This window comes from Candidatus Accumulibacter sp. ACC003 (genome assembly GCF_907163085.1).
Taxonomy (GTDB): domain Bacteria; phylum Pseudomonadota; class Gammaproteobacteria; order Burkholderiales; family Rhodocyclaceae; genus Accumulibacter.
This window is the reverse complement of record NZ_CAJQTX010000004.1, coordinates 230,687-461,372: the sequence shown is the minus strand read 5'-3', so window position 1 is coordinate 461,372 and position 230,686 is coordinate 230,687. Positions and strand designations below refer to the sequence as shown.

Annotated in this window: 193 protein-coding genes, 1 tRNA gene, 14 pseudogenes and 2 riboswitches (2 of these 210 cut by a window edge); of the genes and pseudogenes, 101 read left to right on the top strand and 107 right to left on the bottom strand. The window is 62.9% G+C overall.

What is annotated here, in order from left to right; translation table 11 throughout:
• The 7 genes and pseudogenes from QZ656_RS09035 to QZ656_RS09005 all read left to right on the top strand — a co-directional run.
• Positions 1-329, top strand: the end of a protein-coding gene (locus QZ656_RS09035) for a VWA domain-containing protein (RefSeq protein ID WP_291993066.1). It extends 676 nt beyond the left edge of the window; only the last 329 of its 1,005 coding nucleotides appear in the window; its start codon lies beyond the left edge, outside the window; it ends in the stop codon at positions 327-329.
• Entirely contained in the window at positions 326-1,342 is a 1,017-nt protein-coding gene (locus tag QZ656_RS09030) for a VWA domain-containing protein (protein WP_291993065.1), read from the top strand. Before QZ656_RS09035 ends, QZ656_RS09030 begins: the two co-directional genes overlap by 4 nt.
• Complete coding sequence (locus tag QZ656_RS09025; RefSeq protein WP_291993064.1) at positions 1,339-2,421, top strand: tetratricopeptide repeat protein; 1,083 nt, start codon at positions 1,339-1,341, stop codon at positions 2,419-2,421. The genes QZ656_RS09030 and QZ656_RS09025 overlap by 4 nt, the downstream gene beginning before the upstream one ends.
• The gene (locus QZ656_RS09020) at positions 2,418-4,226 is read left to right on the top strand and encodes a BatD family protein (protein ID WP_291993063.1); all 1,809 of its coding nucleotides are present in this window, start codon (positions 2,418-2,420) and stop codon (positions 4,224-4,226) included. The genes QZ656_RS09025 and QZ656_RS09020 overlap by 4 nt, the downstream gene beginning before the upstream one ends.
• A gap of 168 nt (positions 4,227-4,394) precedes the next feature.
• Positions 4,395-4,913, top strand: a complete 519-nt coding sequence (locus QZ656_RS09015) for a hypothetical protein (protein ID WP_291993062.1) — start codon at positions 4,395-4,397, stop codon at positions 4,911-4,913.
• A gap of 58 nt (positions 4,914-4,971) precedes the next feature.
• A complete protein-coding gene (locus QZ656_RS09010) occupies positions 4,972-6,324 on the top strand; it encodes an IS4 family transposase (protein ID WP_291991684.1) in 1,353 nt (450 codons plus the stop codon).
• A 26-nt stretch (positions 6,325-6,350) separates the two neighbouring features.
• Positions 6,351-6,557, top strand: a pseudogene (locus tag QZ656_RS09005) (mechanosensitive ion channel protein MscS); the annotation flags it as partial.
• Between the two features lie 111 nt (positions 6,558-6,668).
• Here the strand turns inward: QZ656_RS09005 and QZ656_RS09000 are convergent.
• The 5 genes from QZ656_RS09000 to QZ656_RS08980 all read right to left on the bottom strand — a co-directional run bounded on the left by QZ656_RS09000 (position 6,669) and on the right by QZ656_RS08980 (position 10,742).
• Positions 6,669-7,766: an ISAs1 family transposase gene (locus QZ656_RS09000; protein WP_291993228.1), complete on the bottom strand. Its 1,098-nt coding sequence runs from the start codon at positions 7,764-7,766 to the stop codon at positions 6,669-6,671.
• A 430-nt stretch (positions 7,767-8,196) separates the two neighbouring features.
• Positions 8,197-8,385 (bottom strand): hypothetical protein, encoded by a 189-nt coding sequence (locus QZ656_RS08995; RefSeq protein ID WP_291993061.1) that lies wholly within the window; start codon positions 8,383-8,385, stop codon positions 8,197-8,199.
• A gap of 5 nt (positions 8,386-8,390) precedes the next feature.
• On the bottom strand, positions 8,391-8,549 hold the full coding sequence (locus QZ656_RS08990; RefSeq protein ID WP_291993060.1) for a hypothetical protein: 159 nt from the start codon (positions 8,547-8,549) through the stop codon (positions 8,391-8,393).
• A gap of 77 nt (positions 8,550-8,626) precedes the next feature.
• Entirely contained in the window at positions 8,627-10,033 is a 1,407-nt protein-coding gene (locus QZ656_RS08985; RefSeq protein WP_291993059.1) for an ATP-binding protein, read from the bottom strand.
• Positions 10,020-10,742 carry a winged helix-turn-helix domain-containing protein gene (locus QZ656_RS08980; protein WP_291993058.1) on the bottom strand — a complete coding sequence of 241 codons (723 nt, stop codon included), beginning with the start codon at positions 10,740-10,742 and terminating at the stop codon, positions 10,020-10,022. Before QZ656_RS08980 ends, QZ656_RS08985 begins: the two co-directional genes overlap by 14 nt.
• Positions 10,743-10,923: 181 nt before the next feature.
• Between QZ656_RS08980 and QZ656_RS08975 the strand changes: the two genes are divergently transcribed.
• Together QZ656_RS08975 and QZ656_RS08970 are read left to right on the top strand one after the other, a co-directional pair.
• Positions 10,924-12,087: a fatty acid desaturase gene (locus tag QZ656_RS08975; RefSeq protein ID WP_291993057.1), complete on the top strand. Its 1,164-nt coding sequence runs from the start codon at positions 10,924-10,926 to the stop codon at positions 12,085-12,087.
• Between the two features lie 17 nt (positions 12,088-12,104).
• Positions 12,105-12,596 (top strand): disulfide bond formation protein B, encoded by a 492-nt coding sequence (locus QZ656_RS08970; RefSeq protein ID WP_291993056.1) that lies wholly within the window; start codon positions 12,105-12,107, stop codon positions 12,594-12,596.
• 20 nt (positions 12,597-12,616) lie between these two features.
• On the opposite strand, the gene dut is transcribed toward QZ656_RS08970, so the two are convergent.
• The gene (dut, locus tag QZ656_RS08965) at positions 12,617-13,078 is read right to left on the bottom strand and encodes a dUTP diphosphatase (protein ID WP_291993055.1); all 462 of its coding nucleotides are present in this window, start codon (positions 13,076-13,078) and stop codon (positions 12,617-12,619) included.
• Entirely contained in the window at positions 13,078-14,271 is a 1,194-nt protein-coding gene (coaBC, locus tag QZ656_RS08960) for a bifunctional phosphopantothenoylcysteine decarboxylase/phosphopantothenate--cysteine ligase CoaBC (protein ID WP_291993054.1), read from the bottom strand. Before coaBC ends, dut begins: the two co-directional genes overlap by 1 nt.
• A gap of 421 nt (positions 14,272-14,692) precedes the next feature.
• Here coaBC and QZ656_RS08955 point away from each other — a divergent pair, with 421 nt between their 5' ends.
• The 7 genes from QZ656_RS08955 to miaA all read left to right on the top strand — a co-directional run bounded on the left by QZ656_RS08955 (position 14,693) and on the right by miaA (position 23,145).
• Positions 14,693-15,529, top strand: coding sequence for a substrate-binding domain-containing protein (locus QZ656_RS08955; protein WP_291993053.1), 837 nt, complete (start codon positions 14,693-14,695; stop codon positions 15,527-15,529).
• 2 nt (positions 15,530-15,531) lie between these two features.
• Complete coding sequence (locus QZ656_RS08950; RefSeq protein WP_291993052.1) at positions 15,532-16,020, top strand: hypothetical protein; 489 nt, start codon at positions 15,532-15,534, stop codon at positions 16,018-16,020.
• A gap of 45 nt (positions 16,021-16,065) precedes the next feature.
• Positions 16,066-17,139, top strand: a complete 1,074-nt coding sequence (locus tag QZ656_RS08945) for a Druantia anti-phage system protein DruA (RefSeq protein ID WP_291991588.1) — start codon at positions 16,066-16,068, stop codon at positions 17,137-17,139.
• Entirely contained in the window at positions 17,103-17,852 is a 750-nt protein-coding gene (locus QZ656_RS08940) for an ISAs1 family transposase (RefSeq protein WP_291991589.1), read from the top strand. The genes QZ656_RS08945 and QZ656_RS08940 overlap by 37 nt, the downstream gene beginning before the upstream one ends.
• Positions 17,849-20,155: a hybrid sensor histidine kinase/response regulator gene (locus QZ656_RS08935; RefSeq protein ID WP_291993051.1), complete on the top strand. Its 2,307-nt coding sequence runs from the start codon at positions 17,849-17,851 to the stop codon at positions 20,153-20,155. Before QZ656_RS08940 ends, QZ656_RS08935 begins: the two co-directional genes overlap by 4 nt.
• Positions 20,156-20,284: 129 nt before the next feature.
• Entirely contained in the window at positions 20,285-22,198 is a 1,914-nt protein-coding gene (gene mutL, locus QZ656_RS08930; RefSeq protein ID WP_291993050.1) for a DNA mismatch repair endonuclease MutL, read from the top strand.
• On the top strand, positions 22,195-23,145 hold the full coding sequence (gene miaA, locus QZ656_RS08925; RefSeq protein ID WP_291993049.1) for a tRNA (adenosine(37)-N6)-dimethylallyltransferase MiaA: 951 nt from the start codon (positions 22,195-22,197) through the stop codon (positions 23,143-23,145). Before mutL ends, miaA begins: the two co-directional genes overlap by 4 nt.
• Positions 23,146-23,230: 85 nt before the next feature.
• Here miaA and QZ656_RS08920 read toward each other — a convergent pair whose 3' ends face one another.
• Both QZ656_RS08920 and mutM read right to left on the bottom strand, forming a co-directional pair.
• Positions 23,231-25,192, bottom strand: a complete 1,962-nt coding sequence (locus QZ656_RS08920; RefSeq protein ID WP_291993048.1) for a dynamin family protein — start codon at positions 25,190-25,192, stop codon at positions 23,231-23,233.
• A gap of 91 nt (positions 25,193-25,283) precedes the next feature.
• Positions 25,284-26,111: a bifunctional DNA-formamidopyrimidine glycosylase/DNA-(apurinic or apyrimidinic site) lyase gene (mutM, locus tag QZ656_RS08915; protein WP_291993047.1), complete on the bottom strand. Its 828-nt coding sequence runs from the start codon at positions 26,109-26,111 to the stop codon at positions 25,284-25,286.
• 95 nt (positions 26,112-26,206) lie between these two features.
• Between mutM and QZ656_RS08910 the strand changes: the two genes are divergently transcribed.
• The 11 genes from QZ656_RS08910 to QZ656_RS08860 all read left to right on the top strand — a co-directional run bounded on the left by QZ656_RS08910 (position 26,207) and on the right by QZ656_RS08860 (position 37,196).
• On the top strand, positions 26,207-28,006 hold the full coding sequence (locus QZ656_RS08910; RefSeq protein WP_291993046.1) for a tetratricopeptide repeat protein: 1,800 nt from the start codon (positions 26,207-26,209) through the stop codon (positions 28,004-28,006).
• A 74-nt stretch (positions 28,007-28,080) separates the two neighbouring features.
• Positions 28,081-28,638 carry a lipoprotein insertase outer membrane protein LolB gene (gene lolB, locus QZ656_RS08905; protein ID WP_291993045.1) on the top strand — a complete coding sequence of 186 codons (558 nt, stop codon included), beginning with the start codon at positions 28,081-28,083 and terminating at the stop codon, positions 28,636-28,638.
• Positions 28,635-29,495, top strand: coding sequence for a 4-(cytidine 5'-diphospho)-2-C-methyl-D-erythritol kinase (ispE, locus tag QZ656_RS08900; protein WP_291993044.1), 861 nt, complete (start codon positions 28,635-28,637; stop codon positions 29,493-29,495). The genes lolB and ispE overlap by 4 nt, the downstream gene beginning before the upstream one ends.
• A gap of 106 nt (positions 29,496-29,601) precedes the next feature.
• A tRNA-Gln gene (locus tag QZ656_RS08895) sits at positions 29,602-29,678 on the top strand.
• 89 nt (positions 29,679-29,767) lie between these two features.
• A complete protein-coding gene (locus QZ656_RS08890; protein WP_291993043.1) occupies positions 29,768-30,718 on the top strand; it encodes a ribose-phosphate pyrophosphokinase in 951 nt (316 codons plus the stop codon).
• A 75-nt stretch (positions 30,719-30,793) separates the two neighbouring features.
• Positions 30,794-31,432 carry a 50S ribosomal protein L25/general stress protein Ctc gene (locus QZ656_RS08885; protein WP_291993042.1) on the top strand — a complete coding sequence of 213 codons (639 nt, stop codon included), beginning with the start codon at positions 30,794-30,796 and terminating at the stop codon, positions 31,430-31,432.
• 91 nt (positions 31,433-31,523) lie between these two features.
• On the top strand, positions 31,524-32,099 hold the full coding sequence (pth, locus tag QZ656_RS08880) for an aminoacyl-tRNA hydrolase (protein ID WP_291993041.1): 576 nt from the start codon (positions 31,524-31,526) through the stop codon (positions 32,097-32,099).
• Positions 32,100-32,109: 10 nt separating this feature from the next.
• Positions 32,110-33,201 carry a redox-regulated ATPase YchF gene (gene ychF / locus QZ656_RS08875; RefSeq protein ID WP_291993040.1) on the top strand — a complete coding sequence of 364 codons (1,092 nt, stop codon included), beginning with the start codon at positions 32,110-32,112 and terminating at the stop codon, positions 33,199-33,201.
• A 65-nt stretch (positions 33,202-33,266) separates the two neighbouring features.
• Positions 33,267-34,076 carry a c-type cytochrome gene (locus QZ656_RS08870; protein WP_291993039.1) on the top strand — a complete coding sequence of 270 codons (810 nt, stop codon included), beginning with the start codon at positions 33,267-33,269 and terminating at the stop codon, positions 34,074-34,076.
• Positions 34,077-34,641: 565 nt separating this feature from the next.
• A complete protein-coding gene (locus QZ656_RS08865) occupies positions 34,642-36,342 on the top strand; it encodes an IS66 family transposase (RefSeq protein WP_291991655.1) in 1,701 nt (566 codons plus the stop codon).
• Positions 36,339-37,196, top strand: a complete 858-nt coding sequence (locus QZ656_RS08860; RefSeq protein ID WP_291991654.1) for a DUF4338 domain-containing protein — start codon at positions 36,339-36,341, stop codon at positions 37,194-37,196. Before QZ656_RS08865 ends, QZ656_RS08860 begins: the two co-directional genes overlap by 4 nt.
• Before the next feature lie 26 nt (positions 37,197-37,222).
• Here the strand turns inward: QZ656_RS08860 and QZ656_RS08855 are convergent, their stop codons facing one another.
• The 4 genes from QZ656_RS08855 to QZ656_RS08840 all read right to left on the bottom strand — a co-directional run bounded on the left by QZ656_RS08855 (position 37,223) and on the right by QZ656_RS08840 (position 40,093).
• Complete coding sequence (locus QZ656_RS08855; RefSeq protein ID WP_291993038.1) at positions 37,223-37,789, bottom strand: hypothetical protein; 567 nt, start codon at positions 37,787-37,789, stop codon at positions 37,223-37,225.
• Positions 37,786-38,331: a hypothetical protein gene (locus QZ656_RS08850; protein WP_291993037.1), complete on the bottom strand. Its 546-nt coding sequence runs from the start codon at positions 38,329-38,331 to the stop codon at positions 37,786-37,788. Before QZ656_RS08850 ends, QZ656_RS08855 begins: the two co-directional genes overlap by 4 nt.
• A gap of 170 nt (positions 38,332-38,501) precedes the next feature.
• Positions 38,502-39,685, bottom strand: a protein-coding gene (locus tag QZ656_RS08845; RefSeq protein WP_291993036.1) for an IS3 family transposase whose coding sequence is annotated in 2 segments (ribosomal slippage) — positions 38,502-39,418 and positions 39,418-39,685 — 1,185 coding nt in all. Because the reading frame shifts where the segments join, the coding sequence is not laid out codon by codon here.
• Positions 39,686-39,928: 243 nt separating this feature from the next.
• Entirely contained in the window at positions 39,929-40,093 is a 165-nt protein-coding gene (locus QZ656_RS08840) for a hypothetical protein (protein ID WP_291993035.1), read from the bottom strand.
• Positions 40,094-40,461: 368 nt separating this feature from the next.
• On the opposite strand from QZ656_RS08840, the gene QZ656_RS08835 reads away from it, so the two are divergent.
• The 5 genes from QZ656_RS08835 to QZ656_RS08815 all read left to right on the top strand — a co-directional run bounded on the left by QZ656_RS08835 (position 40,462) and on the right by QZ656_RS08815 (position 46,677).
• Entirely contained in the window at positions 40,462-40,893 is a 432-nt protein-coding gene (locus QZ656_RS08835; protein ID WP_291993034.1) for a hypothetical protein, read from the top strand.
• Positions 40,894-40,979: 86 nt separating this feature from the next.
• Positions 40,980-41,975, top strand: coding sequence for a ParB/RepB/Spo0J family partition protein (locus QZ656_RS08830; RefSeq protein WP_291993033.1), 996 nt, complete (start codon positions 40,980-40,982; stop codon positions 41,973-41,975).
• Entirely contained in the window at positions 41,881-43,308 is a 1,428-nt protein-coding gene (gene istA / locus QZ656_RS08825) for an IS21 family transposase (RefSeq protein ID WP_291993032.1), read from the top strand. The genes QZ656_RS08830 and istA overlap by 95 nt, the downstream gene beginning before the upstream one ends.
• On the top strand, positions 43,301-44,122 hold the full coding sequence (gene istB, locus QZ656_RS08820; protein WP_291993031.1) for an IS21-like element helper ATPase IstB: 822 nt from the start codon (positions 43,301-43,303) through the stop codon (positions 44,120-44,122). The genes istA and istB overlap by 8 nt, the downstream gene beginning before the upstream one ends.
• A gap of 401 nt (positions 44,123-44,523) precedes the next feature.
• The gene (locus QZ656_RS08815; protein WP_291991531.1) at positions 44,524-46,677 is read left to right on the top strand and encodes a helix-turn-helix domain-containing protein; all 2,154 of its coding nucleotides are present in this window, start codon (positions 44,524-44,526) and stop codon (positions 46,675-46,677) included.
• Between the two features lie 269 nt (positions 46,678-46,946).
• Here QZ656_RS08815 and QZ656_RS08810 read toward each other — a convergent pair whose 3' ends face one another.
• From QZ656_RS08810 to QZ656_RS08750, 13 genes and pseudogenes are all read right to left on the bottom strand, one after another.
• Positions 46,947-49,199 (bottom strand): DEAD/DEAH box helicase family protein, encoded by a 2,253-nt coding sequence (locus tag QZ656_RS08810; RefSeq protein WP_291993030.1) that lies wholly within the window; start codon positions 49,197-49,199, stop codon positions 46,947-46,949.
• A 172-nt stretch (positions 49,200-49,371) separates the two neighbouring features.
• Positions 49,372-49,572, bottom strand: a complete 201-nt coding sequence (locus QZ656_RS08805) for a hypothetical protein (protein WP_291991885.1) — start codon at positions 49,570-49,572, stop codon at positions 49,372-49,374.
• Positions 49,569-50,364 (bottom strand): annotated as a pseudogene (locus tag QZ656_RS08800) (ATP-binding protein). Before QZ656_RS08800 ends, QZ656_RS08805 begins: the two are co-directional and overlap by 4 nt.
• A 1-nt stretch (position 50,365) precedes the next feature.
• The gene (locus tag QZ656_RS08795) at positions 50,366-51,694 is read right to left on the bottom strand and encodes a DDE-type integrase/transposase/recombinase (RefSeq protein WP_291993029.1); all 1,329 of its coding nucleotides are present in this window, start codon (positions 51,692-51,694) and stop codon (positions 50,366-50,368) included.
• Positions 51,695-51,823: 129 nt separating this feature from the next.
• Positions 51,824-52,357 carry a DUF6431 domain-containing protein gene (locus tag QZ656_RS08790; protein WP_291991888.1) on the bottom strand — a complete coding sequence of 178 codons (534 nt, stop codon included), beginning with the start codon at positions 52,355-52,357 and terminating at the stop codon, positions 51,824-51,826.
• A gap of 95 nt (positions 52,358-52,452) precedes the next feature.
• Positions 52,453-53,130 (bottom strand): type I restriction endonuclease, encoded by a 678-nt coding sequence (locus tag QZ656_RS08785; RefSeq protein ID WP_291993028.1) that lies wholly within the window; start codon positions 53,128-53,130, stop codon positions 52,453-52,455.
• Between the two features lie 256 nt (positions 53,131-53,386).
• A complete protein-coding gene (locus tag QZ656_RS08780; protein WP_291991569.1) occupies positions 53,387-54,607 on the bottom strand; it encodes an IS110 family transposase in 1,221 nt (406 codons plus the stop codon).
• A gap of 452 nt (positions 54,608-55,059) precedes the next feature.
• Positions 55,060-56,166, bottom strand: coding sequence for a transposase (locus QZ656_RS08775; protein ID WP_291991620.1), 1,107 nt, complete (start codon positions 56,164-56,166; stop codon positions 55,060-55,062).
• Positions 56,163-57,070, bottom strand: a pseudogene (locus tag QZ656_RS08770) (site-specific integrase). The gene QZ656_RS08775 and the pseudogene QZ656_RS08770 overlap by 4 nt, the downstream one beginning before the upstream one ends.
• A 72-nt stretch (positions 57,071-57,142) precedes the next feature.
• Positions 57,143-58,720, bottom strand: coding sequence for an ATP-binding protein (locus QZ656_RS08765; RefSeq protein WP_291993027.1), 1,578 nt, complete (start codon positions 58,718-58,720; stop codon positions 57,143-57,145).
• The gene (locus QZ656_RS08760) at positions 58,717-60,144 is read right to left on the bottom strand and encodes a restriction endonuclease subunit S (RefSeq protein ID WP_291993026.1); all 1,428 of its coding nucleotides are present in this window, start codon (positions 60,142-60,144) and stop codon (positions 58,717-58,719) included. Before QZ656_RS08760 ends, QZ656_RS08765 begins: the two co-directional genes overlap by 4 nt.
• Positions 60,141-60,446 (bottom strand): hypothetical protein, encoded by a 306-nt coding sequence (locus tag QZ656_RS08755; protein ID WP_291993025.1) that lies wholly within the window; start codon positions 60,444-60,446, stop codon positions 60,141-60,143. Before QZ656_RS08755 ends, QZ656_RS08760 begins: the two co-directional genes overlap by 4 nt.
• Positions 60,443-61,273 carry a PDDEXK nuclease domain-containing protein gene (locus QZ656_RS08750; protein WP_291993024.1) on the bottom strand — a complete coding sequence of 277 codons (831 nt, stop codon included), beginning with the start codon at positions 61,271-61,273 and terminating at the stop codon, positions 60,443-60,445. The genes QZ656_RS08755 and QZ656_RS08750 overlap by 4 nt, the downstream gene beginning before the upstream one ends.
• A 177-nt stretch (positions 61,274-61,450) precedes the next feature.
• Between QZ656_RS08750 and QZ656_RS08745 the strand changes: the two genes are divergently transcribed.
• Positions 61,451-62,809, top strand: coding sequence for an IS4 family transposase (locus QZ656_RS08745; RefSeq protein WP_291993023.1), 1,359 nt, complete (start codon positions 61,451-61,453; stop codon positions 62,807-62,809).
• Here QZ656_RS08745 and QZ656_RS08740 read toward each other — a convergent pair.
• Together QZ656_RS08740 and QZ656_RS08735 are read right to left on the bottom strand one after the other, a co-directional pair.
• Entirely contained in the window at positions 62,804-63,136 is a 333-nt protein-coding gene (locus tag QZ656_RS08740) for a DUF1016 N-terminal domain-containing protein (RefSeq protein WP_291993022.1), read from the bottom strand. The two genes, QZ656_RS08745 and QZ656_RS08740, sit on opposite strands and share 6 nt — an antisense overlap.
• Positions 63,133-65,439: a class I SAM-dependent DNA methyltransferase gene (locus tag QZ656_RS08735; RefSeq protein ID WP_291993021.1), complete on the bottom strand. Its 2,307-nt coding sequence runs from the start codon at positions 65,437-65,439 to the stop codon at positions 63,133-63,135. Before QZ656_RS08735 ends, QZ656_RS08740 begins: the two co-directional genes overlap by 4 nt.
• Positions 65,440-66,983: 1,544 nt before the next feature.
• Here QZ656_RS08735 and QZ656_RS08730 point away from each other — a divergent pair.
• From QZ656_RS08730 to QZ656_RS08695, 8 genes are all read left to right on the top strand, one after another.
• Positions 66,984-67,553 (top strand): hypothetical protein, encoded by a 570-nt coding sequence (locus tag QZ656_RS08730; RefSeq protein ID WP_291993020.1) that lies wholly within the window; start codon positions 66,984-66,986, stop codon positions 67,551-67,553.
• 537 nt (positions 67,554-68,090) lie between these two features.
• Positions 68,091-68,447 (top strand): carboxymuconolactone decarboxylase family protein, encoded by a 357-nt coding sequence (locus QZ656_RS08725; RefSeq protein ID WP_291993019.1) that lies wholly within the window; start codon positions 68,091-68,093, stop codon positions 68,445-68,447.
• Between the two features lie 496 nt (positions 68,448-68,943).
• Entirely contained in the window at positions 68,944-69,588 is a 645-nt protein-coding gene (locus QZ656_RS08720) for a DJ-1/PfpI family protein (protein ID WP_291993018.1), read from the top strand.
• Positions 69,589-69,713: 125 nt separating this feature from the next.
• Positions 69,714-70,568 carry a class I SAM-dependent methyltransferase gene (locus tag QZ656_RS08715; RefSeq protein ID WP_291993017.1) on the top strand — a complete coding sequence of 285 codons (855 nt, stop codon included), beginning with the start codon at positions 69,714-69,716 and terminating at the stop codon, positions 70,566-70,568.
• Between the two features lie 11 nt (positions 70,569-70,579).
• Entirely contained in the window at positions 70,580-72,172 is a 1,593-nt protein-coding gene (locus tag QZ656_RS08710) for a transporter substrate-binding domain-containing protein (RefSeq protein WP_291993016.1), read from the top strand.
• Positions 72,159-72,803: an ABC transporter permease subunit gene (locus QZ656_RS08705; RefSeq protein ID WP_291993015.1), complete on the top strand. Its 645-nt coding sequence runs from the start codon at positions 72,159-72,161 to the stop codon at positions 72,801-72,803. Before QZ656_RS08710 ends, QZ656_RS08705 begins: the two co-directional genes overlap by 14 nt.
• A gap of 26 nt (positions 72,804-72,829) precedes the next feature.
• Positions 72,830-73,744: an amino acid ABC transporter substrate-binding protein gene (locus tag QZ656_RS08700; RefSeq protein ID WP_291993014.1), complete on the top strand. Its 915-nt coding sequence runs from the start codon at positions 72,830-72,832 to the stop codon at positions 73,742-73,744.
• Between the two features lie 10 nt (positions 73,745-73,754).
• Positions 73,755-75,767, top strand: a complete 2,013-nt coding sequence (locus tag QZ656_RS08695; RefSeq protein ID WP_291993013.1) for a PP2C family protein-serine/threonine phosphatase — start codon at positions 73,755-73,757, stop codon at positions 75,765-75,767.
• A 49-nt stretch (positions 75,768-75,816) separates the two neighbouring features.
• Here QZ656_RS08695 and QZ656_RS08690 read toward each other — a convergent pair whose 3' ends face one another.
• Positions 75,817-76,329: a prolyl-tRNA synthetase associated domain-containing protein gene (locus QZ656_RS08690; RefSeq protein ID WP_291993012.1), complete on the bottom strand. Its 513-nt coding sequence runs from the start codon at positions 76,327-76,329 to the stop codon at positions 75,817-75,819.
• Between the two features lie 203 nt (positions 76,330-76,532).
• Between QZ656_RS08690 and QZ656_RS08685 the strand changes: the two genes are divergently transcribed.
• The 5 genes from QZ656_RS08685 (at position 76,533) to QZ656_RS08665 (ending at position 81,694) form a co-directional block, all read left to right on the top strand.
• Positions 76,533-78,362, top strand: a complete 1,830-nt coding sequence (locus QZ656_RS08685; RefSeq protein WP_291993011.1) for an AGE family epimerase/isomerase — start codon at positions 76,533-76,535, stop codon at positions 78,360-78,362.
• 34 nt (positions 78,363-78,396) lie between these two features.
• The gene (locus QZ656_RS08680) at positions 78,397-78,741 is read left to right on the top strand and encodes an STAS domain-containing protein (RefSeq protein WP_291993010.1); all 345 of its coding nucleotides are present in this window, start codon (positions 78,397-78,399) and stop codon (positions 78,739-78,741) included.
• Between the two features lie 2 nt (positions 78,742-78,743).
• Positions 78,744-80,864 carry a glycogen debranching protein GlgX gene (gene glgX / locus QZ656_RS08675; protein WP_291993009.1) on the top strand — a complete coding sequence of 707 codons (2,121 nt, stop codon included), beginning with the start codon at positions 78,744-78,746 and terminating at the stop codon, positions 80,862-80,864.
• A 74-nt stretch (positions 80,865-80,938) separates the two neighbouring features.
• Entirely contained in the window at positions 80,939-81,256 is a 318-nt protein-coding gene (locus QZ656_RS08670; protein WP_291993008.1) for an STAS domain-containing protein, read from the top strand.
• Between the two features lie 18 nt (positions 81,257-81,274).
• Positions 81,275-81,694: an anti-sigma regulatory factor gene (locus tag QZ656_RS08665; RefSeq protein ID WP_291993007.1), complete on the top strand. Its 420-nt coding sequence runs from the start codon at positions 81,275-81,277 to the stop codon at positions 81,692-81,694.
• Between the two features lie 52 nt (positions 81,695-81,746).
• Here the strand turns inward: QZ656_RS08665 and QZ656_RS08660 are convergent, their stop codons facing one another.
• Entirely contained in the window at positions 81,747-82,823 is a 1,077-nt protein-coding gene (locus QZ656_RS08660; RefSeq protein ID WP_291993006.1) for a tartrate dehydrogenase, read from the bottom strand.
• 853 nt (positions 82,824-83,676) lie between these two features.
• Here QZ656_RS08660 and QZ656_RS08655 point away from each other — a divergent pair.
• The 3 genes and pseudogenes from QZ656_RS08655 to QZ656_RS08645 all read left to right on the top strand — a co-directional run.
• Positions 83,677-84,750: a Druantia anti-phage system protein DruA gene (locus QZ656_RS08655; protein ID WP_291991588.1), complete on the top strand. Its 1,074-nt coding sequence runs from the start codon at positions 83,677-83,679 to the stop codon at positions 84,748-84,750.
• Positions 84,751-84,938: 188 nt separating this feature from the next.
• Positions 84,939-87,092: a helix-turn-helix domain-containing protein gene (locus QZ656_RS08650; RefSeq protein ID WP_291991531.1), complete on the top strand. Its 2,154-nt coding sequence runs from the start codon at positions 84,939-84,941 to the stop codon at positions 87,090-87,092.
• A 68-nt stretch (positions 87,093-87,160) separates the two neighbouring features.
• A pseudogene (locus QZ656_RS08645) lies at positions 87,161-87,844 on the top strand (ISAs1 family transposase); the annotation flags it as partial.
• A gap of 269 nt (positions 87,845-88,113) precedes the next feature.
• Here the strand turns inward: QZ656_RS08645 and QZ656_RS08640 are convergent.
• Positions 88,114-88,344, bottom strand: coding sequence for a hypothetical protein (locus tag QZ656_RS08640; RefSeq protein WP_291993005.1), 231 nt, complete (start codon positions 88,342-88,344; stop codon positions 88,114-88,116).
• A 137-nt stretch (positions 88,345-88,481) separates the two neighbouring features.
• On the opposite strand from QZ656_RS08640, the gene QZ656_RS08635 reads away from it, so the two are divergent.
• Complete coding sequence (locus tag QZ656_RS08635) at positions 88,482-89,645, top strand: hypothetical protein (protein WP_291993004.1); 1,164 nt, start codon at positions 88,482-88,484, stop codon at positions 89,643-89,645.
• Entirely contained in the window at positions 89,642-90,778 is a 1,137-nt protein-coding gene (locus tag QZ656_RS08630; protein ID WP_291993003.1) for a HupE/UreJ family protein, read from the top strand. The genes QZ656_RS08635 and QZ656_RS08630 overlap by 4 nt, the downstream gene beginning before the upstream one ends.
• A gap of 74 nt (positions 90,779-90,852) precedes the next feature.
• Here QZ656_RS08630 and QZ656_RS08625 read toward each other — a convergent pair whose 3' ends face one another.
• Both QZ656_RS08625 and pgl read right to left on the bottom strand, forming a co-directional pair.
• Positions 90,853-91,695, bottom strand: coding sequence for a DUF3014 domain-containing protein (locus QZ656_RS08625; RefSeq protein WP_291993002.1), 843 nt, complete (start codon positions 91,693-91,695; stop codon positions 90,853-90,855).
• Between the two features lie 172 nt (positions 91,696-91,867).
• Complete coding sequence (gene pgl, locus QZ656_RS08620; protein WP_291993001.1) at positions 91,868-92,602, bottom strand: 6-phosphogluconolactonase; 735 nt, start codon at positions 92,600-92,602, stop codon at positions 91,868-91,870.
• A 181-nt stretch (positions 92,603-92,783) separates the two neighbouring features.
• On the opposite strand from pgl, the gene gnd reads away from it, so the two are divergent.
• Together gnd and zwf are read left to right on the top strand one after the other, a co-directional pair.
• The gene (gene gnd, locus QZ656_RS08615; RefSeq protein WP_291993000.1) at positions 92,784-93,803 is read left to right on the top strand and encodes a phosphogluconate dehydrogenase (NAD(+)-dependent, decarboxylating); all 1,020 of its coding nucleotides are present in this window, start codon (positions 92,784-92,786) and stop codon (positions 93,801-93,803) included.
• Position 93,804: 1 nt separating this feature from the next.
• Entirely contained in the window at positions 93,805-95,205 is a 1,401-nt protein-coding gene (gene zwf / locus QZ656_RS08610) for a glucose-6-phosphate dehydrogenase (RefSeq protein ID WP_291992999.1), read from the top strand.
• A gap of 43 nt (positions 95,206-95,248) precedes the next feature.
• Here zwf and QZ656_RS08605 read toward each other — a convergent pair whose 3' ends face one another.
• The 12 genes from QZ656_RS08605 to QZ656_RS08550 all read right to left on the bottom strand — a co-directional run bounded on the left by QZ656_RS08605 (position 95,249) and on the right by QZ656_RS08550 (position 107,130).
• Positions 95,249-96,010, bottom strand: coding sequence for an ABC transporter permease (locus QZ656_RS08605; RefSeq protein ID WP_291992998.1), 762 nt, complete (start codon positions 96,008-96,010; stop codon positions 95,249-95,251).
• Positions 96,007-96,933 carry an ABC transporter ATP-binding protein gene (locus QZ656_RS08600; RefSeq protein WP_291992997.1) on the bottom strand — a complete coding sequence of 309 codons (927 nt, stop codon included), beginning with the start codon at positions 96,931-96,933 and terminating at the stop codon, positions 96,007-96,009. Before QZ656_RS08600 ends, QZ656_RS08605 begins: the two co-directional genes overlap by 4 nt.
• A 430-nt stretch (positions 96,934-97,363) precedes the next feature.
• Positions 97,364-97,912 carry a flagellar motor protein MotB gene (locus QZ656_RS08595; RefSeq protein ID WP_291992996.1) on the bottom strand — a complete coding sequence of 183 codons (549 nt, stop codon included), beginning with the start codon at positions 97,910-97,912 and terminating at the stop codon, positions 97,364-97,366.
• A 142-nt stretch (positions 97,913-98,054) separates the two neighbouring features.
• Positions 98,055-100,754 carry a mechanosensitive ion channel domain-containing protein gene (locus QZ656_RS08590; RefSeq protein WP_291992995.1) on the bottom strand — a complete coding sequence of 900 codons (2,700 nt, stop codon included), beginning with the start codon at positions 100,752-100,754 and terminating at the stop codon, positions 98,055-98,057.
• 32 nt (positions 100,755-100,786) lie between these two features.
• On the bottom strand, positions 100,787-101,359 hold the full coding sequence (locus QZ656_RS08585) for a PqiC family protein (protein WP_291992994.1): 573 nt from the start codon (positions 101,357-101,359) through the stop codon (positions 100,787-100,789).
• Positions 101,360-101,377: 18 nt separating this feature from the next.
• A complete protein-coding gene (locus tag QZ656_RS08580; RefSeq protein WP_291992993.1) occupies positions 101,378-103,039 on the bottom strand; it encodes an MlaD family protein in 1,662 nt (553 codons plus the stop codon).
• Positions 103,032-103,682 (bottom strand): paraquat-inducible protein A, encoded by a 651-nt coding sequence (locus QZ656_RS08575; RefSeq protein ID WP_291992992.1) that lies wholly within the window; start codon positions 103,680-103,682, stop codon positions 103,032-103,034. Before QZ656_RS08575 ends, QZ656_RS08580 begins: the two co-directional genes overlap by 8 nt.
• Complete coding sequence (locus tag QZ656_RS08570; protein WP_291992991.1) at positions 103,679-104,359, bottom strand: paraquat-inducible protein A; 681 nt, start codon at positions 104,357-104,359, stop codon at positions 103,679-103,681. Before QZ656_RS08570 ends, QZ656_RS08575 begins: the two co-directional genes overlap by 4 nt.
• 61 nt (positions 104,360-104,420) lie before the next feature.
• Entirely contained in the window at positions 104,421-105,749 is a 1,329-nt protein-coding gene (locus tag QZ656_RS08565) for an outer membrane protein transport protein (RefSeq protein WP_291992990.1), read from the bottom strand.
• A 126-nt stretch (positions 105,750-105,875) separates the two neighbouring features.
• The gene (locus QZ656_RS08560; protein ID WP_291992989.1) at positions 105,876-106,091 is read right to left on the bottom strand and encodes a hypothetical protein; all 216 of its coding nucleotides are present in this window, start codon (positions 106,089-106,091) and stop codon (positions 105,876-105,878) included.
• Positions 106,092-106,487, bottom strand: a complete 396-nt coding sequence (locus QZ656_RS08555) for an SHOCT domain-containing protein (protein ID WP_291992988.1) — start codon at positions 106,485-106,487, stop codon at positions 106,092-106,094.
• Between the two features lie 28 nt (positions 106,488-106,515).
• Positions 106,516-107,130, bottom strand: coding sequence for a DUF1579 family protein (locus tag QZ656_RS08550; protein WP_291992987.1), 615 nt, complete (start codon positions 107,128-107,130; stop codon positions 106,516-106,518).
• A gap of 286 nt (positions 107,131-107,416) precedes the next feature.
• On the opposite strand from QZ656_RS08550, the gene QZ656_RS08545 reads away from it, so the two are divergent.
• The 4 genes from QZ656_RS08545 (at position 107,417) to QZ656_RS08530 (ending at position 111,662) form a co-directional block, all read left to right on the top strand.
• Positions 107,417-108,487, top strand: a complete 1,071-nt coding sequence (locus QZ656_RS08545; RefSeq protein WP_291992986.1) for an AraC family transcriptional regulator — start codon at positions 107,417-107,419, stop codon at positions 108,485-108,487.
• A gap of 53 nt (positions 108,488-108,540) precedes the next feature.
• Positions 108,541-109,350 carry a DUF2092 domain-containing protein gene (locus tag QZ656_RS08540; RefSeq protein ID WP_291992985.1) on the top strand — a complete coding sequence of 270 codons (810 nt, stop codon included), beginning with the start codon at positions 108,541-108,543 and terminating at the stop codon, positions 109,348-109,350.
• On the top strand, positions 109,347-109,538 hold the full coding sequence (locus tag QZ656_RS08535) for a hypothetical protein (protein WP_291992984.1): 192 nt from the start codon (positions 109,347-109,349) through the stop codon (positions 109,536-109,538). Before QZ656_RS08540 ends, QZ656_RS08535 begins: the two co-directional genes overlap by 4 nt.
• 405 nt (positions 109,539-109,943) lie before the next feature.
• On the top strand, positions 109,944-111,662 hold the full coding sequence (locus tag QZ656_RS08530) for a methyl-accepting chemotaxis protein (protein WP_291992983.1): 1,719 nt from the start codon (positions 109,944-109,946) through the stop codon (positions 111,660-111,662).
• Between the two features lie 48 nt (positions 111,663-111,710).
• On the opposite strand, the gene QZ656_RS08525 is transcribed toward QZ656_RS08530, so the two are convergent.
• From QZ656_RS08525 to QZ656_RS08490, 8 genes are read right to left on the bottom strand one after another with little or no spacing between them, the layout of a single operon-like run.
• Positions 111,711-112,094 (bottom strand): hypothetical protein, encoded by a 384-nt coding sequence (locus tag QZ656_RS08525; RefSeq protein ID WP_291992982.1) that lies wholly within the window; start codon positions 112,092-112,094, stop codon positions 111,711-111,713.
• Positions 112,087-113,856 carry an Hsp70 family protein gene (locus QZ656_RS08520; RefSeq protein ID WP_291992981.1) on the bottom strand — a complete coding sequence of 590 codons (1,770 nt, stop codon included), beginning with the start codon at positions 113,854-113,856 and terminating at the stop codon, positions 112,087-112,089. The genes QZ656_RS08525 and QZ656_RS08520 overlap by 8 nt, the downstream gene beginning before the upstream one ends.
• The gene (grpE, locus tag QZ656_RS08515; protein ID WP_291992980.1) at positions 113,853-114,587 is read right to left on the bottom strand and encodes a nucleotide exchange factor GrpE; all 735 of its coding nucleotides are present in this window, start codon (positions 114,585-114,587) and stop codon (positions 113,853-113,855) included. Before grpE ends, QZ656_RS08520 begins: the two co-directional genes overlap by 4 nt.
• Positions 114,584-114,874 carry a J domain-containing protein gene (locus QZ656_RS08510; RefSeq protein WP_291992979.1) on the bottom strand — a complete coding sequence of 97 codons (291 nt, stop codon included), beginning with the start codon at positions 114,872-114,874 and terminating at the stop codon, positions 114,584-114,586. Before QZ656_RS08510 ends, grpE begins: the two co-directional genes overlap by 4 nt.
• Positions 114,867-117,371: a hypothetical protein gene (locus QZ656_RS08505; protein WP_291992978.1), complete on the bottom strand. Its 2,505-nt coding sequence runs from the start codon at positions 117,369-117,371 to the stop codon at positions 114,867-114,869. Before QZ656_RS08505 ends, QZ656_RS08510 begins: the two co-directional genes overlap by 8 nt.
• Before the next feature lie 33 nt (positions 117,372-117,404).
• Positions 117,405-118,169: an arginyltransferase gene (locus QZ656_RS08500; protein WP_291992977.1), complete on the bottom strand. Its 765-nt coding sequence runs from the start codon at positions 118,167-118,169 to the stop codon at positions 117,405-117,407.
• Between the two features lie 3 nt (positions 118,170-118,172).
• A complete protein-coding gene (gene aat, locus QZ656_RS08495; RefSeq protein WP_291992976.1) occupies positions 118,173-118,880 on the bottom strand; it encodes a leucyl/phenylalanyl-tRNA--protein transferase in 708 nt (235 codons plus the stop codon).
• The gene (locus QZ656_RS08490) at positions 118,877-119,986 is read right to left on the bottom strand and encodes an ABC transporter ATP-binding protein (protein ID WP_291993227.1); all 1,110 of its coding nucleotides are present in this window, start codon (positions 119,984-119,986) and stop codon (positions 118,877-118,879) included. Before QZ656_RS08490 ends, aat begins: the two co-directional genes overlap by 4 nt.
• A 132-nt stretch (positions 119,987-120,118) precedes the next feature.
• On the opposite strand from QZ656_RS08490, the gene QZ656_RS08485 reads away from it, so the two are divergent.
• A complete protein-coding gene (locus tag QZ656_RS08485; protein WP_291992975.1) occupies positions 120,119-121,753 on the top strand; it encodes an iron ABC transporter permease in 1,635 nt (544 codons plus the stop codon).
• Positions 121,754-121,767: 14 nt separating this feature from the next.
• On the opposite strand, the gene QZ656_RS08480 is transcribed toward QZ656_RS08485, so the two are convergent.
• Entirely contained in the window at positions 121,768-122,763 is a 996-nt protein-coding gene (locus QZ656_RS08480; RefSeq protein ID WP_291993226.1) for an extracellular solute-binding protein, read from the bottom strand.
• 201 nt (positions 122,764-122,964) lie between these two features.
• Positions 122,965-123,537 (bottom strand): C40 family peptidase, encoded by a 573-nt coding sequence (locus QZ656_RS08475; protein ID WP_366522132.1) that lies wholly within the window; start codon positions 123,535-123,537, stop codon positions 122,965-122,967.
• Positions 123,538-123,833: 296 nt separating this feature from the next.
• Between QZ656_RS08475 and QZ656_RS08470 the strand changes: the two genes are divergently transcribed.
• The 7 genes from QZ656_RS08470 (at position 123,834) to pyk (ending at position 131,709) form a co-directional block, all read left to right on the top strand.
• Positions 123,834-124,829 carry an oxidoreductase gene (locus tag QZ656_RS08470; protein WP_291992974.1) on the top strand — a complete coding sequence of 332 codons (996 nt, stop codon included), beginning with the start codon at positions 123,834-123,836 and terminating at the stop codon, positions 124,827-124,829.
• A gap of 34 nt (positions 124,830-124,863) precedes the next feature.
• A complete protein-coding gene (locus QZ656_RS08465) occupies positions 124,864-125,997 on the top strand; it encodes a diguanylate cyclase (protein ID WP_291992973.1) in 1,134 nt (377 codons plus the stop codon).
• 69 nt (positions 125,998-126,066) lie between these two features.
• Positions 126,067-127,965, top strand: coding sequence for a propionate--CoA ligase (locus QZ656_RS08460; RefSeq protein ID WP_291992972.1), 1,899 nt, complete (start codon positions 126,067-126,069; stop codon positions 127,963-127,965).
• 131 nt (positions 127,966-128,096) lie between these two features.
• Positions 128,097-129,017 (top strand): transglutaminase family protein, encoded by a 921-nt coding sequence (locus tag QZ656_RS08455; RefSeq protein WP_291992971.1) that lies wholly within the window; start codon positions 128,097-128,099, stop codon positions 129,015-129,017.
• A 246-nt stretch (positions 129,018-129,263) separates the two neighbouring features.
• Positions 129,264-129,740: a TerB family tellurite resistance protein gene (locus QZ656_RS08450; protein WP_291992970.1), complete on the top strand. Its 477-nt coding sequence runs from the start codon at positions 129,264-129,266 to the stop codon at positions 129,738-129,740.
• A gap of 87 nt (positions 129,741-129,827) precedes the next feature.
• Positions 129,828-130,055, top strand: a complete 228-nt coding sequence (locus tag QZ656_RS08445) for a hypothetical protein (protein ID WP_291992969.1) — start codon at positions 129,828-129,830, stop codon at positions 130,053-130,055.
• A gap of 241 nt (positions 130,056-130,296) precedes the next feature.
• Positions 130,297-131,709, top strand: coding sequence for a pyruvate kinase (gene pyk / locus QZ656_RS08440; protein WP_291992968.1), 1,413 nt, complete (start codon positions 130,297-130,299; stop codon positions 131,707-131,709).
• Positions 131,710-131,919: 210 nt separating this feature from the next.
• Here pyk and QZ656_RS08435 read toward each other — a convergent pair whose 3' ends face one another.
• Positions 131,920-132,114, bottom strand: coding sequence for a hypothetical protein (locus QZ656_RS08435; RefSeq protein WP_291992967.1), 195 nt, complete (start codon positions 132,112-132,114; stop codon positions 131,920-131,922).
• Between the two features lie 182 nt (positions 132,115-132,296).
• Here QZ656_RS08435 and QZ656_RS24090 point away from each other — a divergent pair.
• The 4 genes and pseudogenes from QZ656_RS24090 to QZ656_RS08420 all read left to right on the top strand — a co-directional run.
• Positions 132,297-132,749 (top strand): annotated as a pseudogene (locus tag QZ656_RS24090) (SOS response-associated peptidase); the annotation flags it as partial.
• Between the two features lie 76 nt (positions 132,750-132,825).
• Positions 132,826-133,014 (top strand): SOS response-associated peptidase family protein, encoded by a 189-nt coding sequence (locus tag QZ656_RS24085; RefSeq protein ID WP_366522131.1) that lies wholly within the window; start codon positions 132,826-132,828, stop codon positions 133,012-133,014.
• The gene (locus tag QZ656_RS08425) at positions 133,011-133,367 is read left to right on the top strand and encodes a cupin domain-containing protein (protein ID WP_291992966.1); all 357 of its coding nucleotides are present in this window, start codon (positions 133,011-133,013) and stop codon (positions 133,365-133,367) included. The genes QZ656_RS24085 and QZ656_RS08425 overlap by 4 nt, the downstream gene beginning before the upstream one ends.
• Positions 133,368-133,473: 106 nt before the next feature.
• Positions 133,474-135,393 (top strand): diguanylate cyclase, encoded by a 1,920-nt coding sequence (locus QZ656_RS08420; protein WP_291992965.1) that lies wholly within the window; start codon positions 133,474-133,476, stop codon positions 135,391-135,393.
• Positions 135,394-135,775: 382 nt separating this feature from the next.
• Here the strand turns inward: QZ656_RS08420 and QZ656_RS08415 are convergent, their stop codons facing one another.
• Positions 135,776-136,723: a CysB family HTH-type transcriptional regulator gene (locus QZ656_RS08415; protein WP_291992964.1), complete on the bottom strand. Its 948-nt coding sequence runs from the start codon at positions 136,721-136,723 to the stop codon at positions 135,776-135,778.
• A 106-nt stretch (positions 136,724-136,829) separates the two neighbouring features.
• Here QZ656_RS08415 and QZ656_RS08410 point away from each other — a divergent pair, with 106 nt between their 5' ends.
• From QZ656_RS08410 to rlmB, 8 genes are all read left to right on the top strand, one after another.
• Positions 136,830-137,606, top strand: a complete 777-nt coding sequence (locus QZ656_RS08410) for a sulfite exporter TauE/SafE family protein (RefSeq protein ID WP_291993224.1) — start codon at positions 136,830-136,832, stop codon at positions 137,604-137,606.
• Between the two features lie 47 nt (positions 137,607-137,653).
• Entirely contained in the window at positions 137,654-139,363 is a 1,710-nt protein-coding gene (locus QZ656_RS08405; protein WP_291992963.1) for a nitrite/sulfite reductase, read from the top strand.
• Positions 139,356-139,877 carry a DUF934 domain-containing protein gene (locus QZ656_RS08400; RefSeq protein ID WP_291992962.1) on the top strand — a complete coding sequence of 174 codons (522 nt, stop codon included), beginning with the start codon at positions 139,356-139,358 and terminating at the stop codon, positions 139,875-139,877. Before QZ656_RS08405 ends, QZ656_RS08400 begins: the two co-directional genes overlap by 8 nt.
• Positions 139,874-140,605 (top strand): phosphoadenylyl-sulfate reductase, encoded by a 732-nt coding sequence (locus tag QZ656_RS08395; protein ID WP_291992961.1) that lies wholly within the window; start codon positions 139,874-139,876, stop codon positions 140,603-140,605. Before QZ656_RS08400 ends, QZ656_RS08395 begins: the two co-directional genes overlap by 4 nt.
• 49 nt (positions 140,606-140,654) lie before the next feature.
• The gene (cysD, locus tag QZ656_RS08390) at positions 140,655-141,575 is read left to right on the top strand and encodes a sulfate adenylyltransferase subunit CysD (RefSeq protein WP_291992960.1); all 921 of its coding nucleotides are present in this window, start codon (positions 140,655-140,657) and stop codon (positions 141,573-141,575) included.
• Complete coding sequence (locus tag QZ656_RS08385; RefSeq protein ID WP_291992959.1) at positions 141,575-142,864, top strand: GTP-binding protein; 1,290 nt, start codon at positions 141,575-141,577, stop codon at positions 142,862-142,864. Before cysD ends, QZ656_RS08385 begins: the two co-directional genes overlap by 1 nt.
• Positions 142,865-142,993: 129 nt before the next feature.
• Positions 142,994-144,121, top strand: a complete 1,128-nt coding sequence (locus QZ656_RS08380) for a carboxysome shell carbonic anhydrase domain-containg protein (protein WP_291992958.1) — start codon at positions 142,994-142,996, stop codon at positions 144,119-144,121.
• Between the two features lie 32 nt (positions 144,122-144,153).
• Entirely contained in the window at positions 144,154-144,915 is a 762-nt protein-coding gene (gene rlmB, locus QZ656_RS08375) for a 23S rRNA (guanosine(2251)-2'-O)-methyltransferase RlmB (protein WP_291992957.1), read from the top strand.
• A gap of 78 nt (positions 144,916-144,993) precedes the next feature.
• On the opposite strand, the gene QZ656_RS08370 is transcribed toward rlmB, so the two are convergent.
• From QZ656_RS08370 to QZ656_RS24080, 7 genes and pseudogenes are all read right to left on the bottom strand, one after another.
• Complete coding sequence (locus tag QZ656_RS08370) at positions 144,994-147,255, bottom strand: polysaccharide biosynthesis tyrosine autokinase (RefSeq protein ID WP_291992956.1); 2,262 nt, start codon at positions 147,253-147,255, stop codon at positions 144,994-144,996.
• Positions 147,256-147,396: 141 nt separating this feature from the next.
• A complete protein-coding gene (locus QZ656_RS08365) occupies positions 147,397-148,596 on the bottom strand; it encodes a polysaccharide biosynthesis/export family protein (protein ID WP_291992955.1) in 1,200 nt (399 codons plus the stop codon).
• A gap of 302 nt (positions 148,597-148,898) precedes the next feature.
• Complete coding sequence (locus QZ656_RS08360; protein WP_291992954.1) at positions 148,899-149,339, bottom strand: low molecular weight protein-tyrosine-phosphatase; 441 nt, start codon at positions 149,337-149,339, stop codon at positions 148,899-148,901.
• Positions 149,340-149,351: 12 nt separating this feature from the next.
• Positions 149,352-150,884, bottom strand: a complete 1,533-nt coding sequence (locus tag QZ656_RS08355; RefSeq protein WP_291992953.1) for an MraY family glycosyltransferase — start codon at positions 150,882-150,884, stop codon at positions 149,352-149,354.
• A 173-nt stretch (positions 150,885-151,057) separates the two neighbouring features.
• Positions 151,058-151,924 (bottom strand): NF038130 family PEP-CTERM protein, encoded by an 867-nt coding sequence (locus QZ656_RS08350; RefSeq protein ID WP_291992952.1) that lies wholly within the window; start codon positions 151,922-151,924, stop codon positions 151,058-151,060.
• A gap of 486 nt (positions 151,925-152,410) precedes the next feature.
• Complete coding sequence (locus QZ656_RS08345; protein WP_291993223.1) at positions 152,411-152,701, bottom strand: GIY-YIG nuclease family protein; 291 nt, start codon at positions 152,699-152,701, stop codon at positions 152,411-152,413.
• Positions 152,702-154,726: 2,025 nt separating this feature from the next.
• Positions 154,727-154,825 (bottom strand): annotated as a pseudogene (locus QZ656_RS24080) (AbrB/MazE/SpoVT family DNA-binding domain-containing protein); the annotation flags it as partial.
• A gap of 364 nt (positions 154,826-155,189) precedes the next feature.
• Here QZ656_RS24080 and QZ656_RS08335 point away from each other — a divergent pair.
• Together QZ656_RS08335 and QZ656_RS08330 are read left to right on the top strand one after the other, a co-directional pair.
• Entirely contained in the window at positions 155,190-155,702 is a 513-nt protein-coding gene (locus tag QZ656_RS08335) for a putative toxin-antitoxin system toxin component, PIN family (RefSeq protein WP_291992951.1), read from the top strand.
• Positions 155,699-155,938 carry a toxin-antitoxin system HicB family antitoxin gene (locus tag QZ656_RS08330; RefSeq protein ID WP_291992950.1) on the top strand — a complete coding sequence of 80 codons (240 nt, stop codon included), beginning with the start codon at positions 155,699-155,701 and terminating at the stop codon, positions 155,936-155,938. The genes QZ656_RS08335 and QZ656_RS08330 overlap by 4 nt, the downstream gene beginning before the upstream one ends.
• A 423-nt stretch (positions 155,939-156,361) precedes the next feature.
• On the opposite strand, the gene QZ656_RS08325 is transcribed toward QZ656_RS08330, so the two are convergent.
• A complete protein-coding gene (locus QZ656_RS08325; RefSeq protein WP_291993221.1) occupies positions 156,362-156,595 on the bottom strand; it encodes an AbrB/MazE/SpoVT family DNA-binding domain-containing protein in 234 nt (77 codons plus the stop codon).
• Between the two features lie 351 nt (positions 156,596-156,946).
• On the opposite strand from QZ656_RS08325, the gene QZ656_RS08320 reads away from it, so the two are divergent.
• Complete coding sequence (locus QZ656_RS08320) at positions 156,947-157,561, top strand: AAA family ATPase (RefSeq protein ID WP_291992949.1); 615 nt, start codon at positions 156,947-156,949, stop codon at positions 157,559-157,561.
• A 25-nt stretch (positions 157,562-157,586) separates the two neighbouring features.
• On the opposite strand, the gene QZ656_RS08315 is transcribed toward QZ656_RS08320, so the two are convergent.
• Positions 157,587-159,151 (bottom strand): IS3 family transposase gene (locus tag QZ656_RS08315; protein WP_291992948.1). Its coding sequence is split into 2 segments (ribosomal slippage): positions 157,587-158,710 and positions 158,710-159,151, totalling 1,566 coding nucleotides; the frame shifts between segments, so codons are not numbered across the junction.
• A 198-nt stretch (positions 159,152-159,349) separates the two neighbouring features.
• Here QZ656_RS08315 and QZ656_RS08310 point away from each other — a divergent pair.
• The 3 genes from QZ656_RS08310 to QZ656_RS08300 all read left to right on the top strand — a co-directional run bounded on the left by QZ656_RS08310 (position 159,350) and on the right by QZ656_RS08300 (position 160,945).
• A complete protein-coding gene (locus QZ656_RS08310) occupies positions 159,350-159,949 on the top strand; it encodes a DUF4143 domain-containing protein (protein WP_291992947.1) in 600 nt (199 codons plus the stop codon).
• A gap of 439 nt (positions 159,950-160,388) precedes the next feature.
• Positions 160,389-160,628, top strand: coding sequence for a BrnT family toxin (locus QZ656_RS08305; protein ID WP_366522130.1), 240 nt, complete (start codon positions 160,389-160,391; stop codon positions 160,626-160,628).
• Positions 160,625-160,945 (top strand): BrnA antitoxin family protein, encoded by a 321-nt coding sequence (locus tag QZ656_RS08300; RefSeq protein ID WP_291992946.1) that lies wholly within the window; start codon positions 160,625-160,627, stop codon positions 160,943-160,945. Before QZ656_RS08305 ends, QZ656_RS08300 begins: the two co-directional genes overlap by 4 nt.
• 464 nt (positions 160,946-161,409) lie before the next feature.
• On the opposite strand, the gene QZ656_RS08295 is transcribed toward QZ656_RS08300, so the two are convergent.
• The 17 genes and pseudogenes from QZ656_RS08295 to QZ656_RS08215 all read right to left on the bottom strand — a co-directional run bounded on the left by QZ656_RS08295 (position 161,410) and on the right by QZ656_RS08215 (position 180,212).
• A complete protein-coding gene (locus QZ656_RS08295; protein ID WP_291992945.1) occupies positions 161,410-161,652 on the bottom strand; it encodes a hypothetical protein in 243 nt (80 codons plus the stop codon).
• 78 nt (positions 161,653-161,730) lie between these two features.
• On the bottom strand, positions 161,731-161,967 hold the full coding sequence (locus tag QZ656_RS08290) for a hypothetical protein (protein WP_291992944.1): 237 nt from the start codon (positions 161,965-161,967) through the stop codon (positions 161,731-161,733).
• A gap of 748 nt (positions 161,968-162,715) precedes the next feature.
• Entirely contained in the window at positions 162,716-163,723 is a 1,008-nt protein-coding gene (locus tag QZ656_RS08285; RefSeq protein ID WP_291992943.1) for an NAD-dependent epimerase, read from the bottom strand.
• A 333-nt stretch (positions 163,724-164,056) separates the two neighbouring features.
• Positions 164,057-164,608 (bottom strand): YdcF family protein, encoded by a 552-nt coding sequence (locus QZ656_RS08280; RefSeq protein WP_291992942.1) that lies wholly within the window; start codon positions 164,606-164,608, stop codon positions 164,057-164,059.
• Between the two features lie 98 nt (positions 164,609-164,706).
• Positions 164,707-165,744: pseudogene (locus QZ656_RS08275) on the bottom strand (transposase); the annotation flags it as partial.
• 315 nt (positions 165,745-166,059) lie between these two features.
• A complete protein-coding gene (locus QZ656_RS08270) occupies positions 166,060-167,139 on the bottom strand; it encodes a DUF1972 domain-containing protein (protein WP_291992941.1) in 1,080 nt (359 codons plus the stop codon).
• Positions 167,136-168,248: a glycosyltransferase family 4 protein gene (locus tag QZ656_RS08265; protein WP_291992940.1), complete on the bottom strand. Its 1,113-nt coding sequence runs from the start codon at positions 168,246-168,248 to the stop codon at positions 167,136-167,138. The genes QZ656_RS08270 and QZ656_RS08265 overlap by 4 nt, the downstream gene beginning before the upstream one ends.
• 143 nt (positions 168,249-168,391) lie before the next feature.
• Positions 168,392-169,621, bottom strand: a complete 1,230-nt coding sequence (locus QZ656_RS08260) for a glycosyltransferase family 4 protein (protein WP_291992939.1) — start codon at positions 169,619-169,621, stop codon at positions 168,392-168,394.
• Positions 169,622-169,800: 179 nt separating this feature from the next.
• Positions 169,801-170,565, bottom strand: a pseudogene (locus tag QZ656_RS08255) (ISAs1 family transposase); the annotation flags it as partial.
• A 14-nt stretch (positions 170,566-170,579) separates the two neighbouring features.
• A complete protein-coding gene (locus QZ656_RS08250; RefSeq protein WP_291993220.1) occupies positions 170,580-170,900 on the bottom strand; it encodes a transposase in 321 nt (106 codons plus the stop codon).
• A 136-nt stretch (positions 170,901-171,036) separates the two neighbouring features.
• A pseudogene (locus tag QZ656_RS08245) lies at positions 171,037-172,203 on the bottom strand (transposase); the annotation flags it as partial.
• 100 nt (positions 172,204-172,303) lie between these two features.
• A pseudogene (locus QZ656_RS08240) lies at positions 172,304-172,669 on the bottom strand (ISAs1 family transposase); the annotation flags it as partial.
• 390 nt (positions 172,670-173,059) lie between these two features.
• Positions 173,060-174,523: a hypothetical protein gene (locus QZ656_RS08235; RefSeq protein WP_291992938.1), complete on the bottom strand. Its 1,464-nt coding sequence runs from the start codon at positions 174,521-174,523 to the stop codon at positions 173,060-173,062.
• A gap of 206 nt (positions 174,524-174,729) precedes the next feature.
• On the bottom strand, positions 174,730-175,782 hold the full coding sequence (locus tag QZ656_RS08230) for an EpsG family protein (RefSeq protein WP_291992937.1): 1,053 nt from the start codon (positions 175,780-175,782) through the stop codon (positions 174,730-174,732).
• A gap of 19 nt (positions 175,783-175,801) precedes the next feature.
• A complete protein-coding gene (locus QZ656_RS08225; protein WP_291992936.1) occupies positions 175,802-177,046 on the bottom strand; it encodes an MATE family efflux transporter in 1,245 nt (414 codons plus the stop codon).
• 106 nt (positions 177,047-177,152) lie between these two features.
• Positions 177,153-178,340: a phosphotransferase gene (locus QZ656_RS08220; protein WP_291992935.1), complete on the bottom strand. Its 1,188-nt coding sequence runs from the start codon at positions 178,338-178,340 to the stop codon at positions 177,153-177,155.
• 312 nt (positions 178,341-178,652) lie between these two features.
• Positions 178,653-180,212: an IS66 family transposase gene (locus QZ656_RS08215; RefSeq protein WP_291993219.1), complete on the bottom strand. Its 1,560-nt coding sequence runs from the start codon at positions 180,210-180,212 to the stop codon at positions 178,653-178,655.
• A 785-nt stretch (positions 180,213-180,997) separates the two neighbouring features.
• Between QZ656_RS08215 and QZ656_RS08210 the strand changes: the two genes are divergently transcribed.
• From QZ656_RS08210 to QZ656_RS24075, 3 genes are all read left to right on the top strand, one after another.
• A complete protein-coding gene (locus tag QZ656_RS08210; RefSeq protein ID WP_291991588.1) occupies positions 180,998-182,071 on the top strand; it encodes a Druantia anti-phage system protein DruA in 1,074 nt (357 codons plus the stop codon).
• Positions 182,035-182,853: an ISAs1 family transposase gene (locus QZ656_RS08205; protein ID WP_291992934.1), complete on the top strand. Its 819-nt coding sequence runs from the start codon at positions 182,035-182,037 to the stop codon at positions 182,851-182,853. Before QZ656_RS08210 ends, QZ656_RS08205 begins: the two co-directional genes overlap by 37 nt.
• Positions 182,854-183,436: 583 nt before the next feature.
• The gene (locus tag QZ656_RS24075; RefSeq protein WP_366522128.1) at positions 183,437-184,576 is read left to right on the top strand and encodes a Druantia anti-phage system protein DruA; all 1,140 of its coding nucleotides are present in this window, start codon (positions 183,437-183,439) and stop codon (positions 184,574-184,576) included.
• Between the two features lie 1,459 nt (positions 184,577-186,035).
• Here the strand turns inward: QZ656_RS24075 and QZ656_RS08195 are convergent.
• The 14 genes and pseudogenes from QZ656_RS08195 to QZ656_RS08130 form a co-directional block, all read right to left on the bottom strand.
• A complete protein-coding gene (locus QZ656_RS08195) occupies positions 186,036-186,920 on the bottom strand; it encodes an Rpn family recombination-promoting nuclease/putative transposase (protein ID WP_291992932.1) in 885 nt (294 codons plus the stop codon).
• Positions 186,921-187,280: 360 nt separating this feature from the next.
• Positions 187,281-187,442, bottom strand: a pseudogene (locus QZ656_RS08190) (GDP-mannose 4,6-dehydratase); the annotation flags it as partial.
• A 1,143-nt stretch (positions 187,443-188,585) separates the two neighbouring features.
• A complete protein-coding gene (locus QZ656_RS08185; protein ID WP_291992931.1) occupies positions 188,586-189,086 on the bottom strand; it encodes a DUF4351 domain-containing protein in 501 nt (166 codons plus the stop codon).
• Positions 189,087-189,345: 259 nt separating this feature from the next.
• Positions 189,346-190,356 carry a DUF4351 domain-containing protein gene (locus tag QZ656_RS08180; RefSeq protein ID WP_291992930.1) on the bottom strand — a complete coding sequence of 337 codons (1,011 nt, stop codon included), beginning with the start codon at positions 190,354-190,356 and terminating at the stop codon, positions 189,346-189,348.
• Positions 190,357-191,179: 823 nt separating this feature from the next.
• On the bottom strand, positions 191,180-191,479 hold the full coding sequence (locus QZ656_RS08175; protein ID WP_291992929.1) for a nucleotidyltransferase domain-containing protein: 300 nt from the start codon (positions 191,477-191,479) through the stop codon (positions 191,180-191,182).
• 715 nt (positions 191,480-192,194) lie between these two features.
• Positions 192,195-192,533: a MarR family EPS-associated transcriptional regulator gene (locus QZ656_RS08170; RefSeq protein ID WP_291992928.1), complete on the bottom strand. Its 339-nt coding sequence runs from the start codon at positions 192,531-192,533 to the stop codon at positions 192,195-192,197.
• Positions 192,534-192,773: 240 nt separating this feature from the next.
• The gene (locus tag QZ656_RS08165; protein WP_291992927.1) at positions 192,774-193,820 is read right to left on the bottom strand and encodes a GDP-L-fucose synthase; all 1,047 of its coding nucleotides are present in this window, start codon (positions 193,818-193,820) and stop codon (positions 192,774-192,776) included.
• Between the two features lie 5 nt (positions 193,821-193,825).
• Positions 193,826-194,954 (bottom strand): annotated as a pseudogene (gmd, locus tag QZ656_RS08160) (GDP-mannose 4,6-dehydratase).
• A gap of 399 nt (positions 194,955-195,353) precedes the next feature.
• Positions 195,354-195,833 (bottom strand): hypothetical protein, encoded by a 480-nt coding sequence (locus QZ656_RS08155; RefSeq protein WP_291992926.1) that lies wholly within the window; start codon positions 195,831-195,833, stop codon positions 195,354-195,356.
• Entirely contained in the window at positions 195,830-196,129 is a 300-nt protein-coding gene (locus QZ656_RS08150; RefSeq protein WP_291992925.1) for a nucleotidyltransferase domain-containing protein, read from the bottom strand. Before QZ656_RS08150 ends, QZ656_RS08155 begins: the two co-directional genes overlap by 4 nt.
• A gap of 18 nt (positions 196,130-196,147) precedes the next feature.
• Positions 196,148-197,104 carry a DUF4351 domain-containing protein gene (locus tag QZ656_RS08145; RefSeq protein ID WP_366522127.1) on the bottom strand — a complete coding sequence of 319 codons (957 nt, stop codon included), beginning with the start codon at positions 197,102-197,104 and terminating at the stop codon, positions 196,148-196,150.
• A 95-nt stretch (positions 197,105-197,199) separates the two neighbouring features.
• Complete coding sequence (locus QZ656_RS08140) at positions 197,200-198,345, bottom strand: GDP-L-fucose synthase (RefSeq protein WP_291992924.1); 1,146 nt, start codon at positions 198,343-198,345, stop codon at positions 197,200-197,202.
• 12 nt (positions 198,346-198,357) lie between these two features.
• Positions 198,358-199,488 (bottom strand): GDP-mannose 4,6-dehydratase, encoded by a 1,131-nt coding sequence (gene gmd, locus QZ656_RS08135; RefSeq protein ID WP_291992923.1) that lies wholly within the window; start codon positions 199,486-199,488, stop codon positions 198,358-198,360.
• 61 nt (positions 199,489-199,549) lie between these two features.
• Positions 199,550-201,109, bottom strand: coding sequence for an IS66 family transposase (locus QZ656_RS08130; RefSeq protein WP_291993218.1), 1,560 nt, complete (start codon positions 201,107-201,109; stop codon positions 199,550-199,552).
• A 785-nt stretch (positions 201,110-201,894) separates the two neighbouring features.
• Between QZ656_RS08130 and QZ656_RS08125 the strand changes: the two genes are divergently transcribed.
• The 4 genes from QZ656_RS08125 (at position 201,895) to QZ656_RS08110 (ending at position 206,373) form a co-directional block, all read left to right on the top strand.
• Positions 201,895-202,968 (top strand): Druantia anti-phage system protein DruA, encoded by a 1,074-nt coding sequence (locus tag QZ656_RS08125; RefSeq protein WP_291991588.1) that lies wholly within the window; start codon positions 201,895-201,897, stop codon positions 202,966-202,968.
• Positions 202,932-203,681 (top strand): ISAs1 family transposase, encoded by a 750-nt coding sequence (locus QZ656_RS08120; RefSeq protein WP_291991589.1) that lies wholly within the window; start codon positions 202,932-202,934, stop codon positions 203,679-203,681. Before QZ656_RS08125 ends, QZ656_RS08120 begins: the two co-directional genes overlap by 37 nt.
• A gap of 266 nt (positions 203,682-203,947) precedes the next feature.
• Positions 203,948-204,856 carry a DUF4338 domain-containing protein gene (locus QZ656_RS08115; RefSeq protein ID WP_291991618.1) on the top strand — a complete coding sequence of 303 codons (909 nt, stop codon included), beginning with the start codon at positions 203,948-203,950 and terminating at the stop codon, positions 204,854-204,856.
• Positions 204,853-206,373: a transposase family protein gene (locus QZ656_RS08110; protein WP_291991619.1), complete on the top strand. Its 1,521-nt coding sequence runs from the start codon at positions 204,853-204,855 to the stop codon at positions 206,371-206,373. The genes QZ656_RS08115 and QZ656_RS08110 overlap by 4 nt, the downstream gene beginning before the upstream one ends.
• Positions 206,374-206,814: 441 nt before the next feature.
• Here QZ656_RS08110 and QZ656_RS08105 read toward each other — a convergent pair whose 3' ends face one another.
• From QZ656_RS08105 to QZ656_RS08065, 9 genes and pseudogenes are all read right to left on the bottom strand, one after another.
• Entirely contained in the window at positions 206,815-207,849 is a 1,035-nt protein-coding gene (locus QZ656_RS08105) for an Rpn family recombination-promoting nuclease/putative transposase (protein WP_291992922.1), read from the bottom strand.
• A gap of 354 nt (positions 207,850-208,203) precedes the next feature.
• Positions 208,204-208,371 (bottom strand): annotated as a pseudogene (locus QZ656_RS08100) (GDP-mannose 4,6-dehydratase); the annotation flags it as partial.
• A 247-nt stretch (positions 208,372-208,618) separates the two neighbouring features.
• On the bottom strand, positions 208,619-209,014 hold the full coding sequence (locus QZ656_RS08095; RefSeq protein WP_291992921.1) for a type II toxin-antitoxin system VapC family toxin: 396 nt from the start codon (positions 209,012-209,014) through the stop codon (positions 208,619-208,621).
• On the bottom strand, positions 209,011-209,238 hold the full coding sequence (locus tag QZ656_RS08090) for a hypothetical protein (RefSeq protein ID WP_291992920.1): 228 nt from the start codon (positions 209,236-209,238) through the stop codon (positions 209,011-209,013). The genes QZ656_RS08095 and QZ656_RS08090 overlap by 4 nt, the downstream gene beginning before the upstream one ends.
• Before the next feature lie 76 nt (positions 209,239-209,314).
• Positions 209,315-210,199: pseudogene (gene gmd, locus QZ656_RS08085) on the bottom strand (GDP-mannose 4,6-dehydratase); the annotation flags it as partial.
• Positions 210,200-211,880: 1,681 nt separating this feature from the next.
• Positions 211,881-212,879: a DUF4351 domain-containing protein gene (locus QZ656_RS08080; RefSeq protein ID WP_291992919.1), complete on the bottom strand. Its 999-nt coding sequence runs from the start codon at positions 212,877-212,879 to the stop codon at positions 211,881-211,883.
• A gap of 200 nt (positions 212,880-213,079) precedes the next feature.
• Entirely contained in the window at positions 213,080-213,613 is a 534-nt protein-coding gene (locus QZ656_RS08075; RefSeq protein WP_291992918.1) for a DUF4351 domain-containing protein, read from the bottom strand.
• A gap of 231 nt (positions 213,614-213,844) precedes the next feature.
• Positions 213,845-214,834, bottom strand: a complete 990-nt coding sequence (locus QZ656_RS08070) for a DUF4351 domain-containing protein (protein ID WP_291992917.1) — start codon at positions 214,832-214,834, stop codon at positions 213,845-213,847.
• 567 nt (positions 214,835-215,401) lie between these two features.
• On the bottom strand, positions 215,402-215,764 hold the full coding sequence (locus QZ656_RS08065) for a MarR family EPS-associated transcriptional regulator (RefSeq protein ID WP_291992916.1): 363 nt from the start codon (positions 215,762-215,764) through the stop codon (positions 215,402-215,404).
• Positions 215,765-217,436: 1,672 nt separating this feature from the next.
• Here QZ656_RS08065 and QZ656_RS08060 point away from each other — a divergent pair.
• The 5 genes from QZ656_RS08060 (at position 217,437) to gcvP (ending at position 224,871) form a co-directional block, all read left to right on the top strand.
• Positions 217,437-218,345, top strand: a complete 909-nt coding sequence (locus tag QZ656_RS08060) for a DUF4338 domain-containing protein (RefSeq protein ID WP_291992915.1) — start codon at positions 217,437-217,439, stop codon at positions 218,343-218,345.
• Positions 218,342-219,862 carry a transposase family protein gene (locus tag QZ656_RS08055; protein ID WP_291991619.1) on the top strand — a complete coding sequence of 507 codons (1,521 nt, stop codon included), beginning with the start codon at positions 218,342-218,344 and terminating at the stop codon, positions 219,860-219,862. Before QZ656_RS08060 ends, QZ656_RS08055 begins: the two co-directional genes overlap by 4 nt.
• 287 nt (positions 219,863-220,149) lie before the next feature.
• A riboswitch (glycine riboswitch) is annotated at positions 220,150-220,236 on the top strand.
• Between the two features lie 3 nt (positions 220,237-220,239).
• A riboswitch (glycine riboswitch) is annotated at positions 220,240-220,342 on the top strand.
• Between the two features lie 74 nt (positions 220,343-220,416).
• Positions 220,417-221,508, top strand: a complete 1,092-nt coding sequence (gene gcvT, locus QZ656_RS08050) for a glycine cleavage system aminomethyltransferase GcvT (protein WP_291992914.1) — start codon at positions 220,417-220,419, stop codon at positions 221,506-221,508.
• Positions 221,509-221,565: 57 nt separating this feature from the next.
• Positions 221,566-221,949, top strand: a complete 384-nt coding sequence (gene gcvH / locus QZ656_RS08045; RefSeq protein ID WP_291992913.1) for a glycine cleavage system protein GcvH — start codon at positions 221,566-221,568, stop codon at positions 221,947-221,949.
• 33 nt (positions 221,950-221,982) lie between these two features.
• Positions 221,983-224,871 carry an aminomethyl-transferring glycine dehydrogenase gene (gene gcvP, locus QZ656_RS08040; protein WP_291992912.1) on the top strand — a complete coding sequence of 963 codons (2,889 nt, stop codon included), beginning with the start codon at positions 221,983-221,985 and terminating at the stop codon, positions 224,869-224,871.
• Between the two features lie 5 nt (positions 224,872-224,876).
• Here gcvP and QZ656_RS08035 read toward each other — a convergent pair whose 3' ends face one another.
• Positions 224,877-225,479 carry a hypothetical protein gene (locus QZ656_RS08035; protein ID WP_291992911.1) on the bottom strand — a complete coding sequence of 201 codons (603 nt, stop codon included), beginning with the start codon at positions 225,477-225,479 and terminating at the stop codon, positions 224,877-224,879.
• Positions 225,480-225,692: 213 nt separating this feature from the next.
• Between QZ656_RS08035 and QZ656_RS08030 the strand changes: the two genes are divergently transcribed.
• The 6 genes from QZ656_RS08030 to QZ656_RS08005 form a co-directional block, all read left to right on the top strand.
• A complete protein-coding gene (locus tag QZ656_RS08030) occupies positions 225,693-226,175 on the top strand; it encodes a glutathione peroxidase (RefSeq protein WP_291992910.1) in 483 nt (160 codons plus the stop codon).
• 72 nt (positions 226,176-226,247) lie between these two features.
• A complete protein-coding gene (locus tag QZ656_RS08025) occupies positions 226,248-226,841 on the top strand; it encodes a DUF2946 family protein (protein WP_291992909.1) in 594 nt (197 codons plus the stop codon).
• On the top strand, positions 226,838-227,635 hold the full coding sequence (locus QZ656_RS08020; RefSeq protein ID WP_291992908.1) for a ferritin-like domain-containing protein: 798 nt from the start codon (positions 226,838-226,840) through the stop codon (positions 227,633-227,635). The genes QZ656_RS08025 and QZ656_RS08020 overlap by 4 nt, the downstream gene beginning before the upstream one ends.
• Before the next feature lie 22 nt (positions 227,636-227,657).
• Complete coding sequence (locus QZ656_RS08015) at positions 227,658-228,863, top strand: multidrug effflux MFS transporter (RefSeq protein WP_291992907.1); 1,206 nt, start codon at positions 227,658-227,660, stop codon at positions 228,861-228,863.
• 114 nt (positions 228,864-228,977) lie between these two features.
• Positions 228,978-229,979, top strand: coding sequence for an ATP-dependent Clp protease ATP-binding subunit ClpX (clpX, locus tag QZ656_RS08010; RefSeq protein WP_291992906.1), 1,002 nt, complete (start codon positions 228,978-228,980; stop codon positions 229,977-229,979).
• 133 nt (positions 229,980-230,112) lie between these two features.
• A protein-coding gene (locus QZ656_RS08005; RefSeq protein WP_291993217.1) for an alpha/beta hydrolase crosses the window boundary here: on the top strand, positions 230,113-230,686 show its 5' portion. 176 nt of this gene lie beyond the right edge of the window; only the first 574 of its 750 coding nucleotides appear in the window; it begins with the start codon at positions 230,113-230,115; the stop codon falls past the right edge of the window.

Below are 230,686 nucleotides of genomic sequence, written 5' to 3'. Positions count from 1 at the left end.
TCGCGGCGGCGAGAATGGCGGCCGATGCCGCTCTGCGCATCTATACCATTGGTGTTGGCGCCGCTGCGCAGGCCGGGTTCTTTGGCGCGAGAGGCAACAACGACCTGGACGAAGACACGCTCAAGTCGATTGCCGAGATCACGCACGGCGAGTATTTCCGCGCCACCGACGCCGACGCCCTGGCGAAGGTCTACGCGCGCATCGACCAGCTCGAGCCAAGCGCCGGACGCGAACAGTGGCTTCGCCCGCAGCGCGACCTGTTTCCCTGGCCGCTGGCGTTTGCCCTGCTCTTCAGCCTGCCCGCCGTTTTTATTCGGGAGCGGCCATGACGGGCGGCGAAACGATCAGCGACTTTGTGCACGCCTTGCATTTCCTACGCCCGCAATGGCTGCTGGCTTTGCCGCTGCTGTGGGGCATGGTGCTCTGGCTGGCGCGGCGACAGCAGCAGCTTCGGGACTGGGCCGGGCTGATCGATCCGCAACTCTTGCCGAAGCTGCGCCTGGCGACCGCCGGTCGCGCTGCACGGTCGCCCTGGCCGTGGCTTGCTCTGGGGTGGACACTGGCGGCTATCGCCCTGTCGGGCCCCAGCTGGCAGCGCCTGCAAACCCGTGCCTATGACGCGCCGGCGGCGTGGGTGATGGTGCTCGACCTGTCGCCATCGATGACGGCTTCCGACCTCGCGCCGAACCGCATCACGCGCGCACGCTACGCGCTGGAGGACATTCTCGCTTCGGCACACGACGCGCGCGTCGCTCTGGTCGTTTTCAGCGACGAAGCCTACGCCGTGACGCCGCTGACCAACGACGTGACGACGGTAAGAGCGCTTCTGCCACCGCTGCAGCCGGAGATCCTGCCCAGCGTCGGCGACCATCTCGCCCCGGCACTCGACGAGGCGGAAAAACTGCTCGATCAGCCCGGTTTGACAGATCGTCGAATCGTGCTTGTCAGTGACGGCTTCGCTGACCCTGCCGCAGCCATGGCCGCCGCCGCAAGGATCAGGGCGCACGGCATCACACTCAGTGTCGTCGGTGTCGGTACCCCAGGCGGCGCGCCTCTGCCTGATGTGGACGGGCACTTCAGCCACGATGCGCAAGGACACGCGCAAGTGACACGCCTCGATGTCGAGCGCCTGCGACAGCTTGCCGCCATCGGCGGCGGCCACTACGCCGACCTGGCTCAACTCCCCGAACTGACGGCCGCGCTGCAGAAATCGACCCAGCGCGTGCACGGTGAAAGTTCGACCGACGGCGTCGAAATTGCCGATTGGCATGACGGGGGCGTCTGGCTCCTGCCCGTGCTACTTCTCGTGGCGGCTTTTCTGGCACGCAGGGGCTGGCTATGAAGCACAAGGGATTTGTCGTGTTCGTCATCGTGCTGCTCTGCTCGGCGCTCACCGCGCCCCCCGTCGAGGCGGCTGAAGCTGGCGGCTGGACGAGCTGGTGGCTCAACGCCGAGCAGCGCGGCGAGAAGCTGCTGCAAGAGGGCGACGCCGCCGCCGCGGCCCGGACGTTCACCGATCCGCAGCGCAAGGCCTATGCAAAATTGCTTGCCGGCGACTACCAGCACGCGGCACAGGAGCTGCGCGCCTTCGATGACGGCGACGCGCACTACAATCGTGGCAACGCATTGGCGCACGCGGGCAGACTGCAGGACGCGCTGCAAGCATACGACCTGGCGCTGAAACGTGAACCGAAGAACCAGGACGCGCGCCATAACCGCGACCTGGTCGCCAAGGCGCTCGAGCAGAAACCGCCTGAACAACAGGGTGCCGGCGCTGGCCAGAAGAATCCTCAGGACGCAAAGAGTCCCGATAAGCAGGGAAGTGGCCAGGGTGACTCTTCGCCCGCGCCGGGCCAGAAAGGCAAAGCAGACGCGCCGCCCGGGAAGAACCCAAACGACAAGGGCGAGAACTCGGAGCAGCCATCAGCGCGGGACTCGGTTCAGCCGGGTAACGAACAATCGTCCGCGAAGCAGCCCGAGAAGCCGTCCGCTTCGTCGCCTGCGACCAACGCCACGCCATCGGAAATGGGGGGGAAAAGCAAACCACGCTCTGCTGCGGACGAGCAGGCGGCTAGCGATCGGTCCGCAAAGGACAAGCAAGCGCCTGGCGGCGTTGGCGAAAAGCAAGGGCAAACACAACAAGGCGCGCGAGTGCAGGCGCAAAAAGCCGACGATGCCGAGCAGGCCCGCCACGACGCTGCGGCCGGCCTGGCACAGCCGCCCGCAGGCCAGGCCAGCGCAGTGGCTAGCGGCAAGGATCTTGAAGCTCGCCGCGAAGTGCCAGCAGCCAAGGCTCGCCCCAGTGAGCAGCAGCTTGCGCAGGAGCAATGGTTGCGCAGCATCCCCGACGATCCGGGCGGACTGCTGCGGCGCAAGTTTCTCGTCGAACACCTGCAGAGACAACAGAAGTCACAACCATGAAAAACGTCCACCGCCTTCTTTTCGCCGTGCTCGCGCTGCTCGCTATCGCTACGAGCCTTTCGGCATTCGCCGCCGTGACGGCCTCGCTGGATCGTGACCATATCGCGCCAGGTGAAAGCGTGCGTCTGCTCGTTCAACGCGATGAGCGCAGCAACACCCAGCCGGACATCAGCGTTCTCAGCGACGACTTCGACGTGCTTGCGAGGAGCACGGGGACGAGCGTCCAGATCATCAACGGCCACCTCAGCTCGCGCACCCAGGTCAACCTGCTTCTCGCCCCGAAACATGCAGGAACGCTACGCATACCGCCGCTGCAATGGGATGGCGAGCAATCGCCAGCGCTTGCCGTGACCGTCGACGGCAACGGCAAGGCGAACGCTTCGCAGGGATTGGGGGGAGCGGCGCCGGATCAAACGCAGGCGGCGTCATCGCCTGTTCTGCTTGGCGCGACGCTGGACCGCAAGCAGACGTGGGTGCAGGCCGTCGCCGTGCTGACCGTGCGGCTGGCGAGCGCTGAAGCGCTCTATGAGGCCAGCCTCGATCTGCCCGCCAGCAAGGATTTTCTCGTCCGGCAACTCGGCAAGGACGTGCAAACGAGCGAATCACGAAATGGCCGCAGTTACGTCGTCGTCGAACGTAAGTACCTGCTTTTCCCACAGCGTAGCGGCCAGCTCAAGGTCGATGGCGTAGTGCTCGACGCTCAGATTGCCGATCGCAGCGCGGACAACTTTGGCGGCGATACCTTGTTCGGCGGCGCATTCGGGCGTTTGCCTCTAGCCGGGATGCGACAGCCGACGCGCCCATTGCGCGTGCATGCCGACGCCGTCGAGTTGACGGTGCTCGCGCGTCCGGCGGCGGCAACTGCCGCTCACTGGCTGCCGGCCCAGGCCGTGCGCCTGACCGAGAGTTGGCGACCCGACAACCCGGCTATCCATGTCGGGGAACCGCTCACCCGGCATCTTCATCTCGCTGCCAGCGGCCTGACAGCAGCCCAGCTACCGGACCTTGCAGCGATTATGCCCGTAGTGGACGGCATCAGGGCCTACCCGGACCAGGGCACGCTCGACGATCAACCCCAGGGCAATTCCGTACTCGGTAGCCGCGACCAGGATATCGCGCTGATCGCCAGTCGCCCCGGCCGCTATACACTGCCCGCCCTGCGGCTGGCCTGGTGGGACACCGAACATGGCACGCAACGTGAGGTCGCGCTGCCGGAGCGAACGCTGGAGGTCTTGCCGGCGCCTGCCGACAGCGTCGAGCTGGCGAAGCCATTGACCAAGACGAGCACGCCATCGCCAGCACCGATGCCGGCGCCGTTCGATCTGCAGCCTGGCGCAGTCGCCGCGAATCTCGAGTTCGCCGCCCACTCTCCCTGGCCGTGGATCAGCCTTGTCGTCGGTCTGCTCTGGTTGGCGACATTGCTCGCCTGGTGGTACTCGCGTCACCGTCAGCCTCGCCCGTCGCCGCGCGAAACCACGAAGGCGGTCAGTAGCTCGACGATTCCCGCCGCACACGCGTTCAAGGCTTTTCGGAAAGCGTGCCAGGAAAACGATCCGCAAGCGGCACGCGCAGCCTTGCTGAACTGGGCCGCAGGCGCTCGACCGCAGCAGCCGCCGCAGGGGCTCAAGGCGCTGGCGCTGCTGCTCAAGGACCCCGCGATCGGCGACGCGCTGCAACAACTCGATCGATGCTGTTACGCGGGCGGTGAATGGGAGGGCAAACTTCTCGCCACAATCCTGCCTACGCCACGGCCGCTGGCGGCCGCAAAAGCCTCGGAAGCGATATTGCCCGGGTTGTATCCATAGCTGGCGCGACACCGCCAGCGCTTGAGCTGCCGACGGTTTTCCGGGTTACGATTGGCATCTGCGCGATCTCGCCGAGCATGCCTATGCGAGACTCTTCCCGCGGATAACGGCCCAGCCTGCACCGCCCCCAAGTAAAAGCTTTGCTGCTGGTTAATGGAAGAATAGAGAATGCATGACATTGCGCAGTCGGAAGCATGGCTTTCCAGCGAATTCGCTCGCCTCCTTCACTGGCTTGAGCAGGATATTCTTGTGTGGAGTACAGTCGAACAGCTTAGTATCGTCCTGACACTATTGCTTGTCGCCAGGATTGTTGCACGCCGAAGTGCGGATTGGTTTGAAGGCGCCTTCAAGAGAAGCGGCAGGAAGAGCATTATCAGGCTCCATGTATCGAGCCATGAATTGTTTTTCGTCCTTTTCGTTATCTTGTTCATCTGGCTGGCGCTGACTGGCGCGAGAGCCGCGGCGCAACCGCATCAAATCTTGCGGATGTTCTTGAGCCTGGCCGTTGCCTGGGGAATCATCCGATTTTCGTCCAGCACCATTCAGAACCCCTTCTGGTCGCAACTGCTTGCCGGCACGCTGTGGACGCTGGCAGCGCTCAACATTATCGACTGGCTTGACCCATCTCGTTATACACAACTCACTCAGCATAACGTGGCCGCCCGATGTGCCCTGACAAATAGTTGACTGATTTTGTCTGGTATACCCCTTGCTTTCCCTTTCCCATTTTCATAAGGATCGGGCGATGGCAAACTGGGCGGGAGACGAATTTGGCGGGGCTGAACTGGGGGACGGACGTCTGAGACGGAGGCTAATCAAACTGGCGACACGCTTTGCAGAGCAGCCGACGGCGAGCATACCAGGCGCCTGTGGGGATTGGGCGGAGACTGTGGCGGCGTACCGTTTCTTCGATCAGGCCCACGCTGGCAAGCGCGGGTTGAACTGGCAATCGATCCTGCAACCGCACATGGATTGCAGCCAAAGGCGCATGGCACAACACCCGGTGGTGTTGTGCCTTCAGGACACCACCGAACTGGACTTCAACGGTCAGGAGATCGAAGGACTCGGGCCGCTCTCGTACGAAGCCCAGCGCGGCATGTATCTGCACCCGACCTATGCGGTGACCCCGGAACGTGAACCGCTCGGGGTGATCGACGCCTGGATGTGGGCGAGAGAAGCGAAAGCGGCCGACGGAAGCCGGCCGGGCATCAGCGAGAGCACGCGCTGGATTGAAGGCTACGAGCGGGTCGCCGAAACCGCGGCGGGGATGCCACAAACGCGATTGGTCTATGTGGCCGACCGCGAAGCGGACATCGTCGGCCTGATGCAGCGCGCCCAGGCGTTGGGAACGCCGGCCGACTGGCTGATTCGCGCCAAACACAACCGCTGTTTGCCGCAAGGCGGCAAACTGTGGGCGGCAACTCTTGCCGAAGCGCCCCTCGGCGAGATCGAATTCACTCTGGCATCGCGGCACGGGCAGCCAAAACGGATCGTGCGCCAGCAGTTGCGAAGCCATGCGGTCGACCTCCCGGCTCGTGACACGGACGGCCGCCACATCAGAGTGACCTGCCTGATCGCCACGGAAATCGGGGCGCCCGCCGGCTGCAAGCCGGTCGAATGGCGCTTGCTGACCAATCGTAAAGTTGCCGATCTTGAGGCGGCCGTCGAATTGATCGACTGGTATCGCTGCCGCTGGGAGATCGAAACCTTGTTCCATGTGCTCAAGAACGGCTGCCGGGTCGAGGCCTTGCAACTGGGCAGCCAGAGCAAGCTGGAACTGGCTCTGGCGGTCTATCTGGTTGTTTCCTGGCGCCTTGCCCGCCTGATCCGCCTGGGACGCATCCACCCGCAGTGGCCTGCCGATCTGCTCTTCTCCGAAACGGAATGGGCCGGCGCCTTTATCCTCAACAAGAAGAAACCACCGAAGAAGGTGCCGAGCATTCGCGAGGTCATCCGTTTGATCGCGCAGCTCGGCGGATTCCTCGCCCGCAAGGGCGACGGCGAACCCGGCGTCAAATCCCTCTGGCTCGGCATCCAGCGCTTGCGTGATTTCGTCTCCGGCGTAGAGCATATGCGCGAGCTCCGTCATGTCATGTGAGTTGTGTATAACGGGATGGGTTTGGAGAGAGTTCGGTGGATCACGAAATACGTTTGTGGATCAACGATCCGCAAGAAGGAATTTCCACTGTCAAGAGTGCCATTTATTACCATATCTGGGAATTATTCAAGGAAAACAATATCGTGATTCCCTTCCCGCAGCGCGATATTCATCTGAAAGCTGAACACTGCACAGCGCTGACGCGCGGCCTGCAACAGGGTGGTCTGCGCTAGGCCAAGGCCCGGCATGGAGCAGGAAGATGTAGATCCCGGCAGGGAGACAGCCGGCAAGGTAGGAATATAGTAGGCGGCGGGATTTTGGCACAGGGCCTCCGCACTCGGCTGTCATAGCGGTGTGAGGCCCAGCATCGTCATCCGGACATCGTCATCCCAAGCAGCTCCTTTGCGCTTCAAGCGTAAGCTGGCTTTAGTCTTGTCGGTCGTATCCAGACGAATCAGGTTGAGAACGATTTTCTTCAAGAGGGAGAGGTTCTGTGGGGCGTTATCCTTGCGTACAGTGCTGGCATCTTCACGAAAGCTGACGTCGAGCACCCAGTGAAGGCGGTTTTCTACGCCCCAATGGCCTCGCACCGCGGCCGCCAGCTCTTCGGCGGTCAAGGCACGAGAACTGATGTAGTAGCGTCGCTCGAAGTTCGATTCCTTGTCGCCAACCTTGCGCAGGGAGTCGACCAGGCCGATCGTCTGGCACTTCGGCCAATCGGCCAGATCAACGAGTCCTTGCGCAGGCAAGACCGAGGCGATCTGTCCGACGATTCGACCATGGGACTTGCGGGCCTGACGGTGGCGATCAACGGCCTCGGATTGATACTGGTCGATGAACTCGGTCTCGATGGCTTCCAGCAACGTCGGCTGGTTGCCTTTGACCGCCAGCAGGTAGTCGCCGCCTTGATCCGTGATCTGCCGGGCGATAGTTTTCTGGCAGCCCATGGCGTCGATGGTGACCAGCAACCCATTGATATACAGTGCCTTGAGCAGTTCCGGGATGGCGGTGATCTCATTACTCTTGCTGGCGACCTTTTCCTGACCGAGGACAATACCCAATTCCGTAGCGAAGGCGCTGACCATGTGAATCGCGGTTTCGCCACCACTGCCGGAACCTCGCACCGTCTTGCCATCGAACGCGACGCTGCCTCGCAAGGCGCCGACCACCCCGGCCACCCAGCGGCGAAACGCGACCTCAAATTGCTTCGGGTCAAGCGCTCGGAACACCCGCAGAAACGTCTCCGTGGAGGGAACCCCGTTCTTGAGCACCAGGAATTCACGCAGCCATTTTTCTTTCCGGCGCCCCCAGTAGGCGATGTCTTCGATGGTGTCACAATCCGAGAGTGCCCCTGCCATGGCAATCACCAAAATCTCCTGGAAGTCATGCAGCGTCCCGTTGCTGGGTCTGCGCGGGTCGTCCACTTCCCTCAAGCAGCACATCAGGCTCACTCCCGTCGTCACAGTCATTTCGGTTGTCCAAAAGACGAGAGTAGACCTGATTTCAACAGGGTTTACAAGTGGTTGTCATAAGCCCATGAATGTTAACGATTTTCCGCTGATCGAGTATGACAACAAGCACTATGCTATCCGAGTGCGGAGGCACTGGATGTAGATCCCGGCAGGGAGACAGCCAGCAAGGTAGGAATATAGTAGGCGGCGGGATTTTGGCAGTAGTACCAGTACTGCGCTGGCGCGCCCTGCCCGGGAATCACGACCAGCGGCGGCGGCTGCGGATCCGGATACGGTTCACGGCGTGCCGGGTAGAAGTACCAGGTTCCGGCCACCATCCACCACCAAGCGCGACGTCATTGACGGCAAAAAAACAGCAGCAGCGCCTGCGCGCGATTCCAGCTTCGCCATCACCGGCCCATCAGTCACGCTTGCGGCGATTGGCCGTCCGCCAGTGACGCGCGCCGTACCAAACCAGCGTGCTGGCGGCGGCGATCAGCAGCGCCTTGAGCAGCTCCGTCTCGCCGACGCTGAGAACGTCCCAAGCAACGATGCCAACAAAGATCCCAACACCCTCGGCCGCTGGAAAGGAGACGGGCGGTTCCGCCAAAACGCTCAGCTGCCGGCGTGCGCGCGGTGTGATGGATCGCCGCTGGCGCCTTCGCAGGCGTCATCACCCGCGCGCTGGTGCGCGCTGACGATGTCGTCAGCAGCAAAGAAATGTTCGCGGGTGGCAGCCAGAAACTGCTCGCAAGTCCTTGTAAATTCGCTCATCGTCTTCCTCCATTATTGTTCTTTGGGACAGCGGGCGATGATAGAGGTGACGCGCAAGTCCGTCTGCAGCGATTGCGTCAGCTTTCGGTGACGCTCTGTGACAGCGGCCAGCTGAGCGTGAAGCGCGCGCCGCCGAGCGGCGACTCATCGGCGCTGGCGTCGCCATGATGTTGTTCGAGGACCAGTTGCACGATCGCCAGCCCGAGACCGTAACCGCCGGTGGCCCGATCGCGCGACCGGTCGAGGCGGGTGAACGGCGAAAAGATGCGTTCGCGCTCGTCCGCCGGGATGCCGATCCCGTCGTCATCGACGTGCAGACGAATGTCGTCGCCGACGACTTCGACGCTGACCCGGATCTTCGCCTTGGCGTACTTCATGGCATTGCGCAGCAGGTTGGTGATGGCGTGCGGCATCGTCCGGCGATCAAGCTCGACGTACAACATCGACGGCAGGGCGGCGGTGTCGACCTGCAGCTCGAGCTCGCGGCCCAACAGACGCGACGCTTCGACCTGTTCTTCGAGCCACGGCGCCAGGTCGACGGCGGTGAGCTGGAGGTCAGGCTGCTCGCGGCCGAATCGGGCGTAGGTCAGACTGGCGTCGATCAAGCCGTCGAGCTCTTCGAGATCGCCTTCCGTCAAGCGCCATAGACGCTCGCGCTCAGCCGGCACGTCTGATTCGGCCAGCATTTCGAGCGCGAAACGGATGCGCGCGATCGGCGTGCGCAACTCGTGCGAAATCGCGCTCGACAACTCCTTTTGCGTCGCGATCAATCGCTGAATTCGTTCAGCCATGCCGTTCAGCGTCTCCGCGAGGGGTCCGAAAGCGCTGCTGCGCATGCTTGGCGCGCGCGCTTCGAACAGCCCTTCACCGAGCGCGCGAGCGGTCTGCCGCATCGCTTCCAGGTCTCTCCACACCGGGTGCACCCACAGCCAGACGACGATCGCCAGGCAGACGCCGATCAGACTCCAGGTCAGCAGGCTGATGCGCAGATCGAGCGGCAGGCCGCGGTGGTACTCCGGATTGCGATCGGGAGAGATCGGCCCGACGATCAGGACCTGCGGCGTCTGCTTGAGACGGTGATAGAGGACGTCGCCCTGGGCGTCGATGGCCAGTTCGCCGTTGTCGAGCTTTTCGGCCTGCTTGGGCGGCAGTTTCAAGGTCCAGCGATCGACGATATCAAGCTTGTAGGCAAACTTCTGGTCCAGCGCCTCAATCGTCTGCGGCCACTTCGAGCGTGGCTTGCGGAACAGTTCGTCTTCGATCAGGACGATGGTGCCGTGCATGAAGCGGCTGGTGTAGTCGTCGGTGATGCCCTTGACCGCCGTCGAAATAACGAAGTCGGCGAAGATCGCGATGGCCACGAACGACCCCATGACCAGCAGGTAGAAGTTGAAGAACAGCCGCGACAGGCTGTAGCGCTCGCGCCATGGCGCCGGCGTGTACGGCGCGAGGATCGAGAACAGCTTGCGGCTATTGCCAGTCATGCTTGCTGAACAGGTAGCCCTTGCCGCGTACCGTCTTGATCCGCGTTGGATTCTCGGGGTCGTCACCGAGCTTGCGGCGCAGACGCGAAATGCGCGCGTCGATCGAGCGGTCGAGCCCGTCGAAACCGATTCCGCGTAGTTCCTGGAGCAGGTCGTCGCGTGACAGGACGCTGCCGGCGTGGCGCGCGAGCAGCCATAGCAGGTCGAATTCGGCGGTGGTCAGGTCGATGCCGTCCTTGCCAAGATACGTGCTGCGCGTCGACTGGCTGATGCGGAAGCTGCCGAAGGCCAGTTCAGCCGGACTGCTCGCTGCCCGGTTGTCGCCGGCAACCGCGCTCGGCATCGTCGGCGAACGCCGCAGCAATGCCTTGATTCGCGCCAACAAGAGCCGTGGCTGTACCGGCTTGGCGATGTAATCATCGGCACCCAGTTCAAGCCCGAGGATCTGATCGAAGTCCTCGTCCCGCGCGGTGAGCATCAGGATCACGCCGCTATAGCGTGCGCGCACGGCACGGCAAATCTCGAAGCCGTCCTTGCCCGGCAGCATGACGTCGAGAATCACCAGGTCGGGCCGCTCATCGATGATGCGCGCCTCGGCGACCTTGCCATGCGCCTCGATCATGACTTCCATGTCGTTCTTGCGCAGGTACTCGGCGGTCAGCTCAGCGAGGCGCTCGTCGTCCTCGACCAACAGAATTCGTGTCTTCATGGCCCAATGATAGCGGGTTGTGCGTAGCCGACAAACGTGCGCGACGGCAATCCATCAGCGATCGATCGGCGGCCGACAGCGATCTCTACCAGCAACCCCTGCCGCTGCAGTGGGCAAGCGCCGTTTGGCGCGACGCGGCGATTGCCTTAGAATCAACGGTTCGATCTTTTGAGAGTGACCCATGTACGCTGGAATAGTCGATTGGCCTTGGTGGGCCTACGTCCTGGCAATGCTCGCTTTGACGCACGTGACCATCGCCGCGGTCACTATCTTTCTACACCGGCATCAGGCGCATCGCTCCCTCGACCTGCACCCAGTGGTCGCACATTTCTTTCGTTTCTGGCTGTGGCTGACCACCGGCATGGTCACCAAAGAGTGGGCGTCGATCCATCGCAAGCATCACGCCAAGTGTGAAACCGCCGAGGATCCGCACAGCCCGCAGGTCTACGGCATCCACCGGGTCCTCTGGGCGGGGGTTTTTCTCTACGTCCGTGAAGCGCGCAACGACGAGACGCTGCAGCGCTACGGCCACGGCACACCGAACGACTGGCTCGAGAATCATCTCTACACGCCGTGGCACAAGCTCGGCGTGGTCATTCTGCTGGCCATCGACGTCGCCGTCTTCGGCGTCCTGGCCGGGCCGCTGCTGTGGTTCGCGCAAGTCGCCTGGATTCCGTTCTGGGCGGCCGGCGTGATCAACGGGCTCGGGCATTTCTGGGGCTACCGGAACTTCGGCACCGCCGACGCCAGCACCAATATCTCGCCTCTCGGCATCCTCATCGGTGGCGAGGAACTGCATAACAACCATCACGCCTTTCCAACCTCGGCGCGCTTGTCGTATCGTTGGTACGAGTTCGATATCGGCTGGCTTTACATCCGCACCCTGGCAGCGCTGGGGCTGGCGACGGTCAAAAAGGTCGCGCCCAGACCCCGCCTCGGCACGCTGCGCCCGGTGGTCGACTTCGACACCTTGCAGGCGGTGATCGTCAATCGCTACGACGTCCTGTCGCGCTACACGCAGTCGCTGAAACAAGCGTATCGCGAGGAACTCGACCAGCGCCACGACAGCAATCGCTTCAAGGGACTGAAGCCCTGGTTGGCTGAGGACGCGCGCGCCGTGCCGCACGAATTGCGCGGACGACTCGAGTTGCTGCGCGGCGAAAGCCGTGCGCTGCATACGCTCTACGCCATGCGCCAGGAACTGCTGGCGATCTGGGAGCGCTCGAATGCCTCGCGTGAACACCTGCTGAAGACCTTGCAGGACTGGTGCGAGCGCGCCGAGAACTCGGGAGTCCGGCAACTGCACGAGCTGTCGATGCGCTTGCGCAGCTACGCTCTGACCTGACCGGATCGCGGCCGCCGATGCCTTTTTCGCTGCGTAGCCGTTTTGCCCTGCTCGCCCTGGCTGCGCTCGGCCTGACGGCTGCTGGCGTGGTGATCGGTGAAATGATGCGTTTGCAGCCGTGCCCCCTGTGCATTTTTCAGCGGCTGCTCTATCTCCTGCTTGCCCTGTTCGCCGTGTGCGGTGTGCTCTCGCCCGGCTACGGGCGCCTGTGGGGCGTGCTGGCCGGCCTGACGGCAGCCGGCGGCCTCGCCACCGCCGCCTACCAGAGCTGGCTACAGTTCTATCCCGACGCCGGCGGCCTGGCGTGTGGTTTCGGCGAACCGACACTCATCGAGCAGATCGTCGACTGGTTTGGCGTGCGCTGGCCCGAGCTGTTCATGGCCACCGGCTTCTGCTCAAGCAAGGACTGGCTGTTCCTCGGGCTATCGATGGCCAACTGGTCGGCGCTGGTCTTCCTCGCTTTTATCGCCGCCGCCGTGCACCTGGTGATCAGCAGCGGCCGGCGCTAGCAGACGACCCCGCACCAGTTTCAGGCGCGACCGCTACTGCCAAAACCGCCGTCGCCGCGGGCACTGGCGGCGAATTCCTCGACGACGTTGAAGGCCACCTGCAATACCGGCACGACCACCAATTGCGCCAGGCGATCGAGCGGTTGCAGCGTAAACGGCGTGCCGCCCCGGTTCCAGGTCGACACCATGATCTCGCCCTGGTAGTCGGAGTCGATCAGCCCGACCAGATTACCGAGGACGATGCCGTGTTTGTGACCAAGACCCGAACGCGGCAGGATCATCGCCGCCAATCCAGGGTCGGCGAGGTGGATCGCCATCCCGGTCGGAACGAGCACCGTTTGCCCCGGCAAAATTTCCAGCGCTGCGACGATGCACGCCCGCAGGTCGAGGCCGGCCGCGCCGACGCTGGCGTAGTGCGGCGGCTTGTCGCGCAGGCGAGGATCGAGCAGCTTGACGTCTACCGACCGGACTATCGCTGACATCAGCGCTTCTCCAGCAGCATCGCGATGCGCACCACGAGCTGACGCGCCAGATCGATCTTGGCGGCCGGCGGCAGCGGATGCTGGCCGTCGTCGTCAAACAGAATCAGCGTGTTCTGGTCACCGCCAAAACCGTCGCCGATCAGATTGCCGACGATCAGCGGAATCTTCTTGCTGCGCCGCTTGCTTTCCGCATACTCGGCAAGATTCTCGCTTTCGGCGGCAAAACCAACGCATAGCGGCGGCTCCGGCAGCGCGGCAATTTCACCGAGGATATCCGGGTTCTGCTGCAGTTCGATCGTCGGCGCTGCGGCGCGCAGGCCTTTCTTGATCTTCTGCTCGACGAACTGCGCCGGCCGGTAGTCGGCGACCGCTGCGACAGCGATGAAGATATCGTTGTCGGCGACCTGAGCGTGCACCGCCGCGTGCATCTGCAGCGCGCTGGTCACGGCGATGCGCCGGACGCCCACCGGGCACGGCAGGCAGACCGGGCCCGAGATCAGCGTGACGGCAGCGCCGGCTTCGCGTGCCGCACGGCTGATCGCGTAGCCCATTTTCCCGGTCGACAGGTTGGTGATGCCGCGTACCGGATCGATCGCCTCGAAAGTCGGACCGGCGGTGAGCAGCACGCGCTTGCCAGCAAGCAGCTTGGGCTGGAAATGGGCGACCATTTCGTCGAGGATTTCTGCCGCTTCGAGCATCCGCCCGAGGCCGCTTTCGCCACACGCCTGGTCACCGCAGCCCGGGCCCACGATCAGCACGCCATCGCCGCGCAGGCTGGCGACATTGCGCCGCGTCGCCGGGTTGTCCCACATCTGGCGGTTCATCGCCGGCGCCACCAGCAGCGGGCAGTCGCGCGCCAGTACCAGAGTCGTCAGCAAGTCGTCGGCCAGGCCATTGGCCAGCTTGGCGAGGAAATCGGCCGACGCCGGGGCGACCAACAGGGCGTCGGCGGCACGCGACAGGTCAATGTGCGCCATATTGTTATCGACGCGCGAATCCCACTGGTCGGTGAACACCGGCCTGCCCGACAACGCCTGGAAGGTGACCGGGCCAACGAAGTGCGTCGCGGCTTCGCTCATCACCACCTGTACGCTGGCGCCCTCCTTGACCAGCAAGCGAACCAGTTCAGCCGCCTTGTAGGCGGCGATACCGCCGGTGACGCCGAGGACGATGCTTTTTCCCGCCAGTTCCATGCGCTGCGCTCTTCAGTTCGTTCACACCATCGGAGAGGGAAACGGTCATGACCGGGGGTCTCGACGGGTCATGAGCGTTCCGCGGCACATTCTACTTGAGATCGCGCGCCAGCGATCAGTGGCTACCCGCATCCAGGCGCTCAGGCTCCACGCTCCAGCGCCCGCTAATCGGGGTGATCGTCGCGCCGACGAGTGAGCGATCTTTCGTCGGCGATCAAGTACGGCAATTTTGGCTCACCCCTTCGGCGACTCCGGCGAACAAGGTCAAAACCATCGCCTGTCCGTGTTTCCAGAAGCTTGGCCGCTTCACTTTTCCCATTGATCTGCCGTTAAACAAAATGGGACGGGTGCGGCAGCAGCTTGTACCATCCGATCAGGTCGGTTTATCGACCATTTTTTTCTCTTTTTGGGAAGCGTGCCAATGCTCACCGGATCAATAGCCCGCCTCACCATTTTGCGCGGTATCGTCCTCGCCTCCTTGTTGACGCTACTTTTACTACCTTTTTCGGCGAGTGCCGCCGTACTCCGCATCGCTGGCACCGGCAATGCGCTGGGCACGATGCGTCTGCTGGGCGAAGCTTTCACCAAAGCGCACCCCGAAACCACTGTCATCGTCCTCGACAGCATAGGTACCAGCGGCGCAATCAGGGCCGTGCCGAAGGGAGCCATCGAAATCGGCCTGTCCTCCCGCCTGCCAAGCGATGAGGAAGCTCGCAATGGCATGACGACCGTCGAATACGCCCGCTCGCTCGCTGTCTTCGCTGTCCCCGGCAGCAGCGCGGTCGCCTCGATCACGCTGGCGCAAGTTGCCGACATCTACAGCGGCAAACTGACCACCTGGCCGGACGGTAGCAAGATCCGGCCAGTAATGCGCCAACCGGGTGACGACAATACCCGCCAGATCAAGCGCCTCTCCGCCGCGATCGAGCAAGCGCTTGACGCCGCCGAGAAACGCGAGGGTCTGACCTACGCCGCGACCGATCAGGAAGCGGCCGACAAGATGGAACATATTTCGGGCAGCATCGGCGTCACAACGATCGCCCTGATTCGCTCCGAGAAGCGAAGCCTGCGTCCCCTGGCCCTTGACGGCGTCGAGCCGAACCTCGAGAACCTCTCCTCCGGACGCTACCCGATGTTCAAACACTTCTATCTCGTGTTGCCGAAGGAGCCCACACCGGCAGCAAAGGAATTCGTTCAATTCATGCGCTCGCCGCCGGGGCGAAGGATCCTGGAAGAAAACGGCCACATCGTTCCCTGACCATGCCGGACCAGCAACCGCGCCGCTCTCTCGAGCGCAGCGTCCATCGCTCGGCGCTGGCGCTGGCGTGGGTGGTCGCCCTGAGCATTCCGCTCGCTTATTGCTTCGTTGCCTATCGCGATCTGGCCGACTCTCTCGACTTCAAGGCCAGGGTCAAGGCTTCGACGCTGAGCAAGCTGATTACCAGCAACCCCGATACCTGGATGTTTGCCGAAAACCGCGTGCAGGGACTGATCTCGCGTGAGCCGATACCCTTGACCAACGAACAGGTAGAAGTGCGCTACCAGGATCAGTCGCTCGTCGCGCTGGCGGGTGACAGCCCGCCGCAACCGGTGTTGCAGCGGGCCTACCCCCTCCACGATGGCGGTGACGTTGTCGGCCAAATCATGCTCTCGGGCTCGATGCGCCCGCTGCTCTGGTACACCTTGGGCAGTGTGCTACCCAGGGTGGATTTGTCCTCTCAGGCAACGCACGGGCAATCAAGCAGTTAGTTCTTCCCCCTGGACATCTGCGCCGGAAGTCCGTATAAATGGCGCATGGAAAGCGTTCTTGGTGCATTGCGTGTTCGCTTGGTGGGCAAGAGCGAAGAGGCTCGCTATCGGGAGTTGATGGCAGAGCATCACTACCTGGGCGACCTGGCGAAGATCGGGCACACGCTTTGGTACGTGGCCACCTACGGCGAAAAGTGGACGGCCCTGCTGAGTTTCTCTGCGGCGGCCTGGAAATGCGGCGTTCGTGACCGCTGGATCGGCTGGGACTATCGGCATCAGTACGATCGCTTGGGCCTGGTCGCCAACAACAGTCGCTTTCTGATCCTTCCCGATTGGCATTACCCCAATCTCGGCTCCAAGGTGCTCTCGCTGTGCGAGCGACGGGTCGCCGAGGATTGGCAGGCGCATTTCGGGAAGCCGCTGTTACTGCTGGAGACCTTTGTGGACCCCTCGCGCTTCCAGGGGACCGTCTATCGCGCCGCGAACTGGACGCCTCTGGGGCTGACGCAAGGCTTTCGCCGCACCCGAGAAGGCTACAGCGCCCACCCGACGTCGCCCAAAGTTGTCTTTGTTCGCCCCTTGCAGGCGGACGCTCGCGGCCAACTTTCCCGCTCGATACTCAACCCCCGCTATCGCACAGGAGCGCCCAGGATGATGCTCACCGCCGAACAGATGCGCACGCTTCCCGATTTCTTTGCCGGCATCGCCGACCCGCGGCGCGCGCAAGGAAGGCGTCACCCCCTTCCTGCCGTTCTGGCCATCGCCACGGCGGCGGTCTTGTGCGGAATGCGGGGCTACAAAGCCATCGCCGGGTGGGCCAAAGACCTCACACCGAAAGCACGCGAGCGTTTCCGCTGTCGTCGCGAGAAGGGCGTTTACCGCGTACCCAGCGAGTTCATCATTCGTGACGTCCTGATCCGTGTCGATCCCATGGCGCTCGATCAAGCGTGTCAGCAGTGGAACAAGGCCTATGCTCAAGACGACCCCAGTCTGGCGGTCGACGGCAAGACCATGCGCAATGCCCATGACGAGCACGGTCAGCAAGCACACATCATGAGCGTGGTCGGGCATCAGACCGGCGTGTGTCACACCCAAAAAAAGTCGGCACCTTGCCCGTAAATGGCGGGGACGAGCTCAAGCAGACCAATGAAATCGGGATGTTCATACCCCTGCTCGATGCGATCGATATTCAGGGCAAGGACATCACCGCCGACGCGCTACTGACACAGCGCAAGCTGGCGACCTACCTGGTGGAGCGCAAGGCGCACTATCACTTCACGGTCAAAGGCAATCAGCCAACACTGCAAGCCGATATCGCGCTCCTCTTCCAGGATCGGAAGGGGGCAGACTTCGTGGCGGTTTCGCCACCTGACCATGGTCGGATCGAGACTCGGCGTATTTGGTGCAGCAATGCCCTCAACGCCTATCTCGACTTCCCGTATGTCGGCCAGGTGTTCTTGATCGAGCGCGAAGTGCTGCACAAGAAGAGCGGCAAGCGGACGCACGAAATCGCTCTCGGGATCACCAGTCGCCCTCCAGAACAGGCCAGCCCACAGCAAATCCTCGCCATCAATCGCGGCCATTGGTCGATAGAGAACCGCTGTCACTACGTCATCGACTGGAACTACGACGAGGACCGTAGCCGTATTCGGACTGGTTACGGACCCGAGAACATGTCACGCCTGCGCCGCTTTGCCGTCGGAATCCTGCACCACTTCTCCGACGGCAAAACCAGCATTTCCGAAAAAATGCGCCACCTCAACCGCAACATCCGATTGGTCTTCGACTACCTGCGCATGACCAAAAATTCTACAGGCCACGTATCACCTTGATCCCGGCACGAGAACAAATTTACCGTGGTGTGCTACCCACCTTGCTGTTTGCGGTCGTCGTCTATCTGGTGGTGAAAGTACTACCGCTCAAGGCCTTGACGGCATTGGCGAGGGTCACCGAAGACTTACGCCAGGCCAAGGACCTCGCCGAAGCCGGCAGCAAGGCCAAGAGCGATTTCCTGGCAGCGATGAGCCATGAAATCCGCACCCCGATGAACGGCATTCTCGGCATGAACGAGCTGCTGCGCGGAACGCCGCTTACGCTGCAGCAGCAGCGCTTTGCCGACGCGGTGCATCAGTCGGGCGAGCAGTTGCTGAGCATCATCAACGACATTCTCGACTTTTCGAAGGTCGAAGCCGGCAAGCTGGAACTGGAGAGCCGCCGCTTCGACCTTCGTCAACTGCTCGACGATATCGTTTCAACTTTCACCGAGCAGGCCGCCGCCAAGGGCGTTGAGTTGAGCTGCTGCATGCCCGCCGAGCTGCCGGTGGCCGTCAAGGGCGATCCGGTTCGAATGCGCCAGATCATGACCAACCTGGTCGGCAACGCGGTCAAATTTACCAGCCGTGGCGAGATTGCCATACGCCTCGATTTGCTCGACGAGACGCCTCTGCAAGCCCGTGTTCGCTTCAACGTCGAGGATAGCGGCATCGGCATCAGCGAGGAAACACAGGGGCGCTTGTTCAACGCCTTCGTTCAGGCAGACATCTCGACCACCCGGCGCTACGGCGGCAGCGGCCTCGGCCTGGCGATCGCCAAACAGCTTGTCGAGATGATGCACGGCGAGATCGGACTGCACAGCGAAGCTGGCCGTGGCAGCCGCTTCTGGTTCGAGGTGCCCTTGCTCAAGCAGGAAGTCGGCGCGCCTTCCGAGGTGGCGGCGGTCGCCCGCCACAAGGACTTGCACGTACTGCTCGTCGATGACCACGACGCCACCCGCGACAAGCTCGCTCGTCAACTCGCTGACTGGTCGATGGCCTGCACCACTGCCGCCAGCGGGCGCAGCGCGCTGGCCGAATTGCGGCGGCCCGCCGTGCCGCTGTTCGACCTAGCAATTATCGACCTGCATAGGCCGGAGAGGGACGGCGTCGAGCTGGCGCAAAGGATCAAGGCCGATCCCCGCTGGGCGGCGCTGCCGGTGATCATGCTGTCGGCGGCAGATGTCAGCGCCGATCACCCGAACCGCCAGCACCCGCCGATCGACCTTTGCCTGCGCAAACCGCTGCGTCAATCCGACCTCCATGACGCAATCGCGACCGTATTGTCGCGGCAGGCAGTTGCCGCCGAGCGCCCGCCCGCCGTGCCACGGCTGCCGACCGCCGAGGGTTTTGCTGGCGGAGCGGCCGCCCGCGTACTCGTCGTCGAGGACAATCCTGTCAATCAGCTGGTCGCGTCGAGCATGCTCGATTCGCTCGGGCTTGGCTACAGCGTGGCTGAAAATGGCCAGGTGGCGCTCGACCGTTTGTCGCGTGAGCCGTACGATCTGGTGCTGATGGACTGCCAGATGCCGGTACTCGACGGTTTCGAGGCGACGGCGCAGGTGCGTGCCTGGCAACGCGATGGCCGCCTGCCGCGCCGGCTGCCGATCATCGCGCTAACGGCTAACGCCGTCGACGGCGACCGCGAGCGCTGCCTGGCAGCCGGCATGGACGATTACGTGAGCAAGCCGTTCACGCGCGCACGCTTGGCCGCCACGCTGCAGCGCTGGTTGCCCGATCCGGCGCCGGCAAACGCGACCGCCACGGCGTCCACCGACCGCAGCCCTGCTGCCTCCGCTCCCGGCTCGCTCCGATCGGGTCAAGCTAGCGCCACAACGCAAGACCAGCCGCCGCCAGCAACGCGAGCAACGGCCGCCGACGCGAGCGCGCTGACGGCGGCGAACGAAGCCAACGCCGCCGTCAGCGACGATGCACCCGACCCGCCTCCGGCCTACGATCCAAGCGTGGTGCAAGCACTGCCGATGGTTGCCGACGGTAGCAACCCGGCGTTCGCCGAGCGTCTCCTCGAGGTGTTTGCCGGTAGCGCCGAGCAGCTCCTCACGAGCATCGAGAAGGCGAGCACGCAGGGCGACACGCCCACCCTGCAACGTTCGGCGCATTCGCTCAAGTCGTCGAGTGTGGCGGTCGGCGCGCTGGCCTTGTCCGAACAGGCAAGGCAGCTCGAAATGTTGCTGCGCGCTGGCGGCGACGCGGCGACCGACTGGCCGACCGTGCTGCGCCAATCCTACAGCGCCTTCGAACTGGCGCTAACGCGCCATCGCACCACGCCGACAAGCCACGAAAACAAGCCCAGCACTTCCTGAGCACGCACGACTCCTGCTGGTCGACGACGCCACGCGGCGCATGCTGACCGCAGCTTGCCAGCGCCGAAGACCTCGCGCCGCAGCTAGGTAGGTTAACGTCGGCCCCGGTCGGCGTGGGATAATCGGTCGATGCCCGCCACCGCCGCAACGCCGCCCCGCCCGCCCATCCAGCTGCTGCCCGATCTGCTGATCAGCCAGATCGCCGCTGGCGAAGTCGTCGATAGGCCGGCATCGGTGCTCAAGGAGCTGCTGGAAAACGCCCTCGACGCCGGCAGCTCGACGATCCAGATCCAGCTCGAGGAAGGCGGCGTCAAGCTGATCCGCGTCAGCGACGACGGCGCCGGTATCGCCCGTGAGCAACTGGCGCTGGCGCTCACCCGGCACGCGACGTCGAAGATCGCCTCGCTCGACGACCTCGAACGCGTCGGCACGCTCGGCTTTCGTGGCGAGGCGCTGGCTTCGATCGCTGGGGTCGCTCGCCTGACGCTGACCAGTCGTCAGCGCGCCGACAGTGGTCATCGTGCTGCCGGCGGTGAAACTTCCGAGAGTGGTGGCAGCGGTGGCACGGCGCACGCCTGGCGACTCGCTGGCGAGCCGGGGGCGTCGCCCGAACCCGCCGCGCTGCTCGCCGGCAGCGTCGTTGAGATGCGCGACCTGTACTACAACACGCCCGCCCGCCGCAAATTCCTCAAGTCCGACAGTACGGAATTCGCGCATTGTGCCGAGGCCGTCAAGAGGATCGCTCTGGCGCACCCCGAGGTCGCCTTTACCCTCGCCCACAACGACCGCGTCAGCCTGCATCTGGCCAGGAGCGACGCCCAACGCCGTGCCGGCGCGATCCTCGGCGACGGCTTCCTCGCCGAGTCGCGGCCGCTTGAGGTTTCCGCCGGCCCGCTGCGGATCTCGGGTTACTGCGCGCTGCCGGCGTACTCACGGGCGCGTGCCGACGGCCAGTACTGCTACGTCAATGGCCGCTTCGTCCGCGACAAGCTACTGGCACACGCGCTGCGCGCCGCCTACCAGGACCTCCTGCACGGCAGCCGCTACCCGGCTTACTGCCTGTTCCTGGAGATCGACCCGGCGACCGTCGACGTCAACGTACACCCGCAGAAGACCGAAGTCCGCTTCCGCGATTCGCGCGCCGTGCACCAGTTTGTCTTTCACGCCGTGCAACGCCTGCTGTCGACACCACTCGCCACGGCGCCTGCGCCAACCGCCGACGGCACCGGGCTCGCGCAGGCGCTGAACGGCAGCCCTGCATATTGGCCGGACGGCGGCGCCGGATCTTCGACGACAAGCGCCGACGCCGCCGCCTTCGCCGCCAGGGTCCCCTACCAGTGTTCGCTGGGCGTCGGCGAACCCAGCAGCAGCGGCGCTTACCTGGCGTTTATCGACGCCGCGCGCGCGCCCGCCGGCGGCCCGCCGGCCACCCTGCCGAGCCCACCAGCCGATCCCGACCTACCGCCGCTCGGTTATGCCCTGGCGCAGCTGCACGGCGTCTACATCCTGGCGCAGAACAGCCAGGGACTGGTCGTCGTCGACATGCACGCGGCGCACGAACGGATCCTCTACGAGAAGCTCAAGGGCGCTCTCGACGAACAACAGCTGGCGACGCAGGCACTGCTCATTCCAGCCGTCTTCAGCGCCGAAGCGATCGACGTCGCGGCGGCCGAGGAATACGCCGAAACGCTGCAGAAACTCGGTTTCGAACTGGCGCCGATGGGCCCCCGACAGCTCGCTGTCCGCCGCGTGCCGGCGCTCCTGCAGGCGGCCGACCCGGCGGCGCTGGCGCGCGCCGTTCTCGGCGAACTACGCGAGCACGGCGTCAGCCAGGTGCTGACCGCGCGCCGCAACGATTTCCTCGCCAGCATGGCCTGCCAGGGTGCCGTACGCGCCCGGCGCCTGTTGTCGGTAGCCGAAATGAACGCGCTCCTCCGACAGATGGAAGAAACCGAGCGCGCCGATCACTGCAACCACGGCCGGCCGACATGGACGCAGCTGACGATGGCTGAGCTCGACCGCCACTTCCTGCGCGGCCGATGAGCGCGCCGCCGCGAGCACCGCTGCCGCCGGCGATCCTGCTGATGGGACCAACGGCCAGCGGCAAGACCGACGTGGCGATGTCGCTGGCGCGCCGCTTCCCGGTCGAGCTGATCAGCGTCGACTCGGCGCAGGTCTTCCGCGACATGAACATTGGCACGGCCAAACCCGACGCGGCAACGCTGGCGCGCTTCCCGCACCAGCTGATCGACGTGATCAGCCCGCAGGAAGCCTACTCGGCGGCGCGTTTCAGGAGCGACGCTCTGGCGGCGATGGCCTTGATCAGCGCGCGCGGCAAGCTGCCCTTGCTCGTTGGCGGCACCATGCTCTATTTCAGGGCGCTCATTGAAGGCCTCGCCGACCTGCCGGCAGCCGACCCGGCGACGCGTGCGGCGATCGACCAGCAAGCCGCCGTCGACGGCTGGCCGGCGCTGCACGCCGAACTCGCGCAAATCGATCCGCCCACCGCGGCGCGCCTGCAGCGCACCGATGCCCAGCGCATCCAGCGGGCGCTGGAGGTTTTCCGTCTGTCGGGCCGGCCGCTGTCGGCGCTGCTCGCTGCCGGCGAGAAGCAGCCGCCGCCGTACCGCTTCCTGGCGATCGGCCTGCTGCCCTCGCAGCGCAGCGTCCTGCACCAGCGCATCGCCGAACGCTTCGCGGCGATGCTCGACGCCGGCCTCGAAGCCGAGGTCGCGGCGCTGCGCGAGAAATACAGCCTGCACGCCGGCCTGCCGTCGATGCGCTGTGTCGGCTACCGGCAGGTGTGGGAAGTGCAGGATGGCCTGGCGGCACGCGCCGAATTGCTTGATCGCGGCATCTATGCGACCCGCCAACTGGCCAAGCGACAGATCACCTGGATCGGCAACACGCTGCGGCCGCAGACCGTCGACTGCCTCGCCGCCGACGTCGCCGAGCAGGTCAGCGAGCAGCTCGAACGCTTCCTGCGCTGACCGCCGCTGGCCGGCGGCGATGGCGGCAGCGTTTGACTGTCCTGCCGCCGCCGCAGGACACCGGCCGTGGGGTGCCGCCGCTTGTTCAGGCGGCGCTGCGCTCGCCCTCGTCCTCGCCGGTCACCGTCTGCTGGAGAACGTCGCGAACGTCCTGGCCGATGTTCTTGAGTACCTGCATCTGCGCCAGCAGATTTTTCTCGACGTGCAGCAACTCCTCGATTCGCTCTTCGAGCGTATCGGTCGCCTGGTGGATTCGCTTGATGCTTTCCAGCCGCCGCTTCAACTGAATCTGGTGCTCGCGGATCTGAATCTCCATCGGCGCCATGATCGCCTTCAACCACCCCTCGGCGTCACGATTGGCGTGTTCGAAGGTCTTTCGGACCTGCACGGTGACCTCCTCAAAGAAGCGCTGCGTGAGCTGGCCCTTTTCGTGCGTCAACAGCTGGAACATCGAGTTGATGTGTGTCGCGCACCATTGATCGAGGCGATCGATCTCCTTTTCGTAGCTGCGTAGGGAAAAAGTGACCGGCGTACCGAGCTTCAGTCCGTGCTCGACGGCAAATTTCTTGTAGATCGCCTCCATCATCGCCAGGATTTCGGTGACCTCTGCCCGGGAGCGGGTGAGGTTGGCGCGCGCCGAGTCGAAAAAATTCTGCATGGCGGCCGACAGCGTTCTCGAGAAAGTCGCATGCACCATCGCCGCCCGCGTCGTGTTGGTCAGCAAGCGCAGCGAATCGAGTCCCAGGTGCGCAAACAGGTTGTTGGTCAGCTGTGAAAAAACGCTGCGCACCGCGTAGTAACGCTGCAGGCCGGTGTCGAACTCCTCTTGCTCGAGGCGCACCTTGCCCATCATGTACTCGACAACGCCCTTGTTCTTGCCGCGCAGTTCGGTCAGTTCGGTGATCTGTTCGCGCAGGCCAATGAGCCGCGATTCGAGCAGGCTGCGCGTCCGTAGATAGCAATCGGCGAACTCACCGTCGGTGTTGTCACGAACGATTTCCTGCTTGGCCGGGATCAGTTCTTCGGAAAGCGCCCGCTCGAGTTCGAGCAAGCCGCTACGCGTCAGCAGCTCGCCATCGCCGTTGATCTTGGCGAGCAGCGCTTTCTGCGCGGAAACCGGGAAAACCTGGTCCTCGGGCAAGCTGAGCGTCCACGCGCAGGTGTCGATCTGCTTGGCTATTTCGCTGGCAATCTGGTCCGCTGACTTGAGTTCGTCCCACAGACTGTCGATCTTGTTGAGAACCACCAGACGACCCTTCTTGCGGCCGCCCAGTGTTCCGATGTGCTCACGCCAGACCATCAGATCCGACTGGGTGACGCCGGTATCAGCCGCCAGGATGAACAGCACCGCGTGCGCGTTGGGCAGCAGCGAAAGCGTCAGTTCGGGCTCGGTGCCGATGGCGTTCAAACCGGGGGTGTCGAGAATGACCAGTCCTTGCTGCAACAAGGGATGTGGAAAGTTGATGACCGCGTGCCGCCAACGCGGGATCTCGACGGTGCCGGCGGCGTCGACGCGAAACACCGCGGTATCGCCGTCGGCGATCGTGAAGCCTAGTTTTTCAGCAAACGCCCGATCAACCCGGGTGACGTCGCTGACATGGCGAAGCGCTTCCTGCATCGCCGCCGCCGAGCTGGTGTCGAGAGGCAGCACGGTCCACTCGTCGGGAAAGCGTTTGTACTCGCTGATGCTGTCCCTGGACTCCCGGCTTTCGATTGGCAGCAACTCGATCGACGGCGGCTTGTGCCGATCGAAGAGCAGTTCGGTCGGACACATCGTCGTCCGCCCGGGTGTCGAAGGAAGTATCCGATTGCCGTAATCAGCGAAGAATATGGCGTTGATCAACTCCGATTTGCCGCGCGAAAATTCGGCGACGAAAGCCACATTCAGCCGGTCTTCGCGCAGTTTTTCGAGCAATTGGACAATCCGCCGGTCGGTCTGGGCGTCGGTCAGTTCGTTATCGACCAGCCAGCCACCGAACTTCTCGATGACCGCAGAGAGCTCGGCGCGCCAATCACTGTAGGCGGCAAAATGTTGAGCGAGAGTCATGACCCGTCCCGGCGCAAGATACAGCCCCGCACTCTATCACAAAGTCCAGAGCAATCAGGGACATGCCCCGGCGGCGTGGGCGCCGGCGCGGTCAGCGCTGGCAAGCCGGGCAATAGAAGGTCGATCGCCCGGCCTGACGGATCGCGCGCACCGGCCGCAAGCAGCTCGGACAGGGCTCGCCCCGGCGATCATAAACGGCACACGACAGCTGGAAGGAGCCCGCACCACCGTCGCTATGCACATAATCGCGGACACTGCTGCCGCCGGCGGCGATCGACGCCTCGAGCGTCGAGCGAATCGAGTCGGCGAGCAGCCGGTAGCGGCGCTGACTGATCCTGTCCGACGCACGTAACGGCGAAATACCCGCATGAAAGAGGCTTTCCGCGGCGTAGATGTTGCCGATACCGACGACCAGACGGCTGTCCATCAGCAGCGGCTTGACCGGCACGCGTCGCCCACGCGTCGCGGCGTGCAGCCAGTCGCCGTCGAAAGCGTCCGACAGCGGTTCAATTCCCAGCGCGGCGAGCAGCGGATGCCGGTCAACATCGGCGCCTTCGTGCCAGAGCAACGCCCCGAAGCGGCGCGGGTCGCGCAGGCGCAGCACGGTGCGGCTGAACAGCAGGTCGAAGTGGTCGTGCTTCTGCGCCGGCGTATCCGGCGGCACCAGACGCAGACTGCCCGACATCCCGAGGTGTAGCAGTAGCCAGCCGCCGCCGCGAGCGCTAGCACAGTCGAGCAGCAGGTACTTGCCACGTCGCGCAATGGCATCTACGCGCAATCCGGTCAGCCGCGAAGCGAGCCCGAGCGGGATCTCGTGACGCAATTTCGGCGTGCGCACGATGGCGCCGACAATCGCTTGTCCAGGCAGAAAAGGGAGCAAACCCAGGCGACTCACTTCAACTTCGGGCAGTTCTGGCATTGCTGCTACCGTGAAAAGTCCATAACATGCGCAGCAAGAATTATGACGCAAACGCTCGCCAGTTCTGCCAACTGTTTGCAGCAGGCAAGGAAACCATGAAATATATCAAGAGCACTCTCCTTTGCGCCGCGCTGGTGCTGGCCATCGGCACGCCCGTGCAAGCGGCCGAAGGCAGCCCAGCAGGCAAGCAGCAGGACAAAGCGACCAGGCCGGCCAAGCCGGCCAAGCCCAGCAAACCGAGCAAGCGCACGACCAGAGAGGACACGGCGGAATCGACGCTGGCGTACGCCGCCGACAGCAAAGACAGCAGCGAACTGAGCGGACAGGTCGTCTACCAGGTCCTGCTCGCCGAGGTGGCGCTGCAGCGCGGCCGCAACGAGTTCGCCAGCCAGGCCTACGCCGACCTGGCGACGCGTACGCGCGACCCGGGCATTCTCGAACGGGCTATCGAGGTGGCAGGTTACGCGCGTCGTTTTGACCGCGTCCTGCAACTCGCGCGCCTGTGGGTGGAGATCGAACCCGAGTCCAAGCGCGCCCAGCAGGTGCTGATCGGTGTGCTGGTGATGTCCAACCAGCTCGACGGCCTGGCGCCGAAATTGATCAGCATGCTCGAGGCCGACCAGCAGGCGCTGCCCGGCAACCTGCTGGCGCTCAACCGGATGTTTGCCCGCAACCCGAACCGCCGCGTCGTTCTGCAGATGATCAAAGACGTTTGTGCGCCCTTCCTCAAGCTTCCCGAGGCCCATTACGCGATCGCCGTCGCCGCCAACTCGGCTGGCGAGCACGAGCTGGCACTCGCCGAAGCGCACCAGGCCTTGCAGTTGCGGCCTGATTGGCAGGTCGGCGCGCTGCTCGAAGCGCAGCTGCTGGCACGCACCTCGCCGACCGAGGCGATCACCGCCATGCAAGCCTTTGTCGAAAAGTATCCGCAGGCGCGCGACGTCGAACTCCACCTGGCGCGCGCTCTGGTCGGCGACAAGCGTTACGGCGAAGCCAAGCGGCTGTTCGGGCAATTGCTACTGGCGTATCCAGACAATCCCGACGTCGTCTTCCCGGTGGCCATCCTGGCGCTGCAGGAGGGCGACAAGACGCTTGCCGAGGCGCAGCTGAAACACCTGGTGACGCTTGACCTTCCCGACAAGAGCACGCCCTTTTACTACCTTGGCCAGGTCGCCGAGGAAAACGGGCAGCGCGACGAAGCGCTGAGCTATTACCAGCAGGTGGGAGCTGGTGAGCATTATCTGCCGGCGCAGATCCGCAGCGCGGCGATCCTCGCCCAGCAGGGCAAGCTCGACGAAGCCAAGACGCTGCTGCGCGACGCCGCCGCCAGAGACCCGCAATTGCGCGTCCAGATGGCGATCGCCGAAGCGGCGCTACTGCGCGACGCCAAACAGACCGCGGCGGCGCTGGAGCTCCTTGAACGCGAGTTGAAAGAGCAGCCGGAGCAGCCCGACCTGCTGTACGAATCGGCGCTGCTCGCCGAGCGGCTTGGCCGGCTGGAGCTGATGGAGAGCCGCCTGCGTACGCTGATCAAGCTGCAGCCGGAGAGCGCGCAAGCGTACAACGCGCTCGGCTACTCGTACGCCGATCGCAACATGCGGCTACCAGAAGCGCGGCAGTTGATCGAACAGGCGCTCAAGCTGGCGCCCAACGACCCCTTCATTCTCGACAGCATGGCCTGGGTGCTCTATCGGCAGGGCGATCTCGAAGGCGCCCTGACGCACCTGCAACGCGCCTACGCGCAACGCCCAGACCCGGAGATCGCCGCGCACCTCGGCGAAGTGCTGTGGATGCTGGGGCGCAAGGACGAAGCGCAAAACAGCTTGCGCGAAGCGCTCAAGAAGCACCCCGAGAACGAGGCACTCAAAGCAGCGACGAGCAGGTTCTCACCCTGACTCCGTCGCACGACAAGGCGCGCTTCGGCCCGGCGTCAGCGGCCGTTCTGCTGTCGCTGATCCTGATTTTCGCTGTGCTCGGGCTCAGCGCCTGTGGCGGCCTGCAGACAGCGGCCGGCACCCAGCCGCCGCCCCGGCGCGACAGCCTGCACGACTTTTCGCTCGCCGGGCGCTTTTCGCTGCGCCATGAGGGGCAGAGCTATATCGGCCAGATCCAGTGGCGCCACGACGACAACAGCGACGAACTGCTGCTGTCGTCGCCGCTCGGGCAGGGCCTGGCGGAGATCGTCAGCAATGCCGGTGGCGCGCGCCTGACCGACAAGGACGGCAGCGTCCATGAGGCGGCGAGCGCTGACGAGTTGCTGCAGTCGGTCGTCGGTTATCCGCTGCCGCTGGACAAACTGACCGACTGGCTACGCGGCCGCCAGGCGGCCGGCGACCAACTCACCGTCGACGCGCTCGGGCGACCATTGCGCGTCCAGCATCGCGGCTGGCGCATCGCCTACGAATACGACGACGACGACCCGCAAGCGCTGCCCGGCCGCGTCTTCGTCGAACTCGACAGCGTTCTTGAACTGCACCTGCGCATCGACGACTGGGCGCCGCTGACGCCAGCCGCGCCGAGCCAATGACGCCGGCTGACGACAGCTGGGGTTGGCACAGCGCTTACCCGGCGCCAGCCAAGCTCAACCTCTTCCTGCACGTGGTCGGCCAGCGTGGCGACGGCTACCACCTGCTGCAAACGGTCTTTCGCTTCGTCGGCTACGGCGACAGCTTGCGCTTCTCGGCGCGCTCTGACGGCGCGATAAGGCTGGCCACGCCACTGCCTGGCGTCGCGCCTGAAAGCGATCTGACGGTGCGCGCCGCGCGCCTGTTGCAGACCGCCAGCGCTTGCCGGCTTGGCGTCGACATCCGCGTCGAAAAAAAACTGCCGCTGGGCGGCGGCCTCGGCGGCGGCAGCTCGGACGCGGCCACCGTCCTGCTGGCGCTCAACCATCTCTGGCAACTGCACTTGCCGCGTCGGCAGCTGCAGGAAATCGGCCTCCAACTCGGCGCCGACGTGCCGGTCTTTGTCTTCGGGCGCAACGCCTTTGCCGACGGTGTCGGCGAAGTTCTGCAGGCAGTCGCTGTGCCGAAGAGCTGGTATGTGGTCCTGGAACCGCCGCTGCAGGTCGCGACGGCGGCCATTTTTGCCGCCCCGGAACTCAAACGCGAGACGCTCCCGATCCGCGCCGACGACTGGTACCCCGGCTTCGGCAGCAACGATCTGCAGACCGTGGCGGCGGCCCGCTTTCCAGAAATCGCCGAGCATCTGGCCTGGCTGTCGCGCTGTTCGCCCGCGCGGATGAGCGGTTCCGGGGCCTGCGTGTTCGCCGAATTTGCCGTCCGAGAAGATGCCGAAACCGCCCTTCGGCAAATGCCCAAAGGCGTTCGTGGCTGGGTCGCCGCCGGTCTCGACGCGCATCCGCTGCGCGACCTGGCGCGCTGACTGCAGCGACGCAATCACCAAATTTCTCGTCGCTGGGCTTCTTTTCCTGAAAAATCCCGGGTACAATGCGCGCCTCGTTCGCCAGCAACGCGATACGAGTGACAGTTGGGGAGTCGCCAAGTTGGTCAAGGCACCGGATTTTGATTCCGGCATTCGAAGGTTCGAATCCTTCTTCCCCAGCCATTCCATTTCTGACAACGCGGGCAGGCCACGTCGCCTGCCCGTTTTGCTTTACACGGCCCCCGTTTCGCGGGCGCCCCGGGAAGCGATCCATGGCCTACGACAGCCTGATGGTATTCACCGGCAACGCCAACCCTGCGTTGGCCGCCGAAGTCGTCAAGCGCCTCAATATCTCGCTCGGTCGAGCCCAGGTGGCCCGTTTTTCCGACGGCGAGATCAGCGTCGAAATCCAGGAGCACGTGCGCGGCATGGACGTCTTCATCCTGCAATCGACGTGTGCGCCGACCAACGAGAACCTGATGGAGCTGCTGGTGATGGTCGACGCGCTCAAGCGCGCTTCGGCTGCCCGGATCACCGCCGCCATTCCGTACTTTGGCTACGCTCGCCAGGATCGACGCGTTCGCTCGGCGCGGGTGCCGATCGCCGCCAAGCTGGTCGCCGACCTGCTGACCGCTGCCGGCGTACACCGGGTATTGACCATGGACCTGCACACCGAGCAAATCCAGGGCTTCTTCAACATCCCGGTCGATAACATCTACTCGCTGCCGATCATGCTCGGCGACGTCTGGAAGAAAGACTTCGACCATTTGATGGTCGTTTCGCCCGACGTCGGTGGCGTCGTGCGCGCCCGTGCGCTGGCCAAACGGCTCGAATGCGACCTGGCGATCATCGACAAGCGGCGCCCGAAAGCCAACGTCTCGGAAGTGATGAACATCATCGGTGAGGTCCAGGGACGCACCTGCGTGATCATGGACGACCTGGTCGACACCGCCGGCACGCTGTGCAAAGCGGCCACCGCGCTCAAGGCAGACGGCGCCCGGCAGGTTTTCGCCTACTGCGTACACCCGGTCCTTTCGGGCGAGGCTGTCGAGCGTATCAATGCCTCGGATCTCGATGAACTGGTTGTGACCGACACCATTCCCCTTCGCGAGGACGCCAGGAATTCGCCGCGTATCCGACAACTGTCGGTGGCCGAAGTGATGGCCGAAACGATTCGCCGAATCAGCAACGAGGATTCTGTGTCCTCGCTGTTCATCGAATAAGGCGCTGCGCGCCCGCAAGATTTCCCAACCCCTCGCCTGGTCGCGGGCGGGGTTTGTTTCAACCAGGAGCTGTCCATGAAATTTCAACTTGAAGCGCGTAAGCGCACTCTGCAGGGGTCCGGAGCGAGCCGCCGCCTGCGCCACGCCAACCGCGTCCCGGCGATCGTCTACGGGGGCACCGCCGCACCACTGATGATCGACCTCGATCACAACGGAATCCTGCTGAACCTGCGCAAGGAAGCATTCGGCTCGTCGGTGATCACGCTGATGATCGACGGTACCCGTCAGGACGCCATCCTGCGCGATTCGCAGATGCACCCGTGGAAACCACTGGTCCTGCACTGCGACTTCCTGCGCGTAGACGCGACGCACGCCATCAACCAGACGATCCCGCTGCACTTCCTCAACGGCGACATCGCCCCCGGCGTCAAGCTCGGTGGTGGCGCGGTCGCGCCGGCGATGAACGAAATTGAAATCAGCTGCCTGCCACAGGACCTGCCCGCGTTCATCGAAGTGGACCTCAAGGATCTCGAACTCGGCGACAGCATCCACGTTTCGCAACTCGCCTTCCCGGACAAGGTCACGCCGGTGCTCGCCGGCGACGATCAGGTCGTCGTCAGCATCATCGCGCCGAAGGTCGTCGCAGAGGATCTCGAAGCCGCAGACGAAGCCGCCGCCGAGCCAGCCGCAGCCGACGACGAAAAGGCCGACTAGGTCCGACGCCAGGCATCCAGCCAAACTCAGGCCGCCGTCCGGCACCCAGTGCCCACGGCGGCCTGTTCTTTTTACCGATCCAATAGAAGTCATGCCTGCACCCCGTCTGATCGTCGGCCTCGGCAACCCCGGCGGCCAATACGAGGATAACCGGCACAACGTCGGCTTCTGGTTTATCGACCAGCTGGCCAGCCGCCTGCGCGCGCCGCTGGCACCACAGGGCAAGTTCCTTGGCCGCGTCGCCCGCCACGGCGAACTGTGGCTGTTGCAGCCGACCACCTTCATGAACCTGTCGGGCCAGGCCGTTGCCGCGCTGGCGCGTTTCTACAAGATCGCCGCCGACGAAACGCTGGTCGTACACGACGACCTCGACCTCGAACCGGGCAGCATCCGCGTCAAGCAGGGCGGCGGCAACGGCGGACACAATGGCCTGAAAGATATTCAGGCGCGCTTGTCGACGCCAGATTTCTGGCGACTACGATTGGGAATCGGCCACCCCGGCGAGCGCTCCGAAGTCATCGGCTACGTCCTCAAGGCACCACGACGCGAAGAGCAGGAACTGATCGACCGCGCCATCGACCGCTGCCTGCTGGCCTGGCCCGATCTCGCCGCCGGCGATTATGCGGCGGCGCAACGGCAACTGCACGTCAAGACGCTTTCACCATAGGAATCCGAGCATGAGCCTCAAATGCGGTATCGTCGGCCTGCCGAACGTCGGCAAATCGACCCTCTTCAATGCCCTGACCAAGGCGGGAATCGCCGCCGAGAACTACCCCTTCTGCACCATCGAGCCCAACGTCGGCATCGTCGAAGTTCCCGATCCGCGCCTCGCGCAGCTGACCGCCATCGTCAAGCCGCAGCGCGTGCAGCCGGCAATCGTCGAGTTCGTCGATATCGCCGGGCTGGTTGCCGGCGCCTCCAGAGGCGAAGGCCTGGGCAACCAGTTCCTGGCCAACATCCGTGAGACCGACGCCATCGTCAATGTCGTCCGCTGCTTCGAAGACGAGAACGTCATTCACGTCTCGGGCCGCGTCGACCCGCTGTCCGATATCGAGACGATCATGACCGAGCTGGCGCTCGCCGACATGGCCGTCGTCGAACGCACGATCAACCGCGACGGCAAGAAGGCCCGATCCGGCGACAAGGACGCGCAGCATCTGGTCGCCGTTCTTGAACGCCTGCTGCCGCATCTCAACGACGGCCAGCCGGCGCGCACGCTGGCGCTTTCCGCCGACGACAAAGCGCTGCTCAAACCACTCTGCCTGCTGACCATCAAGCCGACCATGTACGTCGGTAACGTCGTCGAAGACGGCTTCGAGAATAACCCGCACCTCGACCAGCTGCGCGCCCACGCCGCCAAGGAAGGCGCACCGGTAGTCGCGCTCTGCGCCAAAATCGAAGCCGAACTCGCCGATCTCGACGACGACGACAAACAGGACTTCCTTGCCGACCTCGGCCTCGAAGAGCCCGGCCTCAATCGCCTGATTCGGGTGGGCTATCAGCTGCTCGGCCTGCAGACCTACTTCACGGCCGGCGTCAAGGAAGTTCGCGCCTGGACGATCCACGTTGGCGATACCGCACCGCAAGCGGCCGGCGTCATCCACACCGACTTCGAACGAGGCTTCATCCGCGCCCAGACCATCGCCCTGGCCGACTTCATCGCCTGCAAGGGCGAACAGGGCGCCAAGGAAGCCGGCAAAATGCGCGCCGAAGGCAAGGAATACGTCGTCAAGGACGGCGATGTGCTGAACTTCCTGTTCAACGTCTGATCGCGCCGCGCCAGCACCTTGCCGTACCATGGCGTTCTGCCAAGGGAATCGACACAGGAACCGCCATGCACGCCTTAGTGACTCGATCATTTTTCGCTCTTCTAATGCTCGTGATCAGCGCATCGGCGCTCGCGCAATCCGCCAATCCCCTATTGACCGTTGAGGGTGAGCGCGGCAGTCAAAGCCTGAGCCTCGACGACTTGCGTCGCCGCCTCGAAACACGCGAGATCGAAGTCGTCAATCCGGATCTGGGCAGACCCGTTCGCTACCTGACATTCTCGCTCGCCGACGTTCTCAAGCTGATGGACGCCGGCGACGCCGACGATCTGGTTTTTCATTGTCTGGACGGTTACGCGGCCAACACCGCTGCCGCCAACGTCGCCAAACTCGACCTTCGGCTCGCTTACGGCGAAGACGGCGTCCCTGAACGGTGGTCAGCCATTCCCACCGGCAAGACGATGACCGACCCGGCACCGTTCATCGTCATCAGTGCCAATACCTCGGACTCGAAGACCTTTTCCTGGCCATTTCAGATGAACCGCATCGAGGCCGTCTCCTTCGCCAGGAAGTTCCCGCTGACCCTGCCCAGCGGCGCCGCCGCCGACGGCGAAGTTTCCAGGGGCTTCGGGGTATTTCGCGAGCAATGCCTGAAATGCCACTCGGTCAATTTGCAGGGCGGCGAAGTCGGCCCCGAGCTGAATATCCCGAAGAACATCACCGAATACCGCAGCAGCGAATTTCTGCGTCAGTGGATCCACGACCCCAGTCAATTTCGGGCCCGCGCAAGAATGCCGCCAACACAGCTGACGCCCCGGGAAATCGACGAGGTAATCGCCTATCTGCAGTACATGGCTGGCCAAAAACACGGCGAATAGCTGGCGCGGGCCGCGATCCGGCCGCGCGGCAGAGGACGCGCAAGACCGCTCACGTCAACGACAAGCTTTGCCAGCCACTTGAACATTGGCGCGTCTGCCGCCGGAGGCTACGCATAAACCCCGGCATTGCCCTCCGGGTAGCTCTCATAGACATGCTCGAATACAGCCGAGTGGCCCAAAAGCTTCGTCCAGCGCCGACACCGTCTGCCAGCCGAGCGTGGCAAAGAGCCCAATGGCGGGTTGCTCAACGAGCTGGTTCTAACTCCAGGGGTGGGCGCTCATGGCTGCGGCAGTCCGGCAATTTCTCGCAGTTTGCCTTCAAATTCGGGCAGACGTTCCTGGCTCGCCGCATCGCCCGGCAAGTGGCCCGACAGTGCATTGATGAACGAAGGCTGCGCCAGCAAGCCCCGAAAGCGCTCGCGCAAGTAGTCCCGGAGTTCAGGCGGGCTGCTGGTAAGTATTCGGTGAACCCGTAGCCCCCGCTTTTTTGGTCGGCGTGGTTCAGTCAGCGATTGGCGGGTAGACCGGAAATCTGGACTGGACACAGCAGCGGAAATCCGGCACCATGCGGCGCATGGACACGGGTGCGGACATCATTGGCGGAGGATCGGCGGCAAGTCACCGCCAAGTGGCGCCGTTCGCCGAGGTGTTGGTGACGTTGACCAAGGAGCAGGAAATCAAGCTCCGCTGGGAGGCCAGCTTCTGGCGGAGCCAACATCGACAAGCGCTGGTTCGGTTGGCGCAATCGGAGGCCGCTCATCGGGTGGAAATGGCGCAAGCGGCGGCGCGCGAGGCGGCCTTGCGCAGCGAACTGGAGCAGGCCAAGGGCAAGATCCGCGATCTGCAAAAACGCCTGTTTGGTCGCAAGTCAGAACGCTCTTCGGGAGCCGAGAAGAACCCGGCGGCGGACCAAAAATCGTCGCGAGCTCGAGGTCAGCAACCGGGAGCAGCGGGTCACGGGCGGAACCCGGAAAGTCACTTGCCGACGCAGATCGAGGTCATCGACATCGACTGCCCGCATTGCCCGGACTGTGGTCTGGGCTACGTCGACTTTCCCGGCACGGAAGACAGTGAAGTCCTCGAGATCGAGGTCAAGGCCTACCGCCGGAAGATCTGCCGGCGGCGCTACCGGCGGACCTGTCAGTGTTCGGGCGCGCGGGGTATTCTGACCGCGCCACCGCCGGCACGATTGATCCCGCGTGGAAAGTACGGCGTGTCGATCTGGGTGCACCTGCTGCTGTCGAAGTTCTTGTACGGCCAGCCGACGCATCGGCTTCTGCGAGACTTGTCCGACCACGGACTGACGCTCTCGGCAGGAACGGTGGCCGGCGGACTGCGTGCCTTGGCACCGCTGTTCGAGCCGCTTGAAGAAGCACTGCTTGGCCAACTACGCAGCGAGAAACAGTGGCACGCAGACGAGACCCGCTGGCGGGTCTTTGCCGAGACCGAAGGGAAGGTCGGACATCGCTGGTATTTCTGGGTGTTCCACGGCCCATCGGTCATCCACTTCGTGCTCGACCCGAGCCGCTCGGCGGCGGTGCCGATCCGGGAGCTCTCCGGTAGCGCCGGAGGAGTCATCATCTGTGATCGCTATTCGGCCTACAAGAAGCTCGCGCGAGTTCTTGACCACTTCATTCTGGCTTTCTGCTGGGCACATCAGCGGCGTGATTTCCTGGAACTGGCCAACGCCCATCCGGAGCTCGCGGACTGGGCACTGGCCTGGGTCGAGCAGATCGCTCAGCTCTACCACTTGAATGGACGGCGCCTGGAAGTCCGTAGCGACCCAGTACAGTGGGCCGAACGCGACCGCGCCTTGCGGCAGGCGATCACGCAAATGGCCAGTCAACGGGAAAGCGAACTGGCGAACCCGGCGCTCAAAATGCCGGCGAGCAAGGTGCTGCGAAGCATGCGCAAACATTGGTCCGGCCTGACCGTCTTTGTCGACCGCCCCGAGGTGGCGATGGACAATAATGCCGCCGAGCGCGCACAGCGCACGCCGGTGGTCGCACGCAAGAACTTCTATGGGTCGGGCAGTCTCTGGTCCGGCGCACTCGCCGCGACGATGTTCAGCTTGCTGCTGACGCTGCGCTTGTGGGGAATCAACCCGCGCACCTGGCTGACGGCGTATCTGGAGGCCTGCGCCGCCAACGGCAACCTGCCGCCGACGGACTTGAGTGCCTTTCTGCCCTGGGCGATGGCGACCGATCGACTGGCTCAGATGCGTGGCATCCCGGTCGATCAGAGCCGTCCCATCGATAGCTCGTGAAGCCTTATTGCGGGCGTCACTTTACCGACGACGAACTGCAGGCCCTCTGCCGCCTGATCGAAGCCCATCCTGGCAGCAGCCGCGCGCAACTGTCGCGCCAGGTGTGTGAGCTCTTCGACTGGCGTAAGCCCAATGGCGAGCTGAAGGATATGACCTGCCGGGTGGCCATGCTGCGTATGCAGGCCGACGGCCTGCTCACCCTGCCGGCGGCACGACGGGCCGCTCCTCGCCAACCCGAGTATCTGCCTACTCACGCCACCGATCCACAACCGTTGCTCACCCAGCCGGTGCATGAACTGCCGCCGCTGCGTCTGCATCAGGTCGTCGGTTCGGCGAACTCGCGTCTGTGGAACGAGTACATCGCCCGCTACCACTATCTCGGCCACACGCCCATGGCGGGCAGTCAGAGCCGCTACTTCGTCTTCGCCGGCGAGACCCTGGTCGCCTTGCTCAGCTTCGGCGCCAGCGCCTGGAAACTCGCCGCGCGCGAGCAATTCATCGGTTGGCACGATGAGCAGCGACAAAGGAACCTGCAACTGGTGGTGAACAATGCCCGCTTTCTGATCCTGCCCTGGATCCAGTGCAAGGGCCTGGCCTCCAAGATCCTCTCGCTTATGCAGCGGCAATTGCCCAAGGACTGGCTGGCGCGCTACGGCTACCGCCCCGTACTACTCGAAACCTTCGTCGAGACGCCCCGCCATCGCGGCACCTGCTACCAGGCCGCCAACTGGATCAAGGTCGGCCAAACCGCCGGCCGAGGCAAGAAGTGCCCCACCCGCAAGTCGATCCTCCCGATCAAGGATATCTGGCTCTATCCCCTTCACCGATCCTTCCGATCAGTCCTCTGCCGCTAACCCGCCTCGGCAATGGCGCTGGCGCGCTACGGGTTGGCCGAATACTTACGGCTGCTGCGGCACTCTTCCAGCAGCGTATCGCGGCCATCAACTACCGCCAGCAGGTCGCCGAGATCGTGGCTGAACAGGAAGTCTCCATTGCCACGTCCGTCAAACGCTTCCAGTTTGGTGGCCAGAAACACCGGCGCGGCGATCAGGCGTATCAGGCGACCGCTGGGCAACGCGACGGGCAGCGCGGTGGTCAGCGCCAGCAGATACCAGCGGTTCGCAAAGCCGAGAATCTTTTCCAGCGTCGGCATCACATCCACCACCACCGGCCCCACCAGCCAACGGCAGATTGGCGCCTCCGGACGCATGTCCTGCACAAAGCCGCGGGCGCGCAATAGCGTCTCGACCCGATGGTAGTCGGCCAGCATCAACGCCTGGCAGACCAGGTCCACGTCTTCGGTGGACCGGATCGACGGCATCGCCGGGTCGGTGATCAGTAGTCCGGCTACCGCGCCACCGACGAAGACCATCTCCTCGCGCAAGGCATCGCCCAGACGTTCGGCGACGGCTTCCAGCAAGGCCACATTGGGATCGTTGGCGTTCATGGCTGCAAGCGCTTTTCCAGCAGGTCAATCGCCAATGCGCGTTCGCGGGCGCTGCCGCCGCGCACCGCATCAAACAGCGCCAGCAAGCCATACAGCGCCGGGTTGCGTTCAGCCGTCTCCGGCACGCTCGGATAGAGCGGATAAAAGGCGATGCCGCGCACCGTGCCGTTCTTCTGCGGCCACACCGGAGCCGGGTCGGCGCCCGCGACGATCAAATCTTTGAGCGGCGCCGCCGCATAGCCGGTCGGCAGACCGCGCGTCAGGCTGCCCCGAACCGCCGGAAAACAGTACCGCGCCCCGTACTGGACAAACAGGCGCAACGCGGCAAGGATCACCGTCGCCTTGCCGCTCGTACCCTTGTGCGCAAGCTGCGCAGCGACGGCCCGATCCACAGCAGCGTGAATCTCGGACGCCGTCATACCCAGCTCGGCCGCCAGGGCCGCATAGGTGGGTGCCGGGCCGCGCTCCAGCGCCAAACGCAGCAATACCACCAGGTCTTGCGGGCGCAATACGACTTGTGGATTTGATTTTGGGCGCGGCACCGTGTGACTCCTTCATTCGCTATTCGCGAATAGCGAATATAGGCGTTGGAGGAAGGATTGGCAACGGCGGCAAGGTGTGACTCAGGCGGCCTCGACCTCGATCTGCCCGGAGAAGGAGGTGCTTGGAGAGAACGGGACACCGGTCGGCGAATACCGGGGCCTTGTCGTGGTCAAGTAATTTCGGACACCTCGATAGGTTGTTTTTCTGCCATTTGGTGTTCATAGACATTCGGCGGCAGGTAACCGAGTTTCGAGTGCAGGCGGGTGCTGTTGTAGAAGCCGACGATGTAGTCGGTCACATCGCGAGTGGCCTCGGCATGGTTGGCATAGTTGTTCGGCCAGACGCGCTCCATCTTGAGATTCAGGAAGAAGCGCTCCATGACGGCGTTGTCCCAGCAGTTGGCCTTGCGGCTCATGCTGGCTTGCAAATGGTGCCGGGCAAGCAAGCTACGGTGGGCGTCGCTGGCGTACTGGCTGCCGCGATCGGAATGCACCAGCAAACCCGCCGGCGGTTGCCGCTGGGTAATGGCCATCTGCAAGGCCGCGCAGACCAGTTCGGCAAGCATGTTTGGGGCCATCGCCCAGCCCACGATCTTGCGCGAGAACAGGTCCATCACGACGGCCAGGTACAACCAGCCGCTAGCCGTGCGGATGTAGGTGATATCCGAGACCCAGGCGACATTCGCCGTGGCCGGTTCGAACTGCCGGTTGAGCAGGTTGTCGGCGATCGGCAGGGTATGGCGGCTATCGGTGGTGTGGATGAACTTGCGTTTCCAGACAGGCCGTAGGCCGTTGATTCGCATCAGCGTTCGAACACGGTGCCGGCCGATGGGCCGCCCTTCTTGAACCATGGCCTGCTGCAAGCGCCGGCTGCCATAGCTTCGTCCAGAGGCCGTAAAAAGCGTCTTCAGATGAACCGTTGCCGCGCAAACGCTGGTGGTCTTTCTGGCCCGTGCTGCGGCGGCGTAGTACCCCGAGCGACTGACGCCGAGGAGGCGGCACAGCGGCGCGACACCGGTGGTGGCCTTCTCTGCCAACTGATCGATGAGCCGGTGGCTCATCGCAGTTCTCGGGCAAAGAAGGCCGACGCTTTTTTTAGTAGGTCGTTGTCCTGACGCAGTTGCCGAACCTCCCCTTCTAATTGGCGTATGCGCTGCTGCTCGGCCGTCAGCGGCTTGCCGATGCCAGCCTGGCCGGATTGCTCGGCCGAAAACTGCCTCAGCCAGCGGCGGACGGCCGTCTCGCCAAGACTCATGTCGCGGCAGACTTGCGCCACACTCAGGCCTTGCTCTTTGATCAGTTGAACGACCTGCAGCTTGAAGCTCGGGTCGAAGGTCTTGCGTTGTTGGCTCATCAATTGCTCCTCTTAGGGTGGATCATCCACCTATCGAGGTGTCCAGGGAAATTAGACCACGTCACCTCCTGCTTCGCCGTACCGCCCCCCCCCGTTCCAAGCGCGTGCGTACGCTCTTGCTCCCCTTTCCCGGACTGCCACCTTACGCTGGCGCTTTCAGACCGCCCCAAGCTTGATCGATCCCAAAGCCAAGGTAGCGCCCCTGACGGGCTGCTCGATCCAGGGCAATTGATCGCAATCTCTCTAAAGCCTGGAAGAAGGCATTCCCCCACCCTGATTGGTCATCGTGAACACCATATCGCCCACGAAACGCTTGAACGACTCATTCTCGACAAACTGCTTGTAGACCTGCGTGTCGTCTTTCAGTAGGTGCTGCATAGCCTTGGCCAGCGCCTGGTCGTGCGCCATGCGTGCGGTGTGAGGCGTGTTCCCTTGACGCTCCCCGGAACTGACCCGCCTTTGCTCACCAAAGCTGACCCATCAAGCGTGACCCATTGAGCCCGTGTTGAGGCCCGTAGTGGTTCCCGGAAAGCGAACTTCGTAACTCCCCAAGCTTGGTTCGGCAGGCATCGCCCGTTGGCAACGCGGCAGCGCGCGTCGCTCCGGCTGCCCGACCTTCTGATTGCGCGGTCAAGCCCCTTCGCCAAGCTCGTCGCGTTCGCCGAGTCCGCCCGCCGCCAGGTTGCGATCAAGCCTCGCCAGCTCTCCGGCTCCGCGACAGGAAGCCCGGCACGGGCCCATTCTTCCCGCACGACGTCGTGTGGGGAGAAACCGTCATGGAATTCCGACAGTGCGAGGCGTGTCACCAGCCGTTCCGGCCGCGTCCGCAGAACCCCGACCAATGCTTCTGTTCGGCCGCCGCCTGCCAGCGCGAACGGCGACGGCGTTGGCAGGCGGCCAAGCGCCAGAACGATCCCGACTATCGCGATAACCAGAAGCGTGCGCAGAAGGCCTGGGCGGAGCGTCACCCCGACTACTGGCGGGCGTATCGAGAGCAGCATCCGGAGTACGTCGCACGCAATCGGGCTCGGCAGCGGGAACGCGCGCCCGCCCCGGCCGGCGTTGCAAAGATGGACGCGTCAATGGCTGAAACAGGCTTTTCCTCAGGCACTTATCGCCTATCGCGGGTAGTGGACGCGTCGCTTGCAAAGAAGAACGCGTGGATGGTTGAAATCACCGTTATTTCAGCCGCTTGCGCCTCGCCCTGAGGCCCCTGCCGCGGCTTGCAAAGAGAGGACTCGATCGCCTTGCGGCGGTCGCCTCGCTAGGCTGGATGCCATAGGAGGTCAAGCGCATGGATCACACGGCCGCTACGGCTCAGACTCTGGATTTGCACCGCCTGGAGTTGCGCTACGCCGATCTTCGCGTGCTGGATACGGCGGCGATCACGCGTCTGGCCCAATCGATCGCGGTCAATGGCCAGCTCGTCCCGTGCATCGCGGTCGCCGGCGAGGGCAACTCGGCGATCCTGCTCGACGGCTATCGACGCGTCGCCGCGTTGCGGCAACTCGGCCGGGATACGGCCGAGGTCGAATGCTGGGACGGCGATCCGGTGCAAGGCCTGCTGGGCGTGTTGGCACGAACCCGCAGCCGCGCGTTTGCGCCGATCGAAGAAGCGCTGCTGCTGCGCGAACTGATCGCCAGCGGCCCCCTGAGCCAGCATGAAATCGCCCGCCGCTGCGGCCGCGACGTGAGCTGGGTCAGTCGCCGCCTGCAACTCGTGACGGTCCTCTCGGATGCGGTGTTGACGGCGGTACGCCAGGGAAAGGTCTCGACCTGGGCGGCGGTGCGGATTCTCGGCCCGTTGGCGCGCGCCAACAGCGCCCACGCCGAACAGCTACTGGAGAGTTTGCACACGACGCCGCTGACGACCCGCCAGCTGGCGACCTGGTTCGCGCAGTATCAAGGCGCTTCCCGGACGGTGCGCGAGCGGATGGTCGAGGCCCCACAGCTGTTGCTCAATTCGCTGACCGCCAAAGCCGACGAGAAGAGCGCCGAGAGCCTGCGCGAGGGTCCGGAAGGCGAAGTCCTGGCCGACATCCGCATTCTCGACGCGGTGGGCGCCCGTCTGGCTCGGCGGTTGTTCGCCCTGGCGCCCTCGCCAGCGGAGCTGCCGCCCGCCGTCACCACCGCGGTCGGCGCTTTGCAATTGGCGCTGGCGTCTCTTCAGTGCCACCTGAGGAAGGTATGCCCCGATGAAATCGCCCGAAATTCATCAAGCCGTGCTGACATTGCATCAGCAAGGTCTGGCGCTGCGCGAGATCAGCCGGCTCTTGAAGCTCTCGCGTAACACCGTTCGCCGTATCCTGCGGTATCCGGCGGCTTCCCCGCCCGATACCGCAGAGGGCGCTCGGCCAGCCGCGTGCCCGGCGCCTGTCGCGTGCCCAGCGCCGGTTCGGCTTTGGCTGGTCTCGGCCTTCGAGCGCGCGCGCGGCAATGGGGTGCGGATCCAGGAGATGCTGGCCGCGGAGCTGGACCTTCGTCCGGGCTACAGCACGCTGACCCGCTGGATCCGCGATGCCGATCTGCGCACGCCGCCGAAACGCGCCGGCGAATATTACTTCGCCCCTGGTCAGGAGATGCAACACGATACCTCGCCACATCGCGTGATCCTGGCCGGCAAGCCGCTGACGGCGCAATGCGCCTCACTGATCCTGGCGTATTCGCGGCGGCTCTTCGTTCAGTACTTTCCGCGTTTCACGCGTTTCGAAGCCAAGCAGTTCCTGCTCGAAGCCGTCCGTTTCATGGCCGGCAGCTGCCCGACCTGCGTCATCGACAATACCAGCGTGATCGTCGTCGCCGGGGCCGGCGACGAGGCCGTGTTTGCGCCCGAGATGGTCGCCCTGGCACGTACGCTGGGCTTCGCTTTCCGCGCGCACGCGGTGAACAAACCCGATCGCAAGGGGAGGATTGAAAGACCTTTTTCCTGGATCGAAGGCAATTTCCTGGCCGGCCGGACGTTTCGCGATTTCGCCGACCTGAACGCGCAGGTGCTGGCCTGGTGCGAGAACGTCGCCAATGCCAAACCGAAGCGCGCTCTGGGGGTGGCGCCAAGCGCCGCCTACGCCGTCGAGAGGCCTTGCCTGCAGCCGCTGCCGGCGGTGCTGCCGCCGGTCTATCAAGTCGTCGAGCGGGTGGTCGATCTGCAGGGCTTCGTGTCGCTTGAGACGAATCGCTATTCGGTGCCCGAGCGCTGGGTGGGCAAGGCGCTGAGCGTCTATCTGTATGCCACCGAGGTCAGGGTCTGCCGGGGTGAGCAACTGCTCGCCGTGCATGCCCGCCTGCTTGGCGTGCGCGATACGAAGCAGAAGCTCCCCGGGCATCACCCGACCCCGCAGCCGCGGCCGCGCACGCCGCCTCGCGAGGCGACATTGTTGCAGGGGCACGACCCGCTGCTCGATGCGTATGTCGCCGCGCTGGTCCGGCAGGCGCATGGCCGGGGGGTGCGACCGCTGCGCCGCTTGCTGGACTTCAAGCGGACCTATCCGAAGGAGCCTTTGCTGGCAGCCGTGGCACAGGCGCTGCAGTTCGGTCTGTTCGACATGGGTCGCCTGGAGCACATGATCCTGCAGCAGGTGGCGGGGGATTTCTTCAATCTCGACGATGGAGGTGATGATGCGTGAGCGTCTGAAGGCTTTGCTTGGGCAGATGCGCTGGTCGGGGATGGCGGCGGTGCTCGATGCGGAACTCGATTTGGCCGAGCGCCAGGGGACGCCGGTTCCGGAGGTGCTCTTCCGTCTGCTCGGCGCGGAAGACGCGGCCCGACGTGAGAAGAGTCTGGCTTATCGCCTGAGCCAGGCGCATTTGCCTTGGCCGTGGACCTTGCAGTCGTTTCCGTTTGCGCGGCAGCCGAGCGTGAACAAGGCGCAGGTGATGACGCTGGCCGGACTGGAATTCCTGCGCCGGGGCGAGAACGTGTTGTTGATCGGTCCGCCGGGGACCGGCAAGTCCGGGATCGCGCTGGGATTGCTCCGTGAAGCGTGTCTGAACGGTTATCGCGCACGCTTCTTCAACGCGCAGGCTTTGCTCGACGCCTTGTATGCCTCGCTTGCCGATCGCTCGACGGTGGGCCTGCTCAACCAGTTGTGCCGCATGCCGCTGATCGCCATCGATGAACTGGGCTACCTCAACCTGAAGCCGGAACAGGTCAACGCCTTCTTCCGCCTGATGGATCAGCGCTATAGCCTGGGGCTGTCAACGCTGATCACGACGAATCTCGATCTGCCCGACTGGTACGAGCTGTTTCAGAGGAAGCCGCTCGTCGATGCGCTGCTCGACCGACTTCAGCATCGTTGCATCATCCTGCGCTTGAGCGGACCTTCTCTGCGCAGCGAGCCAGGAAGCGCCCCGACGATCGCGACGGCGGCCTCGGTAGCGGCGGCGAAAGGCTCGGCGTCGAGGAGCATCGCCCCAACGAACGAGTCCGCGGCGTCCTGAAGGCGCGGCGGCGTGTGCACTGGATCGCTCGCCGGCGGCTGAGCTGCTCGCCCGCTCGCGCCCTGACCGCCGCCGGGAGGGTCACCATAATCAGTAGCTGAAACGGCGATCGGCGCGAATTCGATCCACGCAAACACCCGTCTCCAGGGCAGTAAGCCCGATACTGCCGCGCTTACTGCCACCCCTCAGTCTCGCGCCCCTCCGCTGCGTCAAGGGCAGATTTCCTGATCCCGGCCGGGAATGTAGGTAGAATTCCGGAATTGCACGTGGCACTTTATTTTGACGGCCATGATTTTCTTATGGCATAAACCAAGCTTCGCTAGGAGTGCAAGGAGGAGCAGACGTTGAGGCAATCGTGGCTTCCAGGGTTTCCGGATGGTGCGCAGAAAGTGGGAGAAGGGTTGGCCATTCTGGAGAAGGATGGCCAAGCGATCTACTTTGTTGGGGGAGACAATTACTTCTCGCACCCCGTAGGAGACGACGCTGGCCGCAGGTTCGCTCTGACCAGCCTGATGGAGAACGGGCACGTCAAGGCGGTCGAACTGGAAAGGCCACCGCTGTGCATCCCGCACCGCACGCTGATGAACTGGGTGGGACAAAGCCGCAAAGCCGGGCCATCGTCTTTCTTTCGACCGGCGGCGGCGAGCCGGCCGCGGATCATGACGCCGGACAAGAGTGCCGAATGCGCGCGGCTGTTGAGCGAGGGAAAGCGTCCTGCCGAAGTGGCACGGCAGGTGGGCGTCCAGGAGTCGACGCTGCGCAAGGCGATCCGGCGCCAGGGCGTGCCGCAGTTGGCCGCCTTGCCGCAAGAGGCAGGGGAGTTGGAAGCGGCGAGCACCAAGAGTGAGCGCAGCCGGGCGGATGCGGAAGCCGCCGCGGGGATGGGCACCGCCTGCACGCGCGCCGACGAGCGGATCCAAACGGCGCTGGGATTGGCGACCGGTGCGACGACGCGCTTCGAAGCGAGCCACGATGTGGCGATGGGGGGGCTGTTGGCCGGCTTGCCGGCCTTGTGCGCGAACGGGCTACTGACCGGCCTGGATCGCCATCTCAAGCTGCCCCGGGGATTCTACAGCGCCTTGCACATCCTTCTCGTCCTCGGCTTCATGGCCCTGGGGCGAATCAAGCGGCCGGAACATCTGCGACAAACCTCGCCCGGAGAACTCGGCAAAGTCATCGGCCTGGACCGGGTACCGGAAGTCCGCACCCTGCGGGAAAAGGTCCATCTGCTGGCCAAGACGGGTGACCCGGCAGCCTGGATGCGGGATCTCGCGAAGCTCTGGATGGAAAGCGAGCCAGAAGAAGCGGGTTACCTGTATGTCGATGGTCATGTTCGGGTGTATCACGGCGAGCAGGCCAGGCTGTCGAAGCGCTACGTCTCGCGCGAACGCCTGTGCCTGCGGGGCACCACCGACTACTGGGTTAACGATGCCCTGGGTCGCCCGTTCTTTGTGGTTTCGCAGCCGCTCAATGACGGACTCGCCGAGACCCTGCTCAAGGACATCGTCCCGCAACTGCTGGAGATTGTCCCGGGACAGCCGACGCCGGCCGAACTGGACGCCGACCCGACCCTGCACCGGTTTGTCATGGTCTTCGATCGGGAAGGGGCCACCCAGAGTCTCCTCGGCAGACTCTGGAAACAGCGCATCGGCGCACTGACCTACCGCAAGAACGTCAAGGACCTCTGGTCCGAAGAGGTGTTTCAGGAACAGGAAGTCCATCTGCCGGCAGGCGGCAGCACCGGGATGAAACTCGCCATGCGCGAAACCCGACTCGGCACAGGCGATGGCAGCCTGGCCGTGAGCGAAGTTCGTCGGCTGACCCAGACGGGACATCAAACAGCCGTGATCACGACCGCCCGGCAACTCGGAAACACCACCATCGCTGGGCGGATGTTCGCCCGTTGGTGCCAGGAAAACTACTTCGCGTACATGATGGAACATTATGATATTGATGGGCTTATCGAGTACGGAGACGAATCTCTTCCCGGCACTCACCAGGTCGTTAACCCCCGCTGGCGGGAACTCGACAAGGCCGTCAGGCAAACCCGCCAGAGCGAAAGAAAACTGCAGGCCGCAATCGCCAGGACGGCCTTGAACGACGGCGGCGAAATCCAGAAAAACGCCGAGTCTGTCGAAGCACTGCAGGCCGTTCAGGAGGAGCTCAAGCGACTTTGCGCGGCGCGCAAGGCAAGCCCCCGAAAGGTGACGATCGACAGTCTGCCCGAGGCCGAGCGACCGACCCAACTGCCGCCGCTGAACAAGATGCTCTGCGATACCGTGAAAATGGTCGCCTACCGGGCCGAGACCGCCATGGTGGCGCTATTGCGCCGCCACTTGAAGAAGGAGGACGACGCACGTGCGCTCATTCGCGAATTGTTCGTTTCTTCCGCTGACATCGAACCGAACGCGCTAGCCAACACCCTGACCATCAAAATTCACCGGATGGCCAGCCCAGCTCATGATCGCGCTATCGCCGCGCTCCTCGAGGAACTCACCCTGCAAGATTTTCCGCATCCGGAAACCGGGGCAAGAATGACCTTCACTCTTGTCTGAAGTGCCAACCCGGTTTCCTCCGAGATCAGGAAATCTGAAGGGAGGCTTCGCCAGGCTGCAAAAAGCCGCAGCCTGCCCTTGACCCAGCTCCGAGGCCTCCCTGCCGCACGCGCCAAGCGCATCCATTTACCGTCAAAAAAATCCCCGTCGGACGGAGCGTGTCGCCGCGCCGCCGCGCCGCCACAAAACCTCATTCGATCACAGCCGGCATCGCGCAGATGGCCGACTCCTGCGCATCTCCTGGATCCGTTCTAGTGAGCGAAAAAGGGTCAGGTTTCGTGAGCGTCGAGGGTGTTCTCCTTCGCGTTCTGATAAGCCTTGTCCGCAGCGACCTGCGGTGCGATGTCATCGCGGATGCGCCTGGCGACACGGTCGGTGTCGGTAAACAGGGTGCCAAACTGCTCGTTGAAGCTCTTCAGGATATTGCTCAATCGGTCGAGATCTGGCTGGCCCCTGCCACCACCCCAGTCGTCGGGCCGGAGAGGATCGATCTCTGCGTCGTCGGCCGCCAGCGCGATCTTCATCGCAGCCTTCTTCTCGACACGGTAGCTGTCCATGTCGATGGCTTCGAGGATGCCCTTGGCGAGGTCTTCATCGTGTGGCGCCGGCAGCTTGGGCGTCAGCAGGTCAAGAAAGATTGAGAGCTTCTCCCAGTCCGCGTTGCTGTATGGAATCACCGACGAGAGGAAACTGTAGGTGCGACAAAACACCTTGGCCTTTCCCTTGAACTCCACCTGCCCGTCCTCGTCGAGCTTGTTGACGTAGACGGTCTTGCAGGAATCGAGGATCGGGTCGAGCTGGTCGCGGTCCGCACCGCCGAGGAACAGCTCCACCACCTGCTGCACCTGATCGGGCGAATACACCTGCGCAGCATCCAGTACGGCCTTCAGGTCGTGCAGCTTGTTGGGGTCGGTCTCATCGGCCAGCAGCGTCGTGCAGTAGTAGTCCTGGAAGGCGAAGGTGATCGCCTCGCTGTTGTTCTGGAAGTCGAGCACGAAGCAGTCGTGCTTCTGCGGGTGCGCGCGGTTCAGGCGCGAGAGGGTCTGCACGGCCTTGATCCCCGAAAGCGGCTTGTCGACGTACATCGTGTGCAAGAGCGGCTCGTCGTAGCCAGTCTGAAACTTGTCGGCACAGATCAGGAAGCGGTAGGGGTCCGTCTGAATCTTTCCGGCGATGTCACCACCTGGGAAGCCATTGAGCGACGCCTCGCTCACCTTGATGTCCCGGTACTCGTACTCTCCCGAGAAGGCGACAATCGCCTGGTACGGGCTCTTGCGCTCCAGCAGATAGCTCTTGAAGGCGTGGAAATACTGGATGGCCCGCTCGATACCGCTGCTGATCACCATCGCGCGCGCCTGCCCGCCGATCTTTCCAGCCGCCATGACCTGCTCGTGGAAGTGATCCACCATGATCTCGGCCTTGAGCCGGATCGCGTGGTCGTGGCTTTCCACGTACCGGCGCAGTTTCTTCTGTGCCTTCCTGGTGTCGAACTCCGGGTCGTCCTCGGTTTTCTTGACCAGCTTGTAGTAGCTGTCTACCGGAGTGTAGGCCTTGAGCACGTCGAGGATGAAGCCCTCCTCGATCGCCTGCTTCATGGTGTAGCCGTGGAAGGGCCGGTGCTTGATCTTGCCCGTGGCGTCGGGCGGCAGCGGTTCGCCAAACATCTCCAGCGTCTTGTTATTGGGTGTCGCGGTGAAGGCGAAGTAGCTGGCATTCCTCAGCATCTTGCGCGCTGCCATGCGCCTTTCGAGCGCTTCGTTCACCGTATCCTGGGGATCGGGGCCGTCGTCATCACCCTTCGCCGCACCGCCGAGCGCCTCGCTCATTGCCGCCGATGTCTTGCCGCCCTGGCTCGAGTGCGCCTCGTCGATGACGATGGCGAAAGTCCTGCCGCCCTCGACGGCGATTTCGTCGAGGATGAACGGGAATTTCTGCACCGTCGAGACGATGATTTTCTTCCCCTCCTGAATGAACTTGCGCAGGTCGCCGGAGCGCTCCGCGTGGCCCACGGTCGCGCCCACCTGCATGAACTGCTTGAGGGTGGTTTGAATTTGCTGGTCGAGCAGGCGCCGGTCGGTGACCACGATGACCGAATCGAAGATCTCGCCATTGGCCTGAGCGCTGTCGCGTTTCAAGCCGATGAGCTGGTGCGCCAGCCAGGCGATCGAGTTCGATTTGCCGCTGCCCGCCGAGTGCTGGATCAGGTAGCGCTTGCCGACGCCATGCGCACGCACGTGCGCCAGTGCCTGCCGCACGACGCCGAGCTGGTGGTAGGGCGGCCAGATCTGCGCGCGCTTTTTCCTGCCGGTGCGCGGGTCTTTCTCCTCGACGATCTGCGCGTAGTTCTCGAGGATATTGGTCAGCCCTGCCGGCGTCAGCACTTCCTTCCAGAGATAGTCCGTCTTGAGGCCGCAGCGGTTGGGCGGGTTGCCGGCGCCGTCCTGGTCACCCTTGTTGAAAGGCAGGAACCACGAGCCTTTGCCTTTCAGGTGGGTGCACATCCGCCCTTCGCTATCGTCCACCGCGAAGTGCACCGCGCAGCGGCCGAACTCGAACAGCCGCTCGCGCGGGTCGCGGTGTTACGTCCGGCCCTAATCCAGACTCCTCGGCCCAAGCTTTTCGAGGTTGAAACGATGGCCGAGTCCCATGCTGCAACCGGAAGAGTGATCCCGGCGGCAACGTGGGATGAAGGCCCTACCGAGGCGGCAGCAGCGGCAACCGCCAAGGCTCTTCGGGGTCGTACAGATTCATCTGCCGCTGGTGGTAGCGGCGTAGCTGTACGGCATAGCGGCTTTCGCAAGCGACGGCGAGTTGGTGAAGGAAGTGGCTGAGCGCGGCCACGCTTTCATCGGAGAGGCCGTCGGGGAATAGCGGCTCGGCAGAGCGGCGCTTCATCGCAATTCCTCGATCGCCAACTGCAACAGATCGTCCGGCAAATGATTCAAACCACGCGGCACCGCCAGGCGCATCGCCGTGCGCAGAATTCGCCCGGCATGCCGCGGCAAGCCCTTGCTCGCTTGGCGCAAGATCTCCAGGCCTGAATCGCTGAGCAGCGTACTGGTACAACCGGCACTCTTCAGGCTGTGCTGGATCAGCAGCGCGAAGCGCTCGCGTTCGAGCACCGGCTTGAGCTGCACGCGCACCTGAATCCGCCCCGCCAGCGCCGCATAAGGCGCCCGCTCCAGCGTTTGCGCCAGTGTTGGATGACCGATCAACCAGACCGCCATCACATCGCGCGTATCGAAGGCGAAGTTGAGGAAGGCCGGCAAATCCCGAAAGAACTCCGGCGGCAGATTCTGCGCCTCATCGATGATCCACACCGGCATCAGCTGACGGCTATCGACCAACTGCAGAATCCGCTCCTTCAGATCGCGCCACAGCTGCGCCCGCCGATACCCCGGCTCGACGCCCAGCGCCCGTGCCAGACCGCGATAGATATCCAGCCGACCAAAGTCCGTCTCCGGCCTGATAGATCACCTGATAACGATGCGGATTCAGGCCACGGGTCAATTGGCGCAAGGCCGCCGTCTTGCCCACCCCGGGTTCGCCGGTGATCAGGCCGACCCCGGGCGAGTGCAACAACCACGCAAAGCGCTCGGCCAACTGTCCCAGCGTACCGTCATCCCACAGCTCGGCCGCTTGCTTGCCCAGCGGCGGATGCCGCAAACCAAAGTGTTGAAGGTCCACCTCACTCTCCTTCGGGGTCGTAGTACTGCTGATAGATCTGCTCGATCAGATTCGGGCCGCTCGCCCCTTTCTGGGGCGGGCTAGCGTCCGCTGGGTCAGGCTGGCGTCGTTGGCGCGTGGCATTGGCCAGCGCATCGAGTGGCGTCGCCGCACCGATCGATTCCCCTTTCTCGTCCTCGACGCCGATCACCGTCTCGGTATGCGGATCGACCACCAGAGACACCGTTTTGCCCGACAGTTCAAAGGGCACCTCGAAGCGTTGTCCCTGATACGATACCGTGCCATCCTTCCTGACCAGTCGCGTGACGCGATGCTGGAACAGGGCATCGAGGCTTGCCGCCAACGGCCCCAACGGACGAATCCTGGACAGGTCCTGCTGGTAACGCGCCAACGGCGTCATGCCGGCGAGACCGGCGTGCGGGCTGCGGTGATAGACCTGTTCAAGCCAGGCCCACAGGCGAGCATTGAGATCGTCCAGGCTGGCGATATGGCGCTCATCGAGTTCGCTGAGAAACTGATCGCGGCAGCGGCGGTGCCAGCGCTCCAACTTCCCTTTACCCTCGGGCGCGTACGGCCGACAGTGAATCAGATGGATGCCGAGCCGGGCGCAGATCCCTTGCAGCGTCTCGGCGCGGTAGGCGGCGCCGTTATCGACCACCAGCTTGAGCGGAATGCCGCGTTTGAGCACCGCCTGCTTGAGCACGCCCTCGATGTCCAGGGCGGTTTCTCCGGGGCAGAAGGCGCTGTGCGTGAGTAGCCGGGAGGCGTCGTCGAAGAGCGACACGAGATAGCTCTTGGCGAGTTTGCCGTCGATCGGCACGCGTGGGCCGTGCATCACGTCGCCATACCAGATCGCCCCCGCTGTCGCGGCGACGAAGCTGCGTTTCTCCTCGGGCAGACTGGCCGAGCCGCTGATCCGTGACAGGCCGTGCTGCTGCAGCAGACGGTGAATGGTCGACCGGGCCAGGCGGCCTCGGGCAACGGTGCCGGTGGCTTCGAGCAATTGTCGAATCTGGCACAGCGAGCGCCGCGGGTTGTCGCGCTTGGCGGCGAGAATGGCCGCCTGGGTGGCGGCCGGGAGCTTCGATTGCCCGCGGTCGGCGCGCGCCTTGGGCGTCAGGCCATCAAGCTGGTGGAGGCGCCAGGCGTAGTACCACGCCTGAATCGTCTTCTCGCTCAGATAGCGCCGACGGCTGCCGGGGATGGCGTACTCGCGGCTGGCCAGCTCCCGGAGGAGCTGTTGCAGTTCGCCACGTTCCAGCCGCTCGCGGCTGATCAGGGGACCGAGAACGGACAGGCGAAACAGGGCTTTCGGATCAATCGGGTTCATAACCACTCCTGGTGATAAATCGGAGCGGTGATCAAACCAGAACGGCCGTTCTAATGACAGGAGCAAACTGTGTGGGGTCCCCGCCCGGGCGGGGACCTCACCGTCTGCCGCTCGTTCGGAATCAGTTCATCACGGGACGCTGATCTCCCGATCAAGCCAGGTCATGGCCTGTGCCAGGCCGATCGATTCGAACACCCGGCGCCAGAAAGCGCTGCCGTCGACCGTCCGCCCGAGGTCGGCAAAGCGAGCACGCAGGTGAAACTCGAACAGCAGGCGGCGCTCCTGGAGCCAGGCCCACCAGCGACCGGCGGTGCGCCGCTCGGGCGCCGCGCCGGGTGCGCCGGGGCGATCGGGCGCACCGCTCAGCCGCTGTGCCAGGACCGCTTGCTGCACTGACCAGTCATACCAGCGGCGCGGCGCGATGCACGCCGGCAGACGCGAACACGTGCGCCGACATCCAGAGCAACAGTAGCGGCAGATCGGCACCGGATTGAGTGAATCCTGCCCGGCTCGCCGGTCGGCCTTGCGCTCGTAGTGCCCGTGCTGCCAGAGAATCTTCAGGCCGCAATGCGGGCAGCACGGCGGTCGATACGCTTCGGGGGTTTGCTTGATGGCCTCAAGATGCTGCTCGATCGTCTCGATGCCGGCTACAATTCGCTGCATGGGCTGGGCGCTTTGCGGTGTGGTTTGTCTTGATAACTTCCCACGATAGCAGAGTTGTCCCGGCCCTTCTTTCGTTCACTTCGTCCCAACATCCTTCAGGCAGGCCGCCTTCTTTCGCCCTCGCCGTCCACGGGATATCTCACGCCGTCAGTTCCTGGAGAGCGGCGGACGTAACAGTCGCGGTCGCGCCTGTACTGCTGGACGGCGTCCGCAACGGTTTGCCTGGTGAGGCTGTTTTTCAGCTCGAAGGTCGCGATCGGCAGGCCGTTGATGAACAGCCCCAGGTCGAGCGCGCGGCGCGCCTCATCCATGCTGTAGGCGAGCTGGCGGGTGATCGAGAAACGATTCTCGGCGTGCAACGCCTCAGCCCTGGCATTGCCCAGCGACGGCGTACCGTAGAAGAGGTCGAAGTGGCCGGCTGGATGGTGCTCGATTCCCTTGCGCAGCACGTCGATGACGCCGCGCTTGCCGATCTCGCCGGACAGACGCTTGAGGAACTTCAGGCGGTTGATGTCCATGGCGTCATTGGCGTCGCCTATCGCCAGCCGTTCGAGCGTTCTCGGCTGGGTGATGCGCAGGAAAGCGAAGAGCTGCGGCGCGTCGAGCGCGTGCGCGCGGTCGTAGTCGCGGGCGCAGCCGGCGGTGTAGCCGCTGCCACCATAGGGCGGAGGCCGTTCGGCGACGCTGTTCGGGAGCGCGGCAAGGCCGTCGGTGCCGGTCATGTGTCGCATGATCAGTGTTTCGAGGCCTTTCTCGCTGGTGTCGGTGGTCATGCCGCTGCACCCCTTTCCATCAACTACCCATCAAGTACCGAATCTGAACATAAGCCATTGAAACAATGGCAACTACTTTCCTTGATCGATGTATTCCACCCTTCGCCATCAAGTACCCGTCAAGTACCGATGCGCCGTTCAGGGGCAGCCCAGATCGGCACATAGCGCATCAGTTTACCGTGAAAGAACACCCTCCTGAAGGCGAGCGAATCTCTGGCACTTGATGCCATTGAGAGCAACAGGCGGGAAGAGTAGCTCAGGCGGCAGCGGGGATAAAACCGTGCTTCTTGAGCATCTTCAACCAGCGAGGGGCGTTGCGTGCAACAGATAGGGCTTCGAAGTCGGTTGCCGAGTCCCGGTAGTGCGTCTGTCGGCTGATCAACAGGAAGACCGTTTTGAGAATCTTGTGGGCGATGGCGACGATGGCGCGCTTATGCCCTCGTCGCAAGCGAAGCGCCTCGAACTTGGACTTGAAAGCACATCGCGTCCGACTGGCCGCGTGCGCGAACTGGCAAAGCAGGCGTCGGACCCAGGGGTTACCTTTTCGTATCCGTCCGGTCTTTCGCTTGCCGGCGGACTCGTTGTTGCCAGGACAAATGCCCACCCATGAGGCCAGTCGATCAACCGAGCCGAAGGCGCTCATGTCATTACCGATCTCGACCAGCAGCAAGGCGGCACCGACGGCGTCGATGCCGGGGATGGTCTGCATCAATGCCAGCGTGCTTCGGTAGGGTGTCAGTTGATCGAGCAGATACTGGTCGAAACGATCGATACGGCGTTCGAGCTCCTCGACGTGCGCGATCAATTCATGCAGCACGAAGCGGTGGTCGGCGGTGAGTTCGCCGTCGAGCGCGTCGAGCAGTTCCGTACGGTCGGCCTTGAGACGGTTGCCGGCGAGCATCAACACCTCGGCGGGAGAGTGCTCGGCGATCAGCGCCTTGACCATCGCCCGCCCGGCGACGCCGTGGATGTCGCTCACCACCACCGACAAACGAATGCCGCCGTCGGAGAGGATCTTGTGCACGCGGTTCTTCTCGCTCGAAAGGATGCCGACCAGCTGCTGGCGTTGTCGCCCGACGTGGCGCAAAGCCCGAAACTGTGCCGGCGGCACAAAGGACGCGCGTAGCATGCCGGCTCGCGCCAGCATCGCCAGCCACTGCGCATCCGCCCAGTCCGTCTTGCGGCCAGGTACGGTCTTCACGTGCCGCGCATTGACGACCGTCGCGACGATGCCGACCTGTTCCAGCGCCGCATGCGGACTCTTCCAGTAGATGCCGGTGCTCTCCATGACGACCATCTCGGCGCCGTGAGCGGCCACCCATTGCGCCATCGCCTGGCGGTCACGCTTGAAACCACCAAACTCGGCCAACTCGACACTCGTCTGGCCGGCCTCATCTTCCGTGATCGCACAGGCCGTGATCTTCGCCTGATGAACGTCCAGCCCGACGACACGCTTGTACAGTTTCGCCAGTTCCATCCGTTACTCCTTTCCCGTAAAGTCACGAACGGGTGGGAACGGCGCTTGACCGAAACAACCTGCAGGGTTGCCCCTGCGGCCTTTTTACCGTGCGCTCTCTACGAGGCAATCCGGGGTACGAGTCGGTTCAGCGGGTCACGTTAGGCATCGGGGTCCAACGAATAAGGATAGATCGTGCGAAGCCACGATCTGATCCGTTTGTTGGACGAGCCCGGGCCGGAGCGCTGGGCGCGCCCTCTGCAAATATCTTTTTTGGATTTACCCCGCAGGCATGAATGCCGAAGGGCGGGGAGCGGGCCGTCGCCGCGCGCTGCGGCACCGTCAGCGAAGATCGCGCAAATCCGGCCGTTTTGGCGTCCCGGCCACTGAACTCCGGGCGACCCCGTCACTCAGCTTGGGGAAACTGAAGTCCCAAAGGCGGCCGGACAGCGCTGTGAAGGCGGCTTACACGATCAGGCAGCGATCGCGACGAGCGGTGGAGCAGCGACGAAGGCGGGCGATGTTGATCGAATACGCGTCCGGACAATTGACATCACGGAGCCACAGCACGGGCAAAGCATCGCTGGCCGCTCCTTGCGCGGCGGCGTGAAGCGGCTGGGATCGAACTTCAGCAAGCGGTGCAGCAAACTGATCAGGCGCTTGCAGTTGGCGTGCAGGAAGCCGAAATTGCGGGCGCGGCGAAAGCCCTTGGGTAGCACGTGCTGGAGGATCAGCCAGAGGAAATCGGCGCCGGCTAGCGAGCGCTTTTCCGACTTGCCGGTTTGTGCGTTGCGGTAGCGGAAGCTCACCCGCCCATCCTTACAAGCGAGGATGTCCTGTTCACGGATGACGCCGCGGTAGAGGTAACGACCGAGGTAGATCAGGGCCTTCTCGCCGCTGCCCACCGATTTGCAGTGCGCTACCCATTCCCGCGGATAGGACGCCGGCAGGCAAATGCCGGCCGCCTCGATCGCCGCCAGCATTTTGGCCCGGAAGACCTTGGCCATCGCCTTCTCGTTGAACAGGTAGGTGCCGTTCTTGCCGCGCCGCTTGCGTCGCCAGCGCTGCTTCGCGGCATCGATCGCTGCCGCGGGGACGACGAGATGGACATGCGGGTGGAAGTCGAGCCGACGCGAGTGCGTGTGCAGGACCGCGATGGCGCCGGGCGTGCCCTGCAACTGCCGGTCGTTCTGACTGAAGCGGTGCACCGTTTCCCAGGCACAGCGCATCAAGCCATCGAAGACGACGTCGGCGTGCGCCGCAGCGAGCCCGCGCAATTCGGCCGGCAGCGTGAAGGTCAGCAGAAAGTAGTCGGCCGGGACGAGGCGCTCTATCTGACGTTCCAGCCATTGCTGGCTCTCGTGGTGCTGGCAGTGCGGGCAAAGGCGATGGCCGCAGGAATGCGGAACGAGTTTTTGCTGATCGCAGCCTTCGCACTGGAGCTGCATCATCGGGCTGGCCGGGCCGCGGCAATCGCGCATCGCCGAGAGTGCCCGAAGCTGATCGAAGCTCAGGCGGTGGCGAAATTGCGTCATGAAGTCCGCTTCGAATTCGGCAATGACAGAGCCGAGGCGGATCATCGCGGCGTCCCCTTGCTCAGACAAAAGCGGTCCATCAGCGCGTTGATGCGGTCGATGGCGTGATGCCGGGTTTGATCCGTCAGATGGGTGTAGCGAACCGTCGTGAGAATCGAGTGATGGCCGAGAATGCTCTGCACCTCGGTGAGCTCGACGCCCGCCTCGATCAGGTGCGTGGCATAGGCGTGACGCAAACTGTGCGGCGAAATGTTTTTTTTAGCCCGCAGGATTCGACCACCGCCCGCAGTGCCTTCTGAACGCCGCTGCGATTGAGCGGTGTCCTGGCGCTGCTCGCACCTGGCAAGCCGCCGCGGCGATTGGGAAACAGCAGAACGGGATTACGGTGGCGCTGCCAGAAACAACGCAGGAGTCGGTAGGTGGCCGTCGGCAGCGGCACCAGGCGATCCTTGTTGCCCTTGGCATCGCGGATATGCACCCGCCCGCGCGCGCCGTCGATGTCGGCGACCGTCAGCCGTAAGCCTTCGCCCAGGCGCAGGCCGAGACTGTAGAGGGTGAAGAAGAAAACGCGGTAACTGAGCACCTGCGTGGCCAGAAAAATCCGCTCGGTCTCCTCGACCGTGACGATGTCCGGCAGGCGCAGCGAGCGCGGCGGCTTGATCAGACCGGGCGCCACCCAGGGTTTCTTCAGCACGTGCTCGTAGTAAAACTTGAGCCCGTACAGATCGAGCTTGAGCGAACTCCAGGAGTGCGTCTCACGCAGGTCGGCGAAGTAATCCAACAGGTCGGCCTCGCTCAGATCGTCGATCTGATGAGCGAAGTAATCTCCCACCCGGCGGACGGCGCGCGAATACGCGTCGATCGTCTTCGGCTGCAAGCCCTTGAGCTTCAGGTGCTTCTGGTGCAGCTCGTAGTTCGTGTCAAAAATCGTCGTTGCGACAGCGGACATCTCTTCCATCTTGCGGTAACCTCGCATTCGTCATGAACGTCCCTCGGATGAGGGGCGAGGTCACATCTTGAGTCAACGCGACGACAGCACCGGGGTTTCCTCCGCGTAGCGGCTTCGTCCAACCACCATCTCATTGCTCGACCTCTGCCGTTTCCACCCACTCGTATTTTCTTTCATCATCCGGGGTGGCGCGAGCCGCCTCACGCAATGACCGTTAGGTGCCGCATGCGGATCGTAGGGAGCGATACATCTTGCGGCTACAGCCTCCCGAATCAGCCGCGAGGCGGTGGCCGAATTTTTTTCGGCGATACCAAAACGCGCCCGTACCGAGGCATTGGTCATCGACTGGCGGGTCACATGACGAAGGCAGGCATGCAGATAGCACGCCCGCAGCCGATCGGCCTTATCCATTTCATTCAGAGGGCGGTGCGCAAACAGCACGACCCGCGTAAATCCCGGCGGCACCTCGAACAGCGGCGCCGGGAGCTGAAAGCGCTCGACCTCGCCAATCACCTTGTCAATGCCGCTACCGCGCTCCTCGCAAATCCGAAACCGCCGCATCAGTGAGGCGAACGCCTCGTTGCGAGATTTCGGCGGGGTATCGACGAAGCGTTGGGTGTCCACCAGCGGTTCACCCGGATTGGTGATTTCAATGCGGTCGGCAAAGATCTCCACGGTCGGCCCGGCACCCGTGACGAAGAAATCCTGGTGGATCAGCGCATTCGCCACCAGTTCGCGCACGGCAAGCGCCGGAAACATCGGCACGGTCTTGCGCAGCGCCTGGCCGATGACCTCGCTGGACGGCAGCAGGCCGTCGATGTAGGCATTGAATTCCTCGAAACCGCAGGCATAACCCTTGCTCAACTCGTGCTCTTTGAGTGTCTCGGTGCGGCCGATACCGCGATACTGAATCACCCGCAGCAGCTTGCGCCGCAAGGCGCGGAAGTCTCCCAGACGCTTGGCAAGCAGCATCGCGCCAAGCTTGGTGACATTCCAGCCTCCGGCTTCGCAGGGCTTGATCAGACCATCGTCGGCCAGGGCTTCGAGGATGCCATCGCGATTGCTCGGCAGGGCCTGTTCGAGCAGGTCGAAGTAGGCCGGATAATCCAGCAAGCGCAATACCTCGTCCGCGCTGGCGCGTTCAACGGCAATCAAGTCCTCGAAGGGCGTCTGGTCGAAGATCCGCCACAGCTCACGCTCGCGGTCGGGGGCGTTTTTCAGCGGCTTCTTGACGGAAGCGATGCGAATGAAGGCCTCATTCTGGAATCGCAGCGGATGACGAAAGGCCCGGCCGATCTCCAGCAACACCACCGGCAGGTCCTCCAGCGTCAGCTCGTAGAAGCGGAAGTGAATCTTTGGCGTGAGCAGCCGCAACAACCAGCTCTCCAGCGGCTCGTTGCTTTTCTTGCAGGTGGCAGGTGCAAAGCGGGTTCCAACGATGCGATGGGTCTGGTCTTCGACACCCCAGACCAGGTACGCGAACGCTTTTCCGTTGTAAGCCGCCGCGTTGGCCAGTGCCGAAAGATACTCACCAATCGCCTGCGGATCGGCATTGTCGACCTTAAACTCCAGCCACTCGGTTTCATGTGGCAGCTTGCACAGCTCGCGGACCAGACCCGCCAGATAGTCGGCGCTGCGCTCGGTGCTCACTCGGTGAGCTCCTCGTCAGCGACTTCGGCTTCGTCGGTCAGGGCGTCGTCGTCCTCGGCGATGTCGAGCGGCGCTTCGTCGGGCAGCCGCGCCGCCGCCTCGCGCACATCGAGCTTGCCGGTGACGACGTCGGCGACGAGACGGGTGCGGTATTCGCGGAGGAGTTGGATTTCTCGTTCGAGGCGAGCGGTGACAGTTTGTAGTTCCGCCGTTTCGCTTTCAACGTAACCAGAGATCGCTGTAGCCTCGTTCGTAGGCGGAACTGCGAAAGTGAAATTGCGAAGAGCTGACAACGGAAGGTTGTTAGCCATTCCTTCCGCTCCACTGATTGCCCGCTCAACCTGATGACGGTAGTAGACGCAGTTCATGGCAAAAACCATGAAGTCGACGTTCACACTGCCACGAAAGCGGGCGCGAAATGTCTTGTCAGAGAGAATGAGTTGATGGCGGAGTGACTTCACGCGCCCAACGGAACCGACTAGCTTAGGTGACCCGCAGGCACGTGAAATGAGGACATCACCGACCTTCACCACAATATCGGGATCGATCTCAAAACCGCGTGCCAGCTGTTTGTGCTCAGTTTCGCGGAACACTCCCCTATTAACGCAACCAGACTTCAGCACGCCCCAGGAATTGCCTTCGGCGAGAAAGCCCACCGCGAGCGGACTAACACCCTGATCGATGTCGTGGACCAGCGTCCGCAGCCGGCGCACCACCCAATGCTGCGGAATGTCCCCGAGCCAGGGGATGCCGGACGGTTTGAGTGGAACGGAGGGATCAAGGCCGCGGGTGACGGCGCGGTGGATGATGGCCTGCTTCTGCTCGTTGAGCAGCGCGATCACCTTCCGCTTCGCCCGGATCGCCCGCTCCAGCCGCCCGGTCGCCCAGTCCAGAAAGCGCAAGATGACGGCCTGTTCCTCAGCGCTGGGGAAGAGAACAGGAATACGGAGGAAATCCTCTGGATAGAGCCGCAGACGCGAACTGCTTACACCCGTCGAGCGGCGCTGATATTCAGCGGCATAGATAGAAGTGCGCAGTAGCAAGTCTGCGAAGCGGGGTAGCAATTGCCCTGGCGTGAGTGGGCGATAGACGCCGTAGGCCGGGCTGACGATTCCCGTGTTCATCGACACTCCGAGGGCGGCCATCCAAGCCCATAGCGTGTTGATTACCAAGTCCTGAGGACGGCAAATCTTGTGCCCAACGTTGGACTCGGCCAGAAACATCGTGACGGTTTTTTGACTACGCGGCGTAACTCCCGTTTTATGCGACACAGAGAGCACCTCTTCCTTGCCTGTCTTGGATCGTTCGTCGACCTCGCGAAACAGAAACTTGGCTCGTCGCAGTTGCCATGACGCTGGCACCTGACCAAGCCACGGCAACCCCGACTCCTTGTATTCCGCATACGGCTTGAGGTCGGCGATCATGGCTGGCCGTCCTGTTCGTTACTATCCCAATATTCGCGATAAGCATTGACGTAATAGGCAGTGGCGTTCGGGTCGATGTCCCAATAGTGACGACAGAGCTTCTTGTACATCCGCAGGACGGGTTCGTGGCCGCAGAAGTCGAGCAGACCATCCAGCGTATGCTCGATGTGCCGGGTATCGCGCGAGCGGGTGCGCAGGATGTTATCAACAACCGGCAGGTACTGTTGGGCGGCCTGCTGCTGAAGATGCAGCAGACTACCGGCGAGGCGGTGGATCGCCTGCATGGCGTCATCGTCGCTCATGCTTGCTCCTCTGAGCCAGGCAGTTGCCTGGCCGCCTGCTCTCGCGCGTGTTCGATCGCCTGGTGCAGGCGCTCGCGCAGCAGTGGCAGTGGCGGCAACTCCGTGAGGTACTCGCTGACACGGATGGACTTGGCGTCGAGCTGAAGCAGCTCCACCTGCTCGGCATCGGCGGCGGCGCACAGGATAAGTCCGATCGGGGCTTTCTCACCGGGGGCGCGTTCGTGCTTATCCAGCCAGCGCAGGTACAGCTCCATCTGGCCGACATGCGCGGGCTGGAAAGACTCCAGTTTCAACTCGACGGCAATCAGCCGGTGCAGGTGGCGGTGAAAGAAAAGCAGATCGAGATGAAAATCGTCCTTGCCGACGCTCATGCGCTTTTGTCGGGCAAGGAAGGCGAAGCCCGAGCCCAGCTCCAAAAGCACGCCCTCGATCTCGCGCAGGATGGCGCTCTCGAGGTCGCGTTCGCTATAGGCGCCTTTGAGTCCGAGCAGGTCGAGCAGGTAGGGATCGCGAAATACGATGTCGGGAGTCATGTGCCCATCGCGCAGCCGGTCGATCTCCGCCGCGATGACGGCTTGCGGTTTCTTCGACAGCGCGGTGCGCTGGAACAACATGCTGCCGATCTTCTGCCGCAAGGTGCGCACATCCCAGCGCTCGATACGGCACATCTCGGCGTAGAAGTCTCTTGCCAGCGGGTCCTTGATCGGCAGCAATTCGACGAAGTGACTCCAGCTCAATGTTTGCGACAGCGTCGCAAGAATTTGTTCGTCGATCATCCATTCGGCAAACCGGGCCATCCGTGTCAGGGCGGTGTAGTTGAATCCCAACGGTGTCCGGCTTGAATTTTGGCCGAAGCAGGTAATCCACCACAAGGCGGCGTCGCAGTCGTGTTATACGCGGATAATTTGAGCATTTAATAGAAAAGCGGCAGGTTCGAAATCGACGTGCTCTATGGCGCGGATATTGAGGCGGCAAAAATATTTTTAAAATAATGCGAAAAACACTTGACAAAGGTTTGGCAAAATACTCGCAATTTTGGCTGTATAAACAACAGCTTATTGGAGTGTCTTGTGGATACCGAACGATTAACTGCGGTCATGGATAGCCTCATGAACCAAACCGTCTTGGGTGAATTGTTGGCGCCGATGGCTCGTGCCTTGGCGCAGGTGCGCGGTACCGACGCGGTATCGCGAGTGTTGAGCATGGCGGATTTTATCGGCCTGGGGGTGCTGCGCCACCTGCAGGGCATGCGCACCCTGCGCGAGCAGGTGCAGTCGCTGCTGCATTGCGAGCCGGGGACGGCGCAGCGCGTCCCGCTGGCACGTTCCACCTGGTCGGACGCGCTGTCCTCGCGCCGCCGCCGCACGGTCTTGGAGGCGGCGATGCCGCCGTTGCTCACCGAGGCCCGGGCCGCGCTGCCGGATCGCCTGGCGCAATTCCCAGCCCTGCAAGGACGGCCGGTGTATGCAATGGATGGGACCTATCAGAGCGAAAGCGCCCACTACGGGCGGTGTACGCCCCGCCAGGGCGGGACGGACAATCCCAAGGGGCACGCGCTGTTGAGCTTCTACGACGTGCGCCTGGGTTGCCCCACCGACGTGCACGTCGACACCCGCAGTCGCCACGAAATCACTCTGTTGCGCGACTATGACCAATCCGCGCAGGCCATGACCCGTGACAAGGGCGCGCTGTGGCTGGTCGACCGCGCTTTCATCGACGCGACGTTTTGGGATGACCGGAAAAAGAGCTTGGGCGTGACCATGATCACGCGCATGAAAAGCAGCCTGTGCGTCGAGTCCACCGAGCCCTTAAAGATCGAGGATGTCCCGGCCAACGACGGGGTGCTCAACGATCTGCGCATCACCTTGCTCAGTTCCCGCCAACACTGGCGCCTGATCACCTTCCGCAGCCGACGAGGACATCTCGTGGAGTTTCTGACCAACGAGTTCGACCTCGCGCCCGGCGTCATCGCCTTCCTCTACTCCCGCCGCTGGGAGGAGGAGAAATGTTTCGACACATGGAAGAACGACTTCAGCCTCGCCAAGGCATGGGGCGCCAGTGTGGCGGCCATCGAGAATCAGGTCCGCCTGGCCGTTGTCACCAGCCTCTTGGTGGCCCTGCTGGTGCACTACAGAATGGGGCAGCACGGAATCGTGGACGAGAAGGCTTTGCGCAAGCAGGACCGGCGCCAGACCTCGGCGACCGACGGGACCGATCGCCCCGACTGGACTGCCCCGGTATTCCGCTACACCTCCAAGGTGAGCCGCCAAGTCCTGCGGTTTTTTAAGCACTGTTTTCACAAACCCGCCTCGCAGGCGCTCTACGAGGCCCAGTTGCGGCCATTGTTGTTGGCATACCTATGAGGCAGCCGGACACCGTTGGTTGAATCCGGCTCCGAACTCGGTTGTCAATTGTTGCGACACTGTCGCAAGAGCCTGCTTGCCGTAAGCCGCGCGCCCCCCATGCAGGTTCTCACGCAGCAAGCGGCGCCCGAGCTGCCAGCAGAGTAGCGTGTAGGTGGCGTTGGCAACGTTGGCCAGCCGCTGGCGGGCCGACTGGACGAGCGTTCGCAGATCGCTGAGAAGCGTGGCTTCGCCAGCGAGCGTTGGCGCGGCGGTGACGGAGGGCCCTGGCCCCGTCGCCGCCTGCTTGGCAGCGCCACGGCCCGGCTGCTCAGCGCATTTCTTCATGCGCGTGAGCTGCCAATCAGCAAGCCATCGAGCAAACCCTCGGCTTCCTTCTCGATGGCCAGGATGTCGGCGCTGATCTCTTCCAGGGTGCGCAATGGCTGCGGCTTGTAGAAGTGCCGCGTGAAGCTGACTTCGTAGCCAAGCTTGGTGGCCGCGGCCTTGATCCACGCGTCCGGCGTGTAGGGCATTACCTCGCGGCGGATGAAGGCTTCGATGCCGCCGTCCTCCAGCAGCGGCACCTGTTCGGTGTCGCGCAGCTCGGCGTCGGGCTCGTAGTCGACGATGGCCGGCTTGCCATTCACCGAAGTCTCGAACAGGCCGCGTAGCGGGTCAGCCTTGAGCTTGCCGGGCTTGTGGACCTTGGCGATGACCGGCGCTGCGGTCTCGGCGCGCCAGCTCACGGCCTTGAGGATCTGCTTGAGGTCGGTGGCGGGAAGCGTGCGCCCGGCCTCCTTGAGCGCGGTGCTCAAGCGGTCGCAAAACTCGTTGTGGTCCTCGAAAAGCTGATCGCCGAGCGCGCCGCGCAGCATTGTGGCGATTTCGACCAGGCGAGCGTCGCGTGCCCAGGTCCTGGCGTCGAGCAGTTTTCTCTTCTTGTTCTCGGGCAGGCCTTTCCGGGTGCCGGCGCCATCTTCATCTTCGCCGTCATCCTCATCGGCGCCCCAGTTGGCCAGGCGCTTCTCGACTGCGGCGGCAATCCTGGGAAAACCCGTGAACAGCTCGTCGCCGAATTCGTCGTGGAGGGCAGCACGCAGGTCTTCGTCACCAGACGCGAAGCTCAGCGTCTCGATGGCCTTGAGAGTGATCTGGCTATGCAGGCGCAGCGGGCGCTCGACCGTCACCTTCCAGTAGCCGAAGGCGTCATTGGGAAAGATCTTCGACTCCGGCGTTTCCTTGAAGTCGAGGAAGGTCTGGCTGATACGCTCGATGTCGGCAGGCGAGAGCTCGCAGTTCTTCTTGCCGAGGTTCTTGCGCAACGGCCTGAACGACTGGCTGGCGTCGATCAATTGCACCTGGCCCTGGCGGTGAGCGGGCTTTCTATTCGACAGTACCCAGATATAGGTCGCGATGCCGGTGTTGTAGAAGAGGTTGAGTGGCAGGGCGACGATGGCTTCGAGCCAGTCGTTCTCGATCAGCCAGCGGCGGATGTTGCTCTCGCCCTGGCCCGCGTCGCCGGTGAACAGCGACGAGCCGTTATGGACCTCGGCGATGCGGCTGCCCAAGGCCGACTTGTCATTCATCTTCGCCGCCATGTTGGCGAGGAAGAGCATCTGGCCATCGCTGGAGCGCGTGACCAGCGACAGCTCCTCGCCGTCGTGCATAACCTTGAAGCGAGGATCGCGCATGCCGTCCTTGCCGCCCATCGCCTCGAGATCCTTCTTCCAGCTCTTGCCGTAGGGTGGATTGGCGAGCATGAAGTCGAACTCTTGCGCAGGGAAGGCGTCGTGCGACAGCGTGGACCACTCGGCGGCGCCAACGATGTGCTCGGCACTCTCGCCCTCGCCCTTGAGCAGCATGTCGGCCTTGCAGACGGCGTAGGTTTCCGGGTTGATCTCCTGGCCATAGAGCAGTGTCTTGACCTGCTGAGCACGCTTTTCGGCAATCGCGGTCAGCGTTTCCTCAGCGACGGTGAGCATGCCACCCGTCCCACAGGCGCAGTCGTAGAGCAGATAGGTACCCGATCGGATCTCGGCCTCGATCGGCAGGAAGACGAGGTTGGCCATCAGCCGCACGGCGTCGCGCGGCGTCCAGTGCTCGCCGGCCTCTTCGTTGTTCTCCTCGTTGAATTTGCGCACCAGTTCCTCGAAGACGGTGCCCATCGAGTGGTTGTCGATGCCGGCCGGCGAGAGGTCGATGCTGGGGTCGAGGAATTTGTTGATCAAGGTGCCGAGCGAGTCGGAGCGCGACAGCGTCGGCAGCTGGTTGCGAAACTTGAAGTTCTCGAGGATATCCTGGACGTTCGGCGAAAAGCCGTTGAGGTAGTCCTCGAAGTCGGCCAGGAGCTGTTGCTGGCTGCCGCGGGATCTGAGGTCGCGCAGGGTGAACCTGGAGGCGTTGTAGAAGGCCTGACCGGCGGCGTCGCAAAGCGCGGCGCGCTGCTCGGTGATGTGAGCCGCATCCAGCATCGCCCTGGTCTCAAGCACCGCTTGCTTGCTGGGCTCGAGCACCGCGTCCATGCGCCGGATGACGCACATCGGCAGGATCACGTCGGGGTACTTGCCGCGCCTGAAGAGGTCGCGCAAGACGTCGTCGGCGATGCCCCAGATGAAGGAGACGATCTTGTTGTGCGTTGCTTGGTCCACGGCGCTTTCTGCTCCCTCGGCCTGTTCGTGACGCGCATCGGTTCTTTGGCGTGCAATTGTAAGCGACCGGCACTTCTGAACGGAGTTATCTGTCATGAAAAATGACATGCTCGCAGCCGACCAGAAATTGGCAGTGTGGGCGGAGGGCGTTGGTCAAACTGCGGGGGTGACCTTGCGGACGTGAGATGTCTGTGTTGCTGCTCACGCTTTGTTCGCCAACTTCGGCGCGCAGCCAATCACCGCAACCGGCCTGGCGTCGCCTGAGGATAGTCCGACCCCGCCTCTGCCGCCGGACGCCGCTCTCCTGCCGTGAGCCTTGTACCCGTGCCGGGAATAATCGGAGCATATTTCTACGATACTTTCACGCTATCCTCATCCGCAAGTTATCCACAGGTTTTCCACAGATGTTCTTTGCGGTCGACGAAGCAGCGAAAGCGACGAGTTTTAGGCCAAGCACGATCAAGTGTCAGCGAAAAATCCGACAGAATTTGATTCTTGCCTACCGACTGGGCGACTCATGTCGAAGGTGCTCTTGGCCATCAGCACAGCACTCCCCTGGCATTCTTGTTGGGCAACTTGGTGACTTCGGTGCGTTCAGATTTGCCCAGCAAACAGGCATCCGAGGAAAGCAGGGTCGATGTCGTTTCGTGTGGAACGGGCCACGACCGACCTCCGCCGCTGCGCCAGAAACGCTAGTAAGCTCAGAGGCTTGGGGCTGGTTGCGGTTTTTTCGGCCAGCCCCCGAGCCCGTCCGGCGGCAAGAACTTCCCCGCCCTCGGGGGCGGGGTCAGGGGTGGGGGCGCCCGAAGGGCTCGCCACAGGCATCGGCACCGTTCCACACCAAACGACCTAAACCCGGTAATCTCGCAGGCTTGCGCCGACACCGTCGCCGTCATCGCCCGATGAATCGGGCTCCTACAGGAGGGTGGTCGGCTTTCGCGAAAAGGGCATGCAGACCCAGCCTCGTTGCTCGGTAAGAACGGCATCGGCAGCACCATCCGCAAGAACAACGCGCTACAGAATCTCTCGCTCCTGAAGAAACTCGGTCTCAGCATGACCCGCCTGGATATGACAAGACCAAAGCCAGCTTACGCCTGAAGCGCAAATCCGCCGCTTGAGATGACAATCTCGGAATGAACACACAGGGGCTTTACAGCAACGACATTCGAGTACGGAAGCTCTTCATTTTCCGAAAGCACCCAGATGAGAACGCTGGCAAGACGCCCTGGAACTTGGCAACACGGCATCCTAAAAACCTGCTCCATCAAGAAGTTGTGATCCCTCGCAAGGACCGGCAGTAGAAGGAGGCACCATGAAAATGGAAAACAAGGCCAGTTTCATTATTCACTTGGCCAACGAAAACACCATCAAGCTCGATGACCATGGTATATGCAGATCTATTTTCTCATGATAGTGAAAACAGGTCTTTCAGCTTCACGTAGCATTCCGCCGTATGGGTATTCGCGTCGCTCAAGCCGGGAACGCACGCTTCCAGGTGCCGGCCGAATGCAGCCGCCCGTCTTCCAGAACTATTCGGAGTCAATATGAAAAACAGGACGAACTATTACCAGGATCTCGCAGCCGACTATTCAAGACCCGGCCTTGTCGCGGAGTCATTGCAAAGCGACTTTATCGCGCTTGCTCTGAAGATCAACGAGATGCAGGAAGAATCGCCACCAGTGATTGGCGACGACTATACGATGTCCCAGATCGAGCAGGAGAACAAGGAGTGGTGGCCGACGCATTGCGAGGCATTGAGACAGGGCCGAGGGGACATCTTGACCGGTGAATACCGGCAAGACCTGGTTTACTTCTGCCAGGATGGACCCTATTACGGCATTGCCGAGCAAAAAGTCAGGGAACAGCATTGGTGGGCATTGATCGCCCAGCCGGGCGTCACCATGACCTGGCCCATCGTCATGTTTCACGGAGAGTACGTATGGTTCGAATGGAACTGTATCGATGACCATACCAATGAAATACTTGCAAAAGGAAGTGTTGCCTGGGCCAGGCGCGGTCATCGAGGCGGTTGCCACTTCAAAGGTGAGCAATTGACATTCTACAGAGATGTTTTTTCATCGCCGGAATTGCTGCAATTGATTACCCGCAGTTGACTGCCGAAATCCGGATTCCCGTGAGTCTGGCGGACTGGGCTTCTCATTTTCTGGAAGCCAACTGCTGATCGGCTGCCAAGGAGGCCTTGTGCCTTGTGCGCCGCGGGAATTTTTCACCCGAGGGGGTTTTTCAACGTTCAGCCTTCCATCCGATCCCTGACTCGCGGCGGCACCGCATCTATGCGACGCGACTGGCGCAGACCGCGAATTCCCTGGGGCTGGCTGCCCGGAAGGCTCGCGAGCATCTGCTGCGCTCCCTTGCCAGCAGACTCTTACCTACGACCGACTGCGAGCTTGACCCAGCTTTAACACGGCTTCTATACTCGCCACGGTCGATCATCAGCTCTCACGGCGATTCCCCGTCCTTCGAATGCGCGGATTTCGACGAAGGCACATGCCAGATGATTGCCAAGGAATGCCTCGCCTGGGTCTTCAGCCAGCTCGTTGGCGGCCGTTAACAGGTGAACACTTCACCTTCGTTCGCGACATCCTCGCGTGCGGAAAACTGTCAGACCTGATCACGAAAAGGAAGCGATTATGACCACACCCTACGCGAACGCCGTTCTCGATGACAAGGATCTCCAGGAAAAACTGGCAGCGATCAACCCGAAGTACGGTCCCTGGGTAACCCGGGTTGCTGGCGAGATGTGGGGACTGCCGCTGATCGACCAGAAAACCAAAGCCTTGATCGCCCTGACAACCGACGCTGTCAACCAGAGCCCTCTGGGGGGGCCTGGCAGCGCCTTCGCGGCACACGTCCATATTGCCCTCAATCAGGGAGCGACGCGAGACGAGATCGAAGAGTTGTTCCTGTTCCTGACGGTGTATGCCGGGTTCAACAAGATGGTTGGCTGTTTTGCTGCCCTTAATGACATCATGGAATCCAGGGCCTAGCCAAAGGCCTGGCGCGCGGCGCGGAGACCGTTGCCGGCGCGGTATGGTGAGCATCGTCCTTTCTGCGACAACCGGCAGCCTCCGTCCCGGTGTAGACGGTCGCCGGCACTTGCGCCGTCAGGGCCCGCTAGCTGAAGCGCAGAGTTGCCGATCGACCGCTCGATCTCGCGGAAATCAAAAGCGCTTTTCCGTCAGACCGCGTGCGGCGTGCCGATTCGCTCGCCGTCGACATCCCGGGCCGTACTTGCCAACGCAAGGCCTGGCGACCGGCCAGCCAGGCACGGCACGCGATCACAGCTTTCAGGCGACGTCAAGCCGCCGCTTGTGCTGGTGAGAATCGAGCCGTTTCTCGCTTTCGAATCGCTTCGTCACCAGCAACTGCCTCGCCGTCCCTGCCATCAGGGCTAGCGGCAAGAGGCTCCGCGCGGCGACCACTCACGGCAAGAATCTTCGTTTGCCATCGATAACTGAATACCCCCACTCAAGGAATCGCACCATGACCGAAGCCTCCACTCCCCCCCCTCTGCGCGGCATCGTCGGCGAACCGACCAAGGGCAAGATCGGCGTTCTCATCGAAGAACACTTCGACATGACCGAGTATCGTCTTTTCAACGAGTCCTTCCCCAAGAACGGTTATCAGGTGGTCTATCTCTCCCACCTGTGGGGCAATGCAAACCTCACCTTCGGCTCCAATCCCGACAACGGCTGGGTCGAAGAACACGTGCAGGTCGAGACCGAAATCAATGCCGTGAAAGCGGCCGATTTCAAGGGCATCATCATCATCGGCGCCTACGCCAGCGACCGCCTGCGCTACCAGGTCACGCCCCGCAAGGGAGAGGCGAATCAGGCGCCGGCGGTGGTCTTCATCCGCCAGGCGATGGCCACTCGCCAATTGAAAATCGGCACCATCTGCCATAGCCTCTGGCTGCTCTGCGCCGACCGCGCGCTGCTGAAAGGTCGCCGTGTCACTTGCGCCCACAACATCATCTGTGACGTCGAAAACGCCGGCGCCGAGGTTATCTATGGTCCCGAAGGCACGGTCGACCTGGTCGTTGACGGCGACCTGATCACCGGCAAGCATCCGGGGATAACCGAGCAGTTCATCGCCACCTTCCTGAGCGAAATCGAGAAAGGACCTTGACCCGGCATCTGCTGACCAGGCGCGCGCGCCGTCTCATTGACGGCTGGCGAAACGGCTCTGCCAACGCGGCGCTCCGCCGCGTTGGTCTTCCTGGGTTTATGTCGTTTTCCTCAGGAATGTAATCCATGCCGCCGCTAATCTCTCTCGTCGAGAGCTACGATCAGTATTTTGCCAGCCGGCTCTATGAGCAGCGATACCCGCGACCAAACCCGTCGACCTTCGCTGTCGTTGTTGGCGAAATCGACGCGCAGGGCCAGCGGGTTCTCGACGTCGGCTGCGGCAATGGCCGCTATGCCGAATCACTGCTTGAACGCAGCAACGCCAAGATTGTTGCCTGCGATGTCAGCCGGGAAGCGATCGACGAGATCTCTTCTCGATGCGCCAAGCATATCGCTTGCGGACGCCTGCGCGCCATCCATGGCGACCTTTCCCTGGTCGCAAAAAGCATTGAGCACGGCGAGAAATTCGACCTGGCGATCATGCTCTTTGGTGTCCTCGGTCACATCTATTCTCGCGCACTTCGCCGGGAGACTCTGGCCACCATCCGTGACCTGCTGCGACCGGGCGGGCGACTGGTGCTGACCGTACCCAACGCCGCCCGCCGCTTTGCGAAGCAACAGGCGGCAGCCCGGGCCCTGGTGCAGGCCGGCCATCTCGAGGCCGGCGACATTCTTTACGAGCGGACAGCCGACAAGATCGTAATGAAGATGTATTACCACCTTTACACCCTGGAAGAGCTCGTTGATGACCTCGAACAACAGGGGTTCCAGCTGATCCAGCTCGCTGCCGAGAGCTTTCTGCCGGAAAGTGGCGTCGTCAAGTCAAGCTTGCTACGAGGTCTCGACCGGATTCTGACGGCCGCCCTGTCACTGCGCTACGCCTACGGCTTTCTCGCCGTCGCCGAAGTGGCCAGTGATTCGGAGCAGAGTACGCTCGCGGCGCACGCCCTCGCACCACCGCCAGCGGCACAGGTCGGATGATCGGCGACCGTATGCGCCTGGCTGTTGGCGGCCTGCTGGCGCTGGCCGCCATTCTTTGCAGCCGCGACGCGCTGGCCGATCGCTTCGATCTGATTCAGAAGCGCGGCGTCCTGATTGCTGGCGTCAAGTCCGACTACCCTCCGTTCGGCATGCTCGACGCCAACGGCCGCCTGGTCGGCTTCGAGCCCGACCTCGCCGCCGAACTTGCTCGCCGCCTTGGCGTTCGCTTGCAACTGCTTGCTGTGAGTTCCACGAACCGGCTGCAAAAACTCCAGGACGGCGCCGTTGACGTGGTCGTCGCCACTCTCGGTGACACCCCGCAGCGCCGGCAGATTGCCACCCTGGTCGAACCCAGCTACTACGCCAGCGGCGCGACCGTCGTCACGCCGCCCAACAAGCACTTGTCGTCCTGGGCCGACCTGCGCGGCAAAAAGGTCTGCGCCACCCAGGGCGCCTACTTCAATCGACCGATGGCGCAACGCTTCCTGCTCGACCTGCAGGTCTTCAACGGCACGCGCGACACCCGGCTGGCGCTGCGCGACGGCCGCTGCGTAGCCTGGCTTTATGACGACACGGGCATCGTCGGCATTCTTGCTGACGCGGAATTGAGAAACTACGAGACGCCTCTGCCGTCGATGATGACTTCGCCGTGGGCCATCGCGCTGGCCGCCAGCGAGCGCGGATCGCGACTTGAACGAGCGGTCTCGGACGCCGTTGCCGACTGGCATCGCCGTGGTTCGCTGATCGCCATCGAGCAGCGCTGGGGAGTCAGGCCCAGCCAATTCCTGGTCGACATGGGCGAATTGTGGACCCGCCAGCAGCCCGATGGAAGCCTACTCTGCGGCCGCCTGGCCAACGGCAACTGGCCGCCCGAATGCCGTAACAAATCGCTCCTGAGTTCGGACGAAGTCCACGGCATGCAGCGTTTTGGCCTGTTGCTCAAGGAGCACGCCGGGCTCGACGTGACGATCATCCACGACGCCTACGATCGCGGCCTCTTCCTCAACGGCCTGTGGATAAGCTTGCAGCTGATGGCCTCGTGTATCGTCGGTAGTCTGGCCGTCGGCTGCCTCGGCGCACTCGCCGCCGAAGCGGGCTTCCCCTTGCTGAACGCTTTTGTGCGGCTGACCGCCGCCCTCGGCCGAATGACGCCGCCACTGCTGCTGATCTACCTGATTTTCTTCGGCGTCGGCCACATCATCGTCAGTCGTTTCGGCTGGACTTTCGACGGCGTGGCGATCGCTGTCGCCTGCCTGTCGACCTATACTGGCTGCGCCATCGTCTCGGCGCTGCTCGATGCAAGCGCCGTACTCAAGGACCAGCAGCCCGGCTTTTCACTGCGTTGGCGGACCCTCGCACAGGCGCTGCGGCTGGCGTATGCGCCGGTGGTCGCCTCGCTGATCAACGTCGTCAAAGCGACCGGCATGGCCAGCGTCATTGCCGTGCCGGAACTGATTTCGGCGGCCACCGCGATCATCGCCGAGCAGGGCAACTCCGCGGTGATGATGAACGTACTGATGGTCACCTATTTCGTGCTGGTCCTGATCGTCGTCCAGTTCTTCAATCTGCTCGAACGGAAGATTCTGCAGCGTGCGCAGCGCTGAGATCTCGGACATCCTCTGGGCATGGACGCCATTCCTGGCGGGTGGCTTCGCGTGGAACATCGTGATCTCCCTGGTGGCGATGTCGATTGGTACCCTTTTCGGCGCACTGCTGGCCCGACTGCGCCTGTCGGGGCAGAAACCGCTGGCGCACGCCAGCCTGCTGATCACCGAACTGACGCGCAACATCCCGACCTTTGTGTTCCTCTTCTACCTGGCTTTCCTGATTCCGGCCGAATTCGAAGTGGCCGGCCAGCTGTACGCGCTTCCCGCCTGGCTGAAGGCGTCGCTGGCACTTTCGGTAGCGGTAAGCGGCTTCGTCTCCGACAACCTGCTGGTGGCGCTGCAACACCAGCGAAACGGCAATCACGTGGCGGCACTGCTGTTCATTCCGAGTTGGACGACCTACCTGGTAATCATCGTTATGGCGTCGAGCACCGCCTCGGTGATTGGCGTCGGCGAAATCGTCTCGCGCAGCAACGTGGTCATTGCCGCGGTGGGCGGCGACGAAACGATGCTCTGGGTTTACACTTACGCCATCTGCTACTTTCTCGCCTTCTGCTTGCCGCTGAACTGGGCCATGGGCTACGCCAGGAAGCGCCTGCTGGCGCGTATCGGCATGCTCGCCCCGTGAGCAAGCGGCGACTCATGGGGACTACATTGAATCAAACGCTCGCAGCTCTTCGTCGCACCCTACCAAGCCTGGCGGCAGCCGCGCTGCTGGCGCTCGGCGGAGCGAATCCGGTAGCGGCGGAGCCGGTTCTCGAGCGTATTGGAAAAACCGGCGTCTTCAACGCCGGAACGCGTGCCGACGCCGTGCCGTTCGGCTACCGGACCAAGGTGGCAGGAGCAAGCGAGGAGCGACTGGTCGGCTTGTCGGTCGACCTGATCGAAGAGATCCGCAAGAGGCTGTCGAAAAAGTTCGGCCGCGAGATCGAAACCCGCTTGCACGTGACGACCCCAAGCGATCGCGAAGAGCTGGTCGCCACTCATGCCATAGACATCGAGTGCGGCATCACCACGCCCACTTGGGAACGCCAAACAAAGGTCGATTTTTCGATCCCCTTTTTCGGCAACGGCACGCGCATCATGCTGCTACGCACGACAGCAATGGGCTTCGCCGACCTGAAGGGCAAACGCATCGGCGTCGCCGCCGGCACGACGACCGCCCAGATTCTCAGGCAGCATGCGCCGGAGGCGGTGATCGTCGAGGTCCCCGACATGGCTACCGGTTTCGATCTGTTCGCGCGTGGCGAGCTCGACGGACTGTCCAACGTCGGTATCGTGCTACGCGCCATGGTCGAGGACAGCCCGCTCAAAAGCAAGGTCGTCCTGCTGCCACGAACGACGGTGCTATCGTACGAAGCCATGGCCTGCAGCCTGCCGCAGAACGACTCTGAATGGCGCGCCTTCGTCAACCACGTTTTTGCCGACCTCCTGGAAGGCGTCGACCAGTATCGTGGTGGCTATTTCGACATCTACGAAAAGTGGTTCGGACCACGCGGCGTGATCTACTTCCCGCTCGACTATACCGTCGCGCAGAGCCTGTCCGCGTCGCTCATCTGGCTGAAGTAGGGGCGGCGCCATGACTCTGCGCCGCCGACTCTTCCTGCTGGTCACGGCGATCATCGCCATCGGCCTACCGAGCGCCGCCGGGGTGTTTGCCTATGTGTCCTGGCACTCGGTTCTCGAACGGACAGAGCGCGACGGAACCGTCATCGCCCAGACACTTGCCCAATCGGTCACCTTCATCCAGCAGGTGCCGGTGGCCATCGACAAGATCATCGACAAAAATGTGCGCACACAGGCCGATATCGTCGCCCAGTTGACGCAACTGGCTCGCCAGAAAGGGACCCCCGCACAAGACATCAACGATGCTCTGCGAAGCATCGCTGCACGCAATGAGATTCCGGAAATCTGGGTCACCGACAACCGTGGCAAGCCGCTGTTCTCGTCACTCGACCATATCGATTCGAGCATCGCTGTCGACTCCGGGCTGATGCAGCAGCCAGCTTTTAAACCGCTGCTGGAAGGACTGCTGTTCAGCGTATCGACCGATCTTGAGCATCGACATCTTGACCAGAAGCAGTTGTCCTATGGCGCGGTAGAGATGCCGGATCGCAGCGGCATGGCGCTGATCGCCCGTTTGCCGAGCCGCGCCAACAAGATCATCCACAGCATCGGACTCAAGCGGATGGTCGACACGGTTCTGTCGGCGGCACTGATCGACACCATCTGGATATTCGACGACAACGTCGAGCCTCTGGCGGTCAGCTCGGTCGCCGACATCGACGCCAGCAGTACGCTGAACGACGCCGAGCGAAGCTTCGTCGAAACCGTGCTCCGCACCAGCGCACCCGCGTCTTACCTGGAAAAGGGCAGCTTCCGTAACGCCCTCTTCCAGCACGCGCTACTCTACGTCGCGGCGCCGATTTTCGGTGCCGACGGTTTGCCGAACGGCGTCGCGCTGATGCGTCTGCCGGTCAACATGGAGGCGGAAATGCATGCCTTGCTGACCGTCGGCGGCGGTGTGACGGCAGCCATGCTGTTGCTGGCCATGGCCATGGCACTGCCTTTTCTCAATCGCATCGTCAGACCGCTGTCGCAGCTGACGCTGCAAACCCATCGCCTGGTAGAGCACAACTTCGACCCGGATCAGGAGATGCACGCGCAACTGCTCAAGATATCCGAGAACCGCCAGGACGAGGTCGGCTTTCTCGGCAACGCCCTGTATTCGATGGTCACCACGCTGAAAGCCTACATCGCCGACCTCAAGGCAACGACCGCCGCCAAGGAGCGGATCGAGGGCGAGATGTCCGCCGCCCGCGATATCCAGATGGGCATGTTGCCACGCCGCTTCGGTTCGCCGCCGGACGCGCGCTTCGACCTGTATGCGGTGCTCGAACCGGCCAAGGCCGTCGGCGGCGACCTCTTCGACTTCTTTCTGCTCGACGAGCACCGCCTGTTCTTCCTGATCGGCGACGTATCGGACAAGGGCGTGCCGGCCGCGCTGTTCATGGCGGTAACCAAGACGCTGTTCACGGTCGAAGCCAAACGCGACTCGACGTCGGTCGGTGGCATCATGGCACGGGTCAATCAAACGCTCTGCGAAAACAACTCTGAAGGCATGTTCGTCACCGTCTTCGCCGGCATTCTCGACCTCCACAATGGTGAGATCAGCTGTAGCGACGGCGGCCACGAACTGCCTTTCGCCTTGCGCCGCGACGGCCGCACGGAGATGATCGCGAAGAAGAAGGGCGGCCTGGTACTGGGCTTCATGGACGATGCGGTGTACCGCGATGACGTCATTCGCCTCCTGCCCGGCGAGGCGCTGGTGATCTACACCGACGGCGTCACCGAAGCGATGAACGGCGAGCATGAACTGTTCAAGGAAGCCCGCCTGGCCGACACCCTGGCCGCGGTCTTACCCGCATCGCCGCCGCGAACGATCATCGAAGACGTCTTGACCGCCGTCAGCGCCTTCGTCAGCGGCCATCCGCAAAGCGATGACATTACATTGCTGGCGCTGCGTTGGCATGGCGCAGCCGGCAGCGAGCCGCCGGCAATAGACCAGGACGCCGCGCGTGCCAGCGACTGAGCAGTTTCACGCGGCGCCTCCGGGAACGCCGGCGGCGGCGCCCGCCGCTCTACAGGCCGGCAGTCGGCTCGGCAAGATCGATGATGCGCGGCGGGTGGCGAACGTGTTCGAGAAACGTCAACAGGTCGCCCGTCGCGATCGCCGTCGTGCGGTCATTGCGGAGCGGGTGGCAGTTGAGGATCGCGCTGTTCAGCAGGCACGTATCGAGGACCACGCAGACCTCGCCGTCGACGTCGTTGAGCACCGCAAAGGGCGATACGGCGCCGGGAATGATTCCCAGGAGCCGCGCCAGATCAGCCTCGCTGGCGAACGAAAAGCGTGGCGCCTGCAAGAGGCTGGCCACGGCCCGCAGGTCGACCCGGGTCTGCTCGAGTGCCACCAACAGCCAATAGCCGCCCTTTTTGTCCTTCAGAAACAGACTCTTGGCGTGTCCGCCCGGCAGATCGCCGCGCAGGCGCTTGCTGTCGTCTATCGTCCGCAGCGGCGGATGCTCGACGGTCGTCGTCGCGATGTTCAAGTCATCAAGCATCGTCATCAGCTGCTGGCAATCATTGGTCGGCATGGTCATTCCTAAGCAAGCACCAGGCGTCTACCCGCCGGCATCCGGCTGGCAGGCTGCCGATTGTACAGAATCATGATTTATGAATGAAAGCAAGCGCCGCGGCGCACCGGCAAATAGCAGTTGACCGCCCGTCAGAGTCACGGCTAAGGTGGGGGCACCCCTTTAGTCTGAACGGCACTTTCCCACTATCTCGAGGAGCAGTCATGACGAAGCAAGCATCTTCCTATTCAGACTCCATTGCCGGTTACGTCACGCACGCGGATCGTGCGGCCCGCAGCTTCGATCTAAAAACCAGTGACGGCAGAGAGTTTCGCGTCTATCTGACGCCGAACACCTACGCACGGATTGCCGAGAACCTCGATGACTCGTACCAGGACTGCACTTCGCGCATGGCCGAAATGCTGCAGCCCGGGCAACTGGTTTTTGCCTACTGCGTCTTCTATCCGCAAGCGGGAGAACTGCGCGCCGAGGTCAAGTCGATGGTCTTCCCGGGCGAAGGCGCCGGCGTCTATCGCCACGAGGAAGCCGACTGGTGGGTCAAGCAGATCCGTTCGATCGCCAAGAGCTACCTGCGCTGGCAGTTCGACTACCCGACACAATCGATCGACTATCGCAACTACCGCACCATCCTGCACCTGGCCGGCGGCAAGAAGGGCGATTACCTGCAGGAGACCGACACCATCTCGCGCATGGTCTACGGCATGGCGTCGGCCTACATGCTGACCGGCGAAGAGAGCTTCCTCGAAGCCGCCGAAAAAGGCACCGAGTACCTGCGCGGCCACATGCGCTTCATGGATCCCGACGAGGACCTGATCTACTGGTACCACGGCGTCCAGGTATCGGGCGACCGCGAGCACAAGCTGCTGACCTCCGAATTCGGCGACGACTTCGATTCACTACCGATGTACGAGCAGATCTACGCGCTCGCCGGCCCGACGCAGACCTATCGCATAACCGGCGACCCGCGCATCATGTACGACATCGAGAAGACGATCGAACTCTTCGACAAGTACTACAAGGACCCCGACCAGGGCGGTTACTTCTCCCATATCGACCCGATCAGCCTCGATCCCCGCTCGCCGCTGCTCGACAAGGGCAACAACCGCGCGCGCAAGAACTGGAACTCGGTCGGCGACCACGCTCCGGCGTACCTGATCAACCTCTGGCTGGCCACCGGCGACGACCGCTACGCCGACTTCCTGGCGGAAACCGCCGACACCATCGTCGAGCACTTTCCCGACTATGAGCATTCGCCCTTCGTCCAGGAGCGCTTTCACGAAGACTGGAGCCACGACAGCGCCTGGAACTGGCAACAGGACCGCGCGGTGGTCGGCCACAACCTGAAGATCGCCTGGAACCTGATGCGTATCCACAGCATCCGCCCCAACGACGATTACGTTGTACTTGCCGAGAAAATCGCCCAGCTGATGCCCGACGTCGGCTCCGATCAGCTTCGTGGCGGCTGGTACGATGTCGTCGAGCGCACCCTGGCCGCCGGCGAGGAGGAGCACCGCTTCGTCTGGCACGACCGCAAGGCGTGGTGGCAGCAGGAGCAGGCGATCCTCGCCTACCTGATTCTCGAGGGCTGCCTTGGCAAGGAGGACTACCAGAAGCACGGTCGCGAAGCGGCCGCCTTCTACAACGCCTTCTTCCTCGACCACGACGACGGCGCGGTCTATTTCAACGTCCTTGCCAACGGCCTGCCCTACCTGCTCGGCAACGAGCGCCTCAAGGGCAGCCACTCAATGAGCGCCTATCACTCGACCGAACTGTGCTACCTCTCGGCGACCTATATCAACCTGCTGATCAAAAAAGAAACGATGTGCCTGTACTTCAAGCCGCGGCCGGACGGTTTCCCCGACCGAATCCTGCGCGTTGCCCCGGACATCCTGCCCAAAGGCAGTGTCCGCCTGACCGCCGTGGAAATCGACGGCAGGCCCTACACGGCCTTCGACGCCGACAATCTGTCGGTGCAGTTGCCCGATTCGCGCCAGGATGTGCGGGTCAAGGTGACCCTGACACCCGTCAAATAGCTGCCCGTCAATTCCAGCAAAAGGATTCAAGCCCATGTCTATCGAGGTAGAAGCATTCCCGCGCGACGGGACGACCGTCGTCGCCGTCGCCGGCGAGATAGACGGCAGTTCAGCGCCCAGTCTACACGACAAGATCCTGCCGCTGCTGCAGGCGGACTGCGCCGTCGTCCTCGACCTCGCCGGCGTCAGCTACATGTCCAGCGCCGGCCTGCGGATGCTGCTCCTGCTCTACCGAAAGGCGACCGCAAACCATGGCCGCGTCGCTCTCGCCGGGCTCGCCGAGTCGATCAGGGACACCATGGAGATCACCGGCTTTCTCAAGTTCTTCACCGTGGCGAGCAGCGTCGAAGAGGCGCTGGCAACGCTCAAAGAGGGGTGAGCATGGATAGCCGCATCGATTTCTATCCGACGCACCAACACGGCGCTTACAGGCTGCGTCCGGGACGCGTTTCCCCCTTCGGAACGACGCTGGTGCCGGGCGGCGTCAACTTCGCCATCAGCTCGGGCCACGCCACCTCGTGCACCCTGGTGCTCTTCGAAAAAGACGCGCCCGAACCGCTGGTGGAGATCCCTTTCCCGCCGTCCTTTCGTATCGGCAATGCCTGGTGCATGATCGTTTTCGATCTCGACTGCGAGCGCATCGAGTACGGCTACCGCATGGAAGGCCCCTGGGATCCCGGTGCCGGACACCGCTTCGACGCGAGCAAAATCCTTCTCGACCCGTACGCCAAGGCGATCGGCGGGCGCACCGTCTGGGGTCAGCCTCCCGACTGGAACAACAAGTTCCCGCACCGCGGCCGACTGATCTTCGATGACTTCGACTGGGAAGACGATCGCCCACTGGAAACACCACTCGCCGACCTGGTGATCTACGAACTGCACACGCGCAGCTTCACCGCCCACCCATCCGCCGGCGTCAAGCACCCCGGCACCTTCGCAGGCCTCATCGCCAAGATCCCCTATTTCAAAGAGCTGGGGGTGAACTGCGTCGAATTGATGCCGATCTTCGAATTCGACGAGTTCGAGAACAGCCGTCCCAATCCGGTCACCGGCGAGACGATGTACAACTACTGGGGCTACAGCACCGTCGGCTTCTTCGCCCCCAAGGCCGGCTACGCGGCCACCGGCCCCTTCGGCATGGAGGTAGACGAGCTCAAGAATCTGATCAAGGAGTTGCACCGCAACGGCATCGAAGTCATGCTCGACGTGGTGTTCAACCACACCGCCGAAGGCAATGAGCGAGGTCCGACGCTGTCTTTCCGGGGCATCGACAACCAGACCTACTACATGCTGACGCCCGAAGGCTACTACTACAACTTCAGTGGCTGCGGCAACACGCTCAACTGCAACAGCCCGGTAGTGCGCAACATGGTTCTCGACTGCCTGCGCTACTGGGCGGCCGAATATCATATCGACGGCTTCCGCTTCGACCTGGCGTCGATCCTCGGACGCGCGCCCAGCGGCGCCCCCTTGTCCAATCCGCCGCTGCTCGAAAGCCTGGCCTTTGACCCGGTGCTCGCCAAGTGCAAGCTGGTCGCCGAAGCCTGGGACGCTGGCGGCCTGTATCAGGTCGGATCGTTTCCTGCCTACGGACGCTGGGCCGAGTGGAACGGCAAGTATCGCGATGACATCCGCCGCTTCCTGAAAGGCGACGACGCGATGGTTCCGGTGATGGCCGAACGCATCCAGGGCTCGCCCGACCTCTACGGCTGGAACGAACGCGGTCCGACGGCGTCGATCAATTTCATCACCTGCCACGACGGCTTCACGCTTCATGATCTGTTCGCCTACAACGACAAGCACAACGACGCCAACGGCGAACAGAATCGTGACGGTGGCAACGACAACCATAGCTGGAACTGTGGCGTTGAAGGCGAAACCGACGATCCGCAAGTCAATGCCCTGCGCCAACGCATGAGCAAGAATGCGCTGGCCATCCTGCTGATGAGCCACGGCATACCGATGCTCCTGATGGGCGATGAACTGGGTCGCACGCAGCGTGGCAACAACAACACCTACAGTCATGACAACGACCTGAACTGGGTCGACTGGACGCTGCGCGAACGCAACGTTGAACTGTTCAACTTCACGCGCCAGATGATCGCCCTGCGCAAGGCGCACCCGCTGTTGCGCGCCGGCGAGTTTTTCGGGACCAACGGCTCGCCGGCCGATATCATCTGGCACGGCACGCGCGCGTGGAAGGCCGACTGGTCGGACGCCTCGCGCGCCCTGGCCTGCATGCTCCGCGAGCGGCAGGCCGGACAAGACGGCAATACGACGCCGGTACTGTACATGGCGATCAACAGTTTCTGGGATGCCCTGTCTTTCGAACTACCCGAACTGCCCAAGTGCTATCACTGGCACCTGTTCGCCAACACCAGCTTGCCCGCCCCCGATGACATCCATCAACCCGGCCAGGAAATCGCGCTCGAAGAGGACTTGCAGAGTTTTCTGGTGGGCGGACGCGCGCTGGTGATACTGATCGGACGCCCGCGGCCTTGATGTAGGCCCTGGTGAAGCTCGTAGACTTCGTAGCGTAGACCTGACAATTTGATCAATCCGTGGAGACAATAAACATGACGTTCAGCACAAGTGTGGAAATGAAGGGCCGCGAGGCATGGATCACGCTCGAAGGCGAACTCGACGCCGCGGTGGCCGGAGAATTCCGTCAGGCCATCGAGGAGATCGCCCCGCAAAAACCCGAGAAACTCGTGCTATTCACCAGCAAACTGCAATTCATGGCCAGCGCCGGCCTGCGCGTACTGGTTTTTGCCAAGCAGCAAATGGGGCGTGAAGTCAGCATCTACGTCGTCGGCGCCAGCGGACCGGTTCTCAACACGCTGTTGCTGAGCGGTTTCGACCAGTCCGTCTACCTGCAGGAAAGCTACCCCTAAGCTGACGCGTTCCTGCCGATGACCAGACACAGCATTCCAGCCAACCTGGCGGCGCTCTCGTCGATCCGCCAGCTGGTCACCCAGGCCTGCCAGGAAGCGGGCCTGAGTGAAGCGGCGAGCTATCGTCTAACGCTGGCCGTCGACGAGATTGCCACCAACATCATCACCCACGGCTACCAGGAACACGGCGCGACGGGAGACATCGCGATCACCATCGAGCGCACCGACCACCACCTGACCGTCATACTCGAGGATACGGGCGTCGCTTATGACCCCCGCGAGCAAGGCATGCCGACCGCCGACGACCTCGACAAGCCGCTGTCCGATCGCGAGATCGGCGGCCTGGGAGTCTTTCTCGCGCTGCAAGGCGTCGATCGCTTTGACTATCAACGCCGCAACGCGGTCAACCGCAACACCCTCGAGGTAGATCTGCCCTGATCAGCGCGGGCTGAAACCCGAGGCAGCGCGCTCTGCCTGATTCGCTCTCGAATCAGAGCGCGTCGACGATCGCCCCGCCGACGTCGCTGGTGCTGGCGGTGCCACCCATATCGGCTGTCCTCGGGCCGTTCACCAGCACCCTCTCGATGGCACGCAGAATGGCGTCGTGCGCGGCGCCATGGCGAGCATCGCCCTGCCCCAGGAAGTCGAGCATTATCGCTCCAGACCAGATCATGCCGATCGGGTTGGCGATGTGGCGTCCGTAGATGTCCGGCGCCGAACCGTGGACGGGTTCGAACAGCGACGGAAAGTCGCGCTCGGGGTTGAGGTTGGCCGACGGCGCAATGCCGATGGTGCCGGCGCAGGCCGGACCGAGATCGGAGAGGATGTCGCCGAAGAGGTTGGACGCGACGACCACGTCGAAGCGCTCGGGGCTGAGCACGAAACGGGCGCAAAGGATGTCGATGTGGTACTTGTCGCAGCGCACTGTCGGATAGGCAGCCGCCATGGCTTCGACCCGCTCGTCCCAGTACGGCATGCTGATCGCCATGCCGTTCGACTTGGTAGCCGACGTCAGGTGTTTCTTCGGGCGACGCTGCGCCAGCTCGAAGGCGTACTTCAGAATGCGGTCCACGCCCCTGCGGGTAAAGATCGATTCCTGTAGCACGGTTTCTCTTTCGGTGCCTTCGAAAATCCGCCCGCCGACCGCCGAGTACTCGCCCTCGGTGTTTTCGCGGACCACGTAGAAGTCGATGTCGCCGACCTGGCGGCCGGCCAGAGGACAGGGAACGCCGGGCATCAGGCGGACGGGACGGAGATTCACATACTGGTCGAAACGGCGCCTGAACTTGAGCAAGGACCCCCACAGCGAGATATGGTCCGGCACCTTGTCGGGCCATCCGGCAGCGCCGAAGTAGATGGCGTCAAAATCCTTGAGCTGCTCGAACCAGTCCGCCGGCATCATCTCGCCGTGCTCTAGGTAGTAGTCGCAGTTGGCCCAGTCCATGGTCGTGAACTGCAGATCGAAGCCGAACTTGCCGGCGGCGGCTTCGAGCACGCGCAAGCCTTCGGGCATTACTTCCTTGCCGATACCGTCGCCGGCAATGACGGCGATTTTATGCGTGGTCATGATGCCCTCCGTGTTTGTTGGCGCTTCCCCGCAAACCGTCGCACGCTTCAGGACGGCTCGAGGAAGTTACCATAGGCGACAGTGATCGGGCTGTCGGCGTCAGCCTGCTGCGCCGTGACAGCGAATATCGGCCACCGGCAAGGCGCGCCAAACGAAGTGCCATACGACGTCCCACGGCACGCTTTCCAAGCGCTCGTCCTGCGGACGAAAGACGATTGGCGAGTTGGGCTTCGAGCGGCTGTTACCGGGAGATTCCCCTGGTCGCTTGGGGAGGAATTGACGATGCTGCGGGCAGCTCGTTCAGGCAGCGTCGAAGTCGATTTGGCTCTGGCCCGCGAGCCTGCAGCCTACTGGATTGCTTCGCCGCGCTCGCAATGACGGCCATGCCGGCGACGCCGCTAGCCGCCCGACACCGTCACTGCCAGCGCGCAGCGACGCGGCAGTCCAGAGCCCACTTACTGATCAGGCAACGCTGGAACGTGATTCAGCGCCTGCGGCATCTTGCCGATGGCGAGCAATCCAATCAACCAGCAAACCTACGCCTGGCGAAGCCAAGCAGGCAAGCATAAAAACGATGGCTGAAGCCGCGCCCAAAACCGAGATTCCCGCTTCCACTTTCCTTCTCCTTCGAATCTTGAAAGTCAAACATCTGCGCTCAGCCAACCCGGTAGTTACAGACAGCTGTTACTGATACGCGACCACTGATATCGGGTAGCTTCAAGCTGACTCTATTCCGTCAATATTCTGCCGGCAAATGGACAGGGTGGATTTGTCCTCTCAGGCAACGCACGGGCAATCAAGCAGTTAGTTCTTCCCCCTGGACATCTGCGCCGGAAGTCCGTATAAATGGCGCATGGAAAGCGTTCTTGGTGCATTGCGTGTTCGCTTGGTGGGCAAGAGCGAAGAGGCTCGCTATCGGGAGTTGATGGCAGAGCATCACTACCTGGGCGACCTGGCGAAGATCGGGCACACGCTTTGGTACGTGGCCACCTACGGCGAAAAGTGGACGGCCCTGCTGAGTTTCTCTGCGGCGGCCTGGAAATGCGGCGTTCGTGACCGCTGGATCGGCTGGGACTATCGGCATCAGTACGATCGCTTGGGCCTGGTCGCCAACAACAGTCGCTTTCTGATCCTTCCCGATTGGCATTACCCCAATCTCGGCTCCAAGGTGCTCTCGCTGTGCGAGCGACGGGTCGCCGAGGATTGGCAGGCGCATTTCGGGAAGCCGCTGTTACTGCTGGAGACCTTTGTGGACCCCTCGCGCTTCCAGGGGACCGTCTATCGCGCCGCGAACTGGACGCCTCTGGGGCTGACGCAAGGCTTTCGCCGCACCCGAGAAGGCTACAGCGCCCACCCGACGTCGCCCAAAGTTGTCTTTGTTCGCCCCTTGCAGGCGGACGCTCGCGGCCAACTTTCCCGCTCGATACTCAACCCCCGCTATCGCACAGGAGCGCCCAGGATGATGCTCACCGCCGAACAGATGCGCACGCTTCCCGATTTCTTTGCCGGCATCGCCGACCCGCGGCGCGCGCAAGGAAGGCGTCACCCCCTTCCTGCCGTTCTGGCCATCGCCACGGCGGCGGTCTTGTGCGGAATGCGGGGCTACAAAGCCATCGCCGGGTGGGCCAAAGACCTCACACCGAAAGCACGCGAGCGTTTCCGCTGTCGTCGCGAGAAGGGCGTTTACCGCGTACCCAGCGAGTTCATCATTCGTGACGTCCTGATCCGTGTCGATCCCATGGCGCTCGATCAAGCGTGTCAGCAGTGGAACAAGGCCTATGCTCAAGACGACCCCAGTCTGGCGGTCGACGGCAAGACCATGCGCAATGCCCATGACGAGCACGGTCAGCAAGCACACATCATGAGCGTGGTCGGGCATCAGACCGGCGTGTGTCACACCCAAAAAAAGTCGGCACCTTGCCCGTAAATGCAGATTTCCTGATCCCGGCCGGGAATGTAGGTAGAATTCCGGAATTGCACGTGGCACTTTATTTTGACGGCCATGATTTTCTTATGGCATAAACCAAGCTTCGCTAGGAGTGCAAGGAGGAGCAGACGTTGAGGCAATCGTGGCTTCCAGGGTTTCCGGATGGTGCGCAGAAAGTGGGAGAAGGGTTGGCGATTCTGGAGAAGGATGGCCAAGCGATCTACTTTGTTGGGGGAGACAATTACTTCTCGCACCCCGTAGGAGACGACGCTGGCCGCAGGTTCGCTCTGACCAGCCTGATGGAGAACGGGCACGTCAAGGCGGTCGAACTGGAAAGGCCACCGCTGTGCATCCCGCACCGCACGCTGATGAACTGGGTGGGACAAAGCCGCAAAGCCGGGCCATCGTCTTTCTTTCGACCGGCGGCGGCGAGCCGGCCGCGGATCATGACGCCGGACAAGAGTGCCGAATGCGCGCGGCTGTTGAGCGAGGGAAAGCGTCCTGCCGAAGTGGCACGGCAGGTGGGCGTCCAGGAGTCGACGCTGCGCAAGGCGATCCGGCGCCAGGGCGTGCCGCAGTTGGCCGCCTTGCCGCAAGAGGCAGGGGAGTTGGAAGCGGCGAGCACCAAGAGTGAGCGCAGCCGGGCGGATGCGGAAGCCGCCGCGGGGATGGGCACCGCCTGCACGCGCGCCGACGAGCGGATCCAAACGGCGCTGGGATTGGCGACCGGTGCGACGACGCGCTTCGAAGCGAGCCACGATGTGGCGATGGGGGGGCTGTTGGCCGGCTTGCCGGCCTTGTGCGCGAACGGGCTACTGACCGGCCTGGATCGCCATCTCAAGCTGCCCCGGGGATTCTACAGCGCCTTGCACATCCTTCTCGTCCTCGGCTTCATGGCCCTGGGGCGAATCAAGCGGCCGGAACATCTGCGACAAACCTCGCCCGGAGAACTCGGCAAAGTCATCGGCCTGGACCGGGTACCGGAAGTCCGCACCCTGCGGGAAAAGGTCCATCTGCTGGCCAAGACGGGTGACCCGGCAGCCTGGATGCGGGATCTCGCGAAGCTCTGGATGGAAAGCGAGCCAGAAGAAGCGGGTTACCTGTATGTCGATGGTCATGTTCGGGTGTATCACGGCGAGCAGGCCAGGCTGTCGAAGCGCTACGTCTCGCGCGAACGCCTGTGCCTGCGGGGCACCACCGACTACTGGGTTAACGATGCCCTGGGTCGCCCGTTCTTTGTGGTTTCGCAGCCGCTCAATGACGGACTCGCCGAGACCCTGCTCAAGGACATCGTCCCCCAACTGCTGGAGATTGTCCCGGGACAGCCGACGCCGGCCGAACTGGACGCCGACCCGACCCTGCACCGGTTTGTCATGGTCTTCGATCGGGAAGGGGCCACCCAGAGTCTCCTCGGCAGACTCTGGAAACAGCGCATCGGCGCACTGACCTACCGCAAGAACGTCAAGGACCTCTGGTCCGAAGAGGTGTTTCAGGAACAGGAAGTCCATCTGCCGGCAGGCGGCAGCACCGGGATGAAACTCGCCATGCGCGAAACCCGACTCGGCACAGGCGATGGCAGCCTGGCCGTGAGCGAAGTTCGTCGGCTGACCCAGACGGGACATCAAACAGCCGTGATCACGACCGCCCGGCAACTCGGAAACACCACCATCGCTGGGCGGATGTTCGCCCGTTGGTGCCAGGAAAACTACTTCGCGTACATGATGGAACATTATGATATTGATGGGCTTATCGAGTACGGAGACGAATCTCTTCCCGGCACTCACCAGGTCGTTAACCCCCGCTGGCGGGAACTCGACAAGGCCGTCAGGCAAACCCGCCAGAGCGAAAGAAAACTGCAGGCCGCAATCGCCAGGACGGCCTTGAACGACGGCGGCGAAATCCAGAAAAACGCCGAGTCTGTCGAAGCACTGCAGGCCGTTCAGGAGGAGCTCAAGCGACTTTGCGCGGCGCGCAAGGCAAGCCCCCGAAAGGTGACGATCGACAGTCTGCCCGAGGCCGAGCGACCGACCCAACTGCCGCCGCTGAACAAGATGCTCTGCGATACCGTGAAAATGGTCGCCTACCGGGCCGAGACCGCCATGGTGGCGCTATTGCGCCGCCACTTGAAGAAGGAGGACGACGCACGTGCGCTCATTCGCGAATTGTTCGTTTCTTCCGCTGACATCGAACCGAACGCGCTAGCCAACACCCTGACCATCAAAATTCACCGGATGGCCAGCCCAGCTCATGATCGCGCTATCGCCGCGCTCCTCGAGGAACTCACCCTGCAAGATTTTCCGCATCCGGAAACCGGGGCAAGAATGACCTTCACTCTTGTCTGAAGTGCCAACCCGGTTTCCTCCGAGATCAGGAAATCTGAAATGGCGGGGACGAGCTCAAGCAGACCAATGAAATCGGGATGTTCATACCCCTGCTCGATGCGATCGATATTCAGGGCAAGGACATCACCGCCGACGCGCTACTGACACAGCGCAAGCTGGCGACCTACCTGGTGGAGCGCAAGGCGCACTATCACTTCACGGTCAAAGGCAATCAGCCAACACTGCAAGCCGATATCGCGCTCCTCTTCCAGGATCGGAAGGGGGCAGACTTCGTGGCGGTTTCGCCACCTGACCATGGTCGGATCGAGACTCGGCGTATTTGGTGCAGCAATGCCCTCAACGCCTATCTCGACTTCCCGTATGTCGGCCAGGTGTTCTTGATCGAGCGCGAAGTGCTGCACAAGAAGAGCGGCAAGCGGACGCACGAAATCGCTCTCGGGATCACCAGTCGCCCTCCAGAACAGGCCAGCCCACAGCAAATCCTCGCCATCAATCGCGGCCATTGGTCGATAGAGAACCGCTGTCACTACGTCATCGACTGGAACTACGACGAGGACCGTAGCCGTATTCGGACTGGTTACGGACCCGAGAACATGTCACGCCTGCGCCGCTTTGCCGTCGGAATCCTGCACCACTTCTCCGACGGCAAAACCAGCATTTCCGAAAAAATGCGCCACCTCAACCGCAACATCCGATTGGTCTTCGACTACCTGCGCATGACCAAAAATTCTACAGGCCACGTATCACCTTGATCCCGGCACGAGAACAAATTTACCGTGGGCAAATGGATAAATCTCATCCGACGCCTGAAAATATTTCATCCGTAGAGTTTTCAACGATTGCATCGCAAGGCCTTGCGCAGCTGAAGATGTCGACCCGGCGGAAGCCATCGGAGCCGTTTTTTCCCGCGCTGATCGGGCTTACGACAGCCCGGTGCCCTCTGCCAGCTCGGACGGCATCTCTGGCCGGTCCAGCAACGAAAAAGCGGGCCGTAGCCCGCTTGTCTTGCCGCCAGGAAACCCTAGTAGGCGGCTTTCTTTTCGTCCTTCATTTTCTTCTTGTCGGCTTTCTTTTCGCCCTTCATTGCCGGCGTCTCCTTCATTTCCTTGCTGTCGGCCTTGGCCTCTTCCTTCATTTCCGTGCTGTCGGCTTTCTTCTCGTCCTTGGGGGCACCGCCATGCGACATGGCCAAAGCGCCAGCCGAAACGGTCGCAAAAGTCGCCGCAATCAAAAGGGACAGTAGTTTGCTCATAGGAAACTCCTCGGGTTTTGGTGGACAATGTGGCGGCCGATCCGGCACGCACGAAGAGCATAACGCAAATGCCTTTCCACTCGTTGACCTGCTGCGCGAGACGTCGCCTTCTTGCCGTGCTGCTGTCGATTGCGGCAATGCCGCTGGCACCTCCCGTAGACGCCGCCCCTCGCCGGCCGAGCGACGATGCCGAAGTGCTCGAACGCTTGCCGACGCGTGCCGGCGATGCCAGCGCCCGCGAACTGGTCGCCTTGCGCGCTGCGATGACTGCCGCGGCCAAGGATCCGGCGCCGGCCGAACGTCTGGCGCAGCGCTATTTCGACCTGGCGATGGCACGCGGCGACCCGCGCTACGTCGGCTATGCCGAAGCGGTGATTGCGCGCTTTCCCGAGCCGCTACCGGCCGGGCTGCTGTCGATTCGGGGGATGCTGCGGCAGTATCGGCATGACTTCATCGAGGCGCTGGACGACTTTGCCGCGGCGCTGACGCTCGAACCGCGGCTCGCCGAGGCGCACGCCTGGCGCGCCGCGATATTTCTCGTGCAGGCCGATTACCCGGCGGCGCAGCGCGAATGCGCGGCGCTGCAGGCGCTGCACAAAGACATCCTCTACGGCAGCTGCAAGGGCCTCGCGCAGGCCTACACCGGTCGCCTCGAAGCCGGCTACCGGTCACTGCAGAAAGCGCTGGCAAGTAGCCTAAACGCCGACAATCGCCTCTGGCTGCTGACCCGGCTGGGCGAGCTGGCGGCCTGGCGCGGCCAGGCGGCGCTGGCTGAGCGCCACTATCGCGAAGCCTTGAGCAGCGGCCGCGACGATGGCTATCTGCTCGCCGCGTGGAGCGATTTCCTGCTCGACAACGGTCGCCCGGCCGAGGTCGTCGGCCAGCTGGCCGACTGGGAATCGTCCGATACGCTGCTGCTACGCCTGGCCGAAGCGTCGGCCTTGCTGCAATCGCCCGACGCGACGCGACTGGCGCAGACGCTGGCCGATCGTTTTGCCGCCGCCCGGCAGCGCGGCGACACGACGCATCGCGCCGAGGAAGCGCGCTACGCCCTGCATCTGCGCAAGGATCCGCAAGAGGCTTTACGCCTGGCGGCGGAAAACTACGCCGTCCAGCGCGAACCGCGCGACGCGCGCATCCTCCTCGAAGCGGCGATTGCCGCCGGCGACCCGGCCGCTGCGCAGGCGGCGCGCGACTGGTTGCACGCCAGCGGCTTCGAGGATCAGCAGCTGCGCGAACTCGGCCGGCAGTCGGCGCTGGCCGCGGTCGCTCGCCAGGCCGCCAGCGCGGCGCCGCGATGAACTACCGCCGCCATTTGCTGCGTACCCTGCACTTCCTGCTGTGCTGCCACGCACTGCCGGTTCTGGCGCACAAGGCCAGTGACAGCTACCTGGTTCTCGAGGTCAGCGGCAGCGAAGTCAAAGGCCAATGGGACATCGCGCTACGCGACATCGACTTTGCGCTCGGACTCGACGCCGACGGCAACGGCGAGATCACCTGGGGCGAGCTGCGCGCGCGCCACGCCGACATCGCCGACTGGGCGCTCGCTCGCCTCAGCGTGCGGCGTGGCGGCGCCTGCCAGTTACGCGTCGCCGACCATCTGGTCGACACCCACAGCGACGGCGCCTACGCGGTGCTGCGACTGGCCGGCGAGTGCCCGCGCGCCGACGGTGAGCTGCGGCTGGACTACCGACTGCTGTTCGAACTCGACGCCCTGCACCGCGGCTTGCTGCGCCTGCGCTTCGACGGCACAGCGCATGCGGCGGTTTTTGCCCCCGATCGTGCCGAGCAGCGCTTTGTCGCCGGTCAGTCTTCGCGGCTGGCGCAGTTCGGCCAGTATCTGGTCGAGGGCATCTGGCATATCTGGATCGGCTTCGACCACATTCTGTTTCTGCTGGCGCTGCTGCTGCCGGCGGTGCTGGTGCACGAGCACGGAAACTGGCGCGGCGTCAGACGATTCCGCGACGCGCTGCGCGAGGTCTTGTGGGTTGTCACGGCATTTACCGTGGCGCATTCGATCACCCTCTCGCTGGCCGCTCTCGGGCTGGTGCAACTGCCCTCGCGGCTGGTCGAATCGGCGATCGCCGCGTCGGTCGTGCTGGCCGCCGCCAACAACCTTAAACCCGTCGTCGAAGGCCGGCGCTGGCTGGTCGCCTTCGCCTTCGGCCTGATCCACGGCTTCGGCTTCGCCAGCGTGCTCGCCGAACTCGGTCTGCCGCGGCAGGCGCTGGTGCTGTCGCTGCTCGGCTTCAACGTCGGTGTCGAGATTGGCCAGCTGGCGATCGTCGCGGTCTTCCTGCCGCTCGCGTACCGACTACGCAACACCGCTTTCTACCGCCGCGGCGTTTTCGTCGGCGGCTCGCTGGCGACGCTGGCAATGGCGACGATCTGGCTGCTCGAGCGCGCTTTCGATCTGAAGCTGATCGGCACCTGAACGGCCAGCGGCAGTCAAAACTTCTACGTGCGGCTTCTACGTGCCGCTTCTCCGCATTGCTTCTACGCGCGCCTTCAGCGCCCGACTTCGCCGCCAGCGACGCGCTGGCGGAAGTCGCGCAATTTGGCCTTCAACTGGCGGGCGTTCTCGGGCCCCATGCGCAGCAGCATCTTCTGGCCAGCCGGACGCGCTTCGAGCGTCGCGTCGACGTATTCGTAGCGCACCCACGGCCGCTGCATCTCGTGTGGGCCTTTCACGTCGATCAGCGTCACCGGCAGCGGCCCATGCAGCTCGGGAGTTGCCAGCAAGACATCGATGACTTCGACGACGCGGTTGTTGAAATACTGCTCCGGGTAGCCGAGCGAGACGTAAGCCTGTTGCAGCAACGGGTACATGCGGACATACAGAGCGACCGCTGCGTCGGTATCGATCGCCGACACGAAGCGCACAAAGGGCTTGTAGCGGTCGGCGTTGGCGTCGGCCATGTAAGTCACGCCGCCGCGCTCGCTCACCGAGAAGCGCCCTGGCGCCGGCAGCACCGGCCACAGCCGCGACGCCGCGTGTGCGCGTGCGAAGTTGTCGACGGTCGCCGCCAGGCGCCGCGGGAAGTCGCTGACGTCAAGAAAAGACAACACCTGCTGACGGCCCAGCACGTCGACCAGCGCCGCGCGCAGGTCGCTGCCGGAGTCGGTCAGGGGCGGCAGCGGCGCCGCCGCAAGTGGCGGCGTGATCGCTTCGACGCCGTAGTGCGGCGGCACCGCGGCCGACGCCGCGGCTTCGTGCGTGGCGGGTGCTGGCGTCGCCGCCGCCAGCGGCGGCAAGGCGACGGCTTGCCGTTCCTGCCACCATACGTAAGCGCTGCCACCGACAACCAGAACGACGGCGCCGGCAATCAGCGCACGCGACAAATCATTCATCAAATCCTCTCCTTATCGCTGTCTGCTGCAAGTCCGCAGGGCGGCGGCGGCCGTGGCATCACGGCGCCGTCGATGCAGCAGTCCGTTGTAAAGGCCTGATTTTACACGCCCGCACAAATCAGGCAGCGCGCACCGCCGTGGCACTGACGCCGTTCGGTGCCGCCAGCCGCGCTCAGCCAGGCCAGGGCGACAGCAAAGCCGACTCGACGAGAACCTCGACAGCCGTCGCCGGCGTGATCGCCCGCGCCGGAATCTCCTCACCAGCGCGCCACGCGGCGACAGCGCGGTGTTTGGCTTCGCCGCTGACGAGAAATAATACCCGCCGCGCCCGACTCAGCCGCGCCGCGCTCAGCGACACGCGTTGCGGCGGCGGCTTGGGCGCGTCGAAGACCGCCAGCGTGTCGGGCGACGCCGGCGCAGCCGCCCACGGATGATCGGGAAAGAGGCTGGCGGTGTGGCCGTCGTCGCCGAGTCCAAGCAGCACCAGATCGAAATCGCCGACGCCCTGCAGTGCTTCGGCATAAGCGCGCGCGGCCGCCAAGGCACCCAACTCGCCGGCTATCGGGTGCACCTGCAGCGCTGGCAGCGCTACCCGGTCGAGCCAGGCTTCGGCGGCCATGCGCGAATTGCGTCCTGAATCGTTGGCTGGCAAGCAGCGCTCGTCGCCAAAATAGACGTGCCACGCCGACCAGTCGGTCGCCGCCGCCGGCAAGCGCTGATAGATCGCGCGCGGCGTGCCGCCACCGGCGAGGACGATGTGGAACTGGCCACGTTGCTCGATCGCCTGCGTCGCGCTCGCCAGAATCGCCGCGACGGCGGCCTCCTGCAGCGCCCGCTCGTCGGCGACCGCGTGCCAGCGGCACGATTGCAACACTGCCCGATTGATCGTCTGGTCTTGCCGGGACATGCGCTCTCCTTCAATGCCACGCCGCCGCATCACGAGACAGCCGCGCGAGTCGACGAGTATAGTGGCTGCCAAGCCGCAATTTCTCATGACGATGGCCAGGCGGCGCGACCACCAGGCGGAGCTGTTTGACGAAGTTCGAGCGCGGCCGCGACCGTTGCCATCCCAAGACTGGAGGATCACGATGCAGATCGGTATGATCGGACTGGGCCGCATGGGCTCTTTCATGACGCAACGGCTGCTGCACGGCGGCCACGACTGCGCCGTCCATGACCACGACCAGAGCGCCGTCAAACGGCTGGCCGCGCAGGGCGCCAGCGGCGCCGAAACCCTGCCGCAACTGGTCGCCGCGTTGGCGCCACCACGCGCGATCTGGCTGATGGTGCCGGCGGCCATCGTCGACGAGGTACTGGCCAGCTTGACGCCGCTGCTTGACCAGGGCGACATCGTCATCGACGGCGGCAATTCGCACTACCACGACGACCTGCAGCGCGCCGCACGCTTGCGCCAGGCCGGCATCCACTACGTCGACGTCGGCACCAGCGGTGGCGTCGCCGGACTCGAACGGGGTTACTGCCTGATGATTGGCGGCGAGGCGGCGATCGTGCAACACCTGCAGCCGCTGTTCGCGACGCTGGCGCCCGGCGCCGACAGCGCGCCGCCGACCCCCGGCCGCAAGCGCCCGGGCAGTAGCGCCGATCAGGGCTATCTGCATTGCGGGCCGCACGGCGCCGGCCACTTCGTCAAGATGGTGCACAACGGCATCGAGTACGGAATCATGGCCGCCTACGCCGAGGGGCTGAACGTTCTACGCAACGCCAACATCGGCAAGCGTACCAGCAGCGTCGACGCCGAGACGACACCCTTGCGCCACCCCGAGTTCTATCAGTACGACATGGATCTGCCCGAGATTGCCGAGGTCTGGCGGCGTGGCAGCGTCGTCGGTTCGTGGCTGCTCGACCTGACCGCCGCCGCGCTGGCCGCCGACCCGACGCTCGCCGGCCTGCAGGGCCGTGTCTCCGATTCCGGCGAGGGACGATGGACGATGCAGGCAGCGATCGACGAGGCGGTGCCAACGCCGGTGCTCAGCGCCGCGCTGCACGCCCGCTTCAGCTCGCGCGGCGAAGCCGACTTCGCCAACCGTGTGCTGTCGGCGATGCGTCATCAATTCGGCGGCCACGTCGAAAAACCGGCGGAGGATTGACATGAAGCAGACAGCCCCGGTCAGCGAAGCTTCGGACGCGCTGGTCGTCTTCGGCGTCACCGGCGACCTCGCCTACAAGAAAATCTTCCCGGCGCTCTACGCGATGTGCCGGGACGGCGAGCTGAGTGTGCCGGTGATCGGCGTCGCCTCGTCGCCGTGGACCGTCGAGCAGCTACGCGCGCGCGTCAGCGAGAGCATCGAACGCGACGGCGCCGCCGACGCGCACGTACTCGAACGGCTGCTGCCGCTGTTGCGCTACGTCAGCGGCGACTACAACGACGCCGGCACCTTCGCGGCGATCAAGCAGGCGCTGGGCGACGCGCAGCGCCCGGCGCATTATCTGGCGATACCGCCGACGCTGTTTCCAACGGTCATCAAGGGACTCGGCGCGGCCGGTCTGGCGGCGCAGGCGCGGGTGATCGTCGAGAAGCCATTCGGCCGCGACCTGGCTTCGGCGCGCGCGCTCAACCGCGTCGCGCTCGATGTTTTCCGCGAAGACTCGATCTTCCGCATCGATCACTTCCTCGGCAAGGAAGCGATCATGAACATCCTCTACTTCCGCTTCGCCAACTCCTTCCTCGAACCGATCTGGAACCGCAACTACGTCGCCAGCGTCCAGATCACGCTCGCCGAGCAGTTCGGCGTGCAGGGCCGCGGCGCCTTCTACGAGAGCGCCGGCTGCCTGCGCGACGTCGTCCAGAACCACCTCTTCCAGATCGTCGCGCTGCTGGCCATGGAGCCGCCGGCGTACCGCGGCTTCGACGCCGTGCACCGCGAAAAAGCCAATGTCTTCGGCGCCATGCGCGAGCTGCACCCGGACGACCTGGTGCGCGGCCAGTACGTCGGCTATCGCGACGAAGCGCAGGTGGCCAGCGACTCGGACGTCGAAACGTATTGCGCGCTGCGCCTGCACATCGACTCGTGGCGCTGGGCCGGCGTGCCGTGGTACCTGCGCTCGGGCAAGCTGCTGCCGCAAACGGTCAGCGAAGTCCTGGTGCAGCTCAAGCCACCGCCGCAGCGGCTGTTTGCCGATTCGGCGCCGGCCGGTGGTCACGCCAACCACCTGCGCTTTCATCTCTCGCCGTGTTCGTCGATCGCCCTCGCCGCACGCGTCAAGCGCGCCGGCAAGGAATTCACCGGCGAACAGCGCGAACTGCTGCTGATCGAGGAAGAAGACGGCGAAGATACGCCGTACCAGCGCCTGCTCACCGACGCCATGTCCGGCGCCGGCGCACTCTTCGCCCACGAAGACGCGATCGAAGCCGCCTGGGCGGTCGTCCAGCCGGTGCTCGACAGCCATCATCCGGTGCGACCATATCAGCCCGGTAGTTGGGGACCAGCGGAGGGCGATGCGCTGATCGCCGCTGACGGCGGCTGGCGGAATCCGGAAGACGCTTGTTGAGGCGTGTCTCCGACAGCCGCTGGCCGACGCGGCCGCCGCCGCGCTAGGTCTTCAGCCGATAGCCCGTCTTGAAGATCCACGCGACGATCACCAGGAACACCCCCAGGAACGACAAGGTCATGAACAGGCTGATGCCGACGCTGACGTCGGCGACGTCGTAGAAGCTCCAGCGGAAGCCGCTGACCAGGTAAACCACGGGGTTGAACAGGGTGATCGTCTGCCACACCGGCGGCAGCATGTTGATCGAGTAGAAGCTGCCGCCAAGAAATGTCAGCGGCGTGATGATCAGCAGCGGCACGAGTTGCAGCTTCTCGAAATTGTCGGCCCAGATGCCGATGATGAAACCGAACAGACTGAAGGTCACCGCCGTCAGCACCAGAAAGAGCAGCATCCAGAACGGATGCGCGACGTGCAACGGCACGAACAGGCCGGCGGTGGCGAGGATGATCAGCCCGAGGATGATCGACTTACTCGCCGCGGCGCCGACGTAGGCGGCCGCGACCTCGAGGTACGAGACCGGCGCCGACAACAGCTCGTAGATGGTGCCGGTGAACTTCGGGAAGTAGATGCCGAAAGAGGCGTTGGCAACGCTCTGCGTCAGCAGCGACAACATGATCAGCCCGGGAACGATGAAGGCGCCGTAGCTGATGCCTTCGATTTCGTCGATACGCGAACCGATCGCTGCGCCGAAAACGACGAAATACAGTGAGGTCGAAATGACCGGCGAAATGACGCTCTGCAGCAGCGTGCGACGCGTCCGCGCCATCTCGAAGAAGTAAATCGCGTGCATCGCGTGCCAGTTCATTTTTCGTCCTTTACCAGGCTGACAAAAATGTCTTCCAGCGAACTTTGCGTGGTGTGCAGGTCCTTGAAAGCGATCGCTGCGTCATTGAGGTCCTTGAGCAGCGCGACGATGCCGTTGCGCTCGTCCTGCGCGTCGAAGGTATAGATCAGCTCGTTGCCGTCGCCCGACAACTCGAGCTGGTACGCGGCCAGCGCCGGCGGGATGTGCTCCAGCGCGGTCTGCAGTTGCAGGATCATCTGTTTCCTGCCGAGCTTGCGCATCAACTCGGCCTTGTCGTCGACCAGAATGATCTCGCCCTTGCTGATCACGCCGATGCGGTCGGCCATCTCTTCGGCTTCGTCGATGTAATGCGTCGTCAGGATGATCGTTACGCCGCTGGCCTGCAGCCCGCGCACCAGTTGCCACATGTCACGCCGCAAGTTGACGTCGACACCCGCCGTCGGCTCGTCGAGGAAAAGAATTTCCGGCTCGTGCGACAGCGCCTTGGCGATCAGCAGACGGCGCTTCATACCGCCCGAGAGGGTCATGATCTTGCTGTCTCGCTTGTCCCATAGCGACAGGTCGCGGAGCACCTTTTCGATGTGCTGCGGATTCGCCGGCTTGCCGAACAGGCCACGGCTGAACGACACCGCCCCCCACACCGACTCGAAGGCATCAGTAGTCAATTCCTGCGGCACCAGACCGATCATCGCCCGCGCCGCACGGTAGTCGGCGACGCTGTCGTGACCGGCGACGCGAACGCTGCCTGTGCTGGCCTTGACAATGCCACAGATGATGCTGATCAGAGTCGTCTTGCCGGCGCCATTGGGGCCCAGCAAGGCAAAGATTTCACCCCGGCGGATGTCCAGATTGATGCCCTTGAGCGCCTGGAAGCGCGACTCGTAGATCTTTGAGAGTTCGGATACGGCGATGATTGTTGGCATCAGTGAGACCATAATGACGAGGAGCAGCAAAGGTTCGAGCTTGGGCCAATTCTTGCTGGCCCGTTAAAAAGACACCCAAGGCGATTGCCGGAAAAGAATGTACCAGATTACGCCGCATCTTCGCCCGTCTGCCAGGCACGACACGAGACCCACCGTCGAACCATATAACCGTTGTCGCAACACGGAAAACGCGTGCTAAGGCAAGAATGCTCGGCGCGATGCGTCGAACCAGCGCTGCCGCAGGCCGTGCGAAACGCGCAGGATCGGCTCCGCGATGAAACGGTAGGCTAGCCGACTGTAGAGCGCTACGGCGGCGACCATCGACTGGCAAGCGACATCGTGCCGAGCCGACGCTGCGGCCCCATTTGGTAAGCGGGAGTGAGCCGCCTGACAACGCGATCGACGCGCTGTCAGGCGGTGCGCCGGGGACTTACTGGTCCACGCCGCTGATGACGATTTCTACCCGACGGTTCTTGGCGCGCCCCTGCGGCGTATCGTTCGACGCCACTGGGCGCGTGTCGCCAAAGCCTTCTGCGGCAAGAAGGTTCTGTGGCACGCCCTTGGCCGCCAGGTATCTCACGACATCCGTAGCACGGGCGCTGGACAACTCCCAGTTCGACGGGAAACGCTTCTTGAGCTCTGGCCCGATCGGCACGTTGTCGGTGAAGCCCTCGACAACGATGCGCTTGGCTGTCAGCGTGCTCAGCGTCGGCGCAATCTTGGCGAGCGTCTCCTCTCCCTTGCGGTGAATCTGCCAGCCACCCTCGGCGAAGAGAAGCTCGTCGACCAGTGTCAGCTTCACCTCGTTCTGCAGTTGCTGAATCTGCGCCTGGTCGGCGTTCAACTCGGTCTGCAGCTTGGCGTCCAACTGCTGGTACAAGGCGCTCTTCTGGACCTCGGCCTTGTACGTCTGCTCGGAAACGCAACCGACCGTCAAGGCCGCTCCAGCGAGTGCTGCGATCACTATCCCATTACGCATCTTGAACTCCTTCTAGCAATTTGTAGCGGCAGCCGGCCGCCACGGGACGGCTCGAGCCGCTGTTGGAAAAATCGTCCGCGACCGACCGCCGCTGATGCGCGATCCCGGCCTTGCGCGACAGGCGTCGCGGCCGCGACATCGCTTATGCCGATGGCGCCAGACGGGTTGGCGAGCCATCGTCCTGATCTTGGCGGCCGTGCATTATACCGACCAGGCCGGCTGCCGAACGGACGTGCAGGTCGCGTTGCGGGAACGGGATCTCGATGCCCTGCGCGCGCAACGCCTGCTCGACTGCGAGGTTGATCTCGTGCTGCACGCGCAGGCGCTTGTCGAAGGAATCGACAAAGGCACGAATCTCGAAGTCGATCGAGCTGTCGCCGAAGTCGACACAGTACACCGACGGCGCCGGGTCGGAGAGCACGCCGCCGTTGCCCTGCACGGCCGCCAGCAGCGCGCGTTGCACGAGCGCGAGGTCGCTGCCGTAGGCAACGCCGATCTTGATCAGGAGGCGAGTGGTCTGGTTGGAGAGCGTCCAGTTGACGACCGTGTCGGTGATGAACGCCTTGTTCGGAATGATCACCTCCTTGCCGTCGAAATCGACAACCGCGGTGGCGCGCGCGCGGATGCGGGCGACGGTGCCGGTCACACTGCCGACGGTGACGACGTCGCCGATGCGGATCGGCCGCTCGGCGAGAACGATCAGCCCGGATACGAAATTGGCAACGATCTCCTGCAGACCGAAGCCGAGGCCGACGCCCATGGCGGCGATCAGCCAGTGCACATCGCCCCAGCCGACGCCGAGAATGCTGAAAGCGCTGACGATGCCGACGGCGGCAAGCGCGTAGCGGGTGATGACCTTGATGGCGTAGGTGGCGTCGGCCTGGATCTCGAAGCGCTGCAGCAGCACGATGTCGAGCAGCGCGCCGACGTTGCGCACGGCGACCGCGGTGACGACGACGACGAGCAGCGCCAGAAAGAGGTTGCCAACGGTCAGCGGCAGCGTCGTGCTCTGGCCATCGACCGTCGCATGGTAGGTCCACAGCGTGTAGTCGCTGATCACCGACAGTACCGGCACGCCGCCTTTCCACACCCACCACAGGCCGCCGAGCAGGAGCAGCGTGATGAACAGGTCGAGCAGCGATCGCGTCTGCTCGCTGATCGCCGCGATGTCCAGCCTTGGCGGCGGCAGATCCGCCGCTTCACCGCCCGCCTCGCCCTCGTCCTGCGCATCGTCCCGGGCCTGTTGCAAGGCCTCCAGAGCCTGCCGACGGCTCAGGCGGCGGCGTTCGACCTGGACCCACAGGGCGATCAGACCGTAGAGCGCGACCGCGCCAAGAGACAGAAACAGCGACTTCAGCGTATGGCCGAAGAAGTAGCCGGCGGCGACGAAGTAACCGGCGGCGGCGAGCGCCGCGATGCCCAGCGGCACGGCCAGCGCGGCGCCAAACCACAGCGGATACAGCCGCACCGCCCAACTGCGCGGCGCCCGCGCGCACAAACGCTGCACCAGAGGACTCTGGCGCCGGAGGAGGTAAACCAGGAAAGCGGCGAAGGCGAGCATTGTCGCGCTGAAGGCCATCCGCCCGATGCTCTCGCGGTTGGCGTAGGGCGCGTGGTCGAGTCCGTTCAGCGTCACGACGAACATCAACGGCACGAAGAGCAGGGAAAAGCGGCGTAGCGCCTGTCCCGTGAAGGTCAGCAAGGATTCATCCCAGCCAAAATGGCCGCCGGCGACGCCGCGCCGGTCGAGCATCCAGGCAAAGGCCGACAGTGCCAGCAGCAGCTGGCTGGTCTTCTCCAGGGCAGCTCCAAGCGCCAGCGCGAACGACTGTGCCTCGAGGGCAGCGGCGAGCGCTTTGGCCGCCGTCTGCATCAGCAGCGGACCGGGCAGCGCCAGCGCGAAAGTGATCGCCAATGCGGTCACGGTATAGCCGATCCAGTAGCGCTCGGAATTCGCCTTCGCCGGTGCCAGCGCGACCAACCGGGCTTGCAAGCGTCGGCGGCCGAGGTACAGTCCGACCGCCAGCAGCACCGTCAGTGCCGGCCAGAACGGCTGCCAGGCCAGTTCCTGGAGCAGGGCGGTCGCGGCGGCACGCCAGTTGGCGGCCGAACTCAGCCACGCCCACGACGGCGCCAACTCGCTGATCGTCTGCAGGCTTGGTCGCGCGGGCACCCAGAACAGCAGACGCGTCAGTTCCGCGCGCGCCGCCTGCGTTCGCTTCGCCAGTTCGAGCGTGGCGGCGTCATTCGCCTGCAGCGCTGCAAGCAGTTGCTCCTGCAGTTCGTCGAGACGAAGCAGCAAGTTGCTCTGCTCAGCGAGTCGCGGTCGCGCCGCGGCGTCGAACTGCGGCCACCAGGCATCAGGCAGCGGTGGCTTCAGCGCCGCGAAGCGCAGCACGATCGCTGTCTCGACGCCCATGTCGGCAAGTTCCTGCAGCGCGCTTTCGGCGCGCAGGCTGGCGTCGCTCGCCGCTTCCAGCTGGGCCGCGCGCTGGCGACGCTCGGCGTCAAAACTCTCGGCGCCGGGCAGCGCGCTCAATTGCTCGATCACCGTCTGCGCAAATACCTGGCCGAGAGCATGCGCGCGTGCGTGCTGCTCGATTCGCTGCAGGCGCTGATCGAGTTCGTGCCGACTCTTGCGCAGCAGCAGCAGGTCACTGCGCGCCTGTTCGAGCGCCGTCTTCGTGGCCGTAATCTGGCTCGCCAGGCGGGCGTTCTCGATGGCGATGCCGTGCGCCAGGTCAGCCGGTGGCGCGTCTTCCGCGCGCAGCGGCAGCGCCAGCAGGAGCACGAGGATTCCGACCAGCGCGGCGACTAGCCGGTGGCTGAGCCTTGTGCACACGGCTTCACTGTCCAGCGCTGACGACATCCGCTTCACGGCGCCCGGATCGCTGCCGCGATATCGCTGCTGACGCGCGCCAGGGCGCGGCTGTGCGCCGCTACCAGCGGCTCGAAGCCACTACCGGCGATCGTCTCGCGAACTTGCGAGCGGCCGCTCTTCGACGCGCCGCCAGCCGCCGGGCGGACCGTCCACAGCGCTTCGATCAGCACCGCATCGCCGAGCGTCGAGTCAAAGCGCTGGACGTCGATCAGTACCTGGTAATCGGCGCTCGACTGCGCCGTCTGCCCATAGGGCCAGACGCGGGCCGTACCGAGTTCCTGCGCCAGATTGCCGGCCAGCACGCGCGCGATGTTGTCCTGCAGCGGCCCCGCCCAGCGGTTGAACTCGTCCAGCCGCACCTCGTTGGCGCCGCTATTCACGACGATCTGCGGTCGATCGACCACGGCCGGCAGCGACACCGGGCCGACGGCGACCGACAGCGTGGCCGCGCTGCCGCTGCCGGCGCCAGCTGTCGCCGCACTCAAGGTGTAAAAGCGCGACGGCGGCGAAGCGCAAGCGCTGACGATGGCCAGCAGCAGACAGGCGATGACAGTCAGGTGACGCATGAGGGTTTCTCCTTGGTCTCAGTCCTTGCCGCGAAGCAGCGCCTCGGGGTGGCGCTCGAGATAGTCGGTCAGCCCGCGCAGTGAACGCGCCGCGCGGGCGACCTCGCGCATCGCTTCGCGCAAATCCTGTTGCCCCGGTGAGTCGGGTGCCAGCAGCGACTTGTCGGTATTCTTGATCATCAAGTCGGCCGACGCGGTGGCGCGGCGGATCTCGTCAAGCGTCTTCTTGAAGTCGGGCGTCACGTCCGTGTCAAAGCGCTTGACGGCCTTGTCGGTGTCCTTCAGCGTCTGGTTGAGCGTCACCAGCATTTTCCTGGTGTCGGCGCCGAGCGCCTCGTACGGCAGTTTGTCGAGCTTGGCGAGAATGCTCCCGATCTTCGCTTCGAAGTTCGGGAGAGTGCTCGGGATCGTCGGCACCACCGATTTTTCCTGGCTCCAGTCGACCTTTGCCTTCGGCGCATCTGGGTGAAAATCGAAGGACACGTAACGCTGGCCGGTCAGCAGGTTGCCGCTCTGAATCTGCGCGCGCAGGCCAAAATCCTCGACCATACGTTCGAAGAACGCCTCGCGCCGGGGGCTGACGCGCGCCAGCATCTCGCCGCGGACACGCTTGGCGTCGTACATTTGCGCCATCAGCCTTTCGGGAAAGACGACGAACTCGACGCGGCCGCGGAGACGCTGGCTCACCGGGTCAACATCGAGCCCGATACTGGTCACTTCGCCGCCCGGCAAGCCGAGCAGCGTCACCGGCGCGCCGACCGACAAGCCGCGCAGTGATTCGTTGAAATAAAGAACGTAGCGTCTGGCCATCGGTTCGGGCTGCTTCATCGCTGTCGTCTGATCGCCATGCAGCGTGAATTCGGTATCGGCAGCCGCAGGTTTCGCTGGCGGCGAAAACGGCGGCGTCTCGAATGCCAGGCCGCCGGCGACCAGCGCGACCATCGACTGTGTGCGCACGTCCAGACCGCTGGCTCCGAGCGAGACGTCGACGCCGCTGGCGTTCCAGAAACGAGTTCCCGGGTTGACGAACTGGTCGTATGGCGCGTGCACGAAGACCTTGACCTCGACCGACTTGCCGTCCTTGGCCAGTTCGAAAGCGACGACCTGGCCGGCCTGCAGGCGTCGGTAGTAGACCGGCGAGCCAATTCCCAGTGAGCCCAGGTCGTCGGCCTTGAGCAGGAACTGCCGCCCGGGCTGATCGCCGGTGATGATCGGCGGCACTTCGAGGCCGTTGAAGCTGCGCTCGCTGCTGTCCGACCTGCCGGCCTCGAAACCGATATAGTTGCCCGAGAGCAGCGTGCCGAGACCCGATACGCCGCTCAGCGTGATGCGTGGCTCGACGACCCAGAACTTGGCGTCCTCGACCATCAGGCCGGCGGCACTCTTGGCAATCTTGGCGGTCACCTTGACGCTGCTGTAATCGTCGGAAAGCTGCACGGCGGCCACCTGACCGATGTTGACGTCCTTGTATTTGACGACCGTCTTGCCAGCCTCAATGCCCTGCGCATTCTTGAAAACGATCGTGACGCTCGGGCCTTCGCTGAGAACGCGTTGCACCGCGATGCCGACGGCGACGACCGCGGCAAGGATCGGAATCACCCAAACCGTCGACACCCGCGTCCGCTTCTTTGCCACGACCGTCGCCTGCGGGAGGTCGTCGCGTTCGCCACCGTCAGCCATCGTGCTTCTCCATATTATTTGCCGTGTTGGCCACATCCCAGATCAGGCGGGGATCGAAGCTCTCGGCCGCCAGCATGGTCAGCACCACCACCGCTGCGAAGAACAGCACGCCAGCCCCCGGCAGCACCGACATCAGCGGCTGCAATTGCACCAACGCGACGGTGAAGGTGGCGACGAAAACGTCGAGCATCGACCAGCGACCAATGAAGACGACGATCCTGAACAGGCGCGCGCGCTCACGATGCCGCACTGCCATGCCGCGTTGAACGCTGACCAGAAGGTAAGCGAGCGCCAGCAGCTTGCCAAGCGGCACCATGACGCTCGCGACAAGCACGATCAGCGCCAGCGGCCACGATCCCGAGCTATACAGAAAGACGACGCCGCCCATGATCGTTTCGGCGTCAGACGTGGCAAAGGTATTGCTGACCATCACCGGCAACAGGTTGGCCGGAATGTAGCAGATTGCCGCGGCGATGATCAACGCCCAAGTACGCTGCAAGGACTGCACGCGGCGCACTTCGAGTGTCGCGCCGCAGCGCGGACAGTGGCCGACATGCTCGGCGTGCAGCGGCCGCGTCAGCAACTTGCAGGTTTCGCAGGAGACCAGTCCGGCCTGCGCACCGGTAAGGGCGGTGCGGCTCATTGGCCGCGCTCCGCGTAATTCTCTTCGCCGAAAGCCGCTGCAGCGCAATCGTCGCCATGCTTCCACTCGACCAGCTTCCAGACTTCGCGAGCGTCGAAACTAACCGAAATCGCCGGCAGCAGAACAGCCAGCAGACCCATCGCGTACATCCCGACGCCGGGATCCACGGTCGCCAGCTCGGCGATCTTGATCAGTGCCACGAGAATGCCCAGCAACATCACGTCGTACATCGCCCACGGTTGCATGTGCAAGCTCCAGCGCAACAACTCGCCGCCCCAGTGCGGCAGTGGTGGCCGTCTCGCAGCGAGCAGCACGGTCAGCATCAGAAGCAGGTAGAGCGCGGGCGCGATCACCGCGCAGAAAGTGACGATCATCGCCGTGATCCGTTCATCGTCCAGCCACATCTGGCGAGCGCCGCCGAGAATCGTCGTGCTGGCGTAGCGCCCGACCGCCGACAGATCCATCAGAGGCATGACGTTGGCAACGACGAAGACGATCAGCGCCGTCAGCGTGAGCACCAGCGGCAGCTCGAGCGGATCGGTCGGACGTGCCGCCAGCGCGAAGCCGCAGCGCGCGCAGCGCGCCCGGCCGCCCACGGGCAGCGGCGGGATGCGCTGCAGCAGATCGCACTCCTGGCAGGCAATCAGCGGCTGCAGGGCGGTGGGCGCTTCACTCATCAGCCCCATCCACCGGCACCGCGCTCATCCGACGGTCGGTTCGCCGCTGGCACAGCGCACCCTAGAACTTCCAGTTGTAGTAGGCGGCAACGAAGATCGTCCCGATATTCTTGTACGAGCCAACGAGGTCACCGCGCCCGCCTGCCACCACCGGCAGCGTGCTCCGCAAATCGGTGTCGAGCGTTCCACCGTAGAGGTACTCCGCGGCAACGCCCCAGGAGGCGCTCTTGCTCAAGGTCTGCTCGCCACCAACGCCGAAGCGCCACGCCGAACCGACCGGCAGCAGCGGCGAGACATTGCCAGACTGCATGCTCGAGTCGTAGGCAAGGCCGAAATTGACTAGCCAGGGTTCGCTGATCCGGTACTGCGCGCCGGCAGCGACGTGCCAGGTATCCTTGAAATCAAGGTCGGTGCTCAGGCTGGTGTCGGTCGACGCGTTATTGATCCCCAGCTGGACCTGGCCGAACTTCGACCACTGCTGCCAACCGACGCTGCCCAGTACCGCCCAACGATCGTTCACCTGCGTGAAAACACTGCCCATGACCTGCTGCGGCACCTTGATACCGACCTTGATATCCGAATTCAGCGCGCCACGATTGCCGAGGACCGTCGCCAGCCCGGGGGCGAGACCCGAGAACTTCGCCGACGCCTTGAAATCGAGATCGATCTGCGAATTCCAGGTCAGCCCCAGCCGAGTACCCGGATCGATTTCGTAGAGCATGCCGAGGTTGAGACCCCAACCCCAGGTATTATCCTCGAGCTTGAGCCGCCCGTCGCCGAAGCCCGGCGCAACGTTGTTGATCGCCACCTGGTTGGTGTACTTGCCGTACATGGCGTTCACGCTCGCGCCCAACGACAGTTTGTCGTCCACCTTGTAGGCAATCGACGGCAGGAAAGAGACTCCAAGCAGGGTGGTGTTCTGAACGTAATAACGCCCGACCCAGTCGTTGTCGTAGTTCAAGGGCATGCCAAAGTTGCCGGTCAGCGCGAAGCCAAGCTTGAGATCGGGCGACACGCTGTAGCTCAGGAAGCCACCACCGCCGACGAACCAGCCGTCCGACCCGAGCACGTGCCCACCATCGTCGCCACCCAGCCTCGGCAACGTTCCCGTTGCCGACGAAAAGCGCGTGTTGCTCCACAGCGCCTGCCCCGCAGCCAGGAATTGGGTGCCCTCCAGGCGAGTCATCCCGGCCGGGTTGCTGAGCACGGTCGACGCGTCCTGCGCGCGCGCCCCGTAGCCCGCGGAAGCCAGGCCGACGTCGGCCGTGCCAACCTCATAAAGAATCAGGCCACCCGCTGCCGCCTGCCCCGCAGCCAGTACGCCGGCACAGCACGCGACCGTTGCCGCCATGCGGCGCCCGTCGCTCATCGATACTCGTAACTTGATCATTTCGCCCACCCTGGTTGAATTGCCGTCAGTCCGGAATTGCCGTCAGTCCGGTGGGAAAGCCGCCGTGGCCGCCCTACCATTGATCGTGAGCAATCCCGACGCCCTCTTTGCCTCCGCCAATCGCCCTTACCGCCAGCCGATCCCGACACCGAGGAATCCGACCTCCACTTCACCACCGGGAGCAATCCAGTCGATGAACAGGGCGCTTGCTCCGCCGGCCTTCGGCATCTTGCCTTCGCTCAGCTCGTAACTGTACACCAGGTCCTGGCCGTCGACGACCGGCTCGCCGTTCTCGATCGGACGGCACGGTGCGCAGGTGTCGACCAGCGTGACCCGCCCCACTTACTGCGCGATCTGATTGACAACTTTGGCCTTCGCCGACTCGTAATCACTGGCGCTGATCAAGCCCTGCTCATAGAGCGACTGCAGCTCCTTGAGTTTCTGCTGCGGCGTCTTGCTCTGACTGGCGCGCGCCGCGGCCTGATCGGCAGCGGCAGCGGCCTGCTGGGCGGCTGCCGCTGCCGCCTGCGCCGACGCCGCGGCGGCCTCCTGCGAGGCGGCAGCGTTGTCGCTGACCACCGCAGCTGTGGTCGCCGCGCCGGCAACGATCACCGTCCGCCGTGCTGCGCGACGCCAGACGCCGAAGATCGCCCAGGCGGGCTGCGTGCACGCCAGCAGAGCCAACCCACCCAGCAGCTTCCGTCGTGAAGACATCCTGCCCGTTTCGTTTTGCTTCATCTTCCGTCTCCTTGTCCAGTCAGCTCGACTACTTGCTGCGCGTGTAACGCAGTTCCATCATCTTGAACATCTTGCTGCCCAGGCCCTTGCCCCACAGCTCGGTGACGTGGCCGCCGTCGTCGGCAACGTGCATGCGCATCTCGACCGGCGAAGGCTTGCCGGTCAGCGGGTCGGGAACCGAGCCCTGCATCGTCGCCGACTTGCCGGAGGCGTCAAAACCGCCCTGGTACCAGATCATGCCGGTACTGCCGTTGTCCATCCAGGTCGCCTGATACAGCTTGCTGACGTTGTCGAAAGCAATGTAGCCAATGCCACTGAAGGGCTGCCCCTGCACATCGCCGGCGAGCATCATCTGGACGTAGCGGTCGCCGAGCACCCAGGCGCTGACGCTGGTCGCCGACGATTCGATCGGCGGCTTCGCCGGATCGACCCAGGTGCGGATGGCGACGTCGAAAGTGCCGATCATCGCCTGCAGCCGCTTCTGGCCCGCACCCGGGGTCATCGCCTTTTCAAGCGCTTTGGCCTCGGCCGATTCCTTCGCCGGAACGCTGACGGCCGCCTTGCTGGCGTCGCTCGCATAGACCGGGTTCGCCAAACCGACGAAGGCGGCCAGCAGTCCTGCCCCGCAATAAGACATTTTCATTTTCAAGCCTCCTTTTTCAATCAAGAATCTGCGCCCGGAAAACCCCAGGTGCATGTTACTCGCCGACCTCTTCGCGCCACCTGCGGACAGCGCCCTGGCCGATCAATAGCGGCCGCGAAGCGGTCCGCGATTCCCGGCAGCGCCGGGCTGCAGCATCGCCTGCAGCACGTGCCAACCCTGGCCCGGCAATGGCAGGATTGTCGACGCTTCCGTACCGGATTGCTTGATAATTTGCGACACCGTCACGGGCTGACCGTGAACACTCGCCATGGGGAATAGCCAAGTCATGTTGCCTCTGAAGAAAGCCTACGGCGAAGTTCCGGAGGGCTTTTCCCGCGTTGGCCCGCTGACCAACATCGCGCAGGCAATCGAGCGCTTCGACGTAGACGCGCAAGCGCTTTTCGCCAGCGTCGGAGTCTCTGGCGAACTGTTCACCGACCCCGACAATCTGATCTCGCCACAGACCTGTGGCGAACTGCTTGAACGCTGCGCGGCGCTCACTGGCTGCCCGCACTTCGCGTTGCTTCTCGCGCAGAATCAAAGCGCGTCTTCGCTCGGCATGGTCGGCGAACTGCTGCCGCACTGTGCCGACGTCGGCACGGCACTGGCGCACCTGCAGAATTACTTGCATCTGCACGATCGCGCCGGGATGGCAACGCGCACGATCGAAGACCACACCGCTACGCTCGGCTACACCTTGTTCGCCGGTCCGCTCGCCGGCGTCGACCAGATCTACGACGGCACGCTGGTCATCGCGCAGAACATCATGCGCCGGTTGTGCGGTCCGAACTGGAAAGCACGCGCGCTGCTGCTCTCGCGACGCCGTCCGGAGAACGTGCGACCGTATCGACAGTTCTTTCAGTGCCCGGTCGAGTTTGACGCCGCGAGTTCCTTGCTGGTCTTTCCCGCCAGCGATCTGAGCCTGCCGATCGCCGGCGCCGACGCCGGTCGCTGCAAGCTGTTGCAGGAGGAACTGGAAAGCATCCGTGGTCGTCACGACCTTGACCCGCTCGCGCAGACTCGCCGCGTGCTGCAGGCGCTGGTCGTCCTGCAGCGCTGCTCGCTCGCCAGCGTCGCCGCGGAGCTGTCGATGAACCCGCGCCGGTTGAACCGCCTGCTCGAGCGCCAGGGAAGCAGCTACCGGCAATTACTCGACGAAACGCGTTGCGGTCTGGCGCTGCGACTGATCGGCAATACCGACCTGTCGCTGGGGCAAATCGCCGTGGTGCTCGACTATTCCAGTGCCAGCGCGTTCACGCATGCCTTCAAGCCCTGGCAGGAAGTGTCGCCGCTGCAGTGGCGTCAAACGCATCGCCGCGCGGCCGCCAGCGCTGCACGCCGGCTCGATTCACGCTAGACTAGGCTCCCCGTCACGCCCGCGGGATCTCCACTCAGGAAAGGTAGCCCTCAATGAATCCAGACGTACGAAAACCAGTCAATTTCTCAAAACGCAGCCTTCCCGTACTAGCGCTTTCCGTAGCCCTTGCCCTGGGAATATCGACCCGTGCGAACGCCGACGAGGCCGATGCCAAACGATTGCTCAAGGGCATGTCGGATTACCTGGCCGCGCAACAGGCGCTGTCGTTCAGCTACGACGCCACACTCGAAGTAGTCACGCCTGAAGACCAGATTCTCGGGCTGGCGAGTTCGGGCAAGGTCGTCGTCAATCGGCCCGACAAGATTCGCGCAACGCGCGCCGGCGGCTTCGCCGATGTGGCCATGTCCTTCGACGGAAAAACGCTGACCATCCTGGGCAAGAACCTGAATGCCTATACGCAGGTCGAGATACCCGGCTCGATCGATCATCTGGTTGACGTGATGCGCGACAAGTACGACCGCCCCCTGCCCGCCGCAGACCTGCTGCTGACCAATTCCTACGATATGCTGATGGAGGGTGTCGAAGACATCAAGGATCTGGGCAGCGGCGTGATCGGTGGTGTGGAATGTGATTCGCTGGCTTTTCGCAGCAAGGACGTCGATTGGCAGATCTGGATCGCGCATGGCGACAAGCCTTATCCCTGCCGTTATGTGATCACCTCCAAGCGCGTGCCGAATGGCCCGAGTTACGCCATCCAGTTCAGCGACTGGAAGACCGGGAAAGCCGTCAAGGCAGATGGTTTTGCGTTCAAGAATACAAGCAAGGCGACCATGGTCAAGCTTGAAGATCTCAAGGGTACGGGTGACTTGCCCGAACACTTCACCAAAGGAGCAAGCAAATGAGCAAGCTGAAACCAGTTGCAATTTTCGTGATGGCCACGGCGATCATCGTTCTCGGATCTGAAGTCGGCGAGCAACTCGCGCTTCCAGGAATTCACGGCCTCGTCCCGAGCGCCGAAGCGATCGTCGGCCGGCCTCTCACGCCGGTGAGCTACGCCGGCGTCGCCCGGCGCACCGCGCGACGTTACTAAGAAGCTGCAGGGTCATCGCGGCTAGTCTGGCGATGTGATGTCGGGGCGGCGGAAGGTGCGAGCGTGCAGCGCACACTTTTCCTTCCGCCGCCCCGACAGCGATCCCGAATCACCTTCACTCGGCGCGTTCGACGCCGCGCCGACGCTCGACACGCTCGCCACTGCTGACCTCGATCGCGCCAGCATCGACTGCCGCGGGCGGCAAGTCCTGTCGCCCCCAGCCGCAAAAAACCAACACCAGTTCGCGCTAGTGAAGTAGTCGACCGCCGCCCCCAGCGCGGCGAGGCGACCGACCGCGTGCGCCACAGCGCTGGCCGTCATGCCTTCGACACAAGCGACCGCTAGGCTCGTCGAGGACGTCTGCGCGCGAACGCGGGCGCCGACTTTCACGGCCAGGAGGCACAGGTGGACAAGTTTTTCAGCAAACTACGCATCGGCGAGAAGATTGGCATCGGCTTCGCCGTCGTCGGCCTGCTGTTCGTCGGCGTCGTCTGGCAGTACCACCAGACGCTGCAGTCGGTGCTCGGCGACTACCAGCAGTTGCAGAGCTTCGAACTGCGGAAGTCGCTGGCACTCGAAATCGAGATCGAGCTCGCTGCCGTTCGCGATGCCGAAAAACGCTTTCTGATCGAGCACCGGCAGGAAGATGCCGAGGCGACCGAGCAGCGTCTGCAAACGCTGCTCGGCAAGGTGTCAGCGCTGGCTGCCGTCGATCACGACTCGCAGCAAACGGCAGACGCCCTGCAGGGGCTGGTGAGTTCCTACCAGACGAACTTCGCAGCGGTCGCCAAGGCCTGGCGGGTGATGGGTCTGAACGAGGACTCCGGGCTGCAGGGCGCTTTCCGCGACAAGGTCCATCGGCTGCAGGCGCTTTCGGCGGGCTACAACGTCGACCGCCTGTACACGCTGCTCTTGCAGATCCGCCGCAGCGAGAAAGACCTGGCCTTGCGACAGGATCCCGCGTACGGCGAACGCGTTCGCCAGCTGCTCGCCGAGTTGCGTCAACTGGTCGAGACTTCGGAACTGCAGAGTACCGTCAAGCAACAGTTGCTGGTCGATCTGACAACCTATGCCAGGACCTTCGAGCCCTACGCCGAGCGTGCGCTCAAGTCCGGCAATATCGATGGCGGCAAAGGGCCATTCCGTGATGCGGCGCACCACATCGAGGCCACGCTCAACGCTTATCGCGTCGCCAACCTGGAGGCCAGCGTGCTGCAACTGCGGCGGCGCGAAAAGGACTTCCTGCTGCGCGGCGACGAATCCTACCCGCCGATGGTCGTCGACATCGCCGAGAAGATTCGCTCGCAGATCGCCGCCTCGGCGATCGCCGCGGCCGACAAGGCGCTGCTGATCGACCTGCTGCAAGCGTACGAGCGAGACTTCCTGGCGCTGGTGGCACAGAGTTCAAGCATCACGAGGCTGACCCGCGAGATGAACGCAGCCGCTGATCGCGTCGCGCCGCTGGTCAAGCAGAACGTCGATCAGGCCAACCAGATGATGGCCAGCCGGGTCGCTGAAATAAACGCCTCCTCGCAGGAGAGCGCCCACTGGAGCCTGATCGTCATGGGCGGCGCCATCGCGCTGGCGATCGTCTTGGCGCTGGCGATCACCGCGCGCATCGTCCGCCCGGTCCGGCAAATGGCCGGCCTGCTCGACAGCCTGGCCTACGGCAGGCCGAGCAGCCGTGTCCCGACGTACCGCGGTGGCCGTGATGAAATCAACTCGATGGGCGAATCGCTGAACGCACTGGTCGATCACCGAACGACCTTCCTGCTCTGGTGGAAGGAATCGATGGACGAGCTAAGCGCCCGCCGCGAGCTGCTGCGCGCCAGCAGCAACGAAGAGAAAGACGAGGCGTTGCAGGATCTGCGCCGGGCGACAATTGCCAAGCTGCAGCAACTCAACGCCATTCGTGGCCGCCTGCTGCGCCATGGCGAACGCGTACTCGAGGTCTCGCAGCGACTGCAGTCGGCGTCCGGCAGCGTCACCGCCGAAGATCTGAAAGCGCTCGAACATGCAGCCGAGGGAATCGCCACGCTGCTCGACGTGCTGACCAGGGAAGAAGCACCGGCCAATGAAAGCGCACCACCTGCCGGTGCTACGCTGGTAGCGACAAGCGGCTGATGTTCACCACATCGACCACAAGGGATGGCCCGCAGGCGTCGGCGCTGATTATTCCTGAAGCCCCGAGCAATCCAGTTCCAGCAATTCACTATGCCGGTGGCGGGCTGGCTCGGTTACGCCACCGCGCGGTGGCACAACTGACACCCGAGAGTCCTCCGCGGGCGCGGTTCTGGTCGACTGCCGCTCATCGGCCAGGAAGCTCTTGAGCGCGTCGGCCATCCGCAGTCTGTTCAGCGCCAGCGAAGCATCGACGTGCGCCCGGGCCGCCGCCCGGTCGCCGCTTGCCAGCGAACGCAGCGCTTGCTCGAGGCGGCAGCGGCCCTGCACCAGCGCCTGCCGCGCCAGCGAGAAATCACAGCCACAACGCGGACAGACGGCATTCTCGGCCAGGCGCGCGCGACAAGCCTGACAGCGGTCGAGAACTTCAGGCATCGAGGTAGTAGAGCAGATCGGCAAGCGCGTCCATCGCCGACTTGAGTTCGCCTTCGCTGCCGGCCAGGAGATCCTTGACGGCCTCGATGCCATTCACCAAATCTTCCGCGTCTTCGGCACCCGCGCTGGCCAACAGGCGTTCGGCTTTCTCGATCAGCGCACTCGCCTCGATGCGCAGGCGCCGGCCGTCGACGCCATCGCCAGACCCACCGCCTTCTGCGCCGGCGCGCTCTGGCCCCGCGTCCTGATCGTCAAACAGTTCGTCGATGCGCTCGCGGGCAGCGAGCAACTTGTCGCCGGCAAAACGGCCGATGGCGTTGTCGATGGTGATCGAGTGCACCAGACCGCTTTCCTTCTCGCGCGAAGTCACCTGCAGAATGCCGTTCACGTCGAGCGAAAAGGTGGTGATCAGCGGGTTGCCTGCGGGGGCATCGCGTAATCCGGCGATGGTGAAGCGCCCGATCTCGATGTTGTTCAGCGCGTCCGGGTCTTCCCCCTGATAGACATTGACATCTACCCTGGACTGGCCGTCGTAAACGGTACAGAAAGCTTCGCTACGGGAAACGGGAATCGGCGTGTTCTTGCGGATCAGCGGCACAAAGCAATACGGATAGATGTCACCGTTGAACGAACCCATGGCGCTGGTCCCGAAGGTATAGGGCGTGACGTCGACGAGCACCGTCGGCGCCTGCCCGCCGGCGATTACCGCTGCCTGGATGGCCGCGCCCATGGCCACGCAAAGGTCGGGATCGACGTCCGCACGCGGCTGCAGCCCGAGCTCCTGCTCTAGTCGCCGCTGCACCAGCGGCGTTCGCGTCGCGCCGCCGACGAGCAGGATTTCGTTGATCGCGCTGACCGTCAGACCGGCGCCACTCAACGCCACGTGCACCGCCTCTATCGTTTCGGCAACAAATGGTTCGATCATCTCCTCGTATTCATCGCGCGCGATCTCAAGCGAGAGGTGCACCGGCACACCGTCCTTTTCGGCCAGAAACTCCTCGGACAAGGTCGCGTAGGGCTGGTCCGACAGCGTGATCTTGGCCGCTTCAGCGGCGCGCTGCAGGCGAGCCATGGCCACCGCGTTGTCGCGGACATCGATGTCGTGCTTGGTTTGCAGGTGCGCCACGGCAAAGGCGACGAGTTGCAGGTCGAAATCGTCGCCGCCCAGGTGATTGTTGCCGTGACTGGCGAGCACCTCGACGACGGCGCTTTCCAGATTGACCACCGAGACGTCGAAAGTGCCACCGCCAAGGTCATAGACCAGCGCCTTGTGCGCGCCGTGGTGGCAGCTTTCGTAAGCCAGCGCGGCAGCGGTCGGTTCGTTGATGATCCGCATCACCTCGAGGCCGGCAATCTCGCCGGCCTCGCGCGTCGCCTGCCGCTGCGCGTCGGAGAAATACGCCGGCACGGTAATCACCGCTTTGCTCACCGTCGCGCCGATATGCGCCTCGGCAATCTCGCGCAGCCGGCGCAGGATCATCGCCGAAATCTCCTGCGGGCTGTAGTCCTTGCCGGCCATGTGCACCGCCGTGAACTCGCCCATCCGGCGCTTGATCGAGCGCACACTGCGCTCGGGATGCAGAACGTACTGGTTACGCGCCGCTTCGCCGATCAGCAGGCTGCCGTCGTCGGCGACGCCGACGACCGAAGGGAGAATACGGATACCAGGCGCCACCTCGATGACCTCGACGCGCCCGTCACGGACGATTGCCACCTCGGAGTTGGTGGTCCCGAGATCGATGCCGATGATCGTTTCTATCATGTTCTGTTCGCTTTCTTGCTGACTATGACTTCGGCGATACGCAACAGCTCGCCGTCTTGGAAAAATCCGCGCTGGACCTCGCGCAGAACGGTGCCGTCGGCTGCCGCCGCGGCTTCGACACCGAGCACCCGCATGCGCTCGGGATCGATGGCTTCGCCGACCACCCGCATCGGTCGGACGCGATGGCCGGCGAGCAACTCGTCGAGGCGTTGCAGCGTGAGCCGTTGTCCCTCGGCCAGGCTCGCGGCAAGACGCGTCGGGCCAGGAAAGACGCGCGCCAGCAGCGACGGTGGCGGCCGCTGCGCGGCGTCGACGCCACTTTGCAGGCGGTCGCGCAGGTCGAGCAGCGCCAGCAGAAACTGTCGTTCGGTCTGGCGCTGCGCTGCCGCCGCTTGCTCGCGGGCGCGCTCGAGCTCGTGTTGCAGCCGCTCGCTGTGCGCGCGCAGGTCGCCGCCAAAGCATCGCAACTCGTCGAGCGTATTCTTGAACTGCCGCGATTGCAGACGCAGCTCGTTCTTGAGCACCGCCATCTCGCCGAGCAGCGTCGCCAGGTCGACCGCCGGCCGGTCGCCGTCGAACGTTTCGCCGCCTGCTTCATCGGCCGACACGTCATCTGCAGCAGCCAGCCGTGCGAGCTGGTCGAGACACGCGCGGAACTCGTCGACCAGACGCTCTTTATCGTCGGCAGAAAACGCGTTCGGGACTGGCGACGGTGCCATCATTGGCGTCATTTCGCCCCCAGAACGCGCAGCAAACGCCGCTCGCTGGGCAGCTGCGGAACGAAATCACTGCTGATGACGCTCAGCACGTCATCGACAGTCGGCGGCGAACAGTCGAAGAGCTGGTGCGCGAGGCGTCGGCGCTGATCCGAAATCGCTTCGTAGGCCGCACGAACGCTTTCGAAACGCGCGCGGTCGCGTTCGGGCGGCGATTCGCGGACCGCCGTCAGATAAGCGCTGCGAATCGTCTCATCGCTGGCACCGACTTCGACGCCAAGGACGCGGTAGGGGTCAATCATCGAACAGATCTTTCTGCCGGTCGTCGTGGACCGGCGGCACGGGCGGTTTTGGCGGCTGGCGAGGACGCGGCGCCGGTGGCGGCAAGGCGTCCAGCGGAGCCGCGCCGAGCGACTGCTCCATACTCTCGACGACGGCGTCGATCAACAAGCGCGCCAGTCTCTTGCGGTTACCGCCAGCGGCGCGCGCAAATTGCCGGAACTCGCCGTCGGAGAAGCCCTCGCGAAGCGTGCGGATCACTTCCTCTTCGCCGCCGACCTGAAGCATCATTTCCAGCGCCGTGCGCGGATTGCGCAGCGCCTCGCCAGAGTCGGTAAAGATGTCCTCGAGGCCGCCAAAACCACCAAAGTCGTCAGGCGCACCGCCGTCGAAGGTCGCCGGCGGGCTCAGTAGCTCGTGGATGCGCAGCGCGGTCCGTTGATCACCCGCGTCGAGTGCCTCGTCGTGGGCGCGCTCGAGAGCCCTTCCTTCACGATCGGAGATGACGAAACACGCCCGCGAACCATGCCTGGCGAAGGTCGTGAAATAGACGAAGATCGGCCGCGCCGGCCAGCGCTTCAAGCCGACGTCGGCAAACGCCTGCAGCAGGGAGCGCTCGTCGCGGCGCAGCAGCGCTTCGCAGATGGCAATCGCTTCGGCTTCGCTGAAGTCATTGGCCGCCGCGCGGCGTAGCGGCGCGCGCAGCGAGTCGAGCACCCGCGGCAGCAGCCGCGCGCCGTCTTCGTCGAGCGCGTTCAGTGCGTGCGCCACGGCGACGACTTCACGCGTCGTCGGTTTGCCCGACAGATCGATGCCGGCACGACGCAAGCTCGCCGGCGCCGGGCTATCGACGCGGACGCACTCCAGCAAGACGTGAAAAGCGGCCAGCAGATTGCCGCCGAGCTCAGCGAGTTCGCCGGCGGCGTCGCAGAGCAGCGCCGTCGCCGGCTGATCGTCGGCACTCAGGCCGCGCAACAGCTTGACGACGCTGCGCTCGCTCGCGGAAGTGAGCCACTGCGCGGCGAGATCGAGTTCCTTGGCGGCGGCATCGCGTCGGCGCGCGCGGATCTGTTTGCGCGCGTGTGAAAGATGCGCCTGCCCGATCAGCGCGCGCACCCGCGAATTGATCGGGTCGAGTTCGAGCACGCGCTTGGCCAGGCCCACCGCTTTCTTGAAGGCATTGCCGGCCAGCGCGACCTCGACGGCCTCGAGAAGAACCGCCGCATCGTTGGCAAAACGTTCCAGCGCGCGCTCGACAATTGCCCTTGCCGCCTTGAGCTCGCGCGTCTGGCGGTAAATCCTGCTCAGCTTCAGGTAGGTCGCCACGTCGTCGGGGTCGAGCGCCAGACTGCGATAAAGCCAGGAAACGCACTCTTCGTCGCCACTGGCAAGGTCGCCGTCGCCGACGATCAGTTCAAACAGATGACGCAGGACCAGCGCCGCCGGCAGCGGCGGCAGTAAATCGGCGGCACGCAGCCACTGCGCCTCGGCACGTCGCAGATCGTTGTGAAGTTCGGCGGCCAGCGCCGCGCTGCACACGCGCGCGCCCTCGTCCAGCGCCGCAAAAGCGCCATGGTATGCGGCGATGCGTGCGTCGGCGTACGGCAACAGCCGTAGGCAAAGAGTCGCCGCCGGCGCCGACAAGCCGCCCTTGCGCCGCAGCAGCAGTTCGACGACCTTGGCCGGCGCCGGCAAGCTACCGAGCCTGGCCAGGTCGAAGAGCAGCGAACGACCATCTTCCGGGCAGCCCTTGAGATCGAGCAGCAATTGCCGCCCGTCTTCGTCGAGCGTGTGCAGGGCGGCGAGCCAACGACCATCGGGAACGATGGCGGCGCGAACGACTTTGGCGAGCGCTTCAAAAGGACCGCCAACGACCACCCGGGCGATCAGCTCGGCAGCCTGCGCCGGGTCACTGCCGAGCAGCGCCAGCGACTTCAGGAGGAAACGAAGGTCGCGATACGGCGAACGGAAAGGTATCGCGCGCAAATGCTCGTCGAGTTCGGCGTGATCACCCCGGCAGCAAGCGGCGATGGCCGCCAGGGCGTTCGCCCGATGGCGCAACAAGGGACTGTTGGCAGTGAGCAGCGCCAAGTCACTGTCGGGCGACGTCAACACCACCGCCGCCAAAGCCGTTTCCAGCTCGGCCGCCGCGGTCGCCGATAGTCCATCAGTGGTGCTCAGCAAGCGCAGCGCGGCGGCGTGTTCGCCGGCGCGCAGAAGCCAGTCGAGGTAGGGCCCTTCGAGGAGCGGCCGAGCGCACAGCGTGGCGCGATTGCGCCAGACCACCAGCGCCTCGGGAAACATCCCCTTGGCGGCCAGCTCTGCGGCGCGACCCGCATAGCTGTCGGCCAGGCCATCGAGCCACTCGCCGCGGCGCTCCTGCTTGAGCAGGGCTTTGTGGAGTTCTATCGCCTCGCGATAGTGAGCCGCGTCAAGCGCCTGTCTGGCGCGCACCTCGGGGGAAAGCGGGGCAGCGCCAGGCGCCGAGCGCGTAGCGGTCGTTCTTTTCTTGCTGGACATGTACGCAGGTCGGTGTGGAGCAAAGCAGACATTCTATCGGGAAAACGCGCCGGACTGTGCCGCGAGATGCTCTCGCAGATCGCTCCACTGTCCGTCGATCAGCCCCTCGATGGCCTTGAAGTTGGCCTTGTAAGCCATTTTCCGGCTGGCGCCGATCCAGTAGCCCAGATACAGATAAGGCAGGCCGTTGGCCGCGCACTGAGCGATCTGCCAGATGATGTTGTAGGTCCCGAAGCTGGCCGACTGCAGTTCGGGATCGTAGAAGGTGTAGACCGAAGACAGGCCGTCGTTGAGCACGTCCAGGATACTCACCATGCGCAGCACGCCGTCCTCGGTGAATTCGACCAGGCGGGTGTCCACGCGACTCTGCAACAGGAAATTCGCGTACTGGTCGTGGCTGTCCTGATCCATGCCGCCGCCAGCATGGCGGGCCGACTGGTAGCGCAGGTAGAGCTGATAGTGCTCGTCGCTGAAGCGCAGCGGCATTTCGCGCGCTTGCAGCGCGGCGTGCATGCCGACGCTACGGCGCTGGCTGCGGTTGGGCGCAAAAGCCTTGACCGGGATCCGCACCGGCACGCAGGCCTGGCAGTCGTCGCACTTCGGACGGTAGGTAAACAGGCCACTGCGTCGGAAGCCGCTGCGAACGAGTTCGCCGTAGACCTCGGTGCCAATCAGGTGGCTTGGTGCGGCGACCTGCGAACGCGCACGCTCGCCGGCCAGGTAGCTGCAGGCGTAGGGCGCCGTGGCGTAGAACTGCAGCAGCGAGAAGGGCAGCTCGGAGTCGTTGAGTCGCGCCATTGGCTAGGTCCAGGGTTGGCTGGCGCCGTCGATGGGCCAGCGGCCAGGCTGCCAGGCGACCGCGACCAGGACATGCAGGCGGTCGATGAAAACAGCGCGAGGAATCTCTCGCGCTCCCAGAGACGCCAGGTGCGGCGTACTCATCTGGCAATCTATCATGCCGTAGCCCTCGCCTTCAAGGAAGCGTGCGAGATGCGCCGCGGCGACCTTGGAGGCGTCGCTGACCCGCGAGAACATCGATTCGCCGTAGAACATGCGGCCGATGGCCAGGCCGTAGAGACCACCGACCAGCCGGCCATCAAGCCAGGTCTCCACCGAGTGGGCGAATCCCAGCTGCGCCAGCTGCCAGTAGGCACGCTGGATGTCGCCGACGATCCAGGTGCCGTCCTGGCCGGCGCGTGGCACTTCGGCGCAGGCCCGGACAACCGCCGGGAAATCACGGTCCAGCGTCACCTGCCAGCGGCCGGCGCGCAAGCAGCGGCGCAAGGAGCGCGAGATGCGGAATTCGGCTGGATCGAGGACCATGCGCGGGTCCGGACTCCACCAGAGGATTGGCTCGCCGTCCGAATACCAGGGGAAAATGCCGTGCTGGTAGGCATCGAGCAGCCGTTGCGGCGACAAGTCGCCGCCCGCACAGAGCAGGCCATTCGGCTCGAGCAGCGCGCTATCGAGCGCCGGGAAGCGTTCCTTGCCTTCGAGCCAGGGAATCATCGCTGGAACTGGATGGCCTGGCCGTTCGCCGGAAAAGCGCGGGTCGGCGTCTTGAAGGCGACGACATGGTCGACGTCGAGCCGGATACCGATTTTCTCGCCAAGCGCGTGATTGTGATGCGAGGGGACCAGCGACAGGACTTCGACACCGCTCTCGAGGCGCAGCGTATAGAGGATCTCGGCACCGCGAAAGGCCTTGTGCCGGACCTCGGCCAACAGCTCGCTGGCATCGTCGTGGATGATATCGTCGGGGCGCAGCAGCACTTCGACGCCACAACCGCGTCCGCAATCATCGCAACCCAGGCTGCATTCGAGCGGCAAACGCGACTCGAGGACGCCCAGTTCGACCTCGACGCGGCTGTCGTCAATCACCATGCCGGCGACGAAAACACCCTGGCCGACGAAATCGGCGACAAAACGGTTCGCCGGCTGATGGTACAAGCGGTACGGGCTATCCCATTGCTGGATGACTCCGGCGGCCATGACACCGACTTCGTCGGCCATGGCAAAGGCTTCGTTCTGATCGTGGGTGACCAGCACGGCGGTGATGTTCTGACTCTTCAGGATCTCGCGCACTTCCAGCGACAGGCGTTCGCGCAGACCGACGTCGAGGTTGGAGAAGGGTTCGTCGAGCAGCAGCAGCTGCGGCTGCGGCGCCAGAGCGCGCGCCAACGCGACGCGTTGTTGCTGGCCGCCCGACAGTTCGTGCGGATATTTGCCGCCCTGACCAGCGAGACCAACGGTGCTCAGCAAGTCGGCGACGCGTTGGCGCCGTTCGCCGGCGGCGAGCGCCGCCAGACCAAAACCGACGTTGGCGGCGACGCTGAGGTGCGGAAACAGGGCATAGTCCTGAAAAACCATGCCAATCTGTCTCTTTTCCGGCGGCACGCGCCAACCGGCGCGACTGACGCTCCGGCCGCCGACGCGAATCTCACCGGCGGCAATCTCCTCGAAACCGGCAATGCAGCGCAGCAGCGTCGTCTTGCCACAGCCGGATGGCCCAAGCAGGCAAGCGATGCTGCCCGTTGCGACGCGAAAGTCGACGCCATCGACGACGGTGTGCGATCCGTAACGCTGAACGATTCCTGCGAGTTCGAGGTGGGCCATCAATGCCTGGTCGTCGGGTGCTGCCATTGAAGAGATCGGCTGGCGCCTGCCGCGGCGGCGCGCACGCCGTCAAGCCGGGAAGATCGAACAAGGGTGCTTGTCAATTATAATTCTCATTTAGCCGATTGAACCATGACCCGCTCGCACCTCAATCCCCTGCTCCTGGTTGCCGCCGCCGTCGCCGCGCTGGTCAGCCTGCCGGTCGTCAGTGTTCTGGCGAACATCTTCAGCGGCGGTACCGGCGCGACCTGGTCGCATCTGGCGGCGACGGTCCTGCCGGAATACGTCGCCAATACTCTGGTACTGTGCCTGAGCGTCGGTCTCGGAGTGATCGTCGTCGGCGTCGCCACGGCGTGGCTGACGAGCATGCACGATTTTCCCGGACGACGCTTCTTCGAGTGGGCGCTGGTCTTGCCACTGGCGATGCCGGCTTACGTCCTGGCCTATGTCTACACCGACTTTCTGCAGTTCGTCGGCCCGCTGCAGAGCTTGCTGCGCGAGTCCTTTGGCTGGAGCAAGGGCGACTACTGGTTTCCGGAAGTGCGCAGCCTCGGCGGTGCGGTGAGCATGTTCATCTTCGTCCTCTATCCGTACGTTTACCTACTGACCCGCACGGCTTTCCTGGAGCGTGCCAGCGGCATGCTGGAAGCGTCGCGAACGCTCGGTCTCGGACCCTGGCGCAGCTTCTTCCGCGTCTCGCTGCCGCTGGCCCGGCCAGCCGTCGCGGCCGGTACCGCGCTGGCGCTGATGGAGACACTCGCCGATTACGGGACGGTTTCGTACTTCGCCGTACAGACCTTCACCACCGGCATCTACCGCGCCTGGTTCTCGCTTGGTGATCGCATCGCCGCCGCCCAGCTGGCCGCGGCGCTGCTGCTCTTCGTGATGCTCCTGCTGTTGATCGAGCGCAGCTCACGCAAGCGGTCGCGTTTTCATGACACCACCGGCCGCCACCGCCAGCGCACTGGCCAGCTCTTGCCGGGCTGGCGTGGCTGGCTGGCGAGCGCGCTCTGTGCGCTGCCGCTGAGCATTGGTTTCGTGCTGCCGGCCTACCTCTTGCTGCGGCTGGCACTGGCCGACGGGCAGGCGCGCTTTGGCGAGCATTTCTTCCAGATGGTCCGCAACAGCTTCCTGCTGGCCGGCCTGACGGCGACCATTGCCGTCGCCCTGGCGGTCCTGCTCGCCTATGGCGCGCGCTTGTCGAAAGGGCTACCGGCGCGAGCGCTGAACCGCCTGGTCGGTCTCGGTTACGCGGTCCCCGGTTCGGTGATCGCCGTTGGCGTCCTGATTCCGGTCAGCCGCCTCGATATCTGGCTGGCCGATCAATGGCAGGCGTTCTTTGGTGTCAACCCGGGCCTGCTGATCACCGGCGGCATCGCCGCGCTGGTCTATGCCTATCTGGTACGCTTCCTGGCCGTCGCCTTGCAGGCGGTGAGCACCAGCCTGGCCAAGGTCACGCCAAACATGGACGATGCGGCGCGTAGCCTGGGCCTCGGGCAAGCCGCGACGCTACGCCGGGTGCACCTGCCGATCGTTCGCAGCAGCTTGTTTACCGCCGGCCTGCTGGTTTTCGTGGACGTGATGAAGGAATTACCGGCGACGCTGGTGATGCGCCCTTTCGACTTCGACACGCTGGCGACGCAGGCCTATACGCTTGCTTCGGACGAACGGCTAGGCGAAGCGGCCAGCGCGTCGCTGGCCATCGTCGTCGTCGGACTGCTGCCGCTGATCGCCTTGTCGCAGCAGATTTCGCGGCGGCGCCGCTGACGACGGCGCGCTGATCAGCGGTAGCCGACCTGGTCGAAAATGATCTGCGCCTTGGCGCGATACATCGCCAGTGAAGCCACCGGCAGCTGGTCGGCCTTGAACTTGCCGAGCGCCGTCAGCGCCGGATTGTCGATCTTGATCCCGGCGACCACCGGCCACTCGTTGTTGCCGTCGGCAAAATAGCGCTGCGCCTGGTCGCTGGCCAGATACTCGAGGAACTTGAGCGCCGCGTCCTTGTGCGGCGCGTGCTTGAGAACGCCGCCACCCGAGACGTTGATGTGGGCGCCGTAACTTTGCTGATCGGGCCAGACGATGCCGATCTTGTCGATCGCCTGGCGGTCTTCGGGCTTGTCCGAACGCATCAGGCGCGCCAGATAGTAGGTATTGGCCACCGCAACCGCACATTCACCGGCGGCAACGGCGCGAATCTGATCGGTGTCGCCGCCCTTTGGCGTGCGCGCAAAGTTGGCCACGACGCCCTTCGCCCATTGCTCGGCCCTGGCCTCGCCCTGGTGAGCGATGATTGAAGCCATCAGCGACAGGTTGTAGGGATGCGAGCCCGAGCGCGAGCAGATCTTCCCTTGCAGTCGCGGATTGGCCAGATCGTCGTAGGTCTGCACGTCGTCGGCCTTGACGACACCCTTCGCGTAAATGATGACGCGCGCGCGCGTCGAGAAAGAGAACCAGTCGCTGGTTCGCAAGTTCGCCGGAATGCGCTTTTCGAGAAGCGCCGAAGTGACCGGGGCAAAAAGCCCCAGCTCGTGCGCCGCCGACAGGCGCGCGGCGTCGACGGTCAGCAGGACATCGGCCGGGCTGTACGCGCCCTCGTTCCGGATCCGCTCGAGCAGCTCGTCTTCCTTGCCCTCGATGCGCTTGATCTTGATGCCGGTGTGCTTCGTGAAGCCTTCGTAGAGCGCTTCGTCGGTCTGGTAGTGGCGAGCCGAATAGAGATTCAGGACCTGCTCCTCGGCCTGTAGATTGGTCACTGAAACAGCCCCGAGAGCGAGCATCGCGAGGGTCAATAAGGAGCGTGAAAAGAGCGCCTTCATGGTCATGCCTCCGGTTTGTCAAATGAGAATAACTATCGTTAAGGACAAATCATAGCAAGCGCTCATACCCATGTAAATGCGAATCGTTCTTGACGAGAGGCAAAAAAAAACGACGCGCCGCGTCGTTTTCAGATACTGCCGGGAGCTATTTCGGCGCTGTGCTCAGCGCGCCAGCAAGCGGCGGGCGCCGTTGTAGCGACTGATCCAGTAACTCTGCCGCATATCGTCGATACGAACTTCGGCGCCGGTGCGCGGCGCGTGCATGAAGCGGTTGTCGCCCAGATAGATCCCGACATGCGAAAAAGTTCGGCGCATGGTGTTGAAGAAAACGAGGTCACCGGCCTTCAGTTCGTTGACGGCGACGACCGCACCGACCTCGCTCTGCTCCCTGGCTGTGCGCGGCAGCAACACGCCGATCGCATCCTTGAATACCAGCTGCACAAAACCACTGCAGTCGAGGCCGGAATCCGGATCGGTACCGCCGCGGCGATAGTTGATACCGATCAGTTCGAGGCCCTTGAGGATCAGATCCTGCGCGTTGTTGCTATAACGTGCGAAGAGCGAAGGGCTGTCGATCGGCCCTTCCTGCTCATCGGCGTGGGCCAGACCAACACCTGAGAGCGCAATCAGGGCAGCCGCGAGAAGTGATACGAGGGAGTGTTTTCTAGACATGGAGACGGAATTTATGTGAAAAATGTCACACTGTAAACCCCGAAGGCGCCTAACGGTGTTCAAGAAACGGTCTCAAGACAAGACCGCAAGCCCCTAAATTAACGGCGGTACCCGACGTAAAAGCGGCTTCGCGCCAGGGCTGTAGGGCCGCTGCAATGACAGGAACAAACGCGGTATATTTGCTGTCCTGCGCCTCCGGGCATCAAAAATCGTGATCCCGAACGCCAACAATTAGCGCCGCTCACAACTTTTTTTGCAGCCGGGACCCACCGGCTTTGTGTTTATAATCTTCGGCTGTTCATGGCACCGCAGCGTCTCCTGCTGCCGACGCTGCCATCGTCATCGCAAAAGGAGCATGCATGGGTCCGTTCAAGGCGTATCTGATTGATCAAGACGAAGGCCAGACGCGCGCTGACTTCGTCAGCATGGACCCGTCGCAACTCGACACCGGCGAGCTGACGATCAAGGTCGCTTACTCCAGCGTCAACTTCAAGGATGCCCTGGCGGCCAGCGGCGCGGGCCGCATCATCCGTCGTTTCCCATGTGTCGGAGGTGTCGATCTGTCGGGAACCGTCGCAGCCAGCAGCGACCCCCGCTTCCAGGCGGGTGACGCGGTGATCGCCACCAGCTTCGACATCGGCGTCGCGCACCACGGTGGCTACGCCGAATACGCCAGGATACCGGCCGAATGGGTCATCCCCCTGCCCGCCGGCCTGTCGCTGTACGAAGCGATGGCCATCGGCACGGCGGGTTTTACCGCCGCGCTGGCCGTCGTCCGGATGGAGGAGAACGGTCTCGAGCCGAGCAAAGGTCCGCTGATCGTCACCGGTGCCAGCGGTGGCGTCGGCAGTCTGGCGATCGATATGCTGGCCAGACGTGGCTATCAGGTCAGCGCGCTGACCGGCAAGGAAAGCGAAACCGATTACCTGCTGGGACTCGGTGCAGCGCAGGTGCTCTTGCGGTCGTCGCTCGATCTGTCGCGCATCCGGCCGCTCGACAAGACGCTCTGGGCCGGCGCCGTCGACAACCTTGGCGGGGACGTGCTGGCGTGGATCGCCAGCACCATGAAGCAGGGTGGAACGATCGCCAGCATCGGCCTGGCGGCCAGCGCCTCGCTCAACACCACGGTAATGCCCTTCATCCTGCGCGGCGCCTGCCTGCTCGGCATCGATTCAGGCTACATTGGCGAACCCTACCGCAGCGGCATCTGGCAACGGCTGGCGAGCGACCTGCGTCCGCAACATCTGCAGACGATGACCCGCTGCATCGCCTTCGACGACTTGCCGGGAGTCTTTGACGACTATCTCCAGGGTAGAGCGCACGGCCGGGTGGTGGTCGCCATTGCCGCGGCCTGAGTCAGCTCGCGGCTGACCGGGACGGCGAGACTCGATGGACGACGCGCCGCAGCGGCCTCGCATCCTGATTGCCGATGAATCGCGAAGCACGCGCGCGGCGATCATCGAGCGCATTCGCGAAAACTACGATTTTCGTGAAGAAGTCAATGCCGAAGGCGCCTGGCAGGCGCTGGTCATCGACCATTCGATCCAGCTGCTGATCTGTCCCTTGTCGATGTCGATGCCGCTGCTCGACAGTGACGCCCTGCTGCCGCGGGTGCGCTCGTCGCGGCTGGCGCGCCTGCGGCAGATGCCGGTGCTGATGATCGCCGACGACGACAAGGATAGCCAGCCAGCCAGGGAACGCGCCCGGGTGCTTGGCGCCAGCGACTTCATCGGCAGCGGCATTGCGGCCAGCGAACTCCTGACGCGCATCGATTCGCTGCTGCAACTGGCGAAGGCGCAGAACGAGCTGCGCGACAACCCGGAGCGTGACTCCCTGCACCCCGACACCGGCCTGCCGACGCGCCAGCGCCTCGAAGTGCAGGCGGCGCAGGCGATCTCGTATGCGCTACGGCACGACGCTCCGGTGAGCATCCTGGTGATGGGCTTCGACCGCTTCGACGCACTGCGCGAGGAACACGGCGACGATCTGGCGAAACAATTGCACCAGCGCTTTGCGACCATGCTCGGCAACAAGGTGCGCCAGGAAGACAGCCTCTGTCATTATTCCGGCAACGATCTGGCGGTGGTCTCGCCGGGAACGCCCTACCCGGCTTGCGAGTCCTTCGCCAACCGCCTGCGCGAGGCTTTCGCCGTCGCCAATATCGCCGTACGCGGGCAACGCCTGAATCTCTCGGTCAGCGTCGGGGTAGCAAACACGCCGGTAGATCAGTTAAGCTCCGCAGCGTCCCTGCTCGGACTCGCCGCGGAACGTCTGATGGCCGCGCAGCGCGCTGGCGGCAACCGCGTCGTGGCCTGTGGCGCCAAACCGGCGAAGGAAGTGCCGACGCCGCGGCTCAGCCACGCCATCGACCTGATCAAGGCCGGACACGAGAGCGCGGTTATCCCGCACCTCGGCAAGCTCGGCAAGGAAATACTGCCCTTTCTCGAGTTGCTGGAAAGGGAGTTGAAGTTGGGTCTGCCTTTGGCAGAAATCCGAAAAAGGACGCTTGACCGGGAGCACTAGAACCAAGACACTCGGCAGGCGTTGTTTCCACTGGTACAGCCAGGCTTATATTTTGGAAGAGGGAGTTTCATGACGACAATCAAAGAGTTTCACAAGCAATCAATCGACAATCCAGACGCCTTCTGGAGTGAAGAGGCCAAAGTCATCGACTGGCACAAGCCGTTCACCCAGACCCTCGATTTTTCACGCCCGCCGTTCGCCAAATGGTTTGTTGGCGGCGAAACCAACCTTTGCTACAACGCTGTCGACCGGCACGCCGCCAAGCGCCCGAATGACCGCGCACTGGTCTTCATCTCGACCGAGACCGACCAGGAAGTCGTCTACACCTTCGCCGAACTGAAGACGGAAGTGGTGCGCATGGCAGCGGTCATGCAAAACCTCGGCGTCAGCAAGGGCGACCGCGTCCTGCTGTACATGCCGATGGTTGCCGAAGCCGCTTTCGCGATGCTCGCCTGCGCGCGCATCGGCGCCATCCACTCGGTGGTCTTCGGTGGCTTCGCCTCCGGATCGCTGGCCACCCGCATCGACGACGCGACGCCGAACCTGATCGTCTCGTCCGATGCCGGCATGCGCGGTGGCAAGGCAGTCCCCTACAAGGATCTGCTCGACGAAGCAATTTCTCTGGCGCAGCACAAGCCGGCGAAAGTCCTGATGGTCGATCGCGGCATCGACAAGGGCTTCAACAAGGTCGATGGCCGTGACGTTGATTACGCGAGCGAACGCGCCAAGGTCATGGACGTTGACGTGCCGGTGGTCTGGCTGGAATCGTCCGAGCCGTCCTACATCCTGTACACCTCCGGCACCACCGGCAAGCCGAAGGGCGTGCAGCGCGACACCGGCGGCTACGCCGTCGCACTCGCCGCGTCGATCAAGAACATCTTCTGCGGCGAGGCCGGCGAGACCTTCTTTGCTACTTCCGACATCGGCTGGGTCGTCGGCCACTCCTACATTGTCTACGGGCCGCTGCTCGCCGGCATGGCGACGATCATGTACGAAGGCACGCCGCTTCGCCCCGATCCCGGCATCTGGTGGCAGATCGTCGAGAAGTACAAGGTCAGCGTCATGTTCTCGGCACCGACCGCGGCGCGCGTGCTCAAGAAGCACGACACCGAGTACATGCACAAGTACGACCTGTCCAGCCTCAAGCACCTGTTCCTGGCCGGCGAGCCGCTCGACCAGCCGACGCACGAATGGCTGATGGGCGAACTCGGCCTGCCGGTGATCGACAACTACTGGCAGACCGAAAGCGGCTGGCCGATGCTGTCGGCGATGCCCGGTGTCGAGAAGACCGAAATCCGCTTCGGTACGCCGAGCTTCCCGGTCTATGGCTACAACCTCAAGATCTTCCGCGAAGACGGCACGATCTGCGATCCCGATGAAAAAGGCATCGTCGGCATCCTGCCGCCGCTGCCGCCAGGCTGCCTGTCGACGGTCTGGGGCGACGACGACCGCTTTGTGTCGACCTACTTCTCGCTTTTCCGCGAACCGCAGGTGTACTCGTCGTTCGACTGGGGCATCGCCGACAAGGAAGGCTATCACTACATCCTCGGCCGCACCGACGACGTGATCAACGTTGCCGGTCACCGTCTCGGCACGCGCGAGATCGAAGAGGCGATCCAGGGCCACCCAGCAATCGCCGAAGTCGCCGTTGTCGGCGTCGCCGACAAACTCAAGGGTCAGATGCCGATGGCTTTTGCGGTGGTCAAGAGCGCCGACAGCATCGCCACGCCGGAACTCGTCGCAGCGCTCGAGAAGGCGGTGATGAAGCAAGTCGACGCCAGCCTCGGCGCGATCGCTCGCCCAAGCCGCGTGCACTTCCTCAGCGTCTTGCCGAAAACGCGTTCGGGCAAGCTGCTGCGGCGGACGATTCAGGCGCTCGCCGAAGGTCGCGATCCGGGCGACCTGACGACCATCGAAGATCCCAAGGCGCTCGAGCAGTTGCAGAAAGCCCTTAGCGGCCAGGCGTAAGCCAGGACGTTGTCGCTTGCCTGCCGCCGGTATCGGCGGCAGGCTTTTTTTTGCGCCAAAGCCTGAACGTTTTGCTACCATCGTCCGACCACAGGCAAACGTCCGCCACTTCTTGAGCGCCACCGAAAGCCATGAACGTTCACTACGACATCACCCACACCACCTGCTACCGCTACAGCTCGCCGGTGACTTTTGGCGAGCACCGGGTCATGTTTCGTCCACGCGACAGCCACGACCAGCGCGTCCTGGCGACCGACCTGCAGGTCAGCCCTGAAGCCGTGGTACGCATGATCCAGGACCCGCACTCCAACTCGGTCGCGCTGGTGACGCCGCTCGGCGCAGCAAAGGAACTGAAGATCGTCTGCTCATTCACCATCGAACAGGCGCGCAGCGCCTACCCGGAGTTGCAGCTTTCGCCGAGCGCCTTGATCTTTCCCTTCGCTTATTCCGTCGAAGAGCGCTTTGACCTCGAGCACTACATGCGCCCGCACCACGACGACCCGGAAGGCGTGCTGACGCACTGGGCTCGCCAGTTCATGCGCACCGACGGGCCGACCGGCACGCGCACCCTGTTGTTGAACATGAACCAGTTCATTCGCGACCGTTTTGGCTACGCCGAGCGCGAACAGGAAGGCACGCAAACGCCACTGCAGACGCTGAACCTGGGCACCGGCAGTTGCCGCGACTTCGCGCTGCTGATGATGGAGGCGATACGCCGCCTGGGCATCGCCGCTCGCTTCGTTTCCGGCTACCTGTACGACCAGGCGCTGGATACCGGCAACGATAGCGACACGAATAGCGACCAGGACAACGCTACCGTCGGCGCCGGCACGACGCACGCCTGGCTACAAGCCTACTTGCCGGGTGCCGGCTGGGTGACCTTCGACCCGACCAACAACCTGCTCGGCGGCGGCGATCAGCTGATCCGCGTCGGCGTTGCCCGCGACCCCAGCCAGGCGTCGCCGCTCTCGGGTAACTGGTTCGGCCCGGCCAACGCCTACCTGGGAATGACCGCCACCGTGCAGGTGCGGCGCGTGCGGCCTGGCGCCTGAGGCACTACCGCTGCCAGAATCGCCGCTCGCCCGGCCAACGCTCATGACTTGCCGAGGCAGCCCGAATCAGCAAAGTCATCACTGCTTCGCTCGATTTGCAGTGCGCATTCCGGCTTGCCCGCCGGAATCGTTCGGCGGGCAGGGAGCATGCGCCCTGAATTGCCCGTCGCCACTACCCTTCTCGCCCTGCGGGAGAAGGGAGATTCTTGAGTCGCTGACGCGACTTTCACGGTAGGACAGAGAGCCATGATCGCCACCATCAAGGAATTCTTCGAGCAGTTCATCGAGCCCGGTACGCGGCCAAGCGATGCCGGTAGCGAACAAGCCCTGCGCGTCGCGACGGCGGCGCTGTTGCTGGAAATGGTGCGCATGGACAACCGCATCGTCGATGAAGAACGCGCCGCCGTCGCCACCGCTCTGCGCCAGCAGTTCGGCCTGGACACCGGCCAGCTCGAGACCTTGATCGCCCTGGCCGAGCAGGAAGCACGCCAGGCCAGCGGCTACTACCAGTTCACCTCGCTGATCAACCAGACTTGCGACCGGGCGCAGAAGATCGTCATCATCGAAAATCTGTGGCAGGTCGCGCTCGCCGACGGCCACCTCGACGTCCACGAGTCGCACCTGCTGCGCAAGATCGCCAACCTGCTGTATATCGGCCATGCCGACTACATCGCTGCCAAACAGCGCGCACGCGCTGCCACGGGCGTCCCGCCAGTCATGTAGTCGCTGCGGCGACCAGGCAAGACCGCCAGGCCAGCCAGCGGGGCCCGCGGCGCAGGTGGCGACTACCCGTCAGGCCAGGGAACTATCATGCTCCTGTTTTTCTTCCTGCTGTTGATGCTGGCCCTGGCCTGGGGAGTGGCCGACCACCTTCAGAGTCTGCTGGCCAGGACGCCACCGCCGCCAGCCGCGCCGCGCCAGCTCGAAGCGCCGGCCGCCGCTGCGCCGGCGACGCTGCCGACGGTGCTCGCACCGGCTGCCGAAGCGGCTGGTGCCGATGCCGCGCCGACCACCGACGACGCCGGCGGCAAACCCTGATCGCCTGATAGCCGCTTGACCCCGACACCGAGGGCCTTGCCGCTGGCGGCGCGTGCCGCTCGCCGGTGCTGTCGCTGCGGCCTCGGCCGGCGTGCGCCAGCGCGGTGATTGACGGCGGCTGCAGGCGCTCCCTATACTGCCGGCCGATTTGGCGAATTTCGTGCGGCGCGCCAGCAGTTACGCGCGCTGCGACCCGGTCCGGGCACCCTCCCCGGGCCTTGCAGCAATTGAGGAGTACCTGATGCGCCGAACCAGAATCGTGGCCACTATCGGCCCCGCCACCGCCACCTCGAGCAGCCTGCGGCAGCTTCTGGCGGCCGGCGTCGACGTCGTCCGACTCAACGCCGCACACTCGGACATGGCGACGCACGCCAACAACGCGCGTCTGGTACGCGAGGTGGCCAGCGACCTCGGTCGCAACGTCGGCGTGCTGGTCGACATGCCCGGCCCGAAGATCCGTAGCGGCGTCGTCGCCGGTGACGAGGTCGAACTCGAGAGCGGCCAGGAGTTTGTCCTGAGCGGCAACGAAGACGGCGTCGGCGATTCCCAGCACGTCGCCACGACCTTGCCCGACCTGGCGCAGTGGGCGCGCCGCGGCGACGAGGTCTACCTGGCCGACGGCGCGATCGTCCTGCGCGTCCTCGAAGCCATTGGCCAGGACGTGCGCACCGAAGTCGTGCGCGGCGGCACGCTGCGCTCGCGCAAGGGCATGCACGTGCCGCGTGCCGAAGCGCACGTCGAGCCGTTCACGGCGCGCGACGCGCTGGCGCTGGAAATGGCCATCGCCATCAAGGCCGACTTCCTTGGGCTGTCGTTCGTGCGCCGAGCCGAAGACGTCGAACGCGTGCGCGCGCTGCTTCCCAAGCGCGGCATGCGACCAGCGCTGGTGCCCAAGATCGAAACCGCCGCCGCGGTCGACAACCTGGCCGGCATTATTGCCGCCGCCGACGCGATCATGGTTGCTCGCGGCGACCTCGGCATCCAGATGCCGGCGCGGCGCGTGCCCTTGCTGCAGAAGGAAATCATCCGCGCGTGCAACCTGGCCGGCATCCCGGTGATCACCGCGACGCAGATGCTCGAGTCGATGACGCGCTCGCCCTTACCGACGCGCGCCGAGGTCAACGACGTCGCCAACGCCGTCCTCGACGGCACCGACGCGCTGATGCTCTCGGAAGAGACCGCCGTTGGATTGTTCGCCAGCGAAACCGTCCGCATGATGAGCGAAGTCGCCGAAGCGGCCGAGGGCTGGCCGCAGGAGCGCGTCCGTCCGGCCGCCATTGCCGGCGCTGATGCCGACCGCGTGGCGTGGGCGGTGGCGCACGCGGCGGTGCAAGCGGCCGAGGACCTCGGCGTCGCGGCGATCCTTTGCCCGACGCGCAGCGGCAAGACCGCACACCGCGTCGCCGCCTTCCGGCCGAAGGTACCGATCGCCGGTATCTCGACGTCACCGCAGGTCCTTGGCAGCCTGGCGCTGGTGTGGGGCGTGCAGCCGCTGCTGGTCCCCGAGAACCGCGAAGAAGAACCGCTGCGACTGGCACTCGCCGTCGCGCGCAAAGCCGGTATCGTCCACGACGGCGATCTGGTAGCGGTCGTTTTCGGCGCCGCCGGGCCGCGTACCGGCAGCACCGACTGCGTGCGTATCGTCCGCGCCTGAGAGCCCGCCGACGCGGTCCCTGGCGCCCAGCCAGCGGCGGCCCTGCGGGCCGCCGCTGAAAGAACCGGCGCACCGCTAGTATCGTGTTGCACGCGGTATGGGAAATACGAGGCTGTGGAGCACGAGCACTTTCCTCGCCAGGCGGCGCAGCCGACGTGGCAACCCAGGGATCTTGCTCCTGGCGTCGGCGATGCGGCGGCGGTGAAGAAGTCAGAGGATGGCGCTGGATTGCCGCGTCGGCTTTGCCTCCTCGCAATGACGGCGTGGGGGCGTGCCGGCTACCCGTTGCCAGAAATCGCGGTGTGCGGCGACGCGCGCGTGGCGATCGACGCGGACTTCGAGCAGCGCCAGCGCTGCCGGGTGACGGTCGGCGCCGTCAGCCAGCCAGTCGACGAGAGGGCTCATTGGCCCGTGTGCGTGGGGGTGTGCATCGGCCGCAAATTATACGCAGCGCGGCACCCCGGAGCCTTTGCTGCCGATCAGGAAAACGCCGCAGCGGCGAGTCTCCGAGCCGCCGACCTGCCTGCGGCCGACGCCGGACAGCAGTTTCCAGGCGGCTGCCGCGTGCCAGGCGCTACACTGCGCGAATGTGTGGACGCTACGCCCTCGATGCCCCCCGCTCGCGCCTGTCGTGGCGCTTCGCGCTGGATGAAGGCGACGACGAAAACAAAGACAGCGAAGACGACAAACTCTTAGCCCGTTACAACATCGCGCCGATGTCCGACGTTCCGGTCATTCGCCAGTCGCCGGCAGGCCGGCGCGTCCTCCACCGGCTGCGCTGGGGCCTGCTGCCGCACTGGGCGACAGAGCCGGCGATCGGCGCCCGACTGATCAACGCGCGTGGCGAGTCGCTGGCTGCCAAGCCCGCTTTCCGCGACGCCTTCCGCCGCCGCCGTTGCCTGCTGCCGGCCAGCGGCTTCTACGAATGGCAGGCGCTCACCGCCACGACCGGCGCGGCGCGCAAGCAGCCCTTCTACATCTCCTTGGTCAGCGGCGAAACGATGGCCTTCGCGGGCCTCTGGGAGTCATGGACGGCGCCTGGCGGCGACGTCGTTCGCAGCTGCTGCATCGTCACTACCGCGGCCAACGAGCGGCTGCGCGCGGGTCCACGAGCGGATGCCGCTGATCCTTGCCGCCGAGCACTGGCAAGCCTGGCTGAGCGCGCCGGCGGCGCAGGTCGCGTCGCTGATCCGCCCGTATGCCGCAGCCGAATTGCAGCTCTGGCCGGTGAGTAGCCGCGTCGGCAAGACCAGCGAGGACGACCCGGCGCTGCTCGTCGCGCTGCCTGGCGACGAGCAGCGATGAAAACCTGCTACCGCGAGATCGCCGCGTACACCACCCGCGACGGCTCCGAAATCCGCGAGCTGATGCACCCCGGCGTCCATGGCAACCGCCAGCAGAGCCTCGCCGAGGCGATCGTTCAGCCCGGTCAGCAAACGCTCTGGCATCGCCACCGGCGTAGCGAGGAGCTGTACCACGTGACGCGCGGCGCCGGCGTGATGATGCTCGCCAGCGAGACGCTGTCGATCGCTGTGGGCGACACCGTTCTGATCCCACCGGGGACGGCGCATTGCGTCATCGCCACCGGCAGCGAGGCTCTGCACCTGCTCTGCTGCTGTAGCCCGGCGTACGACCACGACGATACCGAACTGCTCTGAACGCCAGTGATCGGCTGGCCATCAGCGCGCGTCGATCAGCGTCGCTGCCGCCGCGGGCTGCGGGTTTTGTTGCATAATCGGCGGCTTATCTGGACATGACACTTCCTTGATCCGCTTCGTAGACCACAACCGCTATCACTCGATGAAGGCGACCGGCAAACTGCCGTCGCCGAAGGGCGTCGCCTTTTCGATCATCAAGCTCCTGCAACGCGACGATTTCCGGGTAATCGAGCTGGTGCGGCTGGTCCAGTCCGACCCGGCGATCGCCGGCCGCCTGCTCAAGTTCGCCAACGCCGCCGCCTTTGGCCGGACGCGGCCGATCGTTTCGCTGCAACGCGCGATCGTCGCCCTCGGCTCGTTCAAGGTGCGCGATCTGGTCATCGGCCTGTCGGTGATGCACAGCAACAAGAGCGGTCAATGCGCGGCTTTCGATTATGGGGCGTTCTGGGGCCACTCGCTGGCCACCGGCATCGCTTGCCAGGAGCTCGCTCATTTTGCGCAGATTTCGACCGAAGACATCTTCACCATCGGACTGCTGAGCCGTGTCGGCGAACTGGCGATGGCCTCGCTGTACCCCGATGAATACGCCGACGTCTTGCGGGCGGTACAGGAAGGACACGAAGATCTGGTCGATCTCGAACGGCAGGCCTTCGACATGGACCACCGCCAGCTGGGGGCAACGATGCTCGCCGAATGGGGGCTGCCCGAGATGCTGATCCAGGCCGCTTACCATCACGAGCAAGCCGACGTCGCCGGCTTTCCGGACGGCTCGCGCCTGCAGACGCTCACTCAGTCGCTGAACTTCGCGCGCTCGCTGGCCGAGGTCTGCATGGCCGATGAAGAATCGCGCTGGAGCCTGCTGCCCAACCTGCTGACGCGGGCGGCGCGCCTGGGGATCAGCGGTGAAGTCCTCAACGACATCGTCGACCGGATGGCCCGCCGCTGGCGCGAGTGGGGAGCCCTGCTGCAGGTTCGCACGCAGGAAATACCGCCTTTCGCCGAGATCCTGGCGGCCAGCCCGCCGAGCTTGCGAGTCAGCCCCGCCGGTACCGAACAAAGCGGCAAGGGCGCGGCAGCGCACCTGCGGGTGCAGCTGCTCGGCATCCCGGCGGCCGAACTGCCGACCCTGCTGCAGCAGATCGAAAGCCTGGGACACCTGCCGGTACTACTCGACAACAGTCTCGACGGCATTAAACAGGCGCTGCACAAGCCGGCGCAGATCGTCATCGCCGACATGGCCATGCCCGGGCTGCAAGCGGCGATCTTCTGCCGCAGCCTGCGCCATACGCCCGCCGGCAAGGAGTGCTACGCGCTACTCCTGGCGTCGCCCGAAAGCGAGGGGCATATCCTCGAAGCGATCGACGCTGGCGCCGACGACGTGCTGGTCAAACCGCTGACCATGCAGACGCTGCGCGTCCGCCTCAACACGGCGACGCGCATGCTGCTCTTGCGCGAAGAGATCCAGCGCGAGCGCCGCGGCATCATGCGCTCGACCGACGAGTTCGCGGTGGCCCACAAGCGCCTGCTGCAGGACGCGCTGACCGATACCCTGACGCAGCTCCCGAACCGCCGCCACGGCCTCGACTTCCTGGCCTCCGAATGGGCTTTTGCGCAGGCCAACGCGCTGCCGATGGCCTGCCTGCTGCTCGACATCGACCACTTCAAGCGAATCAACGACAACTACGGCCACGCCGCCGGCGACGCCGTCCTGCGACAGCTGTCAGACCTGCTGAAACGCACCTCACGCGGCGAAGACCTGGTCTTTCGCTACGGCGGCGAAGAGTTCGCCGCCGTTCTGCCGAACGCCAACGCCCGCGCCGCCGTACAGATCGCCGAGCGCATTCGCGCGCTGGTCGAGAAGTACGACTTCGTCTGGAAAGGGCAATCGCTGCCGGTCACCGTCAGCATCGGCGTCGCCAACCTGGGCGGCGCCGCCAAGGACAGCCAGGCGCTGATCCGCGCCGCCGACGCGGCGCTCTACCAGGCCAAGAACAGCGGCCGCAACCGCATCGCCGTCGCCGGCTGAGCGAAAGCGCTCGGCGCTGGCGACCAAACGCCTGGCGCGCGCATCATTGCCAGGACGCGCAGCCGACGTCGCAATCCAGAGATCTTTCTCCTGGCCTGGGCCATGCGTCGGCCGTGAAGAAATCAGAGGGTGGCACTGGATTGCCGCGTCGGCTTTGCCTCCTGGCAATGACGGAATGGCTGCTGCCTGCCGCGCGTCGGCCGTGGCGCGCGCCGCGCAGGCACTGTGCGAGCATCTCGGTGATCCGGGCTTGCGGCGGCCAGGTCGACGGCATCGGGCGTTGGCGATTGCCGGGCGCGATCAAGGCACGAACGATAGGTGATCGGCGCCCGTTCCGCACGCAGCGACCTGAAGCCACGCCAACTCGCCGAGCGGCGGCTACTCACAGCTGATACTCCTCGCCGGGCCGGGCGCCGGCGATCGCCATGTCCACCGCTTTCCTGGTTAGCTGCGGCGCGAAGAGTTCGATGAAATCGTATTCGTAGCGACGGATGTGGTTGCCGCGGCGCAGGCCGATGCGGGTGGTGTTCGAGCCGAAGAGATGCTCGGCGGGCAGCGCTTGCAGGCCGGCGTCGCGGAGCGGGTCGAAGGCCATGCCGGCGATGATGCCGAGTCCCAGGCCGAGGCTGACGTAGGTCTTGATGACGTCGGCGTCGATCGCCGAGAGCACGACGTTGGGCGTCAGCTGCGCCAGCTCGAAAGCCTTGTTGATCCGCGAACGGCCGGCGAAAGCCGAGTCGTAGGTGATCAAGGGACAGCGCGCCAGCGCGGCCAGCGACAAGGGCTTCTCGCGAAGGATCGGGTGACCGTCGGGAGCGATCACGCAGTGCACCCACTGGTAGCACGGCAGCATCAGCAACTGCGGGTACTGATCGAGCGCCTCGGTGGCGATGGCGATGTCGGCCTCGCCTTGCAGCGCCCATTCGGCGATCTGCGTCGGATGCCCCTGGCGCAGCGACAGGCGCACCCGCGGATGGCGGTCGACGAAGTTCTTGACCACCGCCGGCAGAGCGTAGCGCGCCTGCGTATGCGTCGTGGCGATGATCAGGCTGCCCGAATCACCGCCGGCGTATTCCTCGCCGACGCGGCGGATGTTCTCGGCGTCGCGGAGGATGCGCTCGGCGATTTCGAGGACTTCGCGGCCAGGCTCGCTGACCGCCGTCAGGCGCTTGCCGCTGCGCTCGAAAACGCTGACGCCGAGCTCGTCTTCGAGCAGCTTGATCTGCTTGGAAATCCCCGGCTGCGAGGTGTAGAGCGCCGCTGCCGCGTCTGAAACGTTGAGACCTCGGCGCGCCACTTCGACAAGATAACGCAGTTGCTGTAGCTTCATTCGCGCTCCAAATCGCTATTGGTTATAAGAATCTAACTTAATATTCTTTTTCGATCAAATGCGCGACTGCTACCATGCGCGCTCCTTTTCGCTGTGGCACGTTTTCATGGACTGGATGTTCACTTTGTCGGGTTTCGTCGTCGGCGCCATCGTCGGTCTCACCGGCGTTGGTGGCGGCTCGCTGATGACACCGCTGCTGGTGCTGGTGTTCGGCATCCACCCGGCAACGGCGGTCGGCACCGACCTGCTCTACGCGGCGATCACCAAGGCCGGCGGCACCGTCGTGCATGGCCGCAAGGGGCACGTCGATTGGCGCATCACGCGTCTGCTGGCGACCGGCAGCATCCCGGCGGCGCTGCTGACGATCTGGGCGCTGTCGCTGCTGCCGAAGCAGAGCGCCGAGGTTTCGCACATCATGTCGGTCGCGCTGGGAATCGCTCTGCTGCTAACCGCGTGCTCGATCGTTTTTCGCCACAAGCTGCAGGACCACGCGCTGGCACACGCCGACGATAACGCGCACACGCAGCTGCGGGCGCCGCTCACCATCGCCGTCGGCGCGCTGCTCGGCGTCCTGGTGACCATTTCGTCGGTCGGCGCCGGCGCACTCGGCGTCGCCGTGCTCTTTTACCTCTACCCGCGGCTGCCAACGATCCGCATCATCGGCAGCGACCTGGCGCACGCGGTGCCCTTGACGCTGGTCGCCGGCATTGGCCACTGGCTGCTCGGCAGCGTAGACTGGTCGCTGCTCGGCAGCCTGCTGCTCGGCTCGCTACCCGGGATCTGGCTCGGCAGCCACGCCTCGGCGAAGATCCCCGACCGCATTCTGCGCCCGATCCTGGCGTGCATGCTGTTGTTGATCGGCGGCAAGCTGATCGTCCAGTAGCAGCAGCCCTACCCCAGCCAGAGCCTCATACATAACAGGAGCGACCCATGTATCGCTACGATAGCCTTGACCAACAACTGATCGACGAACGCGTCAGCCAGTATCGCGACCAGATGGCGCGCCATCTGGCCGGCGAACTGTCGGAGGACGAACTGCGTCCGCTGCGCCTGCAGAACGGCCTCTACATCCAGCGGCACGGCCCGATGCTGCGCATCGCCATTCCCTACGGCATGCTGTCGTCCAGGCAGCTGCGCAAGCTGGCCGAGATCTCGCAGCGCTACGACCGCTCGTTCGGGCACTTCACGACGCGCCAGAACATGCAGCTCAACTGGCCGCAGTTCGAAGAAACGCCGGCGATCCTCGGTGAACTGGCGAGCGTCGAGATGCACGCCGTGCAGACCTCGGGCAATTGCGTGCGCAACATCACCACCGACCACTTCGCCGGCATCGCGCCCGACGAGCTGGTCGACCCGCGTCCGTACTGCGAGCTGCTGCGGCAATGGTCGACCTTCCACCCGGAATTCGCTTTCCTGCCGCGCAAGTTCAAGATCGCCGTCAACGCGGCGGCGCAAGACCGGGCGGTGATCCGCGCGCACGACATCGGCCTCGACCTGGTCAGCGACGAGCGCGGCGAAATCGGCTTCCGCGTCTTCGTCGGTGGCGGCCTCGGTCGCACACCGATCCTCGGCAAGGTGGTTCGCGAGTTCCTGCCGCGCCGGCACGTGCTGTCGTACCTCGACGCCATCCTGCGCCTCTACAACCGCTACGGCCGCCGCGACAACATGTACAAGGCGCGCATCAAGATTCTCGTGCAGGCGCTCGGCAGCGAAGAATTCTCGCGCCAGGTCGAAGCCGAGTGGGCGCAGCTGCGCGACGGCGAGACGACGGTCACCGACGCCGAGTTCGCGCGCCTGGCCGAGCATTTCACGCCGCCGGCGTGGCAGGCGCTACCGGCTGAAGACCCGGCACACGCCGCCCGCCTGGCCAGCGACAAGGCTTTCGCCAACTGGGTCAAGCGCTGCGTGCACGCCCACAAGACGCCGGGCTACGCCGCCCTGACGCTGTCGCTGAAAGCCGCTGGCGCGCCTCCCGGCGACATTACCGAGCAGCAGATGATCGCCGTCGCCGACCTCGCCGACCGCTTCAGCTTCGGCGAGCTGCGCGTCAGCCACGAACAGAACGTCGTTCTCGCCGACGTCCGCCAGGGCGATTTGTACGAAGTCTGGCAGATCGCCCGCAGCCACCGCCTGGCGACGGCCAACGTCGGCCTGCTGACCGACATGATCTGCTGCCCGGGCGGCGACCTCTGCTCGCTGGCCAACGCCCGCTCGCTGCCGATCGCCGCGGCGGTGCACGACAAGTTCGACAACCTCGACTATCTGTACGACATCGGCGACATTTCGCTCAACATCTCGGGCTGCATGAACTCCTGTGGCCACCACCACGTCGCCAATATCGGCATCCTCGGCGTCGACAAGAACGACGAGGAGTGGTACCAGATCACCGTCGGCGGCCAGCAGGGTAACGCCGCGACGATCGGCAAGGTCATCGGCCCGTCGTTCTACGCGCAGGAAGTTCCCGAGGTCATCGAGGCGCTGATCGGCGTCTATCTCGAACAGCGGACGGCCAGCGAGCGCTTCATCGACACCTGGCTGCGGCTCGGCGCCGAGCCGTTCAAGACGCGCGCCTACGCTGGCCGCGACCGTCGTCGCAGCGCCAAGGTGGCGCCAACAGCAAAGGAAGTGGTCAATGCCTAAGATCATCAAGAACGAGCAGATCGTCGACGACGACTGGCAAGTTCTCACACTCGCCGAAGGCGAGACGCCGGCTTCGCTGACGCTACCTGCCGGACCGCTGCTGCTGCCGCTGGCGGTATGGCTGGCGCGCCGCGACGAGGTCGCCGGCACGCACCCGCAAGTCGGCGTCTGGCTCGACAGCGACGAGGGCCCGGAAGCGCTGGCCGCCGATATCGACCGTCTGACGGTGATCGGCGTCAATTTCCCGAAGTTCACCGACGGCCGCAGCTACTCCAGCGCCCGCCTGCTGCGCGAGCGTTATCGCTACACCGGCGAGATTCGCGCGCTCGGCGACGTCCTGCAGGACCAGCTGTTCTTCATGCGCCGCTGCGGCATCGACGCTTACGCGCTGCGCGCCGACAAGGATCTCGACCAGGCGCTGGCCGGCTTGCGCGTCTTCAGCGACAGCTACCAGGCGGCGGTCGACCAGCCGCAACCGGCTTTCCGGCGGCGCAACGCGCGGCCGGCGGCATGAGCGTGCACCTCAATATTGACGACCCGGCGCTGCGCAAGGAACTCGCCAGCAAGGTCGACGCCGCCCGCCGCTTGCTGCGCGAGATCGCCGACGACTTCTCGCCAGCGGCGCTGGCCAGCAGCCTCGGCGCCGAGGACATGGTGCTGACGCACCTGATCGTCAGCGAGAAGCTCGATATCGAGATCTTTTCGCTCGACACCGGTCGCCTGCCGCTCGAAACCTACGAGCTGATCGCCAAAATGAAGCACCACTACGGGCTGAATCTGCGCCTCTACTACCCGCGCCACGAGATCATCGAAGCGTGGACGCGCGAGCACGGCATCAACGCCTTCTACGAGTCGGTGGAACTGCGCAAGGGCTGCTGCTTCGCGCGCAAGGTCGAACCGCTGCAACGCGCGCTCGCCGGCCGCAAGGCGTGGATCACCGGCATGCGCGCGCAGCAATCGGCGACGCGCGACGCCCTGCCGCTGCGCGCTTTCGACGCCGATCACGGCGACGGCGGTCTCGAGAAATTCAACCCGCTGGCGGCGTGGAGCGAACGCGAAGTCTGGGCTTACCTGAAGCTCAACCAGGTGCCCTACAACGCGCTGCACGACAAGTTCTACCCGAGCATCGGCTGCGCGCCGTGCACCCGCCCGGTAACGCCTGGCGAGGACGTCCGCGCCGGCCGCTGGTGGTGGGAAAATCCCGAATCCAAGGAATGCGGCCTGCACGTCAAGTCCGCCTGAAACAGCCCAAAAATCATTCGATGAATCACATGAATCACACAGGTCAATCATGAGCACCGCCGCACTCTCCAGCGTCACCCTGTCCCATCTCGACTGGCTCGAATCCGAGGCCATCCACATCATGCGCGAGGTCGCCGGCCAGTGCAGCAACCCGGTCCTGCTGTTCTCCGGCGGCAAGGACTCGATCTGCATGCTGCGCATCGCCGAAAAAGCGTTCCGGCCGGGCCGCTTTCCTTTTCCGCTGCTGCACATCGACACCGGCCACAACTACCGCGAGGTCACCGAATTCCGCGACCGTGCCGCCGCCGAACTCGGCGAACGACTGATCGTCCGTTCGCTCGAAGATTCGATGGCGCGCGGCACGGTGGTCCTCAAGTCGGCCGACGAACCGCGCAATAAACACCAGTCGGTGACGCTGCTCGAAGCAATCGAGGAATTCGGTTTCGACGCCTGCCTGGGCGGTGCGCGCCGCGACGAGGAGAAGGCCCGCGCCAAGGAACGGATCTTTTCCTTCCGCGACGAATTCGGCCAGTGGGACCCGAAGAACCAGCGCCCCGAACTGTGGGATCTCTACAACGCGCGCAGCTTCAAGGGCGAGAATATGCGCGTCTTCCCGATCTCGAACTGGACCGAAATCGACGTCTGGCAGTACATCGAGCGCGAGAAGCTGGCCTTGCCGTCGATCTACTTCGCGCATCGCCGGCCGATCGTTCGCCGTGCCGGCGGCCTGCTACCGGTCACCGAGGTGACGCCGGTCAGGGCCGGCGACACCGTCGAGAACCTGATGGTCCGCTTTCGCACCGTCGGCGACATCACCTGCACCGCGCCGGTCGAATCCGACGCCGACAGCGTCGCGGCGATCATCGCCGAAACGGCAATCACGACGATCACCGAGCGCGGCGCGACTCGCCTCGACGACCAGACCTCGGACGCATCGATGGAACAACGCAAGAAAGAAGGCTATTTCTGATGTCGGCAATCGAAAAACTCCCCCTCGCCGCGCTCCCGGACAACGGCCTGCTGCGCTTTCTCACCTGCGGCAGCGTCGATGACGGCAAGAGCACGCTGATTGGCCGCCTGCTCTTCGACAGCAAGACGATTCTCGCCGACACCCTGCACGCCATGCAGCGAACGTCGGAAAAACGCGGCCTCGACGTCGTCGACCTGTCGCTGCTGACCGACGGCCTGCAGGCCGAGCGCGAACAGGGAATCACCATCGACGTCGCCTATCGCTACTTCACCACCGGCACGCGCAAATACATCATCGCCGACGCGCCGGGACACGAGCAGTACACCCGCAACATGGTCACCGCGGCGTCGACCGCCGACCTGGCGATCATCCTCATCGACGCCCGCAAGGGCGTACTCGCACAGACCCGCCGGCACTCGTACCTGGCGCACCTGCTCGGAATTCCGCGCGTCGTCGTGGCGGTCAACAAGATGGACCTGGTCGACTACTCGGTGGAAGTTTTCGAGCGCATCAAGGCCGACTACCTGGCTTTTGCCGGCAAACTCGGAATCAACGAGCTGCGCTTCATGCCGATGTCGGCGCTGCGCGGCGACATGATCGTCGACCGCGGCGACCGCCTGCCGTGGTACGACGGGCCGACGCTGTTCGAGATGCTCGAGACGACGCCGGCAATCCATGGCGCACACGCCGAGAAGTTTCGCTTCCCGGTGCAATACGTCTGCCGGCCGCAGGATTCGAGCAACCCGGAACTGCACGACTATCGCGGTTTCATGGGTCGCGTCGAATCCGGCGAACTGGCGATCGGCGACGCCGTCACGGTCTTGCCGTCGGGGCTGGAAACGCGCGTCAAGGACATCCAGGTGCTCGGCGAGTCGCTGCCTGGCGCCGTCGCCGAACAGTCGGTGACGATCCTGCTCGACGATGAGATCGACATTTCGCGCGGCGACATGATCGTCAAGACCGGTGAGTTACCACAGGTCAGCAAGAAGATCGAGGCGATGCTGTGCTGGCTGTCGGAGTTGCCGCTCGACCCGCGCCGCAAGTACCTCATTCGCCACACCACGCGCGACAGCAAGGCGATGCTCGCCGGCATCGCTTTCCGCGTCGACATCAACAGCATGGAGCAACAGCCTGCCGAACGGCTGGCGATGAACGATATCGCGCGCGTCAGCTTCAAGCTGGCGCAGCCGATCTTTGCCGACTCTTACGCGGACAGCCGCGGCACCGGCGCCTTCATCGTCATCGACGAGTCGTCGAACAACACCGTCGGCGCCGGCATGATCGTCTGAGCGGCGGCTGGCGGCGGCGGCCTCGGGCAAGCCGCTGCTGGCCAACCTTCCGGCGCCGCGTTTGACGCGCTCGCCGACGGCGGCGATACTGGCCCTCGGTCTCCTTCAGCCAGAGGTTCTGCCGCCGCCATGGACATCCACGCCAAGCCGATTGCCGAGCGCATTGACTGGCTGTTCGGCCTCGCCGAACGCCACGGCGCGATTTTCCGCAGCGCCGAAGCGTGGCTGGCACGCGAGCGCTACCTCGCCGAGCACCCGACGGCGATCGCCGTCCTCAAGTGCATGGACGGCCGCATCAACATCCCGGTGGCGACCAATACGCCGGTCGGCCTGCTGATGCCTTTCAGGAATCTCGGCGGCATCTTCGACCTCGGCTGGCCGCACCTCGGCGAAGTCCTCGCGCACCACGTACAGCGCGTCGTCAGCGCCGGTCGGCACGTCGTTTTTCTGGTCACCTACCACTACTCGCAGGGCGAGCCGCGGCGCGGTTGCGCCGGCTTCGCGTACGACACCGCGGCGGCGATCGCCCATACCTACGAGATCCGCCAGCAGGTCGAGCATATCTTTGGCAGCAATCACGCCACCGTCTACCCGCTGGTTTGCGGTTTCGAAACCGACGAAGATGCGCTGGTCATCCACGGCACGGGCGGCGACAAGCTGCACCTGGCGACGCTCGGCGCCGCCGACCGGGCGACGCTGCCGCTGCGCCTCGCGGCGCTGCTGCCGGACATGCCGGCACGCATGCGCGACGATCTGCTGCCCCTGCTGTACGGCAACCTCGAACACATCGAGGGCGTGCGCGCGCAGATTCGCAGTGGCCAACGCTTGCTCGACATCGAACACCGCGAGTGGATGATCTGCCTCGGCCGCGGCTTCGACTTCCTGCACACGCCGAACGTCGCGCTGATCATCGGCCCCTACAGTCCCAACCTCGACGTACCGATCCGCAAGGCCGCGGCAATCATCGAAGCCAACATGCAGCGCGGCCGCATTCCGGACGACGGATTTCTGCTGCTGGCGTCGGTACCCTACGACGAAATCGGCGTTGACCGCGCGCGCGCCGAGCTCAAATCGCGCTTCCTGTCCAAATTCGCCGCCGACGTCATTGGCGCCGACTTTCCGCGCCTCGGCGAGCAGATGCGAATCCGCACGGCGGTGCTCGACTGGCGCTCAAGGACTCTCGAAGCGATCGCCGCCGAGCGCCAGGTGGCGTTGCCTATCACGCCTGGCACCGACGGGCGCGCCGCAAGCTGTTAGAATCGGCGGCTCTTTCCAGCGGCTACCCGTCCATGTCCCAGCAGTCACGCCTGATTTTCGGTTTTCATTCGACGCTCGCCAAGTTGCGCCACGACCCTGGCGCCATACGCGAGATCTACATCGACGCCGGTCGCCACGACGCGCGCGTTCGTGACCTCGTTCGGCACGCCGAATTCGCGACGGTGCGCGTGCTGCCGGTAGACGCCGCCCGCCTGCAGGCGATCGCTCCCGGCGCCAAGCACCAGGGAGTGATCGCCACGGTCGACGCGACGCAGCGCCACGTGGCGCTCGACGACGTTCTCGATACGCTCGACGAACCCCCTTTCCTGCTCGTTCTCGACGGCATCCAGGATCCGCACAACCTCGGCGCCTGCCTGCGCGTCGCCGACGCCGTCGGCGCGCACGCGGTCATCGCCCCCAAGGACCGCGCCGTCGGCCTGACGCAGAGCGCCGTCAAGGTCGCCAGTGGCGCCGCCGAAACGGTCCCCTACATCACGGTCACCAATCTCGCGCGCAGCCTGCGCGAAATGAAGGAACGTGGCATCTGGATCATCGGCACCGACGACGAAGCGCCGACCGATCTCTACAGTGCGCAGTGGCCGGTGGCGTGCGCCTGGGTACTCGGCGCCGAAGGCGACGGGCTGCGCCGCCTGACGCGCGAGACCTGCGATCAACTGGTGAGCATCCCGATGCTCGGCAGCGTCGCCAGCCTCAACGTTTCGGTCGCCACCGGCGTCTGCCTGTACGAAGCCAGGCGGCGCATCGGCGGCCAGCCGGCAAGCTCGGCCGACTAGGAAGTCATCGTCGGACGGCCCGACGCCTGGCGGTGCAGCCGCCGCGCGGTCGCGCGCCGACCGCCACTGACTGACCGCCTAGCCCTTGTACGAATACCGGTATACGTAACCCTTGTAGCCGTAGCGGTAACTCTGACGACTGACGTCGAGATCGTTGAAGACAAAACCCTTGACCTCGACGCCGGCCTGATTGAGACGCTTGACGGCTTGCTCGAGCTCGCGAATCGGGTGCTTGCCCGAGCGCGCAACCATCAGCGTCGCGCCGACATGCCGGCCAATGATCGCCGCGTCGGAAACCGCCAGAACCGGCGGCGCATCGACGATCACGGTGTCAAAACTCGCGCCGAGCTCGCTGAGCAGCGCCGAAAAACGCTCGTGCATCAGCAATTCCGACGGATTGGGCGGAATCTGGCCGGTGCTGACCACCCACAGGTTGGGCAGCGCAGTAGCCTTGATGATGTCATCGAGCGAAGCCTGCCCGGCAACGTACTCGGAAACGCCGAGCGCCCGCGGCAGACCGAACTGCTTGTGGATATGGCCGCGCCGCAAGTCGGCGTCGAGGATCAGGACGCGCTTGCCAACCTGGGCGAGGACGGCACCCAGGTTAATGGAAATGAAACTCTTGCCGAGGCCCGGGCTAGAGCCGGTGATCAGCAGCGAGTTTCGCCTGGCGTCGAGGAGCGCGAAATGCAAGGTCGTTCGCAGGCCACGCAAGCTCTCGACCGCATCGTCTTCCGGATAGGCCACCGCCAAAAGCTCAGCTGCGCCCGATCGAGCCTTGCGCTGCAATTCCAGCTCGGCCTTGCTGTGCGGCACCGTCGCATAGACCGGCAAGCCCAGTTGCGCCTCGATGACTTCCGGGTCTTCGACGACCACCCGCAAGGAGCGCAGCAACCAGATCACGACCAGGCTGAACAGCAAGCCCAGCAGCAGGGCAATAGCGAGGATGGCCACCGGCTTGGCGCCAACGGGTTTGCGCGCAACGGCCGCGGCGTCGATGATGCGCACGTCGCCTACCGTGCCGGCCTTGGAGACGCGCAACTGCTGCGCGGTGTTGAGCAGCTCGGTGTACAGATTGGTCGATACTTCGACATCGCGAGCGAGGCGCAGCACGGTCTGCTGGGTATCGGGCAAGGCGGCGACGTCGCGCTCGAAGGACTTGCGACGCTCCGCGAGACGCTGCAATTTATCGTCCACTGCCTGAATCCTCGGATGCTCGGCGGTGAACTGCTGGCGCAGCTCGTCACGCTCCTGCTTGAGCAGGACCGCGGCGTTCTCGACCTCGACCATCGACTTCAGGACACTCTGCGTCTCGAGGCTCAGGTCGAGCGAGCCGCGGCTCTGGCGATAGTTGTTGTACGCGGCTTCGGCGCTATCGAGTTGCGTCTTGAGCGCCGGCAACTGCGTTTCGAGGAACTGCAGCGTCTTCTCGGCTTCGGCCGAACGCCGTTCGACGTTCTGGCGAACGTAGGTGTTCATGATGTCGTCGAGAACGACGCCGATCCGTGCCGGATCCGGACCCAGCAGGCTGAGCTCCAGGATCGACGATTTCTTGCCGGCCTCCTTGACCGAGTAGGCCTTGCGCAAATCATCCACGGCCGTTTCGGCCGAGAGTTTCCGTAGACGGAACTGCGTCCCCGGTCGCGCCGTCAGCTGCGCGACAAAAATCGAGTAATCCTGGCCGCTGGCGCGCTCTCCCACCCGACCCTGCAGAAGCAGCTGCTGATCGTCGTCGAAGACTTCGAAAGCGCCTCGCTCGCCAGCAATCAGCGTCAGGTCGAGGTCGAGAGCGGCATCGGGAACGGTCAGCGAATCGACCTGGATCGTTTCGCCTCCCCAGGCGAAACTCGTCAGGCCGAACCACGGCGAATTCGGTTCGCTGCCGTCGTAGCGCCGGGCGATGGCGCCGCCGAGCAGCGGCAAGGTTCGCGGTAGCGCAACGATGTCGAGCTTGAGCTTGTTGACCACCCGCCCGAGGACCATCCTCGAAGTCAGGATTTCCAGCTCGGCAGACACCGTGGTGTCGTCACCGAGCAGCGGTTGCAAGGCTTTCAAGGAACCCATCCCGGAGCTTTTCTCCTCGACCTGCAAGAGGCCGTCGGCCCGGTACACGGGCTTGGCGATGAACACCCAGGCCAGGCCCAGGACCAGAGCCAAGAGGCTGATGGCGGCAATCAGCCAGCGGTAGTCCATCAGCACAGCGATAATTTCGCCAAGTGCCAAGCCCTCGTCGTCATCGTCCGGGGAAATTTGCTGCATCGATTGCGCTGGCGTCTGGGCGCCCGTCCGGCGCGCAAGCTCGGCTTCGTTGAAAGAGGGTTTCGACTGCTCGTTATCCATTGATCATCCGTTGTGGCATTCGCCAGTGGTCTGGCTGAGCGGCTAAGCGTCCTGGGCAGATTGCGGCGCTCCCGGCGCTAAAGCGCGAGAGTTCCGGGCGAAGGATGATGTCGTTCATCGCCAATCGCCCGCTCCGAAATCTCAGTAAGGAGGTTGTTTGCCGCCGAAGAGCGGGTACTGCGTCTGGCTGGTCAGATTGAGCATCGTCGCCGTCGGCAGGATGTTGGCGATGACGCGCTGCCAGCGAACGACAGCCGCCGCGTCGACGTAGATCACGTCGCGCGGCCGCAGCGGAAAGCGATCGGCGAGCAACATCGCGTCGGGCAGACGGGAATCGAGATGGAAGAGTTCGGGCGTCTCGGTATCGCCGCGCATCACGTAAATCCAGCGCGGGTCGGACGTCGTCTGACTGATGTAACCGGCGTCACTGAGCGCCTCGGCGAGCGTCGCGCGTTTCTTGTTCATCACGTACGAGCCCGGCCTGAGCACTTCGCCGAGAACGAAGAGCTTGTTGTAGCTGCGATCGGCGACGTTGACGATGTCGCCGCTTTCGAGCAGCGCGTTCTGCGCCGTCGCACCATAATCGTACATCGCCTGGATATCGACCAGATAGGTCGTACCGCGACGCGTCAGCAGGACGCGGCTATAGTCCGCCTCGGGTGTGAAACCGCCGGCGCGGTTGACCGCCTCGAGGACAGTCATCGGGATATCGGTCACTTGCTGGATTCCCGGCTTGGCTACTTCGCCAACGACATACACCTGCTGGCTACGGAAAGCGACCATCCGCACGTCGAGCTGGATCTTTTCGATGTACTTGGCGAGCTTTTCCGACAGGATCACGCGGACCTGGCTGGTCGTCTTGCCCTGAACCTTGATCACCCCGGCGTAGGGAAAATAGATCGTTCCGTCGTCGGCGATGACGGTGCCGGCCTGCTCGGCGGTACGGAAGCTACCGGCCGGGATGGTCAGTTCGGGGTGATCCCAGACGATCACCGAAATGATATCGCCAGGACCCAGCCTGTACTCGGGAACTCGCCCGGCTTCGCCGGCGCCGGCCCGCGGCTCGTCCTTGCCGGCGGCGCGGGCAGTGCGCGTGCCATCGCCAATCGGCGGCCGCGCGGTCTTGAACATGTCGATGATCAATTGCGCGGTGATCGGTTTGATCTTGACGTTGGCTGGCGCCAGGGCATCGCCCTGCTGAACCGGCAGCATGACCGCGGACTCGTCGCGGTCGCTATAACTCTGATTGCCGGGAACGAGCGCGCAGCCAGCCAATGCGCTCGCGGCAAGGCCAATCAGGAGGCGCCGGATCCACCCCGGCACGGTAAACGACAAATTCATTCAGAAACCCTCATTTTTATTCGATCCTGCTCGTGCTGACGGCCACCGGAGTCTAGGCGCAGCGCAGTCTACATCGGCAGCGGCACTGCCGCAAACACGCTCACGTCTCCAGGAGCCAGCAAGGTCCCGCCATGCGGGGAGCCTTCCGGCGCGCACGGCGAAAACGCTCAAACCATCTCCAGAATCGCTAAAACGCGAGATGCGTGCGTCGCGGACGCAACTTACACGCTCGCAGCTAGACCTGCCGGCGCGTTTCCATAGGCTCTATTTATTTCACGGCTACGAACACCCGCGCGCCGCTCTCACCCGAGCTTGTCGACCCAGGGCTCGACGGCCTCCTCGATCAGGCGAAGCGCTTCGGCGTGCGCGGCATCGCCGCGCCGAAAGGGGTCGGGAATCTCGGTGTTCGTCCAGTGCCCGAGCAGGAAAGTCTTGCCGCGGGCCGTGGGGTCCATCGCCAACACCGCGTCGCGATGGTGCTTCTCCATGACCAGAACCAGTTCGGCCCAACGTAAACGCTCGGGTGTCAGCTGGCAGGCTCGATGCGTGCTGAGGTCGACACCACGCGACTGCATCATCGTGCTGGTAGTCTCCTCGGCTGGATGATTGACCAGCGCGCCGATGCCGGCTGAACGCGCATCAAATCGTCGGCCGGCCTTATCAGCGCGTTGGCGCAGAAGAAACTCGGCGGCCGGGCTGCGGCAGATGTTGCCGGTACAAACGGTGAGAATCCTGTTGAACATCTCGACTTGCCCTTAAGCCGGCGGCAGGCTGACTTCAAAGCCGAAAGCGTCGCTGCGCCCTGGACCACCGCCGCGCTCCATTGAATAGATCAAGGTGCTGTACATACGGCGACGGTCACGACTTCGCTGATTGCCGTTGGTGGCAGCCGTCAGCGAGCGGCTACGCGGCTCGTTCTCGCACTTGCGGCGCATGAAGAGGCGCACCTCGACGCCTTTCTGGCGAGCCAGATGCTTCTTGAGCGCTACGGCTTGACGATGAATTTGGCCAATCAAGCGCTCGTCGCCACTGACCGGAAAATGGACGACGCAGTAGGTATCACAGCCATCGGTCGTCGAGCGATCTGTCTGGTACACGCTGATCTGATAATCATGGCCACTGTTCAATTTCTCGGCTATCGAGCCCAGCAATTCAGGGAACTGCTGCTTGCGAAAGTGGCCAACGAAAATGCCACAGTGCTCGCTCGACGGCAGCCCAAGGGACTGATTGACTCGACGCAAAAGGGGCACCAGGCGCCATGGCCGTACGGTCACCAGGAAATAAGTAGCGAAAGCGCCGAGAAACAGCCCGAACATCAGGTATTGCGGAACGCCAAGCAGCAGACCGCCGACGCCGACGAGGCCAAAAACGAGTTGTCCGAACGCGGCGAGAGCGACGATGTCGCAGACCCTGTAGCCGGCACGAACGAACAGGTGATGAAAGTGGTGACGGTCGGCCCGGAACGGCGACTTGCCGAGCCACATACGCCGCAGCATGACGCCGACGGTATCCATCAGCGGCATGGCAAACAGCCACAAGGCGGTTACCGGCGTCATCGCCGGCGACACCCCCTGCGAGAGGGCAATAAACAGCCAGGCCAAAACGAAACCCAGCACCATGCTGCCGTTATCGCCGAGAAAAACGCGCGCCCGAGCGTTGCCGGGGTAGCGCAAGTTGTAATAGAGGAATCCAACAACACCGCCCATCAAGGCGACGATCAGAACCACATAATTCGCGCGGCCAGCAAGGCCGGCGACGACGCCCGTCAGCGCCAGGCTGACCAGACTCGCCGATCCAGACAGCCCATCAATGCCATCGGTCATATTGAGCGCGTTGATCAGACCGACGGTGGCAAAAATCGTCAGCGGTACCGCGAGCAGACCCAGATCGAAGCTCACGCCGGGCAGCAGCTCGCCAAAAGACGCGAGTTTGACGCCGCCGAAGAAAATCATGACCAAAGCGGCCAATGCTTGAACGACGAAGCGTAGCTTGAAGCTGAGCTGCCAGATATCATCGGCGAGGCCGGTCAGGAAGAGAGCCAGCGCACCGACCATAAGGCCCCACAGCGGCATCAGGACAAAACTACTGAACAGCGGATCGATCAGCACGAACAGGCTCAGGAGAACGGCAATGATGCCGATACCACCGACGAAGGGCGTACTCACCTCGTGCAGCTTGTGCCCACCGGGTTGGTCCATTATCCCCAGGCGACTCGCGGCAGCCATTGCCAAGCGGATCGCCGTACCCGAGATCACCAGGCACACAGAAAACACCACTGCCAGTTCCACGGCCCCCTCCACTGACTGCCCCAGCCACGAAGACCGAACAGCAATTTAGCCCGGCTTCAACCCAGCGTCACGCATCCCCGCCACCCCACATCGACGCCACACCAGAAGAGCCCTTGCGGGCTCTCCCTGCACATCCCGCCAGCGCTTTCGCGCCAAAGCCTTCCCCGTTTTGATCAGGCCCGGCGGCGGCGGCCGAGGCACAGGCCGAGCAGACCGATGCCGAACAAGGCCAGCGATTCAGGCTCTGGAATGTGCACATCGTAGTTTCCTGAGTAGGAGCGATATTTAAACGCAACAGGAACGGTGACCCCATTGATTTTCGTGGTATCGCTGCCAAACGCGTAGACCCCGGAATTGGTCGGCGCAAAGCCGAACAGGTAATCGACGTGGCCGGCAAGATCGACCTTGACGACTTCGCTCGCGCCAGCGCCACTCTTTACGGGCACACCGAAAACGTTGCTCAGGAACAGCGACGCGTCCAGGATCCCGGCCAGGCCAATATGCACCGCGTGAGTGCCGTCCAGGTCGACGTAAGAGATGTTCGGATCGCTCAGCAGTCGCCATGGCGCGAGGTTCCCGAGCTGGGCATTCGGTGCATAGAACTGAAGCAGCGCGGCGCTCATCTGAGTGATACTCAGCGTACCCATGCCAATCGACGTGGCGGCGCCCTGGATGTAGCGCTTATCGAGCCCAGATTGCCAATCGCCCAGCACCAAGCTGCTCAAACTGATCGGCTTGCCCGCAAAATTGCCGCTCATGGTCGTGATCTGAGGAACGTTGAGCAGCCCACCGAACTTGTTCAGCTCGACGTTGCCACCGGGCGCTCCTGCGCTGCCTTGCAGCGCCGTGCTCGCCGCCGCATAGCCTGCGTTGCCGGTGTAGAGCGTGTTGTTCAATATTCCCGGCGTGGTGACATTCTCCCAAACACCATAACTGCCGACAATGCTCATCAGGCTCATCGGAACGGCCGCTGCACCGGTCGACGCCGCCATGGCCAGAACGGCCAAGGCTATCTTTGTCTTGTTGCTAAATTCATTCATCTGAGACTCCTGCGACATTGAAAGCCAGTCCACTCGGGAAGCCGGCTGATGGGGGGTTTAATAGGCGCTTGACAAGTCGTGCCTTCCGGACATTTGACCACTCTAACAACCGCGAAAACCCGACTCATTTTGAGGCGAGCAATAATCATACCAGAATATAGATGTGCTTTCGAAACAATCATTTAAAAGCATTAGATTATTCTATGCCCGACGGAGTGTAAAAAAAACCGACACCAACGACGCTCGGGAAGCATGCATTCATAGCGCAGGCAGCGCGGCACAAGGGTCGCGCCGGGAAAGTCGGTCGGTGAGATAAGACCGCCGGCGTATACCCATGAATTTCTTCACAAACTTCGCAACGACGACCTGCCGCCAACAGCCCTGGATTCACCAACGCGCTCCGCAATCTCCGCCTCGCCCAGCGACGCGCACACGATTCTCACAGCGGGGAGCATAGTGAAGCCATATTCAGGGTAGCACTGCCCGTCAAATAATGCGACTGTACAAATCCAGCCACCGCGGATTCATCGAGTCGATCAACTGAAGCTTCTTTGCCCGAGATCCCGCTTTGATCTGCTTTTCACGGCTTATCGCGGACAACATTGACTCATGTAGTTCGTAGTACACCAGCATGTGCACGCCATACCGCCGCGTAAACCCTTCGACCTGATCCTGCCTGTGCTGCCAAGCGCGCCGCAGCAAATTCGAGCTCACACCAACGTACAGCGTCCCGTTCCGCCGATTGGCCAGAATGTATACCGCAGGCTGCCGTTCCACATGCGCCCCCTTCAAGGACCGCCACCGCACGGAGCGCAGCGACGCGGCAGTCCAGTAGCCGCCGCCGACCGCCCCGCCGACTCCACCGCTGCGAACTTCCTGGATTGCTTCACTGCGTTCGCAATGACGGGCTGGGGCGCTGGATGCAGCACGGCATTCGCCATGACGACCGGCACCGTTGAGGGTTTTGCCACGTGCGCAAAGCCCGCCCGGCCAGCCCACCCCAACACCGTTAAGCACCCGTCACTGCGAGGAGCGAAGCGACGCGGCAGTCCAGTAGCCGCCTCCGGCCGCGCCGCCGACTCCGCCGCGGCAAACTTCCTGGATTGCTTCACTGCGTTCGCAATGACGGGCTGGGGCGCTGGATGCTTCACACCATTCGCCATGACGACCGGCGCCGTCGATGGCTGCACCGCGTGCGCAAAGAGCATCTGGCCAACCCGCCCCGACATCATAAACCACCGTCACTGCGAGGAGCGAAGCGACGCGGCAGTCCAGTAGCCGCCGCCGACCGCCCCGCCGACTCCGCCGCGGCGAACTTCCTGGATTGCTTCACTGCGTTCGCAATGACGGGCTGGGGCGCTGGATGCAGCACGGCATTCGCCATGACGACCGGCCCGGCGCCGTCGAGTACCTCGCCGCGTGCGCAAAGAGCACCTAGCCAACCCGCCCCGACATCATAAACCACCGTCACTGCGAGGAGCAAAGCGACGCGGCAGTCCAGTAGTCGCCGCCGACCGCCCCGCCGACTCCACCGCTGCGAACTTCCTGGATTGCTTCACTGCGTTCGCAATGACGGGCTGGGGCGCTGGATGCTTCACACCATTCGCCATGACGACCGGTGCCGTTGAGGGTTTTGCCGCGTGCGCAAAGAGCACCTGGCCAACCCGCCCCGACATCATGAACCACCGTCACTGCGAGGAGCGAAGCGACGCGGCAGTCCAGTAGCCGCCGCCGACCGCCCCGGCCGACTCCGCCGCGGCGAACTTCCTGGATTGCTTCACTGCGTTCGCAATGACGGGCTGGGGCGCTGGTTGCTTCACGCCATTCGCCATGACGACCGGCCCGGCGCCGTCGAGTACCTCGCCGCGTGCGCAAAGAGCACCTGGCCAACCCGCCCCGACATCATAAACCACCGTCACTGCGAGGAGCGTAGCGACGCGGCAGTCCAGTAGCCACCGCCGACCGCCCCGCCGACTCCACCGCGGCAAACTTCCTGGATTGCTTCACTGCGTTCGCAATGACGGGCTGGGGCGCCGGTTGCAGCACGGTATTCGCCGCGACGACCGGCGCCGTTGAGGGCTTCGCCGCGTGCGCAAAGAGCACCTGGCCAACCCGCCCCGACATCATGAACCACCGTCACTGCGAGGAGCGTAGCGATGCGGCAGTCCAGTAGTCGCCTCCGACCGCCCCGCTAACTCCGCCGCTGCAAACTTCCTGGATTGCTTCACTGCGTTCGCAATGACGGGCTGGGGCGCTGGTTGCTTCACGCCATTCGCCACGGCGACCCGCACCGTTGAGGGTTTTGCCACGTGCGCAAAGACTGCCTGGCTCACGCCCCCACACCGTCACTGCGCGTGAGCGAAGCGACACGGCAGTCGGGTAGCCCACGCGCCCGTTAACCACCGTCACTGCGAGGAGCGTAGCGATGCGGCAGTCCAGTAGTCGCCTCCGACCGCCCCGCCGACTCCGCCGCGGCAAATTTCCTGGATTGCTTCACTGCGTTCGCAATGACGGGCTGGGGCGCTGGATGCAGCACGGTATTCGCCAAGGCGACCGGCGCCGTCGATGGCTGCACCGCGTGCGCAAAGAGCACCTGGCCAACCCGCCCCGACATTATGAACCACCGTCACTGCGAGGAGCGAAGCGACGTGGCAGTCCAGTAGCCGCCTCCGACCGCCCCGCTGACTCCGCCGCGGCAAACTTCCTGGATTGCTTCACTGCGTTCGCAATGACGGCTCAGCGCGCTGGATGCAGCACGCCATTCGCCAGGACGACCGGCGTCGCCGAATCGCACGCCTGCTCGACGAATTCGATCCGATCGCCACTGCCCAGGCCCATGCGTCGCCTCACATCCGCCGGAATCGTCACCTGCCCTTTGCTGGTCATCACCGCCCTTGCCACACTCGCCACCCCTTACTTTATAGACGTTGGCTTACTTTATGGTGAGCGCAAGCAAACAGCAAGGCGGCGTCATTCAGAGTCCAACTGCTCATACCGCCTTGACGTCCAGACCGGTCCCGGCAGCGCTTCTCGACCCCAAGGACCTGCCCTACGAGCGCCCGATCGGCATGCCCATCGCCCAACAAATCGGTCCCCTACCCACCGACGCAAGCCGCACAAGACTGTACGAGCCCGATTCATCGGGCGATAGCCCCTCGCAGCCGTGAAAACGCAAACTGACGATGTCGCGGTTGGCAAGCACACGGTCCACGCCTAGCACCCGCAGCCCGACTCATTTTCTACCGATGGCTGTTGACTCCGGCCTTTGCGCAGACTACCGGTTCTTCTTGCACAAAACTTCAACGGGCGTGATACTTGGTTACATCTGCACTACCAACATACCGGTGCAAGCATTGTGCGTGTGGTTCTCGACACATCCGTCTTGGTCGCTGCTGCTCGTTCACGCAATGGCGCCAGTTTTCAACTGCTCTCGATGCTGCCGAGTAGAGACTTTGAGATCGCGCTGACGGTGGCCCTGTACACCGAGTGGCAAGCCGTCCTGACCCGCGCCGAGCACCTGCCACCCGGCGCAAGTGCCGACGTCGCGCTGGGCTTCGTGCGCTATCTGGCAACGATCGCTCACTTGCAGGATGTGTATTTCTTGTGGCGACCTTTTCTGCGAGACCCAGACGATGACATGGTGCTGGAGTGTGCGGTATCGTCCGGCAGTGAATACCTCGTCACGCACAACATGAAGGATTTTCGCCGCGTGGCAGAATTGAAGATCCAAGCGATCACGCCGGGCGATTTTTTGCAGCTGCTGAGGAGAAAAACATGACTGCGCTGACAGTTCGTCTGCCCAACTCTGTTCACCAGAAAGTCAAGGAACTCGCTGCGCGCGATGAGATTTCCGTAAACCAATTCATCGCCAGCGCGGTGTCAGAAAAGATGGCGTCGTTGATGACGCTCGATTTCCTCAGAGCGGAAGCCGCCAAAGGCCAGCGCAGCGATTTTGAGCGCTACCTGGGAATGGTACCAAACGCGCCCGCGCTTCCTGGCGATGAGGCCCCTTGATACCAGGCGTGAGGGCGCGCTGTGGCGCACAGCGAACGAGCATTCCAGGAAATGCGCAAGCCGTACACCGGCAACCGTCTCCGATCACCCCGCCGGCTCCGCCGCTGCGTACCCCTGGATTGCTTCGCTTTGCTCGCAATGACGGGGCTCGGCGCCGTGGAGCACCGTCACTGCGAGGAGCGAAGCGACGCGGCAGTCCAGTAGTCGCCGCCGACCGCCCCGCCGACTCCACCGCTGCAAACTTCCTGGATTGCTTCACTGCGTTCGCAATGACGGCTCAGCGCGCTGGATGCAGCACGCCATTCGCCAGGACGACCGGCGTCGCCGAATCGCACACCTGCTCGATCAGTTTCGTCGCCTTTGGCGACTGCAGAGGGTCGTCCTGAGCGAGTTAACGCACCAGCACGTTGGTATCGATACCGATCAGCGGTCCTGCGCCCGCACGGCTCGCTCACGGATCACCTTGTCCATGTCGGCAATGGCAACGGGACTAGCCGGCTTCCGCAAGAGCCCCTTGAGCGAGCGCACATCATCGACAGCAGGCTTGATTGCGAAGCCACCGCTCGCCAGCTCAACGAATTCGACCCGATCGCCACTGCCCAGGCCCATGCGTCGCCTCACATCCGCCGGAATCGTCACCAGCCCTTTGCTGGTCATCACCGCCCTTGCCACACTCGCCACCCCTTACTTTATAAACGTTGGCTTACTTTATGGTGAGCGCAAGCAAACAGCAAGGCGGCGTCATTGAGGGTCCAACTGCTCGTGCCGCCTTGACGTCCAGACCTGTCCCGGCAGCGCTTCTCGACCCTAACGACCTGCCCTACGAGCGCCCGATCGGCATGCCCATCGCCCAGCAAATCGATCCCCTACCCACCGACGCAAGCCGCACAAGACTGTGGGAGCCCGATTCATCGGGCGAAAAACCTCGGCAAAAGCCAAGCTACCGCCACGCAAGAAGCCCTCTGGTTGGCTTTTTAAGAGAGATAAACTGCCGTGAAATTGTCCTTCATGGAAAGACAACTACGCTCGGTAATTCATCAGAAGATCGTTGATTCGCAGGCCTTGGCGCTGCCGACGCTGACTCGGCGTGATACCTGGTTGCCCAGCGTCAAGGGCAAGGCCACGGCGGTGATCGGAATGCGCCGTGCTGGCAAGACCAGCCTGCTCTGGCAGATCCTGGCCGATCGTCACGAGCAGGGCACGGCACGGGAGGGCTTGCTCTATTTCAGCTTTGAAGACGAGCGTCTCGCCGACCTGCAGGTGCAAGACCTCGATCTGTTGGTAGAAATGTTCTATCAACTCAACCCGACCTGGCGTGATGCCCGCCGGGCCTGCTTCTTCCTCGACGAAATCCAGCTCGTCCCGAACTGGGAACTGTTTGCCAGGCGACTGCTGGACAGCGAACAGATCGACCTTTTCCTCTCCGGTTCGTCCGCCCGCCTGCTTTCGCGCGAAGTGGCCACGAGCATGCGCGGCAGAGCCATGGAAGCGCTGGTTTTGCCGTTCAGCTTTCGCGAAAGCTTGCGCCACGCCGGCCGAGAACCCGAAAAGCCATGCGCACGCTTCACCAAGGCGGAGCGTTCGCAACTTGCCAAAGACCTGCTGGACTACCTGGCCCGGTAAATGTCAAGATAGTTGTCGCCTGAGTTCATGCTGCCAATGGCATACTCTTGCTGGTAGAGGTAGCAGCGGCCACGACGCCATCCCGTTCCGGGTTGAGCGTCACCGCAGCGATGGGCGACCAGTTCCGAGTCTGTCGACTCCAGCGCGCAGGGTTCTTCGCACGCGCGGCTTGGTAGAGCAAATGACGGGCTGCCAAGAGGGCCTCATCGTTGCCGGCATGACGTTGCTCTGGGGTGACGTAGCGAATGCCGCTATGGCGGTGCTCGGTGTTGTACCAGCGTACGAAGTCGCTGCCCCAGAGGCGTGCCTGGTCGATGCTCTCGAACCCCCGTGCCGGGAATTCCGGCCGGTACTTCGCGGTGCGGAAGAGCGCCTCGGCATAGGCGTTGTCGTCGGACACGCGCGGTCGCGAGTAGGACGGTTTGATCCCCAGCCAATGCAGCATCGCCAGGACCGTGGTGGCCTTCAGGGTTGAGCCATTGTCACCGTGCAAAACCGGTTTGGACGCCAGGGAGTGAATACCTTCGGCCAGGGCCGTGCGTTTGACCAAATGGGCGGCGTGGTCAGAATCGTCCTTAACCTCGACTGTGAAGCCGACGATCTTGCGGCTATACAAGTCCAGGATCAGGTAGAGGTAGAACCACTGGCCGATGACCTGGGTGGGCAGATAAGTCATATCCCAGCACCAGACCTGACGCGGTTCGGTCGCGATCTGTGTCGTGGGAGGTTTGGGATTGGCGTTCGGCGCCTGCGCGCGACCGCGGTGGTGCACTTGATCGTGTTCCCGCAAAACCCGGTAGAAGCTCGATTCGCTGGCGATATAGCGCCCTTCGTCGGCCAAGGCGGGGACGATCCGGGCAGGTGACAATGCCGCGAAGCGGGGCTCATTGGCGACGCTGACAATCTCGGCACGCTCGGTATCAGTCAATGCGTGCGCCGGGACGGGGCGCTCGGCCAGTGGCCGACCATCACCGTCTTGCAGGCCGGCGCCCGCCTTCCAGCGCTGGCAAGTGCGCGCATCAATGCCGACGATCTCGCACGCCTTGGCAAGCCGGGCGCCGGCCTGACGTGCGCTGTCGATGTGGGCCACGATGGTTCGGCGATCTTCCAGACGGATCATTCGTCCGCGCCCCCCAGGAAGATCGCCGAGAGCTTTTTTGAGAGCACCAGGAGCGCGGCGGTTTCTGCCAGCGCCTTGTCCTTGCGCAGTAGTTCCCGTTCCAGTTCCTTGATGCGCTTCCTGTCGATCTGTGTCTCGGCGCGGCTGGCGCGTGCCTCGCCCGGGTCGGCGAGCGCTTCCCTCGCGCCTTGCCGCCAGCGTTCGAGTTCGCTGCGATACAGCCCGTGCTCCCGGCACCAGGCGTTCTGTCCCGCCTCATCCAGCGCCGCCGTGACAACCACCGCCTCCAGCCGGGCGGCCGCTGACCAGGCCCGCTCGCGAGCGGGCCTGGTCAGCGCCTCTCCCCGCCAACGCTCCAACGTTGTCACCGAGATCCCGACCTCTTGCGACAGGGTCTCTATCGCCACACTCTCCGGCGGCAGCAACCTCGCCACCACTCGATCCTTCATCGCTTGTCCGTATCGTGCCATTTCTTCACCTCGCTATCGCCCCCAAGTTTCAGATTCTATCGAGGCGACAACTACTCTGACACAGGGGGGGCCCACGGCGGCTTTCCTGAAGCGCAGGGACTCGATAGCCGCAATCGTAGCGAGCTGTTGCGGAGCTATGTCGATGTAGTTCTCCTGCGCGACGTGCTCGAACGACACAATCTCAGCCAGCCACAGGTCTTGCACTGGATGGTCAGACAACTCCTCGCTAACGCGGCCGGCGCTTTCAGCATCAACAAATTCCACGCCGATCTCAAGTCGCACGGCGTCGCCGTCGGCAAGGACACGCTGCACGCCTACCTCGCGCATCTGGAAGACGCCTTTCTATTGAGCAGTCTTGACCTGGCCTCAGACTCCGAGCGTCGTCGGCAAGTCAATCCCCGGAAAGTGTACCCGGTCGATACCGGGCTGATGGCGCTGTTTTCTCGATCAGGCAACACCAACGTAGGCGACGCGCTCGAAACCGCAGTGCTGCACGAACTACAACGCCGCGGCGAGCAGGTGAACTACGTGCGCACCCACGCCGGTTTCGCGGTCGACTTCCACGCGCGCAGCCTGACCGGCAGGGAAGCACTGCTTCAAGTCTGCGCCGATCTCGACAGCCCGGACACTCTGGCACGAGAGGTACGTGCACTCCAGGATGCGGCCGCTACCTGGCCCGAGGCCACGTTGCAGATCATCACGCTCAACGCGCCAAAAAGCGGCATGCCTCCTCCCGAAATCCAGCTTCACCTGGCGGCCGACTGGTTGTTACAGCGCCAAGAGGCTCAACAGGGATGAAGACGAATTCTCGACTGCCGGCGCGCCAATCAAGTGTCGTGTTGCGCGCAGCATGGAACCTATAAATTCCGGCTACCGCGTCGGTTTCGCGCCGCTGTCAGGCTTGCTGAAAAGCTCGTCAGGAATGCGAATGCGGCGCTACCCCACCGCACGTCATTGCGAGGAGGCGCAGCCGACGCGGCAATCCAGTTCCACCCGCTCACTATTTCCCGGCGCATTGACCTAGTGACAACGCAAAAAGCAAAACCCCTGGATTGCCGCGTTGGCTGCGCCTCCTCGCAATGACGGTGGATCGGAGCGGCGACAGGACGCCCGGGACCGTGACCCGTTCGACGGGTGGAAAGAACACGCGGAACGGGGCCACATCCGTGCGTGCGACAGGCTGCAACGCAAGGGCTTGCCTGAACCTTGCCAGCAAGACAATCGTCTATACTGCGGCATGAACTTCACCTGGAACGACGCCAAGCGGCAGGCCAACTTGAAAAAGCATGGGCTTGATTTTGCCGAAACGTCCCGGGTATTTGCAGGACATACCCTGACGCGCCCGGATACGCGCTTCTCCTACGGTGAAGCGCGGTTTTCCACGGTAGGTTTGCTGGGGGTTGAGGTGGTGCTCATTGCGCACACCGAGGCCGAAGACACACCACGTCATTTCGATGCGAAAAGCGGAACGTCATGAACGAGAATACTACTTCACCAGTCTGTGACGACCTCGACGAAGCACCCGTCTGGTCATCTGATGATTTCGAGCAGGCAGTGCACCGGGTGGGCCTGCAGTCAGTGCCAACGAAAAAGCAGAAGATCAACATCACCCTCGATCCGGATGTCGTCGCCTGGTTCAAGCAACAGGCCGGTGCACGCGGATACCAAACCCTCATCAACGCCGCCTTGCGCGAGGCGATGCAGAAAAAGACCATCGAAGAGACGCTGCGCAGAGTGATCCGGGAGGAATTGCACTCGGCCCGAGAAGCGATTCTCGTCAGCCCCCTGGCGTAGGGCTGCACTCGTGATGGCACTTTCGGCAACCACCCCCGCCCATCGTCATTGCGAGGAGCGCAGCACCAACCCACACCGTCATTGCGAGGAGCGCAGCGACGCGGCAATCCAGTTCCACCGTCTGACCACTTGCAGCCGCCGCACCGATAAGGCGAAAAGCCAGACCTCTGGATTGCCGCGTCGGCTTCGCCTCCTCGCAATGACGTGCGGCCTGTCTGGAGCCCAAGCTTTCTGCCCCTCGCGTTTCCCCCTACAAGTCCAACCCACACCGTCATTGCGAGGAGCGCAGCGACGCGGCAATCCAGTTCCACCATCTGACTACTTGCAGCCGCCGCACCGATAAGGCGAAACGCCAGACCTCTGGATTGCCGCGTCGGCTTCGCCTCCTCGCAATGACGTGCGGCCTATCTGGAGCCCAAGCTTCCTGCCCCTCGCGTTTCCCCCTACAAGTCCAAGCTGCGCCGTCATTGCCTGGACACGTTGAGCACCACCAGATGTTCCCCTTGCGCGCCTTGCACGGCAGATAGCGGAATGCCTTCGTCCAGCGTGACAAACACCCCATGGTTTTTCACCGCAATCGCCGGTAAATAAGCATCGGTGATATGGCGACCGGTGAGCAACTTGTTCCGTTCCATCAAGCCAGGTGTCAGCAGGCTTACGGCATCTGGCCAGAAATGGTGCACCGGGTTGCGGGTGGCCTCAGCCAATCCGTTGCCACCGAGTGGTGCATGTGGTCGGCATCCGGCAAGGCAACAAGCACGTTGACACCCAGCAGCGCGACCACATCAAACGCCCTCGTGCTCGCGAAGGGCATTGACTTGGTCATTGCTGACCAACACGCCCCTTGCAGGCAACGGCCTGAAGCCAGCCACTGTCTGCGCGGACGGCTGCTGATCAACCCGCGCCGTCAACGCCAGCCGTGTAAGGCGAGAAATGACCTGCCCGGCCGTCAGGTGCTCACGACGTGCAATTTCCTTGGCGGCGACCAGCACGTCATCTTCAATGTCCAGGGTTGTGCGCATCTAAGCATTACCAAATGTTTTGATGTGTCGACGATACATCATCAGCACACCACACCTGCCGCATGACTCACTTGTCCAACCGCCCATCAGCGCGACAATCCGGTTCAGCCTGGCAAGCGGAGCCGGGAGCAAAGAGGTTAAGCGCGTTGCCGTAGCGAAGACGAGTGACCGGAGGCAATCATAACCGCGATGCCAGATAGATTGCGCCCGTCGAAAAGCGCCGCGCAATCCGGCGCGCGGAATTCCTTCCACTCGCCCTCGGCGCCAAACTCGGCATCCACCGCCCACGCCGACCACGTCACCGCACCACACCGTCACCGACCCACACCGTCATTGCGAGGAGCGAAGCGACGCGGCAATCCAGCTCCATCCTCTTACTACTTCCCCACCGCCTCGACCATGCAAAGAGCCAAACCTCTGGATTGCCACGTCTGCTACGCCTCCTCGCAATGACAGGCCGAAAATCTGAAGCGTGAGGCCGCCCCTGCGAGCGTCAAACAAGGCAAGATTCTCTCACCATAATCGACAGGCGCCCGTGAGATTTTCCCGGAAGAACGGCACCCATCCCGCACCCACCGTCATTGCGAGGAGGCGTAGCAGACGCGGCAATCCAGTTCCATTCTCTGTTCCTGCTTTTCGGCCGCATCGAAAACACGAAGAGCCAAACCTCTGGATTGCCGCGTCGGCTGCGTATTCCTCGCAATGACGTGCCAAAAACCGTGAGATTTTCCCGGAAGAACGGCGCAAGTCAGACCTTGTAGTAATCGCGGTACCAGGCGACAAAGCGCTTGACGCCTTCGGCCATCGGCGTGGCCGGCGCGAAGCCGACCCAGTCTTCAAGCAAGGCCGTATCAGCATAGGTCGCCGGCACGTCACCATCCTGCATCGGCAGCAGGCGCTTTTCCGCCTTCTTGCCGAGCGCGTGTTCGATGGCGGCGATGAAATCGAGCAGCGGCACGGGCTGATGGTTACCAATATTGAACACCCGGTAGGGCACGTTGCTGCTTGCCGGGTCGGCTTCGTCCGGCAGGTAAGCGCTATTTACCGTAGCGGTGCGATCCATCACCCGGATGACGCCTTGGACAATATCGTCCACGTAGGTGAAATCGCGCTGCATCTTGCCGTGGTTGAAAACGTCGATCGGCCGACCTTCGAAGGTCGCCTTGGTGAACAGGAACAAGGCCATGTCCGGCCGGCCCCATGGGCCATAGACGGTGAAAAAGCGCAGCCCCGTGGTCGGCAGGCCGTACAGATGGCTGTAGGTATGCGCCATCAACTCGTTGGCCTTCTTGGTCGCGGCATAGAGGCTGACCGGGTGGTCGACACTGTCCTGCTCGGAGAACGGCATGCGGGTATTGCCGCCATAGACGCTCGAACTCGAGGCATACACCAGGTGCTGCACCTGATGATGCCGGCAGCCTTCGAGAATGTTCACGAAGCCGACCAGATTGCTGTCCACGTAGGCATGCGGGTTCTGCAGCGAATAGCGCACGCCCGCCTGCGCTGCAAGGTGGATCACGCGCTCGAATCGCTCATCGGCGAAAAGCCGCTCGACGCCCGGGCGATCGGCGACGTCAAGCTTGACGAAGCGAAAGCCCGGCAGCGCGGTCAGCTGCTGCAAGCGGGCTTCCTTGAGCGCGACATCGTAGTAGTCGTTGAGATTGTCGAGCCCGACGACTTCATCGCCGCGCGCCAGCAGGTGCAGAGCGGTGGCCATGCCGATAAAGCCGGCGGCGCCGGTCACAAGAATTTTCATTGGTCCGTCACCGAAAGGCAGGAGCGCGATTCTACCGCAGCGAGGCAGCGGCCCGCGCCCCATGCTTCAGCCAATCGCCCGACCAATCGGCCCCCCGACCCTCCGACACAACCCGCAGATCGCCACAACTCGGTCGCCACCTATCATGGGGCGTCGATTTCCGCCCATCGAGATCTGGCCGCCACCCACGGTGTAGGAGCCCGATTTATCGGGCGATAAACCCCTCCAACCGCAACAACGCCAGCCAGGACCAGCCACGAACCCGTCTCACGGCCCGATAGCGCACAGGAAAGGCCGTGAAACGATCCCGACTGACAATCCGGGTCAGCGTTTTCAGTAATGCCAAACGTAGTACGCCAGCTTCAGCACCTCGCTGCCGACAAACCGGCGCGATTCGCGGTTGGCCCACCAGCGCCAGGCAGACCACCAGGCTGGCTGGGTCGCAACCAGTGAATAGCTCAGAGAAGTGCCGGCAAACACGCGCGACCACGTATAGGCGAGGCGCAACATATGTGGCGGATCGCTGACCACCGCGACTCGCGTAACGCCGTGCTCACTCATCCAGGCCCGAGTACGTATTGCCTCCTCCCAAGAATTGCGCGACAGCACGTCGGTCGATAGCGTGAATTCATCGAGTCCAACAGCATCCTTGGCCGTATTGATCTCTGACGTCAACCGATTAATCAACAGAAGCTTATTGGCGCTACCAGATTGGATCAGCTGCAAGCCGGTAGCAAACCGCTCCGGACCACCACCGCCGAGCACTACCACCAGTTCAGTCGGTTGTGCGGAGCCTGCACGCAACGAGAGAATTGTTCCGAGTGAAAAAAAACACACCAGAAAGGCCGCGAGGCTCCACCAAAAGAGGCGCAGTCGCGAGGCCATACCAGCTAGTCGGCCTTGCAGAATTCGTTTAACAGCCCTGAAAAACGCCTGATGCGCGACGCGCATCCCGCCGATGCCTCGTTCGCCGAAGTCGCCACCAGCATCGCCCGCCAAAGCCAGCGCAGCTTAAAGCCGGTGGCGCACAGCACCGCGTGCAGCGCGTCGCCGAGCTGGCCTTCCAACCAGCAGCGATCCATCCGATGATCCGCCTTCAGATGGCCAATCGTGGGTTCCACCGCCGGTCGGTGCCTGCGGTAGCGACGCTGCAGCCGGGTCAGTGACCGGTCCTTGCCGCGGTGAATGATCTCGACGTTCGGGTTCTCACGATCGACACCGCGGTAGCCCAGATCGACGAAGACCTGCCGGGGTGATTTGCCGGTGTCTTCGAGCAGGATGCGGGTGTGCTCCAACTGTGCCGAGAGAACCTGGCCGTCGTAAGGATTGCCGGGAAAGGTCCGGGCGCCGACGACCAGACCACTCTTGTGGGTGACGACGATGCTGGACTTGACACCGAATTCGTAGCGCTTGCGCGCCTTGCCTTTGCTGATGCACTCGAATTCGGGGGCATGCAGGGCGTAAAGCTTGTAGCGGCTGTCGACCGGATGCGCGATGGCCTTTTCCTGCACGGTCGAATCAACGATGACCCGCTCGAACTCGCTCGGGCGCACGGCCTTGGTTTGCACGGCGGTGTCGATGGTCGCCTTGAGCAGTTCTTCGACACCCGCTTCGCCGATGGCGCTGCGAAAGCGGCCGATCTGGGTGGCATCGCACGGGAGTTTCGGGGTGTAGTGGTCCAAACCGCTGAAGTATTGCCAGACGACATTCTCGGACCAGCGGGCGACGAGTTCTTCGTCACTGAGGTTGAAGGCGTGCTTGAGGTAGAGCAGTGCGGCCATGAGCCGAATCGGCAGTCGGGGGCGACCGGCGGAACTGGTGCCGCTGCCGGCCATCTGCACCGTCGGTCCGAAGAGGTCGTCGCCTTCGATGACGGTGCCTTCGCGACTCTGGCGAGCGCAAGCAGGGGGAAGAACCGTTTCCAGTTGGGACCAGGGCATCCGGCTCGCCAAGACCACCAGCGGGTGCCGAAGGTCGATCATCTGAAACAGCCGGGAGCGGAAAAAGTCGTCAGTAGCCATCTGAACTTTGTTCAATTTCTCTCAGGTTTCCGTTATCTGTATTCCAATTTCTCGGGGATCTCGATGGGTCAATTCTGGGCAGAAACCTAGTGTTTATGAGGGCTGCAGGTATATTGCAGGGCCAACTACCAAGCACCGCGCGCGAAGAACCCGATGCGCTGGAGTCGACACACCCCGAGTTGGTCGCCCATCGCTGCCGTGACGCTCAACCCGGAACGGGATGGCGTCGTGGCCGTTGTCACGACTACCAGCACGAGTATGCCTATTGGCAGCATGAACTCAGGCGACAACTGTCGTGACATCTACCGGCTTCAATCAGCCGATCACCCGAAAATACTCCCGCCCAATCACATCCCACGTGTAACGCCTCTGCGCAATACGCAGCATCGCCGCCCCCACGTCATCCGACGCGGTTGGTGTCAGTGCCGCCGCGGTCGAACGGAGCTCATCCGCATTCTTGAAAAATAGTGCTTTCCCGTCCGTCGTGAAGCGGTTGAAGATACAGTCGTACGCCAATATCGGGACGCCGAAATGCATCATCTCGACTAACGACGGGTTCGTACCGCCAGCGGAGTGGCCATGGACATATAGCGCCGCGTTGCCACGGAGTGTGCGCAAGACGCCAGCGTCGTAAATCGGATCCAGCAGGCGCAAGTGTCCCACAACGCTATAGCGTTTTTTTAACGCTTGCCCGAACAGGCTGCTGTGCCAGTTACCCACGAACAGCAGCGGCATCTCTGGCGTATGGGCAAACGCTTCTAGAATCATCGCGATGTTGTTTTCAGGCTCGATCCTGCATAGTGCGAGCGCATAACGTAGCGGAAGCGCTTCACCCTCGTACGGTCGAACTGGTGCGATGAACACATGGTCGCCCCCGTAGGCAATCACCTGGCAGTCGCGCCCATAGGCATCGGAAACGTGGCGGGCAATGCCGTCATTATCCGCAATCACCTCGTGCGAAAAGCGCACCGCCATACGCTCGGACAAGCGCAGAAACCACCGCGCCAGCCCTTTCCACTTTTCGCGCTTCCATTCGATACCATCAATATTGGTCACGATACGCGCTCTTGATATTAAACGTATCAACGGAAGTACAGTCGCCCCGGAAACCCCAAGCAAGACGATCACGTCACTGCCATGACGAACGGCTGACAATAAAGATACGATGTCGTAAAGAATGCTCGAAACGCCATTGGCCTTAAGCCTAACATAACGAAGCTCAGCACGGAGATAAGAAGTAGGCCGTTCTGAGTAGCTGAGCGCGCTGCAATAGACGACCAAACTCACTTGGACATTATTAACCTGGTGGTAACGGACGATATTCTCGCAGAGCGTTTCGAAGCCGCCGTAGTTGCCCGGAATGCCGACCGTACCCAGGACTGCGACCGTTCTCACGGCCAACTCTCCTCTGACGCTTGGAGATTCACTGCCTCGCGCAAGGCCTGCCCGAACGCTTGCGGAGAAAACTGCGAGGCCTTTGCTCGCGCCGCGGTCGACAGCCTAACGCACAACGGTTGATCATCGGCAAGCAGCCGAACTTTCTCTGCCAGTTCCTCACCGCACCGACAGTCGATCAAGAATCCCTCACGCCCCTCAGTTACCAGTTCCAGAGGTCCGCCGACCGGCGGCGCGATGACTGGAATGCCGAAGGCCATGGCCTCAAGCAACGTCAGCCCAAACGTTTCGACCCATTGATCGGGTCGCGATAGATTCATCACAAGGCATGCCCGTGCATAGTAGGTCGCTGGATCATCCGTCCGCGGGTGAATCGTGAGGTTTGCAGGTAGCGCTCTAGCCGCGAAATAACGCTGAACGGCGACCGCATCGTCGTTCACCACCAAGTCGAACTGGATGTCTTTACGCTTGACAAGCCGTTTGGCCAGTTTTAGAAGTTCCGGAACACCTTTATAATCGCGCAGTGATGCAAGCATCAGCACATTGAAGAGGCCACCCCTACGAGCTTCGTACCGGCTCACCCTCGCCCTAGTGAGAAAAGGCTCATCTAAAGCGTTGTAAACGGTTATCGCCCGGACTCCCGGGATCGGCAGACAGCCCCGATGGAAGTCCGATACATAAATCAAGCGACACGCGGCCAACCTGGCCATGGCGGTCAGAAACCAGCGCAGGGGTGCAGGGCTTACCGAAACCTCATGCAGGTGATATATGACAGGCCGCCTAGTCATCCAGCCATAAAGCGCAGCGCCGAAGGGCAGCAACGTATTAACATAGATCAACGCCTTACGATCGATATCCCGTGAACGGAAAAGCAGCGTAAGCAGGCTGAGCTGACTTCCCATATAGGTGATAAGCGTTAGCAGACGGTAGGGCATGCGCCTGTACCAGTAGCGCGTGGTTTCAATGCCGGCCTCGTCAAGGCAACCCGATCCGTCGCTGCCTACGAACAAGCGTAAACGGTCCCCGCCTCGCCCCAGAGCTGTAACCACCGAGGAAAGCACTCGCGGGCTGCCGGATCGGTCGTTGAGAAGGTGGACGAAGACGATCATGCGACTGGTCATGCCAACCCCGCTAACGATGACAAAATCATCACAGTAAAAAAGTTTAATAGACTATTCCACCCAGGCAGAGACAGAGTGGCAATGTAGCACGCCCCCGCTCGCAAATAAAACGGAGAAGTTTCTGTGGGACGCTAAGGCGCATTATTATAAACCACTGCCCTCAAAAGCGCTTCCAGATTCTTCGCTAGCTTATTGTAATTGTACTCATTGACCGCAATCGCGCGTGCAGCCATCGCTAGGCGCTGACGGTCCGCCTCATTCCTTGCGAGCCAAAGCAAAGCCTCCGTTAATCCCACTTCCGGCTGGACACCTTTGAACAAACGGACAGCTATCCCAGCCCGCGATCCTATCGTCCGAGATATCGCATCACCTTCGATGCAAACGATTGGCAGACCCGTCAGCATCGCCTGAAGCACTATCGTAGCCAACCCATGGTGATATGATGGATAAAGAAAAACATCACCTTCATGTAACTCGTCTACGACGCGGTCCATTGGAAGCTTGCCGAGAAACGTAACACGGCGCCCTTGAGGATGGCTTTTGACGATAGCCTCCATTTCTTTACGAAGTGGCCCGTCTCCGATGACTCGTAAAGTTGCCACTGGCTCAACCTCAAAAAATCTAAGGGTCGCATTTAACGCCAGACGTCCGCCCTTCCAATCCTTTAACTCGCCGGCAAATATCAAGCGCAGCGTCATGTTACGCTCATAGCTATCTTTGGGATATGCCAACAATTCGCTACTTTCGATCCCTGTTTGCGTAAATGCGCGCAATTTATGGCTGTATCTCTTCGGCATAGTTTCAATTGTATGGGTAAGAATCACGTTTGCTCGAAAACCAGTTAGCCGCACAAGCGGATCAAGATTCCGCATGCACCACCGCACGGCCAAGCGTAAGCGATCCACAAATATTGAAGCGAGCGGTAGGTATTTGAGTATCTCTGGATTTGTGTTCTCGCTCCCGACGGGCCCCCAAACAAATTTTCCCGACAGAAGGGCCAATCCAGAAGGCATCCAGTCCATACCACCAGTCAAATGAAGCATCACAGCGAAACGGGTGGTTCTCCTAATCTTGGCCGCTCTTATTGCTAATCCAACTTGCCAAAAGTAATAGTAGAGTAAAAATAAACGTCTTCCTCGTTTATAGAAGCGAAAGATCCAAGGAAGATCGAAATAAATAAAATGCAATCGCTCTGGTTTTGGCGCATTACGAAAAGCTTCGTCATGAGTTGAGCGCAAATTAGCCCTGGTTATAACCCACACATCATTATTTTCTGCGAGTCGTAAAACAATACGCCAGGCTATTTCCCCTTCGCCCCCCCGCCCAGTCTCACAAGCATAAGCAGAGATAAGTATTTTCAATTTATGTCACCTTCGATCGAGAAATAGTAAATTACTCAACAAAATAACCGGACTTTACTATTCGCCCAACGTATTTGATTGGCGTTGGTGAGCCATTAGCGAAGCCTAATATACGGCATGACTATCCAGCCGTTTTGGGCACGAACTGCCCCTAACCCCAGGGTCTTGGCACTCGGATATCATAGTCTGATGAGGCCCATGATCTTCACCCGAAAGTCGTCATCCCAGGCGGCTGCCTTGCACTTCAGGCGCAAGCTGGTTTTCTTCTGGTCGGTAGTATCCAGCCGAATCAGATTGAGAACGATCTTCTTCAAGAGGGAAAGATTCTGTGGGGCGTTATCCTTACGTACAGTGCTGGCATCTTCGCCGAAGCTGACGTCGAGCACCCAGTGAAGCCGATTTTCGACGGACCAGTGGCCTCGCACGGCGACAGCAAGTTGTTCGGCGGTCAACTCACGAGAGCTGATGTAATAGCGCCGCTCGAAGTTCGACTCTTCATCGCCAACCTTGCGCAAGGAGTCGACCAGACCGATCGTCTTGCACTTGGGCCAATCGGCGACGTCAACGGTCCCTTTGGCGGGCAGAACCGAGGCGATTTGGCCGACGATCCGACCGCGGGACTTGTGGGCCTGACGGTGGCGGTCGACTGCTGGCGATTGATAGTGGTCAATGAAATCAGTCTGGATAGCTTCCAGCAGCGCCGGTTGATTGCCTTTGACCGCGAGCAAGTAGTCACCGCCCTGGTCGGTGATCTGACGGGCGATGTTCCTCTGGCACCCCATGGCGTCAATGGTGATCAGCAAGTCCTTGATATGCAGTGCCTGGAGCAGTTCCGGGATGGCGGTGATCTCGTTACTCTTGGCGGCGACCTTTTCCTGGCCCAGAACGACGCCCAGTTCAGTAGCGAAGGCGCTGACCATGTGAATGGCGGCCTCACCGCCGGTAATCGTTCACTCCCCTACGCCGCAGCCGGGATAGCAGGGAGAGCGGGGAGCTGTAAGCCTTTGCGAGCGGCAGCAATGACGGTGCCGAGATACTGCCAGGCGGAGGTGCCGCGGCGGCGGCAGGTCTCGATGACACTGGCCAGAAGGGCGAAGGCGCGGGACCCTTCTTCGGAACGGGTGCCATGGCTGATGTTGCGCGAAATGACCCAGTGTCGCAGCGCCTGCTCGGCGGTGTTGTTGGAGAGCGGCAGCAGGGGCTCCGCGAGCGGACGCAGGATGACTTTCCAGTCGTAGAGGAATTCGCGCACGACACGGCGCAGGGGCAGGATGTTCATCCGTTCGATGCACCTCGCACAGGTGCCGCAGCCGTTTGACCTCGGCGGCGTAGCGCTCGGGCAGGGCTTGCGGCGGCGGCTCGATCCGCGCCGCGTAGATGGCGTCCATCAGCGCTGTCAGGATACCTTCCATCTCCTGCCCAACCCGGGACACCCGGCCATCACTCGATTCGGCCAGCCCCCGCAACTTGCGCAGCAGGTGCGGCCAGCAGCGCAGGCGGTTTTCCCAGGTCCGGTAGACCACGTACCCATCGCTGATGAGGATGCCGGTATAGCCGTCTTGCAGGGCGTTATCGAGCATCTCCCGGGTGCGTGGGCCGATGAGGTACAGCGCCGTAGAGGTACTGACCAGCGCCCACAACCACAGCAGCACGCCGGCTTCCGGCCACGACGTTTCATCGACGTGCAATTGCGCCACCTGCACGATATCGGCCACCAGGGCGTCCTCCAGCGAGAAGCTGGCACGGCCGGCTTCCCGGATCGTCTCATCGATCACGCCGGTGCTCAGCGTCAGGTCGAAGACGTCCTGCAGGAGCTCGCGAATACGCGCTCGCGACAGGCGCATTCGCAGCGCGAGCAGAACGATGACACCGGCCAGACGAGGACCCACCAAGCGCCATTCGCCGAGCTCAACCTTCCCCCACTGGGCGTCGGGCGGTGCCCGCCAAGGCTTGGCACGGCTGACGTGGCCGCAAGCGCAGCGCACTTCAAGCAGCGTGTGACGCGTCACGTTGAACATCAGTCCGATGGCGCCCTCGACGGGCGGCGCGATGTCGATTTCGTCCCAGGCCGTGTAAGCCTGCGACTCGGCCTCCTCCGTCAACGCTCCACCACAAACCGCGCAGGTCTCGGGTCGGTGCGCGCAATTGTCCGTAACTGCCAGTTTCTGCGTGCGACCATGGCCCGGACTGCCCGCTTGCCTGCCCGGGGGTTTCCCCGTGCCTTTTCGCGGCGATGGGCGTTCGGTCACCGGCGGCGACGTCTCTGGCGCCGGCGGCGACGTCTCTGGCGCCGGCGGCGTAGTCTCTGGCGCTGGCGGCGTAGTCTCTGGCGCTGGCGGCGTAGTCTCTGGCGCTGGCGCCGAACTCGCTGCCGTTTCGGCAGCGCCACCCTCGACCGGCGCTTCGTTCTCCACGGCGGGCTCGCGCGCCTTCTCCCACGGTGCCTTTGTGCTCGGCGGCCGCGAGCTGTTGGCCGGGTTTTGATTCAGCCGATCCTGTAACTCCTTGACGTCGTGCAGCAGTCGCTTCGACACTTCCAGCAACAGCTCCGCCGGCAGCTTCTTCAGCCACTCGTCGTCCATCTGGAAGAGATCATGCTTGCTCAGGTGCATCTCGTCGTGGCTATCGCGTCGTCGTCATGGTCACGAATTATGCCGCAAAAGCATGGTGTTGGCGGCGTTTGTTAAGGGGGTGTGAACGGTTACCACCGCCGCTGCCCGACCCACGCACGGTCTTGCCATCGATCGCAACGCCGCCATTGAGGGTCCCGACCACCTCAGCAACCCAGCGACGGAACGCCACCTCGAATTGCTTCGGGTCCAGCGCTCGGAAGATCCTCAGAAACGTCTTCTCGGAGGGGACGCCGTTCTTGAGCGGCAGAAACTGACGCAGCCAATCCTCCTTCTTGTACCCCCAATAGGCGATGTCTTCGACGGTGTCACAATCGGAGAGCACGGCGGCCATGGCAATCACCAGAATCTCCACAAAATCATGCAGCGTCCCATTGCTGGGATTGCGCGGGTCGTCGACTTCCCTCAAGCAGCACATCAGGGTGGCTCCTTTCGTCACACTCATTTCGGTTGCTCAAAAGACGAGAGTAGACCTGATTCCAGAGGAGTTCACAAGCTCCTGTCATAAGTTGATGAATGTTAACGATTTTTCACTTCACGGATGCAGGGAGAAAAGTCATGCTATCCGAGTGCCGAGGCCCTGCGGTTTGCGCAGCACCGGAACGTCCATGAATTACAGCAAATGTCCACATAAACAGGTAGTTGGCGTATGGATTCCGAGTGCCGAGGCCCTGCCCCTATCCCGTGTCTTTAAATATTAACGATTTCTTACTCGTCAAATATGGCGAAATGTACTATGTGATCCGACTGTGTAAGCCCTAGCTATTCTCCACATCCTTGGCGGATCCCCACAAAATGACTTAAGCCCCTAAATGTCACGAGCCACCGACAACGCTTTATGCCGCAAAACTATCTCCGAAATCTTCGTTGTCACCTCATCAATCGAACAGTCACTGTCGATCAAATAGCAATTAGGCAATTTACCAACTAGCGACCGATACACATTATGTTGCCGAACCAACTCCTCCATAGTGAGCTCGTTTTTTCTGGACATCATGACTTCCGGACTGGCCGATAAAACAAATGTCAAACTTGGCTTAGGAACCAACGACGAAAGTAACTTTGGCAGCCATTTCGGCAAATTCATCTGATAACGATGCATATCCACAAAATAATCGTAATAATACCGATCGAAGCAGATCAAATTCTTCCGGACCAGCAACGGAAAAACAACAAAATAATAACCAATAAAGAAATCACAGAAATAGTAAGTGAAGCGTACTAGCGATTTAAATGAATTCTGCCGCCCATGTCTATGTGGATGAGGGTTCTCAGAGATTTCAACAGACGGATTCCAAACCCTTAACCGGCCAAACGGCGGCAGAAATCCCGGCCGCCAATAAAATCTCCGTGAGCCGTGGAAACTGCCATCTAACAGCTTAGAAGTTTCCCTCATAACTGTCGACTTCCCGCACCCATCGGGACCAAGAAAACACACACAAATGCCTACGGGACGAATGGCCCGCTTAGACAATCTCCATAACTCACTCAAATCATATTTAACACAAAAAACCCTTCCAGATATCTCTTTTGAATATTCGCGTAAAAATCTGCGATCGTCTATTGATCTCAACGCCAAATCAACTAACCGGCGCGCCAAAAAACTCCTGCAGAATTCTGCAATTGTTTTATCAAATAATAATTCCACTTTTTCCCAGGAAAATATACTGGAATTAGTTAATCCCTGTATCTCGGCAATTTTATCTGGTGAAGAATCATTCTTAATAACTCGGCGCATGATCAAGAACACAACCTCTACACATGGATCTGGAATAAAAAAATTCCTGTAAGGTCGCGATGTGCTTAGAACCACTTTTGCAGGTAAAAGCTTATAGTATCCTTTCGCAATATAATCTACACAAAAGTCCAATTGGAGACGGAAACTCTGACTAATTTTAAATGGCGATAAAATATAAGCGCGCCCATCCCTGCTATGGGATATCCGCTGAGTTACCGGCAAGTCATAACGACGCGAAAACTCAGCAATTAAGTCATCAAGCCCATCAAACGCCGATTTTGAAACAACAAGATCAATATCCGAATTGATAACCATCGGATAACCCTGATAATTATTCATTACGCAATAAGAGAACTGCTTTTCATTGAGAAAGTTAAAAAAAGAATTCAAATATATACTTTCAGGGCATCCCACAATTACCTCCCTCGTTGCCTTGACAAACCAAGCGCTGATTGAGGCGCCTTCATCGTCACCAAGGACCTCGTCTAAAAAATTTCGGGCGAAAACTCCTCGCGCGCTTTTGCGGTCATCCACACCTGCCGCTTGAAACAGTTTAGTGCTTGTGGGGCGCTGTGGAGGGTTCGTAGCGCCGACCTCCCACCACCTTGACAGCAGTCCGTCAACGCGCCACCACGAATCCCACCCAGGGTTAGCCTGTGCGCGGGGGTGGCCCGCCCACAGCTCCCCGTTCCCAGCGAATTTCCTAAAACGCCGCTACAACAACACGCCAATCTTTGGCTTTAGTAGTGGGTTAGTATGTTGGCTGGGCCCCAAACAAAAATAACGCCAACTGACCACAGATAAAATATGCTCGCCAACACCATCTTACCCACACCAACCTTTTGGAGACGAAGCATACAATTGACAAGTATAAGCGGCTCGAATAGCTGCGCGAATAGGAATAGCCTGTCTCTAAACAGTATATTCCACCAAAACAACATAGACACACTTACAAGAACTAGATAAATATAGAACAAACGTCGCGAGAATGCATCTAGTGATTTCCAGGAAAAAAAAGTCAGCAACACGATCCCTATCGCCGGTATATATTGAAATCCGAACGCTGACTCTTTCATAGCGCCCAGATCACCTCTCATCACATTATCGTCAAATTTTTGGTAGAAGACGAAAAGGCTTTCTTGGATGCTATCCCTCGCAACATATAACAGCCCAAGAACAAGCAATGCAACAACTGACGTACCGAGCAGGGCCTTTAGTTTGAACTTCCTTTGCGACAAAGTGAACCCAGCATAAGCGGCTGCAGCGGGCAATGCGCTTACGAAATGCGTAGAAATAGAAGCGCAGCCGAGCACTGCGAACATTAGACGTCGCGATTTTAGTAATGCCACTATTGCGGCGAGGAGTAGTGCTGCAGCCATCCCATTTCTAATTACCAATATGTGAACCATCCAAAACACGTGCGTACATGCCAGCAACGCCATTGCGTACAATGCGAACTTTCCAACCGCTGCTCGATAGGACATGTAGATTATTGCATTTGTAACGAACGCTTGAACAACCAGATATGCTGTGCCCGAGGAAACAAAAACTCGGACCGCCTTGACAAAAAACAGAAAGCCCACATCAACGGTATCGGTAGCTGAATCTGCCGCGTGAAAAATATAAAGATAATTAACCGTATCTTGACCGACATCGACATCCCGAAACCCGAGGAAAACACTTACTGCAAACAATACAATGAACGATAGAATGGTGACCTCACTCTGACGCTTTAGACAGGTAGTTAAAAGGCCAAAGACGATGAAGATATTTAAAAACATAAAATAAATCATAACAAAAGAACTCAGCTCTCTATATGATCAGTCGCTTACGAAGCGCGTTGTAAGTATAGCCTTGAATAACGATTTGAGTCGAAATTAGTCCAGCGATAGCCCCTTTTACCCCCCACTGCTCAATAAACCATGAAGCGGCGGCGATTGCCAGAACAGAGGCCAGCAGGTTGGCACTAAAGATTGGACGAACATCGTTAAATGCGCGCAATCCTGACCTCAAAGGCAATCCTACGGACATCAACAAGTAAACCGGAACATACCACCAAAGCAAGTACCCGTAACCGCTATAAGTTTGGCCAAATAAAAACCGTAAGACCGCCTCTGGATTAACAGCAACGATCAAACAGTAAAATGCTGTTCCTCCCATACAAAACCATGTGGCCCGCGCAATATAAGCCTTTACGGCTGACACTCCGCCGCTCTTCAAGCACTTCGCCACGCTGGCCGGAATAATGTTTTCCATACCCATAAAGATTACGTGCGTCACCCCGAGAACATTTTGGACAGCACGTATAGCGCCGACTGCTTCAGATCCTAAGGTCGCGCCGAGGGTAACAATAAAGAAGTTCCCGGACGTCCATTGACTCAATGCCGATGCGACAAGCCATTTCGAATGTGATAAGTGAATTGCAGCAACTCTACGCAGACGCTTGCCCGAAAAGGTTTGCAAATCCATCGACCAAATTCCAACAACGACAGCCGCTCCGGATGTGGCAGCAATTATCCAAAGAACTAAGGCACTATTAAGCTGCCAAAAATAAAATAGCGGCACAAGAAGACTCACCTGTCCAAGATAGCTAATAGCATCATTGAAAAACGCCAGCCTTCCAAAATTCCTGGAGAAAAAATAGCGCCGTAGAAAATCTTGTAATTGAAATGCAAAAAGCGCAGCAGATAGCGGCCATACTAAATCCTGAAGACCTAAGTCCGGAGCAAAATACGCACTCAATATTGTAGCGAGTCCCAATAAAGCAGAGCACAATAACGAAAACAACAATTCTTGAGCAGCAACAACCGCGTAATAGGCAGGTTTACCCCTCACTTTCCGGGTCGCACCGAAACTCATCATCGGCGCGATGATAGCCGCCTGTTGAATGCTACTGCAAAAGAGCACAACCATCCACGCTAGCGCAAACCGGCCATACTCATCTAGCCCAAGAAAGCGCGCCAGTAAGATACCCGTGAGAAAATTCACCCCACTGACCATTGTTTGATCAGCCAATGCCCAGTTAATGTGCTTGTAGCGCGAAAAAACAGCGAACATTTTAACCGAACACTCCTTGATACATGATTAGGTTAATCTAAACGTTATTTCAAGGCCTGAATATCCTGTGGATACGCGCTTCGCCGACCCATGAAGATATCTATTGTTATAGTTTCCATTCTGTTGCCGTGTCTAGGATGTCAGCGATCTCTTCGGCGCTAGCACAAGAGACTACCTCGTCGTCGTCATCTGGCTCTCGATAAAAAGAGCGTAGCGCGTGTCCACACAGATAGGTCAGAAGGAGACGCATTGTTTGTTGACTATCGACGGGATGCATCATCGCAGCCACTTGCTTGAATACCTGCTTGATCGCTTGACTAGGGTTGCTGGCGTTCGTAATCCTCTGCGAAGAAATTACGAAGTGAATTAAATCATACCCGCTCGGATACACTTGCTCGGCGTACTCCCAGTCAAAGACATATAGTTTCCCATTTACAAAAAAGCTATTCCAAGGCGTAAAATCTCCGTGACTTAATACTTGTGACCCGACGGCGGTCTTATACGCAGCGGCGTGCTCTATTCCCCGCTCTAGGCGGCGTTTCCAGTTTAGTGGCAATCTTCTAGCCACAAGGCTATAGCGCCGGCCTAACTCGGTTATTAATGTATCGGAATCGCTTTTATCAGGGATAGCTGTCCTGCTTGCCAGCTCATGCAGGAATGCCAAATGCGCTTTGTTTACGACAACAGAGGTTTTCGTTTGGCTGGTTTTAAGACTGTCGGTCACAAAAATGTTTACACCGTCACTCTCGCCGCTGAAGAGAACGCGGGGTATGTGGACTGTTTTGAGATCAAGTGAGCGCAGGAAATGAAGTGTAGCCGCCTCATGAATCAAGAGAGATTTTACGGATGGCTTTCGAGACACCTTTACGAACCCCTTGATCTGCCCAGACACGTCCATAACTTGAACTGCTGCTTTTCTGTGTGGGCTATCGGTTCCGGTAAAGAAGGAAAAGTGGAGATTTCTATTCTTGAAGATTTCCATCAGGCGTGAACCACCTGATATAAAGAGCGTTTGTCGTGCCCACAAGCCGGACTGACCTGATAAAGTTGCCATTAGGGCAGCACGTTTGAAGAGCTTTGCGCTGGTAGTAATTGGTTGAAAAATGGCCAGTCCATTTGTGGTCACACTGCGATTGACGAGTGGAACTAGCCACCAACGCTGGTTTGAGCGGCCACTGATAATTCCATATTTAACGGACCCTGGGGAGGCGCTTTCGCTTACATGAAAACCGAGCGATTCGATTTCTGTTAATGCGTCCGCAAAGATAGGGTTTTTGAGCAAATCGATGTCCATCTGAAACTCATTAACTAGCACTTTTTTCCTTTGAAACCAACAAATACCGCAGAAAGTCTGTCGTTTCAGCTATAGTCCGAACAGCTTTTCTCGGAGGGCAGGTTCGGGTAAAAGTGCCCAATACGGTCTGTCGAATATTGCGACTAGAGCGACCTCCAGCCTCGGGCCTGATAACCTCTACGGAAGAGAGGCGGCGCTACGTCGTTACGTGTGGAACCGGCAATGGGGTTGGCGGTTTGAGCAAGCGGTGATGTCAATGGCGGACGCGGTCCGAGCGTAGCCCGAGCCCTTGATAGGTAATCGTTCACTCCCCTACGCCGCAGCCGGAATAGCAGGGAGCGCGGGGAGCTGTAAGCCTTTGCGAGCGGCCGCGATGACGGTGCCGAGATACTGCCAGGCGGAGGTGCCGCGGCGGCGACAGGTTTCGATGACACTGGCCAGAAGGGCGAAGGCGCGGGTCCCCTCTTCGGAACGGGTGCCGTGGCTGATGTTGCGCGAAATGACCCAGTGTCGCAGCGCGTGTTCGGCGGCGTTGTTGGAGAGCGGCAGCAGGGGCTCCGCGAGCGGACGCAGGATGACTTTCCAGTCGTAGAGGAATTCGCGCACGACACGGCGCAGGGCCGGATGTTCATCCGTTCGATGCACCTCGCACAGGTGCCGCAGCCGTTTGACCTCGACGGCGTAGCGCTCGGGCAGCGCTTGCGGCGGCGGCTCGAGCCGCGCCGCGTAGATGGCGTCCATCAGCGCTGTCAGGATACCTTCCATCTCCTGCCCAACCCGGGACACCCGGCCATCACTCGATTCGGCCAGCCCCCGCAACTTGCGCAGCAGGTGCGGCCAGCAGCGCAGGCAGTTTTCCCAGGTCCGGTAGACCACGTACCCATCGCTGATGAGGATGCCGGTATAGCCGTCTTGCAGGGCGTTATCGAGCATCTCCCGGGTGCGTGGGCCGATGAGGTACAGCGCCGTAGAGGTACTGACCAGCGCCCACAACCACAGCAGCACGCCGGCTTCCGGCCACGACGTTTCATCGACGTGCAATTGCGCCACCTGCACGATATCGGCCACCAGGGCGTCCTCCAGCGGGAAGCTGGCACGGCCGGCTTCCCGGATCGTCTCATCGATCACGCCGGTGCTCAGCGTCAGGTCGAAGACGTCCTGCAGGAGCTCGCGAATACGCGCTCGCGACAGGCGCATTCGCAGCGCGAGCAGAACGATGACACCGGCCAGACGAGGACCCACCAAGCGCCATTCGCCCAGCTCAACCTTCCCCCACTGGGCGTCGTTCGGCGCCCGCCAGGGCTTCGCACGGCTGACGTGGCCGCAAGCGCAGCGTACTTCAAGCAGCGTGTGACGCGTCACGTTGAACATCAGTCCGATGGCGCCCTCGACGGGCGGCGCGATGTCGATCTCGTCCCAGGCCGTGTAAGCCTGCGACTCGGCCTCCTCCGCCAACGCTCCACCACAAACCGCGCAGGTCTCGGGTCGGTGCATGCAATTGTCAGTAACCACCAGTTTCTGCGTGCGACCATGGCCCGGACTGCCCGCTTGCCTGCCCGGGGGTTTCCCCGTGCCTTTTCGGGGCGATGGACGTTCGGTCACCGGCGGCGACGTCTCTGGCGCCGGCGGCGTAGTCTCTGGCGCTGGCGCCGAACTCTCTGCCGTTTCTGTAGCACCTGGCTTGACTGGCGCTTCGTTCTCCCCGGCTGGCTCGCGCCCCTTCTCCCACGGTGCCTTTGTACTCGGCGGCCGCGAGCTGTTGGCCGGGTTTTGATTCAGCCGATCCTGTAACTCCTTGACGTCGTGCAGCAGTCGCTTCGACACTTCCAGCAACAGCTCCGCCGGCAGCTTCTTCAGCCACTCGTCGTCCATCTGGAAGAGATCATGCTTGCTCAGGCGCATCTCGGCGTGGCTATCGTGTGGTCGTCATGGTCACGAATTATGCCGCAAAAGCATGGCGTTGGCGGCGTTTGTTAAGGGGGTGTGAACGGTTACGCAACAAAAGGTGTCAGGTCTTGCATTCACGTATTCAACACTCCCCAAATGATGGTCGGTTTGCCTCAATCAGCTGCCATTCACGCAGATGCGTGCGAAATGTCGCGTTTGGGTCGTTGCGCGCAGCCGTCGGCGGCCTCCCTACCCCCGGAGACGGGTCTCCAGCACTGGGCAGTAAATCTTCGAGAACATGCCGACCGTGCTGCCCCGTGAGTCGATTGACGCCACTTCCGTTGTTCCAGCGCCGATCCAACGGCCTTCCCTTTCTGCCCACAGGGGCGGCTTTCCCAATTCGTTTTACGAGGCTACACATAGGTTCACTTGCGTTACGGTCTGCTCTCTTGCTGTTGGGAAACTCACGACCCCGTGTTACCACAGCGCCGCTTCCTCATGCTACCGGGGCGTACGGACAACTCCCCGGACGGGACTTCAACCCGCTAGACTTACTGCTTTACGGCGAACGGACAGACCACGGTTTCGCTTCAGTTCCTGACTTTGAACACGTCTTCCAGCGTGTTTGCATCGAGGATGTTGTCGGCCCATTGTTCAAGTTGAGCGAGGCTGGCATCAGGGTGGATTTGTCCTCTCAGGCAACGCACGGGCAATCAAGCAGTTAGTTCTTCCCCCTGGACATCTGCGCCGGAAGTCCGTATAAATGGCGCATGGAAAGCGTTCTTGGTGCATTGCGTGTTCGCTTGGTGGGCAAGAGCGAAGAGGCTCGCTATCGGGAGTTGATGGCAGAGCATCACTACCTGGGCGACCTGGCGAAGATCGGGCACACGCTTTGGTACGTGGCCACCTACGGCGAAAAGTGGACGGCCCTGCTGAGTTTCTCTGCGGCGGCCTGGAAATGCGGCGTTCGTGACCGCTGGATCGGCTGGGACTATCGGCATCAGTACGATCGCTTGGGCCTGGTCGCCAACAACAGTCGCTTTCTGATCCTTCCCGATTGGCATTACCCCAATCTCGGCTCCAAGGTGCTCTCGCTGTGCGAGCGACGGGTCGCCGAGGATTGGCAGGCGCATTTCGGGAAGCCGCTGTTACTGCTGGAGACCTTTGTGGACCCCTCGCGCTTCCAGGGGACCGTCTATCGCGCCGCGAACTGGACGCCTCTGGGGCTGACGCAAGGCTTTCGCCGCACCCGAGAAGGCTACAGCGCCCACCCGACGTCGCCCAAAGTTGTCTTTGTTCGCCCCTTGCAGGCGGACGCTCGCGGCCAACTTTCCCGCTCGATACTCAACCCCCGCTATCGCACAGGAGCGCCCAGGATGATGCTCACCGCCGAACAGATGCGCACGCTTCCCGATTTCTTTGCCGGCATCGCCGACCCGCGGCGCGCGCAAGGAAGGCGTCACCCCCTTCCTGCCGTTCTGGCCATCGCCACGGCGGCGGTCTTGTGCGGAATGCGGGGCTACAAAGCCATCGCCGGGTGGGCCAAAGACCTCACACCGAAAGCACGCGAGCGTTTCCGCTGTCGTCGCGAGAAGGGCGTTTACCGCGTACCCAGCGAGTTCATCATTCGTGACGTCCTGATCCGTGTCGATCCCATGGCGCTCGATCAAGCGTGTCAGCAGTGGAACAAGGCCTATGCTCAAGACGACCCCAGTCTGGCGGTCGACGGCAAGACCATGCGCAATGCCCATGACGAGCACGGTCAGCAAGCACACATCATGAGCGTGGTCGGGCATCAGACCGGCGTGTGTCACACCCAAAAAAAGTCGGCACCTTGCCCGTAAATGGCGGGGACGAGCTCAAGCAGACCAATGAAATCGGGATGTTCATACCCCTGCTCGATGCGATCGATATTCAGGGCAAGGACATCACCGCCGACGCGCTACTGACACAGCGCAAGCTGGCGACCTACCTGGTGGAGCGCAAGGCGCACTATCACTTCACGGTCAAAGGCAATCAGCCAACACTGCAAGCCGATATCGCGCTCCTCTTCCAGGATCGGAAGGGGGCAGACTTCGTGGCGGTTTCGCCACCTGACCATGGTCGGATCGAGACTCGGCGTATTTGGTGCAGCAATGCCCTCAACGCCTATCTCGACTTCCCGTATGTCGGCCAGGTGTTCTTGATCGAGCGCGAAGTGCTGCACAAGAAGAGCGGCAAGCGGACGCACGAAATCGCTCTCGGGATCACCAGTCGCCCTCCAGAACAGGCCAGCCCACAGCAAATCCTCGCCATCAATCGCGGCCATTGGTCGATAGAGAACCGCTGTCACTACGTCATCGACTGGAACTACGACGAGGACCGTAGCCGTATTCGGACTGGTTACGGACCCGAGAACATGTCACGCCTGCGCCGCTTTGCCGTCGGAATCCTGCAACCACTTCTCCGACGGCAAAACCAGCATTTCCGAAAAAATGCGCCACCTCAACCGCAACATCCGATTGGTCTTCGACTACCTGCGCATGACCAAAAATTCTACAGGCCACGTATCACCTTGATCCCGGCACGAGAACAAATTTACCGTGAGGCTGGCATGGGTCAGGCGAGCATAGGTTTCGGACGATAACGGGCCAAAACGGCGGGCGAGTTGGCGTTGCAGAACGGCTGATTCGCCAGCGCTGAAGCATGACTGCGCCAGCCCAGTACTGGCAAGGCGTTGCGGTGGGCAGGCAAAAAAGGTTTCGCACAAGGGAGCTAGACAGCCGGGGGGACTTCTGGCAGGATAGGTGGAGGGTCATTGGTCCACGTTTCAGCCGGAGGTATCGTGGTGGTTGCAACGAGCGAAGGGGAGTGGGTGCACTGCGGTCGCGTATTCAGCGCCGCGGAGATCGCCGAGGTGTGCGGGACGGTGGCGTGGCTGCCGGGATTGGCGCGCAAGGAGTTGGCGGCGACGGTCTGCGAGCACCTGGGGTGGACCACTCTGACAGGGACGGCGAAGATCAGCGCCTGCCTGGAGTTTCTGGAGCGTTTGCAGGCGGCCGGGCTGCTGACACTGCCGGCGATAAGGCCGTCGTCAGCACGCCGTTGCGCGCCGCCCGCGGCACCCGTAGATACGGTCACCGGTGAGCTTCCCGTGCACTGCGCCCTGTCGGCACTCGCACCGGTCTGCCTGGAAGTCGTTCGCGACGCGGCGTTGGTGGCGCAGTGGGATGCGCTGGTGGCGCGCTGGCACCCACTGGGTTTCCAGGGGGCCCTTCGGCTACCGCCTGCGCTACTTCATCACGGCGGGCGACCGGCGGCTCGGCAGCGTCCTGCTGGCCGGCGCTGCCCGCGCGGTCGCCGTGCGCGACCGCTGGATCGGCTGGACGGCCCAGGCCCGCCGCGAGAACCTGGCGCGGGTGGTGAACAACAGCCGCTTCCTGATCTTTCCCCACGTCCGGGTGCCGCATCTGGCCAGTCATGTGCTCGGACAACTCGCGCGCCGCGCACGCGCGGACTGGCTCGATCACTGGGGCTTCGAGCCCCTGTTGCTGGAGACTTTCGTCGATCCTCGTCACTATAACCGGCACCTGTTACCGCGCGGCCGGTTGGCAGTTGCTCGGGGCAACCAGCGGGCGCGGGCTGGCCCGCCCCGGCCAGTCGTATCGCAGCACGCCCCGCCAGGTGTGGCTCAAACCGCTGAGCGCCGATTGTCGCGACCGGCTGTGTGCCGCCCCTGGGAGCTCCCGGCCATGAGCAAACCCTGCCGTCGCCCGACACGCGCTGCCCTCAAGGAGCTGCGCTCAGAGAAGAAACGGCAGGAAAAGGCACTGAACGCGAAACGGCGCGCGACCTTTCCCCGTGGACAAGTCCCCCCTCCCACTGATCGCCCAACCGATGCTCCGGCCTCGCGACCGTCGGCGAGGAACATCAAAAACAAAAGGGAAAAGGGGCGGCCCGAGCCCGCCGAGGATACCGCATTCGTGCAGCAAAAAAGAAGTCCCCCCCCCCGGCTCCTGCGAAAAGATACCCCCGCCTTATCGCAGCCAACTGGACACAACAAATTACCCTCGACCCGAGAGAGACCCAGGAAGCGCCGCCACAAGCTGACCGCGCTGCTCTGCTTTAGGTTCCTCTCTGTGAGTGTTCGTCTTTCCAGTTCTCCTCTCGGCGCGATCGCGACGCGGACACCTCGCGACGCAAATCCCGCCGCCGTCCCCACGTTAATGGCAACCTCCCCTGTGTTCCCGGAGATCGGAAGACCCTCACCAATCCATACGCATACATCACCCACACGCCGACACCCCTGTTCGGCTCTGCCCTGCCTAGCCGTGCCTGCTGCGCGACATCGACCCTGGACACACCCTTGAGCAGGCCCATCCACACCCACGTTTCAGATCTGGTGTGAAAGCGGCGGCTGATAGCGGCAAGAGCATCTCGCACGCGATATCATGATCAAACCAACTGCTACCACATCGCAACTCGGACGGCTCGCCAGAACAGAAGAAGAAGGGGTCGACCGCCCGGCGGGCCGGCGCGACAACCCGGGGCGACAACCTCTGGGCGGTTAGGGGAAAGAGGAAATACCGCAAAGCGCCCGTCGGCAAGCGAGGAGGGAAACCCGCCACACCCATTGACTTTGTCTACACACAGTCCTCGAGGCCAGCCAGCACCCTGGCTTTCCACAACCGGAGGGTCCGTCCACTGCTCAGCCGAGTTCACTCGAACACGCGCTGGGGGCGATACCGAAGCGCAAAAGCAGGCTGCGAGCTCCCCTGCGCGGCTTTGTGCGCTGGAGCGAACGGTCAAGACCGAGGTTCCCACCGCCTGCCTATTTCCTGCGCTGCTCGACGGCCCCTTTACGCCAATCGGGGCCGGTGATGCAGCGCCTGCGCTGCTCTTGCGCGCCCAATGGAGAGTTAGTTCATGATCGTGCTCTGAAGGACACGGATTGTGTCAACGGTTTGTATGCGGCAGGAAGGAGTTCCGCGCCCCAACCACGCCCTCTGCTGAAGGCACAAGCCGGGCTTGCCCAGCGCGCTGGGGCAAGGCGCCCCGACAAACACTTCAGTGGGTCCAATCGACAGCGGACTTACGCCTTCGCGGCAACGGGCGATGTCAGCGTCCTCAAGCTGAACCCTCGGTGGTCTAGTGAGGGGAAAGCTGGGAAAAGATCGATGAACAGGCAGGACCGTCCCAACCGAAACACCGCGCCACGCATGGCTCTCCAGACAAAACGCTCAGACACGACATGCCATGAGCGCTGCGGCAAACCCTTCGGCTTGCCGCCACCGTTGGGCATAGAACGCGGGCTTCCTCGTCGAAAAACATCAGGGCTTACCCTACGCCGCATGCCTTTGCCCTCACTGGAATGCCATGGAAAGGCTATCACCTCTCATCATGCGCACCTGGCGCAGTAGTTCAATACCCTGGCACGTTTACACCCGCCAGTACGCAAACGTATCAGAACTCGCGTGACCACCGAGTATGTGCGCCGGCCGCCATCGCCTCATACCGTAAGTTCCTGGCTGCGCCATGGCTTGAACCAGCCACTCCTGCGTCTGCTTACGCCGAAGTTCCTGCTGCAACCGAATAACCTGGCCCGAGGCCTGCCCAAAAACATCTTCCCAGGGGGCGCACCCCGCCGCCGGAAAGGCTCGCCGGCGATTCGCTTAAAGGAGCGCTCTACTTAGACCTCTCCTGTCCCAGGAATGAACACCCAAAACCCCCGCCGCCGCAAGAGATCCTTGACGTAGCAACCCCCCTCTGGGGCCGCTCGGCGGCGAAAGTCGGGCCAGAACCGGCAAGTGCTGTCGATTAGGGAGAGGGTCATGCAGTCAGGGATGCTGATTCGCCTTCTAGCTTGCCTTGTTGTAGGCCTTGTTGTAGGCCTTGTTGTAGGCCTTGTTGTAGGCCTTGTTGTAGGCCTTGTTGTAGGCCGTCTCGTTTCCATTGCTCTGTCCATTCTTCTACACGTTCCGCCAACATGGTGTCTATCTCCTGTAGTTCGTTGACTTCCGGGATTTCTTGGCTTGGCATCAGCCGCCTGAGTACGATGCGGTTGATCCAGACCACGAATGCGCGTCTGAGGCTGGCGTATTCTGGGTGGCGCAACCGTGCCTGTAGTGAGGATACCGCTCGCCGCACATCTTCGGGTAGTGCGCTGGTTTCCAGCCGGATGATGCTGGTTACGGTGTTGTCGGTGTCGGCCAACGCCGTTTCTTCCAGGGTGCCCTCTTCAATCAGGAAGTAGCGTTGGGTGGGATGGTAGCGTTTGAGGCTGCCCGGCGGGTTTTCAATAAGTTCGCTGACGTCGCGTGCGGCAGTCCAGTGTTGGCGGCCGTTGTAGAGCACGAGCGGGAAGACGGAAGGAAGCTTTTGGCCGGGTTTGACTTCTCCGCTCTTGATCAGGTCTTGGTAGAGCAGGCCGGTATAGACCATGATGCGCAGGGCCATCCAGGGGTCTACCGTGCTCTGGAATTCGAGCAGTAGGTAGATGTAGATCCATTCGGTGTGGTGACGGATGCGCCAGATAACGTCGTCTTCTCGGTCGCGCAGGTCGTCGCTGATATAGCTGCCGCTGACTTTTTCAAGAGTGCTGTAGTCGAGTCCTTCTACCCAATCTTCACCGACGAACCCGCGCAACAGGTCTTCCACTACGCGGTGGTGCGAGAACAGAAGTTTGTAGCCGGTGTCGTGCGGGTGGTTTGTCATGGGCTGACTTCGTTGGCTGACGTGGCAATTTCTGGTTTGTTCGCTGCGCTCGCAATGACGGCGCGGGGTGTTTATGAATGGCGCTTGATCAGCGGCGCAGGTAATCCGCATGTCACATCAGCGGTGTCAGTTCATGCACTCATGTATTTTAGAGGAGGCGCCTCAGGTCTTCGGGCATCGAGCCGTGAGGTTGTTCGTCTTCTTCTATGGCTAGCCAGTTGCGTACGGCGGCCAATTTTGCCAAGTGGAGTTTGCGGATCATTGCCGGAATGGCGTGGCTGCGCTGCAGATCGTAGCGGTGTCGGGGCCGTAGAGCTTGGTGGGCATGCGATTGTCCGAAAAGCGGTGCGAAAACTCACGTGGATCCTGGTAAAGGTGGTCAATGCGGTCGGTGTTGAACAAGGACGAGCGACGCTTGATGCCGTGGACCTCGTAGCCTTTGTTGAGCAGGAACTCGGCGAGGTAGGCGCCGTCCTGGCCGGTGATGCCGGTGATTAGGGCTATTTTGCTGGTGGCGGTCATGGCGGGTGCTCTTGGGTTACGGCTGGAGAAATTGGTGAGGAGGGTTTATCGCGCGATTGATCGGGGTAGTGGGTTCTGTATTGCTGCGAGGAACGACACGGTCGGGTGGCCCATTACGGTGAGGAAGAACAGGATCGGGCATTGGCCAACAAATGATCCGTCTTTGCAGGCTTCTTCCAGGGTGGCGGCATCGAGGATGTCGTCGGTCCAGCGTTCAGGCTGTCATGGATTGCTTCGCTTTGCTCGCAATGACGGGTTACGGCTTCGGATTCGGCTCCGGGGCAGTCGCTGGGGCTGTCGCCGGCTCCGCCTCCGTGACTTTCTCCGTCACTGCGAGGAGCGTAGCGACGTGGCAGTCCAGGGGCGGAGCTGGCCTTGCAGCGGGGACCGCGGCGAAGGGCTTATCGATGTCGTCGGGCTACACCTGCGGAACAGACGGGACCGCTGGGCAGCCCATGGATTGCTTCGCTTTGCTCGCAATGACGGGCTTGGGCTTCAGCTTCGGGGCAGTCGTTGCGGCTGGCTCCGGCTCGGCTTCCGTTACTTCCTCCGTCACTGCGAGAAGCGTAGCGACGTGGCAGTCCAGCGGGGGCCGTGCCGGCGTTGCGGCGGCGACCGCGGCGTACGCGATGAATTGCTTCGCTTTGCTCGCAATGACGGGCTTGGGCTTCGGCTTCGGGGCAGTCGCTGCGGCTGGCTCCGGCTCGGCTTCGGTTACTTCCTCCGTCACTGCGAGGAGCGTAGCGACGTGGCAGTCCAGCGGGGCGGTGCTGGCGTTGTGGCGGAGGCCGCGGCGTGCGCGATGGATTGCTTCGCTTTGCTCGCAATGACGGGCTTGGGCTTCGGCTTCGGGGCAGTCGCTGCGGCTGGCTCCGGCTCGGCTTCGGTTACTTCCTCCGTCACTGCGAGGAGCGTAGCGACGTGGCAGTCCAGCGGGGACGGTGCTGGCGTTGTGGCGGAGACTACGGCGTACGCCATGGATTGCCGCGCTTCGCTCACAATGACGGTGAAGGGGGCTGGGAAGCGCCACGACGTTGGTAGTGGCGACGCCAGCTGCAAATCACACCGCTACGTCACCGCCATAGCCAGGGCCATTGTCATCGCCCGTGCGCTAAGCCCGGCAATGTGGCAGGAATTCGCCGCTCAGTTCGGCTCGAAGACGTCGTCCAGCGATTTGGCGTCAAGGATCTTGAGCGCCCAGCTTTCGAGCTGCTCAACGGTGGCGCCGGCCAATCGGGCGCGGACGGCATCCGGCAAAGTGCCGAAGCGTCGGGCGAGTAGGCTCTGCAAGAGGGTAGCCTCCCCTTCCTGCCGACCTTCCTGCCGACCTTCTTGTCGGCCTTCCTGCCGGCCTTGCAGCAATCCTTTTTCGATGCCGAAGCGTTCGGCAGAGGTTACGTAGGGCATGGTGACATTCCTTTCCAATGTGTAAACCTCGTGCATCAGCCTCTTTTCCAGTTCGGTCGGCAGGCGCATCAGCCAGTCGATGACGCTGAACAGGTCAATGATGCGCTGTTTGTCCCACTTCCGTTCGTAGAGTAGCTTCGCTAACCGCCATTTTGCCGCATAGCGTTGCTCGGGGTCAGCTTTTGTCTGGCGGGTGAACAGGTGCGCCGCGGTGACCAGGGCGACGGCATCGGTCATTGCGAGGAGGCGCAGCCGACGTGGCAATCCAGTTCCATCCTCTCACTGTTTCCCACCGCCTTGACCTATTGACGACGCGAAAAGCCAAACCCCTGGATTGCCGCGCTTCGCTCGCAATGACGGTGAAGGGGGCTGGGAAGCGCCACGACGTTGGTAGTGGCGACGCCAGCTGCAAATCACCCCGCTACGTCACCGCCATAGCCAGGGCCATTGTCATCGCCCGTGCGCTAAGCCCGGCAATGTGGCAGGAATTCGCCGCTCAGTTCCGCTCGAAGACGTCGTCCAGCGATTTGGCGTCAAGGATCTTGAGCGCCCAGCTTTCGAGCTGCTCAACGGTGGCGCCGGCCAATCGGGCGCGGACGGCATCCGGCAAAGTGCCGAAGCGTCGGGCGAGTAGGCTCTGCAAGAGGGTAGCCTCCCCTTCCTGCCGACCTTCCTGCCGACCTTCCTGCCGACCTTCCTGCCGACCTTCTTGTCGGCCTTCCTGCCGGCCTTGCAGCAATCCTTTTTCGATGCCGAAGCGTTCGGCAGAGGTTACGTAGGGCATGGTGACATTCCTTTCCAATGTGTAAACCTCGTGCATCAGCCGCTTTTCCAGTTCGGTCGGCAGGCGCATCAGCCAGTCGATGACGCTGAACAGGTCAATGATGCGCTGTTTGTCCCACTTCCGTTCGTAGAGTAGCTTCGCTAACCGCCATTTTGCCGCATAGCGTTGCTCGGGGTCAGCTTTTGTCTGGCGGGTGAACAGGTGCGCCGCGGTGACCAGGGCGAATGGGTTGGGATCAGCCAGGAGGGCTTCGGCCTGGTCGGCGTAGTCAAGAATCTTGACCGTTGGGAAGCGGATGCCGACTTCGCAGCCAAATAGCTGGTAGCCGAAGTGGGTGGGTTTCCAGTCTTCGCCTTCGTCCGCGAGCACCGCGAGACTGGCGACCGGGCGGCGGTAGCGATCATAGAGGCGGTAGTTGTAGGTGAACAGGCGCTCGGGGAAATTGGCGTCGCGCTGGCCCTGGACTTCGACGTGGATGTAGACCCATTGTTCGCCTCCGTCCCGCGTCGCCACCTGCACGAGACGGTCCACCAGGCGTTTGCCGAGTTCGGCATCCTGGACGATCTGGGCGAGTTCCTGGTCGAGGAAGACGTGCGCTTGCTGCCAGTCGATCTCGGCGTGCGCCGACGGGAAGTAGAAGGCCATGAACTCGGGGAAGTAGCGCGTGATCGCGTCTTTCCACGGGGTGTCGTAGTCGTCGTTGGCTGAGGTCTGATTTTCCATGCTTGTGCCTTGTCACCTGTTCCGCGCAGAACAATCACGATAGCGCGCACGGGAGTACGGTGGCTGAAAATCAACATCGCAGACTTCGACCGTGAGTGAATAAGTGTGGTCACCCGATTTGATGGCGCGATGTTCACGTTTTTTGATGGTTGCTCGTGATGTTCTTGTCACTCACCCTTCGGCATCGCGCCGAGGCTACCCTCCACTCCGGCAGAATGAAAGCCAGGCTTTTCGGGTGCGGGCTTCGCCCGCAGCCTTGACCCTGCCTACGTTCCGGGTGTTTTGTCGCCATGCCGAATGACTCGTGTGTGCCGCACGCGCACCATGCAACCATCCCCTGTAGGAGCCCGATTGATGGGGCGAACTTCGGCGGCTTGGGGCGCGGTGACGTCGATTTGCGGATGCTGCTGCCTTATGGCTGCCGCCAGGGCCAGGGTTCGCTTGGCGCTGGCGTAGTGTTGCAAGCCGTATGGAAGCTATGAATTCCGGCTACCGCGTGGGTTTCGCGCCGCTGGCAGGCTTGCTGAAAGTCTCGTCGGGAATGGTGAATGGTGAATGGTGAGTGGTGAATGCGGCGCTACCGTAGCAGCCCGCACGTCATTGCGAGGAGGCGCAGCCGAGGTGGCATTGCAGTTCCATCCTCTCACTATTTTTTTCCGCCGCATTGACCACGCGAAAAGCCAAACCTCTGGATTGCCGCATCGGCTACGCCGCCTCGCAATGACGGGGGCTGGGGGATGGCTGCGCGGCCCTGGTGACGTGGGCAGCGGTGTGACGACTCGGATCAGGAAGCGCAAGCGTTCGGCAAGAGTGGCGTCAAGGGTCATATGAGGACGCCTTCCTGGTAGGCGACGTCGTGAATCGGCAGGCGCCGCAGATTGGGTGCGCTGATCAGCACATCGACCTTGCGGCCGTGCAGCGTGCGCGAGACTTTGGCGACGATCTGGGCCGCGAGAAGCGCGGGGTCGGGAACGGGTTCATTCAATTCGATCATCAGGTCGAGATCGCCTCCACGCGCGCCGTCGTCCAGCCTGGAACCAAATACGCGCACGCGCGCTTGCTCACCGGCGACTTGCCGGGAAAGATCGCGGATGGCTTCTATCTGCAGGGTGGTCAGGCGCATGCGTGGCGGCTTCGGCAGTCAAGGTCGAGCGCGGACATCGGCCAGAGAACTGGTGGCCAGCACGTTGATTTCGGAGGTTTTGCGGTGGTCGATTTGGGCGCTGGTCAGGCGGGCGCGGGGAGCTTCTTGCATGGTGCCGTTCCTTTCCAGTGTGTGCACTTCTTGTATCCGCCGCTTCTCGAGTTCGGTAGGCAGGCGGCAGGCGCATCAGCCGGTCGATGACGCTGAACAGGTCAGTGATGCGCTGTTTGTGCCATTTCCGTTCGTAGAGCAGCTTGGCCAAGCGCCATTTTGCCGCATAGCGCTGCTCGGGGTCAGCTTTTGTCTGGCGGGTGAACAGGCGCGCAGGGAAGTTGGCGTGGTGCTGGCTCTGGACTTCGACGTGAGTGACGGTGGGTATCGTCGGCGTTCGGGTAATGCCTGGCGACGGCTGCCAAGCGCTTTCGGAATCTGGTTTTCGCCCGATGAATCGGGCTCCCACAAGGCTTCCGACGCGCGGCCTGGGCGGCTGTTGGCGCTCCAGGCACGCTACCGCCATGCCCGAATGTCTTTTCATTCAGCACTTGTGTGGCTACGTCGCTGGGGACTGCCATCCCGTTGGCGCCGACTTTTTCCGGCTTGTCGCCGGAGTCGTCTTTCGTCCGTGCTACCGCCCCCTTGCTGGCTTGGCAAGGCTGACGGTCCTGGTCAAATCAGTGTCGATGCGTGCAGCGGTTTATCGACGATCGATATCCGCGCCCAGCTCGGCGCGCACACGTTCGATTTCCTCTTTCATCGCGACGTACTCCTTTTCTTTCCGGGCGAGGTGGTTGCGGGTCAGGCTCAGCTTGGCACCGATGCCATCGGGAGTCAGGAGGTACGCGTATTTCAGTTTGTCCTCGGCGCGAAGGAAGTTGCCGGCCTTGATGTAGCCTTTGTCGAGCAGTGCCTTGAGCAGGTAGTTGGTCTTGCCCAGGCTGGCGCCGAGACGCTCGGCGAGCTGCCGCTGGCTGATCTGTGGCTCCTCCTCGACGATCCGGAGGATACGCAGGTGAACTTCTTCTGCCGGGGTCATCTCTTCTTGTTCAATATATGAACGCAAATGATAAGGCATGTCGCCGGAAGGGGCAAGAGCGCTTGTCACACCATGTAGGAGCCCGATTCATCGGGCGATCGGGGTGTGGGTGATCGCTTACGATTTCGGGGGCTCGGTCGCTGTTATCGCCCGAAGGGTCATCGCGCGCGCCATCGTCAAGCCGGGAGTCACGTACGCGCACCTGTCCGCCTTAGCCGGCCAGTTGCGGGGAAGCTTCGCTCATCCCCCTACGAAGTCCGCGTACGCTTTGGCAAGCCCTTCTTTGAGCCCTACGGTGGCACGGCATCCCAGAGCATGCAAACGCGAGCAGTTCATTAGCTTCCGCGGTGCTCCGTCGGGTTTTCCGGAATCAAAATCGATGCGGCCGCCGTAACCGATGAGTTTGGCCACAACTTGAGCCAGTTCCGCGATCGAGAGGTCGTCGCCGGCACCAATGTTAATGTGCGAGAGCGTGAGTTCGGTGTGGGCGAGGTAGCTATCTCGATCAAGATTCATGACGTGCACGCTGGCTGCGGCCATGTCGTCTACGTAGAGGAACTCGCGCCTGGGGGTGCCGCTTCCCCAGAGGCAGAGAGAAGGTCCAAGAACCCCGGTACAGGTATCGTGGAGTTGGCGTTTCAAGTCTTTTGGGATGGGGCCGTGCCTGGCTTCATCCCGCTCAATCGCTTGCCAGTTGTGTTCGGCAGCGAGCTTGGCGAGGTGAAACTTGCGGATCATCGCCGGAATGACGTGGCTGTTCTGCAGGTCGTAGTTGTCGCGCGGGCCGTAGAGGTTGGTCGGCATGACGCTGCGGTAATCGGTGCGGTACTGGCGGTTATAGCTTTCACAGAGTTTGATGCCGGCGATTTTGGCAATCGCGTAGGGTTCGTTGGTCGGTTCCAGGGTGCCCGTCAACAGCGCATCTTCGCTCATGGGCTGCGCTGCAAGCCTTGGATAGATGCAGCTGGAGCCAAGGAACAAGAGCTTCTGCACGCCCGCCTGCCAGGCTTCGTGGATGACGCTGGCTTCGATCATCAGGTTCTGGTAGATGAACTCGGCGGGGTAGGTGTTGTTGGCGTGGATGCCGCCGACCCGGGCCGCCGCGAGGTACACCTGCTCCGGCTTTTCTGCCTGGAAGAAGGCACGTACGGCAGCCTGCTCGGTCAGGTCGAGTTCGGCGTGAGTGCGGGTGACGATGTGGCTCTGCCCCTGGCTTGCGAGCACGCGGACGATGGCCGAGCCGACCATGCCACGGTGGCCCGCCACGTAAATTTTCGCTTGGCTCATCGCGCTTACTCGTGGTGGTCGAAGGTGGTAAAGCCCGCCAGCTTGACCAGCGCGTCGCGCCTTGCCGAGCTGTAGTCGGCGAGAACCATTTCCTTGACGAGTTCCTGCAGGCTGGTTTGTGGCGTCCAGCCGAGTTTTTCCCGGGCTTTGCTGGGGTCGCCGAGCAGGGTTTCCACTTCGGTGGGGCGGAAGTAGCGCGGGTCGACCTTGACGATCACGTCACCGACCTTGGCTTTGGCTTTGCCACCCTCGACCTTGGCCACAATGCCGACCTCGTCCACGCCCTCGCCTTCAAAACGAACGCTGATGCCGAGTTCGGCAGCGGCGAATTCGACGAACTGGCGAACGCTGTATTGCACGCCGGTGGCGATGACGAAGTCTTCGGGATGGTCCTGCTGCTGCATCAGCCATTGCATTTCGACGTAGTCGCGCGCGTGGCCCCAGTCGCGCAGGGCGCTCATGTTGCCGAGGTAGAGGCAAGTCCTGCAGGCCGAGGGCGATGCGGGCGATGGCACGGGTGATCTTGCGGGTGACGAAGGTTTCGCCGCGTACCGGGCTTTCGTGGTTGAAGAGGATGCCGTTGCAGGCGTAGATGCCGTAGGCCTCACGGTAGTTGATGGTGATCCAGTAGGCGTAGAGCTTGGCGACGGCGTAGGGGCTGCGCGGGTAGAACGGCGTGCTTTCCTTCTGCGGCGTTTCCTGCACCAGGCCGTAGAGTTCGGAGGTGCTGGCCTGGTAGAAGCGGCTTTTCTTTTCCAGGCCGAGGATGCGGATGGCTTCGAGCATCATGCGTAGGGCGCCGACACCGTCGGCGTTGGCGGTGTATTCGGGCTCTTCAAAGCTGACGGCGACGTGGCTTTGCGCGGCGAGGTTATAGATTTCGTCGGGCTGCACCTGCTGGATGATGCGGATCAGGCTGCTGGAATCGGTGAGGTCGCCATGGTGCAGGATGAACTTGCGGTCGGTTTCGTGCGGATCCTGGTAGAGGTGATCGATGCGGTCGGTGTTGAAGAGCGACGAGCGGCGCTTGATGCCGTGGACTTCGTAGCCTTTGTTGAGCAGGAACTCCGCGAGGTAGGCGCCGTCTTGGCCGGTGATGCCGGTTATCAAGGCGATTTTGTTGGTGGGGGTCATGGTGGAGTCCTTGGATTTGGACCTGGCCTGGGGAGCTTGTCGGGAAGAAGATGCTTACGGACATGATTGTCTGGCGGGGCCTTGCTTGAAGCTGGATTCTGACTTTGTTGTCAAGTTGTGCGTAAGCATGCGCGGAGCTGTTGGTCCATGCCGTGACATCTATCGCAAGTCGTGCGCTTGGTTGATGGTGCGTGGCCGGGAAGCATTGGCGTGGTTTGGACAGGGTTCGGCGGCGGTGGTCGGCGTTGGGTAACGTGCCGGCCGACAGGTCAACGCGCCTGCCAACGTGTAGGAGCCCGATTTATCGGGCGATGGGCGGCTGGTGATCTCGGGCGCTTCGAGAGCGCGGGGCGTCGTCATCGCCCGATGAATCGGGCTCCTACAGGGGGGTCTGTGCGTTCAGACCCAGCCGCGTTGCTCGGCTTCTGCAAGCATGGCGTCGGCTGCGGCAATCAGCACCGGAACATAGGCGTGTCCCGTCAGCAGAGCGCTGGTGAGCACGTCGAGGTCTTCAATGTACTCATGAACCATCTGATTCCTGATCTTGCGCATGGCCAGCCATTCGTCGGCCGAGTCGAGGATGCCCAGGCGCTCGGCGTGGTCGAGGTTGTCTATCACCGCACCCGGATTTTCACCGAGAGCACGCAGGAACAGCGGCAAGAGCTTGTCTCCCACGGTGTCCTGCAGGCGGGCATATCTGCTGGCGAAGGCATCGACGCGCTCGGCCAGGTCTGGGTCTGAATCAAGTTGCGCGGCGGTGTCTGACGTGAATTGCACGGCAAACAGCCGCTGGTCTGTCGTCTGGAGGTGCCGGCATTCCTTGCGCACGACCCGGATCAGAAACTGCATGCGTTCGGCCAGTTTGTGGTCCAGGATCACAGCAAGACACCTTCCCGGTAGGCGACTTCATGGATGGGCAGACGCCTGAGGTTGGGGGCACTGATCAGCACGTCGACCTTGCGGCCGTGCAGCGTGCGCGAGACTTTTGCGGAGAGTTGGGCCGCCAGAAGCGCGGGGTTGGTGACGGGCTCGTTCAGTTCGATCATGAGATCGAGGTCGCCACCGCGTGCGGCGTCATCGAGCCTGGAGCCAAAGACGCGTGTGCGAACCGCCTCGCCGGCCACTTGCACGGCGAGCTTGTGGATCGATTCAATCTGCTCGGAGGTCAGTCGCATGGCGTTCGGTTTCTGCCTTCAACCCTGATCGAAAACTTCGTCCAGCGATTTGGCGTCAAGGATGTTGAGCGCCCAGCTTTCGAGCTGCTCAACTGTGGCGTTGGCCAGTCGGGCGCGGACGGCATCAGAAAGGGTACCGAAGCGACGGGCGAGTTGGCTCTGCAGGAGGGTGGCTTCCCCTTTTTGCATGCCTTGTTGCTCTCCTTGCTGCAATCCTTGTTGCAGTCCTTGCTGCAATCCTTGCTGCAATCCTTTTTCGATGCCAAAGCGTTCGGCAGAGGTAACGTAGGGCATGGTGACGTTCCTTTCCAGTGTGTAGACTTCGTCCATCAGCCGCTTCTCGAGTTCTGTCGGCAAACGCATCAGCCAGTCGATGACGCTGAACAGGTCAATGATGCGCTGCTTGTCCCAGTTGCGTTCGTAGAGGAGCTTGGCCAGCCGCCATTTTGCCCTATAGCGTTGCTCGGGGTCACCCTTTGTCTCGCGGGTGAACAGGTGCGCCGCGGTAACCAGGGCGAAGGGGTTGGGGTCCGCCAGGAGGGCTTCGGCCTGGTCAGCGTAATCGAGAATCTTGACGGTCGGGAAGCGGATGCCGACTTCGCAGCCAAATAGTTGGTAGCCGAAGTGGGTCGGTTTCCAGTTTTCGCCTTCGTCCGCGAGCACGGCGAGGCTCGCAACCGGGCGGCGATAGCGATCGTAGAGCCGGTAGTTGTAGGTGAAGAGGCGCTCGGGAAAATTGGCGTCGTGCTGTCCCTGGACTTCGACGTGGATGTAGACCCATTGCTCGCCCGCTTCGCGGGTGCTGACCTGGACGAGACGATCAACCAGCCGCTTGCCGAGTTCGGCATCCTGGACGATCTGGGCGAGTTCCTGGTCGAGGAAGACGTGCGCTTGCTGCCAGTCGATTTCTGCGTGCGCCGACGGGAAGTAGAAGGCCATGAACTCGGGAAATAGCGCGTGATCGCGTCTTTCCACGGGGTGTCGTAGTCGTCGTTGGGTGAGGTCTGGTTGTCCATGGCTGTGCCTTGTCGTCGGTTCCGTGCAGAACGACTACTCTACCGGGCGCAGACCTACGGCGGGTAGTTGCTTGTAGAACACGACGAGGATGCCCGGACAGAGAGCGATCTCAGGGCCGGGATCACCTTGTGATAGTCCGCATAGGCACTGGCGAGCCCCTGATCCAGGCCCACTTTGGAACGCCAGCAAAGCTCGTTGAGCCGTGAGCTATCCATAAGCTTGCGCGGTGCGCCGTCCGGCTTGCTCCGGTCGAATTCGATCCGGCCTTGGTAACCGATGACTTTGCCCACGGTTTCGGCGAGTTCGCGGATGCTGAGGTCGTCGCCGCTGCCGACATTGATGTGGGCGAGCATCGGCTGGGTGTGGGCGGCGTAGGTCTTCTGATCGAGGCTCATGATGTGCACGCTGGCCGCAGCCATGTCGTCGACGTAGAGGAATTCGCGCCGCGGGGTGCCGCTGCCCCAGAGCGAGAGGCAGGGTTCAAGCTTTCCGGTACAGCTCGCGCGGAGTTGGCGCTTGAGGTCTTCCGGGATGGCACCGTGCCTGGCTTCGTCCTCCTCTATGGCCGACCAGTTGCGTTCGGCGGCGAGCTTGGCGAGATGAAACTTGCGAATCATCGCCGGGATCACGTGGCTGTTCTGTAGATCGTAGTTGTCGCCCGGGCCATAGAGGTTGGTGGGCATGACACTGCGGTAGTCACGCCCGTATTGACGGTTGTAGCTTTCGCAGAGCTTGATGCCGGCAATCTTGGCGATGGCGTAGTGTTCGTTGGTGGGTTCCAGGGTGCCGGTGAGCAAGACCTCTTCGCGCATCGGTTGTGGGGCGAGTCGGGGGTAGATACAACTGGAGCCGAGGAAGAGCAGCTTCTGCACGCCGTAGGTGTGGGCGGCGTGGATGATGTTGGCTTCGATCATCAGGTTCTGGTAGATGAATTCGGCCGGATAGGTGTTGTTGGCGTGGATGCCGCCGACCTTGGCGGCGGCCAGGTAGACCTGGTCGGGCCGCTCTTCGGCAAAAAAGGCATTGACGGCCTGCTGGTTGGTGAGGTCGAGTTCGGCGTGCGCGCGGGTGATGATCTGCGGTGCGGTGGATTCGGTTTCGCCTGCCGGGCTGCACTGGTGATCACCGGTGAGTTGGCGCACGATGGCTGAGCCGACCATGCCGCGGTGGCCGGCGACGTAGATTCTGGGTTCAGGCATGATCTGAACCGCTCATTCGTGATGGTCGAAGGTCTTGAAGCCGGCCAGTTTGACCAGCGCGTCGCGCCTGGCTGAGCTGTAGTCGGCGAGAACCATTTCCTTGACCAGTTCCTGCAGGCTGGTTTGTGGCGTCCAGCCGAGTTTTTCGCGGGCTTTGGTTGGGTCGCCGAGCAGGGTTTCGACTTCGGTGGGGCGGAAATAGCGCGGGTCGACCTTGACGATGACGTCGCCAAGCTTGGCTTTGGCCTTGTCCCCTTCCACCTTGGCGACGATGCCGACCTCCTCCGCGCCCTCGCCTTCAAAGCGGATGGTGATGCCGAGTTCGGCAGCGGCGAATTCGACGAACTGGCGGACGCTGTATTGCACACCGGTGGCGATGACGAAGTCCTCCGGCTGATCCTGCTGCAGCATCAGCCACTGCATTTCAACGTAGTCCTTGGCGTGGCCCCAATCGCGCAGGGCGCTGAGGTTGCCGAGGTAGAGGCAATCCTGCAGCCCGAGGGCGATGCGGGCGATGGCGCGGGTGATCTTGCGGGTAACGAAGGTTTCGCCGCGCACCGGGCTTTCGTGATTGAAGAGGATGCCGTTGCAGGCGTAGATGCCGTAGGCCTCACGGTAGTTGATGGTGATCCAGTAGGCGTAGAGCTTGGCGACGGCGTAGGGGCTGCGCGGGTAGAAGGGGGTGCTCTCCTTCTGCGGGGTTTCCTGCACCAGGCCGTAGAGTTCGGAGGTGCTGGCCTGGTAGAAGCGGCTTTTCTTTTCCAGGCCGAGGATGCGGATCGCTTCGAGGATGCGCAGGGCGCCGACGCCGTCGGCGTTGGCGGTGTATTCGGGCTCTTCGAAGCTGACGGCGACGTGACTTTGCGCGGCGAGGTTATAGATTTCGTCGGGCTGCACCTGCTGGATGATGCGGATCAGGCTGCTGGAATCGGTGAGGTCGCCGTGGTGCAGGATGAACTTGCGGTCGGTTTCGTGCGGATCCTGGTAGAGATGGTCGATGCGGTCGGTGTTGAAGAGCGACGAGCGGCGCTTGATGCCGTGGACCTCGTAGCCTTTGTTGAGCAGAAACTCGGCGAGATAGGCGCCGTCCTGGCCGGTGATGCCGGTGATGAGGGCTACCTTGTTGTCGTTCGTGGTAGGCATGGTGATTTGGGCAGCTTTGGTAGAAGAGAGCTAACGCGCAACAAAGTAATCGTTCACTCCCCTACGCCGCAGCCGGGATAGCGGGGAGAGCGGGAAGCTGTAAGCCTTTGCGAGCGGCAGCGATGACGGTGCCGAGGTACTGCCAGGCGGAGGTGCCGCGGCGGCAGCAGGTCTCGATGACACTGGCCAAGAGGGCGGAGGCGCGGGACCCTTCTTCGGAACGGGTGCCATGGCTGATGTTGCGCGAAATGACCCAGTGTCGCAGCGCCTGCTCGGCGGCGTTGTTGGAGAGCGGCAACAGGGGCTCCGCGAGAGGACGCAGGATGACTTTCCAGTCGTAGAGGAATTCGCGCACGACACGGCGCAGGGCCGGATGTTCATCCGTCTGATGCCCCTCGCACAGGTGTCGGAATCGTTTGACCTCGGCGGCGTAGCGCTCGGGCAGGGCTTGCGGCGACGGCTCGATCCGCGCCGCGTAGATGGCGTCCATCAGCGCTGTCAGGATACCTTCCATCTCCTGCCCAACCCGGGACACCCGGCCATCACTCGATTCGGCCAGCCCCCGCAACTTGCGCAGCAGGTGCGGCCAGCAGCGCAGGCAGTTTTCCCAGGTCCGGTAGACCACGTACCCATCGCTGATGAGGATGCCGGTATAGCCGTCTTGCAGGGCGTTATCGAGCATCTCCCGGGTGCGTGGGCCGATGAGGTACAGCGCCGTAGAGGTACTGACCAGCGCCCACAACCACAGCAGCACGCCGGCTTCCGGCCACGACGTTTCATCGACGTGCAATTGCGCCACCTGCACGATATCGGCCACCAGGGCGTCCTCCAGCGGGAAGCTGGCACGGCCGGCTTCCCGGATCGTCTCATCGATCACGCCGGTGCTCAGCGTCAGGTCGAAGACGTCCTGCAGGAGCTCGCGAATACGCGCTCGCGACAGGCGCATTCGCAGCGCGAGCAGAACGATGACACCGGCCAGACGAGGACCCACCAAGCGCCATTCGCCCAGCTCAACCTTCCCCCACTGGGCGTCGTTCGGCGCCCGCCAGGGCTTCGCACGGCTGACGTGGCCGCAAGCGCAGCGTACTTCAAGCAGCGTGTGACGCGTCACGTTGAACATCAGTCCGATGGCGCCCTCGACGGGCGGCGCGATGTCGATCTCGTCCCAGGCCGTGTAAGCCTGCGACTCGGCCTCCTCCGCCAACGCTCCACCACAAACCGCGCAGGTCTCGGGTCGGTGCATGCAATTGTCAGTAACCACCAGTTTCTGCGTGCGACCATGGCCCGGACTGCCCGCTTGCCTGCCCGGGGGTTTCCCCGTGCCTTTTCGGGGCGATGGACGTTCGGTCACCGGCGGCGACGTCTCTGGCGCCGGCGGCGTAGTCTCTGGCGCTGGCGCCGAACTCTCTGCCGTTTCTGTAGCACCTGGCTTGACTGGCGCTTCGTTCTCCCCGGCTGGCTCGCGCCCCTTCTCCCACGGTGCCTTTGTACTCGGCGGCCGCGAGCTGTTGGCCGGGTTTTGATTCAGCCGATCCTGTAACTCCTTGACGTCGTGCAGCAGTCGCTTCGACACTTCCAGCAACAGCTCCGCCGGCAGCTTCTTCAGCCACTCGTCGTCCATCTGGAAGAGATCATGCTTGCTCAGGCGCATCTCGGCGTGGCTATCGTGTGGTCGTCATGGTCACGAATTATGCCGCAAAAGCATGGCGTTGGCGGCGTTTGTTAAGGGGGTGTGAACGGTTACGCAACAAAAGGTGTCAGGTCTTGCATTCACGTATTCAACACTCCCCAAATGATGGTCGGTTTGCCTCAATCAGCTGCCATTCACGCAGATGCGTGCGAAATGTCGCGTTTGGGTCGTTGCGCGCAGCCGTCGGCGGCCTCCCTACCCCCGGAGACGGGTCTCCAGCACTGGGCAGTAAATCTTCGAGAACATGCCGACCGTGCTGCCCCGTGAGTCGATTGACGCCACTTCCGTTGTTCCAGCGCCGATCCAACGGCCTTCCCTTTCTGCCCACAGGGGCGGCTTTCCCAATTCGTTTTACGAGGCTACACATAGGTTCACTTGCGTTACGGTCTGCTCTCTTGCTGTTGGGAAACTCACGACCCCGTGTTACCACAGCGCCGCTTCCTCATGCTACCGGGGCGTACGGACAACTCCCCGGACGGGACTTCAACCCGCTAGACTTACTGCTTTACGGCGAACGGACAGACCACGGTTTCGCTTCAGTTCCTGACTTTGAACACGTCTTCCAGCGTGTTTGCATCGAGGATGTTGTCGGCCCATTGTTCAAGTTGAGCGAGGCTGGCATCAGGGTGGATTTGTCCTCTCAGGCAACGCACGGGCAATCAAGCAGTTAGTTCTTCCCCCTGGACATCTGCGCCGGAAGTCCGTATAAATGGCGCATGGAAAGCGTTCTTGGTGCATTGCGTGTTCGCTTGGTGGGCAAGAGCGAAGAGGCTCGCTATCGGGAGTTGATGGCAGAGCATCACTACCTGGGCGACCTGGCGAAGATCGGGCACACGCTTTGGTACGTGGCCACCTACGGCGAAAAGTGGACGGCCCTGCTGAGTTTCTCTGCGGCGGCCTGGAAATGCGGCGTTCGTGACCGCTGGATCGGCTGGGACTATCGGCATCAGTACGATCGCTTGGGCCTGGTCGCCAACAACAGTCGCTTTCTGATCCTTCCCGATTGGCATTACCCCAATCTCGGCTCCAAGGTGCTCTCGCTGTGCGAGCGACGGGTCGCCGAGGATTGGCAGGCGCATTTCGGGAAGCCGCTGTTACTGCTGGAGACCTTTGTGGACCCCTCGCGCTTCCAGGGGACCGTCTATCGCGCCGCGAACTGGACGCCTCTGGGGCTGACGCAAGGCTTTCGCCGCACCCGAGAAGGCTACAGCGCCCACCCGACGTCGCCCAAAGTTGTCTTTGTTCGCCCCTTGCAGGCGGACGCTCGCGGCCAACTTTCCCGCTCGATACTCAACCCCCGCTATCGCACAGGAGCGCCCAGGATGATGCTCACCGCCGAACAGATGCGCACGCTTCCCGATTTCTTTGCCGGCATCGCCGACCCGCGGCGCGCGCAAGGAAGGCGTCACCCCCTTCCTGCCGTTCTGGCCATCGCCACGGCGGCGGTCTTGTGCGGAATGCGGGGCTACAAAGCCATCGCCGGGTGGGCCAAAGACCTCACACCGAAAGCACGCGAGCGTTTCCGCTGTCGTCGCGAGAAGGGCGTTTACCGCGTACCCAGCGAGTTCATCATTCGTGACGTCCTGATCCGTGTCGATCCCATGGCGCTCGATCAAGCGTGTCAGCAGTGGAACAAGGCCTATGCTCAAGACGACCCCAGTCTGGCGGTCGACGGCAAGACCATGCGCAATGCCCATGACGAGCACGGTCAGCAAGCACACATCATGAGCGTGGTCGGGCATCAGACCGGCGTGTGTCACACCCAAAAAAAGTCGGCACCTTGCCCGTAAATGGCGGGGACGAGCTCAAGCAGACCAATGAAATCGGGATGTTCATACCCCTGCTCGATGCGATCGATATTCAGGGCAAGGACATCACCGCCGACGCGCTACTGACACAGCGCAAGCTGGCGACCTACCTGGTGGAGCGCAAGGCGCACTATCACTTCACGGTCAAAGGCAATCAGCCAACACTGCAAGCCGATATCGCGCTCCTCTTCCAGGATCGGAAGGGGGCAGACTTCGTGGCGGTTTCGCCACCTGACCATGGTCGGATCGAGACTCGGCGTATTTGGTGCAGCAATGCCCTCAACGCCTATCTCGACTTCCCGTATGTCGGCCAGGTGTTCTTGATCGAGCGCGAAGTGCTGCACAAGAAGAGCGGCAAGCGGACGCACGAAATCGCTCTCGGGATCACCAGTCGCCCTCCAGAACAGGCCAGCCCACAGCAAATCCTCGCCATCAATCGCGGCCATTGGTCGATAGAGAACCGCTGTCACTACGTCATCGACTGGAACTACGACGAGGACCGTAGCCGTATTCGGACTGGTTACGGACCCGAGAACATGTCACGCCTGCGCCGCTTTGCCGTCGGAATCCTGCACCACTTCTCCGACGGCAAAACCAGCATTTCCGAAAAAATGCGCCACCTCAACCGCAACATCCGATTGGTCTTCGACTACCTGCGCATGACCAAAAATTCTACAGGCCACGTATCACCTTGATCCCGGCACGAGAACAAATTTACCGTGAGGCTGGCATGGGTCAGGCGAGCATAGGTTTCGGACGATAACGGGCCAAAACGGCGGGCGAGTTGGCGTTGCAGAACGGCTGATTCGCCAGCGCTGAAGCATGACTGCGCCAGCCCAGTACTGGCAAGGCGTTGCGGTGGGCAGGCAAAAAAGGTTTCGCACAAGGGAGCTAGACAGCCGGGGGGACTTCTGGCAGGATAGGTGGAGGGTCATTGGTCCACGTTTCAGCCGGAGGTATCGTGGTGGTTGCAACGAGCGAAGGGGAGTGGGTGCACTGCGGTCGCGTATTCAGCGCCGCGGAGATCGCCGAGGTGTGCGGGACGGTGGCGTGGCTGCCGGGATTGGCGCGCAAGGAGTTGGCGGCGACGGTCTGCGAGCACCTGGGGTGGACCACTCTGACAGGGACGGCGAAGATCAGCGCCTGCCTGGAGTTTCTGGAGCGTTTGCAGGCGGCCGGGCTGCTGACACTGCCGGCGATAAGGCCGTCGTCAGCACGCCGTTGCGCGCCGCCCGCGGCACCCGTAGATACGGTCACCGGGGAGCTTCCCGTGCACTGCGCCCTGTCGGCACTCGCACCGGTCTGCCTGGAAGTCGTTCGCGACGCGGCGTTGGTGGCGCAGTGGGATGCGCTGGTGGCGCGCTGGCACCCACTGGGTTTCCAGGGGGCCTTCGGCTACCGCCTGCGCTACTTCATCACGGCGGGCGACCGGCGGCTCGGCAGCGTCCTGCTGGCCGGCGCTGCCCGCGCGGTCGCCGTGCGCGACCGCTGGATCGGCTGGACGGCCCAGGCCCGCCGCGAGAACCTGGCGCGGGTGGTGAACAACAGCCGCTTCCTGATCTTTCCCCACGTCCGGGTGCCGCATCTGGCCAGTCATGTGCTCGGACAACTCGCGCGCCGCGCACGCGCGGACTGGCTCGATCACTGGGGCTTCGAGCCCCTGTTGCTGGAGACTTTCGTCGATCCTCGTCACTATACCGGCACCTGTTACCGCGCGGCCGGTTGGCAGTTGCTCGGGGCAACCAGCGGGCGCGGGCTGGCCCGCCCCGGCCAGTCGTATCGCAGCACGCCCCGCCAGGTGTGGCTCAAACCGCTGAGCGCCGATTGTCGCGACCGGCTGTGTGCCGCCCCTGGGAGCTCCCGGCCATGAGCAAACCCTGCCGTCGCCCGACACGCGCTGCCCTCAAGGAGCTGCGCTCAGAGAAGAAACGGCAGGAAAAGGCACTGAACGCGAAACGGCGCGCGAGTGGACAAGTCCTCCACTCCCCCACTTCTCTGCCCAACCGATGCTCAGCCTTCGCGACCGTCGGCGAGGAAAGGGAGGCCCGCGAGGACGCCGTGAGCAAAAAGACGCGTCTCCTGCGCAAAGAGCTACCCGCCTTGCTCGAGCAACTGGAACAAATTCCCGACCCGAGAGACCCCAGGAAGCGCCGCCACAAGCTGACCGCGCTGCTGCTTTACGGTCTGCTGATGTTCGTCTTTCAGTTCTCCTCTCGGCGCGAGACCAACCGCGAAATATCCCGTCCCCAGTTCATGGCCAACCTCCACCTGCTGTTCCCGGAGATCGAGACCCTACCACACGCCGACACCCTGTTTCGGCTGCTGCGCGACATCGACCTTGACCACCTTGAGCAGGCCCACGTCGATCTGGTGAAGCGGCTGATCCGCGGCAAGAGCTTCCGCCGCTATCTGATCAACCACTGCTACCCCATCGCCATCGACGGCTCGCAGAAGGTCGCCGGCGACACCCTCTGGGCGGAGGAACTCCTCCAGCGCACCGTCGGCAAGGAGGAAACCCGCCACACCCAGTACTTCGTCTACGTCCTCGAGGCCAGCCTGGCTTTCCACAACGGCCTGGTCGTCCCACTGCTCAGCGAGTTCCTCGAACACGCGCTGGGCGATACCGAAGCGCAAAAGCAGGACTGCGAGCTGCGCGGCTTTGTGCGCTTGAGCGACCGGCTCAAGACGCTGTTCCCCCGCCTGCCGATCCTGCTCCTGCTCGACGGCCTTTACGCCAACGGGCCGGTGATGCAGCGCTGCTTGCGCGCCCACTGGCAGTTCATGATCGTGCTTAAGGACAAGGATTTGTCCACGGTCTGGCAGGAGTTCCGCGCACTCCACGCCCTGAAGCCACAAGCCGTGCAGCGCGCTTGGGGAAGGCGCCGACAACACTTCAGCTGGGTCAACGACATCGACTACGCCTTCGCGGCCAACGGGCGTCAGCGTCTCAAGCTGAACCTGGTGGTCTGTGAGGAAAGCTGGGAAAAGATCGATGAACAGGCCAGGACCGTCACCGAAACATCGCGCCACGCCTGGCTCTCCAGCCAACCGCTCAGACAAGACAATGTCCATGAGCGCTGCAACCTCGGTGCCCGCCACCGTTGGGGCATCGAAGCGGGCTTCCTCGTCGAAAAACATCAGGGCTACCACTACGAGCATGCCTTTGCCCTCGACTGGAATGCCATGAAAGGCTATCACCTCCTCATGCGCCTGGCGCATGTGTTCAATACCCTGGCACGTTTCACCCGGCAGTTACGCAACCTGTATCAAGAACTCGGTGTGCGCGGCGCCATCGCCTTCATCCGTAATTCCTGTGCTGCGCCCTGGCTTGACCCAGCACGCCTGCGTCTGCTTCTCGCCGAACCGTTCCTGCTGCAACTCGAATAACCTTGCCCAGGCCTGCCCAACACATCTTCCCAAGCGCGGCGCACCCCGCGCCGGGAAAGGCTCGCCTGGCGATCGTAACGGAGCTCCCTCGACCTCTCCTGTCCCACTGACTGAACACCAAACCCCCGCGCCGCAAGCGCTCCCTTGCCGCTAGCCAACCCCCATCTGGCCGCCTCGGCGGCGAAAGTGGGCGTAACCGGCAAGTGCTGTCGATTCGGGGAGGTCATGCGTCAGGGCTGCTGATTCGCCTTCTAGCTTGCCTTGTTGTAGGCCTTGTTGTAGGCCTTGTTGTAGGCCTTGTTGTAGGCCGTCTCGTTTCCATTGCTCTGTCCATTCTTCTACACGTTCCGCCAACATGGTGTCTATCTCCTGTAGTTCGTTGACTTCCGGGATTTCTTGGCTTGGCACCAGTACTGCGAACGGACAGACCACGGTTTCGCTTCAGTTCCTGACTTTGAACACGTCTTCCAGCGTGTTGGCATCGAGGATGTTGTCGGCCCATTGTTCAAGTTGAGCGAGGCTGGCATGGGTCAGGCGAGCATGGGTTTCGGGCGATAACGGGCCAAAACGGCGGGCGAGTTGGCGTTGCAGAACGGCTGATTCGCCTTCTAGCTTGCCTTGTTGTAGGCCTTGTTGTAGGCCTTGTTGTAGGCCTTGTTGTAGGCCTTGTTGTAGGCCTTGTTGTAGGCCTTGTTGTAGGCCGTCTCGTTTCCATTGCTCTGTCCATTCTTCTACACGTTCCGCCAACATGGTGTCTATCTCCTGTAGTTCGTTGACTTCCGGGATTTCTTGGCTTGGCATCAGCCGCCTGAGTACGATGCGGTTGATCCAGACCACGAATGCGCGTCTGAGGCTGGCGTATTCTGGGTGGCGCAACCGTGCCTGTAGTGAGGATACCGCTCGCCGCACATCTTCGGGTAGTGCGCTGGTTTCCAGCCGGATGATGCTGGTTACGGTGTTGTCGGTGTCGGCCAACGCCGTTTCTTCCAGGGTGCCCTCTTCAATCAGGAAGTAGCGTTGGGTGGGATGGTAGCGTTTGAGGCTGCCCGGCGGGTTTTCAATAAGTTCGCTGACGTCGCGTGCGGCAGTCCAGTGTTGGCGGCCGTTGTAGAGCACGAGCGGGAAGACGGAAGGAAGCTTTTGGCCGGGTTTGACTTCTCCGCTCTTGATCAGGTCTTGGTAGAGCAGGCCGGTATAGACCATGATGCGCAGGGCCATCCAGGGGTCTACCGTGCTCTGGAATTCGAGCAGTAGGTAGATGTAGATCCATTCGGTGTGGTGACGGATGCGCCAGATAACGTCGTCTTCTCGGTCGCGCAGGTCGTCGCTGATATAGCTGCCGCTGACTTTTTCAAGAGTGCTGTAGTCGAGTCCTTCTACCCAATCTTCACCGACGAACCCGCGCAACAGGTCTTCCACTACGCGGTGGTGCGAGAACAGAAGTTTGTAGCCGGTGTCGTGCGGGTGGTTTGTCATGGGCTGACTTCGTTGGCTGACGTGGCAATTTCTGGTTTGTTCGCTGCGCTCGCAATGACGGCGCGGGGTGTTTATGAATGGCGCTTGATCAGCGGCGCAGGTAATCCGCATGTCACATCAGCGGTGTCAGTTCATGCACTCATGTATTTTAGAGGAGGCGCCTCAGGTCTTCGGGCATCGAGCCGTGAGGTTGTTCGTCTTCTTCTATGGCTAGCCAGTTGCGTACGGCGGCCAATTTTGCCAAGTGGAGTTTGCGGATCATTGCCGGAATGGCGTGGCTGCGCTGCAGATCGTAGCGGTGTCGGGGCCGTAGAGCTTGGTGGGCATGCGATTGTCCGAAAAGCGGTGCGAAAACTCACGTGGATCCTGGTAAAGGTGGTCAATGCGGTCGGTGTTGAACAAGGACGAGCGACGCTTGATGCCGTGGACCTGACAACCCTTGTTGCGCAGAAATTCGGCGAGATAGGCACCATCCTGGCCGGTGACGCCGGTGATCAGGGCGATTTTATTGGTGTGGGGCATGGGGGGTTATCGGCTGGTTTGTTGGGGGGTTGGATTGCTTTGGGGGACTGGGGCGTTTATCGCCCGATGAATCGGGCTCCTACAGAGGTGTGGCGGGCTCGACTGAGGATGATCGTTGGTATTCTTTTGGGCGTGGGGCTTCGCGTTGAAGGCTGAGTTGCCGGACGATGGCGGAACCGACCATGCCGCGATGGCCAGCGACGTAGATTTTTGCGGTTTGAGCCATGGTTGGTGATGATTCAGTGAATCAGCGGGCGACCAAGCGCCCAGCGAGTTCCGAGTACTCTGGAAATACGCAATCGACACTGGCGAGCAACGCATTGTGGCTGATGGCGGTGGCAATAATGATGCGATCCGCCGGGTCTTTGTGTATGTCCTGGAGCGAGACGGACAAACGCGAAATCTCGCAGGTAACCGGTAGGCAATCGACGCCAGACGCTGAGAGCGCTTCTGTTAGCCATTCCCCAACGGGCAAGGGCAATTCCAGTTTGCGCTGCTTGACGAGCAGCGACACTTCAAAGCAGGAGATAGCCGAAACGGCCATTGATGACTGCCATTTCATTGCAGCCAGGATTGGCCTGCTTAGCGCAGATTCGCCCAGAAGAATCCAATTCACCCAGACGTGAGTGTCAAGAACGATCACTTGAGGGCGTTCCAATCGCCTTCGGGTGCTACCGGCGCGACGATATCACCGAGAATTCTCCCCTTTCCTGCAATACGAGCCGATGGCGTCCGACAAGTTTCGGATGCTGTACTAACTTGCGGGGGAAGCATGGTGACGATGACACGAGCCTCGTCCACAGGGGGTTTGTCGGACAACCACCTTATCTGCCCGTGGTCATAGATCGCTTCATAGCTCTTTAGCATGAACGGTTCTCCTTAAGCCCTGTCCGCCGCACCCCGTTGACCGACAGTGTAGATTTGCGGCTGGCTCATCGCTTGCCTATTCGTGATGGTCGAAGGTTTTGAAGCCGGCCATTTTGACCAGCGCGTCGCACCTGGCCGAGCTGTAGTCGGCGAGAACCATTTCCTTGACGAGCTCGTGCAGGCTGGTTTGTGGCGTCCAGCCGAGTTTTTCGCGCGCTTCGCTGGGGTCGCCGAGCAGGGTTTCGACTTCGCTGGGGCGGAAGTAGCGTGGGTCGACCCTGACGATGACGTTGCCAGGCTTGGCTTTGGCCTGCTCGCCTTTGACCTCGGCCACGATGCCGACCTCGTCCACGCCCTCGCCTTCAAAACGGATGCTGATACCGAGTTCGGCAGCGGCGAATTCGACGAACTGGCGACGCTGTATTGCACGCCGGTGGCGATGACGAAGTCTTCGGGATGGTCCTGCTGCATCAGCCATTGCATTTCGACGTAGTCGCGCGCGTGGCACCAGTCGCGCAGGGCGCTCATGTTGCCGAGGTAGAGGCAAGTCCTGCAGGCCGAGGGCGATGCGGGCGATGGCGCGGGTGATCTTGCGGGTGACGAAGGTTTCGCCGCGGACCGGGCTTTCGTGGTTGAAAAGGATGCCGTTGCAGGCGTAGATGCCGTAGGCCTCGCGGTAGTTGACGGTGATCCAGTAGGCATAGAGCTTGGCGACGGCGTAGGGGCTGCGCGGGTAGAAGGGCGTACTTTCCTTCTGCGGGGTTTCCTGCACCAGGCCGTAGAGTTCGGAGGTGCTGGCCTGGTAGAAGCGGCTTTTCTTTTCCAGGCCGAGGATGCGAATGGCTTCGAGCATGCGTAGGGCGCCGATGCCGTCGGCGTTGGCGGTGTATTCGGGCTCTTCAAAGCTGACGGCAACGTGGCTTTGCGCGGCGAGGTTATAGATTTCGTCGGGCTGCACCTGCGGAACTGCCGAGACCACAGGGCAGCCGATGGATTGCTTCGCTTTGCTCGCAATGACGGGTTACGGCTTCGGGGCCGGGGCAGTCGCTGGGGCTGTTTCCGGCTCAGCCTTTCTGGCTTCCGCCGTCACTGCGAGGAGCGTAGCGACGTGGCAGTCCAGCGGGGGCCGTGCCGGCGTTGCGGCGGCGACCGCGGCGTACGCGATGGATTGCTTCGCTTTGCTCGCAATGACGGGTTACGGCTTCGGAGCCGGGGCAGTCGCTGGGGCTGTTTCCGGCTCAGGCTTTCTGGCTTCCTCCGTCACTGCGAGGAGCGTGGCGACGTGGCAGTCCAGCGGGGCCGTGCCGGCGTTGCGGCGGCGGCTGCGGCGCACGCGATGGATTGCTTCGCTTTGCTCGCAATGACGGGTTACGGCTTCGGAGCCGGGGCAGTCGCTGGGGCTGTTTCCGGCTCAGGCTTTCTGGCTTTCTCCGCCACTGCGAGGAGCGTAGCGACGTGGCAGTCCAGGGGGGCCGTGCCGGCCTTGCGGCGGCGGCTGCGGCGTACGCGATGGATTGCTTCGCTTTGCTCGCAATGACGGGTTGCGGCTTCGGAGCCGGGGCAGTCGCTGGGGCTGTTTCCGGCTCAGGCTTTCTGGCTTCCTCCGTCACTGCGAGGAGGGTAGCGACGTGGCAGTCCAGGGGGCGGAGCTGGCCTTGCGGCGGCGACTGCGGCGTACGCGATGGATTGCTTCGCTTTGCTCGCAATGACGGGTTACGGCTTCGGAGCCGGGGCAGTCGCTGGGGCTATTTCCGGCTCAGCCTTTCTGGCTTTCTCCGCCACTGCGAGGAGCGTAGCGACGTGGCAGTCCAGGGGGGGCCGTGCCGGCGTTGCGGCGGCGACTGCGGCGTACGCGATGGATTGCTTCGCTTTGCTCGCAATGACGGGTTATGGCTTCGGAGCCGGGGCAGTCGCTGGGGCTGTCTCGGCTCAGACTTTCTGGCTTCCTCCGTCACTGCGAGGAGCGTGGCGACGTGGCAGTCCAGCGGGGCCGTGCCGGCGTTGCGGCGGCGACCGCGGCGTACGCGATGGATTGCTTCGCTTTGCTCGCAATGACGGGTTACGGGTCCGGAGCCGGGGCAGTCGCTGGGGCTGTTTCCGGCTCAGGCTTTCTGGCTTCCTCCGTCACTGCGAGGAGCGTAGCGACGTGGCAGTCCAGCGGGGGCCGTGCCAGCCTTGCGGCGGCAACTGCGGCGTACGCGATGGATTGCTTCGCTTTGCTCGCAATGACGGGTTACGGGTTCGGAGCCGGGGCAGTCGCTGGGGCTGTTTCCGGCTCAGACTTTCTGACTTCCTCCGTCACTGCGAGGAGCGTAGCGACGTGGCAGTCCAGCGGGGGCCGTGCCGGCGTTGCGGCGGCGACTGCGGCGTACGCGATGGATTGCTTCGCTTTGCTCGCAATGACGGGTTACGGCTTCGGAGCCGGGGCGGTCGCTGGGGCTGTTTCCGGCTCAGGCTTTCTGAGTTCCCCCGTCACTGCGAGGAGCGTAGCGACGTGGCAGTCCAGGGGGGCGGAGCTGGCCTTGCGGCGGCGACTGCGGCGTACGCGATGGATTGCTTCGCTTCGCTCGCAATGACGGGTTACGGCTTCGGAGCCGGGGCAGTCGCTGGGGTTGTTTCCGGCGCCTCCGTCGCTTTCGCCGTCAACGCGGAGCGAAGACTTCGTCCAATGTTTCGGCATCGAGCACCTTGATCGCCCAGTTTTCGAGCTGCTCGACGGTGGCCTTGTCCAGTCGGGCGCGAACAGCATCAGGCAGGGCACCGAAGCGACGGGCGAGCAGACTCTGCAGGAGTGCGGCCTCACCCTCTTGGCGACCTTCCTGGCGACCTTCCTGGCGACCTTCCTGGCGACCTTGCTGCAATCCTTGCTGCAAGCCTTTCTCGATTCCGAAGCGTTCGGCAGAGGTGACGTAAGGCATGGTGACGTTCCTTTCCAATGTGTAGACTTCGTCCATCAGCCGCTTCTCGAGTTCGGTCGGCAAGCGCATCAGCCAGTCAATGACGCTGAAAAGGTCGATGATGCGCTGTTTGTCCCAGTTGCGTTCGTAGAGCAGCTTGGCTAGCCGCCATTTTGCCGCATAGCGTTGTTCAGGGTCACCCTTTGTCTGGCGGGTGAATAGGTGTGCCGCGGTGACCAGGGCGAAGGGGTTGGGATCGCTGAGGAGAGCTTCGGCCTGACCTGCGTAGTCGAGGATCTTGACAGCCGGGAAGCGGATACCGACTTCGCAGCCGAACAGCTGGTAACCGAAGTGAGTCGGTTTCCAGCTTTCGCCGTCGTCTGCCAGCACGGCGAGGCTGGCAACCGGGCGGCGGTAGCGGTCGTAGAGCCGGTAGTTGTAGGTAAACAGGCGCTCAGGGAAGTTGGCGTCATGCTGTCCCTGAACTTCGACGTGGATGTATACCCACTGTTCGCCCGCGTCCCGAGTGCTTACCTGTACGAGGCGATCCACCAGGCGCTTGCCGAGTTCGGCATCCTGCACGATCTGGGCGAGTTCCTGATCGAGGAAGACGTATGCTTGCTGCCAGTCTATTTCGGCGTGGGCGAACGGGAAATAGAAGGCCATGAACTCGGGAAAGTAGCGCGTAATCGCGTCTTTCCACGGCGTGTCGTAGTCGTCGCTCGCTGATGCCTCGTTGTCCATGGGTGCCTGCTCAACGCAAAATGTTCACGATAACGCGGCTGCGAGGACTTTGCGTTCTATTCGTTTCAGACATGGCGATGAGGAGGTCTTTGCCCCCGACGCTCAACGATCTTCGCTGGACGTCGGCAAGTCGTCGAACGCACGGCTGACCGGGTAGGAGGCCGAGGCAGAACAGGGTCACCGATTGCCCAAAAAAATGGTCAGTCTTTGAAGACTTCTTCCAGTGTGGCGGCATCCAGGATGTTGTCGGTCCAGCGTTCAAGCTGTTCCAGCGTGGCGCTCTTGAGCCGCTGTCGGCTAACTTCGCTGAGGGGGCCGAAGCGGCGAGTAAGTTGGCGTTCGAGTACCTTTTCTTCGCCTTGCTGCATGCCCTGCTGCATGCCTTGCTGCATGCCTTGCTGCATGCCTCGTTCGGTGGCTCGACGTTCGACGCTGGTGACGTAGGGCATTTTGCGCTCTCCTTCAATTTGCTCGATATCTTGCCACAGTTTGTCTTCCAGGCCTTCCGGCAGGCGCATCATCCAGTCGAGCACGGCAAAGAGATCGAGGATGCGCTGGCGATCCCAGCCCTGGCGGTAGAGCAGTCGGACGAGGCTACGTTTGGCCTGGTAGCGCGCTTCGGGGTCGTGTTTGGTTTGCCGGGTGCGCAGGTGGGCGGCGGTGACCAGGGCGAAGGGGTTGTAGATTTCGTTGGGCTGCACCTGCGGAACAGCCGAGACCGCTGGCCAGACCATGGATTGCTTCGCTTTGCTCGCAATGACTGGCTTCGGGTTCGGGGCAATCACTGGCGCTGTCGCCGCCTCCTCCTCCGTCATTTCCTCCGTCACTGCGAGGAGCGTAGCGACGTGGCAGTCCAGCGGGCGGTGAGCGATCTCGGGCGGTTGGACAGTGCCGTTATCGCCCGATGAATCGGGCTCCTACAGTACCGCCAGGAAAAAAATGGGCATCCATTGCCCAAAAAATGATCAGTCTTTGAAGACTTCTTCCAGGGTGGTGGCATCCAGGATGTTGTCGGTCCAGCGTTCAAGCTGTTCCAGCGTGGCGCTCTTGAGCCGCTGTCGGCTAACTTCGCTGAGGGGGCCGAAGCGGCGAGTAAGTTGGCGTTCGAGTACCTTTTCTTCGCCTTGCTGCATGCCCTGCTGCATGCCTTGCTGCATGCCCTGCTGCATGCCTTGCTGCATGCCTTGCTGCATGCCTCGTTCGGTGGCTCGACGTTCGACGCTGGTGACGTAGGGCATTTTGCGCTCTCCTTCAATTTGCTCGATATCTTGCCACAGTTTGTCTTCCAGGCCTTCCGGCAGGCGCATCATCCAGTCGAGCACGGCGAAGAGGTCGAGGATGCGCTGGCGATCCCAGCCCTGGCGGTAGAGCAGTCGGACGAGGCTACGTTTGGCCTGGTAGCGCGCTTCGGGGTCGTGTTTGGTTTGCCGGGTGCGCAGGTGGGCGGCGGTGACCAGGGCGAAGGGGTTGTGGTCGCTTTCAAGCTGATCAACGCGATCGGCGTAGTCGAGCAATTTGACGACAGGGAATTCCAGGCTGTGGCGACAACCGAGGACTTCAAAACCGTAGCGGTCGGGTTTCCAGCCTTCGCTTTCGTCGGCCAGTACGGCCAAGCTGGCGATGGGGGTGGCGAAGCGGTCATAGAGCCGGTAGTTGTAGGTGAACATGCGATGGGCGAAATCGCTGTCGCGCTGGCCCTGAATTTCGATATGGATGTAGACCCAGCGGCGCTGGCCGTCCTCGAGGGTGACCTGCACGAGGGTGTCGGCAAAGCGTTTGCCCAGTTCGGCATCGCGCACCACCTGGCGTAGTTCGGTGGACTTGAATTCATGCCCCTGGTCCCAGTCGATCTGGGCGTGGGCTTGGGGGAAGTAGAAGGCCATGAACTCGGGAAAGGCGTGTTCGAGTACGTCTTTCCAGGGGCTGTCGTAGTCGTCGGCGGGCAATTGGGTCATGGCAGCGAAGAATCGTTGTCGGTCAGCCGAAGTGCTTCTTGCCGCGCAATCCCGAGATTCCAGCCGACGTTTGCGTAACAGGCCGGACGGTTGATGAGCGTTGGGGGAGGCTCATTCGTGGCTTGGCGAGTGGCGGGCCGCACGTTGGCGGCTGAACTGTCGGGCGGCGTGTGTGGCTTGCCGGCGGCTTATCCGGGCACGCTACCGCCATACCGGAATGCTTGGGCATTCAGCATGTGGTACGCGTACTGAGGTGGACACTGCCCTCCCCGGGCTCGACCGAATCGGCGCCTGGTCGAAGCGCTTGCTGCTTGCGCGTTGGCGGCGCTTGCTTTTTCAGGCCGCTCGACGGTCCTGAACTGTCGAGCGGCCTGCAATCATGAAAGTCATGACCGTTTGCCTCAGCTGCCGCGTGCATCCCTCCGGCTTGCCCGCGGGGATCGCTCGGCGGGCCGGAAGCATGCGCCGTGGATTCTCCTGCTCACTCGTCGAAGCTTTGTCTGCGTCGGGACGAAGGGCGATTCGTGAGTCGCGGAGGCGACCTTCACGGTAACGGCGTTCGGCAAGTCAGTGCTTCGCTTGCTCTCCCTGATCGTCCTGCTCGTCCTGCGCGGCCAGTTCGGCTCGCATACCTTCGATTTCCACTTTCATCGCGACGTACTCCTCTTCCTTCCGGGCGAGGTAGTTGCGCGTCAGGCGCAGCTTGGCGAGAAGGCCCTCGGGAGTGAGCAGGTACGCGTATTTCAGTTTGTCTTCGGCGCGCAGAAAGTTGCCGGCCTTGATGTAACCCTTGTCGAGCAGCGCCTTGAGCAGGTAATTGGTCTTGCCCAGGCTGGCGCCAAGCCGTTCAGCGAGCTGCCGCTGGCTGATCTGTGGCTCTTCCTCGACAATTCTGAGGATTCGCAGGTGCACTTGCTCGGCCGGCGTCATGTCTTGTTGTTCAATGGGTGACCTGCACGAGGCTGTCGGCAAAGCGTTTGTCCAGTTCGGCATCGCGCACCAGCTGGCTGGGCGGCGTGCTATCCGGGCACGCTACCGCCATACCGGAATGCTTGAGCATTCAGCATGTGGTACGCGTACCGAGGTGGGCGCTGCCCTCCCCGGGTTCGACCGAACCGGCGCCTGGCCGGAGCGCTTATTCCTTGCGCGTTGGCGGCGCCGGCGACTTTCACCGTAACGGCGTTCTACAAGTCAGCGCTGCCGTTTCTTCCGCTGCGCTTCCTCGACGATTCGGAGGATTCGCAGGTGCACTTGCTCGGCGTGCGTCAGGCTTATTTGTTCAACGGATGAACGGTGATATTAAGGCATGTTATGGGAAGGGGCAAGGGCGATTGTCGTCGCGGGTGCAGTCCGGGTTTTTTGGGGGGTCGGCGGCGCAGGGGATCTCGGGCGGCGGCGTGGTGCGTGCTATCAGCCGCGGGTCGATACCACTGGAGCCAGCCGAGAGCCGCTTCTGCACAGCGTGCATGGAGACGGCATGGACGATGCTGGGCTCGCTCGTCAGGTTCTGGTGAATAAATTCGGCGGGGAAGGTCTCGCTATCGCGGTCTCCGTCACCTCCGCCGTCACTGCGAGGAGCGTAGCGACGCGGCAGTCCAGGAAGCCGCGGCGTCGGCACTGCGGCCGAGACTGCGGCGCATCCCATGGATTGCTTCGCTTTGCTCGCAATGACGGGCTGCGGCTCCGCGGCAGTCACCGCTGGCGCTGTCGCCGTCACCGTCACCGTCACCGTCACCGTCTCCGTCACCTCCGCCGTCACTGCGAGGAGCGTAGCGACGCGGCAGTCCAGGAAGCCGCGGCGCTGGCACTGCGGCCGAGACTGCGGCGCATCCCATGGATTGCTTCGCTTTGCTCGCAATGACGGGCTGTGGCTCCGGGGCAATCACTGGCGCTGGTGCTGTCGCCGTCTCCGTCACCCCCTCCGTCACCTCCGCCGTCACTGCGAGGAGCGTAGCGACGCGGCAGTCCAGCAAGCCGCGGCGTCGGCACTGCGGCCGAGACTGCGGCGCATCCCATGGATTGCTTCGCTTTGCTCGCAATGACGGGCTGCGGCTCCGCGGCAGTCACTGGCGCTGGTGCTGTCGCCGTCTCCGTCACCGTCTTCGTCACCTCCTCCGTCACTGCGAGGAGCGTAGCGACGCGGCAGTCCAGGAAGCCGCGGCGTCGGCACTGCGGCCGAGACGGCGGCGCATCCCATGGATTGCTTCGCTTTGCTCGCAATGACGGGCTGTGGCTCCGGGGCAATCACTGGCGCTGGCGCTGGTGCTGGCGCCGTCACCGTCGCCGTCTTCGTCACCTCCGCCGTCACTGCGAGGAGCGTAGCGCCGCGGCAGTCCAGGAAGCCGCGGCGTCGGCACTGCGGCCAAGACGGCGGCGCATCCCATGGATTGCTTACTCGCCATGACGGGCTGCAGCTGGCCATGGCGACTTGCGCATGGCGGCCGGGGCGGCCAGCGCTGAAGCATGACTGCGCCAGCCCAGTACTGGCAAGGCGTTGCGGTGGGCAGGCAAAAAAGGTTTCGCACAAGGGAGCTAGACAGCCGGGGGGACTTCTGGCAGGATAGGTGGAGGGTCATTGGTCCACGTTTCAGCCGGAGGTATCGTGGTGGTTGCAACGAGCGAAGAGGAGTGGGTGCACTGCGGTCGCGTATTCAGCGCCGCGGAGATCGCCGAGGTGTGCGGGACGGTGGCGTGGCTGCCGGGATTGGCGCGCAAGGAGTTGGCGGCGACGGTCTGCGAGCACCTGGGGTGGACCACTCTGACAGGGACGGCGAAGATCAGCGCCTGCCTGGAGTTTCTGGAGCGTTTGCAGGCGGCCGGGCTGCTGACACTGCCGGCGATAAGGCCGTCGTCAGCACGCCGTTGCGCGCCGCCCGCGGCACCCGTAGATACGGTCACCGGGGAGCTTCCCGTGCACTGCGCCCTGTCGGCACTCGCACCGGTCTGCCTGGAAGTCGTTCGCGACGCGGCGTTGGTGGCGCAGTGGGATGCGCTGGTGGCGCGCTGGCACCCACTGGGTTTCCAGGGGGCCTTCGGCTACCGCCTGCGCTACTTCATCACGGCGGGCGACCGGCGGCTCGGCAGCGTCCTGCTGGCCGGCGCTGCCCGCGCGGTCGCCGTGCGCGACCGCTGGATCGGCTGGACGGCCCAGGCCCGCCGCGAGAACCTGGCGCGGGTGGTGAACAACAGCCGCTTCCTGATCTTTCCCCACGTCCGGGTGCCGCATCTGGCCAGTCATGTGCTCGGACAACTCGCGCGCCGCGCACGCGCGGACTGGCTCGATCACTGGGGCTTCGAGCCCCTGTTGCTGGAGACTTTCGTCGATCCTCGTCACTATACCGGCACCTGTTACCGCGCGGCCGGTTGGCAGTTGCTCGGGGCAACCAGCGGGCGCGGGCTGGCCCGCCCCGGCCAGTCGTATCGCAGCACGCCCCGCCAGGTGTGGCTCAAACCGCTGAGCGCCGATTGTCGCGACCGGCTGTGTGCCGCCCCTGGGAGCTCCCGGCCATGAGCAAACCCTGCCGTCGCCCGACACGCGCTGCCCTCAAGGAGCTGCGCTCAGAGAAGAAACGGCAGGAAAAGGCACTGAACGCGAAACGGCGCGCGAGTGGACAAGTCCTCCACTCCCCCACTTCTCTGCCCAACCGATGCTCAGCCTTCGCGACCGTCGGCGAGGAAAGGGAGGCCCGCGAGGACGCCGTGAGCAAAAAGACGCGTCTCCTGCGCAAAGAGCTACCCGCCTTGCTCGAGCAACTGGAACAAATTCCCGACCCGAGAGACCCCAGGAAGCGCCGCCACAAGCTGACCGCGCTGCTGCTTTACGGTCTGCTGATGTTCGTCTTTCAGTTCTCCTCTCGGCGCGAGACCAACCGCGAAATATCCCGTCCCCAGTTCATGGCCAACCTCCACCTGCTGTTCCCGGAGATCGAGACCCTACCACACGCCGACACCCTGTTTCGGCTGCTGCGCGACATCGACCTTGACCACCTTGAGCAGGCCCACGTCGATCTGGTGAAGCGGCTGATCCGCGGCAAGAGCTTCCGCCGCTATCTGATCAACCACTGCTACCCCATCGCCATCGACGGCTCGCAGAAGGTCGCCGGCGACACCCTCTGGGCGGAGGAACTCCTCCAGCGCACCGTCGGCAAGGAGGAAACCCGCCACACCCAGTACTTCGTCTACGTCCTCGAGGCCAGCCTGGCTTTCCACAACGGCCTGGTCGTCCCACTGCTCAGCGAGTTCCTCGAACACGCGCTGGGCGATACCGAAGCGCAAAAGCAGGACTGCGAGCTGCGCGGCTTTGTGCGCTTGAGCGACCGGCTCAAGACGCTGTTCCCCCGCCTGCCGATCCTGCTCCTGCTCGACGGCCTTTACGCCAACGGGCCGGTGATGCAGCGCTGCTTGCGCGCCCACTGGCAGTTCATGATCGTGCTTAAGGACAAGGATTTGTCCACGGTCTGGCAGGAGTTCCGCGCACTCCACGCCCTGAAGCCACAAGCCGTGCAGCGCGCTTGGGGAAGGCGCCGACAACACTTCAGCTGGGTCAACGACATCGACTACGCCTTCGCGGCCAACGGGCGTCAGCGTCTCAAGCTGAACCTGGTGGTCTGTGAGGAAAGCTGGGAAAAGATCGATGAACAGGCCAGGACCGTCACCGAAACATCGCGCCACGCCTGGCTCTCCAGCCAACCGCTCAGACAAGACAATGTCCATGAGCGCTGCAACCTCGGTGCCCGCCACCGTTGGGGCATCGAAGCGGGCTTCCTCGTCGAAAAACATCAGGGCTACCACTACGAGCATGCCTTTGCCCTCGACTGGAATGCCATGAAAGGCTATCACCTCCTCATGCGCCTGGCGCATGTGTTCAATACCCTGGCACGTTTCACCCGGCAGTTACGCAACCTGTATCAAGAACTCGGTGTGCGCGGCGCCATCGCCTTCATCCGTAATTCCTGTGCTGCGCCCTGGCTTGACCCAGCACGCCTGCGTCTGCTTCTCGCCGAACCGTTCCTGCTGCAACTCGAATAACCTTGCCCAGGCCTGCCCAACACATCTTCCCAAGCGCGGCGCACCCCGCGCCGGGAAAGGCTCGCCTGGCGATCGTAACGGAGCTCCCTCGACCTCTCCTGTCCCACTGACTGAACACCAAACCCCCGCGCCGCAAGCGCTCCCTTGCCGCTAGCCAACCCCCATCTGGCCGCCTCGGCGGCGAAAGTGGGCGTAACCGGCAAGTGCTGTCGATTCGGGGAGGTCATGCGTCAGGGCTGCGGGGCGGCGGCTGCGCTTGCGAGCAATGCTTGCGGCGCGCTATAGTTGCGCCGCGAATGGGAGAGGGCGGTCGCACCGCCGCCGAAGGCGCAATCCACCCGGAAACGCTCAGGCAAAAGGACCGTTCGTGCAATGAACTCTGGAGAGCGGCGCGCGCCACTGGTGCAGCGCCCACCGATGGGGCAAGGTGGCGGCGATTTATTTCGCCGCCCCGACAATCTCTCAGGTACATGGACAGGGGGGTGAACTCAATCCGAGTTCGCCCCTTTTTCGTTTCCGGAATCCGCTTCAATAAACTCTCCCAAGGAATTGATATGATGCAGAAAACTGTCCTCAATGACATCCATCGCCGAAGTGGCGCGCGGATGGTCGATTTCGGTGGCTGGGAGATGCCTGTCCATTACGGCTCGCAGATCGACGAGCACCATGCGGTGCGCCGCGACGCCGGCATGTTCGACGTTTCGCACATGTGCTCGGTCGATATCGAGGGCGCCGACGCGGCGGCTTTCCTGCGGCGATTGATCGCCAACAATATCGACAAGCTGACGGTCGCCGGCAAGGCGCTGTACAGCGCGATGCTCAACGAAGACGGCGGCGTGATCGACGACCTGATCGTCTACTACCTGGCCGACGGCAACTACCGGATGGTGATCAACGCCGGCACCGCCGACAAGGATCTGGTGTGGATGAAGTCCCGCCTCGACGACTGGCAGCTGGCGGTGACGCTGACGCCGCGTCGCGAGGGCGCCGGCGCGCTGGCGATGATCGCCGTGCAGGGCCCGAACGCGCGCCAGAAGGTCTGGGACGCGCAGCCCGGCTGCCGCGCGGCGTGCGAGGCCTTGCAGCCCTTCTTCGCCGCGCTCAGCGGCGAGCAGTTTATCGCCCGCACCGGCTATACCGGCGAAGACGGTTACGAGATCGCGCTGCCCGCTGACCAGGCGGCCGGCCTGTGGGAAGCTCTCGCCGCTGCCGGCGTACAGCCCTGCGGCCTCGGCGCGCGTGACACGCTGCGCCTGGAAGCCGGCATGAATCTTTACGGCCAGGACATGGACGAGAGCGTCTCGCCGCTCGACGCCGGCCTGGCGTGGACCGTCGACCTCGTTTCGCCGCGCGACTTCGTCGGCAAGGCGGCGCTGCTTGCCCGACCGCCGCAGGTCCAGTTTCTCGGCCTGGTGCTAAGCGAGCGCGGCGTCCTGCGTGCGCACCAGCAGGTGATCAGCGAGCACGGCACGGGTGAAATCACCAGCGGCAGCTTCTCGCCGACGATGCAGCAGGCGATCGCGCTGGCTCGCCTGCCGCTGGCCGTGGCGATCGGCGATCGCGTCGAGGTGGCGATCCGCGACAAGCTGCTCGCCGCGAGCGTCGTCAAACCCTGCTTCGTTCGCCATGGCCAGGTTCTCGTTTGATGGCATCCTTTTGATAATCCCACTCTTCTCACGCAAGCTCATTTTCCAGGAGAACCCATGAATATCCCCGCCGACCTCAAGTACACCAAAAACCATGAATGGATCCGCAGCGAAGCCGACGGCACGCTGACCGTCGGCATTACCGACCACGCGCAGGAGTTGCTGGGCGACCTGGTCTTCGTCGAATTGCCGGCTGTCGGCGCCGAATTCGCGGTCGAACAGGAAGTGGCCGTCGTCGAATCGGTCAAGGCGGCTTCCGACGTTTACGCGCCGGTAGCCGGCACCGTCGTCGCCGTCAATCAGGCGACTGCCGACTCGCCCGAGCTGGTCAACCAGGACGCTTACGCGGCGTGGCTGTTCAAAATCACGCCGGCCGCTGCCGACGACGTTGCGACGCTGCTCGACGCCGCCGCTTACCAACAGCTCGTAGACGCCGCTTAAGCGGAGTAACTCGCACCGCCACCGGAAGAATCCATGGACGCCACAGCCCCCTCCCCGACCCTCGCCGAACTCGAGCAGCGCGACGATTTCGTACACCGCCACATCGGCCCCGACGCGACCGAGATTGCCGCCATGCTGGCCAGCATCGGCGCCGCCAGCCTCGAACAACTCGTCGAGCAGACGATCCCGGCGGCGATCCGCCTGCAGTCGCCGCTGGCGCTCGCCGGGCCACGCCCGGAACGCGAGGCGCTGGCGGCGCTGCAGGCGATGGCCAGTCGCAATGTCGTCCAGCACTCGCTGATCGGCATGGGCTACGCGGATACCGTGACGCCGACGGTGATCGTCCGCAACGTCCTTGAAAACCCTGGCTGGTATACCGCCTACACGCCCTACCAGGCAGAAATCGCGCAGGGCCGCCTCGAGGCCCTGCTCAATTACCAGCAGATGGTCATCGACCTGACCGGCCTCGAACTCGCCAATGCCTCGCTGCTCGACGAGGCGACCGCCGCCGCCGAGGCGATGACCATGGCCAGGCGGCTCAGCAAGTCGAAGTCGAACGTGTTTTTTGTCGACGCCGCATGCTTCCCGCAAACCATCGACGTGATCAAGACGCGCGCCGCCTTCTTTGGCTTCGATCTGGTCTTCGACTCGCCCGAGGTGGCGGCGCAACAGGAGGTCTTCGGCGCGCTGTTTCAGTACCCGAACGACCGCGGTGAAGTCGCCGACCTGAGCGGCGCGATCGCCGCCGTCAAGTCACGCGGCGGCATCGTCGCCGTCGCCGCCGACCTGCTGGCGCTGGTGCTGCTGCGCTCGCCCGGCGAAATGGGCGCCGATATCGCCCTCGGCTCGTCGCAGCGCTTCGGCGTACCGCTCGGCTTCGGCGGTCCGCACGCGGCTTTCTTTGCCACCCGCGACGAACACAAGCGCTCGGTTCCCGGCCGGATCATCGGCGTTTCGGTCGACAGCCGCGGCAACAAGGCGCTGCGCATGGCCTTGCAGACCCGCGAGCAACACATCCGGCGCGAAAAGGCCAACTCCAACATCTGCACCTCGCAGGTTCTGCTGGCCAACATCGCCGGCATGTACGCGGTCTATCACGGCCCGCAAGGGCTGCGCCGAATTGCCCAACGAATCCACCGGCTGACGGCGATCCTCGCCACCAGCCTGCGTCGTGCCGGCATCAAGGTGCTGACCGGGCAATTCTTCGACAGCATCCGCGTCGATCTCGGCGGCCATGCGCTGAGCGCCTACAAGGAGGCCATCGACGACGGCTACAACCTGCGCCAGGTCTCGCCCGGCGTCCTTGGTATCGCGGTGAATGAAAAGACCTCGGCGACCGATATCAGCGTGCTGATCAGGTTGCTGGCCGGAATCAGCCCCGACCTCGGCCCGCTCGACGACGATCTGCAGCTTGCCGACGCCAGCCTGCCGCCCGAGCTGCTGCGCCAGGACGCGATTCTCACGCATCCGGTGTTCAATACGCACCACACCGAACACGAGATGCTGCGCTACCTGAAGAAGCTGCAGAGCAAGGATCTGGCGCTCGACCACTCGATGATTTCGCTCGGCTCGTGCACCATGAAACTCAACGCGACCAGCGAGATGATCCCGATCACCTGGCCGCAATTCGCCGACATCCACCCCTTCGCGCCGCTCGAGCAGGCGCAGGGTTACCTGCAGATGATCGCCGAACTCGAACAATGGCTGCGCGCGATCACCGGTTTCGACGCCATCTGCATGCAGCCCAACTCGGGCGCGCAGGGCGAGTACGCCGGCCTGCTGGCGATCGCTCGCTACCACGCCAGCCGCGGCGAAGGCTGCCGCCGGGTCTGCCTGATCCCGCGTTCGGCGCACGGGACCAACCCCGCCACGGCGCAGATGTGCGGCATGCGCGTGGTCGTTGTCAATTGCGACGAGTCGGGCAACATCGACCTCGCCGACCTCGGCGCCAAGGCCGCGCAGCACGCCGCCGACCTGGCGTGCCTGATGATCACCTACCCGTCGACGCACGGCGTCTTCGAGGAAGCGGTGCAGGAGATCTGCGCCATCGTGCATACGCATGGCGGCCAGGTGTACATGGACGGCGCCAACCTCAACGCGCAGCTCGGGCTGACTTCGCCGGCGCTGATCGGTGCCGACGTCAGCCACATGAATCTGCACAAGACCTTTTGCATCCCGCACGGCGGCGGCGGCCCGGGGATGGGGCCGATCGGCCTGAAAGCGCATCTGGCACCGTTCATGGCCAACCACAGCGTGCAGCCGGTGGACGGCCCGCACGCCGGCCAGGGCGCGGTCGCCGCGGGCCCCTGGGGTTCGGCGTCGATCCTGCCGATCTCGTGGATGTACATCGCGATGATGGGCGGCAGCGGCCTGACGCGCGCGACGCAGGTGGCGATCCTCAACGCCAACTACGTCGCCAGGGCCCTGCAGGAGCACTACCCGGTGCTCTACAGCGGCCGCCAGGGGCGCGTCGCGCACGAATGCATCCTCGACATCCGGCCGCTCAAGGCGAAGACCGGCGTCTCCGAGACCGACATCGCCAAGCGCTTGATGGATTATGGCTTTCACGCGCCGACGGTGAGCTTCCCGGTGGCCGGAACGATGATGGTCGAGCCGACCGAGTCGGAGTCGAAAGCCGAACTCGACCGCTTCATCGCGGCGATGACCGCCATCCGCGCCGAGATTGGCGAGATCGAGGCCGGCCGCTGGCCGGCCGACGACAACCCGCTGAAGAACGCGCCGCATACCCAGGCCGATCTCGTCGACGAGCACTGGCGCCGGCCGTACAGCCGCCAGCAGGCCGTTCTACCGCTGCCCTGGGTCGCCGACAACAAGTTCTGGCCGAGCGTCAATCGCGTCGACGACGTGCATGGTGACCGTCACCTGTTCTGTGCCTGCGTGCCCATCGACGAGCAGGCGTAGGCGCCTCAGCAGCGCCGGCCGTCGGGCCACAGGCAAGTGCCCACGCTGTGCTCGGTGGGCGGCGCGGCGATCAGCGAATCGAGCCGCCGCGCCAGCTCGGCCGGCGACGTCCACCAGGTCGCCGCGAGGCCCTTGAAGGGACCGATGCCGGCGATCGCGTTGTGCACCGCCGCGCCACAAAACAGCGGCATCGCGCGGTCGGCCTCGGGCAGGCGCGCGACGACGGCGGCAAACTGCGACGGCGGCAGCGTAAAGCGATAGATGCGGATCAGCGGGCCATCGACCATCTGATAGGCGACGTAATCGGCCAGACTCGCTGGCCGCCGGTCGCCACTCGCGGCGCGAACGTTGCGGTAACTGCCGGCCGGATCGCTCAGGCGCGCGCCGGCAAAGAGCCCGGCGTGATTGCCGAGAACGGCGTTGTTGTTGATCACCACGACCACCTCGTTGTCGCCGGGGTCGGCGAGATGGATCGCCGGGTTGGCCGCGTCGAACGAGCTTTCGCCAGCAGCGACGGGCGCGTCGCCCGGGTCCGGCGGCGTCGCGCAAGCGACCAGCAGCCACAGCGCTGGAGCCACAAGGGAAGACAGGCGAAACGCCGCGTTCATCGTCGTACCCCGCTGATCAGGAAACCGCCGCGCCGACGCGCCGCCAGCCCGTTATCGATCACCAATCGTCGTGCCGGTCAATGATAAGTCAGCCGCCGCCTGCTCGTCAGCGCAGCGATCGCACGCCTCGGCGGCTGACGCACGACACGCCGTTTCTCGGTACACTGCGTGACTTCGCTATTCCCAAGACCAGCACGCTCCGGAGACATGGCCATGACCGCAGCAATCCACGAATTCACCGCCGATCGCCTCGCCGGCGGCAGCCAATCGCTTGGCGACTACGCCGGCAAGGTTCTGCTGATCGTCAACACCGCCAGCAACTGCGGCTTCACGCCGCAGTACGAGGGACTTGAAGCGCTTTACCAGCGCTATCACGAACGCGGCCTCGAGGTGCTCGGCTTTCCGTGCAACCAGTTCGGTTCGCAAGAACCCGGCGGCGCCGACGAAATCGCCAGCTTCTGCGAGAAGAACTACGGCGTCAGCTTCCCGATGTTCGCCAAGATCGAGGTCAACGGCGACAACGCGCACCCGCTCTACCGCTACTTGAAAAAAGCCGCGCCCGGCCTGCTCGGCAGCGAGGGAATCAAGTGGAACTTCACCAAGTTCCTGGTCGATCGCCAGGGCGAGGTGGCCACGCGCTACGCGTCGGCAACGACGCCCGAGAGCATCGCCGCCGACATCGAAGAACTGCTTTGACGAAGCGTAGCGCATCGCGGCTGCGCGACCAACGACTCGCCCGGCAAGAGCCGTCACCGACCAGGCAAGACCTTGCCGAGTCCTGACTTCAGCGCCATGCTGCGCTGGCCGAACGTGCCGGCGTGCTACGGCTGGCTGGCGCTCGACCGCCGCGGCCGCTGGCGGCTGCGCGGCGAGGCGCTGAGCCACGCCGGCCTGATCGACTTCCTCAATCGGCAGTACGCGCACGATGCCGACGGCAACTACTTCGTGCAGAACGGGCCGCAGCGTGTTTTCGTCGAACTCGAATATACGCCGTGGGTGTTGCGCCTGGCGGCGCCCGATCGGCTCGAAACGCAGCTCGGCGAAGAAGTCGGCGAAATCCGTGCCGCGGCGATCGACGAGGAAGGCAATCTGCTGCTCGAGACCGCCGCCGGCATCGCGCTGCTCTGCGACCGCGACCTGCCGGCGCTGCTCGACTGCCTGCAGCTCGCCGACGGTCGGCCCGCCGACGACGACGCGCTGCTGGCGGCGATCGCGCAGCCCGGCGGCAGCGCGCTGACGCTGGCCTGGCAAGGCGCTCGCCTGCCGCTGCAGACGCTGCTTCGCGCGCAGGTGGCGCAACGCTACGGCTTCGTCAGCTCGCCGCAGGAAACACCTGCAGCGAGCCCGGGCAGCGCGCCATGAATCTCCGCCAACTCGCGCTCGACGCCTTGCTGCTGCGCACGCACCCGGAAAAGTGCGCGGCCGTCAAGGCGATCCCGAAGAGCGCCGACGCGCACTCGTTCGCCGCCCCCGATCAGCAGCGACTGGCCAGGGAAACGCTGCCCGGGCGCAGCGCCACACCGGCGCTGGTGCCGCCGGCCGAACTCGCGCGCCGGCCGGTGAACAGCGTCGCCGGGCGCGCGGCGCTGTTTCATTCGCTGGCGCACATCGAGTTGAACGCGGTCAATCTGGCGCTCGACGTCGTCTGGCGCTTCGACGACCTGCCCGCCGACTTCTACGCCGACTGGCTCGGCGTCGCTCGCGAAGAAGCGCAGCACTTCGAACTCCTGCACGAACACCTGCAAACGCTGGGCTTCACCTACGGCGATTTTCCCGCGCACGACGGCTTGTGGGAGATGGCCGAGCGGACCCGCGACGACCTCCTGGCACGCCTGGCGCTGGTGCCGCGGACGCTCGAGGCGCGCGGTCTCGACGCCGCGCCACCGATCCGCGACAAGCTGCTGAGCGTCGGCGACCAGCGCGGCGCGGCAATCCTCGAAATCATCCTGCACGACGAAATCGGCCACGTCGCGATCGGCAATCGCTGGTACCGCTGGCTCTGCGGACAACGCCAGCTGGAACCGCTGGCGTGCTACGCCGAACTCGCGCAACGCTACCGCGCGCCGCGCCTGCGCGGCCCCTTCAACCTCGCCGCGCGGCGCGCCGCCGGCTTCGACGAAGACGAGCTGGCAGCGCTCCTGCAGGCACCATCATGAGCCGGCAGCGCCGCGCCGCCCGATGAGCGCGCCACCCCCGACGTTCGGCCTGGCGGTGCTACTGACGACGCTGGTCGCGCTGGGCCCGCTGTCGACCGACCTCTACCTGCCGGCGCTGCCGACGCTGGCCAGGGTCTTTGCCAGCGACGCCGCCGGCGTGCAACTGACGCTGTCGGTCTTTCTCGCCGGCTTTGCCTGCGGCCAGATTTTCTACGGCCCACTATCCGATCGCTTCGGCCGCCGGCCGCTGATGCTCGGCGGGCTGGCGATCTATGGCCTGGCAACGGTCGCCTGCGTCCTGGCGAACAGCATCGAGACGCTGATCGCCGCGCGCTTCGTGCAGGCGCTCGGCGCCTGTGCCGGCCCGGTGCTCGCGCGCGCGGTCGTTCGCGACGTCTGGGGTAGCAGCGAGTCGGCGCGGATCATCGCCTACATGGGCGGAGCGATGGCCATCGCGCCACTGCTCGGGCCGACCCTGGGCGGTTTCCTGACGGTTCTCTTCGGCTGGCAATCGAACTTCATCGTGCTGCTGCTGATTGCCCTGCTGCAGGGCTTCGCCGTCGCCCGCCTGCTGCCCGAGAGCAACGTCCATCGGCACGCCGGCGCGACCAATCCTCGGCAGCTCTTCGCCACCTTCCGGCGACTGCTGGCCGACCGCCGCTACCTCGGCTACGTGCTGACCTTCTCGTTTTCGTACAGCGCGCTGTTCGCCTTCATCTCGGCGTCGTCATTCATCCTGGTCGACCGTTATGGCCTGTCGCCGCAGATCTATGGGATGTGCTTCGGCCTGGTCGTCGCCGGCTATGTGCTCGGCTCGGTCACTTCGGGGCGGCTGGTCAGGCGCTTCGGCGGCGACACGCTGCTGGTCTGCGGCGCCGGCCTGGGAGCGCTTGCCGGCGCACTCATGGCGGCGCTCGAGTTCGCCGGCGTGCACAGCATCGCGGCGCTTCTCGGGCCGATGTTCTTCTGTACGCTGGCCACCGGGCTGGTGATGCCGAACGCCATCGCCAGGGCGCTGACGCCGTACCCGACGATCGCCGGCTCGGCTTCGGCGCTGATGGGTTTCGTGCAAATGAGCATCGCCGCGCTGGTCGGCATCGCCGTCGGCCACGGCTTGAGCGGCGGCAGCGGCGCGCTGGCCGCCGGCGTGGCGATCTGCACGGCGCTGGCGCCGCTCTCCTACCTGGTGCTGATCCACCGCCGACCAGACCCGACGCCGCCTGCGTAGCCCCCCGACGAGCACCCGTAGAGTCCGATTGATCAGGCCAGCCGCCGCCTTTGAGCCTAAGATAAGGCCCTGCAGCAATCACCCACCACCTTCGCTGACCACGGAGCCCGCCGCTTGCTAGCCAAAGAAACCACACCCAGCGCGATCGTCCGCTACCTCGATCAGTACGTCATCGGCCAGGAGGAAGCCAAGAAGGTCCTCGCCGTCGCGGTCTACTCGCATTACCGCAAGATCGCCACCTTCGCGCCCGACAAGGGCAGCATCGCCAAGAGCAACGTGCTGCTGGTCGGACCTTCGGGAACCGGCAAGACGCTGCTCTGCGACACGCTGTCGCGGATGCTCGGCGTTCCTTTCGTGACCGCCGACGCCACCTCGCTGGCGCAGACCAAGTACGTCAACGAGGAAATCGAGGCGGTGCTGCAGCGACTCGTCGACAAGGCCGACGCCGACATCGCCAAGGCGCAGCACGGGATTATCTTCATCGACGAAATCGACAAGCTGAAAGCGACCAACTCGCAATCGGGAGCGATTTCCGGCGAAAGCGTCCAGCACGCGCTGCTGAAGATCATGGAAGGCTCGCCGGTCAAGCTCAAGGACAATCAGTACATCGACACCAGCAACGTCCTGTTCATCTGCGGCGGCGCTTTCGTCGGCCTCGAGAACATCATGTCCAAGACGCACGGCTTCGGCTTCATCGCCACCACCGCCGACGACAACCAGAACATCCTCGACCGCCTGAACAAGCGCGTCAAGCCGACCGACCTCTTCGAGTTCGGCCTGATTCCCGAGTTTACCGGCCGCCTGCCGGTGATCGCCAACCTGCACCAGCTGAGCAAACCAATGCTGGTGAGCATCATGAGCGTGCCGAAGAACTCGATCTACCGGCAGTACGTCGAGATCTTCCGCGGCGAAGGCGTCGAACTGCGCATCGGCGCGCGCGTCTTCGAGCAGATCGCCGAAATCGCCATCGAGTACAAGACCGGCGCGCGCAGCCTGCGCGGTATTTTCGAGGAACTGATCACGCCTATCCTCTACATCGTCCCCGATCATCCCGAGATCGGCCGCGTCGAAATCACCTCGCTGTTCGAGGACGCACGCTATGTCGGCCGCAAGTGAGCGCGCTCCGGCCTGCTCGCCGCAGCACCGTTCGGACGCGCACCGCGGCAGCGCCTGGGCCGGCGCGCGCCGCGCGGCGCTCGGCGCGATCAGCCTGCTCGTCGTCTGCTTGCTGGTATTGACCGGAGTCAGCATGTTCCAGGACCAGCTGCTCTACTTTCCCGAACGCGCCAGCGTCGCCGAGATGGCCTCCGACGGCCTCTCGCCGTGGCCCGACGCTACCGATTTCCGCGGCTTGCTGGCCGAAGCCGACGGCCCGGCGCGCGCCACGGTGCTGGTTTTCCACGGCAACGCCGGGCACGCCGGCCACCGCCGCTTCTACGTCGAGGCGCTCAGCCACCTCGGTCTGCGAGTGATCCTCGCCGAGTATCCGGCTTACGGCCCGCGCGCCGGTGCCCTCGGCGAGGAGAGCCTGGTCGCCGACGCCGCCCAGAGCATCGCCCTGGCGCAGCAGCTGTACGGTGCGCCGCTGCTGGTGATCGGCGAATCGCTGGGCGCCGGCGTCGCCGCCGCGGCCAGCGCGCAGCAGCGCACGCTGGTCAGCGGTCTGTTGCTGATCACGCCGTGGGACCGGCTGGCGAGCGTCGCCGCGCACCACTACCCGCTGCTGCCGGTGCACTGGCTGTTGCGCGACCACTACGACAGCGTCGCCAGGCTGCGCTCCTTCGACCGGCCGGTGCAGCTGCTGATCGCCGCCGACGACAGCA

Coding starts and splice junctions, on each gene's coding strand:
- QZ656_RS09030 (WP_291993065.1), top strand. CDS start 326: ATGACGGGCGGCGAAACGATCAGCGACTTTGTGCACGCCTTGCATTTC.
- QZ656_RS09025 (WP_291993064.1), top strand. CDS start 1,339: ATGAAGCACAAGGGATTTGTCGTGTTCGTCATCGTGCTGCTCTGCTCG.
- QZ656_RS09020 (WP_291993063.1), top strand. CDS start 2,418: ATGAAAAACGTCCACCGCCTTCTTTTCGCCGTGCTCGCGCTGCTCGCT.
- QZ656_RS09015 (WP_291993062.1), top strand. CDS start 4,395: ATGCATGACATTGCGCAGTCGGAAGCATGGCTTTCCAGCGAATTCGCT.
- QZ656_RS09010 (WP_291991684.1), top strand. CDS start 4,972: ATGGCAAACTGGGCGGGAGACGAATTTGGCGGGGCTGAACTGGGGGAC.
- QZ656_RS09000 (WP_291993228.1), bottom strand. CDS start 7,766: ATGTGCTGCTTGAGGGAAGTGGACGACCCGCGCAGACCCAGCAACGGG.
- QZ656_RS08990 (WP_291993060.1), bottom strand. CDS start 8,549: ATGAGCGAATTTACAAGGACTTGCGAGCAGTTTCTGGCTGCCACCCGC.
- QZ656_RS08985 (WP_291993059.1), bottom strand. CDS start 10,033: ATGACTGGCAATAGCCGCAAGCTGTTCTCGATCCTCGCGCCGTACACG.
- QZ656_RS08980 (WP_291993058.1), bottom strand. CDS start 10,742: ATGAAGACACGAATTCTGTTGGTCGAGGACGACGAGCGCCTCGCTGAG.
- QZ656_RS08975 (WP_291993057.1), top strand. CDS start 10,924: ATGTACGCTGGAATAGTCGATTGGCCTTGGTGGGCCTACGTCCTGGCA.
- QZ656_RS08970 (WP_291993056.1), top strand. CDS start 12,105: ATGCCTTTTTCGCTGCGTAGCCGTTTTGCCCTGCTCGCCCTGGCTGCG.
- dut (WP_291993055.1), bottom strand. CDS start 13,078: ATGTCAGCGATAGTCCGGTCGGTAGACGTCAAGCTGCTCGATCCTCGC.
- coaBC (WP_291993054.1), bottom strand. CDS start 14,271: ATGGAACTGGCGGGAAAAAGCATCGTCCTCGGCGTCACCGGCGGTATC.
- QZ656_RS08955 (WP_291993053.1), top strand. CDS start 14,693: ATGCTCACCGGATCAATAGCCCGCCTCACCATTTTGCGCGGTATCGTC.
- QZ656_RS08950 (WP_291993052.1), top strand. CDS start 15,532: ATGCCGGACCAGCAACCGCGCCGCTCTCTCGAGCGCAGCGTCCATCGC.
- QZ656_RS08945 (WP_291991588.1), top strand. CDS start 16,066: ATGGAAAGCGTTCTTGGTGCATTGCGTGTTCGCTTGGTGGGCAAGAGC.
- mutL (WP_291993050.1), top strand. CDS start 20,285: ATGCCCGCCACCGCCGCAACGCCGCCCCGCCCGCCCATCCAGCTGCTG.
- miaA (WP_291993049.1), top strand. CDS start 22,195: ATGAGCGCGCCGCCGCGAGCACCGCTGCCGCCGGCGATCCTGCTGATG.
- QZ656_RS08920 (WP_291993048.1), bottom strand. CDS start 25,192: ATGACTCTCGCTCAACATTTTGCCGCCTACAGTGATTGGCGCGCCGAG.
- mutM (WP_291993047.1), bottom strand. CDS start 26,111: ATGCCAGAACTGCCCGAAGTTGAAGTGAGTCGCCTGGGTTTGCTCCCT.
- QZ656_RS08910 (WP_291993046.1), top strand. CDS start 26,207: ATGAAATATATCAAGAGCACTCTCCTTTGCGCCGCGCTGGTGCTGGCC.
- ispE (WP_291993044.1), top strand. CDS start 28,635: ATGACGCCGGCTGACGACAGCTGGGGTTGGCACAGCGCTTACCCGGCG.
- QZ656_RS08890 (WP_291993043.1), top strand. CDS start 29,768: ATGGCCTACGACAGCCTGATGGTATTCACCGGCAACGCCAACCCTGCG.
- QZ656_RS08885 (WP_291993042.1), top strand. CDS start 30,794: ATGAAATTTCAACTTGAAGCGCGTAAGCGCACTCTGCAGGGGTCCGGA.
- pth (WP_291993041.1), top strand. CDS start 31,524: ATGCCTGCACCCCGTCTGATCGTCGGCCTCGGCAACCCCGGCGGCCAA.
- ychF (WP_291993040.1), top strand. CDS start 32,110: ATGAGCCTCAAATGCGGTATCGTCGGCCTGCCGAACGTCGGCAAATCG.
- QZ656_RS08870 (WP_291993039.1), top strand. CDS start 33,267: ATGCACGCCTTAGTGACTCGATCATTTTTCGCTCTTCTAATGCTCGTG.
- QZ656_RS08865 (WP_291991655.1), top strand. CDS start 34,642: ATGCGGCGCATGGACACGGGTGCGGACATCATTGGCGGAGGATCGGCG.
- QZ656_RS08855 (WP_291993038.1), bottom strand. CDS start 37,789: ATGAACGCCAACGATCCCAATGTGGCCTTGCTGGAAGCCGTCGCCGAA.
- QZ656_RS08840 (WP_291993035.1), bottom strand. CDS start 40,093: ATGGCGCACGACCAGGCGCTGGCCAAGGCTATGCAGCACCTACTGAAA.
- QZ656_RS08835 (WP_291993034.1), top strand. CDS start 40,462: ATGGAATTCCGACAGTGCGAGGCGTGTCACCAGCCGTTCCGGCCGCGT.
- QZ656_RS08830 (WP_291993033.1), top strand. CDS start 40,980: ATGGATCACACGGCCGCTACGGCTCAGACTCTGGATTTGCACCGCCTG.
- istA (WP_291993032.1), top strand. CDS start 41,881: ATGAAATCGCCCGAAATTCATCAAGCCGTGCTGACATTGCATCAGCAA.
- istB (WP_291993031.1), top strand. CDS start 43,301: ATGCGTGAGCGTCTGAAGGCTTTGCTTGGGCAGATGCGCTGGTCGGGG.
- QZ656_RS08805 (WP_291991885.1), bottom strand. CDS start 49,572: ATGAAGCGCCGCTCTGCCGAGCCGCTATTCCCCGACGGCCTCTCCGAT.
- QZ656_RS08795 (WP_291993029.1), bottom strand. CDS start 51,694: ATGAACCCGATTGATCCGAAAGCCCTGTTTCGCCTGTCCGTTCTCGGT.
- QZ656_RS08790 (WP_291991888.1), bottom strand. CDS start 52,357: ATGCAGCGAATTGTAGCCGGCATCGAGACGATCGAGCAGCATCTTGAG.
- QZ656_RS08785 (WP_291993028.1), bottom strand. CDS start 53,130: ATGACCACCGACACCAGCGAGAAAGGCCTCGAAACACTGATCATGCGA.
- QZ656_RS08780 (WP_291991569.1), bottom strand. CDS start 54,607: ATGGAACTGGCGAAACTGTACAAGCGTGTCGTCGGGCTGGACGTTCAT.
- QZ656_RS08775 (WP_291991620.1), bottom strand. CDS start 56,166: ATGATCCGCCTCGGCTCTGTCATTGCCGAATTCGAAGCGGACTTCATG.
- QZ656_RS08760 (WP_291993026.1), bottom strand. CDS start 60,144: ATGATCGCCGACCTCAAGCCGTATGCGGAATACAAGGAGTCGGGGTTG.
- QZ656_RS08755 (WP_291993025.1), bottom strand. CDS start 60,446: ATGAGCGACGATGACGCCATGCAGGCGATCCACCGCCTCGCCGGTAGT.
- QZ656_RS08740 (WP_291993022.1), bottom strand. CDS start 63,136: ATGAAGAAATGCGCTGAGCAGCCGGGCCGTGGCGCTGCCAAGCAGGCG.
- QZ656_RS08730 (WP_291993020.1), top strand. CDS start 66,984: ATGAAAAACAGGACGAACTATTACCAGGATCTCGCAGCCGACTATTCA.
- QZ656_RS08725 (WP_291993019.1), top strand. CDS start 68,091: ATGACCACACCCTACGCGAACGCCGTTCTCGATGACAAGGATCTCCAG.
- QZ656_RS08720 (WP_291993018.1), top strand. CDS start 68,944: ATGACCGAAGCCTCCACTCCCCCCCCTCTGCGCGGCATCGTCGGCGAA.
- QZ656_RS08715 (WP_291993017.1), top strand. CDS start 69,714: ATGCCGCCGCTAATCTCTCTCGTCGAGAGCTACGATCAGTATTTTGCC.
- QZ656_RS08710 (WP_291993016.1), top strand. CDS start 70,580: ATGCGCCTGGCTGTTGGCGGCCTGCTGGCGCTGGCCGCCATTCTTTGC.
- QZ656_RS08695 (WP_291993013.1), top strand. CDS start 73,755: ATGACTCTGCGCCGCCGACTCTTCCTGCTGGTCACGGCGATCATCGCC.
- QZ656_RS08690 (WP_291993012.1), bottom strand. CDS start 76,329: ATGCCGACCAATGATTGCCAGCAGCTGATGACGATGCTTGATGACTTG.
- QZ656_RS08685 (WP_291993011.1), top strand. CDS start 76,533: ATGACGAAGCAAGCATCTTCCTATTCAGACTCCATTGCCGGTTACGTC.
- QZ656_RS08680 (WP_291993010.1), top strand. CDS start 78,397: ATGTCTATCGAGGTAGAAGCATTCCCGCGCGACGGGACGACCGTCGTC.
- glgX (WP_291993009.1), top strand. CDS start 78,744: ATGGATAGCCGCATCGATTTCTATCCGACGCACCAACACGGCGCTTAC.
- QZ656_RS08670 (WP_291993008.1), top strand. CDS start 80,939: ATGACGTTCAGCACAAGTGTGGAAATGAAGGGCCGCGAGGCATGGATC.
- QZ656_RS08665 (WP_291993007.1), top strand. CDS start 81,275: ATGACCAGACACAGCATTCCAGCCAACCTGGCGGCGCTCTCGTCGATC.
- QZ656_RS08660 (WP_291993006.1), bottom strand. CDS start 82,823: ATGACCACGCATAAAATCGCCGTCATTGCCGGCGACGGTATCGGCAAG.
- QZ656_RS08655 (WP_291991588.1), top strand. CDS start 83,677: ATGGAAAGCGTTCTTGGTGCATTGCGTGTTCGCTTGGTGGGCAAGAGC.
- QZ656_RS08640 (WP_291993005.1), bottom strand. CDS start 88,344: ATGAGCAAACTACTGTCCCTTTTGATTGCGGCGACTTTTGCGACCGTT.
- QZ656_RS08635 (WP_291993004.1), top strand. CDS start 88,482: ATGCCGCTGGCACCTCCCGTAGACGCCGCCCCTCGCCGGCCGAGCGAC.
- QZ656_RS08630 (WP_291993003.1), top strand. CDS start 89,642: ATGAACTACCGCCGCCATTTGCTGCGTACCCTGCACTTCCTGCTGTGC.
- QZ656_RS08625 (WP_291993002.1), bottom strand. CDS start 91,695: ATGAATGATTTGTCGCGTGCGCTGATTGCCGGCGCCGTCGTTCTGGTT.
- pgl (WP_291993001.1), bottom strand. CDS start 92,602: ATGTCCCGGCAAGACCAGACGATCAATCGGGCAGTGTTGCAATCGTGC.
- gnd (WP_291993000.1), top strand. CDS start 92,784: ATGCAGATCGGTATGATCGGACTGGGCCGCATGGGCTCTTTCATGACG.
- zwf (WP_291992999.1), top strand. CDS start 93,805: ATGAAGCAGACAGCCCCGGTCAGCGAAGCTTCGGACGCGCTGGTCGTC.
- QZ656_RS08605 (WP_291992998.1), bottom strand. CDS start 96,010: ATGAACTGGCACGCGATGCACGCGATTTACTTCTTCGAGATGGCGCGG.
- QZ656_RS08600 (WP_291992997.1), bottom strand. CDS start 96,933: ATGCCAACAATCATCGCCGTATCCGAACTCTCAAAGATCTACGAGTCG.
- QZ656_RS08595 (WP_291992996.1), bottom strand. CDS start 97,912: ATGCGTAATGGGATAGTGATCGCAGCACTCGCTGGAGCGGCCTTGACG.
- QZ656_RS08585 (WP_291992994.1), bottom strand. CDS start 101,359: ATGCGTCACCTGACTGTCATCGCCTGTCTGCTGCTGGCCATCGTCAGC.
- QZ656_RS08580 (WP_291992993.1), bottom strand. CDS start 103,039: ATGGCTGACGGTGGCGAACGCGACGACCTCCCGCAGGCGACGGTCGTG.
- QZ656_RS08575 (WP_291992992.1), bottom strand. CDS start 103,682: ATGAGCCGCACCGCCCTTACCGGTGCGCAGGCCGGACTGGTCTCCTGC.
- QZ656_RS08570 (WP_291992991.1), bottom strand. CDS start 104,359: ATGAGTGAAGCGCCCACCGCCCTGCAGCCGCTGATTGCCTGCCAGGAG.
- QZ656_RS08565 (WP_291992990.1), bottom strand. CDS start 105,749: ATGATCAAGTTACGAGTATCGATGAGCGACGGGCGCCGCATGGCGGCA.
- QZ656_RS08555 (WP_291992988.1), bottom strand. CDS start 106,487: ATGAAGCAAAACGAAACGGGCAGGATGTCTTCACGACGGAAGCTGCTG.
- QZ656_RS08550 (WP_291992987.1), bottom strand. CDS start 107,130: ATGAAAATGTCTTATTGCGGGGCAGGACTGCTGGCCGCCTTCGTCGGT.
- QZ656_RS08545 (WP_291992986.1), top strand. CDS start 107,417: ATGTTGCCTCTGAAGAAAGCCTACGGCGAAGTTCCGGAGGGCTTTTCC.
- QZ656_RS08540 (WP_291992985.1), top strand. CDS start 108,541: ATGAATCCAGACGTACGAAAACCAGTCAATTTCTCAAAACGCAGCCTT.
- QZ656_RS08535 (WP_291992984.1), top strand. CDS start 109,347: ATGAGCAAGCTGAAACCAGTTGCAATTTTCGTGATGGCCACGGCGATC.
- QZ656_RS08525 (WP_291992982.1), bottom strand. CDS start 112,094: ATGCCTGAAGTTCTCGACCGCTGTCAGGCTTGTCGCGCGCGCCTGGCC.
- QZ656_RS08520 (WP_291992981.1), bottom strand. CDS start 113,856: ATGATAGAAACGATCATCGGCATCGATCTCGGGACCACCAACTCCGAG.
- grpE (WP_291992980.1), bottom strand. CDS start 114,587: ATGACGCCAATGATGGCACCGTCGCCAGTCCCGAACGCGTTTTCTGCC.
- QZ656_RS08510 (WP_291992979.1), bottom strand. CDS start 114,874: ATGATTGACCCCTACCGCGTCCTTGGCGTCGAAGTCGGTGCCAGCGAT.
- QZ656_RS08505 (WP_291992978.1), bottom strand. CDS start 117,371: ATGTCCAGCAAGAAAAGAACGACCGCTACGCGCTCGGCGCCTGGCGCT.
- QZ656_RS08500 (WP_291992977.1), bottom strand. CDS start 118,169: ATGGCGCGACTCAACGACTCCGAGCTGCCCTTCTCGCTGCTGCAGTTC.
- aat (WP_291992976.1), bottom strand. CDS start 118,880: ATGATTCCCTGGCTCGAAGGCAAGGAACGCTTCCCGGCGCTCGATAGC.
- QZ656_RS08490 (WP_291993227.1), bottom strand. CDS start 119,986: ATGGCCCACCTCGAACTCGCAGGAATCGTTCAGCGTTACGGATCGCAC.
- QZ656_RS08485 (WP_291992975.1), top strand. CDS start 120,119: ATGACCCGCTCGCACCTCAATCCCCTGCTCCTGGTTGCCGCCGCCGTC.
- QZ656_RS08480 (WP_291993226.1), bottom strand. CDS start 122,763: ATGCTCGCTCTCGGGGCTGTTTCAGTGACCAATCTACAGGCCGAGGAG.
- QZ656_RS08470 (WP_291992974.1), top strand. CDS start 123,834: ATGGGTCCGTTCAAGGCGTATCTGATTGATCAAGACGAAGGCCAGACG.
- QZ656_RS08465 (WP_291992973.1), top strand. CDS start 124,864: ATGGACGACGCGCCGCAGCGGCCTCGCATCCTGATTGCCGATGAATCG.
- QZ656_RS08460 (WP_291992972.1), top strand. CDS start 126,067: ATGACGACAATCAAAGAGTTTCACAAGCAATCAATCGACAATCCAGAC.
- QZ656_RS08455 (WP_291992971.1), top strand. CDS start 128,097: ATGAACGTTCACTACGACATCACCCACACCACCTGCTACCGCTACAGC.
- QZ656_RS08450 (WP_291992970.1), top strand. CDS start 129,264: ATGATCGCCACCATCAAGGAATTCTTCGAGCAGTTCATCGAGCCCGGT.
- QZ656_RS08445 (WP_291992969.1), top strand. CDS start 129,828: ATGCTCCTGTTTTTCTTCCTGCTGTTGATGCTGGCCCTGGCCTGGGGA.
- pyk (WP_291992968.1), top strand. CDS start 130,297: ATGCGCCGAACCAGAATCGTGGCCACTATCGGCCCCGCCACCGCCACC.
- QZ656_RS08435 (WP_291992967.1), bottom strand. CDS start 132,114: ATGAGCCCTCTCGTCGACTGGCTGGCTGACGGCGCCGACCGTCACCCG.
- QZ656_RS24085 (WP_366522131.1), top strand. CDS start 132,826: ATGCCGCTGATCCTTGCCGCCGAGCACTGGCAAGCCTGGCTGAGCGCG.
- QZ656_RS08425 (WP_291992966.1), top strand. CDS start 133,011: ATGAAAACCTGCTACCGCGAGATCGCCGCGTACACCACCCGCGACGGC.
- QZ656_RS08415 (WP_291992964.1), bottom strand. CDS start 136,723: ATGAAGCTACAGCAACTGCGTTATCTTGTCGAAGTGGCGCGCCGAGGT.
- QZ656_RS08410 (WP_291993224.1), top strand. CDS start 136,830: ATGGACTGGATGTTCACTTTGTCGGGTTTCGTCGTCGGCGCCATCGTC.
- QZ656_RS08405 (WP_291992963.1), top strand. CDS start 137,654: ATGTATCGCTACGATAGCCTTGACCAACAACTGATCGACGAACGCGTC.
- QZ656_RS08400 (WP_291992962.1), top strand. CDS start 139,356: ATGCCTAAGATCATCAAGAACGAGCAGATCGTCGACGACGACTGGCAA.
- QZ656_RS08395 (WP_291992961.1), top strand. CDS start 139,874: ATGAGCGTGCACCTCAATATTGACGACCCGGCGCTGCGCAAGGAACTC.
- cysD (WP_291992960.1), top strand. CDS start 140,655: ATGAGCACCGCCGCACTCTCCAGCGTCACCCTGTCCCATCTCGACTGG.
- QZ656_RS08385 (WP_291992959.1), top strand. CDS start 141,575: ATGTCGGCAATCGAAAAACTCCCCCTCGCCGCGCTCCCGGACAACGGC.
- QZ656_RS08380 (WP_291992958.1), top strand. CDS start 142,994: ATGGACATCCACGCCAAGCCGATTGCCGAGCGCATTGACTGGCTGTTC.
- rlmB (WP_291992957.1), top strand. CDS start 144,154: ATGTCCCAGCAGTCACGCCTGATTTTCGGTTTTCATTCGACGCTCGCC.
- QZ656_RS08370 (WP_291992956.1), bottom strand. CDS start 147,255: ATGGATAACGAGCAGTCGAAACCCTCTTTCAACGAAGCCGAGCTTGCG.
- QZ656_RS08365 (WP_291992955.1), bottom strand. CDS start 148,596: ATGAATTTGTCGTTTACCGTGCCGGGGTGGATCCGGCGCCTCCTGATT.
- QZ656_RS08360 (WP_291992954.1), bottom strand. CDS start 149,339: ATGTTCAACAGGATTCTCACCGTTTGTACCGGCAACATCTGCCGCAGC.
- QZ656_RS08350 (WP_291992952.1), bottom strand. CDS start 151,924: ATGAATGAATTTAGCAACAAGACAAAGATAGCCTTGGCCGTTCTGGCC.
- QZ656_RS08330 (WP_291992950.1), top strand. CDS start 155,699: ATGACTGCGCTGACAGTTCGTCTGCCCAACTCTGTTCACCAGAAAGTC.
- QZ656_RS08325 (WP_291993221.1), bottom strand. CDS start 156,595: ATGACCAGCAAAGGGCTGGTGACGATTCCGGCGGATGTGAGGCGACGC.
- QZ656_RS08320 (WP_291992949.1), top strand. CDS start 156,947: ATGGAAAGACAACTACGCTCGGTAATTCATCAGAAGATCGTTGATTCG.
- QZ656_RS08305 (WP_366522130.1), top strand. CDS start 160,389: ATGAACTTCACCTGGAACGACGCCAAGCGGCAGGCCAACTTGAAAAAG.
- QZ656_RS08300 (WP_291992946.1), top strand. CDS start 160,625: ATGAACGAGAATACTACTTCACCAGTCTGTGACGACCTCGACGAAGCA.
- QZ656_RS08290 (WP_291992944.1), bottom strand. CDS start 161,967: ATGCGCACAACCCTGGACATTGAAGATGACGTGCTGGTCGCCGCCAAG.
- QZ656_RS08285 (WP_291992943.1), bottom strand. CDS start 163,723: ATGAAAATTCTTGTGACCGGCGCCGCCGGCTTTATCGGCATGGCCACC.
- QZ656_RS08280 (WP_291992942.1), bottom strand. CDS start 164,608: ATGGCCTCGCGACTGCGCCTCTTTTGGTGGAGCCTCGCGGCCTTTCTG.
- QZ656_RS08265 (WP_291992940.1), bottom strand. CDS start 168,248: ATGATCGTCTTCGTCCACCTTCTCAACGACCGATCCGGCAGCCCGCGA.
- QZ656_RS08250 (WP_291993220.1), bottom strand. CDS start 170,900: ATGAACATCCTGCCCCTGCGCCGTGTCGTGCGCGAATTCCTCTACGAC.
- QZ656_RS08230 (WP_291992937.1), bottom strand. CDS start 175,782: ATGATTTATTTTATGTTTTTAAATATCTTCATCGTCTTTGGCCTTTTA.
- QZ656_RS08225 (WP_291992936.1), bottom strand. CDS start 177,046: ATGTTCGCTGTTTTTTCGCGCTACAAGCACATTAACTGGGCATTGGCT.
- QZ656_RS08220 (WP_291992935.1), bottom strand. CDS start 178,340: ATGGACATCGATTTGCTCAAAAACCCTATCTTTGCGGACGCATTAACA.
- QZ656_RS08215 (WP_291993219.1), bottom strand. CDS start 180,212: ATGGACGACGAGTGGCTGAAGAAGCTGCCGGCGGAGCTGTTGCTGGAA.
- QZ656_RS08210 (WP_291991588.1), top strand. CDS start 180,998: ATGGAAAGCGTTCTTGGTGCATTGCGTGTTCGCTTGGTGGGCAAGAGC.
- QZ656_RS24075 (WP_366522128.1), top strand. CDS start 183,437: ATGCGCTGGTGGCGCGCTGGCACCCACTGGGTTTCCAGGGGGCCCTTC.
- QZ656_RS08195 (WP_291992932.1), bottom strand. CDS start 186,920: ATGACAAACCACCCGCACGACACCGGCTACAAACTTCTGTTCTCGCAC.
- QZ656_RS08185 (WP_291992931.1), bottom strand. CDS start 189,086: ATGACCGATGCCGTCGCCCTGGTCACCGCGGCGCACCTGTTCACCCGC.
- QZ656_RS08180 (WP_291992930.1), bottom strand. CDS start 190,356: ATGGAAAATCAGACCTCAGCCAACGACGACTACGACACCCCGTGGAAA.
- QZ656_RS08175 (WP_291992929.1), bottom strand. CDS start 191,479: ATGCGCCTGACCACCCTGCAGATAGAAGCCATCCGCGATCTTTCCCGG.
- QZ656_RS08170 (WP_291992928.1), bottom strand. CDS start 192,533: ATGACCCCGGCAGAAGAAGTTCACCTGCGTATCCTCCGGATCGTCGAG.
- QZ656_RS08165 (WP_291992927.1), bottom strand. CDS start 193,820: ATGAGCCAAGCGAAAATTTACGTGGCGGGCCACCGTGGCATGGTCGGC.
- QZ656_RS08150 (WP_291992925.1), bottom strand. CDS start 196,129: ATGCGACTGACCTCCGAGCAGATTGAATCGATCCACAAGCTCGCCGTG.
- QZ656_RS08140 (WP_291992924.1), bottom strand. CDS start 198,345: ATGCCTGAACCCAGAATCTACGTCGCCGGCCACCGCGGCATGGTCGGC.
- gmd (WP_291992923.1), bottom strand. CDS start 199,488: ATGCCTACCACGAACGACAACAAGGTAGCCCTCATCACCGGCATCACC.
- QZ656_RS08130 (WP_291993218.1), bottom strand. CDS start 201,109: ATGGACGACGAGTGGCTGAAGAAGCTGCCGGCGGAGCTGTTGCTGGAA.
- QZ656_RS08125 (WP_291991588.1), top strand. CDS start 201,895: ATGGAAAGCGTTCTTGGTGCATTGCGTGTTCGCTTGGTGGGCAAGAGC.
- QZ656_RS08110 (WP_291991619.1), top strand. CDS start 204,853: ATGAGCAAACCCTGCCGTCGCCCGACACGCGCTGCCCTCAAGGAGCTG.
- QZ656_RS08105 (WP_291992922.1), bottom strand. CDS start 207,849: ATGACAAACCACCCGCACGACACCGGCTACAAACTTCTGTTCTCGCAC.
- QZ656_RS08090 (WP_291992920.1), bottom strand. CDS start 209,238: ATGCTAAAGAGCTATGAAGCGATCTATGACCACGGGCAGATAAGGTGG.
- QZ656_RS08080 (WP_291992919.1), bottom strand. CDS start 212,879: ATGGACAACGAGGCATCAGCGAGCGACGACTACGACACGCCGTGGAAA.
- QZ656_RS08075 (WP_291992918.1), bottom strand. CDS start 213,613: ATGGTCTGGCCAGCGGTCTCGGCTGTTCCGCAGGTGCAGCCCAACGAA.
- QZ656_RS08070 (WP_291992917.1), bottom strand. CDS start 214,834: ATGACCCAATTGCCCGCCGACGACTACGACAGCCCCTGGAAAGACGTA.
- QZ656_RS08065 (WP_291992916.1), bottom strand. CDS start 215,764: ATGACGCCGGCCGAGCAAGTGCACCTGCGAATCCTCAGAATTGTCGAG.
- QZ656_RS08055 (WP_291991619.1), top strand. CDS start 218,342: ATGAGCAAACCCTGCCGTCGCCCGACACGCGCTGCCCTCAAGGAGCTG.
- gcvT (WP_291992914.1), top strand. CDS start 220,417: ATGATGCAGAAAACTGTCCTCAATGACATCCATCGCCGAAGTGGCGCG.
- gcvH (WP_291992913.1), top strand. CDS start 221,566: ATGAATATCCCCGCCGACCTCAAGTACACCAAAAACCATGAATGGATC.
- gcvP (WP_291992912.1), top strand. CDS start 221,983: ATGGACGCCACAGCCCCCTCCCCGACCCTCGCCGAACTCGAGCAGCGC.
- QZ656_RS08035 (WP_291992911.1), bottom strand. CDS start 225,479: ATGAACGCGGCGTTTCGCCTGTCTTCCCTTGTGGCTCCAGCGCTGTGG.
- QZ656_RS08030 (WP_291992910.1), top strand. CDS start 225,693: ATGACCGCAGCAATCCACGAATTCACCGCCGATCGCCTCGCCGGCGGC.
- QZ656_RS08020 (WP_291992908.1), top strand. CDS start 226,838: ATGAATCTCCGCCAACTCGCGCTCGACGCCTTGCTGCTGCGCACGCAC.
- QZ656_RS08015 (WP_291992907.1), top strand. CDS start 227,658: ATGAGCGCGCCACCCCCGACGTTCGGCCTGGCGGTGCTACTGACGACG.